The organism is Paenibacillus sp. FSL P4-0127, from assembly GCF_038007325.1.
Classification (GTDB): Bacteria; Bacillota; Bacilli; order Paenibacillales; family Paenibacillaceae; genus Fontibacillus; species Fontibacillus macerans.
Window position 1 is genome coordinate 3,028,700 of record NZ_JBBOWY010000001.1, and the last position, 230,686, is coordinate 3,259,385.

The 230,686-nt window shown below is 53.6% G+C and carries 200 protein-coding genes, 1 tRNA gene, 1 other RNA gene, 6 pseudogenes, 1 riboswitch and 1 other annotated feature (2 of these 210 cut by a window edge); of the genes and pseudogenes, 156 read left to right on the top strand and 52 right to left on the bottom strand.

Annotation, left to right across the window (positions count from 1 at the left end):
* A protein-coding gene (locus NYE74_RS13525; protein ID WP_036621097.1) for a radical SAM/SPASM domain-containing protein crosses the window boundary here: on the bottom strand, positions 1 to 187 show its 5' portion. Its footprint begins 1,046 nt before the window's first position; the window shows 187 of its 1,233 coding nt (coding positions 1-187); its start codon is at positions 185 to 187; its stop codon lies off the left edge, out of view.
* A 223-nt stretch (positions 188 to 410) separates the two neighbouring features.
* Between NYE74_RS13525 and NYE74_RS13530 the strand changes: the two genes are divergently transcribed.
* A complete protein-coding gene (locus tag NYE74_RS13530; protein WP_036621099.1) occupies positions 411 to 1,370 on the top strand; it encodes an ABC transporter transmembrane domain-containing protein in 960 nt (319 codons plus the stop codon).
* Positions 1,371 to 1,717: 347 nt separating this feature from the next.
* Here the strand turns inward: NYE74_RS13530 and NYE74_RS13535 are convergent, their stop codons facing one another.
* Both NYE74_RS13535 and NYE74_RS13540 read right to left on the bottom strand, forming a co-directional pair.
* Positions 1,718 to 4,258, bottom strand: coding sequence for an ABC transporter permease (locus NYE74_RS13535; protein WP_341004859.1), 2,541 nt, complete (start codon positions 4,256 to 4,258; stop codon positions 1,718 to 1,720).
* On the bottom strand, positions 4,255 to 4,932 hold the full coding sequence (locus NYE74_RS13540) for an ABC transporter ATP-binding protein (protein ID WP_036621103.1): 678 nt from the start codon (positions 4,930 to 4,932) through the stop codon (positions 4,255 to 4,257). The genes NYE74_RS13535 and NYE74_RS13540 overlap by 4 nt, the downstream gene beginning before the upstream one ends.
* A 247-nt stretch (positions 4,933 to 5,179) precedes the next feature.
* Between NYE74_RS13540 and NYE74_RS13545 the strand changes: the two genes are divergently transcribed.
* Positions 5,180 to 5,806, top strand: coding sequence for an ATP-binding cassette domain-containing protein (locus NYE74_RS13545; RefSeq protein WP_036621105.1), 627 nt, complete (start codon positions 5,180 to 5,182; stop codon positions 5,804 to 5,806).
* 41 nt (positions 5,807 to 5,847) lie between these two features.
* On the opposite strand, the gene NYE74_RS13550 is transcribed toward NYE74_RS13545, so the two are convergent.
* Both NYE74_RS13550 and NYE74_RS13555 read right to left on the bottom strand, forming a co-directional pair.
* Entirely contained in the window at positions 5,848 to 6,786 is a 939-nt protein-coding gene (locus tag NYE74_RS13550; protein WP_371861046.1) for a sensor histidine kinase, read from the bottom strand.
* Complete coding sequence (locus tag NYE74_RS13555; protein WP_036621106.1) at positions 6,771 to 7,448, bottom strand: response regulator transcription factor; 678 nt, start codon at positions 7,446 to 7,448, stop codon at positions 6,771 to 6,773. Before NYE74_RS13555 ends, NYE74_RS13550 begins: the two co-directional genes overlap by 16 nt.
* Before the next feature lie 358 nt (positions 7,449 to 7,806).
* Here NYE74_RS13555 and NYE74_RS13560 point away from each other — a divergent pair, with 358 nt between their 5' ends.
* A complete protein-coding gene (locus tag NYE74_RS13560; protein WP_036621110.1) occupies positions 7,807 to 8,304 on the top strand; it encodes a thiol reductase thioredoxin in 498 nt (165 codons plus the stop codon).
* A gap of 181 nt (positions 8,305 to 8,485) precedes the next feature.
* On the opposite strand, the pseudogene NYE74_RS13565 reads toward NYE74_RS13560, so the two are convergent.
* Positions 8,486 to 8,563: pseudogene (locus NYE74_RS13565) on the bottom strand (hypothetical protein); the annotation flags it as partial.
* A 235-nt stretch (positions 8,564 to 8,798) separates the two neighbouring features.
* Between NYE74_RS13565 and NYE74_RS13570 the strand changes: the two are divergent.
* The 8 genes from NYE74_RS13570 to NYE74_RS13605 all read left to right on the top strand — a co-directional run bounded on the left by NYE74_RS13570 (position 8,799) and on the right by NYE74_RS13605 (position 18,239).
* Positions 8,799 to 10,205, top strand: a complete 1,407-nt coding sequence (locus tag NYE74_RS13570; protein WP_124332496.1) for a PTS transporter subunit EIIC — start codon at positions 8,799 to 8,801, stop codon at positions 10,203 to 10,205.
* A gap of 103 nt (positions 10,206 to 10,308) precedes the next feature.
* Complete coding sequence (locus tag NYE74_RS13575; RefSeq protein ID WP_341004860.1) at positions 10,309 to 11,343, top strand: LacI family DNA-binding transcriptional regulator; 1,035 nt, start codon at positions 10,309 to 10,311, stop codon at positions 11,341 to 11,343.
* A gap of 13 nt (positions 11,344 to 11,356) precedes the next feature.
* Positions 11,357 to 12,793: a 6-phospho-beta-glucosidase gene (locus tag NYE74_RS13580; protein ID WP_036621115.1), complete on the top strand. Its 1,437-nt coding sequence runs from the start codon at positions 11,357 to 11,359 to the stop codon at positions 12,791 to 12,793.
* A 20-nt stretch (positions 12,794 to 12,813) separates the two neighbouring features.
* Positions 12,814 to 14,694: an oxidoreductase gene (locus tag NYE74_RS13585; RefSeq protein ID WP_124332495.1), complete on the top strand. Its 1,881-nt coding sequence runs from the start codon at positions 12,814 to 12,816 to the stop codon at positions 14,692 to 14,694.
* A 32-nt stretch (positions 14,695 to 14,726) separates the two neighbouring features.
* The gene (locus tag NYE74_RS13590) at positions 14,727 to 16,607 is read left to right on the top strand and encodes an oxidoreductase (RefSeq protein WP_036621119.1); all 1,881 of its coding nucleotides are present in this window, start codon (positions 14,727 to 14,729) and stop codon (positions 16,605 to 16,607) included.
* A 37-nt stretch (positions 16,608 to 16,644) separates the two neighbouring features.
* The gene (locus NYE74_RS13595) at positions 16,645 to 17,136 is read left to right on the top strand and encodes a PTS sugar transporter subunit IIA (RefSeq protein ID WP_036621121.1); all 492 of its coding nucleotides are present in this window, start codon (positions 16,645 to 16,647) and stop codon (positions 17,134 to 17,136) included.
* A gap of 366 nt (positions 17,137 to 17,502) precedes the next feature.
* Positions 17,503 to 17,889, top strand: a complete 387-nt coding sequence (locus tag NYE74_RS13600) for a TIM-barrel domain-containing protein (protein ID WP_227872829.1) — start codon at positions 17,503 to 17,505, stop codon at positions 17,887 to 17,889.
* Entirely contained in the window at positions 17,853 to 18,239 is a 387-nt protein-coding gene (locus tag NYE74_RS13605) for a hypothetical protein (protein ID WP_036621126.1), read from the top strand. Before NYE74_RS13600 ends, NYE74_RS13605 begins: the two co-directional genes overlap by 37 nt.
* Before the next feature lie 463 nt (positions 18,240 to 18,702).
* Here the strand turns inward: NYE74_RS13605 and NYE74_RS13610 are convergent, their stop codons facing one another.
* Positions 18,703 to 19,611, bottom strand: a complete 909-nt coding sequence (locus NYE74_RS13610) for an ArsR/SmtB family transcription factor (protein ID WP_036621129.1) — start codon at positions 19,609 to 19,611, stop codon at positions 18,703 to 18,705.
* Between the two features lie 187 nt (positions 19,612 to 19,798).
* Between NYE74_RS13610 and NYE74_RS13615 the strand changes: the two genes are divergently transcribed.
* Both NYE74_RS13615 and NYE74_RS13620 read left to right on the top strand, forming a co-directional pair.
* Positions 19,799 to 21,292 (top strand): alpha-N-arabinofuranosidase, encoded by a 1,494-nt coding sequence (locus NYE74_RS13615; protein ID WP_036621131.1) that lies wholly within the window; start codon positions 19,799 to 19,801, stop codon positions 21,290 to 21,292.
* Positions 21,293 to 21,304: 12 nt separating this feature from the next.
* Positions 21,305 to 21,574 carry a DUF6171 family protein gene (locus tag NYE74_RS13620; RefSeq protein ID WP_036621134.1) on the top strand — a complete coding sequence of 90 codons (270 nt, stop codon included), beginning with the start codon at positions 21,305 to 21,307 and terminating at the stop codon, positions 21,572 to 21,574.
* Positions 21,575 to 21,671: 97 nt separating this feature from the next.
* Here the strand turns inward: NYE74_RS13620 and pelA are convergent, their stop codons facing one another.
* From pelA to NYE74_RS13635, 3 genes are all read right to left on the bottom strand, one after another.
* Entirely contained in the window at positions 21,672 to 22,640 is a 969-nt protein-coding gene (gene pelA, locus NYE74_RS13625) for a pectate lyase (protein ID WP_036621137.1), read from the bottom strand.
* 130 nt (positions 22,641 to 22,770) lie between these two features.
* Positions 22,771 to 23,298, bottom strand: coding sequence for a methylated-DNA--[protein]-cysteine S-methyltransferase (locus NYE74_RS13630; protein ID WP_341004861.1), 528 nt, complete (start codon positions 23,296 to 23,298; stop codon positions 22,771 to 22,773).
* A gap of 48 nt (positions 23,299 to 23,346) precedes the next feature.
* A complete protein-coding gene (locus NYE74_RS13635; RefSeq protein ID WP_411828902.1) occupies positions 23,347 to 23,910 on the bottom strand; it encodes a bifunctional transcriptional activator/DNA repair enzyme AdaA in 564 nt (187 codons plus the stop codon).
* Between the two features lie 206 nt (positions 23,911 to 24,116).
* On the opposite strand from NYE74_RS13635, the gene NYE74_RS13640 reads away from it, so the two are divergent.
* Complete coding sequence (locus NYE74_RS13640; RefSeq protein ID WP_051985352.1) at positions 24,117 to 25,067, top strand: DNA-3-methyladenine glycosylase family protein; 951 nt, start codon at positions 24,117 to 24,119, stop codon at positions 25,065 to 25,067.
* A gap of 278 nt (positions 25,068 to 25,345) precedes the next feature.
* On the opposite strand, the gene kduD is transcribed toward NYE74_RS13640, so the two are convergent.
* The 3 genes from kduD to kduI form a co-directional block, all read right to left on the bottom strand.
* Positions 25,346 to 26,098, bottom strand: coding sequence for a 2-dehydro-3-deoxy-D-gluconate 5-dehydrogenase KduD (gene kduD / locus NYE74_RS13645; protein WP_036621140.1), 753 nt, complete (start codon positions 26,096 to 26,098; stop codon positions 25,346 to 25,348).
* Positions 26,099 to 26,133: 35 nt separating this feature from the next.
* On the bottom strand, positions 26,134 to 26,886 hold the full coding sequence (locus NYE74_RS13650) for a DeoR/GlpR family DNA-binding transcription regulator (RefSeq protein ID WP_036621141.1): 753 nt from the start codon (positions 26,884 to 26,886) through the stop codon (positions 26,134 to 26,136).
* A 220-nt stretch (positions 26,887 to 27,106) separates the two neighbouring features.
* Complete coding sequence (kduI, locus tag NYE74_RS13655; RefSeq protein WP_036621142.1) at positions 27,107 to 27,940, bottom strand: 5-dehydro-4-deoxy-D-glucuronate isomerase; 834 nt, start codon at positions 27,938 to 27,940, stop codon at positions 27,107 to 27,109.
* Between the two features lie 214 nt (positions 27,941 to 28,154).
* Between kduI and NYE74_RS13660 the strand changes: the two genes are divergently transcribed.
* Together NYE74_RS13660 and NYE74_RS13665 are read left to right on the top strand one after the other, a co-directional pair.
* Positions 28,155 to 28,823, top strand: a complete 669-nt coding sequence (locus NYE74_RS13660) for a bifunctional 2-keto-4-hydroxyglutarate aldolase/2-keto-3-deoxy-6-phosphogluconate aldolase (RefSeq protein WP_036621143.1) — start codon at positions 28,155 to 28,157, stop codon at positions 28,821 to 28,823.
* A 263-nt stretch (positions 28,824 to 29,086) separates the two neighbouring features.
* Positions 29,087 to 29,869, top strand: a complete 783-nt coding sequence (locus NYE74_RS13665) for an SDR family NAD(P)-dependent oxidoreductase (RefSeq protein WP_036621145.1) — start codon at positions 29,087 to 29,089, stop codon at positions 29,867 to 29,869.
* An 81-nt stretch (positions 29,870 to 29,950) separates the two neighbouring features.
* Here the strand turns inward: NYE74_RS13665 and NYE74_RS13670 are convergent, their stop codons facing one another.
* A complete protein-coding gene (locus NYE74_RS13670; protein ID WP_051985353.1) occupies positions 29,951 to 30,181 on the bottom strand; it encodes a hypothetical protein in 231 nt (76 codons plus the stop codon).
* A 302-nt stretch (positions 30,182 to 30,483) separates the two neighbouring features.
* Here NYE74_RS13670 and NYE74_RS13675 point away from each other — a divergent pair, with 302 nt between their 5' ends.
* The 6 genes from NYE74_RS13675 (at position 30,484) to NYE74_RS13700 (ending at position 37,836) form a co-directional block, all read left to right on the top strand.
* Complete coding sequence (locus tag NYE74_RS13675; protein WP_341004862.1) at positions 30,484 to 32,079, top strand: response regulator; 1,596 nt, start codon at positions 30,484 to 30,486, stop codon at positions 32,077 to 32,079.
* A gap of 9 nt (positions 32,080 to 32,088) precedes the next feature.
* Positions 32,089 to 33,858: a cache domain-containing sensor histidine kinase gene (locus NYE74_RS13680; RefSeq protein WP_124332492.1), complete on the top strand. Its 1,770-nt coding sequence runs from the start codon at positions 32,089 to 32,091 to the stop codon at positions 33,856 to 33,858.
* Positions 33,859 to 34,005: 147 nt separating this feature from the next.
* A complete protein-coding gene (locus tag NYE74_RS13685; protein ID WP_124332491.1) occupies positions 34,006 to 35,355 on the top strand; it encodes an ABC transporter substrate-binding protein in 1,350 nt (449 codons plus the stop codon).
* 11 nt (positions 35,356 to 35,366) lie between these two features.
* A complete protein-coding gene (locus NYE74_RS13690; protein ID WP_051985356.1) occupies positions 35,367 to 36,257 on the top strand; it encodes a carbohydrate ABC transporter permease in 891 nt (296 codons plus the stop codon).
* Positions 36,257 to 37,093: a carbohydrate ABC transporter permease gene (locus NYE74_RS13695; protein ID WP_172531687.1), complete on the top strand. Its 837-nt coding sequence runs from the start codon at positions 36,257 to 36,259 to the stop codon at positions 37,091 to 37,093. Before NYE74_RS13690 ends, NYE74_RS13695 begins: the two co-directional genes overlap by 1 nt.
* Before the next feature lie 155 nt (positions 37,094 to 37,248).
* The gene (locus NYE74_RS13700) at positions 37,249 to 37,836 is read left to right on the top strand and encodes an NAD(P)H-dependent oxidoreductase (protein WP_036621148.1); all 588 of its coding nucleotides are present in this window, start codon (positions 37,249 to 37,251) and stop codon (positions 37,834 to 37,836) included.
* Positions 37,837 to 38,220: 384 nt separating this feature from the next.
* On the opposite strand, the gene NYE74_RS13705 is transcribed toward NYE74_RS13700, so the two are convergent.
* Positions 38,221 to 39,135 carry a transposase gene (locus NYE74_RS13705; RefSeq protein ID WP_124332490.1) on the bottom strand — a complete coding sequence of 305 codons (915 nt, stop codon included), beginning with the start codon at positions 39,133 to 39,135 and terminating at the stop codon, positions 38,221 to 38,223.
* Positions 39,136 to 39,609: 474 nt separating this feature from the next.
* Here NYE74_RS13705 and NYE74_RS13710 point away from each other — a divergent pair, with 474 nt between their 5' ends.
* Both NYE74_RS13710 and NYE74_RS13715 read left to right on the top strand, forming a co-directional pair.
* Positions 39,610 to 40,764, top strand: a complete 1,155-nt coding sequence (locus tag NYE74_RS13710) for a glycoside hydrolase family 88 protein (protein WP_036621149.1) — start codon at positions 39,610 to 39,612, stop codon at positions 40,762 to 40,764.
* Between the two features lie 72 nt (positions 40,765 to 40,836).
* Complete coding sequence (locus NYE74_RS13715) at positions 40,837 to 41,166, top strand: response regulator transcription factor (RefSeq protein ID WP_051985358.1); 330 nt, start codon at positions 40,837 to 40,839, stop codon at positions 41,164 to 41,166.
* A gap of 258 nt (positions 41,167 to 41,424) precedes the next feature.
* Here the strand turns inward: NYE74_RS13715 and NYE74_RS13720 are convergent, their stop codons facing one another.
* From NYE74_RS13720 to NYE74_RS13735, 4 genes are all read right to left on the bottom strand, one after another.
* Positions 41,425 to 42,528 carry a Gfo/Idh/MocA family protein gene (locus tag NYE74_RS13720; RefSeq protein ID WP_124332489.1) on the bottom strand — a complete coding sequence of 368 codons (1,104 nt, stop codon included), beginning with the start codon at positions 42,526 to 42,528 and terminating at the stop codon, positions 41,425 to 41,427.
* Complete coding sequence (locus NYE74_RS13725; RefSeq protein ID WP_036621152.1) at positions 42,528 to 43,268, bottom strand: ThuA domain-containing protein; 741 nt, start codon at positions 43,266 to 43,268, stop codon at positions 42,528 to 42,530. Before NYE74_RS13725 ends, NYE74_RS13720 begins: the two co-directional genes overlap by 1 nt.
* Positions 43,269 to 43,338: 70 nt before the next feature.
* The gene (locus NYE74_RS13730) at positions 43,339 to 44,499 is read right to left on the bottom strand and encodes a Gfo/Idh/MocA family protein (protein ID WP_316561710.1); all 1,161 of its coding nucleotides are present in this window, start codon (positions 44,497 to 44,499) and stop codon (positions 43,339 to 43,341) included.
* 527 nt (positions 44,500 to 45,026) lie between these two features.
* A complete protein-coding gene (locus tag NYE74_RS13735) occupies positions 45,027 to 45,854 on the bottom strand; it encodes an AraC family transcriptional regulator (protein WP_036621157.1) in 828 nt (275 codons plus the stop codon).
* 167 nt (positions 45,855 to 46,021) lie between these two features.
* Here NYE74_RS13735 and NYE74_RS13740 point away from each other — a divergent pair, with 167 nt between their 5' ends.
* The 7 genes from NYE74_RS13740 (at position 46,022) to NYE74_RS13770 (ending at position 56,124) form a co-directional block, all read left to right on the top strand.
* Positions 46,022 to 47,263 (top strand): YkvI family membrane protein, encoded by a 1,242-nt coding sequence (locus tag NYE74_RS13740; protein ID WP_230877053.1) that lies wholly within the window; start codon positions 46,022 to 46,024, stop codon positions 47,261 to 47,263.
* A 135-nt stretch (positions 47,264 to 47,398) separates the two neighbouring features.
* Positions 47,399 to 48,952 (top strand): response regulator transcription factor, encoded by a 1,554-nt coding sequence (locus tag NYE74_RS13745; protein ID WP_124332488.1) that lies wholly within the window; start codon positions 47,399 to 47,401, stop codon positions 48,950 to 48,952.
* A gap of 118 nt (positions 48,953 to 49,070) precedes the next feature.
* Positions 49,071 to 50,030: an ABC transporter permease gene (locus NYE74_RS13750; RefSeq protein WP_036627834.1), complete on the top strand. Its 960-nt coding sequence runs from the start codon at positions 49,071 to 49,073 to the stop codon at positions 50,028 to 50,030.
* A 21-nt stretch (positions 50,031 to 50,051) separates the two neighbouring features.
* The gene (locus tag NYE74_RS13755; protein ID WP_036621161.1) at positions 50,052 to 50,990 is read left to right on the top strand and encodes a carbohydrate ABC transporter permease; all 939 of its coding nucleotides are present in this window, start codon (positions 50,052 to 50,054) and stop codon (positions 50,988 to 50,990) included.
* 239 nt (positions 50,991 to 51,229) lie between these two features.
* Positions 51,230 to 52,738, top strand: coding sequence for an ABC transporter substrate-binding protein (locus tag NYE74_RS13760; protein WP_227872844.1), 1,509 nt, complete (start codon positions 51,230 to 51,232; stop codon positions 52,736 to 52,738).
* A 166-nt stretch (positions 52,739 to 52,904) separates the two neighbouring features.
* Complete coding sequence (locus NYE74_RS13765; RefSeq protein ID WP_082208034.1) at positions 52,905 to 54,965, top strand: bifunctional diguanylate cyclase/phosphodiesterase; 2,061 nt, start codon at positions 52,905 to 52,907, stop codon at positions 54,963 to 54,965.
* A 502-nt stretch (positions 54,966 to 55,467) separates the two neighbouring features.
* Positions 55,468 to 56,124 (top strand): copper amine oxidase N-terminal domain-containing protein, encoded by a 657-nt coding sequence (locus NYE74_RS13770; RefSeq protein ID WP_036621166.1) that lies wholly within the window; start codon positions 55,468 to 55,470, stop codon positions 56,122 to 56,124.
* Between the two features lie 508 nt (positions 56,125 to 56,632).
* On the opposite strand, the gene thiH is transcribed toward NYE74_RS13770, so the two are convergent.
* From thiH to NYE74_RS13790, 4 genes are read right to left on the bottom strand one after another with little or no spacing between them, the layout of a single operon-like run.
* Positions 56,633 to 57,745, bottom strand: coding sequence for a 2-iminoacetate synthase ThiH (gene thiH / locus NYE74_RS13775; protein WP_341004863.1), 1,113 nt, complete (start codon positions 57,743 to 57,745; stop codon positions 56,633 to 56,635).
* A complete protein-coding gene (locus tag NYE74_RS13780) occupies positions 57,732 to 58,526 on the bottom strand; it encodes a thiazole synthase (protein WP_036621172.1) in 795 nt (264 codons plus the stop codon). Before NYE74_RS13780 ends, thiH begins: the two co-directional genes overlap by 14 nt.
* A 5-nt stretch (positions 58,527 to 58,531) precedes the next feature.
* Entirely contained in the window at positions 58,532 to 58,738 is a 207-nt protein-coding gene (thiS, locus tag NYE74_RS13785; RefSeq protein ID WP_051985359.1) for a sulfur carrier protein ThiS, read from the bottom strand.
* 12 nt (positions 58,739 to 58,750) lie between these two features.
* Entirely contained in the window at positions 58,751 to 59,386 is a 636-nt protein-coding gene (locus NYE74_RS13790) for a thiamine phosphate synthase (protein ID WP_115311163.1), read from the bottom strand.
* 475 nt (positions 59,387 to 59,861) lie between these two features.
* Positions 59,862 to 59,962: riboswitch (TPP riboswitch) on the bottom strand.
* Between the two features lie 175 nt (positions 59,963 to 60,137).
* Between NYE74_RS13790 and NYE74_RS13795 the strand changes: the two genes are divergently transcribed.
* Entirely contained in the window at positions 60,138 to 61,451 is a 1,314-nt protein-coding gene (locus NYE74_RS13795; protein WP_051985360.1) for a hypothetical protein, read from the top strand.
* 70 nt (positions 61,452 to 61,521) lie between these two features.
* Here the strand turns inward: NYE74_RS13795 and NYE74_RS13800 are convergent, their stop codons facing one another.
* The 5 genes from NYE74_RS13800 to NYE74_RS13820 form a co-directional block, all read right to left on the bottom strand.
* Complete coding sequence (locus tag NYE74_RS13800) at positions 61,522 to 62,802, bottom strand: apiosidase-like domain-containing protein (RefSeq protein WP_213511004.1); 1,281 nt, start codon at positions 62,800 to 62,802, stop codon at positions 61,522 to 61,524.
* 90 nt (positions 62,803 to 62,892) lie between these two features.
* On the bottom strand, positions 62,893 to 64,197 hold the full coding sequence (locus NYE74_RS13805) for a PTS sugar transporter subunit IIC (RefSeq protein WP_036621176.1): 1,305 nt from the start codon (positions 64,195 to 64,197) through the stop codon (positions 62,893 to 62,895).
* Between the two features lie 77 nt (positions 64,198 to 64,274).
* Positions 64,275 to 64,574 (bottom strand): PTS sugar transporter subunit IIB, encoded by a 300-nt coding sequence (locus tag NYE74_RS13810; RefSeq protein WP_036621177.1) that lies wholly within the window; start codon positions 64,572 to 64,574, stop codon positions 64,275 to 64,277.
* A 44-nt stretch (positions 64,575 to 64,618) separates the two neighbouring features.
* A complete protein-coding gene (locus NYE74_RS13815) occupies positions 64,619 to 64,933 on the bottom strand; it encodes a PTS lactose/cellobiose transporter subunit IIA (RefSeq protein WP_036621178.1) in 315 nt (104 codons plus the stop codon).
* A 97-nt stretch (positions 64,934 to 65,030) separates the two neighbouring features.
* Positions 65,031 to 66,977 carry a BglG family transcription antiterminator gene (locus NYE74_RS13820; protein ID WP_036621180.1) on the bottom strand — a complete coding sequence of 649 codons (1,947 nt, stop codon included), beginning with the start codon at positions 66,975 to 66,977 and terminating at the stop codon, positions 65,031 to 65,033.
* Between the two features lie 445 nt (positions 66,978 to 67,422).
* Between NYE74_RS13820 and NYE74_RS13825 the strand changes: the two genes are divergently transcribed.
* Positions 67,423 to 68,355, top strand: coding sequence for an FUSC family protein (locus NYE74_RS13825; RefSeq protein ID WP_036621181.1), 933 nt, complete (start codon positions 67,423 to 67,425; stop codon positions 68,353 to 68,355).
* A gap of 17 nt (positions 68,356 to 68,372) precedes the next feature.
* On the opposite strand, the gene NYE74_RS13830 is transcribed toward NYE74_RS13825, so the two are convergent.
* A complete protein-coding gene (locus NYE74_RS13830) occupies positions 68,373 to 69,749 on the bottom strand; it encodes an N-acyl-D-glucosamine 2-epimerase (RefSeq protein WP_240534113.1) in 1,377 nt (458 codons plus the stop codon).
* A gap of 176 nt (positions 69,750 to 69,925) precedes the next feature.
* Between NYE74_RS13830 and NYE74_RS13835 the strand changes: the two genes are divergently transcribed.
* Together NYE74_RS13835 and NYE74_RS13840 are read left to right on the top strand one after the other, a co-directional pair.
* Positions 69,926 to 70,261, top strand: a complete 336-nt coding sequence (locus NYE74_RS13835; protein ID WP_124332484.1) for a hypothetical protein — start codon at positions 69,926 to 69,928, stop codon at positions 70,259 to 70,261.
* A gap of 490 nt (positions 70,262 to 70,751) precedes the next feature.
* Positions 70,752 to 72,155 (top strand): DUF6055 domain-containing protein, encoded by a 1,404-nt coding sequence (locus tag NYE74_RS13840; protein WP_341004864.1) that lies wholly within the window; start codon positions 70,752 to 70,754, stop codon positions 72,153 to 72,155.
* A gap of 82 nt (positions 72,156 to 72,237) precedes the next feature.
* Here the strand turns inward: NYE74_RS13840 and NYE74_RS13845 are convergent, their stop codons facing one another.
* From NYE74_RS13845 to NYE74_RS13860, 4 genes are read right to left on the bottom strand one after another with little or no spacing between them, the layout of a single operon-like run.
* A complete protein-coding gene (locus NYE74_RS13845) occupies positions 72,238 to 72,894 on the bottom strand; it encodes a 3-oxoacid CoA-transferase subunit B (RefSeq protein ID WP_328271746.1) in 657 nt (218 codons plus the stop codon).
* 2 nt (positions 72,895 to 72,896) lie between these two features.
* Positions 72,897 to 73,556: a CoA transferase subunit A gene (locus tag NYE74_RS13850; RefSeq protein WP_328271745.1), complete on the bottom strand. Its 660-nt coding sequence runs from the start codon at positions 73,554 to 73,556 to the stop codon at positions 72,897 to 72,899.
* A 38-nt stretch (positions 73,557 to 73,594) separates the two neighbouring features.
* Complete coding sequence (locus tag NYE74_RS13855; RefSeq protein WP_036621194.1) at positions 73,595 to 74,335, bottom strand: acetoacetate decarboxylase; 741 nt, start codon at positions 74,333 to 74,335, stop codon at positions 73,595 to 73,597.
* Between the two features lie 25 nt (positions 74,336 to 74,360).
* Positions 74,361 to 75,545, bottom strand: coding sequence for an acetyl-CoA C-acetyltransferase (locus NYE74_RS13860; protein ID WP_340928377.1), 1,185 nt, complete (start codon positions 75,543 to 75,545; stop codon positions 74,361 to 74,363).
* Positions 75,546 to 76,054: 509 nt separating this feature from the next.
* On the opposite strand from NYE74_RS13860, the gene NYE74_RS13865 reads away from it, so the two are divergent.
* From NYE74_RS13865 to NYE74_RS13885, 5 genes are all read left to right on the top strand, one after another.
* The gene (locus NYE74_RS13865) at positions 76,055 to 76,336 is read left to right on the top strand and encodes a hypothetical protein (protein ID WP_340928376.1); all 282 of its coding nucleotides are present in this window, start codon (positions 76,055 to 76,057) and stop codon (positions 76,334 to 76,336) included.
* 58 nt (positions 76,337 to 76,394) lie between these two features.
* Positions 76,395 to 76,688: a hypothetical protein gene (locus tag NYE74_RS13870; protein WP_340928373.1), complete on the top strand. Its 294-nt coding sequence runs from the start codon at positions 76,395 to 76,397 to the stop codon at positions 76,686 to 76,688.
* A gap of 116 nt (positions 76,689 to 76,804) precedes the next feature.
* On the top strand, positions 76,805 to 77,458 hold the full coding sequence (locus NYE74_RS13875) for a response regulator transcription factor (protein ID WP_340928372.1): 654 nt from the start codon (positions 76,805 to 76,807) through the stop codon (positions 77,456 to 77,458).
* 2 nt (positions 77,459 to 77,460) lie between these two features.
* Entirely contained in the window at positions 77,461 to 78,858 is a 1,398-nt protein-coding gene (locus tag NYE74_RS13880; protein ID WP_340928370.1) for a sensor histidine kinase, read from the top strand.
* Positions 78,859 to 78,931: 73 nt separating this feature from the next.
* Positions 78,932 to 79,519: a hypothetical protein gene (locus NYE74_RS13885; protein ID WP_340928368.1), complete on the top strand. Its 588-nt coding sequence runs from the start codon at positions 78,932 to 78,934 to the stop codon at positions 79,517 to 79,519.
* Between the two features lie 125 nt (positions 79,520 to 79,644).
* Here NYE74_RS13885 and NYE74_RS13890 read toward each other — a convergent pair whose 3' ends face one another.
* The 4 genes from NYE74_RS13890 to NYE74_RS13905 all read right to left on the bottom strand — a co-directional run bounded on the left by NYE74_RS13890 (position 79,645) and on the right by NYE74_RS13905 (position 83,419).
* Positions 79,645 to 80,994: a sodium-dependent transporter gene (locus tag NYE74_RS13890; protein ID WP_340928367.1), complete on the bottom strand. Its 1,350-nt coding sequence runs from the start codon at positions 80,992 to 80,994 to the stop codon at positions 79,645 to 79,647.
* A gap of 158 nt (positions 80,995 to 81,152) precedes the next feature.
* The gene (locus tag NYE74_RS13895) at positions 81,153 to 82,160 is read right to left on the bottom strand and encodes an ABC-2 transporter permease (protein WP_340928365.1); all 1,008 of its coding nucleotides are present in this window, start codon (positions 82,158 to 82,160) and stop codon (positions 81,153 to 81,155) included.
* Positions 82,150 to 83,034, bottom strand: a complete 885-nt coding sequence (locus NYE74_RS13900) for an ABC transporter ATP-binding protein (RefSeq protein ID WP_340928363.1) — start codon at positions 83,032 to 83,034, stop codon at positions 82,150 to 82,152. The genes NYE74_RS13895 and NYE74_RS13900 overlap by 11 nt, the downstream gene beginning before the upstream one ends.
* Positions 83,000 to 83,419: a GntR family transcriptional regulator gene (locus NYE74_RS13905; protein ID WP_340928361.1), complete on the bottom strand. Its 420-nt coding sequence runs from the start codon at positions 83,417 to 83,419 to the stop codon at positions 83,000 to 83,002. The genes NYE74_RS13900 and NYE74_RS13905 overlap by 35 nt, the downstream gene beginning before the upstream one ends.
* 385 nt (positions 83,420 to 83,804) lie before the next feature.
* Between NYE74_RS13905 and NYE74_RS13910 the strand changes: the two genes are divergently transcribed.
* Both NYE74_RS13910 and NYE74_RS13915 read left to right on the top strand, forming a co-directional pair.
* Complete coding sequence (locus tag NYE74_RS13910; RefSeq protein ID WP_341004865.1) at positions 83,805 to 84,725, top strand: macrolide family glycosyltransferase; 921 nt, start codon at positions 83,805 to 83,807, stop codon at positions 84,723 to 84,725.
* Between the two features lie 5 nt (positions 84,726 to 84,730).
* Positions 84,731 to 84,891 (top strand): annotated as a pseudogene (locus tag NYE74_RS13915) (sugar phosphate nucleotidyltransferase); the annotation flags it as partial.
* Positions 84,892 to 85,174: 283 nt separating this feature from the next.
* Here the strand turns inward: NYE74_RS13915 and NYE74_RS13920 are convergent.
* Positions 85,175 to 85,248: transfer RNA gene (locus NYE74_RS13920), tRNA-Pro, on the bottom strand.
* 376 nt (positions 85,249 to 85,624) lie between these two features.
* On the opposite strand from NYE74_RS13920, the gene NYE74_RS13925 reads away from it, so the two are divergent.
* The 4 genes from NYE74_RS13925 to leuS all read left to right on the top strand — a co-directional run bounded on the left by NYE74_RS13925 (position 85,625) and on the right by leuS (position 94,077).
* On the top strand, positions 85,625 to 86,938 hold the full coding sequence (locus NYE74_RS13925) for an ABC transporter substrate-binding protein (RefSeq protein WP_340928359.1): 1,314 nt from the start codon (positions 85,625 to 85,627) through the stop codon (positions 86,936 to 86,938).
* Positions 86,939 to 87,049: 111 nt separating this feature from the next.
* Positions 87,050 to 88,735, top strand: coding sequence for a glycoside hydrolase family 13 protein (locus NYE74_RS13930; protein WP_340928358.1), 1,686 nt, complete (start codon positions 87,050 to 87,052; stop codon positions 88,733 to 88,735).
* Positions 88,735 to 91,002 carry a glycoside hydrolase family 3 C-terminal domain-containing protein gene (locus NYE74_RS13935; RefSeq protein WP_340930518.1) on the top strand — a complete coding sequence of 756 codons (2,268 nt, stop codon included), beginning with the start codon at positions 88,735 to 88,737 and terminating at the stop codon, positions 91,000 to 91,002. Before NYE74_RS13930 ends, NYE74_RS13935 begins: the two co-directional genes overlap by 1 nt.
* A gap of 111 nt (positions 91,003 to 91,113) precedes the next feature.
* Positions 91,114 to 91,372 (top strand) — a binding site (T-box leader).
* A 263-nt stretch (positions 91,373 to 91,635) separates the two neighbouring features.
* Positions 91,636 to 94,077, top strand: a complete 2,442-nt coding sequence (gene leuS / locus NYE74_RS13940; RefSeq protein WP_340928356.1) for a leucine--tRNA ligase — start codon at positions 91,636 to 91,638, stop codon at positions 94,075 to 94,077.
* A 66-nt stretch (positions 94,078 to 94,143) separates the two neighbouring features.
* On the opposite strand, the gene comER is transcribed toward leuS, so the two are convergent.
* Complete coding sequence (gene comER, locus NYE74_RS13945) at positions 94,144 to 95,091, bottom strand: late competence protein ComER (protein ID WP_373281410.1); 948 nt, start codon at positions 95,089 to 95,091, stop codon at positions 94,144 to 94,146.
* 221 nt (positions 95,092 to 95,312) lie between these two features.
* Here comER and NYE74_RS13950 point away from each other — a divergent pair, with 221 nt between their 5' ends.
* From NYE74_RS13950 to holA, 6 genes are all read left to right on the top strand, one after another.
* On the top strand, positions 95,313 to 96,029 hold the full coding sequence (locus NYE74_RS13950; RefSeq protein WP_340928354.1) for a ComEA family DNA-binding protein: 717 nt from the start codon (positions 95,313 to 95,315) through the stop codon (positions 96,027 to 96,029).
* 19 nt (positions 96,030 to 96,048) lie between these two features.
* Complete coding sequence (locus NYE74_RS13955) at positions 96,049 to 96,567, top strand: deoxycytidylate deaminase (RefSeq protein ID WP_036621217.1); 519 nt, start codon at positions 96,049 to 96,051, stop codon at positions 96,565 to 96,567.
* Between the two features lie 1,150 nt (positions 96,568 to 97,717).
* Positions 97,718 to 100,879 carry a ComEC/Rec2 family competence protein gene (locus tag NYE74_RS13960; protein WP_340928353.1) on the top strand — a complete coding sequence of 1,054 codons (3,162 nt, stop codon included), beginning with the start codon at positions 97,718 to 97,720 and terminating at the stop codon, positions 100,877 to 100,879.
* Between the two features lie 200 nt (positions 100,880 to 101,079).
* Positions 101,080 to 101,628, top strand: a complete 549-nt coding sequence (locus NYE74_RS13965) for an RNA polymerase sigma factor (RefSeq protein WP_036621220.1) — start codon at positions 101,080 to 101,082, stop codon at positions 101,626 to 101,628.
* Positions 101,625 to 103,001 (top strand): anti-sigma factor family protein, encoded by a 1,377-nt coding sequence (locus NYE74_RS13970; RefSeq protein ID WP_340928349.1) that lies wholly within the window; start codon positions 101,625 to 101,627, stop codon positions 102,999 to 103,001. Before NYE74_RS13965 ends, NYE74_RS13970 begins: the two co-directional genes overlap by 4 nt.
* Before the next feature lie 314 nt (positions 103,002 to 103,315).
* Entirely contained in the window at positions 103,316 to 104,335 is a 1,020-nt protein-coding gene (gene holA, locus NYE74_RS13975) for a DNA polymerase III subunit delta (RefSeq protein ID WP_340928347.1), read from the top strand.
* A gap of 125 nt (positions 104,336 to 104,460) precedes the next feature.
* Here the strand turns inward: holA and rpsT are convergent, their stop codons facing one another.
* Positions 104,461 to 104,736 carry a 30S ribosomal protein S20 gene (rpsT, locus tag NYE74_RS13980; RefSeq protein WP_340928344.1) on the bottom strand — a complete coding sequence of 92 codons (276 nt, stop codon included), beginning with the start codon at positions 104,734 to 104,736 and terminating at the stop codon, positions 104,461 to 104,463.
* A gap of 207 nt (positions 104,737 to 104,943) precedes the next feature.
* On the opposite strand from rpsT, the gene gpr reads away from it, so the two are divergent.
* The 4 genes from gpr (at position 104,944) to NYE74_RS14000 (ending at position 109,240) form a co-directional block, all read left to right on the top strand.
* Positions 104,944 to 105,960, top strand: coding sequence for a GPR endopeptidase (gene gpr, locus NYE74_RS13985; protein WP_340928342.1), 1,017 nt, complete (start codon positions 104,944 to 104,946; stop codon positions 105,958 to 105,960).
* 181 nt (positions 105,961 to 106,141) lie between these two features.
* Positions 106,142 to 107,464: a stage II sporulation protein P gene (locus NYE74_RS13990; RefSeq protein ID WP_340928341.1), complete on the top strand. Its 1,323-nt coding sequence runs from the start codon at positions 106,142 to 106,144 to the stop codon at positions 107,462 to 107,464.
* A 26-nt stretch (positions 107,465 to 107,490) separates the two neighbouring features.
* Positions 107,491 to 108,036: a hypothetical protein gene (locus tag NYE74_RS13995; protein ID WP_340928339.1), complete on the top strand. Its 546-nt coding sequence runs from the start codon at positions 107,491 to 107,493 to the stop codon at positions 108,034 to 108,036.
* A 121-nt stretch (positions 108,037 to 108,157) separates the two neighbouring features.
* Positions 108,158 to 109,240, top strand: coding sequence for a LacI family DNA-binding transcriptional regulator (locus NYE74_RS14000; protein WP_340928337.1), 1,083 nt, complete (start codon positions 108,158 to 108,160; stop codon positions 109,238 to 109,240).
* Between the two features lie 70 nt (positions 109,241 to 109,310).
* Here the strand turns inward: NYE74_RS14000 and NYE74_RS14005 are convergent, their stop codons facing one another.
* From NYE74_RS14005 to NYE74_RS14020, 4 genes and pseudogenes are all read right to left on the bottom strand, one after another.
* Positions 109,311 to 110,492 carry a glycoside hydrolase family 130 protein gene (locus NYE74_RS14005; RefSeq protein ID WP_340928336.1) on the bottom strand — a complete coding sequence of 394 codons (1,182 nt, stop codon included), beginning with the start codon at positions 110,490 to 110,492 and terminating at the stop codon, positions 109,311 to 109,313.
* A gap of 34 nt (positions 110,493 to 110,526) precedes the next feature.
* Positions 110,527 to 111,717, bottom strand: a complete 1,191-nt coding sequence (locus tag NYE74_RS14010; RefSeq protein ID WP_340928335.1) for an AGE family epimerase/isomerase — start codon at positions 111,715 to 111,717, stop codon at positions 110,527 to 110,529.
* A gap of 22 nt (positions 111,718 to 111,739) precedes the next feature.
* Entirely contained in the window at positions 111,740 to 112,000 is a 261-nt protein-coding gene (locus tag NYE74_RS14015; RefSeq protein WP_445323401.1) for a glycoside hydrolase family 113, read from the bottom strand.
* Between the two features lie 161 nt (positions 112,001 to 112,161).
* A pseudogene (locus NYE74_RS14020) lies at positions 112,162 to 112,776 on the bottom strand (substrate-binding domain-containing protein); the annotation flags it as partial.
* Positions 112,777 to 112,778: 2 nt separating this feature from the next.
* Here NYE74_RS14020 and NYE74_RS14025 point away from each other — a divergent pair.
* The 9 genes and pseudogenes from NYE74_RS14025 to dnaJ all read left to right on the top strand — a co-directional run.
* Positions 112,779 to 113,140, top strand: a pseudogene (locus NYE74_RS14025) (ABC transporter permease subunit); the annotation flags it as partial.
* Between the two features lie 37 nt (positions 113,141 to 113,177).
* A pseudogene (locus NYE74_RS33335) lies at positions 113,178 to 113,910 on the top strand (acetylxylan esterase).
* 97 nt (positions 113,911 to 114,007) lie between these two features.
* Positions 114,008 to 115,825, top strand: coding sequence for a translation elongation factor 4 (gene lepA, locus NYE74_RS14040; protein ID WP_036621246.1), 1,818 nt, complete (start codon positions 114,008 to 114,010; stop codon positions 115,823 to 115,825).
* Between the two features lie 589 nt (positions 115,826 to 116,414).
* Positions 116,415 to 117,629 (top strand): radical SAM family heme chaperone HemW, encoded by a 1,215-nt coding sequence (hemW, locus tag NYE74_RS14045; RefSeq protein WP_328272176.1) that lies wholly within the window; start codon positions 116,415 to 116,417, stop codon positions 117,627 to 117,629.
* Between the two features lie 185 nt (positions 117,630 to 117,814).
* On the top strand, positions 117,815 to 118,282 hold the full coding sequence (locus tag NYE74_RS14050; protein WP_036621250.1) for an N-acetyltransferase: 468 nt from the start codon (positions 117,815 to 117,817) through the stop codon (positions 118,280 to 118,282).
* Positions 118,283 to 118,382: 100 nt separating this feature from the next.
* Positions 118,383 to 119,414, top strand: coding sequence for a heat-inducible transcriptional repressor HrcA (hrcA, locus tag NYE74_RS14055; RefSeq protein WP_036621253.1), 1,032 nt, complete (start codon positions 118,383 to 118,385; stop codon positions 119,412 to 119,414).
* Positions 119,415 to 119,520: 106 nt separating this feature from the next.
* Positions 119,521 to 120,108, top strand: a complete 588-nt coding sequence (gene grpE, locus NYE74_RS14060; RefSeq protein WP_328272175.1) for a nucleotide exchange factor GrpE — start codon at positions 119,521 to 119,523, stop codon at positions 120,106 to 120,108.
* A gap of 56 nt (positions 120,109 to 120,164) precedes the next feature.
* Entirely contained in the window at positions 120,165 to 122,015 is a 1,851-nt protein-coding gene (dnaK, locus tag NYE74_RS14065; protein WP_036621256.1) for a molecular chaperone DnaK, read from the top strand.
* Between the two features lie 156 nt (positions 122,016 to 122,171).
* Complete coding sequence (gene dnaJ, locus NYE74_RS14070) at positions 122,172 to 123,290, top strand: molecular chaperone DnaJ (protein WP_341004867.1); 1,119 nt, start codon at positions 122,172 to 122,174, stop codon at positions 123,288 to 123,290.
* A gap of 88 nt (positions 123,291 to 123,378) precedes the next feature.
* Here the strand turns inward: dnaJ and NYE74_RS14075 are convergent, their stop codons facing one another.
* Together NYE74_RS14075 and NYE74_RS14080 are read right to left on the bottom strand one after the other, a co-directional pair.
* A complete protein-coding gene (locus NYE74_RS14075; RefSeq protein ID WP_328272167.1) occupies positions 123,379 to 123,663 on the bottom strand; it encodes a DUF2653 family protein in 285 nt (94 codons plus the stop codon).
* Between the two features lie 3 nt (positions 123,664 to 123,666).
* Entirely contained in the window at positions 123,667 to 124,104 is a 438-nt protein-coding gene (locus NYE74_RS14080; RefSeq protein ID WP_328272166.1) for a hypothetical protein, read from the bottom strand.
* Positions 124,105 to 124,320: 216 nt separating this feature from the next.
* Between NYE74_RS14080 and NYE74_RS14085 the strand changes: the two genes are divergently transcribed.
* The 7 genes from NYE74_RS14085 to NYE74_RS14115 all read left to right on the top strand — a co-directional run bounded on the left by NYE74_RS14085 (position 124,321) and on the right by NYE74_RS14115 (position 130,034).
* Complete coding sequence (locus tag NYE74_RS14085) at positions 124,321 to 124,689, top strand: hypothetical protein (protein WP_036621267.1); 369 nt, start codon at positions 124,321 to 124,323, stop codon at positions 124,687 to 124,689.
* Between the two features lie 56 nt (positions 124,690 to 124,745).
* Entirely contained in the window at positions 124,746 to 124,922 is a 177-nt protein-coding gene (locus NYE74_RS14090) for a YfhD family protein (RefSeq protein ID WP_082207721.1), read from the top strand.
* A 125-nt stretch (positions 124,923 to 125,047) separates the two neighbouring features.
* A complete protein-coding gene (gene prmA, locus NYE74_RS14095) occupies positions 125,048 to 126,016 on the top strand; it encodes a 50S ribosomal protein L11 methyltransferase (RefSeq protein WP_341004868.1) in 969 nt (322 codons plus the stop codon).
* Positions 126,017 to 126,021: 5 nt separating this feature from the next.
* Entirely contained in the window at positions 126,022 to 126,705 is a 684-nt protein-coding gene (locus NYE74_RS14100; RefSeq protein ID WP_341004869.1) for a site-2 protease family protein, read from the top strand.
* Between the two features lie 177 nt (positions 126,706 to 126,882).
* On the top strand, positions 126,883 to 127,647 hold the full coding sequence (locus tag NYE74_RS14105; RefSeq protein ID WP_341004870.1) for a 16S rRNA (uracil(1498)-N(3))-methyltransferase: 765 nt from the start codon (positions 126,883 to 126,885) through the stop codon (positions 127,645 to 127,647).
* A gap of 3 nt (positions 127,648 to 127,650) precedes the next feature.
* Positions 127,651 to 128,994 carry a tRNA (N(6)-L-threonylcarbamoyladenosine(37)-C(2))-methylthiotransferase MtaB gene (gene mtaB / locus NYE74_RS14110; protein ID WP_036621275.1) on the top strand — a complete coding sequence of 448 codons (1,344 nt, stop codon included), beginning with the start codon at positions 127,651 to 127,653 and terminating at the stop codon, positions 128,992 to 128,994.
* Positions 128,995 to 129,602: 608 nt separating this feature from the next.
* On the top strand, positions 129,603 to 130,034 hold the full coding sequence (locus NYE74_RS14115; protein WP_036621276.1) for an NUDIX hydrolase: 432 nt from the start codon (positions 129,603 to 129,605) through the stop codon (positions 130,032 to 130,034).
* A 41-nt stretch (positions 130,035 to 130,075) separates the two neighbouring features.
* On the opposite strand, the gene NYE74_RS14120 is transcribed toward NYE74_RS14115, so the two are convergent.
* Entirely contained in the window at positions 130,076 to 131,089 is a 1,014-nt protein-coding gene (locus NYE74_RS14120) for a Na/Pi cotransporter family protein (protein ID WP_051985363.1), read from the bottom strand.
* Between the two features lie 151 nt (positions 131,090 to 131,240).
* Between NYE74_RS14120 and NYE74_RS14125 the strand changes: the two genes are divergently transcribed.
* From NYE74_RS14125 to rnpB, 33 genes are all read left to right on the top strand, one after another.
* Positions 131,241 to 132,611: a class I SAM-dependent rRNA methyltransferase gene (locus NYE74_RS14125; RefSeq protein ID WP_124332470.1), complete on the top strand. Its 1,371-nt coding sequence runs from the start codon at positions 131,241 to 131,243 to the stop codon at positions 132,609 to 132,611.
* Positions 132,612 to 133,021: 410 nt separating this feature from the next.
* A complete protein-coding gene (locus NYE74_RS14130) occupies positions 133,022 to 134,419 on the top strand; it encodes a transposase (protein WP_155621591.1) in 1,398 nt (465 codons plus the stop codon).
* A gap of 265 nt (positions 134,420 to 134,684) precedes the next feature.
* Positions 134,685 to 138,287 carry a helicase-exonuclease AddAB subunit AddB gene (addB, locus tag NYE74_RS14135; RefSeq protein ID WP_124333043.1) on the top strand — a complete coding sequence of 1,201 codons (3,603 nt, stop codon included), beginning with the start codon at positions 134,685 to 134,687 and terminating at the stop codon, positions 138,285 to 138,287.
* Complete coding sequence (gene addA / locus NYE74_RS14140) at positions 138,284 to 142,276, top strand: helicase-exonuclease AddAB subunit AddA (protein WP_036621281.1); 3,993 nt, start codon at positions 138,284 to 138,286, stop codon at positions 142,274 to 142,276. Before addB ends, addA begins: the two co-directional genes overlap by 4 nt.
* 30 nt (positions 142,277 to 142,306) lie before the next feature.
* Positions 142,307 to 142,510, top strand: coding sequence for a hypothetical protein (locus NYE74_RS14145; RefSeq protein WP_082207722.1), 204 nt, complete (start codon positions 142,307 to 142,309; stop codon positions 142,508 to 142,510).
* 343 nt (positions 142,511 to 142,853) lie between these two features.
* On the top strand, positions 142,854 to 143,441 hold the full coding sequence (locus NYE74_RS14150; RefSeq protein WP_036621284.1) for an RNA polymerase sigma factor: 588 nt from the start codon (positions 142,854 to 142,856) through the stop codon (positions 143,439 to 143,441).
* On the top strand, positions 143,416 to 144,477 hold the full coding sequence (locus NYE74_RS14155) for a hypothetical protein (protein WP_036621287.1): 1,062 nt from the start codon (positions 143,416 to 143,418) through the stop codon (positions 144,475 to 144,477). Before NYE74_RS14150 ends, NYE74_RS14155 begins: the two co-directional genes overlap by 26 nt.
* A 196-nt stretch (positions 144,478 to 144,673) precedes the next feature.
* Entirely contained in the window at positions 144,674 to 145,747 is a 1,074-nt protein-coding gene (locus NYE74_RS14160) for a hypothetical protein (protein ID WP_036621289.1), read from the top strand.
* Between the two features lie 79 nt (positions 145,748 to 145,826).
* The gene (locus NYE74_RS14165) at positions 145,827 to 146,900 is read left to right on the top strand and encodes a hypothetical protein (RefSeq protein ID WP_124333042.1); all 1,074 of its coding nucleotides are present in this window, start codon (positions 145,827 to 145,829) and stop codon (positions 146,898 to 146,900) included.
* Positions 146,901 to 147,688: 788 nt separating this feature from the next.
* Positions 147,689 to 147,886 carry a hypothetical protein gene (locus NYE74_RS14170; protein ID WP_341004871.1) on the top strand — a complete coding sequence of 66 codons (198 nt, stop codon included), beginning with the start codon at positions 147,689 to 147,691 and terminating at the stop codon, positions 147,884 to 147,886.
* 2 nt (positions 147,887 to 147,888) lie between these two features.
* Positions 147,889 to 148,173, top strand: coding sequence for a hypothetical protein (locus tag NYE74_RS14175; RefSeq protein ID WP_036621302.1), 285 nt, complete (start codon positions 147,889 to 147,891; stop codon positions 148,171 to 148,173).
* A 276-nt stretch (positions 148,174 to 148,449) separates the two neighbouring features.
* Entirely contained in the window at positions 148,450 to 148,815 is a 366-nt protein-coding gene (locus tag NYE74_RS14180) for a histidine triad nucleotide-binding protein (protein WP_036621304.1), read from the top strand.
* A 103-nt stretch (positions 148,816 to 148,918) separates the two neighbouring features.
* Positions 148,919 to 149,092: a 30S ribosomal protein S21 gene (gene rpsU / locus NYE74_RS14185; RefSeq protein WP_005547957.1), complete on the top strand. Its 174-nt coding sequence runs from the start codon at positions 148,919 to 148,921 to the stop codon at positions 149,090 to 149,092.
* Between the two features lie 15 nt (positions 149,093 to 149,107).
* Positions 149,108 to 149,551: a GatB/YqeY domain-containing protein gene (locus NYE74_RS14190; RefSeq protein WP_036621306.1), complete on the top strand. Its 444-nt coding sequence runs from the start codon at positions 149,108 to 149,110 to the stop codon at positions 149,549 to 149,551.
* A gap of 196 nt (positions 149,552 to 149,747) precedes the next feature.
* The gene (yqfC, locus tag NYE74_RS14195) at positions 149,748 to 150,035 is read left to right on the top strand and encodes a sporulation protein YqfC (RefSeq protein ID WP_124333041.1); all 288 of its coding nucleotides are present in this window, start codon (positions 149,748 to 149,750) and stop codon (positions 150,033 to 150,035) included.
* A 3-nt stretch (positions 150,036 to 150,038) separates the two neighbouring features.
* Positions 150,039 to 151,220, top strand: a complete 1,182-nt coding sequence (yqfD, locus tag NYE74_RS14200; RefSeq protein WP_036621310.1) for a sporulation protein YqfD — start codon at positions 150,039 to 150,041, stop codon at positions 151,218 to 151,220.
* 6 nt (positions 151,221 to 151,226) lie between these two features.
* Positions 151,227 to 152,198: a PhoH family protein gene (locus NYE74_RS14205; RefSeq protein WP_036621311.1), complete on the top strand. Its 972-nt coding sequence runs from the start codon at positions 151,227 to 151,229 to the stop codon at positions 152,196 to 152,198.
* 17 nt (positions 152,199 to 152,215) lie between these two features.
* Positions 152,216 to 154,513, top strand: a complete 2,298-nt coding sequence (locus NYE74_RS14210; protein ID WP_036621312.1) for an HD family phosphohydrolase — start codon at positions 152,216 to 152,218, stop codon at positions 154,511 to 154,513.
* The gene (gene ybeY / locus NYE74_RS14215) at positions 154,485 to 154,982 is read left to right on the top strand and encodes an rRNA maturation RNase YbeY (protein WP_036621314.1); all 498 of its coding nucleotides are present in this window, start codon (positions 154,485 to 154,487) and stop codon (positions 154,980 to 154,982) included. Before NYE74_RS14210 ends, ybeY begins: the two co-directional genes overlap by 29 nt.
* On the top strand, positions 154,982 to 155,362 hold the full coding sequence (locus tag NYE74_RS14220) for a diacylglycerol kinase family protein (protein WP_036621316.1): 381 nt from the start codon (positions 154,982 to 154,984) through the stop codon (positions 155,360 to 155,362). Before ybeY ends, NYE74_RS14220 begins: the two co-directional genes overlap by 1 nt.
* Positions 155,363 to 155,901: 539 nt before the next feature.
* Positions 155,902 to 156,315 (top strand): cytidine deaminase, encoded by a 414-nt coding sequence (locus NYE74_RS14225; protein WP_036621317.1) that lies wholly within the window; start codon positions 155,902 to 155,904, stop codon positions 156,313 to 156,315.
* A 47-nt stretch (positions 156,316 to 156,362) separates the two neighbouring features.
* Positions 156,363 to 157,265: a GTPase Era gene (gene era / locus NYE74_RS14230; protein ID WP_036621318.1), complete on the top strand. Its 903-nt coding sequence runs from the start codon at positions 156,363 to 156,365 to the stop codon at positions 157,263 to 157,265.
* A gap of 121 nt (positions 157,266 to 157,386) precedes the next feature.
* Positions 157,387 to 157,521, top strand: coding sequence for a YqzL family protein (locus NYE74_RS14235; RefSeq protein ID WP_082207725.1), 135 nt, complete (start codon positions 157,387 to 157,389; stop codon positions 157,519 to 157,521).
* A 51-nt stretch (positions 157,522 to 157,572) separates the two neighbouring features.
* Complete coding sequence (recO, locus tag NYE74_RS14240) at positions 157,573 to 158,322, top strand: DNA repair protein RecO (protein WP_036621320.1); 750 nt, start codon at positions 157,573 to 157,575, stop codon at positions 158,320 to 158,322.
* A gap of 656 nt (positions 158,323 to 158,978) precedes the next feature.
* On the top strand, positions 158,979 to 159,866 hold the full coding sequence (gene glyQ, locus NYE74_RS14245) for a glycine--tRNA ligase subunit alpha (RefSeq protein WP_036621322.1): 888 nt from the start codon (positions 158,979 to 158,981) through the stop codon (positions 159,864 to 159,866).
* Positions 159,859 to 161,934, top strand: coding sequence for a glycine--tRNA ligase subunit beta (gene glyS, locus NYE74_RS14250; RefSeq protein ID WP_036621324.1), 2,076 nt, complete (start codon positions 159,859 to 159,861; stop codon positions 161,932 to 161,934). Before glyQ ends, glyS begins: the two co-directional genes overlap by 8 nt.
* Positions 161,935 to 162,253: 319 nt before the next feature.
* Positions 162,254 to 162,703: a YaiI/YqxD family protein gene (locus tag NYE74_RS14255; RefSeq protein ID WP_036627858.1), complete on the top strand. Its 450-nt coding sequence runs from the start codon at positions 162,254 to 162,256 to the stop codon at positions 162,701 to 162,703.
* A 98-nt stretch (positions 162,704 to 162,801) separates the two neighbouring features.
* Positions 162,802 to 164,622 (top strand): DNA primase, encoded by a 1,821-nt coding sequence (gene dnaG, locus NYE74_RS14260; protein ID WP_316560774.1) that lies wholly within the window; start codon positions 162,802 to 162,804, stop codon positions 164,620 to 164,622.
* Positions 164,623 to 164,667: 45 nt separating this feature from the next.
* Positions 164,668 to 165,789, top strand: coding sequence for an RNA polymerase sigma factor RpoD (gene rpoD / locus NYE74_RS14265; protein WP_316560775.1), 1,122 nt, complete (start codon positions 164,668 to 164,670; stop codon positions 165,787 to 165,789).
* Between the two features lie 79 nt (positions 165,790 to 165,868).
* On the top strand, positions 165,869 to 166,693 hold the full coding sequence (locus NYE74_RS14270) for a hypothetical protein (protein ID WP_278738250.1): 825 nt from the start codon (positions 165,869 to 165,871) through the stop codon (positions 166,691 to 166,693).
* On the top strand, positions 166,690 to 167,460 hold the full coding sequence (locus tag NYE74_RS14275; RefSeq protein WP_213511081.1) for a tRNA (adenine(22)-N(1))-methyltransferase: 771 nt from the start codon (positions 166,690 to 166,692) through the stop codon (positions 167,458 to 167,460). Before NYE74_RS14270 ends, NYE74_RS14275 begins: the two co-directional genes overlap by 4 nt.
* Positions 167,436 to 168,551, top strand: a complete 1,116-nt coding sequence (locus NYE74_RS14280; protein ID WP_213511078.1) for a Nif3-like dinuclear metal center hexameric protein — start codon at positions 167,436 to 167,438, stop codon at positions 168,549 to 168,551. The genes NYE74_RS14275 and NYE74_RS14280 overlap by 25 nt, the downstream gene beginning before the upstream one ends.
* Positions 168,552 to 168,642: 91 nt before the next feature.
* An RNA gene (gene rnpB / locus NYE74_RS14285) (RNase P RNA component class A) lies at positions 168,643 to 169,048 on the top strand.
* A 114-nt stretch (positions 169,049 to 169,162) separates the two neighbouring features.
* Here the strand turns inward: rnpB and NYE74_RS14290 are convergent.
* Positions 169,163 to 171,091: a S8 family peptidase gene (locus tag NYE74_RS14290; RefSeq protein WP_213511077.1), complete on the bottom strand. Its 1,929-nt coding sequence runs from the start codon at positions 171,089 to 171,091 to the stop codon at positions 169,163 to 169,165.
* 155 nt (positions 171,092 to 171,246) lie between these two features.
* Here NYE74_RS14290 and NYE74_RS14295 point away from each other — a divergent pair, with 155 nt between their 5' ends.
* The 6 genes from NYE74_RS14295 to thiI all read left to right on the top strand — a co-directional run bounded on the left by NYE74_RS14295 (position 171,247) and on the right by thiI (position 175,993).
* Positions 171,247 to 171,753, top strand: coding sequence for a YpuI family protein (locus tag NYE74_RS14295; RefSeq protein WP_213511075.1), 507 nt, complete (start codon positions 171,247 to 171,249; stop codon positions 171,751 to 171,753).
* Positions 171,754 to 171,903: 150 nt separating this feature from the next.
* On the top strand, positions 171,904 to 172,110 hold the full coding sequence (locus NYE74_RS14300) for a DUF1540 domain-containing protein (protein ID WP_244927431.1): 207 nt from the start codon (positions 171,904 to 171,906) through the stop codon (positions 172,108 to 172,110).
* 36 nt (positions 172,111 to 172,146) lie between these two features.
* Entirely contained in the window at positions 172,147 to 172,569 is a 423-nt protein-coding gene (locus tag NYE74_RS14305) for a hypothetical protein (RefSeq protein ID WP_036621342.1), read from the top strand.
* A 170-nt stretch (positions 172,570 to 172,739) separates the two neighbouring features.
* Positions 172,740 to 173,474 carry a lytic transglycosylase domain-containing protein gene (locus NYE74_RS14310; protein ID WP_316560777.1) on the top strand — a complete coding sequence of 245 codons (735 nt, stop codon included), beginning with the start codon at positions 172,740 to 172,742 and terminating at the stop codon, positions 173,472 to 173,474.
* A gap of 126 nt (positions 173,475 to 173,600) precedes the next feature.
* The gene (locus tag NYE74_RS14315; protein WP_316560778.1) at positions 173,601 to 174,740 is read left to right on the top strand and encodes a cysteine desulfurase family protein; all 1,140 of its coding nucleotides are present in this window, start codon (positions 173,601 to 173,603) and stop codon (positions 174,738 to 174,740) included.
* 17 nt (positions 174,741 to 174,757) lie between these two features.
* Positions 174,758 to 175,993, top strand: a complete 1,236-nt coding sequence (gene thiI / locus NYE74_RS14320) for a tRNA uracil 4-sulfurtransferase ThiI (protein ID WP_341005315.1) — start codon at positions 174,758 to 174,760, stop codon at positions 175,991 to 175,993.
* Between the two features lie 99 nt (positions 175,994 to 176,092).
* On the opposite strand, the gene NYE74_RS14325 is transcribed toward thiI, so the two are convergent.
* Positions 176,093 to 176,797, bottom strand: coding sequence for a TerC family protein (locus NYE74_RS14325; RefSeq protein WP_036621349.1), 705 nt, complete (start codon positions 176,795 to 176,797; stop codon positions 176,093 to 176,095).
* A 129-nt stretch (positions 176,798 to 176,926) separates the two neighbouring features.
* On the opposite strand from NYE74_RS14325, the gene NYE74_RS14330 reads away from it, so the two are divergent.
* From NYE74_RS14330 to NYE74_RS14355, 6 genes are all read left to right on the top strand, one after another.
* Positions 176,927 to 177,589, top strand: coding sequence for a TerC family protein (locus NYE74_RS14330; protein WP_316560779.1), 663 nt, complete (start codon positions 176,927 to 176,929; stop codon positions 177,587 to 177,589).
* Positions 177,590 to 177,764: 175 nt separating this feature from the next.
* Positions 177,765 to 178,265: a hypothetical protein gene (locus NYE74_RS14335; RefSeq protein WP_082207726.1), complete on the top strand. Its 501-nt coding sequence runs from the start codon at positions 177,765 to 177,767 to the stop codon at positions 178,263 to 178,265.
* Between the two features lie 323 nt (positions 178,266 to 178,588).
* Positions 178,589 to 180,430: a translational GTPase TypA gene (gene typA / locus NYE74_RS14340; RefSeq protein WP_341004872.1), complete on the top strand. Its 1,842-nt coding sequence runs from the start codon at positions 178,589 to 178,591 to the stop codon at positions 180,428 to 180,430.
* 48 nt (positions 180,431 to 180,478) lie between these two features.
* Complete coding sequence (locus tag NYE74_RS14345) at positions 180,479 to 180,787, top strand: YlaH-like family protein (RefSeq protein WP_036621358.1); 309 nt, start codon at positions 180,479 to 180,481, stop codon at positions 180,785 to 180,787.
* Positions 180,788 to 180,876: 89 nt separating this feature from the next.
* Entirely contained in the window at positions 180,877 to 181,968 is a 1,092-nt protein-coding gene (locus tag NYE74_RS14350) for an LCP family protein (protein WP_316560780.1), read from the top strand.
* Positions 181,969 to 182,069: 101 nt separating this feature from the next.
* Positions 182,070 to 182,522 carry a pyridoxamine 5'-phosphate oxidase family protein gene (locus tag NYE74_RS14355; RefSeq protein ID WP_124333053.1) on the top strand — a complete coding sequence of 151 codons (453 nt, stop codon included), beginning with the start codon at positions 182,070 to 182,072 and terminating at the stop codon, positions 182,520 to 182,522.
* A 41-nt stretch (positions 182,523 to 182,563) separates the two neighbouring features.
* Here the strand turns inward: NYE74_RS14355 and NYE74_RS14360 are convergent, their stop codons facing one another.
* Positions 182,564 to 183,151 carry a YhcN/YlaJ family sporulation lipoprotein gene (locus tag NYE74_RS14360; protein ID WP_316560781.1) on the bottom strand — a complete coding sequence of 196 codons (588 nt, stop codon included), beginning with the start codon at positions 183,149 to 183,151 and terminating at the stop codon, positions 182,564 to 182,566.
* A gap of 127 nt (positions 183,152 to 183,278) precedes the next feature.
* On the opposite strand from NYE74_RS14360, the gene NYE74_RS14365 reads away from it, so the two are divergent.
* Both NYE74_RS14365 and NYE74_RS14370 read left to right on the top strand, forming a co-directional pair.
* Complete coding sequence (locus NYE74_RS14365; protein ID WP_341004873.1) at positions 183,279 to 184,610, top strand: PhoH family protein; 1,332 nt, start codon at positions 183,279 to 183,281, stop codon at positions 184,608 to 184,610.
* Between the two features lie 291 nt (positions 184,611 to 184,901).
* Positions 184,902 to 186,173 (top strand): sugar ABC transporter substrate-binding protein, encoded by a 1,272-nt coding sequence (locus NYE74_RS14370; protein WP_341004874.1) that lies wholly within the window; start codon positions 184,902 to 184,904, stop codon positions 186,171 to 186,173.
* 1 nt (position 186,174) lies between these two features.
* Here the strand turns inward: NYE74_RS14370 and NYE74_RS14375 are convergent, their stop codons facing one another.
* Together NYE74_RS14375 and NYE74_RS14380 are read right to left on the bottom strand one after the other, a co-directional pair.
* Positions 186,175 to 187,251: a coiled-coil domain-containing protein gene (locus NYE74_RS14375; protein WP_341004875.1), complete on the bottom strand. Its 1,077-nt coding sequence runs from the start codon at positions 187,249 to 187,251 to the stop codon at positions 186,175 to 186,177.
* Positions 187,252 to 187,378: 127 nt separating this feature from the next.
* The gene (locus tag NYE74_RS14380) at positions 187,379 to 187,615 is read right to left on the bottom strand and encodes a DUF2626 family protein (RefSeq protein ID WP_036621366.1); all 237 of its coding nucleotides are present in this window, start codon (positions 187,613 to 187,615) and stop codon (positions 187,379 to 187,381) included.
* A gap of 346 nt (positions 187,616 to 187,961) precedes the next feature.
* Here NYE74_RS14380 and NYE74_RS14385 point away from each other — a divergent pair, with 346 nt between their 5' ends.
* From NYE74_RS14385 to NYE74_RS14565, 37 genes and pseudogenes are all read left to right on the top strand, one after another.
* On the top strand, positions 187,962 to 188,612 hold the full coding sequence (locus NYE74_RS14385; protein WP_124333027.1) for an RsfA family transcriptional regulator: 651 nt from the start codon (positions 187,962 to 187,964) through the stop codon (positions 188,610 to 188,612).
* Between the two features lie 396 nt (positions 188,613 to 189,008).
* Positions 189,009 to 189,995, top strand: a complete 987-nt coding sequence (locus tag NYE74_RS14390) for a ketopantoate reductase family protein (protein ID WP_341004876.1) — start codon at positions 189,009 to 189,011, stop codon at positions 189,993 to 189,995.
* Positions 189,996 to 190,047: 52 nt separating this feature from the next.
* On the top strand, positions 190,048 to 190,434 hold the full coding sequence (locus tag NYE74_RS14395) for a DUF3397 domain-containing protein (protein WP_412761692.1): 387 nt from the start codon (positions 190,048 to 190,050) through the stop codon (positions 190,432 to 190,434).
* A 232-nt stretch (positions 190,435 to 190,666) separates the two neighbouring features.
* Positions 190,667 to 192,367: a peptide ABC transporter substrate-binding protein gene (locus NYE74_RS14400; RefSeq protein ID WP_340928276.1), complete on the top strand. Its 1,701-nt coding sequence runs from the start codon at positions 190,667 to 190,669 to the stop codon at positions 192,365 to 192,367.
* A gap of 207 nt (positions 192,368 to 192,574) precedes the next feature.
* Positions 192,575 to 193,507 (top strand): ABC transporter permease, encoded by a 933-nt coding sequence (locus tag NYE74_RS14405; RefSeq protein ID WP_340928274.1) that lies wholly within the window; start codon positions 192,575 to 192,577, stop codon positions 193,505 to 193,507.
* Between the two features lie 3 nt (positions 193,508 to 193,510).
* Positions 193,511 to 194,473 carry an ABC transporter permease gene (locus NYE74_RS14410; RefSeq protein WP_340928272.1) on the top strand — a complete coding sequence of 321 codons (963 nt, stop codon included), beginning with the start codon at positions 193,511 to 193,513 and terminating at the stop codon, positions 194,471 to 194,473.
* 11 nt (positions 194,474 to 194,484) lie between these two features.
* Positions 194,485 to 195,480 carry an ABC transporter ATP-binding protein gene (locus NYE74_RS14415; protein WP_328270884.1) on the top strand — a complete coding sequence of 332 codons (996 nt, stop codon included), beginning with the start codon at positions 194,485 to 194,487 and terminating at the stop codon, positions 195,478 to 195,480.
* The gene (locus NYE74_RS14420) at positions 195,477 to 196,421 is read left to right on the top strand and encodes an ABC transporter ATP-binding protein (protein ID WP_340928270.1); all 945 of its coding nucleotides are present in this window, start codon (positions 195,477 to 195,479) and stop codon (positions 196,419 to 196,421) included. The genes NYE74_RS14415 and NYE74_RS14420 overlap by 4 nt, the downstream gene beginning before the upstream one ends.
* Before the next feature lie 177 nt (positions 196,422 to 196,598).
* Positions 196,599 to 198,236: a bacillithiol biosynthesis cysteine-adding enzyme BshC gene (gene bshC, locus NYE74_RS14425; protein ID WP_340928268.1), complete on the top strand. Its 1,638-nt coding sequence runs from the start codon at positions 196,599 to 196,601 to the stop codon at positions 198,234 to 198,236.
* A gap of 14 nt (positions 198,237 to 198,250) precedes the next feature.
* A complete protein-coding gene (locus NYE74_RS14430) occupies positions 198,251 to 199,519 on the top strand; it encodes an adenosylhomocysteinase (protein ID WP_340928266.1) in 1,269 nt (422 codons plus the stop codon).
* A 553-nt stretch (positions 199,520 to 200,072) separates the two neighbouring features.
* Positions 200,073 to 200,510 (top strand): division/cell wall cluster transcriptional repressor MraZ, encoded by a 438-nt coding sequence (mraZ, locus tag NYE74_RS14435; RefSeq protein WP_036621384.1) that lies wholly within the window; start codon positions 200,073 to 200,075, stop codon positions 200,508 to 200,510.
* A 253-nt stretch (positions 200,511 to 200,763) separates the two neighbouring features.
* On the top strand, positions 200,764 to 201,738 hold the full coding sequence (gene rsmH, locus NYE74_RS14440) for a 16S rRNA (cytosine(1402)-N(4))-methyltransferase RsmH (RefSeq protein ID WP_124333019.1): 975 nt from the start codon (positions 200,764 to 200,766) through the stop codon (positions 201,736 to 201,738).
* Positions 201,739 to 202,173, top strand: a complete 435-nt coding sequence (locus tag NYE74_RS14445) for a hypothetical protein (protein WP_230877050.1) — start codon at positions 201,739 to 201,741, stop codon at positions 202,171 to 202,173.
* Between the two features lie 84 nt (positions 202,174 to 202,257).
* Positions 202,258 to 204,558: a penicillin-binding transpeptidase domain-containing protein gene (locus tag NYE74_RS14450; RefSeq protein WP_340928262.1), complete on the top strand. Its 2,301-nt coding sequence runs from the start codon at positions 202,258 to 202,260 to the stop codon at positions 204,556 to 204,558.
* A gap of 67 nt (positions 204,559 to 204,625) precedes the next feature.
* Positions 204,626 to 205,606, top strand: a pseudogene (locus NYE74_RS14455) (peptidoglycan D,D-transpeptidase FtsI family protein); the annotation flags it as partial.
* Positions 205,607 to 205,658: 52 nt separating this feature from the next.
* Positions 205,659 to 206,855: a penicillin-binding transpeptidase domain-containing protein gene (locus tag NYE74_RS14460; protein WP_341004877.1), complete on the top strand. Its 1,197-nt coding sequence runs from the start codon at positions 205,659 to 205,661 to the stop codon at positions 206,853 to 206,855.
* A gap of 80 nt (positions 206,856 to 206,935) precedes the next feature.
* Positions 206,936 to 208,888, top strand: coding sequence for a stage V sporulation protein D (locus NYE74_RS14465; RefSeq protein WP_240751883.1), 1,953 nt, complete (start codon positions 206,936 to 206,938; stop codon positions 208,886 to 208,888).
* Positions 208,889 to 208,967: 79 nt separating this feature from the next.
* Entirely contained in the window at positions 208,968 to 210,458 is a 1,491-nt protein-coding gene (locus NYE74_RS14470) for a UDP-N-acetylmuramoyl-L-alanyl-D-glutamate--2,6-diaminopimelate ligase (RefSeq protein ID WP_340928259.1), read from the top strand.
* Positions 210,458 to 211,855, top strand: a complete 1,398-nt coding sequence (locus NYE74_RS14475; RefSeq protein WP_411831158.1) for a UDP-N-acetylmuramoyl-tripeptide--D-alanyl-D-alanine ligase — start codon at positions 210,458 to 210,460, stop codon at positions 211,853 to 211,855. The genes NYE74_RS14470 and NYE74_RS14475 overlap by 1 nt, the downstream gene beginning before the upstream one ends.
* A 27-nt stretch (positions 211,856 to 211,882) precedes the next feature.
* Positions 211,883 to 212,848 (top strand): phospho-N-acetylmuramoyl-pentapeptide-transferase, encoded by a 966-nt coding sequence (mraY, locus tag NYE74_RS14480; RefSeq protein WP_213510292.1) that lies wholly within the window; start codon positions 211,883 to 211,885, stop codon positions 212,846 to 212,848.
* A 2-nt stretch (positions 212,849 to 212,850) separates the two neighbouring features.
* The gene (gene murD, locus NYE74_RS14485; RefSeq protein ID WP_340928257.1) at positions 212,851 to 214,275 is read left to right on the top strand and encodes a UDP-N-acetylmuramoyl-L-alanine--D-glutamate ligase; all 1,425 of its coding nucleotides are present in this window, start codon (positions 212,851 to 212,853) and stop codon (positions 214,273 to 214,275) included.
* Positions 214,276 to 214,324: 49 nt separating this feature from the next.
* Positions 214,325 to 215,422: a stage V sporulation protein E gene (gene spoVE, locus NYE74_RS14490; protein WP_036621400.1), complete on the top strand. Its 1,098-nt coding sequence runs from the start codon at positions 214,325 to 214,327 to the stop codon at positions 215,420 to 215,422.
* Positions 215,423 to 215,426: 4 nt separating this feature from the next.
* Positions 215,427 to 216,548, top strand: coding sequence for an undecaprenyldiphospho-muramoylpentapeptide beta-N-acetylglucosaminyltransferase (gene murG / locus NYE74_RS14495; RefSeq protein ID WP_340928254.1), 1,122 nt, complete (start codon positions 215,427 to 215,429; stop codon positions 216,546 to 216,548).
* Positions 216,549 to 216,780: 232 nt separating this feature from the next.
* Complete coding sequence (gene murB / locus NYE74_RS14500) at positions 216,781 to 217,686, top strand: UDP-N-acetylmuramate dehydrogenase (protein ID WP_340928253.1); 906 nt, start codon at positions 216,781 to 216,783, stop codon at positions 217,684 to 217,686.
* Positions 217,687 to 217,702: 16 nt separating this feature from the next.
* Entirely contained in the window at positions 217,703 to 218,983 is a 1,281-nt protein-coding gene (gene murA / locus NYE74_RS14505; RefSeq protein ID WP_036621405.1) for a UDP-N-acetylglucosamine 1-carboxyvinyltransferase, read from the top strand.
* 91 nt (positions 218,984 to 219,074) lie between these two features.
* Positions 219,075 to 219,845, top strand: a complete 771-nt coding sequence (locus tag NYE74_RS14510) for a cell division protein FtsQ/DivIB (protein WP_340928251.1) — start codon at positions 219,075 to 219,077, stop codon at positions 219,843 to 219,845.
* A gap of 210 nt (positions 219,846 to 220,055) precedes the next feature.
* Positions 220,056 to 221,309: a cell division protein FtsA gene (ftsA, locus tag NYE74_RS14515; protein WP_328273125.1), complete on the top strand. Its 1,254-nt coding sequence runs from the start codon at positions 220,056 to 220,058 to the stop codon at positions 221,307 to 221,309.
* Between the two features lie 57 nt (positions 221,310 to 221,366).
* Positions 221,367 to 222,485, top strand: coding sequence for a cell division protein FtsZ (ftsZ, locus tag NYE74_RS14520; protein ID WP_340928247.1), 1,119 nt, complete (start codon positions 221,367 to 221,369; stop codon positions 222,483 to 222,485).
* A gap of 658 nt (positions 222,486 to 223,143) precedes the next feature.
* Positions 223,144 to 224,151, top strand: coding sequence for a sigma-E processing peptidase SpoIIGA (spoIIGA, locus tag NYE74_RS14525; RefSeq protein WP_340928246.1), 1,008 nt, complete (start codon positions 223,144 to 223,146; stop codon positions 224,149 to 224,151).
* A gap of 30 nt (positions 224,152 to 224,181) precedes the next feature.
* Positions 224,182 to 224,904 (top strand): RNA polymerase sporulation sigma factor SigE, encoded by a 723-nt coding sequence (gene sigE / locus NYE74_RS14530; protein ID WP_036621412.1) that lies wholly within the window; start codon positions 224,182 to 224,184, stop codon positions 224,902 to 224,904.
* A gap of 91 nt (positions 224,905 to 224,995) precedes the next feature.
* Positions 224,996 to 225,778 carry an RNA polymerase sporulation sigma factor SigG gene (gene sigG / locus NYE74_RS14535; RefSeq protein WP_036621413.1) on the top strand — a complete coding sequence of 261 codons (783 nt, stop codon included), beginning with the start codon at positions 224,996 to 224,998 and terminating at the stop codon, positions 225,776 to 225,778.
* Between the two features lie 170 nt (positions 225,779 to 225,948).
* Positions 225,949 to 226,140, top strand: a complete 192-nt coding sequence (locus NYE74_RS14540) for a hypothetical protein (RefSeq protein WP_340928243.1) — start codon at positions 225,949 to 225,951, stop codon at positions 226,138 to 226,140.
* A gap of 102 nt (positions 226,141 to 226,242) precedes the next feature.
* The gene (locus tag NYE74_RS14545; protein ID WP_340928242.1) at positions 226,243 to 228,192 is read left to right on the top strand and encodes an FAD-dependent oxidoreductase; all 1,950 of its coding nucleotides are present in this window, start codon (positions 226,243 to 226,245) and stop codon (positions 228,190 to 228,192) included.
* 153 nt (positions 228,193 to 228,345) lie between these two features.
* Positions 228,346 to 228,681: a YlmC/YmxH family sporulation protein gene (locus NYE74_RS14550; RefSeq protein ID WP_124333010.1), complete on the top strand. Its 336-nt coding sequence runs from the start codon at positions 228,346 to 228,348 to the stop codon at positions 228,679 to 228,681.
* 87 nt (positions 228,682 to 228,768) lie between these two features.
* Entirely contained in the window at positions 228,769 to 229,620 is an 852-nt protein-coding gene (gene pgeF, locus NYE74_RS14555; RefSeq protein ID WP_340928241.1) for a peptidoglycan editing factor PgeF, read from the top strand.
* A gap of 8 nt (positions 229,621 to 229,628) precedes the next feature.
* Positions 229,629 to 230,327 carry a YggS family pyridoxal phosphate-dependent enzyme gene (locus tag NYE74_RS14560; protein ID WP_340928239.1) on the top strand — a complete coding sequence of 233 codons (699 nt, stop codon included), beginning with the start codon at positions 229,629 to 229,631 and terminating at the stop codon, positions 230,325 to 230,327.
* Positions 230,327 to 230,686, top strand: partial view of a cell division protein SepF gene (locus tag NYE74_RS14565; protein ID WP_036621418.1) — the 5' portion only. 87 nt of this gene lie beyond the right edge of the window; the window shows 360 of its 447 coding nt (coding positions 1-360); it begins with the start codon at positions 230,327 to 230,329; the stop codon falls past the right edge of the window. Before NYE74_RS14560 ends, NYE74_RS14565 begins: the two co-directional genes overlap by 1 nt.

A 230,686-nucleotide genomic window follows, 5' to 3' on the forward strand; every position in this document is an offset into this window, starting at 1 on the left:
CTTCAGAGTGAGGCGCATCTTCCGTTAAATTTAACAACTGTCCGGTTTCTTCGGAATCGATCAGTTCTTTTAGTACGTGATAATAGGATTTGGAGGTCCTCAGAAAGTTGCCTGTTTTCGTATTGGCGATAATGGCCTGTTGATCGTGGAATAACTCATGCAAGTAAGGATTAAATACATATTTCATACAGACTCTCCTCTCATGCAATCATTCGCTACATTAAATAAATCATTATTTTTTGACAATATGGTTCAGATGTCATAATCCGATGTTTTGCTGACAAAATAAACTGCAGTTGATGTATTTTGTGACAGAAAAAAGGTGATTGATGGCATTAACTAAGGGGAATGCCTCTTAGAGTTGTAATATAGAGTAGCGCATTGTTGATTGCACGGGGGGGGGAAACTTTATGTTCGGGAAGTATAAGTGGATTGCCGCCGGAGTCGGCCATCTCCATCTTTTTGTTCTCCTGCTATTAATGCTTCAGGCTGCGGATGCCGTAGTCAGCACGTTGATTCCGCAATACATCAGCAAAATTATAGACGCCGGGTTGGAGTTGCGAGACATTTCCTTGATCTTTAAGTTTATGATGATCTCCATAGGATTGTATGTTCTGTCTCACTGCTTCAGCCTGTTTTCCGAGTTTATTTTTACCGCATTAGCGAAACGAATATCATTTAATCTGAAACAAAAATTGCTGGCCAAGCTCTTTCGTTTACCCGGAGAGACGATAAATGCACATAATGATAAGCTGCTATCCTTGTTTACAAACGATGTAGGAATTATTGAAAGATGGCTGTCCAACGGCATTCCGATTTTTATATCCAACCTGCTGTTTCTTATAGTGATTACAATAGTTCTGCTAGTTTACAATTCTAAATTATTTATTATCATCCTTTTGGTTATGTTGCTGTCGTTCATCAGCCAGACGTATTTTAACAAAAAAATCACGGAAAAAAGCAAAATCGTGTTGGAAGCCTATGATGACTCTTTCTATTACATAAGAGGGACGCTTCATTCCATACTGTATTCTATCGGACTGGGATTGAAAGACTATGTTTTAAGCAACTATATGCCGTTAGAGGAGAAGGCGCTTGAAGCAAACCGAAAAAGGGGAAACACGCTTAAAATAGCCGCTATCGTTCCTTCAATTATCATTTTGGTCGGGAATGTTTTTCTTTTGGGCGTCGGAGCGTTATTGGTTATGCACGATCAAATAACCGTAGGAATATTAACGGTGTTTGTATATTACTCAAATCAAATAATAGGACCGATTAAAGCGGTGACTAACTACGTTGCCGGCTGGAAACAGGCCAAAGTATCCATCGACAGAGTCGAGTTAATTATGAACGCCGAAGAGGTGGATTAACCATATATTTAGAATTCGGACATAAAAGCTAACTATGCATCTGAGTATTACTATTTATTGATACTAAGACTTATTCTTATGCTTATTGTTTTCTTGACAAAAAAGAGCCGCAATCATTTCGCCCGGTAGGAAAACAATCATGATTACAATCATTTGGATCGCAATAACTTTGAATGGACATGTCAAATTGTTCCGCTTCCAACAGTTCTAATTTTTCCATTTTACACGCTCCCTTTATCAATGAATATAATCAGATGCACAGTTAACTTAGATACAGCATAAAACCAAAATCTAATAAAAATATCTAAGTGTAATAAAAAGCGATTGTTCTGTAATAGCTTACTAACTTATTCTGCCAGCCTAAGCTGCTCCACAATACTTCGTTTGCTGTTCGAAGAATAGACCGCTAATGGAATGAGGGTACCGAGAGCAAACAATATAGGCAATACAGCTAGTACAGGCCAAATAACAAAATGGTAGCTACAATACCAAATGGTATTACTCAAAGGTCTTACAATGAAGACTGAAGATATGATAGCTAGCAGGGTAGAGAGCAAACTAGTGCCCAACGCATAATAAAATCCTTCAAAAGCCAGCATGCTGCGTAATTGCCGTTTGGTCATACCGATACTTTGCAACATGGCCAGCTCTTGCTGCCGGGTGATAATGCTGGTTAGAATTGCATTTACAAAATTTAGGACACCGATCAGACCAATGATTAGGCTAAGCGTGCCGCCAATCATCTTCACCGTTGTTTGCATTCCCGATACTTCATTTAACACGGTAAATTTGGACCGGTAATCCATGAACGGTTCTGTTGTCTTGGTGTAACTTTTCAAAAAGTGTTCCATGCCGGCTTCTTCATTGGAGGATACATTAAAAGCATAACTCATCACCGTGCGTTGCCGCGTCAATGACTTATAGATGTCCGCAGGGAGATAAAAGTTATAACTCATTGCTCTGCTATCAGAATTAGAGTACTCCTTCATAGCCACATGACCGAGTACCGTAAAATGAAAGGTTTTATATCGGTCCATCGTAGCTTCCTCGTTCCCCATAAACTTATGAAGCGTAACTTTCTCGCCCACTTTGTATTTCGTTCGTTCCCAATATGGTTCGCCGTAATCGTTGAGATCGACGCCCTCCAAAATATATCTGCCTGAAGCTAACTTGCCAGAATCGAGCTCACCGTCCATGATTTGAAGATAGCCCATGCACAACTCTTCAAGTCCGAATACTTGGGCAATGTAATTGCCGTAGGCATCAACTCCATCGTTCACATCTCCAGCAGGCTTTGATTTGTCAACCGTAAATACATTTCGGTCTCCGTATAATCGGCAACCTTCTTCAAAACCCGGCTGATCTTGAACCGCTTGAATAAAGCTTTCGGAAGTTCCGTTTTCATGTCCGACAAACTCCTGTTTGAACAAATCCGCATGTCCGATAAGAAAGTCCGTATCGCCAAACTGGGATGACAAATATTTGTTTGTATCTATACTTTGCGAGAGGTCAAACGCGGTGTTCAGGAGTACGGGACTTAAGGATAAACTGATCGCGACCATAAGTGTACGTTTTCTACTGCGCCCCAGATTAGCCCGGGCCATGCTGCGCATGCTTACGCCGCGTGTGGATTTCAACGGCATGGTCTTGTTCCCGGGAATTCGGTCTACATATTTCGTCGCCGCGACCGGCGACACGCTTGAGGCTGCTTTGCCCGGCTTGCTGGTACTTATAAACACCGTGATAAGTGTAAACAGCGCGGCCAATATAAAAATCCACGGACTCGGGGATACCGATGCTTCCGCGCCGGCTAAGTTCGTGTTGTTTATAATCAGAGGAACAAGCGACTTTCCCACTATGTAGCCTATGATTAAGCCGAGGGGGATGCCGATGACCGACAGGAGCATGGCTTGTCGGTGAATAATCTGGCGGATCTGTCTGCCGCTGGTGCCGATCATCTTCAGGAGGCCGTAAAAACGAATATCTCGTATTACCGAAATTTGAAAAATATTATAAATAATCAAATACCCGGTAAACATGATCAGCAGCAGCATTAAAATAAGCGCAACTATGATTCCAGGGTCCATATTACCGAAATTGGCTGCAAGGTACGCCCAATTTACATTACTCTCGACATAGTTTGCTGCCTCTTCATCAAGAGAATATCCGCTCTCAATGATCACTTTATCGAGTTTGCCGCGCAAATCAAGACTATTGTTGAACATGATAGTAGGGTGAATAGTCCCTGTATAAAACTTGTCTTTCTTATATGTGTTCTGCAGTTCAGCGTGATGCGCATCCAAATAAGCTCTGGAAGCGTAGATTTGTCCCGCATTAAACATCGGGTCGCTCTTCCACCAGCCGGAAAGGTTAAACCTGCGTTCAACCTGTTTGCCGCGAATGTCAAGCTGCAGGGTTAAAGGCTCGCCAACCTTTAAGGGAATCCCCAGCAACTGCAATGTTTGGGTATCGGCGATTACTTCATTTTCGGCTACAGGCTTACGGCCGCCAGCCAGCTTAATGAATCCGAGCTTTAGCGCTGCATCATCGTAATACCAAAACTCTGTTTGTCGTTTTAAAAATTCATTGTTTAAAACACCGTCGCTCAAAATTCGTCTATAGGCGATTTCTTTGATCAAAGGATGTTCCTTAATCTTCGTGAATACCTCATCATCAATATGTTTGAGGACAGCATGACCGCCGCCAGCCTGCCGCAGCGTAGTCTGCTGTATGCTGTCCACGGTGCCTAAGCCCATGGTGTACAGCACCGTAAATAACAATGAAGTGAGAGCTATCGCTAAAATGGCGATGAGATTTCTCGTTTTATTGGTTTTATAACTTTTATCCGCCAGCTTACGGATGACTTTTTTATTCTTTACTTTGATCATCCGACCGCACCGCCGATTAATTTACCGTCCTCAATGCGAATGATGCGGTCCGCCATTTGGGCGATTTCTTCGTTGTGGGTAATCATCACGATTGTTTGGCGGAACTGTTGACTGGACACCTTAATAAGACCCATGACATCCATGCTGGTCTTGCTGTCCAGATTTCCGGTCGGCTCGTCGGCCAAAATAATCGCCGGTTTCGCTGCCAGAGCTCTGGCAATGGCTACGCGCTGTTGCTGTCCGCCGGAGAGATTGTTCGGCAAATTGTTTAGTTTATTCTCAAGTCCCAGCGTATTTACAATTTTGTCCACATAGTTTTTGTCCGCTTGTTTCCCATCCAATTCAATCGGGAGCACAATATTTTCATACACGTTTAAGACAGGCACCAGATTATAATTTTGGAAGACGAACCCGATTTTTCGGCGGCGGAAAATGGTCAATTCTTCATCTTTAAGCGAAAAGATGTCCTTGCCGTCGACCGTGACGCTTCCGCTTGTCGGCCGGTCCAGACCACCGAGCATATGCAGCAGGGTGGACTTGCCGCTGCCGGATGTGCCGACGATGGCGACAAATTCCCCATGTTCCACCTCGAGGGTCACCCCGTCCAAAGCATGAACGGCAGTCTCACCGCTGCCATAAAATTTCTTCAGGTTATTGGCTTCTAATATCTTCATCGGATCTCCTCCAAAACAAATAATGTCTGTTAATGTCTGTGCTTGCAAGCATTTCTACAACACAGACATTACCATACTGATCTTTCCACAATCTTTCAGAATTCTAACAGTCTTGAAAGAACTTCAATGATTAAAAATAGCTGAAATGTATTTTATGACAAATAAATGGTACCTGGTGTCATGAACAAGGAGATAGGCTATGAAAGCTGTAAAATAAACAATACTTTTATTTCGAGGTGAGTCAACGATGCATTTAGAATTCAGAAATGTAAGCTACAGCTATAACGGAATAGAAGATGTTCTATCGAGCATTAGCTTCTCTATCGATAGCCATGAGATTTTTTGTTTATCCGGACGCAATGGAGCCGGAAAAAGTACGCTGCTGAAATTATTAACGAAGATCAATTGCAATTATACGGGCGATATCTTTCTTGACGGGATAGAACTAAGGGAATGGAAACGGGAGGAGGTGAACGGTAAAATAGGCATTTGTTTTCAGGAATCTGTAATGTATATGGATACTATTATGAATAACATAACTTTAGGAAAACAGGGAATCCCTATCGAGCGATTGGATGCTTATATTAAGTTATTGGATACCAAGAAATTTATCCAGGATGGCGGAAACGCCCAAATCATCGGAAAAAATTTTTCCCTGTCCGGCGGACAACAGCAGATTGTTGCGATTTTACGGACCATTTTTGGCAATAAAGAGGTTTTAATTTTTGACGAGCCGACTGCAAATTTGGATCGCATTGTCAAACAAAATTTTATGGCTATATTAGAAGAGCTTAAGTTGGACCATACCATATTATTAATTACGCACGATAGGGAATTGGAGAGTCATTTCAATAAAATAATATTGAATGCTTAAATTACGGTATTTCCTCAAAACAAAAAGTCTAATGCAGATTCTTATTGTGGAAATTTGTCGATAGGGAGAAATATCGAAAAGGTAGAACCGCTCCCAAAATCGGACTTTACCCGAATATATCCTCCTTCGGCGGTTAAAATCTCTCTGGTTAAAAACAATCCAATGCCGACGCCTTCCTGCATCTGTACGGCTGGGGAGCGATAGAAACGTTTGAATATTTTCGTTTGTTCCTCTTCCGCAATTCCGATTCCGGTGTCGGTAATATCGATCCGGCAGAATAACTCATATTCACTAACCCGAACGACGATACTTCCACCCTTATCCGTGTATTTTACAGCATTATCGACAACGTTATAGACGGCCTCCGCGGTCCATTTCAAGTCAAAGCGGGCGTGGATGGCCGTATCTGGTATAGCGAGCGAAATTCCTTTAGCTTCAGCCTTTGGAAAGACCTGATGCCTTACGTAATCCAGCAGCTTTTGAACCGTTTCCCGGCGGGGAGAGACACTAATAATGCCCGTCTCAAGCTGAGATGTCTTGACTAATACATCAGTAAGGAAATGAAGCTTTTCGGCCTGGGAATTCAAGGCTTTAACGCATATGGAAACATCCTGAGGCAAATCGTATTCGCCAAGCAGTTGGGAGTAAAGCAGAATGTTGGCGACAGGTGTTTTTGTCTGATGCGCAATATCGGAAATCAGCTTGTTTATTTTATTCTTTTCCGCCAGCAACTTTTGGGACGATACAGAATAAATGGACAGAAATTGGGCGCACTTGGCTTCCACTGAAGACAACAAAGACTCGTCGAAGACGTGCTCCGAAAAACTGCCGTCAATAGCAGCCGTGATCATATTATCAATTGTTTTTAACGTATTTCTGACATATTTCCGGTATAAAAAGACGGTAATTGCAGCGCCGATTACGGCGGAAGCGGCTACACCCAAGCATAGATAATTAAAAATCATCATTTCTGCGCCCATGTATAACCAAGCCCGTAGACCGTTTTAATGTATCGCGGCGCGGAAGGGTTGTCTTCAAGCTTGTCACGCAATCTTTTTATTGTTACAGATAGGGCGTTTTCCCCCACATATTCAGCTCCGTCGGTCCAGATGCTGTCCACTAAGTGCTCGCGGGAAACCGTCATCCCTTTATGTTCAACCAAGATACGCAGCAGTTTTTGTTCGGTTTTGCTAAGCTCAACAGGACTTCCTTTCTTTAAGAATTCCATTTTATGAAAAGAAAAGCGGAAATCGTCGTGTTGAAAGCAGTCCAGGGGCTGGTTTCCGGATTTTTTTAATTGCACCGCCACGCGCGCCCTCAATACCATCAGGCTGAAGGGTTTGGTAATATAATCGTCGGCGCCCAGTTCCAACCCGGTTACAATATCCGTTTCCAAATTATGAATCGTAAGGACGATAACCGGCATGGCTGTTGTTTTGCGTATATCCTTCAACAGTTCAAGTCCGTTTCCGTCCGGCAAATTAATATCCAGGATCATTAAATCAAATCCGGCGGTTTTTAATTGATCTCTGGCGCCGGCGAGACTATGGGCTTGCACGAAAGTAGTGTCAGGGTCTTTTAAGGCCAGTGTAATTCCATTGCTTAAGGAGATGTCGTCTTCGACAATCAGGATACGGTTCATCGTTTTCCTCCTCATTTCCGTATTGCTTTATCTTTATTTTACTGCTTTTTTCCATGGTTTGCTCGTCATCAACTTTTATAGAAAGTATGTTAAATATAGCAAAAATACAGCTAAATGTTACATTTCTGCGGTTTTATAGTCCAACTATCGTAATGTATAAATCAAGTACTTACCACTGAGTAAAGGAGAGGATTAAAGTGGAAGAATTAAAATGGCTGCAAGCGGAGGAATTCGACATGTCCGTTCAAATCTGCGACCCTGATGATTGTCAGCATGACTGCAGTCCTAATGGACCGGATCAATGCGGCGCTTTCTGGACAGGACTTTTGTGAACTCTAACGGAAATGGAGGTTTGTGTATGCGAAGTAGAAAAATCCGTTTTTTATGGAGCATAACTTTAACCTGTATCATGTGCCTATTTGTTGCAGGTAGCACTTATGCCTCATCAAATATGACCCAAGCGCATTTTGGCAAATATGAGAACGGGGTTACTGTAGAGGAATACGAAAACAATGTAAAACATTTGCCTAAGCTTAATGCGGACGAAACCATCGCTAAATTCAATTCCGGTGAAGGATTTTATATTTATATAGGCAGACCGAGTTGCTATTATTGCCGGGAGTTTTCGCCTGTTTTAAAAGATTTTTCTTTACTTATTTCACAACCAATCTACTACTATAATTTAGATGGCGGTGATTGGGGACCTGAGATCGGCCAATTTCTGGTCGACCATATTGATTTCCAGGGTACGCCAACATTGGCATATATCAAAGAAGGGAAGGCCGTTGTCAAGCAAGTAGGTTCGGGACCCAATGTGGATGAATTGCTCACGCTTTTTGCGAACTGCCCGCAATAAGAGGAAGTCCTTGAACTTCAGCGGAACAGCAACGGCTTGAACATTGGCGGTGCGTTGGCGATGTTATAGATCCCATACGTAAATCCAAGTTGACAGGGGCCTCTCGAATCAGGATGGCTCCTTTTCTAATTGCCCCAAATACATCGTCGGGGCCGCGGATCGCTTGCGACCATATCCCATATCCGGCGATAATGTATTCCGAAGTTCCGACCAAAAAGCTGACAATGGCCAGCACATAAATTTTCCATGAATTCCTCATGTGGTTCCTCTCCTTATTTATTTCATTTTTACACTTCTAGAACTATAGAAATCATGATTAAAAAAAATTACGACAATAAATAAGGGGCGTATTTCTCCTCCATTTCCTTGCGTTTCTTAAAGTAAAGGGGATTGTTCCCGGGATGATCAATTATTTCAATTTTTTTTGAATGTTTTCTGTAACGTTTCAGTAAGCGGATTTGAGCACATGAGAAAAAGTTACCGGGGTGACGCGAATGAGTAATAAAGAGGCCGCAACAAGCATTATCAAACTGGTGGGGGGAAAGAGCAATATTTCCAGCCTGGTTCATTGCGCCACAAGGCTGCGCTTTGAATTGCATGACACCTCCTTGGCCGAGCGGGACGCGCTTAAGGCGCTGCCGGCAGTGCTCGGAGTAGTGGATTCGCAAGGGCAAACGATGGTAATTATCGGCCCGCTCGTTAATGAAATGTACAGCGAGATTATGCGGCAACTGGAGAACGCTCCGGACGGGCAAACGCCGGATAGCGGTCCCGCCAAGCCTGGGGATAACGCCGTTGCTGGCGCCAAGGCCCCTAAAAAATCGTGGTTCGATAAGCTGCTCGCTACGATTTCGGCGATTTTTACACCGTACATTCCCATTCTGGCGACCTCCGGGATTATTAAAGGTCTGATCGATATTTTGGCGCAATCCGGGATTCTCCCTAACACAAGCAATACGTATTTGATTCTGGCCGGTGCGGGCAATGCCTTGATTTATTTCTTTCCGATCCTGCTGGCGTTTACGGCCGCGCAAAAGTTCGGGGCCAGCCCTTATATCGGCGCGGTGATCGGCGCCGCTTTGATGGAACCGAACATCACGGGGATTACGACAACGGGCAATGTGATCGACTTTTTGGGAATTCATTTTACCGCGATGAATTTTTCCAGCACCGTCATCCCGATCATTTTGGCGATTTGGGCTTACTCGTATCTGGACAAGCTGCTCAAAAGATTTTTGCCCAAAGCGCTGCAGTTCATCTTTGTGCCGTTTTTATCCTTGCTGATCATGGTTCCTTTAACTTTGATGGTGTTCGGACCGGTTGGCGGATTTTTGGCTAATCTTGTCGCTGACGGATACGAGTTTTTCCTTAATTCCAACGTCATTATCTTTAATGCGATATTCGGGGCTTTGTTCATCTACGTGATTATGCTGGGCATTCACTGGGTCGTCCTGCCGCTGCAATTATCGTACCTGGCGGAACATGGTATGGAATACAGCCTCGGATCTGGAGGAATGGGCAACTATGCGGTGTTAGGGGTCTGCCTTGCTGTCATGATAATTTCCAAAAACAAGGAAGATAGAGCGATGGCCAGTTCCTCCGCTTTCGTTAATTTCCTGTCGGGCGTTACCGAGCCAGGGATTTACGGGGTGGTAATGAAGAACAAAAAATATTTCATTTCCCTGACACTGGGCGGTTTGGCCGGGGGCATTGTCTGCGGCGTGACCAAAACCTACATTACGAACTTTGCCTTTAGCGGTTTACTGGGGCTGCCGGCATTCCTGTCGTCCCCGACCGCGGTGACTTATTTTATCGCGGTGGGCGTTTCGCTGAGCGTATCTTTTTTTACGACGATTCTGTTGAGCAAGCAAAATATCAACTTCAAGAAGCCGAAGGCATAACCGCGGGGCGCCAACAGATAGCCGAAGCCGAAAATCGCGCAGATGCTCGAATCTACTCTATAATAAAATAAAAACGGAAGAATAGGCGCGAGGTGCAAATAAAATGGCTACGATCAAGGATATTGCAAAACTGCTGGATATTTCGGTTTCGGCCGTCTCCATGGCTTTAAACGACAGTCCCGAAATTGCCGACAAAACCAAGAAAAAGGTCAGGGAAGCGGCAAAACAGCTGAACTATGTCAGAAACGGTTCGGCGATAGATTTACAACGCAAGAAAACAAATGTGGTTCTGCTCATTGCTGATAATCCAACCCGTCCGTACTTTACAGATTCCTTGGAAGCCGTACAAAATGAGCTGAAGGTGAAAAATATCGATTTGGTCATTATAACGGCAAATGACAAGCATAAAGGCACGGCGGAGCGATTTATTTCCGAGAATAGGGCGGATGCCGCCATCTGTATGTCCAAGTTTATTTCCGACGAATTTGTCAATGCGTATGCCAATAAAAGTATGCCCATTTTTGTCATGGGCAGAACGCCGGAATTCATTGTAAACGAGCATGTGGTCAATGTCGTCCTGGATTATGATCGTACCGGTGAGGATATCGTGGAATATCTGATTGCGAAGGGACACCGCAAAATCGCTTTTGTCAGAGGAAGCAAAACCTCAATCGGGACGAATTACCGTTATAAAGGGTACTTGCGAACTTTAAAAAGATACAAACTGGCGTTCGATAAGGAACTCACTTTTGAAGCGCGCGGCAGTGATTACGACCACGGATACGGCGTTACGGAAAAAATGATAGGCAAGATTGCTTCCGGGCAAATCGACGCGATTTTTTACGCCACCGACGATCTGGCGGTCGGCGGCTTGCGAAAGCTGCTGGAAAACGGGATTTCCGTTCCGGAGGATGTGTCGATCGTAGGGTATAACAATTATCCGATTTCCAAAATCGTTACTCCCCAGATCACAACGGTTGACCTTCATCAAAAGAAGGTGATGAGGAGGGTCGCCAAATCTCTGATTGCCATGATGGACGGGAGCAAGACGAGAGCGGATGTGGTGAAGAAGCTGCAACAAGACGCCATTTTCCAATCGGAAATTATCGAAAGAGGTTCCGTTAAAAATAGAGAGTAAGGAGAGAAACCGTATGTCAACTCGAAAGCTGCTGGACGACTTCTTGTGGGGAGGAGCCGTATCGGCCAATCAATGCGAAGGAGCCTGGAACATCGGAGGAAAAGGAATAAGCACCGCCGATGTCGCCGCTGCCGGCAAGCATGGCCAAAGCCGGTTGTATACCGAAGGCATCCTGGAAAATACTTACTATCCAAATCATCAGGCGATTGATTTCTATCACCGCTATCAGGAAGATATCGCCTTGTTCGCCGAGATGGGGTTTAAATGCTTCAGAACGAGCATTCACTGGACGAGAATCTTCCCTAAAGGCGATGAAACGGAGCCGAATGAGGAAGGGTTGGCTTTTTATGACCGGGTGTTTGACGAGTGCCTTAAATACGGAATCGAACCGGTCGTCACGATTTCCCATTATGAGACCCCGCTGTACTTGGTCAAGGAATACGGTTCCTGGACGAACCGGAAGATGATCGATTTTTACGTCAAGCTATGTGATACCTTGTTCCGGAGATACCGCACGAAAGTAAAATATTGGATGACTTTTAATGAAATCAATGTCATTACTTTGAATCCGCTGATTGCCGCGGGCATCCGCATCGAGCAATACGACCGCCCGGAGCAAGCGGTGTATCAAGCGGCGCATTACCAATTGGTGGCCAGCGCCAAAGCCGTGGAATTGGGCCACCGGATCAATCCGGATTTCAAAATCGGTATGATGATGCTGTACCCGCTGTCCTATGCGGAAACCTGTTCCCCGGAAGACAACCTGGAAAATATGCATAATATGGATCTTCATTATTACTTCTCTGATGTCCAAGTAAGAGGATACTATTCTCCCAAAGCCTATAAATTTCTGGAACGGCGGCAAATCTCGCTTGATATCACACCGGAGGATAAACGGGATTTGCTGGCCGGAAACGTTGATTATATTGGCATTAGTTATTATATGTCCCTCGTTACCAGTGCCAAGCCCGAGCGGAAAATTCAAGTAAAAGGTAATATGCTGGACGGTATTGCCAACCCTTATCTGGAGAAAAGCGCCTGGGATTGGCAGATTGACGGCTTAGGCTTGCGGATCGCTTTAAATAACTTGTACGACCGGTATCAGTTGCCGATTTTTGTGGTGGAAAACGGCCTTGGCGCTGTGGACGACAAGCAGGAAGGCGAAATGATCAGGGACGATTACCGGATCGATTATTTGAAAACACATATCGCTCATATGAAAGACGCGGTTTTGCTTGACGGAGTGGACGTGATGGGTTATACCGTCTGGGGCTGCATCGACCTCGTCAGCGCCTCCACCGGCGAAATGAAAAAACGCTATGGCCTGATTTACGTGGACCGGGATGATCAAGGTAACGGAACTTTGAACCGCGAGCGCAAGAAGTCTTTTTACTGGTACAAAAATGTCATTCTGTCGAACGGCGAGATGTTGGATGAATCCAGAGAATAGCAGACAGAGGAGTGGTATGGATGAAATTTCCCAATCTATTCAAGCCGATCCGCATTAAAAATGTAGTGTTCCACAACCGGATTATCGCCACCCCTGCGGGTCCTTACCATGATAAAGCGATCGGCGGCGCCGGCGTGATTATTACCGGCAGTGTCAATGTCAGCCGCAAAAGAGCGAGTTATTCCCGGCCGGACGAGCCTTACGCGTTCGACAAATATCAGTTGGAAGCGACGCGAAACCGCGTCATAGTTGCTCATCAGGCCGGAGCAAAAGCATCCCTCGAGCTGCTCCATTCGGGTCAATACGCGCGTGTAGACGATTACGCGATCGGACCGGTTGATCTCGTGAGAGAGAATGGCACCATTGTTAAAGCGATGGACGAGCAAATGATGGACGAGGTGGCCAACGACTGGGCGGAAACCGCGAAAAGGGCCAAGGAAATCGGCTTTGATCTGGTGATGCTGCATTTTGCCCACGGCTGGCTGCCCTCTCAATTTCTCTCCCCGCTGTTCAATAAACGGACGGACGAATATGGCGGTTCTTTTGAAAACCGGATCAAATTTCCGAAGATGATCATCGACCGGGTGCGTGAGGCGGTCGGCCCGGATTTTGTCGTGGACATGCGGATTGGCGCCTCCGAAATCGTCGCCGGTTCGATTGAATTTAAGGATGTGCTGGAATTTATTAAAATCGTCGAAGACAAACTCGATATGGTGCATATTTCGGCGGGACTCGACATCAATCATGAAGGCAACGTACACGCGGTTCCGACGATTTTTAAAGAACATATGCCCAACGTGGAATGGGCCGCTGAAGTGAAGCGGAACGTTAAGATCCCCGTGGCCGTTGTCGGCGCGATTATGAGCCCGGCCGAAGCGGAATCGATTATCGCCGAGGGCAAGGCCGATTTCGTGGCGCTGGGACGTCCGCTGATCGCCGATCCGTTCTGGCGGCAAAAAGCCAAGGAAGGCCGGGATGAGGATATCGTTCCTTGCCTGCGCTGCCAATACTGTTACCATATTTCCACGGAGCGGAAAAATGTCGGTTGTTCGGTCAATCCACGCTATACCCGTTACGACCTGGTGCCTTTGGAACTGCCGAAAGCGAAACAGCGCAAGAAGGTCGTCATTATCGGCGGCGGACCCGCAGGCATGAAAGCCGCTTTGGTGGCGGACGAGCGGGGACATGAGGTTATTTTGCTGGAGAAGCAGGACTCGCTTGGCGGGGCGCTGCGTTATGCCGAGTATGAGGAACTGAAAATCGATTTGTACAATTACATGAAATATCTGATCACCCAGATCAATAAATCCGGCGTTAAGGTGCAATTGGGCATGGAGGCTACACCGGAACGGATTAAAGAGCTGTCCCCGGACGCGATCATTATCGCCGTTGGCTCAGCTCCATTTACACCTCCGATTAAAGGGGTGAACCAGAGCCATGTGCTCGGAGCGCTGGACGTTTACACGCGAATGGATGAAGTGGGGCAGGAGGTCGTGCTGATCGGCGGCGGTTCGACAGGCTGCGAGCTCGGCATCGAGCTGGCGCGGCACGGTAAAAATGTGACGATTATGGAAGCGGGAGACATGCTGGCGAAAAACGGCAATCTCCTTTACCGCGTCGGGTTAAGACAAGCGATGGAAAAACAAACAACGCTGCAAGTCAAAATGAATGTCCGAATCGGGGAGATCGCCCCGGATGGCGTGATTTACGAGGAGAACGGCGAGCGCAAACTTCACAAGGCCCAGACCGTTATTCTCTCGACGGGGATGCGGACCAATCCGCAGCTCATCGACTCCTTCTACAACATCGTCCCGGACACCTTTATTATCGGCGACGCCAACAAACCGAGAAACGTAATGGATGCGACGAGAGAAGGTTATTTTATCGCCAAAAATCTGTAAAGAGGTATACAGCAGACAGAGGAGTGGTACGGATGAAATTTCCCAACCTATTCAAGCCGATCCGCATTAAAAACGTAGTGTTCCACAACCGGATTATCGCCACCCCAGCGGGGCCTTACCATGATAAAGCGATCGGCGGCGCCGGCGTGATCATTACCGGCAGCGTCAATGTCAGCCGTAAAAGAGCGAGCTATTCCCGGCCGGACGAGCCCTACGCCTTTGATAAATACCAGATGGAAGCAACGCGAAACCGCGTCATTGTCGCCCATCAGGCCGGGGCAAAGGCTTCCCTCGAGCTGATCCATTCGGGCCAATACGCGCGCGTGGACGATTACGCGATCGGCCCGGTCGATCTGGTCAGAGCGGACGGCACCATCGTAAAAGCGATGGACGAGCAAATGATGGACGAGGTGGCGAACGACTGGGCGGAAACCGCGAAAAGGGCCAAGGAAACCGGCTTCGATCTGGTCATGCTGCATTTTGCCCACGGCTGGCTGCCGGCTGAATTTCTCTCCCCGCTGTTCAATAAACGCACGGACGAATATGGCGGTTCTTTTGAAAACCGGATCAAGTTCCCGAAAATGATCATCGACCGGGTTCGTAAGGCGGTCGGCCCTGATTTTGTCGTGGACATGCGGATCAGTGCCTCCGAAATCGTCGACGGTTCGATCGAATTCAAGGACGTGCTGGAGTTTATCAAAATTGTCGAAGACAAACTCGATATGGTGCATATTTCGGCGGGCCTGGACATCAATTACGAAGGCAATGTGCACATGGCTCCGACGATTTTTAAAGAGCATATGCCCAACGTGGAATGGGCCGCCGAAGTAAAGCGGAACGTCAAGATTCCCGTGGCCGTCGTCGGCGCGATTATGAGCCCGGCCGAAGCGGAATCGATTATCGCCGCGGGCAAGGCCGATTTCGTGGCCCTGGGACGCCCGCTGATCGCCGATCCGTTCTGGCCGCAGAAAGCCAAGGAAGGCCGAGACGAAGATATCGTCCCCTGCCTGCGCTGCCAGTACTGCTACCATATTTCCACGGAGCGGAAAAATGTCGGCTGCTCGGTCAATCCGCGCTATACCCGTTACGACCTGGTTCCTTTGGAGCTGCCAAAAGCGAAACAGCGCAAGAAAGTCGTTATTATCGGCGGTGGCCCGGCCGGCATGAAAGCCGCTTTGGTGGCGGACGAGCGGGGGCATGAGGTTATTTTGCTGGAAAAGCAGGATTCGCTTGGCGGGGCGCTGCGGTATGCCGAATACGAAGAGTTGAAAATCGATTTATACAATTACATGAATTATCTGATCACCCAGATTAAAAAGTCAGGCGTCAAGGTGCAGTTGGGGGTGGAGGCTACGCCGGAGCGGGTTAAAGAGCTGTCCCCGGACGCGATTATTATCGCCGTTGGCGCGGTGCCGTTTACGCCTCCGATTAAAGGGGTGAACCAAAGCCATGTGCTCGGAGCGCTGGACGTATATACCCGAATGGATGAGGTAGGGCAGGAGGTCGTACTGATCGGCGGCGGTTCGACCGGCTGCGAGCTCGGTATCGAGCTGGCGCGGCACGGCAAAAACGTGACGATCATGGAAGCGGGAGACTTGCTGGCGAAAAACGGCAATATTCTGTATCGCGTTGCTTTAAGACAAGCGATGGACAAACAAACAACGCTGCATGTCAAAATGAATGTCCGGATCGGGGAGATCGCCCCGGATGGCGTGATTTACGAGGAGAACGGCGAGCGCAAACTTCATAAGGCCCAGACGGTTATTCTCTCGACGGGGATGCGAACGAATCCGCAGCTCATCGACTCCTTTTACAATATTGTCCCGGACACCTTCATCATCGGCGACGCCAACAAGCCGAGAAACGTGATGGACGCGACCAGAGAAGGTTATTTTATCGCCAAAAATCTGTAAATCTGTAAATCTGTAAATCTGATATCGGAGGCAGAGTATGTTTGGTTGGAAAAAGAAGAAGGCCGTGGAGCAGATTCTGGAAGTTTTAGCTCCGCTGCCAGGCAAGGTTCTCCCCCTTGCAGAGGTGCCTGACGAAGCGTTTGCCGGCGGACTGATGGGAGAAGGCATTGCGATTCAACCTGTGGAAGGGAAGGTGACCGCTCCGTTTGCCGGCAAGGTGGTTCACGTGATGGAAAAAAGCAAACACGCCGTCATGCTTGAACACGAATCCGGCGCGCAAATTTTGATTCATGTTGGAATGAATACCGTCGCCCTGAAAGGTGAAGGCTTTACGGCCCACGTGAACTCCGGCGATTCCGTTGCACAAGGGCAACTGCTGCTGGAATTCAATATCCCCGCGATTGAGCAGGCAGGCTACACGGTCATTACGCCGGTCATTGTCCCGGCGGGCCAGGAGCATATTAAGCGGATTGAGGTTGCGGAAGGCCAGACAGACGGACAGCAGGGTGTTATACGGATTTATTATTAGAACTTTGCTCCATTAGGGCGGCTGCTTCATTGACTTTAGTCAGGGTGCAGCCGTTGTTCCATGTGATTCGCCCGAAACGAGTAACGGTAAAAAATGGTCTTATTTTCAGCGGAACTGCGGTTTGACAGCCGGCTGCTGGAACGGCCAACGTCGGCCTTCAAAATAGCGGAACTTTATGTACTTATTATCCAGAGCCAGCAGATTCATCCCCATTAGCGGAATTTTTTATCCTTATTTACCTATAAATGGTCCAGGACGCGGGCATTTCTTTGCGATTCGAAAAAATAGGACCATAAAATTCCTTTATTCCCCTCAAATGGGCGAATTTCGCCCAAATAACGCCATTTTTTTACCGCCTTCGGGCTGTTGTCGTCGCATAGCCGGCTGCACGGCAGCCAGTCCTACCGGGTACCGTGGCTGTTCGACGAGGAAGCCGTGGACGTGCTTCGTCACTTTACGCAACTGAAGGACACGCTCATGCCGTATATTTACGGCGCCTCCGTAGAGGCGACCAAAACGGGCGTGCCGGTCATGCGCGCGATGGTGCTGGAGTTTACGGGCGACCCGGCCTGCGAAACGCTCGACCGCCAGTACATGTTGGGCGATTCGCTGTTGGTCGCTCCGATCTTCAACAGTGAAGGAATCGCCAAGTATTACTTGCCGGAAGGGCGCTGGACGAATTACCTGAGCGGCGAGGTAAGGAGAGCGGACGTTGGGTGGAGGAGCGGCACGATTATTTCAGCCTGCCGCTGATGGTCCGCCCCGGCAGCTTGATCGCGGTGGGCGCGAACCGGGAGCGTCCGGATTATGATTACGTGGACGGTGCCCGACTGCACCTGTTTGAGCTGGAGGACGGCCGCGAGACGACGGCCCGGGTGTACAACCCGCAAGGCGAGCAGGAACTCGAGGTGTGCGTGCAGCGGCAGGGCGAAGCCTTGACGGTGAGCCGGGTGCGCGGGGCGGCGGGCAAGCCTTGGGAGTTGGTGCTGCGCGGCATTTCGGAAGTAGCCTCGGTGGAAGGTGGCACGGCGGCTGCCGGCGAGCAGGGCGTGCGGATTGTTCCGCAGGCGGGAAGCGGTGAAATAAGCATAACCTTGGCTTAAGCCGAAGGTTGGTGCTAAAGTGAAACTTGATCAGACTGGGACATAAAGCAAACCGGTCCAGATTATTTCAAGGAGGCGGAGCGGGCGGGGAATAGCGGTAAAAAATGGTCTTATTTTGAGCAAACCGCAATTTGGGGAAGAATAGCGGAACTTTTTACCGCTATTGGTGGACAACTAGGGCAGCAATAGGGCAATGGGCCGTTTCACTGAGAAATAGCGCCCTAAATTACCTCTATTCCTGATAAATAGCCAAATCGATCACAATAACGCCCTCTAATACCGCTATTTTACCGCCGCGGCCCGTGTTCCTGCCAAGCCAGCATGTCAGAATGGCCCCCATCTACTTGCCTTTCAATCCAGCATGTCAGACTGCCCTCGTCCACTTATTTTTTGCCGGCTCTCACGGCTGTGGACTGGGCCGCCTCGGAAGACAGCGTTATTCCGCGTTCCCCTTCCCCTCTCCTCAAGCATCCGCATATACCAACTCCACCACCAGATGCTCATCATAGTTGCCGAAGCCTTTGCCGAATAACGTTACCCCGCCCTGATGTTGGGCATCGTCTTCCACGGAGATCCTTAGCGTCCATTGCTTGCGCCGGATATCGACGTCGTTCAGTGTAACGCCGGATAGCTTAACGCCATCCATATAAGTCCCCTCATCCGTGACGCGCAACTGCTTCAACAGCCCGTACTGGTTCGTATATTGCGGCCACCAATCGGGGGTAAATCTTCCCCGCTGATCGCCGTAATCTCCCGGACTCGTCCAAGTTCCGAGCTTGACCTCATTTAGGGCAAACGTAATGTCGGACGGATAGTTGTTGTTGACGCCGGGCGCTTCCGAGGCGATTTCCATCATGATCAAGAGCTCGCGGGGCCGCTGGCTCGACAGCAGGAAATTCGGGCATTTGTATTCGATATAGCCTTTGCCGAACCACAGGATGGCGGCATGGATCCGTTCCTGATCCCAGAAATACCGGGGATCGTCAAAGCTCCCTATGATATGGCTGGTCGTGGCCAGACCGCAGGTAGGCTCGATATGGAAATCGGCGTAATGACCGATCGGGATTTCGGTCCGATGGCTTTGGCGGTTTGCGGTTTGTTCGGCCGGAAAAAGGATCTCGAGCGAAGTGGCGGCCAGGGAGCAGATTTTTTGCAGCCCGCTTTTGCCCGGAGCCATTTGCGTGGCGATCAGGCCCGCTTCGCTAAGCTTGCGCACGTGCATGGTCATGATGGCGCTGGATAAGTGGACGGCGCCGGCCAGTTCCTTCACGTTCATCGGCCGCTCGGCCAATAAACGCAAAATATGCAGCCGCACGGGGCTGGCTAACGCTTCGTAAACGGGCAAAGATTTTTCCGTTAGATCGAGTTTCATCGTGTTTCCGCCCTTTTCGATTTGATTAATAAGTATATTACTTAAAAGTCGGATGGTTTACAATACTCAAAATGAATTGGGTGATTTTCCCGGAATATGATTGACGTTGGTTGCAATGTGCGATTATAATGAGTTTGTAGTATATAAATTAATTAACATAAATATTAATCAAGGAGTGAAACGACCGATGACGCTGAAGGGTGTACTTAACGCCGATGTGGGGCAAGGAACGATCAACCGGAACATTTACGGCCATTTTTCCGAGCATTTGGGCAGATGCATTTATGAAGGGATTTGGGTCGGGGAGGACTCGCCGATTCCAAATACGAATGGGATACGCAGCGATGTTGTGGAAGCGCTTAAAAACATTAAAATCCCGGTGCTGCGCTGGCCGGGAGGCTGTTTTGCCGATGAATACCATTGGAAGGACGGAATCGGCCCGCGCGCAGACAGAAAGCGGATGGTCAACACCCACTGGGGCGGGGTCGTAGAAAACAATCATTTCGGCACCCATGAATTCATGGAGTTGTGCCGCCAGTTGGAATGCGAGCCTTATATCAACGGCAACGTAGGCAGCGGAACCGTTCAAGAGATGTCGGAATGGGTGGAATATTTGACGTTCGGCGGCGAATCCCCAATGTCGCTGCTGCGTGCGGAGAACGGGCGGGAAGAGCCGTGGAAAGTGACCTACTTCGGGGTCGGCAACGAAAACTGGGGCTGCGGCGGAAACATGCGTCCGGAATATTACGCCGACGTATATCGGCGTTATCAGACATACGTGCGCAACTACGGCGACAACAAAATTCACCGGATTGCCTGCGGGCCGAATTCGGACGATTACAACTGGACGGAAGTCTTGATGCGGGAAGCGGCCCGGTTCATGGATTCGCTTACGTTGCATTACTACACGGTCCCTGGGGAATGGCAGAATAAAGGTCCGGCCACGGGGTTTGCGGAGCGCGAATGGTTCACGACGCTGCGGAAAACGCTGCACATGGACGAGTTGATCACCCGCCACAGCGTTATCATGGATAAATACGATCCGGAGCGGCGGGTCGGGCTGATCGTGGACGAGTGGGGCACCTGGTACGACGTGGAGCCGGGCACGAATCCCGGATTTTTGTACCAGCAGAACACGATTCGCGATGCGCTGGTCGCCGGACTTACGCTGAACATCTTCCATAAACATCATCAGCGCGTGCGCATGGCCAACATTGCCCAAACCGTGAATGTATTGCAGGCGGTGATCCTGACCGAAGGGGAAAAAATGATCCTGACCCCGACGTACCACGTCTTCGACATGTACAAGGTGCATCAGGACGCCGAATTCCTGGACCTGACGCTGGACGCCGGAAGCCTCAGCTTCGATGGGGAGGAAATTCCCGCGGTGTCCGCCACGGCCTCAAGGGACAGCCAAGACAAAATCCATATCAGCTTGTGCAATCTGAGCCATCTTGACTCAAATGAAGTGATTCTGGATATCCGCGGGTTGGCGGGGCAAAAGCTGTCCGTCGCCGGGACGACGCTGACCGGGGACAAGATCGATGCGCACAACACGTTTGCCGCGCCGGACAACGTCAAGCCGCAGCCGTTCTCCGGTTTTGCGCTGCAGGACGGCCTGCTCACGGTCACGCTGCCGCCGATGTCGGTCACTACGCTGGAACTTACGGCGGAAAGCTAAGGAGCGCTCAAAATGGCGGGAGAAACGGCGGAATGCAAAGGCTGCCGGGAGGAATACAAGGTGACCGAGGCGCAAATCGCCCGCATTTTGGCGTCGCCGATGTTCGCTTCGGAGCATTGCGTGCCCGATGAGGTTTATGAACAGCGGCTCCGGGCCTGCGGCGCCTGCCCTAAATTCGAGAACGGCACGACCTGCCGGGTTTGCGGCTGCATCGTTCCGGTCGTCGCTAAGCTGAAGGAGCGTACTTGCCCCATGCCGGGAGGCGGAAGGTGGCCGGAGTAAGAGCGAACTGAGAAGTTTTCGGAGCGAATTGGGTCGCTTTACAGTAAAAGAGCTTATGCCAGCGCTGGCATAAGCTCTTTTACTTATAATAATTCGATTAATTCACCAGACTCGAAGGCCAGTTGCCGTACCAAGCATATCCGGTTCTTCTCTCTTGCTCAATATCGCTGAGCTTGTACTTCACTACGCCATCACGCCCTACAAAGATAGGTTTGTTCGTACCGATCTCGTAAAAGCGGGCCCAGATCGGAGCCGTTACACTGGGGTCGTCCACAACGATCACATCATCGCCCGTCTTTACTATTCGGATTCCGGTAATCTTAACGGCTCTAAACCAATTTTCCGCAGCTTGAATTGAAGCCTTAATTTGTGTGGTGGAAGGTCTGGTTTTTAAGAATTTTACAATACCAACACTTTCACTGGCGGTAAGAGAAGGAACTTCGTATGCTCTTGCCCCTGCCGGTTTTAGCGTGGCTGAGTCATGCTGTTGTCCCCAAACGGTCAGCTTTCCGTTAGCGACAACCTGAGTATTTAACAAACAGTCCACGCCTTTTGCAACAGCGGATTTGCTGCGATTGGCCAAAGAGCTGTCTACGAAGGAAAAGTCGCCTTTCTTGTTGGCAACTTCGTCAAGCAGAATCATGACATTGACCATGGCATTGTCATTGTAAGTAATGTGTTTATGATAACCCGAGCTTTGGTAAATCTGCGGCCATCCGCCGTTGGCGTATTGCATGTTTAATAAGAAATTGATTCCTTTGATAGCTGCGGCGGAATATTTGCTGTCTTTGGTTTTGGCATACTCAGCCGCTAGTCTTCTTATTTCCGTATACGTGGCCTTGTTGTCAATCGTGGACTTCGCCCACTCCCCGCTGGTTACTTTGTAATCCTTTTTCCAGCCGCCATCGGCCTGCTGGTTTTTCAGAATGTCCGAGATGCTCGCAGTGGTTCCGCTGGCATCGGCGGCGAATACGGTTGCGGAAGGCAGCGACAATCCGCCGAAAATCGTCAAAACCAGTGCTAAGGCCAATACCAAGGATACGTTGCTTGCTTTTGTTTTTAACATCACACATCTCCTTTAATATGAAAGTTTGGCAGATATGTTGAGCATCCCTCCCTCAAGTTCCATGTATTGTATGCGTTTACATTATGTGACTCCATTATAATAAACAAAGAATAATATGTCTATCATTGATTTATTTGTAAAATGTTTGTTTTTCTAACGCAAGCAATCTGGTTTTCATCTCCAGGCCGCCGCGGTAGCCGGTGAGCGCGCCGTTTTTGCCGAGGACCCGGTGGCAGGGGACGGTCACGAGCAGCGGGTTGGCCCTGATCGCCGCGCCGACGGCCCGCACTGCGGACGGTTTGCGGATCTGTTGCGCAATGTCCGAATAGGAGCGGGTTTGGCCGAACGGAATGGCGCACAGAGCCTCCCATACGGCAAGCTGAAACGGGGTTCCCTGCAGGTCGAAAGGGACGGTAAAATGCTGCCGCCGGCCGTGGAAATACTCCGTCAGCTCGGCCGCATACGGCTTCATCCTGCCTTCGTCCCGGACGAGCGGGCTGCCGGGGAAGCGGCGTCCGGCCCACGCCTCCAAATCGGCAAAAGGCCAGGCCGGGGAACCGACATATGCTAACCCTTTCTCCGTTGCGCAGATATATAAGTTCCAATCCTGATCGGTAAGCTGCGACCAGAATAAGGTTTGGACTTGGGTTGTTTTCATATTGGTAAGGCACCTCCAAAAGTGATAGATCGCTGTAGTTCCCGGCGCTCAACGCATTTGCGATTTTCGATATTCCGCAGGCGTAAGTCCGGTTGTTTTTTTAAACAAGGTGATGAAATAAGCCGGGCTGCCGATGCCGACATCCAGGGCTATGTCCGCCACGGTTCGCCGCGAATGGAGCAGCGCCTGCTTGGCCTGATTGATTCTGCGCTGCTGGATATATTCTCCCGGCGTCATCCGTTTGACGCGTTTAAAAGTCCGCTGCAAATGGAAGGGGCTTCCGTGGCACATGTCGGCCAGCGTTTCCAGCGTCAGCTTCTCCTGGTAATGCGCATCAATGTAATCGGCGATCTGCTCCACCCATTCCGTGTCGGGCAGCGGCCAGCCCTCCGGCTTGCAGCGTTTGCACGGACGAAACCCGGCGGCTTTGGCCTGCTCGGCACCAGCGAATATGCGCACGTTCTCCCGCTTGGGCGGCTTCGATTTGCACGATGGCCGGCAAAAAATCCCCGTACTGGCTACCGCGTAAAAAAAACTTCCGTCATACGCGGCATCGTTATGGATAATCGCCTGCCACTGCTCTTCGCTCCCGGCGTCACGTTTTGCATGGATATGTTCACATTCCTCGCTAAAGGTCGGATATTGGCCTCGCGCCATAAGCTCACCTCCACATTCAGTATACCTTTGCCTCCCGGACCAAGCCATGCTTTTCGAATGGAAAAGCAAGATAACGAAATGATAGGATCGCGGATCATGTTAAAACTATAAATGAAGAAGCGGACGCTAGGAGCGGACGCCAAAGTGAGGGAGTTGGGTAGATGAATAACCGATTTTATCCGGGGAAGCCGGACGCGGTTTGGGAAGATCAGGGGCATATGCTGAGGCTGCCGGTTCCCGAGGAATTCAGTTTTGCCGAAAATATGAAGTATTTGTCGCGTTCGTCCAATGAGTGTCTGTTGCGCATCGGCGATCAGCGGGTGTATAAAGCCATCCCGCTGGAAAACGGAGAAATTCCCGTCGTAGAGATCAGCGCGGACGGGAACGATGCGCTGGCGGTCCGCTTTCTCGGCGGTACGGCGCCATCCCGGAAGCGGGATCGCGAAGAGGTGGTCCGCTATGTCAGAGATTGGTTCGATTTGGATACGGATTTACGGCCGTTTTATGAGCTGGCGAAAGAGGATGCGCTGCTGCGTGGAGCGGTGGAATCATTTTACGGTTTGCGCAATATGGGAATTCCGGATTTGTTCGAAGCCATAGCCTGGGGGATTATCGGCCAGCAGATCAATCTGGCTTTTGCCTACACCTTAAAGCGCCGCCTTGTTGAGCAGTTCGGGCGGTCCGTGGATTGTGAGGGAGAACGGTACCTTGTATTTCCTTCCGCCGGGGACATCGCCGCTTTAAACGTTCAGGATCTGGAGGGAGTCCGCATGACCCTGAAAAAATCCGAATACCTGATCGGGACGGCCCGTCTGATCGCTGCGGGAGAATTGACGAAGGAAGGGCTGCGGGCGGCAGGCGGGATCAAGGAAGCGGAGAAACGGCTTGTCGGCATCCGCGGGATCGGACCGTGGACGGCCAATTACGTGCTGATGCGCTGCCTCAGAATGCCGGACGCTTTTCCGGTTGACGATGTCGGTTTGCATAACGCGGTCAAGCATGTGCTTGGAATGGACCGGAAGCCGGCCAGAAAGGAGCTTTTGGCATGGGCGGAAGGCTGGAAAAAATGGGAGTCGTATGCGACCTTCTACTTGTGGAGAGTGCTGTATTAGCATTTGATAATTACCGGCGAGTATGGAAGCAGACAGCCGCCGTGAAAGATATCCGGAGCTGCCTGCAGGTGATTTCCGTTTAAGTGCGAGTTCAAAAAGTTGGGTTTTCAGGACCGAAGCTAATGCTTCCGAAGTGCGTTTTTTCAAAACGCTTGAGTTGAAAGAAGCTAGGGACGAAAGTAGCGGAGCGTAGACAGATCTACGTGAGTCAAATGTTTCCGAAGGAAACATGCTTCGGAAGCATCCGCTTGGAAGGCCCAGCTGAATTCAAGATAAAATTATCTGGCCATCCAGCCGCCGTCGACGCACAAAATGTGCCCGTTGAGATAGTCCGAAGCGGCTGAGGCCAGGAACACGGCCGGGCCTTTCACGTCGTCCGGCGTACCCCAGCGGCCGGCGGGAATGCGGTCCGTAATCGAAGCCTTGCGGTTCTCGTCGGCGCGGATCGGCGCCGTGTTGTCCGTAGCCATGTAGCCGGGAGCGATCCCGTTCACTTGAACGCCGCTCTCCGCCCACTCGTTGGCGAACGCTTTGGTCAGTCCGGCCACGCCATGCTTGCTGGCCGTATAGCCGGGAACGTTGATCCCGCCTTGGTAGGAGAGCATCGAGCAAATGTTGATGATTTTGCCGCTGCCTCTTTCGATCATATGGCGGCCGGCGATCTGCGACAGCAGGAACACGGTGTTCAGGTTGATGTTAATGACGTCGAACCAGTCTTTTTCGCTGTGGTCTTTGGCCGGCGTGCGGCGGATAATTCCGGCATTGTTGACGAGAATGTCGATATGTCCGGTGAGCCCCAGCGCTTCGTCAAACGTCTCCTGCAGCTTGCTGTGATCGCTCAAATCAACGATGATTTCCGCACCCTTTCTGCCGAACGCTTTAATTTTCTCAACCGTTTCCGCGCTGGAGCCTAATGAAGCGCTGACGACGTCGGCTCCCGCTTCGGCCAATCCTGCGGCGATTCCCTGGCCGAGACCGCCGGCCGCCCCCGTAACTAAAGCCGTCTTCCCCGTTAAATCAAACCATTTCATGAAAAATACACTCCTTATCATTTCAATTTTCCGTTTCAATGCTCGATAATGACCCCGGTATGTTCATACTTGCGCGCCGTGTCGGCGCTAAGTCCGCCGTCGGTAATGATCCGCGACAGTTCTTTGAGCGCGGCGAACGTGCGCAGCGCCGTTTGTCCGAATTTTTGATGGTTCATGACGGCGATCGTCTCGCGGGCCGTTTCGATCATAGCGCGCTTGAGGCCGATCAGATCGCCGGTATAAATCGACAGCCCATGTTCCGGATGGATTCCTGTCGCCGAGATAAACGCTTTTTGAATGTTCAGCTGCTTGACGTAAGCCGCCGCCTCCGGGCCGGCCAGCATGTTGCGGACCCGGTAGCCGCCCGGAACAACGAGGCGGATTTGGTCTTTGGCGGCAAGTTCGCCGATAATATATACATCGTTGGTAATGACGGTCAGCGGGCGGTTGTCGAGCCGGCGGGCGATTTCCAGCGTGGTGCTGCCTCCGTCCAGGGCGATAATGTCGTCCGCTTCGATATGAAGCAGCGCTTTGCGCGCGATGTCGGCTTTCTCCTCCGCATGCTTGGCCAAAGGCTCCCGGGAGGGCAGTATCCCGAATTGGTCCCCTTGCGCTAGCACCGCCCCGCCATGTACGCGGACCAGCAGGCCCTGCTCCTCCAGTTTGGCGAGATCTTCACGGATCGTCTTGCCGGTAACCCCCAAAGTTTCGCTTAATTCCGCTACCGTAACCTCCTTGTTCGTTAGCAGAATCTCCATGATTTTCTCGTACCGCCGTATCTGACTCATCGTATAGCTTCACTCTTCCGTTAAGGTTTTGCTTTCTAAAATAAGAGTTCAAAAAGTCAGGTTTTCAGCACCGAGAAGGTTGAATGAAGCAGGGACTGAGTAGCGGAGCGTAGGATAACCTACGTGAGCAACGGAAGGCCCAGCTGAATTCAAGATTCGATGTCGATTAAGCTTCTTGATCAGCTTCGTGATCAAAAGATGACTTTTTGAACAACCTTTCTTATTTTAAATCTTTCATTGCCACGGCGTCCATGTCCCCGTAAGCTTTGTTGTCGCCGGCCATGCCCCAGATAAACGTATAATTGCTTGTACCGACGCCGCTATGGATCGACCAGCTCGGCGAAATGACGGCCTGTTCGTTACGCATCACGATATGGCGGGTTTCGTCGGGCGCGCCCATCAGATGAACCACAATGGAGTCCTCCGGCAGATCGAAATACATATAAGCTTCCATTCGGCGAGGATGCACGTGGGCCGGCATGGTGTTCCACATGTTGCCCGTCTTGAGCTGGGTCATCCCCATCACAAGCTGGGAGCTTTGAATGCCGTTTTCGTGAATCAGACGATGGATCGTCCGTTCGTTGGAATTTTCGATCGAACCTAGCGCGGCCGATTCCGCCTCGTCCAAAGTCGTTTTGGCTGTCGGAAATTCCTTGTGGGCCGGAGCGGAATTCAAATAGAATTTCGCCGGCTTCGCTGCGTCCTTGCTCTTAAAAATAACTTCCCGCGATCCTTTGCCCACATACAGGCAGTCCTTGGTGTCCAATTCGTATTCGGTGCCGTCCACCACGATCGATCCCGGCCCGCCGACGTTAATGGCGCCAAGCTCGCGCCGCTCCAGGAAATAGGATACGCCCAGCTCCTTAAGATCGGTTTCAAGCTTCACCTCGCCATTTACCGGCGCGGCCCCGCCGACGATCAGGCGATCCTCGTGCGTGAGCACCAATTCAAGCTTATCCGGCGTAAACAGTCTCGGAATCAAAAATTCCTGGCGCAGCCGGGCCGTATCGAACTGTTTCACTTCATTCGGATGAGAGGCATAACGACGTTCCATTTTTCTATCGTCTCCTTTTTTCGTTTGTTTGGGTGTATAATGTTCATATAGGTTCATATTAATCCCATTTAGGTTCGTTTGGCAAGTGTCATTTGTCACACCAATTCCCGCGATCCAGGAGAGCCGAAATTGAACGGCAAAGCGTATGACGTGGAATTGAGATTCGTTTTAGATTACATTTATCTTAGAACATATACAGAAAAGAGGAATTCCCATGAAAAAGCTGCAGCTCGTACAAAAAATCGTAGAGGAAGGCGTTGTCGCGGTTTTGCGCGGCGAGACGCCGGAGGAAGTCGTGTTAATGGCCGAACAGGCGATTGCCGGGGGCATCAAAGTGATTGAAATTACGATGACGATCCCGTTCGCCTTGCAGGCGATCGAGCAACTGGCCCGTAAATACTCCTGGGATGCGAAGGAGGCGGCGAATTATGCGATTATCGGCGTCGGTACGGTGCTCGACCCCGAGACGGCGCGGGCGGCTATTTTGAGCGGCGCTCAATTTGTCGTCGGGCCGTCGCTGAACCGCGACACGGTGCTGCTGTGCAACCGCTATCGCATCCCGGTCATGCCCGGCTGCATGACGATCAAGGAAATCCAGGAGGCGCTGGAGCTGGGGGCGGACATCGTCAAGCTGTTCCCGGGCAACCTGTATAATCCTTCGATGATCAAGGCGATCAAAGGGCCTCTGCCGCAGGCCAACATCATGCCGACCGGCGGTGTAACGCTGGACAATTTGGGCGAGTGGATCAAAGCTGGCGCGGTGGCCGTCGGCATCGGCTCCGATTTGACGAACGAAGCGGTGAAGCAGCGCAATTTATCGCTGATCGCCAAAAAGGCCGCGGCGTACAAGGAAGAATATTTGAAAGCCAAGGGATTGAAATAACTTTCGCGATAAATATAACACCGGCTGTGACCGTTAGAATTTGAAAACGGCGATATTGAAGCAAATAGCGGCTGTGGCAACCGTTAGAATGTGGTGGCGAGAAATTGTATCTTGGCGGATTTAATGCAACGCTAGTGGCATTTTGAACGAATTCTATTGGATTTTTCCAATGTGAGGTGGAGGGATGTAGTTAGGACGGCCTTGGCAGCCGAGAGATATCTGGCTTAATCAGCAACAATATTTGTATTTAGGAGGAATGCGGCATGGATTTGGGACTGAAGGGAAAGCGGGCGATCATCACGGGCGGCAGCAAAGGCATCGGCCTGGCTACGGCCTTGACGCTCGCCGGCGAAGGGGCGCAGGTGGCCCTTGTAGCCCGCGGGCTTGAGGCACTGAAGGAAGCGGAAGCTAAACTGATGGAACAAACGGGAGTCAAGCCGCTTATCCTGCAGGCGGACGTCTCCTCGGAATCCGAGGCGCGCCGGGCGGTGGAGCGGGCGGCGGAGCAGTTCGGCGGCATCGATATTTTGGTGAATAACGCCGGAACTTCGGCTGCGCAGCCCTTCGAACAGGTGGATTCGGAAGCGTGGGGAGCCGACCTTCATCTGAAGCTGTTCGGGGCGGTGAACTTCGCCCGGGCGGCCATCCCTCATATGCGAAAGAGCGGGAGCGGCGCGATCCTCAACGTCACCGCGATCAGCGGCAAAACGCCCGGCGCCTCTTCGCTGCCCACCTCGGTCAGCCGGGCGGCCGGGCTCGCCTTAACGAAGGCGATGAGCAAGGATTTGGCGCGCGACAACATTCGCGTCAACGCCGTTTGCATCGGCCTCATCCGCAGCGATCAGATCGAGCGGAAATGGAAGGCGACGGCTCCGGAGCTTACCTGGGAGCAATTTGCCGCCGATCCCCGCTTCGGCATCCCGCTTGGCCGCATCGGCCGGGCGGAGGAGGCGGCGAAGGTGATCGCCTTCTTGGTTTCCGATGCCGCGTCGTATGTTACAGGCACGGCGGTCAACATCGACGGAGGTTCCGCGGCGGTGCTGTAGCGCGGGCGGCGCGTCAACGCAGGTGAATGGGGTCTTGAAACCTATCTATAGCGGTCCTGTCCGGAAAAGGCGGGACCGCTTTTACTTCTTTACTGTTGAAAAATAAACTTTGGCGAACCGCAAGGCGGGAATTCGCTTCATCCCTTCCGTTCCCAAAGCGCTGCCCACCGTGCCAAGCAATGCGCTCGCGGTAGCCAGTTTAATCAGGTAGTAAAGTCCGGTCCCGGCGATTAAATCCAGGATGATAAAATTCCGGATCGTAGACGCCTTGATCGTTACAAATATAAAGGGGCGATGTTTCGTTTCGGCCATGTGATTTTTCCACCTTTTCCGTAGTGTAAGAAACAGTATTCGCTGTTCATATATATTGATTGTTTGGTTTGTACCATGCGTGTAACCTGCAAGCCCCGTGCGGACTAAACCGCTTGGCGGCCTGTTTGTGCATGCCGGGCTGCAAGGAACTTAAAAAATAGCACATGGAGCTTAAAAAACAGCGGTAAGCTGAGAAAGCCCGCATGTTAAAGTTAAGTGACGAAGCTGTATAATGGAAGACACGTAATCGTTTCAGTTCGTTTGAGCTCGGTGTTATACCCTTGTGATGGGAGGAATGCGGCATGAAGATCAGGGTCTTATTGGCGGACGACGAGCCGGTCATATTGCGCGGGCTAAAAAAACTGATAGATTGGGAAAAACTAGGGTTTTCGATGATCGGAGAGGCCAATGACGGCAACGAACTGAGACAATTGCTGCGCGAATGCCGCCCGGATCTGATCATCAGCGATATCAGCATGCCGGGCTGCAGCGGTATCGACATTATCCGCGAGATCCATGAACAATCCCTGCAGGTAAAAGTCGTTTTCATTAGCGCATACCAGGAGTTTGTTTATGCCCGGCAGGCGATTCAATACGGCGCCGTAGACTATTTGGTCAAGCCGGTGAACAAAGCGCATTTGGAAAGCGTCGTCGGCAAGGCGGCGGCGCTGATCCGCGAGGAAAACGAAGGCGAGCGGGCCAGGAAAAAGCTGACCCATTATGAGCGGAAACAACGCACCGTGACGATCGAAGAGTTGCTGGACGGCTTGATGGACGGGGACAAGCGGGCAGCTTCCGAATTAACCCGCATGGGCGCGGTGGCGCTGAGCCGGCATACGAGCATCTGTTTGCTGGAGCCGGATGAAACGATGGGAAGCGCCTCCCGCTGGGAAGAACGGGAGCGGAAGCTGGTCCATTTCGCCCTGCACAACATAATCAAAGAAACGATCGAGCCCGGCGGCAACGGCTTGATGTTCCATAAAGACGGAAGGTTCGGGATCTTGATCCAGCATGAACACGCGGACGAGCCGCGTAAGTTGGCGTACGACCTGCACGGGAAGATCAACGCTTTCCTCAAATTGCCGGTTTCCCTGGGAATAGGCCGGCCGGTATGCGGCATCGAGGCGGCCTCCGATTCCTACCGCGCCGCATTGAAAGCGCTTAACCAAAAATATTTCACCGGCCTTAACCGGGTGAACGAGACGGATGAAACCGCGGTGGATCGCCCGGAAGAGTTATGCAGCATCGCCGAGCTGGAGGAGAACATAGCCAAGGCGCTGATGTCGCAGAACAGGGAGGAACTGCATGCGGCGGCGAACCGGCTTCTTGCGGCGATTGAGCGGCGGGCGGCGGGCGGTAAGCAACTGGCGGTGATGAGCGTGTACAATGCGATCCAACTGCTGGATCAGCATATGGCAAAAATCGGCATCCAGTTAAGCGCATCAGGCCACGATCCCAACGCGTTGTTGGTCAGACTGTCGGGGTATGCGGCTTATGAAGGCGTAAAGAAGGAGTTTGCGGCGATCGTGGAGCGTGCCTGCGAACAGATCGTCTATAAGTTGGCAAACAAAGAAATCGCTGAGCTGCGCCGGGTCAAAACGTATATAGAGGAGCATTACGCCGAAAACATCACGCTGGAGTCCATGGCCGCTATGATTTATATGAACCCGTACTACTTCAGCAGCTTTTTCAAAAAACATACCGGAAAAAATTTCAAGCAGTATTTGACGGAGGAACGGATGAAGCATGCGCTCCGCTTGCTATTGGAGACAGACCTGATGATCTATGAAATCGCCGAACGCGTCGGCTACAACAACGCCCGCCATTTCAGCGACATGTTCAAGAAGATGTACGGCAAGCTGCCGCAGGAATACCGGCAATCCGCCGGCGTGGAATAGGAGAGGCGGATGCGCTTAAGGAGATCCAAATTCACCAGTATCTTCGTCAAGTTCGCGGGAGCGTTCATCCTGGCCGGGCTCGTGCCGCTGTTTGCGTTAAGCCTTTTCTCGGTGAACACGTTTACGGGCTATGTGGAGCGGTATACCGCCGGAAATTTGCAGCAGATGGTCATGTACATGAGCTACAACCTAAACGCCGCGTTTAACCAATACAACGAAGTGTCGAAGCTGATGTATACCGGCAAATACGAAGGTTTCATCGAAAGCTCCACCCAAAACCAGACCTATAATGTCAACGAACTGGAACAAATCAACAATATTCCGATCGATTCGTTTCTAAAGACGTTGCTGTACAGCGACAATTACATCAGCAGCGTGTATTTTGTCCGGGAGCGGGACGGGAAGCTGTTTTATCAGGAAAAAGAAAACCGGGGGATGGAAGCGGAGCTGCTGCCCTATAAAGCATGGGTTGAGCAAATGCGCGCCAATCCTTCCAAAGTCGCGATCTTCCCTACGCATACAGACGATTATTACGCGGCATCGGACCGCAAAGTGTTTACCATCGGCCGCAGCCTGATCGATATATCCGGCAAAGTGACGGCCGAGCCTAAAATCGTCGGCACGTTGTTCCTGGACGTGGACGCCGCGATTTTCGATCAGTATTTTAAGGAGCTTCATCTGCGGGAGCAAGACGAATTGGTTCTGCTGGACGGGGACGGCAACGTATATTTCAGCAATCGGGGGGAGGAGGCCCGTTCGCCTGAGGAACAGGGTAAGCCCGAGCCGGATGAAGGAATGATGGTGATCTCGGAACCGATCCCGTTTCTGAACGGCAACCTTACCGCGCGGATTCACCGCGCCTCGTTGTTTGAGCAGCTGCTGTCGGTGCGAATGACCGTGTTTATCGCCATCGGGCTGTGTGCATTTGCGCTTGTCGTGATGGGCGCCTGGTTCTCTAAGCGTTTGTCCGCGCCGATCCTCATGCTGATGAAGCAAATGGCCAAGGTCGAATCGGGAAACCTCGATTCGCGGGTGGAGATTCGCAGCAACGACGAGCTCGGCAGGCTCAGCCACAGCTTCAACCGGATGGTCGACCGTTTGAGGGCGTACATCGACGAAGCTTACGTGGCCCAGATCAAACAGAAGCAGACGGAATTAAACGCATTGAAAAGCCAAATCCGGCCGCATTTTTTGTACAACACCCTTGAGGTGATTCGGATGAGCGCGGTGGACAAAGACGACCATGAAGTGGCCGACATGATTCTCTCGCTGTCCAATCAACTCAAATACGTCATCGATTACGGCGAGGAGAAAGTCAGCATCCGCAGCGAGCTGGACAATATTAAAGACTATTTTTACATTATTTCGGTCCGCTACGATCAGCGGTTTGAGTTCAATTGCCATGTGGCTCCGGAAGTGGATTTGAATTGGCACATCTTAAAGCTCTCCCTGCAGCCGATCGTCGAGAACGCCATCCAACATGGGTTAAAGCAGCAAGGGAGAGGTACGGTCGGGCTTACCGTCGCAAGACGCGAGCGGACCATTGTCATCACGGTTTACGATGACGGCGCCGGAATGAGTTCCGATACGCTGATGCGTTTGAACCGCGCGCTGAACGATCCTGAAGCTCCCGGCAAAAACGTCGGGCTCAAAAACGTGCACGAACGGATCAAATCGGTATTCGGCGAAACCTATGGGATCGTCATCAATAGCCGGGAGCATCTCGGCACCTCGATTGTACTTACCTTTCCCATTGTAGAGGAAACGGTACCTTCTTAAAAACAACGCATGTCGAACTTAAAAAAGTTCATTCAGCCCCAGAAGGGCAAATGTTATGCTTGAACCAAGGAAACGTTTTCAAAACGGTGATGCGCACATCGTTCATTCGTTTCCAGTTCGCAGGATAAAAGGGAGGTTACCTGAAAGATGGCTAAAAAAAGAGGCTCAAAACTTTCCGCCCTGGTTTTGGCGGCGTCCATGGTGCTGAGCGCATGCGGCGGAGGCAGCTCCGGCGGAAATACGGCGGCAACGCCTTCAACCGGCAGCAATGGAAATGCCGCCGCCGGGGGAGATGCTCCGAAAGAGGTCAGCTTTACGATCGGCTACGCTTCCGGCGATCCCGCCACGAAAAAAGCGATCGCCGATACGGTCCAGCGGTTTATGGAGGCGAATCCGCAGATCAAAATCAAAGATATCAGCGAAACGACGTCCGCCGCTTATTTGGATTGGCTGAAAACGAAGGACGCGGTCGGCGAGTTCCCGGACCTGGTGGAAATGCGCGATACGGAAGTGTTTGCCGACGCGGGCAAAATCGTAGAACTGCCATCCGATTTGCTGGAGTTGTTCCACGACCCGCCAAAGGTTGACGGCAAAGTATGGAACGCGCCGCTGCAGGTGAACTCGCCGCAGGGGATCATTTACAGCAAGAAAGCGTATGAAGAGGCCGGCATCACCGAACTGCCGAAAACGTACGGCGAATTCATGGAGATTCAGGAGAAGCTGAAGGCCAGCGGCATTTCGCCGATCGTGGTCGGCGGCAAAGACATTTTCCATATGGGCTTTTGGGTCAACAAATTCCTGATCGACCAGGTGTATGCGAACGATCCGGGTTGGAACTCGAAACGCACGGCCAAACAGGTGAGCTTCACCGACGCGAACGTCGTGCAAGCGATGACGGACTATAAGGAACTGTTCCAAAACTACGTCGATAAAGGCTGGCTGAGTACGGGCGACAATCAGACCTCATCCTTTCTGGTAAGCGGAAAAGCGGCGCAGTTGTATTCCGGAACATGGATGTTCACGCAAATCGCCGAAGCCGACCCAAACTTCGAATTTGGCTTCTATGCACTCCCTGACCGCGAAGGCAATGTGAACGTAATCGGTCTGTCATCCCCGGCCGGCTGGTCCATTTCCACGGAAGCGTCCAAAGACGCGGATAAGGTGGAAGCGATCAAACAGTTTATCCGCTTCTTCTTTGAGCCGGAGAACTATTCGCTCTATTTGGCCAGCATCAATGCGATTCCTTCGACCAAAGAACAGGTCACCTATGAGTCCAGCGAGCAGATGCAGGTGGTGCTCGAGCTGATGGCCGATCCGAATGTCAAAAAATCGCTGGCGATCAACAACTGGTGGGGCGAAAACCAAATTCCGCCGCAGTTCCGCAACTGGTACTACAAGCTGCTTCAGGAACTGGTCGCAAAAGATGGAGTTGTCCTGGATTACATGAAGCAAGCGGATACGGAATACGACAACCAAGTTAAAGCCAACGCGATGTGAGGAATCCGGCAATGCCTATGAAAAAGCAGAAAAAATGGCAGTCTTATGCGCTGTTCTTCATTTTGCCGTCCTTTATTTTGTATACCCTGTTCGTGATCGTTCCGACGTTAGGCAGCGTCTATTACAGCTTCACGTCATGGGACGGCATTAGCGCTGACGTACGTTTTATCGGACTGGCCAACTTCGTGGAAATTTGGAATAGTCCGCGGGTCCATAACGCGCTTCAGAACACGTTGATCTTAACGATCAGTCTTGTCGTTCTCGAGAACTTGTTTGCCATCCTGCTTGCGATGCTGGTCGACAAAGTGCGTTGGCTGAGCAAAATATTCCGCAGCATCTTTTATTTCCCCACGTTGCTCAGCGGCATCGTGATGGGGTTCGTCTGGGCGATGATGCTGAATTACAACTTCGGCGTTGTTAACCAAGTGCTGGACAAGATCGGCCTCGGGGCTTTCGCGGTCGATTGGCTCGGAGATCCACGCTTCGCCATGCTGGCGATTCTTTTATCCACGGTTTGGAAAGGCGCCGGATATTATATGATCATATATCTCGCCGGACTTCAGGGTATTCCCCAGGAAATGAACGAAGCGGCCAGCATCGACGGCGCAAACGGCTGGCAGCAGTTCCGGCACATCACGTTCCCGCTGCTGGCGGGATCGGTGACCGTATGTATGGTCTTGTCCATGATCAGCGCACTTAAAATTTTTGACCAGATCGCGGTCATGACAGATGGCGGTCCCGGTTTTGAAACCGAAACCTTAACCTATCTCATCTATAAGGTCGGGTTCGGCGAGCTGCGGCAAGGGTTCGGGACGGCGCTGGCCATGGTGCTGTTTTTTATAATTTTGATCATTACCGTGTTGCAAGTGAAAATCCTCCAAAAAAGGGAGGTCGAAATGTGATGTCGCTGAAAGCACGCAAGCTTGTGATCGATGTTTTGATATTCATGGTGACGGTCATCTTGGCGGTATTTTTCTTCTTCCCGATCTTCTTCAACATCATGTCCGCTTTTAAGAGCAACGCGGAAATCATGAAAGACGCGGTCGCTCTCCCGGCATCGTTGTACTTGGAAAGCTTCAAATATTTGCTGACGGAAACAAACTACCCGCAGGCAATCGTTAACAGCCTGATTTTGACGGTCGTGTCGATCGTATTCCAGGTGCTGTTCATCCCGATGGCCGGATACGCCATTCAGCGGCGGAACGCGAAATGGACGAAATTCGTCTTCCTGTATTTCCTCGCCGGGATGATGATTCCGTTCCAGGCCTACATGATCCCCCTGTTCAAAGAGCTCAAATTGCTGGGGCTTTACGGCAGCCTGGCGGGGCCGATCATGATCTACGTCGCCGGTTCGGTCGGCTTCGGCAGCCTGTTGTATTCCAGCTTCGTTAAAGGGATTCCGGCGGAGATCGAGGAAGCGGCGGAAATCGACGGATGCTCCCGGGTGCGGATTTTCTGGAACATCGTGTTCCCGCTGCTCGGCCCGGTGACGGCCAGCATGGTCGTCCTGAACGGTCTGGGAATCTGGAACGATTTCCTGATGCCGATGCTCGTCTTGCCGTCCGGCGAACCGAAGACGATGGTCGTGGAAATTTACCGTTATATCGGCGAGTTCTCCTCCCGTTGGGATATGATCTTTGCCGGTACAACGATGTCGGTTGTCCCTGTGCTGCTCGCTTTTATCCTCCTGCAAAAATATTTCGTCAAGGGCATTGCAGCGGGAGCGACGAAAGGTTGAGGGAGACTTTTTAAAAAGATAGTTAATGACGGCCTCAGTCAAACTCGGCGAGGTCGTCTTTTACTATGCTCGGAATTAGTACAATTTACATTACATGGATATCTACGCAGTTTGCAATAATAATCAAAAAAACTGCTAATACGGAGGTACTAGTCATGAAACACTTGATCATTTATGCTCATCCTAGCCAAGAAAGCTTCAACCACGCCATTCTGGAGACTGCGGCAGGTGCGCTGAAAAGCAAAGGACAAGAGGTTGTCGTACGTGATTTGTATGCGCTCGGCTTCCAGCCTGTTCTTAAACCCGAAGATACGGAAGCAATGAAGGCCGGACAAACTCCTGCGGATATCAAAACGGAACAGGAATATATCGCACAAGCGGACGTTATTACGTTCATTTATCCCATTTGGTGGGCGGGATTGCCTGCGATTATCAAAGGATACGTTGATCGGGTATTCTCATACGGCTTTGCTTATGCTTATGGCGCTGAAGGCATTGATAAGCTGCTGAAAGGCAAAAAAGGGCTGATCATCAACACTCACGGTACGCCTAAAGAAGTTTACGATCAAATCGGCATGAGCGAAGCCCTGAAACTTACTGCGACAACGGGCATTTTTGACTTCACGGGCATTGAATCCGTTGGACATCTGCTGTTCGGCAATGTTCCAAGCGTTGGCGAAGAAGCCCTCAAAGGATATTTGAAAGAGGTTGAAGAAACAATTAATTCTTTATTACATTCATAAAAGAAATGCGGAAAGGCGTTGGTAGGCAGATTAACATCCGATGTTCGGACACTTTGCACGATTATCCCGCTTGATCAGGTAGCAAAGAAGCAGACAGGCTCGTGAGAAAAAATATTTTGGTGAAGAAGCAGATAGGTTCGAGATAATTTAGACGGGCTTAGGAGAAGGAATCAGGTTTAGGTGAAACAGACCGGACAAGAGATCAAGACAGGAGATCTGGATAGGAGATCAAGGACAAGACACGAGGGAAACGAAAAGACCGTGATTTTGCTGTAGCCTGAACCCTGAACCCTTCCGTCTGCAGCAACGCCCGCACTGTTCATGCTCATCCCCACCCATCAAGTTGCTCCACATCAAACTCCCCCCACCGTTCCAGCGTCTCGATCAGGCTGCGGCCGCAAGGGGCTGGTTCGGTTGGCGCGCGATCAGCCGGCGGTAAGGGATCGCCGGAATCGCCACACACATGCGCAGTAACTTCTGCCGCATCGTTTCTTCCGCTCCGGGCAGTCCTTCTTGCAGGCGCAGCCGGCGGCGTCCGGTGTACTCGTTCAGGTACGCCTGCAGATGCTTCAGTCCCAAGGCTCCATACGTACTCTTCAGCGATTCCCACGCCTCTCTCACCACTTTCCGCAAAGGCGCATACAGCCGAAAGGCCTGAGGAAACAACTGTACCGCCGATGTATTGATATCCACATGCCCGCTAATAAACGCGGTTAGATCGTGACGGTTTGCCCTTTCTTCGCCTCCCCGCTTATACGGCACCAAGAGGATTTTGACCTGCTCCGGCTCGCCCGACTCCGTGACCGTGCAGCCGGCTACGACCGCCGAGGCGTACGGATGCGAAAGCTGACACCGGGACGGATTACGTCCATACTGATCGCTGTTCACCTTCACGTCTCCGGAGAGCAGCTCTCGGGCATCGAACTCCCCCACGGCATGGCGTATTTTGTGCAGCATCGACCAGGCGGTCTTGTAGGTGACCCGGATCACCTGGCGCAGCCGCAGCGCCGAGATGCCGCCCTCCAGCAGGAATAAATCCAGGGCCTCGAACCACTTGAGCAAGGGCAGATGCGTTCCTTCAAAAATTGTGCCGACCAAAGGCGACGCTTGATGCTTGCACTTTCCGCACTCGAACAAGGGGATATGCCGGGAAGTCAGACGGCTGCACCGAGTGTGAGCGCAGCGCGGGCAGACGAAGCCGCTGGGCCACTTCATCGCGATCAGCGCCTCCATGCAGTCCTGCTCGCTGTTAAAACGACTGCTGAATGGTTGAAGTTCCGCTCCCGCATTGACCTCCATGTTCGCTCGCCCTCCCGAATTTAAATCAGCGTACATACGTTCTCTTTTCCTAATTATACCAAACATACATTCTCTTATCAACCCGAAAATCTCACCTGAACGACCTTATTTTTTTCTTATTCTTTTTTCTTTATCCCTTACCCTAGCCCTCAACCCTCTGAACGAAAGGGATAATCGTGCAAAGGCAGGCAGCAGGCAGAGATACCAGGACACGAACCCTAAAGACAGTCACCTCAGCTATTTACCTCAGTCCAGGAAATCGGGAGGGGGCGCTAGGGTCAAGTGGAAGAGATTGCCTGCCGGGAAAATAAGCAAGAAAATAAGCAAGAAAATAAGCGGGAAAGTTCTAAAATCACCGCATCTTTAGCTTAAAAAACTTCATTTTATTCACAAAACCGCAGTGTTACGCTTTCGATAAGCGGAAATTCGGATACCGTGCTGTAAGCAATTACACGATGAAAGGCAGGAACCCCCTTGTTAAACGATACACAGCGGCAATGGTTGAACGGCGTTATCGCCAAAGTGACGGCCAAAATGGACGCGGTCTGCGAGCGCTCCCGGAACAAAATTCCTTATACGACCGTGAACGGTGTGCATGACGACCGGTCCATAGATAATCCGACGGGAGATGATTCGGACGGCATTAACTGGTGGACCAACGGCTTTTGGGCAGGCATGTTGTGGATGATGTACCATGAAACCGGCAACGAGAAATACAAGGAAATCGCGCAAATTTCCGAAGCCAAGCTGGACCGGTGTTTTGAAGAATTTTACGGCCTGCATCATGATGTCGGGTTTATGTGGCTGCCCACGAGCGTCGCGAATTACAAAACGACCGGCAACCCGGAATCCCGGAAGCGGGCGCTGCATGCCGCTAACTTGCTGGCGGGCCGGTTCAATTTGGCGGGGGGCTTCATTCGCGCATGGAACGATCTGGAGGAAGGGGATACGCGGGGCTGGGCGATCATCGACTGCATGCTCAACATTCCCTTGCTGTACTGGGCCACGGAAGAAACGGGGGACCCGCGTTTCAAGCAAATCGCCATGAAGCACGCAGATACGACCATGTCGGCGTTTGTCCGTCCCGACGGCTCCGTCAACCATATCGTCGAATTTGATCCATTCCACGGAGGCGTGGTTCGGACGCATGGCGGCCAGGGCTACGGAGAAGGCTCCTCCTGGACGCGCGGGCAGACCTGGGCGCTCTACGGTTTTATGATGAGCCATATTCATACCGGAAAAGACGAGTATTTGCAGACGGCCAAGCGGGTTGCTCATTATTTTATGGCGAGCATTCCGGAGGACGGCATCATCCCGGTCGATTTCCGGCAACCGGCGGAGCCGAGGCTGGCGGACGATACGGCCGCGGCCATCGCGGCCTGCGGGCTCATCGAAATCGCCAAGGCCGCCGGCGGGCACGAAAGCCGCTCGTATGCGGCGGCGGCGCTGAAGCTGCTGAAAACGCTGGACGAATCGCGCATCGATTGGTCGCCGGATACCGACCATTTCCTGCTTTACGGCACAGGGGCGTACCACGGCAAAACGCATCATCAACCGATAATCTACGGCGATTATTATTTTATGGAGGCGTTATGCAAGCTGAAGGGCAACGATCTATATCTTTTCTGAAATTTGGTATTGTAATTCCGGGACAAAGCGCCAGCGCGATTGGGGAGGGAACAGCATGATGCGGCTATCATCGTGGATGATGAGGAATTGTCGGTCAAACGGCTTACGCGGATTTTGCGGGAAAACGGCAAAATAGCGACCTGCCGGGCGTTTTTGAACCCGCATGAAGCCTATGAGTATTCCCGAGCGAACGCGGTTGACATCGCTTTTTTGGATATCTCCATGCCCGAAATCGATGGGATGAAGCTCAAACTGAGAAGCCCCAAAAACGCGGAATTGTTCGCCTTTCTGGTTTGCCAGAGGACAGCCAGCCGCGAGGAAATCATTGATACGCTGTGGAGCGGGCTAACGCCGGTCCTCCGGATGAAAGGACAAGCAGCTCCAGCTCATAAATCGTTTTAACGGACACTAGCGACGTTAATTACTCCAAAATCGGGAGTTAAAAAAATGCAACGGACCGGAGAGGCGTATTGCCGTCAAATCTGCTGAAAAAGTCTGATTTGAGGGTTAATAACGTCAACCAGGTCCGTAGCGTTGGGATATACCCGGGAAATGAGCGAATAACGGCTTTCCCGGTCCTTTCCCGGTCCGCTACTGTCTGCTCAGACGATCCGTTAGGAACCGGAAAATCCCGCTAAACCGCTCACCCCGTTAAACCGCTCAATCCAAGTGATACGGCTCCTGGTCCGCCGGGAGCGGGGCCGGGGGCGTGCACGTGCTTTGCATTTCGTAGTAACGGCCCGAGTCCGAGGAATCGTGGAAGCCCCACATCGCTTCCAGCACGTGGTACGCGAGCTCGCCGCTGGCGCGGTGCGGGCGGCCGCGCAGCAGGGCGGCGGCCATGTCGGCCGGGCCGATGCCGCGGCTGTTCTCGGCGTAGCCCGGCAGCAGCGGCGCTTCGGTCCACTCCGTTGCGCCGAGCCTGCGGTATTTCACCGGGCCGCCGAACGTGTTGGGATCCGGCACCAGCAAGGTGCCTTCGGTGCCGTGGATTTCAAGCGGCGGGAGCGTGCTGCCGCCGAACACGTCAAAGCTTGTGATTAGCGTGGCGATGGCGCCCTGGGCAAATTCCAGCGTTCCGGCGACATGCGTCGGCACCTCCACGGGAACCCGCTGCCCGCGTTTCTTTTCGCTCGTGATCGTACGCTCCGCCAGCGCTTTGCCGGTGATTCCGGCGATGCGCCGAATCGGACCCAACAGCTGAATTAATGCCGTCAAATAGTAGGGGCCCATGTCGAACATGGGGCCGCCGCCCTTGGCATAATAAAACTCCGGGTCCGGATGCCAATGCTCGTGGCCGCGGCTCATCATAAACGCCGTGGCCGACACGGGCCGGCCGATCGCGCCGTCCCGGATCAGCTTCAGCGCCGTCTGAATGCCGGCCCCGAAAAACGTCTCCGGCGCGCTGCCGACCAGCAGCCCGCGGCGGCGGGCCGTCTCGAGGATGGTCAGCCCGTCCTCGCGGGTGACGGCGAGCGGCTTCTCGACGTATACATGTTTGCCGGCCTCCAGCGCCTTGAGGCACACCTCCGCATGGGCGGCCGGGATCGTCAAATTGATGACGATCGCGATGTCCGGATCGCCCAGCAGCTCCTCAACCGTGCAGACCCGGGGAATGCCGTAGCGTTCAGCCTGTTCCCGCGCCCGGGACAGATCCAGATCGGCGCAGGCCGCAAGCTCGAGCTCCGCGAATTTGCGGCAGTTTTCCATGTAAATGCCGCTGATTTTACCGCAGCCGATGATGCCAACCTTGATTTTCTCCATTACTGGCTGTCCCCCATCCCGGTGTAGGCTCCGGTCCCGGCCGCGCCCAATGCTCCGGCGGCCTGAAGTTCCAGAGCCCGCTGCTTTCCTGCGGCGGCCCACAGCAGCCCGCGCGTCATCAGCTCCTTCACCGGAGGAAGCAGGGCGACGTCGGCGTGATGGCCCAGCGAATTGTAATACACCCGGCCAACGCCCCACCGTTTCGTCCAAACGACCGGCATATCGACGGATTTGTTGAGGCGATGCGGCCCGTCCACGATCGGAAACCGGGTGGTGGCCAGCACCTCGACGGCCGGGTCAACGTGGAGATAATACTGCTCCGTGTCCACGAAGAAATCCTCGATCCCCTCGGTCAGCGGGCTTGATCCGGGTTTGATTTCGACCTTGTAATGAACCCCGTCGTTCCCCGGATGAGCGACCCATTGGCCGCCGGTCATGAACTGCCAGTCCACGTTGTTGCGGAACGAGTCGCACATGCCCCCATGGCATCCGGCCAGGCCGGTGCCGTTTTGCACAGCGGCTGATACATTAGCGACCTGCTCTTTGGAGATCTCTCCCATCGTCCAGACCGGCACGATCAGGTCGAGCCCCAGCAGCTTTTCGGCGTCCGCATAGGCCTCCAGCGTGTCGGATACTTCCACGTCAAACTGATGCTCCCGCAAAATACCGGCAAAAATCGCGGCGACCTTGTCCGGCTCGTGTCCGTCCCAGCCGCCCCAAACGATAAGCGCTTTTTTCATCTCGGTTTTCGTCTCCTTATCCATAGCTTGCGAATTTGAATTTCAGAATTTCTCACATCGCTCAAACCGCTCACATTTCAGAAATTTTCACCCAGCGCCGTTCATCCACCGAACGTTCCACCGCTTCCAGCACCCCCTGGCACTTGACGCCGTCGCGGAAGTTCGGCTCCGGCTGTCTGCCTTCGTGGATCGCGCTTGTCAGCTCCAGCATTTCGTGCGTAAACGTATGCTCGAAGCCGAGCGTATGCCCCGGCGGCCACCAAGCCTCAGCATACGCGTGCGCCGGATCGGTCGCCAGCACGCGCCGGAAGCCCTGGACATCCTCGTCGTCCGAGGTGAAGTACACCTCCAGCTCGTTCATCCGCTCGAAATCGAATTTCACGCTGCCCAGGCTTCCGTTGATTTCGAACGCGTTCGTCGAGCGGTGTCCGGCCGCAAACCGCGTCGCCTCAAAGCTGCCCAGCGCCCCGTTTTCAAACCGGGCCAGAAACAGCGTCGCGTCGTCCACGGTAACCGGGCCCTTCGGCGCGTCTTTGCTGCTTTTGGCGCTGAGGCCGGTCATGTTTTCCGCCAACGGGCGCTCCTTGATGAACGTTTCGCTCATACCGATGACTTCCCGGATATCGCTGACCAGGTAATGGGCCAGATCGATCAAATGCGCGCCGAGGTCGCCGTGCGAACCGGAACCGGCCACGTCCTTCTGCAGCCGCCAGACGAGCGGGAATTCCGGATCGAGAATCCAGTCCTGCAGGAACCAGGCCCGGAAATGATAGATTTGCCCGAGCCGGCCGCTTTCCACCAGCTTTTTGACCAGCTTCACCGCCGGAGAAAAGCGGTAGTTAAAGCCGACCATATGGGTGACGCCGGCCGCTTCCGCCGCCTCCAGCATCTCCCTGGCGTCCTCCAATGAAAGCGCTAACGGCTTTTCGCAAAAAATATGCTTCCCGGCCTTCGCCGCGGCCAAGGCGATTTCCTTATGGGCGTCGCTTGGGGCGTTGATGTCGATCAGGTCGATATCGTCCCGGGCCACAACTTGCTTCCAGTCGGTGGCCACTTCCGGCCAGCCGAGCCGGTCCGCGGCTTCGCGCGCAGCCTCTTCGTTCCGCCCGCACAGCACGGTCATCTCCGGCTTCAAGGCCCCGGGGAAAAACATCGGCAGGGCCCGGTAAGCGTTGCTGTGGGCTTTGCCCATAAACTTGTAACCTATCATTCCGATACGCAGCTGTTTCATTGAATCCCTCCATATCGATTGAAGAACAAAATTTCTGTCTTCATGTATTCATTATAAGTTGGTAGAAATCTTCGACGCTCGCCAGTTTATGCGGATTCATAGTCAAAAATTGCGTTTTGAATCTTTGAAGCTTGTTTTGCCTTGCGTTTCTATGATATTCGCGGAAACTGCTAGATATACTGGACTCGGAAAAAATGCTATAGCCGTATAAGGTGGGCTCAACCCGGAAATCGGCTCCTGACAGCCGGCTACTGGAATGATTAACCATCGGCGACGGACCTTCGGCCTTCAAAATAGCGGTACTTTATGCACTTATTATCCAGAGCTAGGCATGTTCATCCCCATTAGCGGCATTTTTGGTCCTTATTTTCCTATGAATGGTCCAGAACGTGGCCATTTCCTTGCGACGGGAGAAAATAGCGACATAAATTTCCTCTATTTCCTTCGAATGGATGGATATCGTCGGAATAACGACCTTTTTTACCCTTATATTTTTCTCAGGAGTCCCGGGGGTTCGATTCAGAGCTTCACGGCCCGGAATTTCGCAAAGTAGAGGGGATATATCCCCTCAGCTCCTTGAAGACGCGGTTGAACGTCCGAATGCTGGTGAAGCCGCAATCCAGCGCGATTTCCATAATGCTCAGATCGCTTGTCAGCAGTTTTTGCTCGGCGGTGAGCACCCGGATCGAATTGAGGTAGGTTTTGAAATTCATGCCGATGGCGCTCTTGAACGTTCGGCTGAAATGCGACGGCTCCATATGAAACTGCTGCGACATGAAGCTGACATTCAATTCTTCGTGATAGTGCTCTTCGATGTAGGAAAGGATCTGCTGGATTCTGGCCCGCCGCGATTCAAGCTTCTCCTTGGCGCCCGTGTCCAAGCGGCGCGTCTGCAAATGCCGGAGCAGCGTCCCGCACACCTCCAGCACGCCGGCCTTCATCAACATTTGGTATCCGGGACGGCCGGCGGCCCGTTCCTGCAAAATCCGGTCCAGACACGGCTTGATCGGCTGAAACCGCGGGTCCTTGTCCGAAATGAACGGGGAGGTGAAGCGGAAATCCTGCGGCCAGCCCTTGACCGGACTGATCCACTCCGGCTTAAAGAGCAAAATCAGCACCTGCGAGGGCTGGTCCCGGCTGTCGAAGGAATGGATGTCGCTGCTGCTGCAGATGACGATATCGCCCTGCTTGACCTGGCGCTTTTCCTCGTTGACGCCGATCAGCAGGCTTCCCGATTCCACGTAGATAATTTCGATTTCCGCATGGAAATGGGGATAAAACGACAGGTTTTGGCTGCGGAAAATATTCATCGGAAGTTCGGGATCGAGCTTCCAGTTTTGATAAAAGGATTTCACGATTTGGCTCACTCCGCGCGGATTTGGTGTACTGCCTATCCTTAATGTACTGCATTTTTGCCGGAGAATCAGCCTTTTTTAAATAAAACGGAGGCGGGAATAGAAAGCAAGCAAGGATCATAGGATAGGGAGGACAAGACAAAAAATGGAAGTTCCTTGGAGGCTATATGGTTGAGCGATGGTTCAAAATATTTCAAATTGCCGCAACTTATATCGGCACGGTCGTTGGCGCCGGATTCGCCTCGGGCCAGTCGATCATGCAGTTTTTTACCGTTTACGGTCCCGTGGGGGCGGTGGGGGTAGCCATTGCTACATTTCTGTTTATGTGGCTCGGAACGAAAATGATGGTGGTGGCTCACCGGATCAAGGCGTTCTCCTATCAGGAATTTAACGAGCATCTCTTCGGGCCGGTTCTCGGCAAGCTCGCGAATGCGCTGACTTTGCTGATCCTGCTTGGCGTAACCGCGGTGATGCTGTCCGGTACGGGCTCCATTTTTGAGGAGCAGCTGCACTTGCCTTATCAGCTCGGAATTGTTCTGAGCATCGTGCTGGCCTATTGGGTGATGACCAAAGAGCTGAACGGGATCGTGGCGGTCAATGCGCTGGTCGTGCCGATGATGCTGCTGTTCACCTGCCTGATTGCGATTAACGTCATCGAGCCGGGCGGCATCACCCGGATCACGGATTGGCAGCGCCAGCAGCTGCAGGATTACGGCTGGGTGCTGAGCGCGTTCGTTTATGTGGCGTTGAACTTTGCCTTTGCGCAGGCGGTGATGGTGCCTCTCGGCAGCGAGGTCAAGGAGGAAAGCACGCTGAAGTGGGGAGGTATCTGGGGCGGCATCGGCCTTGGCGCAATGCTGCTGACCTACCATTTTGCCATCAATGCCCGCATGCCGGGAATCATGGAGCTGGAAATCCCGATGGCGGAGATCGTACGCGGTCTGGGGGTTTTTCCGCATGTGCTGTTCCTGCTGGTCATTTACGGGGAGATTTTCACCACCTTGATCGGCAACGTGTTCGGCATGACCCGGCAAATCCAAAGCCTGTTCCCGCTGCCGAAAAACGCCGTTATTCTGGCGGTGCTGCTGGCCTGCTTCCTGATCAGCCAGGTCGGTTTTGCTTCGTTGCTGACCTATCTGTACCCGCTGTTCGGTTATATCGGCATGCTGCTGCTCGCCCTGTTGGCGTTCAGACGTCCGCCGCAGCCTGACGGCCCGCCGCTTGACGGCCCGCCGGCCAATCCGCCCGCCGAACATCCCGGCCTAACCGGCCGGCTGGGCATCCCGTTTTCCGCCGCCCCCGCGTACGAGCAGCGATCAAGCGACCGGCGGCAGGAACGTCCGGAAAAAGAAAATCAGGATCAGCGTGACGGAGATATCAAACCTTCCGCCAAAGACGAAATGCAGTAAGGTCCGGATTAGAGCTAGATCGGGTTGACCGAAAAACGCGCCTGGAATTATATTTGTTGTAATTTCCATCCCCTTTAGACTTAAAGGGGTATTTGCGTTGCGGCGATTTGACGCCAAAAAGGAGGTTTTTCATGAATGTATCAAGTGATGATCGTGGATGATGAACCGAAGCTGCGCACAGGTCTGAAAACGCTTATTCCGTGGGAGAGCTTGGGGTATGAGGTGGCGGCTGCGGCGGCAGGCGGAAACGAAGCGCTTCGCCTGTTGCAAGGCAATATTCCCGATTTGCTGATCGTTGACATTCGAATGCCCGGCATGGACGGGCTGCAGCTTATTCAGGAAATACGCTCTTTGGGTTTTGCGCCGCATTTCCTGATTTTAAGCGGGTACGCCGATTTCGAATATGCGCGCAAAGCGCTGGAATTCGGCGCGGACGGGTACTTGCTGAAGCCGGTCAACAAGGAGGAATTGACCGCCAAGCTGCAGCAGCTAAGCCGCAAGCTGGAACAGGAGCGGCGGGAGGATTGGCTTAAAAACGGAACGTTGACGAAGGAATGGCTGGTTTACTCCCTGCTGACCGGACAGCTCCGGGAAGGCGAGGACAGGCTCCGGGAAATGGCCGAACAAGCCGGCCTGCTGTGGCCCTGCTATGAAATCGTGCTCGTCGGGCTGGACGTTGCCGAGCCGGAACGGGCCGAAGCCCTGCTGCATTTCCGGACGAAGCTGGCTTCCGCTTTTAAGGACGGCGGGCGGGGGATCGTGTTTGGGATCGCGCCTTATACCGTGATTTTAAACAATGGACCGCTGCGGAGCGAACCCGACCGAAAGCGGCTTTATCGCGAGCTGCGGATGCTTGCGGGCGAATGGAGCGGGCAAATGGACGCCGCCGCCGGGGGAGCCGTGGCCGAGCTTCAGCGCGTCGGACAATCGTACAAGGCGGCCGAAACGCTCCTGGAGCGCCGTTTTTTTTACGCGCCGGGAAACTTGTTGGGCCCGGATACGCCCCGGGATTTTGCCGGAATCCCGCAAACCGGGCTTCGCGGGGATCGGATGGATGAAGGGGAGCTGGCGTTCCGCCTGTTTTACTTCGCGGATGTCGGCGATGCCGGAGCCCTGGAGCCGCTGCTGGCGTCAGCCCTGCGGCAGTGGGCGGCCGAGGGAGCCGGGGAGACGGAGATCAAGCAAAAGCTGTTTCAGGCGGCGAACGAGGTGATCCGTAAAGTTCCGCTGGAGCTCAGGAGTCAACCCGAGCATTCGCTGGAGCCGGCCGCATTTTTGAGCGGGATTTACGAGCAAAGGCATATTCGCGGGCTGTTCGACTACGTGCTGCGGTTCCTCGAAAAGCTTGCCATGTCCGCGGACGATCCCGACCAGGACCAGGAAATCAAAAGGCTGCTCGACTTCATCTACCGCCACTATCACGAAAATCTCCGGCTGGAGATGATGGCCGGCCTGTTTAATTACAGCAGCGCTTATCTGGGGCAGCTGTTCAAGAAGAAAACCGGGGAGTACTTCAACGCTTATCTGGATAAAGTGAGGATTCAAAAAGCGAAGGAACTGCTGGCCCGGGGCATGAAGGTGTATGAGGCAGCGGAACGGGTCGGTTACGCCAACGCGAACAATTTTTATGAAAAATTCAAAAAGCTGGAAGGACGTTGTCCTTCCGAATACCGGCACAAACCGTATTAATGAAAATGCTGAAACTTTCGGAAAACCATCTAAATTGCCGGGTGAAATCTCCGAAATTTCGCGTATGTCCCAAACGGCCGAGTTGATTTACGATAAACGCGAGGAGGGAGGGGAAGAAATGAAAACGGTAACAGCCGAGCCGCGGACCGGAGGCGGTTTAGGGCGGAAGCCGCAAAGGTGGAAGGTGTTTAAGAGCCAGAAGTATCTGTACCTGATGTCGTTTCCGTTTGTGATCTGGGTGTTCGTATTTCAATATTTGCCTCTCTGGGGCTGGACGATGGCCTTCCAAAACTACAAGCCGGGCAAAAGCTTTTGGGAGCAAAAGTGGGTGGGGCTGGAGCATTTCGAGGCCTTGTTCCGGGATGGCCATTTTTATCTCGTGTTAAGAAACACGCTGGCGATGAGCCTGATGGGCCTGGTCGCGGGGTTCGTGTTTCCGGTTATGTTCGCCCTGCTGCTGAACGAGGTCCGGGTTCAGGCGATGAAGCGGTTCGTGCAAACGGTCTCTTATTTGCCGCATTTCGTGTCCTGGGTCGTGGCCGCCGGTATCGTGAGCAAAATGCTGTCCACCGACGGCGGGGTGGTCAACGCGATTATGGTCCAGTTGGGCCTGATCGACCAGCCGATTCAGTTTATGGCCAAGGGGGAGCTGTTTTGGGGCATCGTGACGGCCGCCGACGTGTGGAAAGAGACAGGGTGGAACGCGATTATCTATTTGGCGGCGATCGCCGGCATCGGGCCGGAGCTGTACGAAGCGGCCCGCGTGGACGGGGCCAGCCGGCTGAAGCAGATGTGGCATATTACGCTGCCGGGCATCCGGCCGACCATCGTCGTGCTGCTCATTATGTCGATCGGGCATCTGATCGGGATCGGGTTCGAGAAGCAGTTTCTGCTCGGCAATCATATGGTCAGCGACTATTCGGAGGTGCTCGATTTGTACGCCCTTAATTACGGGTTGTCGATGGGCCGTTATTCCTTTGGTACGGCGATCAACATTTTCAACTCGGTGATCAGCCTGCTCTTATTGTTTATTGCCAACGGAACGTTCAAAAAATTCACGAACGAAAGCATTATGTAGAACGGAAAGGGGGGGGTGAACATGAAAACGGCCAAAACCTCGGCGCCCGTCAGAAGCGGCAAGGCGGGCAAACGGGCTTCCAGGCCGCTTTCGGACTGGATTTTTGACGGCGTGGTGTATTTGTTGATTTCCCTGATTACGGTGGTCACGCTGTATCCATTTTTGAACGTGCTGGCGATCTCCTTCAACGATTCGGTGGACACGGTGCGCGGAGGCATTACCGTCTATCCGCGCGAGTTTACGCTGGAAAATTACAAGCAGATTTTCAGCTACGGCGGTTTGGTGACCGGGTTCAAAATCTCCGTCCTGCGGACCGTCGCCGGGACCGCCGCCGGCCTCGTCAGCGGGTCCATGGTCGCTTATACGCTGGCCCGGAGCGATTTTCAGGGGAGAAAATTCGTATCCACATACCTCGCAATTACGATGTACGTTTCCGGCGGCTTGATTCCAGGGTTCATTCTGATCCGCAATCTGGATTTGATCAACACTTTTGCCGTGTATATCCTTCCAGGCCTTGTAAGCGCATTCAATATTTTCGTCATCCGCTCGTTTATCGACGGCATTCCGTATGCGCTGCAGGAATCGGCCAAGCTGGACGGAGCCAACGATTTTACGATTTACTGGCGCGTTATCCTGCCGCTGTGCAAGCCGGCGCTCGCCACCGTCGCGCTGTTCCTGGCGGTCGGCCAGTGGAATTCCTGGTTTGATACGTATTTGTACAACGGCTCGAACGATGCTTTGACGACGCTGCAGTATGAGCTGATGAAGGTGCTGCAAAGCACGACGACGAACGCGAACAACATTCGCGGAGAGAACATGACCCAGTTGATGGCGCAGGTGTCGCCGGATTCCGTCAAAATGGCGATCACGATCATCGCGACGGTGCCGATCCTGGTCGTTTATCCTTTCTTGCAAAAATATTTCGTCAAAGGGATGACCTTGGGGGCTGTAAAAAGCTGATATTTAACACAAAAAAGGAGTGAAATCGCATGCGGAAGGCAAAAAAGACCAAGGCAGCGGCGCTGCTTTTGGGATGGTTCCTGCTGCTGGGCCAGCTTGCGGGCTGCGGCGGGGGAAGTGCGGGAACGTCCGGGGGCGGAACGAACGGGGCGGCTGAAAACGGCGGCCAGAGTCCGAACGGTTCCGGGCCGGTCACCCTGACTTATTTTTCCGAGGATGCCAGCAGCAACTGGAACAACATGCAGGATCGCGTCGGCAAGGTGCTTACGGAAAAAACCGGGGTGATTCTCGATGCGGAGTTTGCGGTCGGCGATCCCGTGCAGAAGGTTTCGATCATGGCGGCCACCGGAGACGTGCCCGATCTGATCGCCGCCAAATCCGATCTCGGCAAGTTGATCGATGTCGGCGCCGTGCTCGATTTGACGGACCTGGTCGACAAACATGCCCCGAATATCAAAAAGATGCTGGGCGACAAAATCGTCCGCATCAAATACAGCCTGGACGATCCGGCGATATACGCGATTCCGACCTGGTCTTCGGTGGATGAGCGGAAGTTCAAAGCCGAAGGCGGGTTCCAGTTGCAGCATCGCGTCGTTAAGGAAGCGGGATATCCGGAAATCCGCACGGTCGAGGATTACGAGAAGGTCATTAAGGACTATTTGGCCAAGCACCCTACAGACGAGAACGGCAACAAAAATATCGGGCTTACGCTCAACGCCGACGATTGGCATATGTACCAGGTGACGAACATGGGCTTCATGACGACCGGCGCGCCGGATGACGGGGAATATTACGTGAACCAGGAGACGTTTGACGTCACCTATCATTTCCGCCGTCCGGAGGAACGGGAATACTTCCGCTGGCTCAACCACATGAACGACATCGGGCTGCTTGATCCGGAGAGCTTTGTGCAAAAAACGGACCAGTTCAGAGCGAAGGTCGCTTCGGGACGCGTGCTGGGGCTGATCGATCCCGCCTGGGACTTCGGCGAAGCCCAGCAGGCGCTGAAAGCGGCCGGGAAATTCGATCAGACTTACGGGCATTACCCGGTTACCCTGACAAAGGAATATAAAGACACGAGCTTCTGGCCGGCCGGTTTTGACGGCGGGTACGGCATCGCGATCTCCAGCAAATGCAAAGATCCGGTGGCCGCGATCAAATTCCTCGACTTCCTGGCGTCCGAAGAAGGCCAAGTCCTCAACAACTGGGGCATTGAAGGCACCGATTACGTGGTGCAGGACGGCAAACGCGTCGTCCCGGCGGATATCCAGCAAAAGATGGATAGCCAAGGCAGCGCCTACACGAAAGAATCGGGCATCGGCTTATACTGGAACCTGATGGTTCATTACGGGGACGGAATCAAGGATTCGACCGGCAATTATTTTACGAAATCGAATCCCGAGCTGCTGACGGCCACCTACAGCGAACCGGAAAAAGAGGCGCTTGCCGCTTACGGCATCGAACATTGGCGCGATCTGTTCCCGAAGGAAGAGGAGTTCCCGGAAAGAAAGGCCGGGGCCGTTTACAACATCGCCTTGCCCAGCGACAGCACGGCCGCCATTCTCGGGACCAAAATGCGGGACATCACCTGGAAACGCATCCCGGAAGCGATTATGGCCGAACCGAGCAGGTTCGACCAAATCTGGGACGCTTACCTGGCCGAGCTGGAAAAAGCGGGGGTTAAAGAGATGGAGGAGGCGTACGGTCAATTCGTCAAAGACCGCGTGAAGCTGTGGAGCGGGGAATGATTTAGATGGTCCGCTGGATAGTCCGCTGGCCCGTACGTTCGCGTACGGGCCATATTTATTGGGCCGTTGTACCTATTGTTCAGAAATTGTAGAGAATGGTGTGGTACGATAAAGTAATTATATTTTTCAGAGATAACATCGCAGAAAGTCGGGACGCAAAATGATGATGGAAGGCAGCTACAACTACTATATCGTCGCGCTATCGGCAGCCATCGCGATATTGGCGTCGTATTCCGCATTAAGCATCGCCGCCAAAATTTCGTCCTCTGACGGAAAAATGAGGTTGTTCTGGCTGCTCGGCGGCTCGCTCGTCATGGGAAGCGGCGTTTGGTCCATGCATTTTGTGGGAATGCTGGCGTTTCATCTGCATGTTCAAGTGAAATACGATGCTTGGCTTACCCTGCTGTCGATGGGGGCCAGCGTCACCTCGTCGTTTATCGCGTTTTATATCACCATGCCTAACGACGTCAAGCGTTATCAAATTGCCATCGGCGGCCTGATGATGGGAGCCGGAATCGTGACGATGCATTACATGGGAATGGAAGCGATGATCATGCCGGCGGGGCTGTCGTACGATAAAACGCTGTGGGCGTTGTCGGCGGTCATTGCGGTTGCCGCGTCTTACGCGGCGCTGTTTTTGTTCTTGCGCTTCCGCAGCCAGAAAGCGTTCAGTTGGCTGAAATGGATGTCCGCGGTCGTGATGGGCTTTGCGATCTGCGGGATGCATTATACGGGAATGAAAGCGGCGCGGTTTCACACCGCCATGGACATGGATATGGGCATGAGCATGGCTCGCGATTCCTCCATGGACATCTTTTTGCTGTTTGCCGTCACCGTGACGATATTCATCATCCTGCTGGTATCCTGGGGAGCGATGTTTTTTGACCGCCACGTCCTCGAGAAAATGGCGTACATGGACACTATCACCGGACTTCCCAACCGCAACGAGATGAACCGGTTTTTTGACAAATATACAGGCGGCGAGACCTTGGCGGTGCTATTCATCGACCTGGACCAGTTTAAAGCGATTAACGATACATTAGGGCACAATGTCGGCGATTTGCTGGTTCAGGAAGTGGGGTATCGCCTGCGGCAGTTTGTTCGCCCGGACCGGAAGGCTTTCCGGATCGGGGGCGACGAATTTCTGTTCATCGTAAGAGGGTGCGAGCGGGAACAAGCCGAACAACTGGCGGGGGAAATTTTAAAGAGCATCAAGCAAGTGGTCCGGGTGGAGGGGAACGAGCTGTACGTCACGGGGAGCATCGGCATCAGCATCGGTTCGATCCGGGAATCCGACCGTTCCGTCCTGCTCAAGACCGCCGATACGGCGATGTACAAGGCCAAAGGCTTGGGCAAAAACCAGTATTCGATTTACACCGATGAAATGGGCGTCAAAGAGGTCCGCAAAATGGAATTGGAGAAGGATTTGCAGCTTGCGCTGGAGCAGCGCCAGTTCTATATCGAATATCAGCCGAAATGGAATGTGAAAATGAACCGGATGGCGGGATTTGAGGCGCTGCTCCGCTGGCAGCACTCCCGTTTGGGGATCGTTACGCCGACGGAATTTATTCCGCTGGCCGAAGAAACGGGGCTGATCGTTCCGATTACCCGCTGGACCATGGAAGAAGCCTGCCGCCAATGCAAGGTATGGCAGAGTCAGGGCATCCGCCAGCCGGTGTCCGTGAATTTGTCCGGGCGCCTGTTTCATACCGATAGCTTGATCGATATGGTGCAAAGCGCGCTGGCGGCGGCGGATCTCGCTCCGGACATGCTGGAGCTGGAAATCACGGAATCCATGGTGCTTTACGACATCAATGAGATCGTCAGGCAGCTGGAAGCGGTGCGGAAACTGGGCGTGCGGGTGTCCATGGACGATTTCGGCACAGGATATTCGTCGATCGGGCTGCTCGATAGGATTCCGATCGACGCGCTCAAGCTGGACCGCCTGTTTATCGACGACCTGGAGTCCCCCAGCAAGCGCGCTATCATTAAAGCCATCGTCTTGATGGCGGAAAAGCTGCGGCTGGATGTAGTCGCCGAGGGCGTGGAAAACAGGGAGCACATCGAATTTTTGACCCAGCTGGGCTGTCACGTCATGCAAGGTTTTTTCTACGGCAAACCGATGAAAAACGAAGAAATCGCCGACTGGATAAGCACGGCGGGAACTGGAGCGGGGAGCGCCTTGCAGGCAGTGAAAGAATCCGGCGCGGGTGCGGCAATCGATTAATTGGCTCTGATGATTGCCGAGTCTTGCCGAGTTGCTTGTTTATAGCCGCCCTTGTGAACTGGATGTCTAGTTGGTGCGGTGGCTAGTTGCTGCTGCTGGCCGGTCGGTCGGGTGCTTGCTTGGCTAGTTGACATGTAGCCTGGCCGGCGACGGTTGGCCTGATCGCGGCAGCTAAAGGACCTGAAATGAAAAGCCCATACTTGCCTGTAAAGGCGAGGGTTCAATTTCTAACGGATGCCACAAGCGCTATTTGTTCCAAATACAATGATTCCAAACTCTAACGGTTGCCATGACGCTTATTTCACCTAAATCCGGCTATTTTTGCGTAGATTCGGGCAAATAACAACGCTCGCAACCGTTAGAATTTAGAATAGGTCTTTTTTTGGAAAATAGCCGCTGCTACAACCGTAAAATTTCCGGTCAGCTTTAGCTAGAAGCGGTATTCGGCTGACCAGGTCTATGTTACTATTAATTAGGAAAAATTATCCGGGAGGTAGAATTCATGAAAAAGCGTATTGTTGTCTTGAGTATGGCGATCATGATGGTCGCGGCAAGCGCGGCCCCTGCTGGTGCGCATCCGGGCCGTACGGATTCCAAAGGAGGCCATACGTGCCGGACCAACTGTGAGAAGTGGGGGCTGGAGTACGGGGAATACCATTATCATAATGGCGGAGGGTCAAGCTCCAAGTCCGGCAGCAGCAAGGCCGGCAGCAGTAAATCCGGGTCAAGTACAAAAAGCAGTTCTACTTCAAAGAAAAAGCCGGCGAGTAAGAAAACGGCCGGCAAGCCTGCCGCTCCCGCCTATCAAACGACAAATTTGACGTTGAAAGTAAACGGCGAACAGGTGCCAATGGAGCATTCTCCCATCATGATTCAAAATACGAACCTCGTCCCTCTGCGCGAATTGGCCAAAAGTTTGGGGGCGTCAACGACTTGGGATCCCGATTCCCAAACGATCGGCGTCTCCAAAGACGATAATAAGATCACATTGACCATCGGAAGCGCGACGGTGTTCTATAATGGTGCCCAAGAGACGATCAGCGCCGCCCCGAAGATCATCGAAGGTGTTACTTATGTCCCGGCGCAAGCCGTTGCCAAAGGATTAAAAGCAAACTTAAGCTACGATAAGGAGTCGGAGGTTTTGGACATATCCCTGTGATCTTAAACCATAAGCACATGGGTCGGACGATATACCGGTTCAACCGTGGGAGTATTAATATCCTGCCAGGTGAGGTGCTAAATGACAAGGGAGAGGTTGTACGTAAACGAACATAAATGCAGTTTTGCGGTGTTGCTGTATATTAATCAGAACATATCATTTAAGATAAATAAGGAGCCGTGCGGGTAACACGACTCCTTGCAAAGTACCCGCTTTTAAGGGCGGAGGCTCGTTTAACCGTGGAAGTTAGGCTCCCAGGTCGTCAAATCCAAGGGGGCCTACTTCTTTTTTTTAAGTAGGTAAGTAAAGCGAGAAGATTATACCATGGATTATATGAGGCAGTCTCGTCACGGGCTGCTGCTTTTTCTATCTCTCAACCTAAATAAGTTGAACTATAGAACAGGACAAGTGGATTTCTACTTTAATAAAATTAGGTTAATAATAAGAAATCCGGGAACAACAACGATCGGAAGAACATTTCACCCGCCTGCCTCTATCCGTCCAAATTTTAGTTTAACTTATATAGAATCTCCCAATCTTTAAAAACCGGCTGCAGCCCGTTTTCATACAGCATCTCGCGAATCTCCGGCACGCTGCGTCCGTCCGAGATTTCAAATTGCGGCGTTCCTCCCGTATGGGTGTGGCCTCCAACCGCCGTGGACACGCCCGCCGACATCTTGGTCACCCCGAGATGCACAAGTTTATCGCGCAATAGAGCGGGTTCTCTGCTGGACAAGGTGATGCCGGCCCGGGGCAAAAAGAGCCGATACGCCGCTATAATCTGCACCAGCGCCCTGTCCGAAACTTCCGATTCCGGATGAAAGTCTCCCAGAAAAGGGCGGAATCTCGGGATCGACAAGCTGATCTCGCAGTCGGGGTACTTCTGCTGAAGATAATCGGCATGCAGCGCCGTAATAAACGCCTCCTGCCGCCAATCATATAAGCCGAGCAGAGCGCCGATATTTACGGAACGAAATCCCGCTGCACAGCCGCGCTCCGGCGCGTCGATGCGGTTTTTAAAATTACGCTTGGGGCCTTTAATATGCAGCTTCCCGTATGTTCCCCGATGATAAACCTCCTGAAAGACGGTTAAACTGTCAACTCCCGCCTCGGCGAGCTCCCTGTATTCGGTGACGGACATCGGATTCACTTCAATGCCGAGCGAAGCAAAATGCCCGCGCAAAACCTTGACGCAATCCTTAATATAGCTGACCGGAGAGTCTTTGCGCGATTCGCCGGTTAGCAGCAAAATATGGCGGATGCCGGTAGAGGCGATCGCGGCCGCTTCCTGTTCGACTTCTTGCATATCCAATTTCCTGCGCGGAAAATCGTAGATAGAACTAAAGCTGCAATATTCGCAGTGATTCACGCAGAAATCGGACACATACATCGGGGTAAACAGCTGTACGGTATGACCGAACTGGCTCCGGGTCACCTGCCGGGCCATCTGCGCCATCTCCTCCAGGTGCTTTCCGGACGCCGGGGACAGCAAAACGAGCAGATCCTCTTCATTTATTCTTCGCTTTGCCAGCACCCGCTTAATATCCGCAGCGGAATATTGCGGCCAGCGCTCCTGAAAGGAAAACTGTTCCAACGACAATAGTTTGTTATAAAAACTCACTTGTCCGCTCCTCTTCGTCCAGGAAACCGGTTAATGGGGAGGAGGCAACCGCTTCTTGCTGCACCGGGCCCAATCCCGCCAGATAGGCCTGTCTGCCCGCCGCTACCGCACCGCGGAACGCTTCCGCCATGCCAAGCGGATCGCGCGCGGTGGCGATCGCCGTGTTCAGTAAGACGGCAGCGGCTCCCATTTCCATCGCTTCCGCCGCTTCCGAAGGCCGGCCGATGCCGGCGTCCACGATGACAGGCAGCCCCGCTTCTTCGATCATCATGCCGATCAGCTCTTTGGTGCGCAGGCCCCGGTTGCTGCCGATCGGGGAACCCAGCGGCATGACCGCCACGGCTCCCGCATCCCTTAGCCGGAAGGAAGCCGTCAGATCCGGGTTCATATACGGGAACACGGCGAATCCCTCGGCGGCCAGCACTTCCGTGGCTCTGATCGTCTCCATATTGTCCGGGAGCAGGTATCTTTGATCATTAATCACCTCTAATTTGATCCAATGGCCCATGTCCGCCGCCCGGGCAAGCCGGGCGATCCGGATGGCCTCATCGGCGCTACGGGCGCCGGAAGTGTTCGGCAAAAGCGTCATATGCGGCGGGATATGGTGAAGGAGATTTTCCTCCTCCCAGTCCGGGTTAACCCGCCTTAACGCTACAGTAATCACTTCCGCTCCCGACCTTGCGATCACTTCGGGAATCAGCGTGTTGCGGTTATATTTGCCGGTTCCGATAAATACTCGGCTGGACAACGCCTTGCCGCCAATGTGAAATACATCTTCCATGCTTATCAGCCTCCTCCTACAAAATGTACAAGCTCGATGCGATCACCCTCGGCCAGCCGGGTATTGGCATACGCCTCTTTTCGGACAACCGTCCCGTTCAGCTCAATCAAAATTTTTTCCTTATTCCACGGGCTGTCAGCCAATAAATCGTCCACCGTAACGCAATCTTCTTTCAGCAGGGTGTCTTTGCCATTTAGATGTACCTGCAACATTTTCACCTCCTCTCAGGGCCACGCGGCATGGATGGCGTCACGATAGGATTTGGCGTGCGCCGCTGGGTCCGCGGCAGAGTGGAGGCCGGACAGGACGGCAATGCCTTGTGCACCGTTTCGGATGACATCCCCCGCATTATCCGGCCGTATTCCTCCGATGGCAATGACCGGAACCGGGCAGCGAGCGCAGACCTCGGCCAGCATGTTAAGCCCGCGCCCGGGAAGGCCGGGTTTGCTGGATGAATCATAGACATGGCCAAAAAGACAGTAATCCGCTCCCTCACTCGCGGCCTGAGCTGCTTCTTCGGCAGAATGCACGGAACATCCGATTCGCATTCCTTGGGCAAGAGAGCGTACGGAAGCTGCCGGAAGACTGTGGCCCGCCAGTTGAATATTTGCCGCTCCCGCGGCCAGCGCAACATCCAGCCGGTCGTTGATGACGATTTTTTCCAGCGGTACTCCCGCTTGGCGCAGCAGCTTCACCAGCTCGAACTGCTTTTTGGCCGAAAGCTGCTTATCGCGCAAATGAATGTAATCGACATAAGGAAGAACAGCCGCCGCAACGCTCAGCAGCTCATGGCTCTTGATTCCCTCGGCCGATATAAGATGAAGTTCAGGCGCAGCATAAGCTGGGTGACGGTTCATCATGCGGATATCACTCCCAGTTCCATTATTCAATGCTAAAAATAAAGGCTTAACCTAGAAATCGCTGCTTGACAGGCGATTGCCGGAACGACCGGGGCAGCGTCGGCCTTCAAAATAGCGGCTCTTTATGTACTTATTTCGGGAATCCAAGCCTGTTCATCTCCGTTAGCGGCATTTTAAGTACTTATTTTTCTATGAATGGTCCGGAACACGGGCATTTCCTTGCGGCGGGGGAAGATAGAGGCATAAATTTACTCTATTTCTCCTAAATGAACAGATATCATCGGACTAAGGCCATTTTGTATCCTTATTTTTTCAGGAGCTCGAGTTTCTTGGGCAGCCCTGGTTTCTGGCTATTCGATTGTTTTGCCAAGCGCCGTTTTTGGTGGTTAGCCAAAATAAACGCCAAAAAACCGCCCTCCTTCAGGAGGGCGGCTAAGAACAATAACGGGAAATAAGCCATGACAGGCATCAATCCATTCTTAACTCTCCACTTCCCTACGCAGGTATTAACCGGTTCAGGTTCAAAGGGTCCGAATTTGCATTCGTCTCAGCCTTGCGGCACCCCTAGTGTCGATCGATATTGAATTGTTTTATTTTAATATACACTATACATGCTTAACCAGAAAATAACAATTATAAATTTAAATAATAAAATGAATATTTCGGACTATCAACGCCTTTGCTAAAATATCCGATAAATGAATCGTCAGTAAATTTTAGTAAATTTTCTAATGAAGGAGAAAATGAAGAAATGAAACGGAAAATTACGGTGTTCATTGCAGTGCTTGCTATTATGCTGCTTGGCCAAAATGCGCTTGGATCAGCCTCTGCCCAAGATATCGGTTCGATGATGGGGGGCGGTAATTTCACCGATGGCAGTACGACACAAACCAAACGTTTTGAGGGGCTTAACGCTATCGGGGCCGGAATGGCCCGCGTCAACGTGTACCCCCAATATTATTATGCGAATGGTACGCCAACTCCCGAACGGCTCGACAAGATGATGCTTCAAGCCTACAAATACGGAATTACGCCGATGATCCTGTTCGAATACTACGGTTCTTATGCGGACAATGGATTGCCGATCGGCGACTACGATAAATGGTACAGTATCGGCCAGGCTTTCGCCGAACGTTTCCGTCCAAACGGAACATGGGCCCAGAAGAGCGGCATACAGGACTGGGGGATTAGCATTTATACGGCGATCAACGAGCCCGATGTGGAAAATGCGATCTCCAAAACGGATTATCACAATGCGCTTGAAGGTTTGGCGGACGGTGTGCATTCGGTCGATCCGTCCCTGAAAGTAAATCCCGGCGGATTTGCCAGAGCGAATTCGCACAGTGATTTTACCCTTAGAGGTTACGGGCCGGCGATCGCCGATTTGTATAATTCCGGCAAACTCGACGGTATCGATTTGCATACCTACTACGATGTTCAATACGCGCCTATAAAGGGAACTTACAAACATTCTGCACAGAACAACTTTGATTCCGTCAAAAAGGCTTCCGGCATTACGGCGGATATCCACTTTTACTCGACGGAGTTCAACTTCAAGAAACGCGCGATCACCGAAGAAGAAGCGGCCAAAGGCTTTCTGACGGCGATTTGGGATAATCTCGGGGTCGTGAAAAATGACGGCCAAACCCCGGCCACCCAATTTGCGTTTCCGTGGTGCCTCTTTAATTCGACGACCGCCGACGGTTATTACGGTTTAAGTCTGAGCGCGGATTCGTGGGTGCCGACGGCTCGGGGCAAAACGCTGGAGTACGTGATCCGAGCGACAAGAGGGATGTCGTTTGCTTCGCTCGATCCCAAGCAAAGCGGAGAATATGTGCTTAGCGGAAACGGCAAATGGATGTGGGTGTGGCAGAACCTGAATTATTGGACCGATCATAGCGGCGGCTCCTTTACCATTGATGGCTTGCCGGACGGGACTTACAAGCTGGAAGTTATCGGCTGGGACGGAGTAAGGGAGACGATCCCGATCTCCGGTGAAGCTTCTTATACCGTCAGCGGTTTGGCCGAAGGGGAAACTTATATGTTTGTGGCTTATACGAAGTAATTTGCAAGTTATGATAATAAATAGAAGAACCGTGTTGAGCACGGCTCTTCTCGTTCAATAGATGGGAATATCATTTTTTGCTGCCGATCAACAAAACATCCGCTTCGAATTCGTGCATTTCAATGATCGTGATGTTCTCGCGGACGGTAACCTGAGGGACCGCGAATCGCCGGTGCTCCAGGTCGATAAGCGTAAATTCGTAGCCGCCGAGGTCGGCATCCAGCTTCAGCACGGTGTTGACCGGCACATAAACGGCCATCTTGCCGAGGCCGGCGGTGGCGGCCGCGCGGATTTCTTCCGTGTTCTTCAGCACAATATTCCAGGGGCGCAGATCGGCCAAGCCGTATAGCTCAAACAGCCGTTTGGCAAACCCGTAATCCCAGGCTCCTTCAAATTTTAGCGCGGACCGCCAATCGTAAGGGCTGTCGAAGCCTTCGCCGGTCACGCCGAAGCGCCGGCCTTTTTGATGCCAGCTCCAGATACCGTGCGCCCCGTAAGTCACACCCGCTGCGGCCCCGGAAAGCAGGCTTTGCCAGGCGGCTTTGCGGACATCGGCCCGGGTAAAGCGGCCGTAAACCCGGCGGCTGTAGCCCATCTGTTCATAGCAGGGTTCGGAATTGATGACCGGCCGGGTCGCAGGCTTATTGTAAAATTCCTGGGCCAACGTATACGCCGTTGCTTGAAATTGCGAATTGTGGCCGGACTGGTACATATAGAAATCGAGATCGGGATTGCCGGAAAATTCATCGGGCAACATCGCCAGTCTGCCTTGAATATGCAGCGTGGTCAAACACTGCGGACTATGCTGCTTCACGGTGCGCAGCGCGGTCAAGTAATATTGGTTGGCGCGTTCGGAGGGAAAGTCGGTATCTCCGCTGATCACATAGATCGGGTAATATTTAGAAAACCGGTTGGCCGCATAGCGGACGTAGGACTCTACCGCTTCCAGCGGCATTTTCTTCTCTTCCCGCAGCTTGGCAGCCCAGGTGTCCGGGATATAATTGCACCATAACAGGACAAGCGCGGGGACAAAACCTCTGTCTACCGCCATTTGCACCATCGTTTCCGCCCTGTCGAAATAGGATTCGTTGAATTCGAAAAAATTGTAACTCCCGTCCGCATCGCTGGCGAAAGGCTCATACTTTAGCTCACTGCCGCTGGCATCCCATTGCCGCAGCAAATTCATCTGCAGCACATTAAAGCCTTGCTGCTTGCGGTAATCCAGATAGTAGGCCCATTCCTCCAGGGTAATGTTGGTAAATGCGCTCCAGACGGTATCGGCCAAATAGAAAAAAGGCGTGTCCTCATGCACGAAATAACGTTTGTTTGCGGATATTCCAAGTTTGATCATAGGCTATCGCTCCAGCTATCGTAATGGCGAAAAACGGCGGATGGTGTAAATTGCCCGCCGTTTTTCGTTTTGTTCCTCTTTATAATACTATTATAGGGAAACCGGACTTACTGTGGCTACGTCGGACCCTTCTTGCTTATTTTTTTCCTCGGCTGCGCGTTCTTTATTCAAGAGCTGTTTGTCCAGCGCCCGGAAGAACGGATAGTAAATCAGCATGCAAATCGGAACCAGCACCAGCTGCGCTGCGGCCAATTTCCAGCTGCCCTCAATAAAACCAAGCGCAACAATAGGTGTGCCAAACGGCGGATAAATTCCAATCGGCGCCGGCAACAGGCCGACCGTAGTCGCCGCGTATCCAAGCACCGCGCACACAAGCGGAGCCGCCACAAACGGAATGGCCAATATAGGATTCAATACGACCGGAATCCCGAAGATCAGCGGTTCGTGAATCGAGAAGAAGGTTCCCGGAAGGCCCAGCTTGCCGATGGTGCGCAGCTGCTTGCTTTTGGCCATAAACACCAGCAGCAGGGCAAACCCCAGCATCGGCGCATAGTTGCAGAAGATGGACCAGAAAGCGACGCCGATAATGTTCGGCAGCGGAGCTCCGGCTTGAAACGCTTCGAGATTGGCCAAGTCCAGGCTCATCCAAATCGGCTTCACGATCGCCAGGATAACGATGGCCCCATGAATGCCGAACATCCACAGCGCCTGCATAATCAGCACGGCGATAATCAAGGCTCCAAGCGATCCGCCGAGTCCTTCCAGCGGTACCTGCAAATACGTGTAAATAAATTCATGGACCGTGCCGAAAGACGTTTGCATGAACAGTCCGGCTACAACGACGAACACCAGAGCCACCAGAATGGCGGGAATCAGTCCGGAAAAGGTTTTAACCACGGTTGGCGGAACACTGTCCGGCATTTTAAGCGTCCAATTGCGGTCGACGATCCAGATATACAGGCGCGCGGCGAGCAGGCCGACGATCATGGCGACGAATAATCCTTGCGCCCCCAGCCATTGCAGCGGCAACGCCCGCACCGTATCAAAAGTCTGTACGGGGGTGACGATTAAAAATGAGAGCAAGGCGGTAGCCGCGGGAAGCAGCGGGTCTTTGTCGAAAGCTTGAGCCAGCCTGTAGGCGATGAAGAACACCGCATATAATGCGATAATCCCGGTGGTCATCGTCGAGGCCAGACCGATAATGCCCTTCACCGGGGCGATGAAGTTCTGATAAGGCTCCCACGCCAGCGCGGAGAAAAGCGTGGCGAAGGCGCCGATGATCAAGAAGGGAAGGGTGGACATCAGCCCGTTGGAAATGGCGCTCATGTAACGGTTTTGCTGAATTTTCCCGGCCGCTCTTTGCAGTTTGTGCGAGAACTTTGGTTGATTGTTCATAAATTTTCAACTCCTGCTCAAGGCTTCATAATGAGATGCTGGAGAACGCTTCCATTTGTGCGGATTAAGCGCTTGCCTCAAAGGGCCAAAGCGTCGGCAAGCACTTTTTCCCCGTTCATCATCCCGTAGTCCATCGTATTAATAACGCTTACTTTGATGCCTTGGGGTTCATATTTTGCTTTGAAATCGCCTTCCAGATAACCGACCTGCGGTCCGATGAGCAGGACATCCGTCTTGTCCGCGTACTCTTTAAAGGAACTTTCGGAAGTGGCTCTGATTTCGACCTCCAGGTTTTGCGCCTCTGCGGCCTTTTTCATCTTCTGCACAAGCATGCTCGTCGACATTCCCGCTGCGCAAACCAATGTAATTTGTTTCATGTTGTTTCCTCCTTAACCGTTGCAAGTTTTAGCGTGTTTTCTTTTCATCGGCGGTCCAGTTTGTTGTAAAGGTCCACGATATGTTCGGCCAAGTCCCGGATCGTGATCGCCGACATCAGATGATCCTGCGCATGTACCATCAGCAGCGTGACCTCATGGGAGGTCCCGTCCGCTTCCGATTGGATCAAACGGGTTTGCGCCTTATGCGCTTTGACCAGTTCGGCTTTGCCTTCATTCAGACATTCCGCGGCTTGCTCCGCTTGACCCCGTTGGGCCAGACGGATGGCTTCCATCGCCTTGCTCTTGGCGACGCCTGCGTTTGTAATGATCTCCATAATGATTTCCTGGTACTCATCCACTGCTATCACCTCGTAGTATGTCTCTGTCTCTTGCAACTTCAGTGTATCCGATTACATTCAACTTCTGTATGCATTCCTTTTCCGCTGCTAGCGGAAATCAGCTGTTATGTCTCATAAGGACTCGGGCGAATTCATCATAGGCATCGCAAGCCAGCATCTGCTGGACGATTTCCGGATCATCCACGATCCTCATCAAATGGTCGTACATGGCCGTCGGGGGTTCCTCGCCGTTCTTGTCTATGCTGAGCAAGCAGATGAACTGCACGGGCTTGCCGCCCCAGGCAATGGGTTGCTTCAGGGTGCAAACCGCCCATACGGTGCCGTCGCTTTGCGGAATGATCGGATGGGGGATGGCCACTAAATTTCCATAGGCGGTGGGCGCGGCATGTTCGCGCTCCAGGACCAGTCCGATGAAGCCCTCGGCGGAAGCGATCAAGCCGGCCGCATGGATGCGTCTTCCCAGAAACGAAATAACTTCCTCCTTGCTCGCGAAGCTTTGTTTCAGAAAGACAAGGTCTTCCCGAATATAGTGAAGAGGGTGCTCTTCTGCGCCGTTTAGCAGGGCTTCTATTTTATCCATATCGCCTGTACCGAGCAAGGTTTGAACCACGACGACCGGAACCGGCAGCGTCTGCGGAATAGGCACCGTGCTGACGACGAAATCGACTGCTTGCAGCGGAAACTGCGAAAGCTTGTAGTATGGGGTCGTTCCCGCCACTTCAAGCCGGGCCCCAAACGTGTTTTGCAATTTATATTGAAGCAGGCGCGCGCTGCCAACCCCGGAAGTGCAGACTACAAGGCAGCGCTTGGGTCCGCAGCTTATTCGTTTGCGTTCCAGGGCGGCGCCGACGTGAATCGCTAAAAATCCCATCTCCGCTTCCGGAATCGCAATATTCAGTTTGCTTTCAATGAATTTGGCGGCGATGACTCCGGCTTGAAAGGCTAGCGGATAGTTGGTTTTCACATGGTCCAGCAGCGGATTGCGAATGTTCATCCCGTATTTCACCCGATTCAGCGCCGGTTTCAGATGCAGGCAAACGCCCATCAGCAGCTCGGAATCATGGCCGAGGTTTAAATTCAAGTCCCGGTCGATTTCGGCCAGAATGCTTTTTCCCAGTTCATAGATTTGCGCATCCAGCAGCTTGTCCGGCGTTATATTCTCGGTTTGCTGATCTTTGATCCCCGTAAGCCATTTATTTCCGGCCAGATGCAGGGAGATATAGGCGACTTCGGTTTCCGGAAAAACGATATCCAATGCTTCCCCGATTAGCGCCACGATTTGCTCAGCGGCCCTATATTCCCCGCTGCTGCGGATATCCGCGATTTCCGCCGAAGGCATGGTTACCTGGTTGCCGTCGCGGATTCGCTTACAGGCGATCGCTATATGAACGACCAAGTTGCTGAAGGCCACATCGGAAAGGGTTACGCCAAACTTTTGAATCTGTTCCAGAACGATTCCGCGGATCAGGGTCATCTCTCCGGGCGCGAGTATGCGCGGCGCGTTGTCCAATCCGCCGATTTGCTCGCCGCTTGAACGGTTGATGATAAATTCGGACATGCAAAAGCGCAGACGCATTTCATCGCCTTTGAGTCTGATGCCGTAATTGGGGCGTGCATCGATCGAGATTCCGTAATTCTTAAGTGTTCGCTTGACCTCTTTAAAATCATTATTCAGGGTGGAGCGGCTTACAAACAGTTCTTCGGCCAAATCCTCCAGCTTTAAAAAATGATCCGCAATCAGGAGCCGCCTGATGATATGCATTTGACGATATTCGGGGGAGGCGGGATCATTGGGTTCGTTTACGATGAACAACTGCTGCAGCAGATCGCGGAAAGCGCGGTTATCCGCTATTTTAAGCGCGTATCCCCTTGACCGAACAGGCTCAATGGCTGCCCCGTGCTTGTTCAAAAAATCATCCAGCTCCCGAATATCGCTGCGAATCGTTCGTGAACTGACTTGAATCAATTTGGCAAGATACTCGCTTTTGACAGGAGCGTCGGAAACCAGCAAATGCTGGAGAATGGAAACCATGCGTGCATTCATTTCAAGAGGCAGCTCCTTTCCTGCGGAATTTTTTTTCATGTGATTATTAAGTGTAAATTTAGCTTGTTATTCACGAAGTTTATATAAATATAAGCATGAGTGCTGTGTTTATTCGATATTACTATGTCATTTAGCAAAAGAGCAAGAAGTTTCAATTTAAAAAGTTTATATGTTCATTGATTAATTTTAGTAATTTATTTAGTTTGAGCCGAATCTAATTGTTTTCTGCTTCGGGAAGAGATAAAAGTAACGGCGCTATAGGGTTTTTCAATGCCTTATATCGCCGTAGTTTCGCAATAGACTAAAAAATGCCGGATTTTCATGAAATATTCTGAAAATGGCCGGAAAAATATCCTTGAACGCTCTTTTCCCCGCGGTTTATAGTTGAAGCGATATAAGACATTCTATATAATACGGGTCTGAGTTTAACTAGGGGTTGATTGGATTGAAATGGGTCATTGGATTGCGCAATGTGAAGACGGGGATTGCGATCTTCATCTGTTTAATCGTGTCCAAGCTTCTGCACTTGGAGTATCCTTTTTACGCGGCGATCGCGACCATTATTTCGATGGAAAATTCGGTGACCAATTCGTTTAAAGCGGGCAAACACCGCACGATGGGGACGTTTATCGGCGCGATCGTCGGCGCCGGCTTCGCTTTTCTCGAGCCGCGGAACGCGTTTTACTGCGCCATCGGGGTCATGGTGGTGATCTACATTTGCAATCTGCTGAAATGGAACAAGTCGGTTTCGATCGCGTGCATCGTATTTCTGGCCATTATGCTTAATCTAAAAACGGGCGAAAATCCGCTTGCTTACGGGTTTCACCGGATTACGGACACGCTGATCGGGATCGCCGTCGCGGTCATCGTCAATTACGTCGTGTTTCCGCCCAGGCATGAAGTCAGCCTGAACAAAGCGCGCAAAGAGCTGGCCAAACGGATGGCCGAAATGTTCGAGCAGATGGCCGAGCACGGAGAAGAACCCGACTTAAAAAGCCTTCGTTCCCAGCTCAGCAGCCTGGAGAATTATTATCAGCTGTGCAAATACGAGTTCCATCTCAAAAAAGATCTCAGCGCCACGATGGACCAGATCGGCGAGGAGATCGAGTCGTACCGGCGTATTTACGAGCATTTTATCATTTTGCGGCGGCTGATTGACGAGCATCGCTTGAAGCTGGAGCCGGATGGCCGCGTTGAATCCGATGCGGCGGAACGAAGCCGAACCGGGGAGGCAGAAAACGGAATGGAAGCCGGCGCGGCCCCGGCGGTCGTGTACGATTATCACATGAAATGGATTTACGATGAAATGCAGAAGCTCGGACTGCCCGTTCCGCTTAAAGAGCTGATTCGGTGGGCGGGCGGCCTTAGCGAAAGCTAGTATGGGCACCGCTTGCCCTAGCGCAGTCCGGGCACGACGATGCTGCAGTCGCTCAGGTTTGCCGGACAGCCGGGCACAAGCCAGCGGCCGGGCGTATCCCGGACCCCGCGAATGTCTGCGGTGAACGGTTCCGCGGGGAAAAGATCCGAGCGCAGCGTCACCGACTGGCCGTCGGCGGCGGCGCTCAAATCGGGGAGGGCCGCCGGTTCCCCCTGCGAGGAACGGATCCGGTAATGCTCCGTCCGCTCCGCCGACGCGGCGTCGATCCGCTTGTTGAAATCGATGCGCACGCTGTCCCTTCCGAGCCGGGTCGCCTTTACCGCCCGGGGCGGCTCCTCATACATCCACCCGCCGATGGAATATTCGTAGGCGGTCCAGGAGGCGTAGCCGAGCGCTTTCGCCGTTTCGGCGAACCGCCGCATCCACGCTGCGCTTCGCCGCATTTGGCGCAGCGAGCCGATATCGGTCTGCAGCGCGAGCGGCAGCTCCGGATACAGGCGGCGCAGCGGTTCGGCGAACGCGCGGTAGCGCCGGGCATAATCGGCGGGCAGACGCCGGCGCATCCAGTCGGGCCAATGGGTCTGCAGCACGTGCAGGTCGGGTCTGACGGCGGCGATCATCTCTCCGGCGTCGATGCCCTGCAGCTCGCGCACGGCGCCGACCGGGTCCCGGCCCGCATCGACGGCGATGGACCACGTCGCGATGCGCAGCTCCGGCCGCGCCTCGCGGATACCGCCGGGGCCGTTCACAAGCCGGGCAAGAAAGCGGTTGACCGCGTGGACGCGGAATTCCACCCACGCGCGGTAACGCGCCCGGTCTTTTTTGTAATAGGCCGGGGAGGTGCGATGCACGAATTCCGGAGGAAGCATTCCGCTGTAGGAGCGGAATGCGGCTAGAGCCAGCGGGCCGACATCCCCGTACGTTCCGGTTGCCAGACCGTCCCACTCCGGGAAATACGCCTCGGCGATTTCCAGCCCGTCGAACGGGTGCTCTTGCGCGAGACGGACCAAGGCCTGCCGTTTCCAATCGAGGTAACCCTCGCTATGAGGCGAGAGGCGGGTATAGCCGTCCTTGGCCGGCTTCAGCAGCTCCATGCGCCAGCGCTCCCAGCCGGCCGGCAAATGGCCGGTGACGTACGTGCCGTTGCCCAGCGTCATCGCCCAGACGAACAAGCCGTGGCGCTTCAGCGCTTCCACCAGCCTCCCGTCTACCCGGTCCTCCCGCGTAACGAAATAGCGGACGGAGCGGTATCCGGCCTGCTTCAGCTCCCGTGCCACGCTGTCCGCCGAGCGGTCCCGGTAATACGCAAACGCCGGATCGATTTGAATGGAAGGCCCGAGCCAATCCGCTTTCCGCATTCGTTCTTCACCGTCCCTCCCGGGCCGGGACCGCACAGCACAAGTCCCAAACCCGTTTTGTCGTTTGTTTTCATGGTAATGGGATTGGAGCTTAGGTGCAACTTTGTATAAAGGTACATTTTTACTATTAAGGAAAAATTGCGAGAAGCCGATAAAATTCATATATCCGCAATATTTTGAACCGCAAGAGCCCGGTGTGGAGTTGATAAAGAATGACTAAGGATGTTTTGTTGGAGCTATCAAAAACGTTAAATACAGAATATGAGATAGGAATTTGGATAGAGGCTATGTTTTTCATGACATGGCAAGAGAATATTGAAGACTCCTCTGTTACGTATAATGAGGATGCAGGCCAATATAAAATTGTGATCAAACTGAAAGAGTTTAACTTACATACGGTAAAAAAAATTTTCGGTTCCTTGGTGAGTTTTATCGAATATCAATCGACGTTTTATGTAAGGGAAGATCATGAAGATTCCTTTGAATATTACCTGTTATCTTCAACTGACAATAAAAAGGCGTTTTTCTTCCATGTTATTTTTCAATAAGTCCAAGACCTTGGGGGGATTTTACTCAGGGTCTTTTTTTGCTCAATCTAGAGATCGCCGCATGATGGCCCGGCCTGGTTTCTGGAATGATCGACCGTCGTTCTGTAAAATAGCGGCACTTTATGTACTTATGATCCGCAGCCCTAGCATGTTCATCTCTATTAGCGGCATTTTATGTACTTATTTTCCTATGGATAGTCCTGAAAGCGGGTATTTTCTTGCGAGGGGAGTACATAGCGACATGAATTTCCTTTATTTCCTTCAAATGAACGGATATCGCCGGAATAACGGGCGTTTTTGTCCTTATTTTTACACCCTATAATGCCTAGACCTATCATTCCAAAAATAAAATAAGAGACCATTGCTCACATATTATTCGTGAATTCTGGGAATTTTGACCGATTTTATAAATATTTGAAATAAAATGCCGATAAATATGTTACTGTATAGTAGAAACTACCAATATTTCATTATTGAGGGAGGCGTGTTAATGATGAAAAGGCTACTCTGTTGTTTGTTGATGGTTTTATTGTCGTTGAGTGCAACCGGCTTTGGGGCTTTGGCCGATTTACCGGGCGCTGTCACAACGGCAAAAGCGTCGGAGTCAGAAAGCGCTGCCACTACGGAAAGCGCAGAAAGCACGGAAAGTTTAGAAAGCGCGGAAAGCGAAGTGTTTGCAAGCGAATACAAAGCAAGGGACGCTTTTTATTCTTTATCCGACACTTCAGTAAATCGCGCGGTTTCCGAACATTTTCAGATTATTTGGGGCAACAGGGATACAACCGGAACCGTAAATCGGCAATTTGCCGAGGGCAATTTGGCAAACCTGGAAACGATTCGTTCATTTTACATTGACAAAATTGGGTTGGGGGATATCGGAAGTTCTCAAAATCCATGGATCACCGGAAAATATAAAACAAACATTTATATTGCGGAAACCGGGCTGGACAAAATTTCCAACGATTGGGCTTATATGTCTGTAGACCAAGATTCTTTTGGCTACATTGTCATGATGCCGGGGGCCATGCGCGTGGATCCGCCTAGCTGGGTGGTGCCTCATGAATTGGCGCACGTTTTCGTTTTCCATAACGGAGGGGTTGTCCCTTATGCGTGGAATGAAGCGATGGCCAACTTCCTGCGCAATGAATATTTAGGCAGTGATTATTATAGTTATGGCGGCAGGGTGTACGGGCCAACCTCCGACTTTTTCGCCCCCTATGTCCTGAACTCGGAATCCCATTTTCCACATGTTAAGAATTGGTACGATGCTTGGCCTATTTTCCTGTACATTAACGAAAATCCGGACAACCTCGGCGGACTTGGCCATCAAGCGTTGTTAAATTTATTGACTTACGGCCAAGAGGACTCTACTTATTTTGCATCCATGGAAAAGGTAACGGGCGTTTCCATTAAAGAAATACTGGGCGGAATGGCCAGAAGAATGGTGACGATGGACTTTAAGAGTCAGGAATATTATTTGGAGCATTTGGATGAACTTTTGAGAACGCGCGGCAATTATGAAAAGATTTATACGACTTTGGAAAAACAACGCGATGGCTGGATGACAGTGCCTGCCGGCAAAGCTCCGCAACAGACAGGCTATAATATTGTTCCTTTAAATATCGATTTAAGCAAAACTTCCGTCACGGTTGATTTCCAAGGTACGAGCACGGCGAGGGGCGCTGATTGGAGAGCCAGCATTGTTACCGTAACGCGTGCGGGAGATACCAGATATTCTACGATGTGGAATCACGGTCAAAACAGCGTCCGTTTGCAAGGGGATGAAAAAGCGGTTTATTTAGTAGTTTCCGCAACTCCTGACAATATTCAATATCTTGATATTAATCAGGATGGCATTACGTACCCTTACAAGGTAAAGGTGACGACGAACTAATACGACCCAAAGAACAAGCCCGAAAAAGAACAAGCCCCCTCGGGAAGCTGTTTCCCTAAGGGCTTGTTCCATTTCTATCCGCTTACACTGCAATAGCCTTCAAATCCGCTGAAACCATCAGCTCAGCCTCGGTGGCCTTCTGAACGTCTTCCACCGACAAACCCGGGGCGATTTCCTTCAGCATCAGCCCTTTGCCCGGAATTACATCGATGACGGCCATTTCGGTGACGATGGTCTTTACGACCTTTACGGCGGTCAGGGGCAGCTTGCAGGATTTCAAGATTTTCGGCGCCCCGTCTTTGGTCAGATGCTCCATGGCTACGATCACCCGCTTGGCTCCGACCACCAAATCCATGGCCCCGCCCATGCCCGGCACTTTTTTCCCGGGAATCATCCAGCTTGCCAGGTTGCCTTGCTCATCGACCTCCAGGGCGCCCAGAACGGTGATGTCCACATGCCCTCCGCGAATAATGGAAAAAGAAAGCGTACTGTCGATAAAACAAGCTCCTTTCACGGTTGTTACGTAGTTTCCGCCGGCATCGATACAATCGAGTCTTTCTTTGCCCTGAGCCGCTTTGGGGCCTACGCCGACGATTCCGTCCTCAGCCTGCAGCGTAATATGCACGTTGTCGGGGATATAGTCCACCGCCATGGTAGGCATGCCGATTCCCAGGTTGACGACATCGCCGTCTTTAAACTCCCGGGCTATTCTTCTAACGATTAATTCTCGGTTATTCATGCTTAATCTCCCACCTTTACGATCGCGTCGACAAATATTCCGGGAACGTTGACATGGTTGGGGTCAATGTCCCCCGCCTTTACGTATTCGTCCGTCTGCGCAATGACATACTCGGCCGCCGTAGCCATAACGATGTTGAAGTTGCGTGAAGAGCCGTTGATGACCAGATTTCCCGCTTCATCCGCCTTATGGGCCCGAATTAACGCCACGTCCGCTTTGAGCGGCAGCTCCAGCAAATATTCCCGTCCGTCAATCTCCAGCTTCTGTTTACCTTCTTCGACAACGGTGCCCACGCCCACAGGGGTTAAAACACCGCCCAAACCCGCTCCTCCCGCGCGGATTTTTTCCGCGAGCGTGCCTTGCGGGAAGAGCTGCACATCCGCTTCTTTCGTCATCAGGAGTCTTCCCGTTTCCGGATTGGCGCCGATATAGGAGGCGAAAATCCGCTTTACTCTGCCGCTTTTCACAAGCTCATAGATAGATAATTCCGCTGTGCCCGTATCGTTGGAAATAATGGTTAAATTGCCGGCGGAATTGGAGTCGACCAGCGCGCGCACCAGCTCTTCCGGATAACCTCCGGCCAGAAAACCGCCGACCATCACCGTGTCCCCGTCTTTCACCTTCTTAACCGCTTCTTCCGCGGAGATGACTTTGTTCATCATGTTTCTCCCACCTTGTCTAATTTTTAAGGAAGCTAACTTTATTGGAGATAATCATGGATGACTCTTGCATAAGGCAGCGTTAAATCGGCGATAAAATGTTTTCCGCCGACATAAGCTTTCACCGGCAAATCGGCCACAGGGGCGTTGACATGGGGGACCAGGCTTAATCTGGCGGGACCTGACCAGGCGCCTTTGACCGTGATGTTTTCCAGATTATACGCCGCTAACTGCGCGATTTTCGGGGTGCCGTCAACATCGGGGATCAATTTTAAGTTCACCTGGGTTTTGGCGATCGATTTAGCCGTTTCCTCCGCATCAAGAATGTGATATTTGAAAGGCATCGTTCCCATGGCAACCAGGACGTTATTATAATGCAATGTGCCCGTCAGCGTCTCGGTCTCTTCGACTCTCAGGCGAGGTTTCGCCCATTTTTTCGGGAATCCCCAGATTTCCCGGCCCCCGAGAATGGCAGGCGCGTTGTCCAAATACATTTGGGCGACAAAATTGCAAGGCTCTCCATGAAAAGTACACGGAATGACAATCCCGCTTTCCTCGTAGCTTCCCAAACCGGACGAATCGGGCATCTTGATCCATTCGTACGAAACGGTGTTGCTTCCATCCGGCTCAAGCGGTTCCGGGACCGCCTGTCTGATCGCGGCGGGATCGGATTCATAAGTCACAATAAAAAATTCCCGGTTGATGAAACGGCATGGCGGGCGCCCGTAACTGGCGCTGGCCGCGGGCATCGATTGCAGTGAAAGTACTTCTTTTTGATTCATAACGTTCTAGGGTCTCCCTTCTTGATTAAATAAGTGCATTTTCAACCAGCATCGCGATTCCCATGCCTGTTCCGATGCATAACGAGGCTATGCCGTAACGCGCAGATCTCCGTACCATTTCATGAACCAGCGTAACCAAAATTCTAGCGCCGCTTGCCCCGACAGGATGCCCGATCGCGATCGCGCCGCCATTGACATTGACCTTCTCCGGGCGAATCCCCAGCTCTTTCAACACCGCAACTGCCTGTGCGGCGAAGGCTTCATTTATTTCAAAAAGATCGATGTCAGAGGTGGACATTCCCTGGCGTTTAAGAAGCGACGAAACGGCTTTCACCGGACCCATTCCCATATAGGCGGGATCGACGCCGACCAGCGAGTAACCTTTGATATATGCTAGCGGTTTTAACGCAAGTTCCTTACATTTGTCTTCCGACACGACGAGGGCGGCCGCCGCGCCATCATTGATTCCCGAAGCATTTCCCGCGGTAACCGTTCCGTCTCCCTTAAACGCGGGCTTTAAACTGGAGAGTTTTTCCTTGGTGGTATCTCCTCTTACGTGTTCGTCCTCCGCGAAACTGATCGTTTCTTTTTTGGTTTTAATCGTGACCGGAACGATCTGTTCCGCAAAAACTTTTTTGTTTTTGGCTTCCGCGGCCTTGCTCTGGCTTTCGTAGGCAAATTCATCCTGCTCAAGTCTGGAAATTCCATATTTTTCGGCGACATTTTCCGCGGTAATTCCCATATGGTATTTGTTGATCGGGCACGTAAGGCCGTCGTTCACCAGGGAGTCGACCAGTTCGCCGTTGCCCAGTCTGTAGCCGTTTCGGGCATCTTTTAGCAGGTAAGGGGCGTTCGACATGCTCTCCATGCCTCCGGCCATGACGATGCTGCTTTGCTCCGCCAAGATGGAATCGTAAGCTAAAGCGACGGCATGAAGCCCTGAACCGCAAACCGTGTTGATCGTTGATGCGGGCACATCGATGGGGATGCCGGCTTTGAGCGCCGCCTGTCTGGCGGGATTCTGGCCAACGCCCGCCTGAAGGACATTTCCCAGGAAGACTTGATCAATCTTAGCCGGCTCTAGTTTGCTTTGCTGAAGGCATGCTGTCATCACGTTGGCTCCCAGTTCGGGAGCGCTTAAAGGCGCAAGAGTTTTGTTAAAGGAGCCGACCGCCGTTCTCAATGGGCTTACAAGTGCAACTTTTTTCACAAACACTCACAATCCTTTCGTTGTGTTTAAGACAAACAAATCCGTGACTGCATTTTATTTCCTGTTTTCCTCGGATTTAAGAACCGCACCGGCTTTGAGGTCCATGGCATACAAGCAAATTACAGCGCATGAAACGGCGAGCATGACGACCTTGCGTTGTCCATCATTTTCGACAGCCTTCTTTCTTCCTTTAATTGGAATTTAATAGCGGTTTTATCTTAGTTCGAATGCAAATTTTGCTCAACGTTCAAATATATACATAAATTTACAAAATAATATATATACTGCCATATGCTCCATTGTAGATAATTCATGCTTATATTTTCTGGTCGTTTCTGAATTTTTCTGAATGTTTCTGTAAATAAAGGAGCAAATGCTATTTAATGGGAGAAAACAATGGCTGATCGCCATGTGGAGCAGGATTTTAAGCTTTCCTGAACTTTGAGGGGAATATATGAAAATAAATAGAATTTATAGATATAAACGAAATATCGATTTGGAGGGCCGTGATGGATTGGATCAAGGGCAGCAGTTTAATCGAATATGTTGGTGAAGAAAGAATGGTTTTCGACCATCCGGATTTCCGCATGGAAAAAGCGGACCTTAACCGGATTCCGCAAACGATGACAGCATTGGGGCAATTTTTTACGGCGGCGAGCCTTTGGTTGGGACCGGACACGATGGTTATCCTTCCGGCGGAAGACGAAGAGATGCGCAATTTAGTGGTAGACCAGGTGGCGGCGCATTTTGAAAAGGTGAGGCTTCGTTCCGTTCATTACGTTTGCCGTTGATGCGGACACCCATCAGGTACTGTCGCTGGAGTTGTCCAGGGACGAGATCAGGCACCCCGTGCAATTAACGATGGTAAATTTATCGGCACCGCGCCGCCAAAAAAACTGCTTGTATTTTGAACTTGGCGGAGGTTTGGTTCAGGTAGTTTATTTGGCCGGACAGGCTCCGGTTCGTTTCTGGCGGGATTTGAAAAAGTGCGAGTTGTTCCAACTTGCCGAAAATGAGAGGTTTGCGGATTTTGATCATGAGCTGGCGGAACGGGTTCCGGAGGGAGTCAGCATCTTGTTGGACCAGGATTCCATCCAGGCGATGCTTGACGCGGTGAACCGGGAGCTGGCTGAGCAAAGATAACTGGCCGGCTCATGGATTAGTTCGGCTGTCATTGGAAGATCACATGCCTCAAAATTTACAACTCTATAATAACTTTCAAGCGGATATTTGGTATCATGGCGGTGGAGTGTGATTGAATGGCTAAAATTTTGATCGTCGATGATGAGAGGGCAATCAACGACCTGATTGCTCTAAATTTGAAAATGGTAGGGCATGAATATATTCAATTATACAGCGGAGAGCAAATTTCAGAGGTTTTAAATGAGACTCGTGTCGATTTGGTCATTCTGGATGTGATGTTGCCGGGGCTTGATGGATTTGAACTTATCGATCGGTTTATGAAACGCGGGATTCCGGTGATCTTCCTGACGGCGCGAAATGCCGTTTCCGATAAAGTGCACGGCCTGGAAAGCGGGGCGGAGGATTATATCGTCAAACCGTTCGAAGCGGTGGAGTTGATCGCCCGGATCAATGTGGTGCTGCGCAGAAACCAGAAGAACGCCACCGAATTCAGCCTGGACGGAACGACGGTGGATCTGGAGAAGCACATCGTCACAGTTAACGGACAGGCCGTGGAAATGACCAATAAAGAATTTAAGCTGCTCGATTTTCTCATTCAAAACAAAAATATCGCGCTCTCCCGTGAAAAAATCATTGAGCAGACCTGGGGCTTCGATTTCTATGGCGACACGAGAACCGTTGACGTACATATCCAGAGGCTGAGAAAGAAGCTGAACTGGGAGCACCGGATCAAAACGGTGTATAAATACGGATATAGGCTAGAGGTGTAAAGGTGAAATTTTGGCAGAAAACGTATTTATGTGTGCTGCTCGTGTTCCTGGTCGCTTTTGATCTTGGAGCCTATGCGCTGCTGCAAAAAAGCTACCAATTAAACGAGCGGATGGATATGTCCAGAGGCGTAAGCGAATATGAGAGCATCGAGCAAACGTTAAGCTATATCCTGCTGGCTTTTGCCAACAGTACCGGCAGTTCGGGCTATGAGACGGTCATTTCCGGGATCGCCCAAAATTACGATGAAGAGGGCATCCTGACCGAGGTATATGATGGGGAGCGGTTGGTTTTTTCCAATGCCTATCAATTTGCGGGCGAGCGGGAAGAGTTGCAGGGAGGGCAACGGGAAACCGTATACAGGAAGCTTGACGGACAGCTGTGGATCTTCGTAGGCGGCAGCATGGAGTTTAACGGGCTTAAGCTGGTCATTTCTAGAAGCTCCGCTTATCTGCAGGATTATTATAATACACTGCTTAACTATTTTATTGCCTTGAGTGTGGTCATTTCGTTAATTTTATCCGCTGTGCTTATTTTGCTGTTATTCCGGTTAACCGCTCCGGTCCGAAACTTGAACAAAGGCGTAAGGGATATTGCGGCCGGGGCCTATCATCAAAGGGTCAAGGTCAGCGGAAGCGACGAAATCGCGGAATTGGCCCAGGACTTCAACAAAATGGTGGACGCGGTATCCGCGAATATTGAAACGATCCAAAAAGCGAGCGAAGAAAAAGAAAACTTCATCAATAATCTGACCCATGAGCTGAAGACGCCGATTACGGCGATCAAAGGGTACAGCGAGTTTTTAAATCATGCCAACAGCACCGAGGAAGACCGCAGAATGGCGGTCGATTATATTCATGAGCATGTGGCCCGGCTGGATCTGCTGTCCGGAAAATTGATGGAGCTGCTGTATTTGAAGAACGAAGAGATTGCTTTGCAGATTGTGGAGATTGCCCCCTTGTTTGCTTATGCGGAACAGATGGAACGGCATGATTTGGAGGCAAAACAGATCACCCTGGTGAAGGAGTGCGGGGCAGAGCGGATCTATGGAGATCCTACCCTGCTGCTGACGCTGTTGATGAATTTGGTTGAAAACAGCATTAAGGCTTCTGAAAACGGAGGGGAAATCCATCTGAAGAGCAGCTTCCGGGACCAGGATGTAGTGATTGAGGTAATCGATTATGGAAAAGGCATCCCGGACAAGGACATCGAAAAAATTACCGAAGCCTTCTATGTCGTAGACAAATCCCGTTCCAAAGAACTGGGAGGGATCGGGCTGGGACTGTCCATCTGCAGTCAAATTGCCCGGCTTCATCATGCGCGGCTGCACATTGAATCCCGAGAACAAGAGTACACGAAGGTGTCCGTTTTTTTTACAACCTCGTTACAACTCGAACACTAGTCTATAATACGCCCCCCTCATAATGGCCTTGTAGCTACGAAATTCCAATCATTTTATGACGGAGGTATGAAAAATGAAAAAGAAGCTTTACGCCACAGCACTTACCGTAGGAGCGGCAGTTACTTTAATCGCGGGGAATGCCGCATTGTCAACTTATGCTTTTGCAAATGACACGGCCCCTAATGTGAGGGTGACCGGTCAGCATCGGCAAACAGAGTTCGTGGGCAAATTTCGCCCTGCGGTACCTGCCGTCAAAGCTCCCGGCTTCTCGGTCACCCCTGAGAAAACAAGCAAGGATATGAGCGAAGACAAAGCGGTGGATATTGCAAAAAAAGCGCTTGAGGAGAAATTTGATGTGTCTCTGGACGGCATGAAGGCTTTCCCGATCTTCTGCACGAGAGAGGATATGGAAGGAACGTTTTATTTTGTATCTTTCGCGGATGTCCAGGTTGTGGATGCTCAGCGGGCTGTAGGAGCTAAAAGCGGTAAAAAGGTACCCAGTGAGACCGTCCAAATCTCTGTTGCAGGTAAGAACGACAAAGTGGATGTTTATATTGCATTTGTAAACTCCAAAACCGGCGAAGTTGTTTCCGCCGAAAAAAATCCGACATCGCCATCGGATACAGCGGCGCCGACAGCGCCAGTCGATCCGGCCAACTAATACGGTCTTGCTGGAGCGCCTGCCTTCTTATGAAGGCAGGTGCTCTCGTTCTGCTAGAGTAAAAAACGCAAAAAGGCAATCTTCCAGGTCATTAAACAACGGCCTGAAGATTGCCTTTTTCAATGCTAAAATTTAATAATTCCGGTTGTATGCAGCAGGACCAGGAACACGAGAACCGGAGCGATATACCGGACCATGAACAGCCATACCCGGAACCAGCCTGTTTTGAGCCCGGCGGCTTCCGCAGCATTTTTCCAGAAATATCCTACAAAGACTGTAGTAATGAGGCCGCCGATCGGCAGCAGAATATTCGATGTGATGAAATCGAGCCAGTCAAAGAACGTTTTACCGCCCATATCCGTGAATGCCGGTATGATTCCAAAGGACAGGACCGAAGGAAGTCCGACCAGCAGCACCAAAATGCTGATGATTACTACCGACTTCACGCGTCCCCAGCCCCAACGGTCCATGACGTAGGATACGGGTACTTCAAGCAGTGAAACCGAGGAAGTTAATGCGGCTATCGCCAGCAGCACGAAGAACAGCCCGCCAAAAAATGCGCCCAGCGGCATCGCCGAGAAGGCGGCAGGAAGCGCGATGAAGACGAGGGACGGACCCGCATCGGGCTGAATGCCGAAAGAAGCTGTCGTCGGGAAAATAATGAGCCCCGCAATGAACGCATAGATCAAGTCTCCGGCTCCGATCGCGAGAGTGGCTGCACCGAGAGACTGACGCTTGTCCACATAAGCTCCATAAGTGAGCAGGATCCCCATCCCGAGCGACAGAGAGAAGAAGGCATGTCCCAGCGCTACCAATGCCGCTTCCGGGCTTAATTTCGAGAAATCGGGATGAAGAAAAAAGGATACGCCGGCTCCGGCTCCAGGCAAAGTTACGGCACGGATCATCAATACGATCAGGAGGATGATCAAGCCGGGAATCAGCACCTTGTTGAATTTTTCGATGCCGCCGGATATCCCTTTACCAACAACCAACCCGGTGATCAGGATAGCCACGATCTGCCAAACGATCGGCATGTAGCCTTGGGAAAACGAGCTGAATTGTCCACTGTAGTCGGAATTGCTGTATAGCGCTCCGCTGAAGGACTGCACGGCATAGTTGAGCGTCCAGCCGGCAACGATGACGTAAAATGTCAGAATAAGAAAAGGCGCGATCACCTGCAGCAAACCGAGCTGACCAAAGATTTTGGGCCCGCCGGCTTTCACGAAGGACGTAGACGCACTGCCTCTGCCCGCCCGTCCGATAGCCAGTTCGGCCAGAAGCAGAGGCAAGCCGATCAAGATCAAACAGACGATAAACAGCAGAAAGAATGCGGCTCCTCCGTTTTCGCCCGTAATATACGGAAATTTCCACATATTGCCCAGACCCACGGAACTTCCGATGGCGGCCAATATGAAACCAGTTGAGGAAAAACGATCGTTTCTTCCCTGCACTGGGTTATTTTTTGCTAGACTCAAAGTGGTTCCCCCCAATTTATTTGTACAAATATCTTTTTATTATATTTCAAGTTATATAGGAAAGGGATATGAAATTTTTCCTAATGCAGGGATACTTTTTTTGTCGTTCTGCAGGAATTGGAGTGTTCGAGAGGCTTATTGCCGCCTGATGTGATGGCTCAGCCCCTCCAATGCATCCTCTTCAGCCCTGAAGTGACCAACAGGCTTAATGCGCATCCTATCGCGAAGCCTACCGCATAGGTAAACCGATCATCGAAGATATAGATGGTTTCCCACGCGGCATTGCCTGCCACTAAGGAAACCAGCACCACGATAATCGCCTGGACAGCCCGCTCAAACCAGCGGAATATCAGAAATTTCCCGTTGTGTTCCGGCTTGTTGTACTGATAACATACCGCACCGATCAGAAAAAACAGGGCAGTCGGAAGTGCCATCGCCACGATGTTTCCCCATGTGATCCATTCGTAATCAATGAAGATATAAAACGGTATGAATCTTAACTTTACCAGTGTATTATAAGTGACTCCACCGTAAAGAAAATTATCGTTCCATAGATGTCGTATGCTGTCATCAAGTACGGTGTACACGGCGGCCGGCACCATCCACAGGAGAGCGGATATGGCCGCTTGGGACCAGACCGCGCCTGTCACCGTTCCTATCAGCACCACAAAAGAATAAACGGCGGCAATCAAAACAATGGAATACAGCCATTGCTCAAGGTGGTAACCCAGGTTAAACAATTCCGCCGTTGGAGAAGCCAGTATCACCATCGCATCAATCAAAGTATTCAGGGTGAATGTGCCCGCGATTAGTGCAATTCCGAACAGCCATTTGGCGGTAAAGATTTGCCGCCGCGAATACGGCAGGGAGAACAAAAACTCCTGCCCTCCGTTGCGGCGCTCCATCCCGAACTGCACGAGCGCTAGCACGATTACCGCCGCCAGCATCCATGCTCTGCCTTTCGACTCCAACGCGCCGTATTGATAGTACTGGACAACATCCCGTGAGTTCAGCAGTTCTACCCAACGCTCGGCGTGCAGGCCGTAATTTAAAATCCACTCGTTGAGCCGGCCAAAGCCGAGAAAAAAGAAGTGAACCGCCGGTACTAGCCATACAAACAGTTTGGTCTGCGTATATTCCCGGCTCCATAATGTTTTAAGCCCCATGCGGCAGTCCTCCCATCTTCCATTCAAACAAATCCTCCAGCTTGAGCGGCAACGGCTCCAACAGCAGCGGGTCCATCTTTTCCAGCTCACCGTACATCCCGGCTTCCGGGTCTCTGCTAATCAGCAGCGTGTACACCCGTCCTACCAAGCCAAGCACCTTAATGCCGGGGGAGGCCAACCATTCCTCCGGGGGATCGCCCCGGAACACAACCTGCACCTTCACAACCTCCGCGGCCGACTCATCGGCGCCGCCGTGAACCTCGATCATTCCCTCGTGCAGCAGCAGAATCACATCGCTGATCCGTTCCAGTTCGTCCAGCATATGGGAGGAAATGATCATGGAGGTTCCGTCGGCCGCCGCTTCCATAAGCAGGGTCAGCACTTGCTTTTTGGCGATTGGATCGATGCCGTTGGTCGGCTCGTCCAACAGGACGAACCCGGCGCGGGTAGCAAGTCCAAGTGCCGTACCCAGCAGCATTTTCATTCCTTTGGAGAAATTTCTCACGTTTTTGCCGAGCGGCAGGTTGAACCGTTTCATCGTCTCCATAAAAAATGTTTTGTCAAAGCGGGGATAAATCATTGCGTATAAATCGGCACAGCCGTATCCCGTATATCCGTAAAGCGCCTCCAGCGTATCCGGTATAAACACAACTTCCCGCTTCATCTCCGTATACTTGGCAAGCGGCTTCCCATCATAAAGGATTTCCCCTCCGTCCGGCGTTAAAATGCCTGCGACGGTTTTCAGCAGCGTCGTTTTCCCGCTGCCATTGCGGCCGATCAGCCCTGCGACCTGTCCCGGAGCAATGGCGAAATCGACTTGGCGCAGCACTGGTTTAAGGTCAATTGTCTTGTGCAGATTGCGCACCATCAGCATGTTTTTCCCTCCCGTATCGTTTCATTTCTTCATCGATCCAGCGCTTGAGCCGGTTCTCGTCAATACCCAGATGGTGGGCTTCAACCACCAGCAGGCGCAGCTGTTCCTGCAGCTGCGACAGCCGCTCAGCCATCATTCCGGGCGCGTCCGCCGCTTTTGCTACATAGGTCCCCTTGCCGCGGATCGACACGATCACCCCTTGGCGCTCCAGCTCTTGATAGGCTTTGGCGACCGTATTATGGTTGACGAGCAGCGTGGCCGACAGCTCCCTGACCGACGGGATTTTATCCCCTTCGGCCAGCGCGCCCTTGGCGATCAGTTCCTTCACCTGGCTTACGATTTGTTCGAATATAGGCATGGAACTCCGTTCATGAATTTGAATCATGCGGCATTCGTTGGCCTCCTTCCCTGGGCCGCTATCGAAGACGCATTCCGTCCCGCCATGCGCTTCGGCCTCCCGGCGGCTTAGCCCTTAGTGGTCAGCATATCCTGCTATGGTGTACTATATATACTAGTACACATTGTACGGATGGTATAGCTGGGAGTCAAGATGGAAATGATCGATTGATTCAAGAAGTGTATCCATTCCCGAAAGCGGATCTGAATGAAAAAGCGACAAAAAACCAGCGGCGAATACTGCCGCTGGTTTTTCGTGGTCGTAGGGATTTTCCATTAATCCAAACCATCATTTGTACTAAATTCAGTTCGATTTGAATCAAGCTGCCATAAAATATCAAGCATTGGTTCCGCTGCTCTAAAGTTAAACGCTTTTGAAATTGGATTACATGATCTATTCGACAGCTTTTCCGTTTGCTGAGGTGATCGCCGGGATTTTACGGATCCCGTCCGTTTCGACCTTTCCGGTATTTACCGGTTTGAAGGAAATACTTGATGACAGTCATGAGCCGGATGAGGAGCAAATCGCCCCGATTCAAGAAGTGCTGGATACCTATAAAGCGGTCTCTCGTGCCATAGAAGAAACCTACTCCGTCAAGATGCCGGATCGTATGATGCATCTCATGTTTAATCGAGGGGATTTGAATCTGGTCTATACCTCAAAATATTTCATATCGAAATCCGACCTTGAATTTTTCGACGATAGCTTTCAATTTTTCGGCCCTCCCGTATATGATCGAAAAGAAAATTTAGATTTCCCTTTTGATCGATTGGAAGGGAAGAAAGTGATCTATATATCACTAGGAACCGTATTCGGGAATTATAACCCCGCACTTTATGACCTGTTTTTCAAAAGTTTTGCCGGTTGGGATGCAGTTGTTGTCATGGCCGCGTACAAGGTGGATTTATCGCCATTTTCCATCCCTGATAACTTTATTGTCAGAAATTATGTCCCGCAGACTGAAATCTTAAAGTATGCGGATGCAGCCATTACCCATGCCGGCATGAACACCATCAGCGATTTGATGTATCACCAGGTACCGTTTGTAGCGATTCCCATGGGCGCGGATCAGCACGGCATGGCAAAACGGGCGGAGGAATTGGGTGCTGCGATTTCTCTTGATAGCCAAACTCTTAATCCCGAGGTGTTAACACATTCCATCGAAAAGGTTCTGGGGGATCCCGGCTACCTTGAAAATATGAGGAAAATCAGTCATTCGTTTAAAGAAGCCGGCGGGTATAAAAAAGCGGTTGATGAAATTTTCAAATTAAAAAAGAAAAATGGATTGGAATGATTTAGATGAAAGGTATTATACTTGCGGGCGGATCGGGAACTCGTCTATATCCATTAACCAAAGCGGTGTCAAAACAAATACTTCCGGTTTATGACAAACCTATGATTATTACCCTTTATCCACCCTCATGATGGCGGGGATCAGGGAGATGTTAATCATTTCCACAAGAATCATTAAGGGAAGCCGGCAATTTTATTGAAGCTATTCAAAAAAGGCAAGGATTGTATGTAGCCTGCATTGAAGAGATTGCCTTCCGCAATGGATATATATCCAAAGAAGAGCTGATGGAAATGGCCAAACCCTTAACCAAAATCGACTATGGCAAATATCTGCTTCAGATTGCAGAATGACCGTACAAAAGGCACCAATTCGGCACCATTTGGATAGTCATTTATGGCTACCCCAAAAGTCAAAAATAAAAGACCCTTGTTATACAAGGGTCTTTTCGATCGAGACGACAGGATTTGAACCTGCGACCTCTTGCTCCCGAAGCAAGCGCTCTACCAAGCTGAGCCACGTCTCGTTAGCGGAGTGATCACAATATGTAATTTTACTCGTCTTATTATGATTTGTAAAGAGAGTTTTAAAAAAATTTTTCAAGATCGGTTTGCGAGAAAAAAAGCACTCGGCGGAGTAATTTACCCAGGCGGTTCTATCCCCGACATACCGGCACTTTTTTCAATGTCTTAACGCCATATTTTTGCTATCCCCAATGCGCCGCAAATATGTTAACGTTACTATATTTTCTCGGGTTATTTGCCCAATCATTGTTCTCAAATCTGGATTTATCACAACTATTTTTATGTGAAAACGTTTGACATAAAAACGATTACATTTATAATAAAGATTGAGCTCACACATTTCATTTATTCCAAAAAACGAAGACTGGGGGAAACAAAATGAAGAAATGGATGTCGCTTTCCATCGCTTTGGTGCTCATTATGACAGCGCTGTCGGCATGCGGAGGCGGGGGCAAGAGCAGCAATGATGGCGCTAAGGAGAATGAGGCTTCAGGCAAGACGGTTGAAATTTCCGTTTTGGTCGGCAAGGAAGAAATCGCCAAGCCGTTTGAATCGATGGTAAGCGATTACAACAGTTCGCAGGACAAAGTGAAAGTATCGATTATTCCTCTGTCGGGGGCGAACGGTTATGAAAGAATGACCACGCTGTATGCGTCGAACAACGCTCCTACCGTGATGAGCATCGGTCAGGAGTTGGAGCTGATGCAAGGCAAGCTGCTTGATCTGTCCGATCAGGAGTGGGTCAAGAACGCTTCGCCGGGCACGCTGGATTACGCTACATACGACGGCAAGGTTTTGGGGATGCCCATGTCCGTAGAGGCTTTCGGTTTTATTTACAATAAAGCTGTTTTGGATAAAGTGGCTGGCGGCAGCTTCGATCCGTCGAGCGTGCGAACCATCAACGACTTGAAAGCGCTCTTTGAAAAAATCGAGGCCGCCGGCGTTACGCCGATCACCGTAACTCCGCTCGATTGGTCGCTGGGGGCTCATTTTTCCAATATTCTGTTTACCGACCAATCGCCGGACCGCGAAACGCGCCACAAATTCCTTGCGGACATGAAGAGCGGGAACGTCGATCTTGCCAACAACGCGGTGTTCAACGGCTGGATGGATACTCTCGATTTGATGAAACAGTACAACAAGGCCAAGGACGCCCCGCTGTCCGCGCAATATGACGAAGCGCCTTTGCAGTTGGCCGACGGGGAAGCGGCGATGTGGTTCATGGGCAACTGGGCCTATCCGCAGCTTAAAGAAGCGGACCCGGATGGTGAATACGGCTTTCTGCCGGTCCCTGTAAGCAACAACGCCGATGATTACGGCAACAGCCAAATTTCGGCCAGCGTCTCGTTGTATTGGAGTATCGACAAAGAACAGTCCACTCCGGAAGAACAGGCTGCCGCCAAAGATTTCTTGAACTGGATGGTCAGCAGCGAGCAAGGCCAGGATTACTATGTCAATCAATTCAGCGCGATCCCTGCGTTCAACAACTTTAAGATCATGCCGGAAGACAGCTTGTCGCAGTCGCTATTGTTTTACATGGACAAGCAGCAGACGCTGGAATGGATGAACCTGTACTTCCCGCCGGACGGGTATCCGACCATGGGAGCGACGCTGCAGAAATATTTGACCGGCAATATCGATCGTGCGGGCGTTGCCAAGGAGTATGAGGAGTACTGGAAAAAGGCCAAATAAGGTAACGTTTTCATAATTTTTTCTGATTAGAAAAAGAATCCGAGGGATAAGCCGGTTGGCTTATCCCCCGCTTGTTATAAAGAGAGCCGGAAATAAAGTGGGAGGACTACCATGAACGATCGGAAAGAACAGAAACAACAGTGGTGGAAGGAGAGCATCGCCTACCAGATTTACCCGCGCAGCTTCCAAGACTCGAACGGCGACGGGATCGGAGATTTGCGGGGCATTATCGAACGTCTCGATTATTTGCACTATCTTGGCATCGATTTGCTGTGGCTTTCCCCGGTATACGATTCGCCAAACGACGATAACGGATACGATATCCGCGATTATCACGGCATTTTGGACGAATACGGAACGATGGAAGATATGGACGAGTTGATTGCGGAGGCCGGAAAGCGGGGCATTCGGCTGGTAATGGACCTGGTCGCCAACCATACGTCGGACGAGCATGCCTGGTTTATCGAATCGCGTTCCGCAAAGGACAGCCCTAAGCGGGATTGGTACATTTGGCGGCCGGGCAAGGACGGCAAGGAGCCGACCAACTGGGAATGCGGATTCGGCGGTTCAGCCTGGGAGTACGATGAGCAAAGCGGCGAGTATTTCCTGCACTGCTTCTCTCCCAAGCAGCCGGATTTGAATTGGGAGAACCCCGAAGTGAGACGGGAACTCTACGCGATGATCGACTGGTGGATGGATAAAGGGATTGCCGGATTCCGCGTCGACGCGATTACATACATTAAGAAAAACCCCCAATTTCCCCAGCTTGAAGCCGAACCCGGACGGGATTTTGCGCCCATTGAAAAAGTCAGCTTAAATCAGGAAGGCATCCTCGATTTTCTGCGCGAGATGAAGCGGGAAGCGCTGGAGCCGAGAGGGGCGATCACGGTCGCCGAAGCTCCGGGGGTGCCGCTCGAACAAATCGGCGACTTTGTGGATGAGACGGACGGCGTGTTTACGATGCTGTTCCAATTTAATCATGTGGATTTGGACATCAAGCCCGGCGGCAAAGCGGAGTTCGTCGAGTGGGACATGAAAAAATTCAAGGACGCCCTGTCGTTATGGCAGCAGGAATCCAACCGCCATGGCTGGATGGGGTTGTTCCTGGAGAACCATGACCATGTCCGCTCGGTATCCAAATTCGGCAATGACGGGCCCTATCGTGACTTATCCGCCAAAATGCTTGCGGCGTTTTATTTTTTGATGCGGGGAACGCCTTTCATTTATCAGGGGCAGGAGATCGGCATGACCAACTGTCCTTTTGACTCCATTCATGAATACCGCGACATCGGCAGCCTCAACCTGTTCCGGGATGAGACGGCCAGAGGGCGGCCGGCGGAGGAGATTTTGGGCTACCTTGGCAAACGGAGCCGCGATCACGGGCGAACCCCGATGCAGTGGAACGGTGAGCGGGAGGCCGGCTTTACCTCCGGAACGCCTTGGATCAAAGTGAACCCCAATTATAGAGAGATCAATGTCGCGGAGAATATGAAAAAAGAGGATTCGGTGCTGCAGTTTTACCGTCGTCTCATCGCGCTGCGGCGGGAGCACCGGAGTTTGGTTTACGGATACTATGACGACCTTTGCAAGGAATTGAGGGAGGTCGGGGCCTATCAGCGCACCTATAACGGCGAACGCTGGGTCGTATTGTGCAATTTTACCGGGCGGTCCGTCTCTCTGCAGCAGCTTACGGAAATCCCCTTGGACGGCGAACTAGTCCTGTCCAATTACGAGGGCCGGGATCAAAACACGTTAAGACCGTATGAGGCGCTGGTTTTCAGATGGCGGAGAAAATGATGGAGCAGTCGATAGAACGGGTTCTCACGCAATTGACGTTGGAGGAAAAAGCAAGTCTTTGCTCGGGCCGGGATTTTTGGCGCTTGAAGGAAATAAGCCGGTTGGGGATTCCCTCGATCCGCATGGCGGACGGGCCCCATGGCCTGCGCAAGGAAGCGGAAAATGCGGATTATTTGGCCGCTGGGCAGAGTTTGCCGGCCACCTGTTTTCCCTCCGCCGCCGGGCTGGCCTGCACCTGGAACCGGACCTTGATCCGGCAAATGGGGGAAGCGCTCGGCAAGGAATGCCAGGCCGAAGGCGTGTCGGTATTGCTCGGTCCGGGCGCAAACATCAAGCGCAGTCCGCTCTGCGGCAGAAACTTCGAGTATTTCTCGGAGGACCCTTATTTGTCCTCGGAAATGGCGGCCAGCCATATTGAAGGGGTACAAAGTCAGGGAGTCGGAACCTCGCTCAAGCATTTTGCACTGAATAACCAGGAGTACCGTAAGATGACGGTGGACGCCGTTGCCGATGAACGGACGCTGCGGGAGATTTATCTGGCCAGCTTTGAAGGTGCGGTGAAAAAAGGCCGCCCGTGGACGGTGATGACCGCTTACAACCGGGTAAACGGAGAATACTGCGCCGAGAACAAGCGGCTTTTGACCGATATTTTGCGGCAGGAATGGGGATATGAAGGCGCTGTGATCTCCGACTGGGGCGCGGTAAACGAGCGGGTGGACGGCCTGCTGGCCGGGCTCGATCTGGAAATGCCGTTTAATCTCGGAGAAGGCGACGCCAAAATCGTTCAAGCCGTGCGTAACGGGGAGCTTCCTGAAGAGCAACTGGACAGAGCGGTCAAAGTACTGCTGGAGCTGGCCTTTAAGGGCCATGCGGCAAGACGGGAGCAAGCCTCGTTTGATGCCGCCGGGCACCATGATCTGGCCAGAAAAGTAGCCGCCGAAAGCATGGTGCTGCTCAGAAACGAGCAGGGCATCCTGCCGCTCTCCAAGGAAGCGAGCATCGCCGTCATCGGCGGCTTCGCGCGGCGGCCGAGATTTCAGGGCGGCGGCAGTTCGCATATTGTGCCGACCAGACTGGATATCGCTTATGAGGAAATCGGACGTAAAGTCAAAGATCCGGCGCAGATCACCTATGCGCAAGGATACCGTCCGGACGATGATGAGGTTGATGCCGCTTTGCTGGCGGAAGCCGCGGAAGCCGCCGCCAAGGCGGAGGTCGCCGTTATTTTTGCCGGCTTGCCGGATCGCTACGAAACGGAAGGATATGACCGCAGCCATCTGCGTTTGCCGGGCAATCACCTTCGCCTGATCGAAGAGGTGGCCAAGGTCCAGAGCAATCTGGTCGTGGTGCTGAGCAACGGTTCGCCGGTGGAGATGCCCTGGATCGGCCAAACCCGGGCCGTGCTGGAGGCTTATTTGGGCGGACAGGCGGCCGGAGGGGCGGTGGCCGATCTGCTGTTCGGCGACGCCAATCCAAGCGGCAAGCTGGCCGAAACCTTTCCGGCGGCGCTCGAGCATAACCCGTCCCATCTGTTTTTTCCGGGCGGTCAGGACCGCGCCGAATATAAGGAAGGGGTGTTCGTCGGCTATCGCTACTATGACGCCAAAGCGCTTGAACCGCTGTTTCCGTTTGGACACGGCCTGAGCTACACCCGGTTCGAATACTCCGGTTTAACGCTCAGCAGCTCCAGAATCCGGGAGCATGAGACGTTGACGGTCAGCGTGCGGATCAAAAACGCCGGAGAGGTGGCGGGCAAGGAAATCGTGCAGCTGTACGTAAGCGACCGGGAGGCGTCCGTGGCCCGTCCGCCGAAGGAGCTTAAGGGCTTTGAAAAGCTCGAGCTTCAGCCCGGCGAAGAGAAAACGGTAATTTTTGAGCTGAATAAAAGAGCGTTTGCTTATTACGATGTGGAGCTGGGCGGCTGGCATGTGGAAAGCGGCTTTTTCGATATTTTGATCGGGCGTTCGTCCCGGGATATCGCCGCGGCCGAAGCGGTTTATGTAGAGAGCGCCGTCAAGCTGAGGCCCTCGTTTACGCGCAACTCGACGTTGGGCGATCTGTTGACCAAAGCCGCTCCCGACCCGCTGACGCTGGCGCTGATCGAGCAATTCAAGCTGAATAGCGGGATATTTCCGGAGGACAAACCGGCTGATATCGCCGCGGCCGATCTTCATTTTCTGCCGCTGCGCGCGCTTGTCTCGCTAAGCAAGGGAGGCCTTCGGGAAGAGGACATGGAAGTTCTGCTGACCCGGGTAAACAGGAGTTGATTCGGCGCCAAAAGCCTTCGTTCCTGGGCCCGGGTTTAGCCGAAGACTGCCGTTGACTTTGGGGAGCCGGATTGGATATAATAGTCTATAATCAATTTTAAAGCTGGATATTGCAAAGCAGTGATGAGGAATCAGTATTTTCGGACAGACCATGCAGAGAGCCGGCGGAAGGTGCAAGCCGGTTGGCCGCGGAATGAACTCGCCTCGGAGTGCGGTGCAATTGCGGTAGCGGCGGATACGCTGACGGCTTTATTGCCGGCCGCATGAACATCGCCGTCTCGCCCGCGTTAAGGGTGCAAAGTGAGCGAAGGACAAAGCATGTCCGACGCTAACTAGGGTGGTACCACGGGAATTTCCTCCCGTCCCTAGCGATGATACGCTACGGGGCGGGAGGTTTTTTAATTTTAAAAAGGTAGTTCAAAAAGTCATCTTTTGATCACGAAGTAGAACAATGGAGCTTAATCGGCATCGAATCTTGAATTCAGCCGGGCCTTCCGTTGCTCACGTAGGCTCACCTACGCTCCGCTACTCAGTCCCTAGCTTCATTCAACCTTCTCGGTGCTGAAAACCTGACTTTTTGAACCCTCACTAAAATGTTAATTCAAAATGGTTGTTCAAGGAGGATTTTCGATTATGGCGGACAATAATGCGCCTCATGCCGTTTACCGGGCTCAGAACATCGAACCGAAATGGCAGGCTTACTGGGATGAGCATCATACGTTCAAAACACGGGAAGAGGCGGGCAAACCGAAGTTTTACGCGCTCGACATGTTCCCTTATCCTTCGGGAGCGGGCCTTCATGTAGGCCACCCGGAAGGTTATACGGCGACGGATATCGTCTCCCGTTATAAACGGATGCGCGGCTACAATGTGCTGCATCCGATGGGGTGGGACGCTTTCGGCCTGCCGGCCGAGCAGCACGCGCTCGATACGGGCGAGCATCCCCGCGATATTACGGTCAAGAACATCAACAATTTCCGGCGCCAAATCAAATCTTTGGGCTTCTCCTACGATTGGGACCGCGAAATCAGCACGACCGATCCGGAATATTACAAATGGACCCAGTGGATTTTTATCCAGCTTTATAAGAAAGGTCTCGCTTATGTGGCCGAGGTGCCGGTAAACTGGTGCCCTGCGCTGGGAACGGTGCTGGCCAACGAAGAGGTGATCGACGGCAAAAGCGAACGCGGCGGCCATCCGGTCATTCGCAAGCCGATGCGCCAATGGGTGCTGAAAATCACCGAGTATGCGGAACGGCTGCTGGAAGATCTGGAAGAGCTCGACTGGTCGGAAAGCATCAAGGATATGCAGCGTAACTGGATCGGCAAATCCGAAGGGGCCGAAGTCGTTTTTGCGATCGACGGCCATGACGCGGCGCTGACCGTGTTTACGACGCGTCCGGACACCTTGTTCGGGGCCAGCTACGCGGTGCTTGCACCGGAGCATGAATTGGTCAAAACGATCACGACGGACGCCCAGCGCGAAGCCGTCGAGGCCTATCAAGATCAAGCCGCGCGCAAAAGCGACCTGGAGCGGACCGATCTGGCGAAGGAAAAAACCGGCGTATTTACCGGCGCTTACGCGATCAATCCGGTGAACGGCGCCAAGCTGCCGATCTGGATCGCCGATTACGTGCTCGCCGGCTACGGCACCGGGGCCATCATGGCCGTGCCGGGGCATGACGAGCGGGACTACGAGTTCGCCAAGCGTTTTGAGCTGCCGATCCTCGAAGTGGTCGAAGGCGGCGATCTGGCGAAGGAAGCGTACGCGGGCGACGGTCCGCACGTCAATTCCGGTTTCCTGAACGGGCTTAACAACGCGGAAGCGATCAAGAAAATGATCTCCTGGCTGGAGGAAAACGGCAAAGGGCGCGGCAAGGTGACGTACCGCCTGCGCGACTGGCTGTTCAGCCGCCAGCGTTATTGGGGCGAGCCGATCCCGATCCTCCATCTCGAAGACGGCACGATGAAGCCGGTGCCGGAGGATCAGCTGCCGCTGGTATTGCCGGACGTCGACGCCATCAAGCCGTCGGGCACCGGGGAATCGCCGCTCGCGAACGTTACGGAATGGGTCAATACGACCGATCCGGAGACCGGCCTGCCGGCGCGGCGCGAGACGAACACGATGCCGCAGTGGGCGGGCAGCTGCTGGTATTATCTGCGGTACATCGATCCGCATAACGACAAGGAGCTGTGCTCCAAAGAGAAGCAGCAGGAGTGGCTGCCGGTCGATCTGTATATCGGCGGCGCCGAGCACGCGGTGCTTCACCTGCTGTACGCCCGCTTCTGGCACAAGGTGCTTTACGATCTCGGCGTGGTGACCACGAAGGAGCCGTTCCATAAGCTTGTGAACCAAGGGATGATCCTGGGCACCAACAACGAGAAAATGAGCAAATCCCGCGGCAACGTCATCAATCCGGACGAAATCGTGGGTGAATACGGCGCGGATACGCTGCGCGTGTACGAAATGTTCATGGGTCCGCTGGAAGCGACCAAGCCGTGGAACATGAACGGCGTGGAAGGCATTCACCGCTTCCTGTCGCGGGTCTGGCGCCTCTTCGTCGCCGAGGACGGCAGCCTGAACCCGAAAATCACCGCGGACGGCGGCAGCGATGACTTCAAACGGACCTGGCACAAAACGATCAAAAAGGTAACCGAGGATTTGGAAAACCTGCGCTTTAATACGGCGATCAGCCAACTGATGATCTTCGTCAACGACGCTTATAAAACGGATGCCGTTCCGAAGGCTGCGGCTGAAAACTTCGTGCAGCTATTGTCCCCCTTGGCGCCGCATTTGGCCGAAGAACTGTGGGAGCGCCTCGGGCATGCCGAAACGATCACGTACGAGCCGTGGCCGGCCTATGACGAGGCTTGGACGGTCGAAGCGGAAGTGGAAATCGTCGTGCAGGTGAACGGCAAAATCGTGGACCGCACGAAAATTTCCAAAGAGCTGGATCAGGCGGCCATGCAGGAACACAGCTTAAGCCTGCCGAACGTGCAGCAGGCTGTAGCTGGCAAGACGATCCGCAAGGTGATCGCCGTTCCGGGCAAATTGGTCAACATTGTCGTCGGCTAAAAGCCTGCCGGCTGCTGCTGCTTTGGCGGCAGTCTATTGCGGCAGTCTATTTGCGGGTCACCGGCATTAAGGCAGGGTAGCGGCTCCCGAACCGTCCGGCGGTTCCGCCTTGGACAGGGCGCCGCCGTCCGCCTGATGGGAGGAAGGGGAGGAATCTCCTTCCTCTTCTGCCGCCGTTTCCCCGCCGGGTTCAGGAGGATTAAACAGCGCATGCAGTTTGCCGAGATCTTCATCGTACTTGCGGTGCGTCGCTTCGATCAACTGCACGAACAGGCCGCGAAGGCCGGCTTCCAGCACGGTCAATCCCTCGGCGGTAACGCCGCCGGGGACGGCGACGCGCTCGATAAGCTCCTCCGCGGTTAGTCCGCCTTCGGTCAACAGCTTGCCCGTTCCGAGCAGCATTTCGGAGCCGAGCGTGATCGCGTCGGCCTGCGTCAGTCCGGTTAGCTCTCCGGCGGCTTCCGCCCACAGCTTCAGCATGTAGGCGACGAATGCGGGGCCGCAGCTGGCGATGTCGGAAGCGATGCGGGTCTCAGTTTCTTTTAGCGTAAACGGCGTGCTGACCGAGGACATCAGCTGCTCCAACAGGAGCCGGTCCTCGGGCCGGATCCGCTTTCCGTACATGCAGAGCGAAGCTCCGCTGTGTACGGAGTGGGTAATGCTGGGAATAATTTTGGCGATTTTGGCCGGGAGGGCCTGCTCCAGAGTTTCGATTTGCACCGGGCTCGTAATTGATACGACGATCTGTTTTTCGTCGAGCACATCCCGGATTTCCGCGATAACCTCAGGGTAATCCAGGGGTTTGATGCACAGGAAGATAATTTTGCTGTCCCGTGCGGCTTCCGCGTTGCTTCCGTATATTTTTAGTCCGGGATAACGTTGGGCCAGCCGTTTCGTTTTGAGGGGAGAACGGTTGCTGGCACAGATGTGATGCGGGAGCAGCGCACCGGAACGCGAAAAAGCTTCAATCAGCAAGCTTCCCATGGATCCGGTTCCGATGAAGGCGACTTTCATCCGGGTTCCCCTTTCCGTGCGTGACGCACTTTTCGTTGCCATCATGGATCATAGCTTCACAGCGAACTCGATTTTCACGTTAGAAACGTGCGGCCCTTTGCCTGCGGTTATTTACCGGGCAGACCGAACGTTTCTACTTCACCTGTTTAAATATGTATGCATCTTGATTGGATCTTCATGACCTTACCGGGCAGATTCTTTTAAGATTGGAGTGGCAGGGTATGAGAAAAGAGTATGTGCTGACGTCGGTCGTTTCCGCAGTTATTGGCGCCGGCCTGATGCTGCTTGCGGTTGGCGGAAGCAAACCGGCCGGAATTGAAGGCTGGGTTCCGCTCAACGCCGAGGTGGCTTCGGCGCTGCAGGCGGAGCAAGCGCCTGCCGGAGGCGGAGGCGCTGCGGTCGGGGCGGGCGCAAGTGCCGCTGCCCATACCGGGGACGCCGGCAAGGGGGATCAGCGCCGAGCGGCGCAAGGCATGGACACTGCCGGCGGCCGTGCAGCGGCAGGCGGTGCGGCCGGGACGGCCGCGGGTGGAGCGGCGGCAGGCGGATCGGCGGGAGGCGGAGGCGGTGCTGCGGTGCCGGGTTCAGCAGCGGCCCCGCCAGCGGGCGCGGCCTTAGGCGAGCCGGCGGTTGGCAGCCCGGCTGCCGGTAACCCCGCGGCAGGCGAGCCGCCTGCCGGAAACGCCGCCGCTTCTGCGGCCGGCAGTCCGGCTTCGTCCGCTGCGCCGCCGCAGCAGGCGGACACCAGCCTGATCAGCATCAATCAGGCGGGGCTTACCGAGCTGCAGGACATTCCCGGCATCGGCGAGAAAAAAGCGCAGGCGATCATCGACTACCGAACCGCGCACGGCCCTTTCGTTTCCCTAAGCGATTTGACGAAGGTGAAAGGGATCGGAAACAAAATGCTGGAAAAAATGAAGCCATATATCAGACTGTAGGAACAGGAGAGCCAAAGGGATGAATCCGGATCAACGCAAAGACTGGGATACGTATTTCATGGATATCGCCTATATGGTGTCAACGCGGTCGCGCTGCAGCCGCCGGCATGTCGGAGCCGTTCTCGTCCAGGGCAAAAAGCTGCTTGGAACGGCCTACAACGGAGCTCCTTCGGGCGTTCCCGACTGCTCGGAAGCCGGCTGCATGATCGCGGAGGAATACGAGGTCGTCATCGAAAACGGAGAAGAAAAAATGGTGAAGAAGCAGCGCTGCGTGCGCACGATCCACGCCGAGCAAAACCTGCTGCTGTTCACCGACCGCATCGACCGGGAAGGCTCCAGCGTCTACGTTACGGACGAACCTTGCTGGACTTGCGCCAACATGCTGGCCAACAGCGGCATTACGGAAATCGTGTTTCATCGGCCTTACCCCAAAGATTCGGGCAAGGTGACGGCGATGATGAAGCAGAAAGGCATCCGGTTCCGCCGTTTGGAATCGTACCAGCCGCCGCCGGAAACGGTTGTCCGCGTTGAGGAATAACCGGCCATCGGCGGCAAACTTGATCGAACATACGATGATTTGTAACGGATGTATGCGGAGATTATGAGTTTATATGAGTTTATATGAGATTATATGAGATTAATATGAGATTTATATGAAATTAGATTTATTATGAGATTATATGGATCATGCTGCGATTTATATGGATTACGCAATGATCTTTAGGATGCAGGAAGCACCTCATCCGCCCAAAGGCGGGTGGGGTGCTTTTTTGAGTTTTATGGAGTTTTGTTCGGTCAGGTGCTGCGTGAAACATAGTTATGGCAACGCCAATCGCGTCTATTTTCGCAGTATTCTTGTCTTGCCCGCGCTGGACCCTTTAAAAGGATGACGGGGTTAAGGGCTCAAGTGTAAAAGTGCATTTGATGTACCATACATGACTGGAATTGACCGATTGAAATGCAAAAATGCATCTATTTTGGGGCTATCCGATAAAAAGGGTCTTTTGACCACTAGCGTTGCATTTACATCTGGCAAGATACATTTTCTGGGCACACCAATATTCTAACGGTTGCCACAAGCGCTATTTGTTCCAATACCGTTGATTTCAAATTGTAACGGTTGCCATGGAGCTTATTTCGCTGAAAACCGGTAATTTTTGCTTGGATTCAGGCAAATAACGACGTTCGCAACCGTTAGAATTTCGAAAAGGTCTTTTTTTGGCAAATAACCGCTGCTGCAACCGTTAGATTTCCGGCGGGCGGAAAGTATCGATTCGAAAGCCAACGCTTGTAAAGAAACCTTGAGCAAAAGTTAATGCAACGCTCAGTGTCTTTTGACTGGAAATGAACTGCAATTTTGCATCTGACGGGGCCGGAAACGGGGTTTTTGAGTCAAAACGAACTGCACTTATGCATCTCGCGGAATCGGTACCTACTGGAATCGCCACCTACTGGATTTGGTACTACTGGTTGGCTCCTACTGAAAACGGCATCTACGTAGATTCGGCATCGCCCTGGATTTGTGCAGCCTCGGATTGGCCTGGCTTCTCGGCCCGCTTTTTCCCTGTAATACGGGCGGACGTTGGCCTGCGCGCAGGCCGCGGGTTTCTTGTTGGAGGAAGCATTCTTAAACGGTGGCGGACGTGTGTCTGATATGGCAGCGATCCCGAAAGGAAGGAGGACTTGTAATGTTCCGTAGACCTTTGACCGCTATCGCCTGCTGCTGGATCGCCGGCAGCGGTTTAACTATTTTGCTCGGCGGCAGCCGGTTTTGGCTGATGTGGGCGGGAATTACGCTGGTTTGCCCGGCGTTATTGGCGATCGGGCGTTGGCCCTTGCGGAGGCTTGCGGTATTGTGGCTGGTATTTTCTCTTGGGGCCGTCTATTGGCAGTACAACGAAGCCAGAAATATCAGCCGGATTGAACATGCTTTATCTGGCGGGGGGGAGACGGTTGATGGTCTAACCGCTGAGCAGTCCAGCGAACGGGGCGCATCAGATGGTCTCACTGCTGAGCAGTCCAGCGAACGGGGCGCATCAGATGGTCTCACTGCTGAGCAGTCCAGCGAACGGGACGCATCAGCCGGCCTAACCGGTGAGCAGTCCAGCGGACGGGGCGCATCAGCCGGCCTAACCGCTGAGCAGTCCAGCGAACGGGGCGCATCAGCCGGCCTAACCGGTGAGCAGTCCAGCGGACGGGGCGCATCAGCCGGCCTAACCGCTGAGCAGTCCAGCGCACGGGGTGCATCAGTCGGCCTAACCGCTGCGCGGTTCCCCGTTCAGGACCATCTGGACGGGCTTGCCGTACGGATGGAGGGGACGATCGTGTCGCCGGTGGAGGTCGATGGCGACCGGGCCGGCTTTACGCTGCGATTGAGCCGGATCGGCCGTTCCGATGGCGCCTTGAAGGGGCCGCTGGAGGGAGGGGATATCCCCGGCGGCGAGAAGGTCGCGGTACAGCTGCGTTTGGCGGCGGAGGAGGAGCTAAGTACAGCCGCCTCCTGGCGGCGGGGGCAGCATGTCGCGTTGACGGGCAGCCTGAAACGGCCGGAGCCGGCCCGCAACTTTGAAGGCTTCGACTACCGCCGCTATTTGCATAACCAGCGCATTCATTGGCTGGTCAAGGCGACCGGGGCGTCCGCGTTGAACGTACTGCCCGGCAAATGGAGCGCCGCCGCATTGCTCGGGGAGGTCGATGCTTTACGCGCTTATTTGGGCGCGCAGATCGAGCGGCTGTTTCCGGGATGGCAGGCCGGCTACATGAAAGGCCTGCTGATCGGGCTTCAGGACGAGCTTGATCCGGAGAAATACGCGGAGTTTACCCAGCTTGGCCTGACGCATATTTTGGCGATTTCGGGCAGCCATGTGGCGATCAATGTGGCGATCGTTTTTTGGCTGCTGCGTTTATGCCGGGTCAGCCGGGAGACCGCGCTGATCGTCATGTTGTTTTTTGTCCCGGCATATGTGCTGATTACCGGTTTTTCGCCGTCCGTGATCCGCTCCGGGATCATGACGACGCTGGGCATCTATTTGCTGAGGCGGGGAAAGCTCAAGGACAGCATTAATGTGCTGTCAGCCGCGGCGCTTATGATGCTGCTTTGGAACCCCTATTTTTTGCTGAACGTCAGCTTCCAGCTTTCGTTTGCGGTCACGGCCGGGCTGATCGTTTTCGTCCCGCTGATCTCGCCTTATTTCGCCTGGCTTCCGCCCAAAATCCGGGGGACCGTAGCCATTACGCTGGCGGCCGAAATCGTCTCGTTTCCTTTAACAATCTTCTATTTTAACCAGTTTTCCCTGCTCTCGCTGGCGGCAAATTTGCTGATAGTCCCCGTCATCGGTGCGTTGGCGCTGCCTATGGGGATGGCGGCGCTTCTGCTCAGCTTTTTCGCGTACCGGCTTGGCGTCTGGGCGGCGGTTCCGGTAAGGCTGCTGAATACGGCTACGTTTTGGGCCACAGGCTGGCTTGGTGAACGAAGCGGCTTTATGACCTACTGGAAATCCCCCTCGTTACTGTGGATCGCCGGATATTACGGGGCCGTGTTTTTGCTGCTTTATTGGAGCTCGCGGCGGGAAAAGCGGCATTTAACGGCGGCCGGCGTCTTGGACGATGAGACGGTGCCGCTTTCGCCCGCTCCGGCTGAAATAGCGGCCTCGGATAGGACGGGGCGCTATTTGGCGGCATTTGCCGGAGTTCACCGGCAGTTGGGCGGACAATCGCCGCGGGAGTTCCCATTGTTCCGATCGTCCCGGGCACCCCAAACATCCCAAACGCCCCTGCCATTCCGGCAGTTCCTGGACTCCTTCATGTCCATTGCCTTAAGGATATGGCCGCGTGACGCCAACCGGCGCAGGGAAATTCTGCGTATTGCAATAGCGGCCGGCCTCGCGCTGCTGATCGTGTCCGGGTACCGGACGGCATATGCCAAAGGCGTCGGGCACATCGAATTTATCGATGTGGGACAGGGGGATTGTGCGCTCATTACGGCTCCGTCCGGCGCTCATATTCTCGTGGACGGCGGCGGCACCGTTTCGTTCCGTAAAGCATCCGATAGCTGGCGGGACAGGAAGGAGCCGTTTGAAGTCGGAGCGAAAACGGTTGTTCCGCTGCTAAAAAAACGGGGGATCCACCGCCTGGACGCCGTGATTTTAACCCATGGCGATCAGGACCACATCGGCGGCCTGCAAGCCGTGCTTGAGCAATTCCCGGTGGCGGCGCTGGTGATCAACGGAAGTCTGGCCGAATCCGCCACCATGAAGAAGCTGATGGAGACTGCACTAGATCGGAACATACCGGTCTATTCGGCGGCCCGCGGCATGACTTTGAAGCCGGATGCCGAGACGAAACTTGACGTTCTATATCCCCAAGCGGCAGCCGCCGGTACTGAAGCGGAAGCGATTCCGTTCGAAGAGAAGCAAAATCACCGTTCGATCGTGTTCCTGCTCCAAATGAGCGGGGCCCGGTTTTTGTTCACCGGGGATATGGATGAAGCGGCGGAGCGGGAAGTGCTGGAAATGGCCGCGGCAAAAAAGGAAACGGTCGGGTCGGAAAAGGAAATGTCCGGGGCAGACAAGCAGGTGGCCGGGGGAGAAAACGGACATCCCGTCGACGTCATGAAGGTGGCTCATCACGGCAGCAAAACGTCGACCTCGGCCGAGTGGCTGGCGTACTGGCGGCCGGAGGCCGTCCTGATCTCCGTCGGCGCGTCCAACACTTACGGGCATCCGCATCCGGTGGTCATGGAGCGGCTTGAAGCGCAGGGGGCCGGCATTTTCCGCACCGATCGGATGGGCGGAGTGCAGTTGAAGGTGCGGGGCGGCCGGATTCTTATCCGCTATAAGCTTGCGCAATAACCATTTTGTGGGATTCCGTCAGGACGCGTGAAAGCAGGATGACGGGTCCTGTTTTTTTTGGTATTCTTAGGTGAGGTTAATGGGATATTCGGGGTTCACGGACTTTTTTTCCAAATAAATATTTATCTAAAATAGTAACAACATTGCAACATTTTGTCGGACGCCAGCGTCTGGATAGTTGCAAGGAAGGGGGAGCCTTTGTGGTGGAGCAAGGTCTCATCAGAGCCGCACAAGAGGGCGATCGCGACGCTCTAATCACCCTATTGCGAGAGATTGAACAGCATGTGTACCGGACAGCCTATTATATATTAAATAACGAGCAGGATGCGCACGACGCCGCTCAGGAGGCGCTTATCCGGATTTATACCAAAATCGGTTCATATGAGGAGAAAGCTCAATTTAAAACTTGGGTGCAGCGAATCGTGACGAACATCTGCATTGACAAATTTCGAAGGAACAAACCGACGGTTTCGATCGAAGAGCACGAAATGGTGTTTCAGGGCAACGACAGCGTCGAGCGGGAGGTGATGTCCGGCTATATGGCCGAGGATATCCGCAGCGCGATCGAGCAGCTTCCGGAGCATCACAGGTCGGTGGTTGTGCTTAGATATTTGCAGGACTTTTCCTATAACGAAATTGCCGATAGTTTGAACCTGCCCCTGAACACCGTTAAATCCTATCTGTTTAGGGCCAGGCAGCAGCTGCAGCACTTGCTTCGAGATTATCAGAAAGGTGGTGTAACAGGATGAATTGCCAGGAGGCGGTGGAATGGATGAATCGTTATCTCGACCGGGATTTGAACGAAGAGGAATCCTCTCTTCTGTTTGAGCATATTCGCCATTGCCGGGATTGCGCCGAGCAGTTCGAATGGCTGAACAAGCTGTCCGCGCAGCTTGAGAACTTGCCGAAGGTCGTCCCGAATTACAGTCTGGTCGATGCGATCCTTCCGCAATTGGATGCGATCGATCAGGCCCGCCGGGAAGGCAGCGTATCCGAAGCGGACGCTCTGCCGGTCATGACCGAAAGCTCCCCGGCGCCAAGCCGAAGCGGCAAGCAGGAACGCGAGCAAGGCCCAGCCTCGCGCCGCGCCCGCATTTATCGGTACGGATCGCTGGGCGTGGCGGCGGCATTGATCTTAGGCGTGTTTATTTATCAGTATGAGCCGCAAACGGTTCCCAACGCCGAAATCGCCTTGAAGAGCGCAAGCGATGGATCGCCAAGCGCGGACGATGCGGGGGCGGCGGACGAACCGGAGGATATCGCCCGGCTGTTCGTAAGCAAGGAAGGGGCGGATGCGGGCTCGGCCGGCGGGGCAAGCGAGCCGGAGCAGGCGGCTCAGGCCGAAGAAGACTTAAAGTCCCCGGCAAATAGCGGTGAAACCGGGAGTCATCCCGGGAAAGGGGCGGCGGACGCTCTGGATAAAGCCGAACCTGCCAAGGGGAAGGAAACTCCGGCGGAAGAGGCGTCGTCCGCTTCGACCGGCGCCCCGGCAAACAATGGCGGAGACGGGACGGCTCCGAGCGAGGCGCAGGACATCGGGGCTTTAAACCATGGCGGTGCTCCGGCTGCCGGCGGAGCGCAGGCCGGCCAGCGGGGCGCCTCCGGCGATTCAAACGCTGGCGCCGGAACGACCCTGGAACCGGGAATTGTGCAGCAGGGAATCGTCCATGAAGCGGATCCGAATCAGTCGATGATGGGGATAGCCGCCGCGCCGAAAGCCCCGACTGCCTGGACTTCTCCGGACGGAGCCTATGAGGCCGAATTGAAGGAAGGACATCTGTATATATACAAAAAAGAGTCCGAACAGAAAAAAACGCTTGTTTCCGATCATGCGCTCAGCGGGGAATGGGTTCAGGGCGAATGGTCGGAAGACAGCACAACGTTTACCTATGAGACCGCAAAAGACGGAACCGTGACGACCCGTTCGGTCAAGGCGGCATCCGGGGCGGACGCTGCCGCGGACAGTACTCCCGCGAAAGGAGGTTCCGCGAACGGAGCTCCCGCGAACAGCACTCCCGCAAAAGGAGGTTCCGCGAACGGTGCTCCCGTGAACAGCATTCCTGCGAACGGAGCTTCCACAAACGGCACCGCCGGGAACGGTGCTGCCGCGGATCAGCCGTAAAATCCCTTAAGCCCAGCAGAGAAAGACTTGCTAAATTGGGCGGGGCAAGCGCTTTAAGGCAGTCACCTTTTTAGGAGATATGGAATAGGTTATAAATATAGAGACAAAGGATTGGAACCCTGATCGTCGTATGACCGCAGGCGGGAAAGTTTCTAGAGCTTTTCTGCCCGCGTTTATATAGATGTTCTGGGACAGAGGGACCTTTCGCCGCGAGGCAGAGGTCTCTCTGTTGCTTTTGGCGCCGGATTTGGACTAATGGCCGGTTTCGAAGTATCATAGGGGATAGGCAATGCGTTTGGGAAGGAGAGGCCGAATTGGACGCCAAAACAGCGGTAAAAGAGATCAAACAGGGGCGGATCTCCCCGTTATATTTATGCTACGGCACGGAGAAGTATCAAATTCAGGAGTTTGTCGGGCTGCTCCAGGACAAGCTGGTCGACCGGAATCAAAAGGACTTCGCCATGGCGGTGTTCGATCTGGCGGAGACGCCGATTGAAGCGGTGGTGGAGGAGGCCGAGACGCTGCCTTTTCTCGTCGAGCGCAAGCTGATCGTCGTCCGCGATGCCGGATTGTTTACGTCCGGTAAAGAGGGCGGCAAAATCGAGCATAAAGCGGAGGCGCTGCAGACGTATATCGGCAATCCGGCGGAGCACAGCGTCATCGTGTTTGTCGTTTACGCCGAGAAGCTGGACGAACGCAAAAAAATCGTGAAGGCGATGAAGGCTTCCGGGACGGCCTTGTCGTTTATGCCGCTCGGTGGGGGCGAGCTGGTGCAGTGGGTGGTGCACGAGGTGGAGAAGCGCGGCTGCCGGATCGGCAAGGAAGCCGCGGAGGCGCTGATCGCGGCCGGCGGCGTGCACATGGCCGCGCTGGCGGCGGAGGCGGACAAGCTGTGCCTGTACGCCGGAGCCGGGGGCACGATCGACACGGCCGCCGTCGAGCAGCTTGTGGCCCGCAGCACGGAGCAGAACGTGTTCGCGATGGTCGAGCATATCGCCGCGCTGCGGCTGGAGAAGGCGCTCGGCATTTTCTACGAGCTGCTCAAGCAGCGCGAGGAACCGATCAAGATTGCGGCGCTGATCGCCCGCCAGTTCCGGATTATGATGCAGGTGAAGGAGCTGGGCCGGCAAAGCTACTCGCAGCAGCAAATCGCCTCGCAGCTTGGCCTGCACCCCTATGTCGTGAAGCTGGCCGGCGAGCAGGCGCGGAAGTTCGAAGCCGGGCGGCTGCGGGATATTTTATCCGAGCTCGCCGAACTGGATTACCGGATGAAAAGCGGCGGCGTCGACAAGGTGCTCGGTTTGGAGCTGTTTTTGCTTAAATTGGGGGCTTGACCTGCACGTACGCGCTGTTTCCGGCCGCCCGGACCGGGGCTCCCGGAATCAACCAAAAAGACCTGAACGAAAATCGTTCAGGTCTTTTTGGGCTTAGTTGTTTGATGCTCTTATAATTAACGCGCTTACGCTTGTTGGGACGCAAGGGCGTTCAATTTTTTGGCCAAGCGGGATTTCTTGCGGGCTGCTGCGTTTTTGTGGATCAAGCCTTTCGTTACGGCTTTGTCCAATTTTTTGGTAGCAGCGGCGAAAGCAGCTTTGGCTGCTTCAACTTCGTTAGCCGCCAGAGCGCTGTCGGCGGCTTTAACGGCCGTACGCAGGGCGGATTTTTGCGAAGCGTTAAGAGCGCGGCGCTTTTCGCTAGTTTTTACACGTTTGATTGCGGATTTAATGTTAGGCATTGCATTCACCTCCTGTAAAGCATATATCATCCCAGATGATTCACAACTTAAAACATTTTATCACGCAGCACCGCAAAAAGCAATAAAATCATGCTTCTCCCCATGGACAGACGGGCAATAGTTGGGCGGGGAACGATGAACGGATGAATAATCACTTTGCCTCTCCCGCACAATAAAGGCAACTAGAGGAAATGGAGGTCTTATGGGATGAATCTGGATTTACGGAAATATTCCGTGCGAACCGATTTGGCCGTTGAAGCGAAGGAGATGGCGGAGACGGCTCACGGCGGGCCGGTGCAGGGCTTAAACGAGGAGGTAACCGAGCAGGACGGCATTAAAATCACCCGGCTCGACGTCACCGATGACGCCGCTTCGCGGCAAATCGGCAAGGTCAAGGGCCATTACATTACGATCGAGGTTCCGGGACTCCGCAATCAGGACACCGAACTGCAGGAGAAGGTTGCCGCCGCTTTTGCCAAAGAATTCACCGCATTTTTAAATAAAATCGGAGTCGGCAGCCATGCCAAAACGCTGGTCGTCGGTCTCGGGAACTGGAATGTGACGCCCGACGCCTTGGGCCCTTTGGTCGTGGAGAACGTGCTGGTGACCCGCCATTACTTTGAGCTTGCGCCGGATCAGGTGGCTCCGGGGTACCGCCAGGTCAGCGCCGTAGCCCCCGGGGTGCTGGGGGTTACCGGCATCGAATCGAGCGAAGTGGTACAGGGCATCGTGGACCGGACCCGGCCCGATCTGATCATCGCGATCGACGCGCTGGCCTCCCGTTCGCTCGAGCGGGTGAATACGACGATTCAAATCGCCGATATCGGCATTCACCCCGGTTCCGGCATCGGCAATAAAAGAAGGGGGCTGACGCAGGAGATCCTGGGCATCCCGTGCATCGCGATCGGCGTGCCGACGGTCTGTTACGCTTCGACGATCGTGAACAACGTATTTGATTTGATGAAGTCGCATTTCAATCAGGAAGCCGGCGAAGGCAAGCAGGCGCAAACGAAGCAGATCATGGGCTTGCTTACCGAGCTCAGCGAAAACGAAAGATTGGGGCTCGTCAAAGAGGTGCTGGACCCGCTCGGCCATGACTTGATCGTTACACCGAAGGAGATCGACGAATTTATCGAGGATGTCGCGAACGTGATCGCAAGCGGGCTGAACATCTCCCTGCATGAAGCCGTTACGCCGGAAAACGTCGCGTCCTATACCCATTAATTCCGGGCAGCCGGCCCGAAACGCAAATATTGAACACGGTTTTCGTCAACCGCTGAAAAAGATCCGCTAGCCAAATCTAGCGGATTTCTTTTTTTTGGGAGAATTTGAGGTTCTACCCTAGCAGCTAGGTTCATAGATTTGGGATATGAAGATTGAAAGCGGCTGGAGGAGGACATGCGAAATGAAATTCAGAGCTTTGAACATTGCGAAATTAAGACGGAACCTGCTGTACGTATTGGCGATGGGTAGGACCTTTTTGCTGCTGACGGTCATGTCGGTCGTATTTTTTATCCTGCTGGGCGTGTTCGGGATTGCCGAGAAACAGCTTAACACCTCGCCGGTTTCTTCGATGAAGGGGCTGGCGGCTTCCCTGTCCAGCGGTTTCTTTATGGAGATGGTCGGGATGGAGCTTCCGCATGCGGCTCCAACCAACGAAACGCCCGCGATTTCGGGAAAACACATGACGAATTTCGTGTTCCAACTGTTGACCGACGTCAACCCGTCCGATCCGAAAAGCCTGGTTGCCCGTGAGGTGCCGGGGCTTGGCGCGGACAGTCCGATTTTGCTGCGAACCGGCTCGGGCAACGGGCTGGCGCAGGCGCCCGAAGATTACCGGCCCGGAAACGGGGCCCACGGGAGCGCCCCGGATCATCCGGAGCCGGACGAGGATGGCCAGGATGGGACGAACCCGGGCGGGGAGGGCGAGGGCGGCACGCCGGAGAATGGCGGCGCCTCGGACGCTCAGAAACCGGAGCAGGGCGCGGACGCGGAGGAGCCATCGCTCAAACCCGGCAACAAAAACATCGTTATGATCTACCATTCTCATCCGCAAGAATCGTATAATCCGGTCCTGGGGACGAATGTCGACAACCCCAGCTCGGCGGAAAAGATGAAAAACGTCAGCCTGGTCGGCGACGCGCTGGCCAAGGAGCTCGAGAAGAAAGGCATTGCCACGCTGCATTCGTACGAAAATTATGCGGACAAAGTTAGCAATTACAACTACAACTATTCATATAAATATTCGCGGGAGACCGTAAAAACGGCAATGGCCGAAAACGGGCAGCTGAAGTACTTTATCGACATTCACCGCGACTCGCAGCGCCACGACAAAACGACGACAACGATCGGCGGACAGTCCTACGCGCAGGTGTATTTTATCATCGGGCACGGCAACGAGAATTGGCGTTTGAACGAAGCCTTCGCCAGCTCCATCCACGAGCGCATGGAGAAGTCGTATCCCGGCATCTCGCGCGGCATTTGGGGCAAAACGTCGTCGCAGGGCAACGGGGAATACAACCAATCCTTATCGCCGAACAGCGTGCTGATCGAAATCGGCGGGATCGACAACACTCAGGAGGAGCTGGATCGGACCGCCAAAGTGCTCGCCGGCATCCTTGCCGATTTGTACTGGGAAAGCCAGGAGGCGGAAAAAGCCGGATCCTTGACGAAAGGCGGCGGGAAGCAAGAGACGGGCGAAGCGGCGCAGACAAGCAAGAAATCGTAGACCGGATTCGGGAGGACGGGGAGATCATGGCCAAAACGACGCGAAAAATATTGCTGTACGGCATTCTGCTTGCGGCGGGCGTGACGCTGGGGATGCAGCTGGCGGATAGCGGGACCGCAACCGTTTATGGGCCGGGGTATTCCGGCGGCGAAGCCGGCGCAACCGGACAATTTCCGCAGGGTTACGGGAGCGCTGGGAGCGGATACGCTTCTTCGGCTTGGCCCGCGAATTCCGCCCAGGGCGGGTCCGGCTGGCAAGGGGGGAACTCCGCTCCCGGCCCGGGTTACGGCTACGGAGGGTATAACTACTATTACAACGGTGTAAACGGCGGGTATGAAACGGGAGGCAACAGCGGCGGTCCGCTCCCCTCGCAGGGCTTCTCTTCGGGGAACGGGGCCCAGACCGGTCCATCCGGGGGGAATTCCGCCGTGCAGACGCCCGCCGACCTGCTGCTGCCGCCCCAGCCCCCGCCGCCTGTGGACCGCTTCGCCGACAAAGCGGCGCATTTGCTGCAGCAGGCATCGCAAAAGAGCATCCATTGGGTCGCCTCTTTATTCGATCAAACGAAATGATGAGTCCCGCTCTCCGGGGAAACTTACGGATTTACGGTTTATAACAGGTGCCGGCTTTGTTATACTATTGTTAGATTGTTATTTGAACCGTTAGTAAGACTATTCGGAGGTAGGAACCCGCTTGAAAAAAGTTACGATGCAGCAAATCGCCGATCATTTGGGTGTCTCAAAGTTCGTCGTTTCCAAGGCGTTATCCGGTAAAGGCGGAGTCAGCGAGTCCACCAAGGAGCGGGTCATTCAGGCCGCTTCCCGGCTCGGCTATTTTAATCAAAAGAATGGATACGTTAAAAACATCGTTCCCGCCGGGGCGCCGCTCTCCCCATCCGCCGGCAAGCAGTCGGTGCTGGTGCTGATGCCCAATATCCGGTTTCAAAACAAGGAGTCGCTTTATTGGGGAAGATTGCTGGAGGGGATATCCCGCGAGCTTGAGCAGCAAGGACTCGGGATGATTATCGTTTCGGAGCCGCGGGGGGAGAACTTCATGAGCATCCTGAACCCGGAGGGCATTCTCGGCATGGTGGGCGTCGGCCAGATCGCGACCTCGCTGCTGCTTGAGGTACACCGGAGCGGACTGCCGATGGTGCTGGTCGATCATGAAGATCCGCTGATTCCGAGCGATACGGTTTTTGCCAACAACCTGGACGGCATGGCGAGGCTAACCAATCATTTGATCGGTTTGGGACATCGCCAGTTGCATTTTGTGGGGAGCTCCGCATTTTCGCGAAGCTTCCGCGATCGCTGGCTCGGCTTTCGCAGCGCTTTGGAGGAGAACGGTTTGACCCCGCAGGCGGCTGACGATCCGATGCTGAAGCTGGAAGGCGTGGAGACCGGGGCGTTCCATGGCGATGTGGCCGCCTGGCTTCAGCGCCGGAAAAAAACGCGTTCCCTGCCGACGGCGCTGGTGTGCGCGAACGACGCGATCGCCGTGAACGTGTGCTCGGCCCTGGACGAGCTGGGGTTATCGGTCCCCGGGGATATCGCCGTGACCGGGTTCGACAACATCGATGACGCGGCGCGCCATGCACCGTCGATTACGACGGTGAACGTCCCGAAGGAGGAACTGGGCCAGCGCGCGGTGAAGAAGCTGTTGGACAGGCTGGCCAATCCGGGCGGGCCGCAGGAGAAAATCATGATTTCGGTAGAGATGGTCTACCGGAATTCCACCTCCGAACCGACAGGAGAGGCCGGAACCGCGCGGAATTGACCGCCAACCGCAGAAAAAGCGCGAGCCGCAAAGGGATTGCCTTTGCAGTTCGCGCTTTTTATTTACCTATTTATTGTTCGGCCAAAAACCGTTCGTTGCGCTCGACCAGGCCCAGTCTTTGTTGAACGCAAGCGTAGGAGCGAAGCGGGTCCTCCGGCGTGTTCATCGCATAGTCGAGCAGCCGGTCAACGGTTGAGGCGGCGACATGGATACGCGTGTCGGAGGAAGCGTAGTAAATGAACACATCTCCGTTATCGCGGGCGATCACGCCGTTGCAGAACACGACGTTCGACACGTCGCCGACCCGCTCTTCGCCTTCCGGGGCGATCAGATGGCCGCCGGGACGATGCGTTACGCGCTGCGGCTCCTTAAGGTCCGACAGGAAGGCGTACAGCACGTACCGCAGTCCCGCCGCCGTCCCCCGCACGCCGTGGGCGATGTGCAGCCAGCCTTTGTCCGTTTTGATCGGGGCCGGACCCTGGCCGTTTTTGACCTCTTTAATCGTATGGTATTTCCGGTCGTCAACGATGATCTCCTCCTCGATCACCGCGTTTTCGATCGAATCCGACAGCCCCCAGCCGATGCCGCCGCCGGACCCAGCGTCGATAAAGCCGTCCTGCGGCCGGGTGTAGAACGCGTATTTGCCGTTCACGAATTCCGGGTGCAGCACGACGTTGCGCTGCTGCGGGGATTTCGTCTTCAGATCGGCCAGGCGCTCCCAGGCGACTAGATCCTTGGTGCGGGCGATGCCGCATTGGGCCACGGCGCTCGACAGGTCGCCGCGCGGAGCGTCCGAATCTTTCCGTTCCGTGCAGAACAGGCCGTAAATCCAGCCGTCTTCGTGGCGCACGAGCCGCATGTCGTACACGTTTACGTCCGGATCTTCGGTTTCCGGCATCACGATCGGGTGATCCCAAAAGCGGAAGCCGTCCACGCCGTTATCGCTTTCCGCCACAGCGAAGAACGATTTGCGGTCTACGCCTTCGACCCGGGCGACGAGATAAAATTTGCCGTTTAGCTCGATCGCCCCCGGGTTGAATACGCCGTTTACGCCAAGACGTTCCATGAAATACGGATTTGTCTCCGGATTGAAATCGTATTTCCAGATCAGCGGCGCGTGTTCCGCCGTCAAAACCGGATAACGGTAGCGGTCGTAGATTCCGTTGCCATAAGGGAGCTTTTCGTTGCGGCGGTTGATTAATTGCCCGTAACGCTCCATCAATTGCTGCTTTCTTTCCTCAAACAGATTCATTCTTTTTTCCTCCGTATCATTGAAATTAAAAGTTCTATCCCTGCAAACGTCCCAGCATTTCCAGACAAGCCCGGCTGTTATGGTACGGGCATTTCCACGGGCTGACCTTCGGCTCTCCCGGCAGGGGGGCGCCGCTCTGATCCACGCCCCAGAACCATTCGCCATGTTCCCGGTCGATCAGGTACGTTTGGATGAACTTCCAGGAATTTGCCGCGGCGGTCCGGTATCGCTCATCGCCGGTCAACTGATAGGCGTTATAGAAGCCGACCATCGCTTCCGCCTGGGGCCACCAATCCTTGTTCGTATCGGTCAGTCCGCTTGGGCCGGCCTCGTTCCAAAGGCCCCCGTCTTTGTCCACGCCTTCGTTGTAAACCGCTTCCGCCATCGCCGCAGCCGTTTCTTTTACACGCTGCAGCAGGGCGGGATCGCCGAGCGCCTCGGCGGCTTCGACGAGCAGCCAGCTGCCTTCGATGTCATGCCCGTAGGAGATATGGCGGCTCTTGACCTGCCATTCCTCATCAAAAAACAGCCAAAAATGAGCCTTTTGCGGGTCGATGATATGATCCAGCGTCACCTCGATCAGCTCGGACAGGCTGTGCCGCAGCTCGGGGGATTTCCATACCCGGTACAGGTTGGTGTACGCCTCCAGCACGTGCAGATGGGTGTTCATCGATTTCTTTTCGTTCAGGTCCTTGTTGCTGAGGCTGAAGTCGCCGGTTTGCTTCCAGTCGCGGGACAAAGCCTCGATATATCCTTTATGCACAGGGTCATAGCTGTGCTTCTCAAGCAGGCGGTAGATATCCGCCGCCAAATCCAGCGCCTCCCGGTTCGAAGTGGCGAGGGCATATTCGGCCAAGGCGTAAATGACGAACGCTTGACCGTAAACCTGCTTTTTATCCTGGGCCGGACGCCCCTCGCAATCGACCATCCAGTACAAGCCGCCATGCTCGCGGTCCAGGAAATGCTCCAGCAGATAATCGTAGGCGCGCTGCGCCGTCTCCAGATATTCTTCGGAAGGGAAGAGACGGTGGGCGGAAGCAAAGGTCCACAAAATCCGGGCATTCAGCACCAGTCCTTTGTCGGCTTGGCGCTCGGGTTTCAATTCTTGATCGATAAAGCCGATGAACCCGCCGCGCTCGGTATCGACCGTATGGTTGATCCAAAACGGCAAAATGTTGTCCTGCAGCTCTTGCCGCAGTTGTTGTAACCAATCGAGTTTGTCCATGGGGAATGTGCCTCCTTATCGCTTATGGTAAAAATAGTTTGGCGGCGTATGCTTCGGCGACGACAGCTTCGGCGCGTTTGCCGTAAATGCAGTAGCCGTCATCGGCAGCGGCTTGCTCGCGGCCGTAAAGCTGCGCCGGCCAATCCCGCAGCATGAAGCCGCGCACCCAGTCGCGTTCTCCGCATTTTTCATAAATCCCCAGGTCATTCCGGCCACATAAGGCGCTAACGAATTCATGCAAGAGCTCACCTCGCCAGTTTAAATTTCTGAATTCTGTTATCATTTGTTATATTAATTTTGATAACAAATTATGATTATGACATTACTATATATCTAAAGATCAGGAGAATTCAACACTTTAATTTTGTGGTTTGTTAGCCTGAACAAACTATCAAACGCAAAAAAACCGCCGATAGCGGCGGTTTTTGATGTTCGTCAGAAGAGCTATTTATTGATTGTTTTTACAGAATCCCGGTAAATGATTTTGCCGTGCACCAGCACGCGGCCGATATGCCGGCTAGGGTTGGCCACTTTATCCATGATCGTTTTGACGGCCGTGCGGGCCATTTGCTCGATGTCTACTTCGACCGTCGTCAACTGCGGGGTGGAGAGCGTAGCGTACAGATCGTTGTCGAAACCGACCACGGAGCAGTCGTCCGGCACGCGGTAACCCATGGCATTCAAGCGCTCGCATAGAATGTAAGCGACCTGGTCGCAGTTGCAGACGAAGGCTGTGGGCATTTTTTCCGGAAACACGATATCGATGTATCTGCCATGCTCGTCGCGGTCGTTCAGCAGCAGCCGGTCTTCAAAAACCATGCCGTGCTCGAGCAGCGATTTGTAATAACCGAGATAACGGTCCTGGATGCTGCTGGTGGAATAAATGTTGCCCACGTAAGCGATATCGCGGTGACCGCATTGAATCAAATAGTTGGTGATTTCATAGGCTCCGTAAAAATTGTCCGTGACGATCGAATCGATTGCGGCGTGTTCGTCGTAAAAATCGAGAAGCAGCTTGGGCAAATCCATGTTTTGCACCGTTTCGATATACTTCTTGCTCTATTTTCATGCAGTTTCTCGACTCGATTTCCGAATCGCTGGATGAATCGGCCATGCTGGACGGGGCGTCGTATTTCACGATTTTTGGAAAATCATTTTACCTTTGCTTGCACCGGCCATCGTTACGGTGATTATCGTTTAAGGCGTCAACATTTACAACGATTTTTATACGCCGTTCCTGTATATGCCCAGCGAGGATCTGCAGGTGATATCGACCGCGCTGTTCAAGTTCAAAGGACCTTACGGCTCGCAGTGGGAAGTCATCTGCGCGGGAATCATGATCACGATCGTGCCGATCCTGATCGCCTTTATCTCCCTGCAAAAATTCATCTACAACGGCTTTGCGCAAGGCTCGGTCAAATAAATTAACCTAAATCAAGTGGAATGAAAGGAGCAATCTTATGAGTACAGTAAAAATTATCGGAGAAACCTTGCCGAACATCCCGTGGCAGGAGAAACCGGCTGATGCGGCCGGGCCGGTGTGGAGACATAGCGGGAATCCGGTTATCGATAGAAATCCGGCCAAAGGCATCGCCCGTATTTTCAACAGCGCCGTAGTCCCGTACGAAGGCCGCTTCGTCGGCGTCTTCCGTGCCGAAACGATCAATGGCCGCCCGCATCTGCACCTGGGTTGGAGCGAGGACGGCTACGGCTGGAAGATCGACGAGGAGCGCATTCCTTTCACGGATGAGGACGGCAAGCCGTTTCAGCCGCGATATGCCTATGATCCGCGGCTGGTGAAGGTGGGAGATACCTATTATATCATCTGGTGTACGGATTTTTACGGCGCGTCGATCGGTGTGGCCAAAACGCGGGATTTCCAATCGTTCGTGCGCCTGGAAAATCCATTCCTGCCGTTTAACCGCAACGGCGAATTGGACCCGCTGCACGAGACACAGGAAGCGTTCTTCAACAAACTGGGATATATCGACATTCAGAATCTGGCCGACCGTATCTCGGCGAAGGTCATCTTCGTGACGGGCTTGGCCGATTCGATTTGTCCGCCTTACACGCAGTTTGCGGCCTATAACAAGATCGTTTCCGCGAATGGAGTTGGTCGTTTATCATGAATACGGCCATGAATATTTGCCTTATTTGGGCGACCGCGTCCTGCAGGAGATGCTGAAGCTGTAGATAATAACGAGAATGCGCGCCCGTACCGATTGATGCCAGCCCCTGCAACTGATATAATAAATTGATTGGACTTCAACGATTTGTGGTGGGGGTAAGGATGACTGATATCAGAGCAAGACAACAAAAAATTCGCAATTTCTGCATCATTGCACATATAGACCATGGCAAATCGACGCTGGCCGACCGGATTTTGGAATATACCGGGGCGCTGTCTTCCAGGGAAATGCAGGAGCAGGTGCTCGACCAGATGGATCTGGAGCGTGAACGCGGGATTACGATCAAGCTGCAGGCGGTGCGCTTGGCTTACCGTGCGGATGACGGCGAGGAATATTTGCTGAACCTGATCGACACGCCGGGACACGTCGACTTCACGTACGAGGTTTCCCGCAGCCTGGCGGCCTGCGAAGGGGCATTGCTCGTCGTGGACGCCGCCCAGGGGATCGAAGCCCAGACGCTGGCCAACGTTTATCTGGCGCTGGACAACAACCTGGAGATTTTGCCTGTCATCAATAAAATCGATCTGCCCAGCGCCGATCCGGACCGGGTGAAGCAGGAGGTCGAGGACGTCATCGGGCTCGACGCCAGCGAGGCCGTGCTGGCTTCGGCCAAAGCGGGGATCGGGATCAAGGAGATCCTGGAACAGGTCGTGCAGAAGGTGCCGGCGCCGTCGGGCGATCCGGACCGTCCGCTTAAAGCGCTCATTTTCGATTCGCATTACGATCCGTACAAAGGCGTTATCGTATATGTACGCGTCATTGACGGCCATATCAAAGCCGGCTCGAAAATCAAAATGATGGCCACGGACAAAACGTTCGAGGTCATCGAGGTCGGCGCGTTCAAGCCGCGGATGACGATCGTGGACGAGCTGAACGTCGGCGACGTCGGCTTTATTGTGGCCGGCATCAAGACGGTCGGCGACACCCGGGTCGGCGATACGGTGACGGACGCGAAGAATCCGACGCCCGAACCGCTGCCGGGTTACCGCAAAATCAACCCGATGGTCTTCTGCGGTCTGTATCCGATCGAAACGTCGGATTACAACGATCTGCGCGAAGCCCTGGAGAAGCTGCAGCTCAACGACGCTTCGCTCAGCTTCGAGCCGGAAACGTCCAGCGCGCTAGGCTTCGGATTCCGCTGCGGATTCCTCGGCCTGCTGCACATGGACGTCATCCAGGAGCGGATCGAGCGGGAGTTCAACATCCCGCTGATTACGACCGCGCCAAGCGTTATTTACAAAGTGACGCTGACGAACGGCGAGACGATTTCGATCGACAATCCGTCCAATTATCCGGAAGTCGGCAAAATCGACCACGTGGAGGAGCCTTTCGTCAAGGCGGCGATCATCGTGCCGAACGATTACGTCGGAACGGTGATGGAGCTGTGCCAAAACAAGCGCGGCGAATTCGTGAACATGGAGTATTTGGATACGACGCGCGTGACGATTACTTACCAGATCCCGCTGTCGGAGATCGTTTACGACTTCTTCGACCAGTTGAAATCGGGCACGAAAGGATACGCTTCGTTCGACTACGAGCTGTCGGGATACCGCCAGTCCAATTTGGTAAAGATGGACATTCTGCTGAACGGCGAGCAGGTGGACGCGTTGTCCTTCATCGTGCACCGCGACCGCGCTTACCATCGCGGCCGGATCATTTGCGAGAAGCTGCGCGAGCTGATTCCGCGGCAAATGTTCGAGGTGCCGATCCAGGCTTCGATCGGGACGAAGATCGTCGCACGCGAAACGGTCAAGGCGATGCGCAAAAATGTCCTCGCCAAATGCTACGGCGGCGATATTTCGCGGAAGCGCAAGCTGCTGGAAAAGCAAAAGGAAGGCAAAAAGCGGATGAAGCAGGTCGGCAGCGTCGAGGTGCCGCAGGAAGCGTTTATGGCGGTGCTGAAGATCGACGACAATTAAGCGGGAAGCGATTGAAAGTCGTGAAAGTTGTGAAAGTTGTGAATGCCCCGGAAACCGGCGGCAAGCGGATGAGCTTGCGAGCGTCGAGGCGGCGTAGCAAGTTAAAAGCGATGGATTATGGTGGGAGGAAAGCCGCGGGGCTTTCCTCTTTCAAATAAGCGCTGCGGGCGCAGGCGTGGGAATGGCCGCCCCGGGCGGGAAATTAGCGGTAAGTTATGGCTCGATCAAGAAAAATCGGTGCTTGACAAAACGGCTGCCGGAACGATCCCATAACGATCCGAAATAAAGACACTTTATGTCCTTATTTTTCGCCGCTAAAGTTGCTCAGGCAGCTCAGCCAGCCTGGTTTTACAGGTTTACTTTATTTTTATCAAACGAACGGATATCGCCGGCCGGAATTACGCGCATTTTTGCCCTTATTTCTTGAGGGCTGAAGTAACGGACAGCGGCGAATCGATTTCCGGTTTTAAATGTTTCTACTATTATATAATATGAAATAAATAAAAGTTTAGGAGGCATGACCATGGACCAACAGACGAAGCGGCAGGGACCGGGAATGCCGAACCTTGAGCAGACGGCGGGCGGCGTTATGTCAAGCGGCCAGCCGGCGGCGGAAAGCGCCGCGTCTAACAGCGAAAAAAAGCGGGCACCCCAGGCCGTTTATATACACATTCCGTTTTGCACCAATAAATGCTTTTATTGCGACTTTAACTCCTACGTGCTGAAGGATCAGCCGGTGATGGACTATCTGAAGGCGCTGGACCGCGAGATGGAGCTGACCGTAAGCCAAACGCCGCCCGGCGAGATCCGGACGATTTTTGTCGGGGGCGGGACGCCGACCGTGCTGAATCCGCAGGAGATGGAGTTTTTCCTGGCATCGGTGCGGAAGCATTTCCCGCGCTGGGCGAGCGGTATCGAGTTTACGATGGAGGCCAATCCCGGAACGACCGACCGTGAAAAACTGGCCGTGATGAAAGCGGGCGGGGTCAACCGGGTCAGCTTCGGCGTGCAGGCGTTCCAGAACGAGCTGCTGAGCGGGATCGGCCGGATTCACAACACCGACGACGTGTACCGGAGCTTGGAGAACGCCCGCGCCGCCGGTCTTGACAATCTGTCGATCGACCTGATGTTCGGTCTGCCGAACCAGACGGTGGAAATGCTGGACTACAGCGTCTCCCGCGCGCTTGAGCTAGGGCTGTCCCACTACTCGATCTACAGCCTTAAAGTGGAAGAGAACACGCTGTTCCATACCCTGTACCAGAGAAACCAGCTACCGCTGCCAAGCGAAGAAGATGAGCTAAAAATGTATCTGCTGCTGATGGAGCGGATGGCGCAGGCGGGGTACGAGCAGTACGAGATCAGCAACTTCGCCAAGCCGGGCTACGAAAGCCGCCACAACATCACTTATTGGCGCAACGAAGACTATTACGGTTTGGGCGCGGGCGCGCACGGATATGTAGCAAGACAGCGGCACGTCAACATTAAAGGCGTGAACCCGTATGTGGAAGCGGCCGGCCAAGGCCTGCCCCGGCTGGAACAGTTCGCTGTGTCCCGCGAGGAGGCGATGGAGGATTTCGTGATGGTCGGGCTGCGCATGCTGGACGGTATCCGCAAGGAGGACTTCCGGGCCCAGTTTGGCGCGGCTAGCGAAATGGATCGGATTTTTGCCCGGCCGCTGCAAAAAATGTTGTCGGCCGGACTCCTGGAGCAGCACGAGGATCAAGGCGGCTACCGCCTCAGCCGCCAAGGCGTGTTGTTCGGCAATGAAGTGTTTGCCGAGTTTATCGGCGTATTAACGGTATAACCGAATATATTCAATCGCAGAATGAACAAAACAGGCAGCCGCCCGGCTTGATATCAAGCGAGGCGGCTGCCTGTTTTAGGCTGGTGCGCAACCTTTAGGATCGGCGAGAAATGGCTTGAAGTTTTATACCTAATCATGTATATTTATTCATATTACATGACTTGGGAGATCGAGGGGGATAAGCAATGCAAGCCGTTGCCGTATGCAGACAGGCGAAACTTGAGGACGTCGAACCTCTTTTTACGATGATTGATGAATATGCCAAGAGAGGGATCATGCTGCCGCGTTCCCGCGCAGTGCTCGAACGTCAGATCAACGATTTCGTCGTCGCGGAAGTGGATGGGCGGGTCGTGGGGTGCGGCTCGCTGTGTAAGCTCGGCGAGGAGCTTGTGGAAATCCGTTCTCTCGGCATCGCCGAAGGGTACAAAGGGCGAGGCCTCGGCTCCATGCTGGTGGAGAAGCTGGTGGAGCAAGCGCGGAAGCTGGCGATCCCGAAAGTGATGGCTTTGACCTATGAGGTTTCATTTTTTGTGAAAAACGGTTTTACGGTGGTAGATAAAGAAATTTTCCCGGAAAAAGTATGGACGGACTGTGTCAACTGCGCAAAGCAGCACTGCTGCGACGAAATAGCCGTGCTTAAGATACTGGACTGACTTGACAATCGTCAGGTCGGTTTGGTATTTTTGTATTAGCGATTAGCACTCTAAGCTAACGAGTGCTAACGGACGATAAATTGGATCAGGAGGGATTGCCATGTTAACGGAACGCCAAAGAATGATATTGACTGCGATTGTGGATGACTATATTCGATCGGCGGAGCCGGTGGGGTCCCGGAGTATTTCCAAACGTGGGGATGTCGGGTACAGCCCGGCGACGATCCGCAACGAGATGGCGGATTTGGAGGAGCTCGGTTTCTTGGAGCAGCCGCATACGTCGGCGGGACGAATACCTTCCATTAAAGGCTACCGTTACTACGTGGATCACCTGACTCCGCTTAATCTGATTACGCCGGAAGAGCTTAAAACCCTCAAGGCTTTTTTTGCCGAGAAGCTGAATGCGGCGGAACAGGTCATTCAGCATGCCGGCACGATTTTATCCCATATGACCAATTACACTTCCATCCTGCTGGGGCCGGAAGTTTTTCATACGTCTTTGCGCCATTTCGGGTTGCTGTCGCTGAACGAGAACACGGCGGTGGCGATCTTGGTCACGAATACGGGACAAGTGGAGAACAAAACCGTGTCCATTCCGGCCGGCGTATCGGTTTCGGAGATGGAAAGAGTGGTCAACCTGCTTAACGTTAAGCTTGCGGGGCTGCCGATCTACAAACTGAAAACCGCCCTTTATAACGAAATCGGTCAGGAAATGCAGCGGCATATCGAGCATTTTGAAGAGCTGATGAAGGTGCTTGATCAAGTGCTGGACAGCGGTTCGGACGGGCAGCGCCTGTTCCTGAGCGGGGCTACCAACATGCTGACGCAGCCGGAATTCCGCGATGTGGACAAAGTCAAGAGCATCCTGGATCTGCTGGAGGAGACGCCGACGTTGACGAAAATGATGTCTTCGGCATCCCTCGGCTCGGGCATTCAAGTGAGGATCGGCACGGAAAACGACCACGAAGCTTTCGCCAACTGCAGCCTGATCACCGCAACGTATCAAATTGAAGGGGAAACGGTCGGGACGATCGGTATTCTTGGGCCAACCCGGATGGAATACGGCCGGGTGATGCGAATTTTGGACATTTTATCGAAGGATTTGAGCAAATTTTTGTCCCGGCTGCATTAACATGCATGAACTTTGGCCCTGACTGCATGTTAAGGAGGTGAACATCTTGAAGGAATCACAGCCAATTCAAGACAACATCAATCACAATGTAGAGGAAGAACAAGAGATGAACGATAACGTTAAAGATGAGCAAAACCTGGAAACGGAAGAGAACAGGCAGGACGAAGCGCTTCAGCAGGAGCCGCAGGAACAGGTGAACGAAGACGAAGCGGCGGGCTCCGCAGCGGAAGGCGGCGCCGCTTTGAGCGGCGAACTGGCAAAATTGCAGGCGGAGAACGAGGAATACCAGCAGCGGCTGCTTCGCGCCCAAGCCGATTTCGATAATTTCCGGCGCCGGACGTTGAAGGAAAAGGAAGAACTGGGAAAATACGCTTCCGCCAAGCTGATTACCGAGCTGCTGCCCGTGATCGATAACTTCGAAAGAGCGATCAGCTCCGCGGGCGAAAGCGCGGATACCAGCTCGTATGCGAAAGGCGTGGAAATGATTTTCCGCCAGCTTGAGGGCGTGCTGAAAGCGGAGGGACTCACTGCGATGGAAGCCGAGGGTACGCCGTTTAATCCCGAATTCCATCAGGCGATCATGCAGGTGGAATCCGAGGAATACGAGGAAGGCACCGTCGTCGAGGTCGTGCAAAAGGGATATTTGTTGAAAGACAAAGTGCTGCGCCCGGCGATGGTCAAAGTCAGCGGCTGAACCACATGCTGATACACATAGAAAAACATGCACCTATTTAAGGAGGACATAAGCAAATGAGCAAAGTTATCGGTATTGACCTTGGAACGACCAACTCTTGCGTTGCGGTCATGGAAGGCGGTGAAGCCGTCGTCATTCCGAACCCGGAAGGCGGACGTACGACTCCTTCCGTCGTCGGTTTCAAGAAGGACGGCGAACGGATCGTCGGGGAAACGGCAAAACGCCAGGCGATTACAAACCCGGACCGCACGATCATCTCCATCAAAAGACATATGGGGACGAACCATAAAGAAGCCATCGACGGCAAAGAATTTACGCCGCAGGAGATTTCGGCGATCATTTTGCAGAAGCTGAAATCAGACGCCGAAGCTTATTTGGGCCAACCTGTAACCCAGGCGGTCATCACGGTTCCGGCTTATTTTAACGACAGCCAGCGTCAAGCGACGAAGGATGCCGGGAAAATCGCCGGCCTGGAAGTGCTGCGGATCGTCAACGAACCGACGGCGGCGGCGCTTGCCTACGGCCTGGAGAAAGCCGAGGATCAAACGATCCTGGTTTACGACTTGGGCGGCGGTACGTTCGACGTATCGATTTTGGAGCTGGGCGACGGCTTCTTCGAAGTTAAAGCCACCAGCGGGGACAACCACCTCGGCGGCGACGACTTCGACCAAAAGATCATCGATTATCTGGTGGAAGAGTTCAAAAAGGATCAGGGCATCGACCTCAGCAAGGACAAAGCGGCCGTTCAACGTCTGAAGGACGCCGCCGAAAAAGCGAAAAAAGAATTGTCCGGCGTGCTGACGACAACGATTTCCCTGCCGTTCATTACGGTCGTTGACGGCGTGCCGCAGCACTTGGAAGTGAACCTGACCCGCGCCAAATTCGAAGAATTGACGGCGGACCTCGTAGAGCGTACGCTTGGACCGACCCGCCGCGCGCTCAGCGATGCCGGCCTGACTTCGGCCGATATCGATAAAATCGTTCTGGTCGGCGGTTCCACGCGGATTCCGGCCGTTCAGGAAGCGATCAAGAAACTGACCGGCAAAGAGCCGCACAAAGGCGTCAACCCGGATGAAGTCGTTGCCCTGGGCGCAGCCGTGCAAGCGGGCGTGTTGACCGGCGACGTCAAGGACGTCGTATTGCTCGACGTAACTCCGCTTTCGCTAGGGATCGAAACGGCGGGCGGCGTGTTTACGAAAATGATCGAACGCAACACGACGATCCCGACGAGCAAATCGCAAGTTTTCTCCACTTACGCGGACAATCAGCCTAGCGTGGAAATCCACGTGCTGCAAGGGGAACGCGAGATGGCCGCAGGCAACAAAACGCTCGGCCGCTTTATCCTCGGCGATATTCCGCTCGCGCCTCGCGGCGTGCCGCAAATCGAAGTTACCTTCGATATCGACGCCAACGGGATCGTTAATGTATCGGCGACGGACAAAGGCACCGGCAAGAGCCAAAAAATCACGATCACATCTTCAAGCGGCCTCAGCGACGAAGAAATCGACCGCATGATGAAGGACGCCGAGCTTCATGCCGAAGAAGACAAAAAACGCAAGGAACTGGTCGAAGCGAAAAACAACGCCGATCAGCTCATTTACAGCGTCGACAAAACGCTGAAGGAACTGGGCGATAAAGTGGACGCCGCCGAAACGGAAAAAGCGAACGCGGCGAAAGATGAGCTCAAGAAAGCGGTCGAAAGCGACAATCTGGAGCAAATCAAATCCGCTTCGGAAAAACTGACCGAGATCGTGCAGCAGCTCTCCGTCAAGCTTTACGAGCAGGCTCAGCAAGCCGCCGGGGCAGCCGGCGCCGAAGGTGGGGCAGAAGGCGCTGCGGCCGGCGGTTCGACCCGCGACAATGTCGTGGATGCCGACTACGAAGTTGTTGACGATGACAAGAAGTAAAGCTTAAGGCATCACGGACCGGCAAAGCATTGAATACACTTTGGTAAACTGGGAAGGTCAAAGCGCGGGCGGCTTCCGCACTTTGACTTTCCTTTTGCCGGATTAAGGGAACGGTATAACGCGGCTGGTCCCAAGAGTCAAGACGGGGGTGGAAGGATGGCAGAAAAACGCGATTATTATGAAGTGCTGGGCGTCGGGAAAAACGCCGGCGATGAAGAGATCAAAAAAGCTTACCGCAAGCTGGCCCGCCAATATCACCCGGACGTAAACAAAGCGGCGGATGCGGAAGCGAAGTTTAAAGAAGTGAAGGAAGCCTACGACGTGCTCAGCGATCCGGGCAAACGCTCCCGCTACGATCAATACGGACATGTGGATCCGAATCAGGGCATGGGCGGCGGATTTTCCGGCGCGGATTTTGGCGGATTTGGCGATATTTTCGACATGTTCTTCGGCGGCGGCGGCAGACGCGACCCGAACGCTCCGCAGCGCGGGAACGATTTGCAATATACGATGACGATCGAGTTCGAGGAAGCGGCATTCGGGAAAGAGACCGATATTACGATTCCGCGTACCGAAAACTGCGATACGTGCTCCGGCACCGGCGCAAAACCGGGTACGAAACCGACAGTTTGCTCCGTCTGTCACGGAACCGGACAGCAGGAGGTCGTGCAGAACACGCCTTTCGGGCGCATGGTCAACCGGCGTACCTGTTCCGCCTGCGGCGGCCGGGGCCAGATCATCAAGGAGAAATGCCCAACCTGCTCCGGCAGCGGCAAGGTCAAGAAGCAGCGTAAAATCCACGTGCGGATTCCGGCGGGGGTTGACGACGGCGCTCAGCTGCGGATGACGGGCGAAGGGGAAGGGGGCTTGCGCGGCGGCCCTCCAGGCGACTTGTATATCGTCATCCGCGTGAAGGATCATGAGTATTTCGAGCGGGAAGGCGATGACGTTTATTTGGAAGTGCCGATTACGTTTGCGCAGGCGGCGCTGGGCGACGAGATCGAAATCCCGACACTGACGGAAAAGGTCAAGCTGAAGATTCCGGCCGGTACGCAGACAGGCACTTATTTCCGCCTCAAAGGCAAAGGCATTCCGCGCCTGCGCGGCGTCGGCCAGGGCGATCAGCATGTCAAAGTGGTCTTGATGACGCCCCGGAAACTGAGCGATGAGCAGAAAGAACTGCTGCGTCAATTCGCTTCGCTGGAAGGCGAACATACGCATGAAAATGAGCAATCGTTTTTTGACCGCATGAAACGGGCGTTCCGCGGCGAATGATCGAAGCGGAGCCAAGGCATTACGGCAAGCAAACCAAAACAAGGCCGTCCCAAGAGAATCCGTTCTCTTTGGGGCGGCCTTGTCGCATTTAAGCGTCCTGCCGAATAATCGCGATGATTTCTTCGTGCAGTTCGAGCGTAATATCTTCCCGAAACGTACGCATGCCGTATTCCCGGTAGGCGTATTGGATGATCGATTCCATAATATTGGATTCGACCAGGTAACGGCTGCGGCCGTTAACCCACACTTCCGCGGTATAGCCGGTGTCCTCGTCCCAGCTTAGTTCCACCTGCACGTCGGTGGGGCGGACTCCCGTCCTGTCCGCGGTATGGAGACAAATTGCGTTGATGATTTCATCCATGCCGAGAACCATGATTTAGTATCTTCCTCCACGCCGGTAATCCTCTTGGCGCGGTTGGCGCTTGAAACGCCGGTACAAAGCGACGACGACAGCGATGATTACGTAAATCGCCAGCAGGTTGACGGCAAGTCCAAGCAGGTTGCCGAAGAAGCCCATATTGCCGAACAGCCCCCCGAACAACAGTCCTGCCAGTCCGCCGACCATCAGACCGCGCATAAAGCCGCCGCCGCCAGAAAAGCCTCGCCCCGTCGTGGAGCCTGCTGTTCCGCCGGTTTTGTTGGTGGCCGCTCCATCGGTCCGCTGGTAATCGCCGGTAGCCGGCTTATTGGGCGACGGGTTGTAAGTTCTTGGACCGGACTTGAAGCCGCCTCGCTTGGCATCGGCCAGATCGGGGGAAACGAAGGCAAATATCAACGTAAATGCCATCATGATCATCATCATTTTTTTCATCATACTAAGCGGATAACCTCCTATACAGATAAGTATATTCTGTTCTTTAGCAAGTAATACGGACGAGAGCCGCTAGCGTTTCAAATTTAAAATATTAATTCAGCAGCGGCTTACTCCGGGCAATCTTGCATAAAGCCATCGGCAAATTTGCATCCTACTTAGCATGAACTGCAGCGGTGCAGCTTCATTCTCAAGCTGAAACGAAAGGCAGGGATTCGTATGGGTGAAAAAAATATTTTGGCGTATTTCAAAAGTCCGGAGCAGGCGGAAGGCGCAGCGCGCAAGCTGAGCGCTTTACGGGTCGTCGACATGTCGATCGACCGCTTCAGCCGCTACCCGGGAGAGGGTTATGATCCCGGAAATCCGGTAACCGGGAGCATTTCCAGCTTGGCGGCCATCACGCAGGACGCCGCGATCACAAACCGTTCCGCAGGGATATTGTCGGCGGCGGATCCGGCCGCCAGCGGGCTTAGCCACGGCGGCCAGGGCGGGCCGACCGGGCACGATATCGTGCTGACCGCCGTGGTCGACGAGTCGGTGCATCATCAGGCGCTCCGCATCGTGGAGGAAGCGGGCGGACTGATTTAACGTATTATCGCAAACGCTAGCAGTTTGAAATAATTACGGAAGGGAGATGTGAAGGGATGAGCCAAAGCGAGCAGGATCGCCGGACGAAACGGACGACGGCCAAATCGCGGTTTACGATCGGGCATAACGAGGACGTGGAGTTTTCCGAAGAGCTGGCCGATCAGGAGGATTGGGAGGCGCTGGAGCGCAGTGAACGGGCCGATGCGCGCCAGCAAGGTCAATACCGGCTGTAGACCCGAAGCGGTATGGAACAGGGCGGAGGAACCCGTAAAACGGTTCGCTCCGCTCTCTTTTGTCTCCATCTGCATTCTATAGTACAATAAATCTTATGCATATGAGTCAAGGAGGAAAACTTGCGATGATTTGGAAAGAAATAACTATACATACAACGGAAGAAGCCGTGGAAATGATTTCGAATTTCCTGCATGAAGCCGGCGCCGGCGGCGTAACCATCGAAGAGCACGCCGACAACGATAAGCCGCGCGATACCTCGCTGGGCCAGTGGTTTGAAATTCCGCCCAACGACATTCCCGAAGGCGAAGCCAACATCAGCGGGTATTTTCCGGAGGGATTGGATATCGAGGCGATCATCTTAGAGGTGAAGGAACGGATCGAAGAGCTAAGAGGATATGATATCGACCCGGGCTTGGCCGAAATTTCGGTCAGGGATGTGAGCGAAGACGACTGGGCCAACAACTGGAAGCAGTATTTCAAGCCGCTTAAGGTATCCGATAGACTAACGATCAAGCCGACCTGGGAGGAGTACGCGCCCCAGTCGCCGGAGGAGAAGATCATCGAGCTTGACCCCGGCATGGCTTTTGGCACGGGAACGCATCCGACGACCTCTTTATGTTTGCGCACATTGGAGGGAGTCATCCGCGAAGGGGACGAAGTGATCGATGTCGGAACCGGTTCTGGCATTTTGGCGATCGGCGCTTGCCGGCTGGGCGCTTCTAGGGTGTTGGCGCTTGATCTCGATCCGGTGGCCGTGTCCAGCGCAAGCGAAAATACGAAACTGAACGGGCTGGAGGACAAGATCCAGGTCGTGGAAAGCGATTTGCTGTCGGTGCTGAAAGACGGCGGAAGCGGCAAACTGCAAGTGTCGCTGCCGGTCCGGGTCGTCGTGGCCAATATTTTGGCGGAAATCATTTTGCTTTTTATCGACGATGTGTTCCAGGCCCTGCAGCCGGGAGGCTATTATATCGCTTCGGGAATCTATAAAAATAAAGAACAAGCCGTAGAGGAAGCGCTGCTTGCCGCAGGGTTTGAGATCGAGCAAACGGCCCGGGAAGAGGATTGGGTTGCTTTCGTGGCGAGAAAGAGGTAGCTTGCATGGATTTTTTGAACCAAATATTGCGCGTCCCTTTGGACCAACTTCCTTTTTATTTGATCACGCTGGTGATTGCCTTTATGATACATGAGTTTTCGCACGCTTATTTCGCCAATAAATTCGGTGATCCGACGGCTAAGCTGCTTGGCCGAGTAACGCTGAATCCGGCGGTGCATTTCGATTTATTCGGGATCATCCTGCTGTTGATCGCCGGTTTTGGCTGGGCCAGACCGGTTCCGGTCAACCGGGACAATTTCAGTAGGCCCCGCTTGATGGGCGTGGTCGTTTCGGCGGCCGGACCGCTCAGCAATTTGCTGCTCGGCGTGGTGGGGACCGTGGTGTATGTGATGCTGGGGCATTTTGGCGTTCTGGAATCGATTACGAACGAGCGGCTTTTGCAAGCGGTTTTGATTTTTTTCTATCTGTTCAACGTTACGAACTTTTTCTTATTTTTGTTCAACCTGATTCCGCTGCCGCCGCTGGACGGGTACCGCATTCTGGAAGATATCGTGCCGCGCCGCGTGCTTGGCAAATTGCAGCAGTTTGAGCAATGGTCGATCTTTATCTTTTTGATCATTCTGTTTATTCCCGCTTTGCGGCAGCACACGATCGACCCCCTTTATCAGGCGGCTTATTCGATGTATCTTCAGTTAGCCCATTTTTTCCTGCTGTTGTTTGGGGCTTGAGGCGGGAAGAAAGACTGGAACAAATATATTAAAAGTTGTATGATGTAATTTGGTGATTTTTAGTGGTAGTTCAAAAAGTCCAGCTTTTGAAGCTATAAGGAAGAATAGACGACCAAGCAATAGCTTCCTTAACCTCCATTTTTTGAACGTGTACTTTTTGTGTGAGGATGGATGAGCATGCAGCGTTATTTTGTGGAGCCGTCGCAGTTTGGCGAACGGGAAGTGGCGATTGTCGGGGAGGATGCCCGCCATATCGGCAGGGTGATGCGTTCCAAACCGGGCGACAAGCTGATCGTAAGCGATGGCGTATCCCGTGAAGTCCTCGCGGAAATAACGACGATTGAGCCGCAGCAGGTGACTGCGGCAATTATAGAGACGCTGGCGGCATCCGGAGAGCCGTGGCTGCAAGTGACGGTGGCCCAGAGCCTGCCGAAAGGCGACAAAATGGAAACCGTGATCCAGAAGTGCACGGAGATCGGGGCTTCCGCTTTTCTTCCTTTTTTGTCCGAGCGCACGGTCGTGCAGTACGATCAGAAGAAGGAAGAGAAGCGCCTCGGCCGCTGGCGGAAAATTGCCAAGGAAGCGGCCGAGCAGGCGCACCGCAGCAAAATTCCGGCGGTGGAGATGCCGGTGAAATGGGACGGGCTGTTGTCCGTTTTGTCTGCCTACGATCTGGTGTGCTTATGTTATGAAAGGGAGCACGGCCAGCAGCTGCGCGATGTATTGAAGCCTTTTGTCCAGGGCCTGACGCCCGGACAGACTTGCAAGATCGCCGTTGTGGTTGGACCCGAAGGCGGTTTTGCCGAAGAAGAAGTGCGGGAAGCCGAAGCCATGGGTGCGGCGGCCGTTGGATTGGGCCGCCGCATTTTGCGGACCGAGACGGCCGCTATGGCCGCCCTGACCTGCATCATGTATGAATCCGGAGAAATGGGGGGAAGTTGAACGATGCCATCTGTCGCATTTTACACTTTGGGCTGTAAAGTCAACTTTTACGATACGGAGGCCATTTGGCAGCTGTTTAAAAACGAGGGCTACGAACAGGTCGATTTCGAACAACAGGCCGCCGACGTTTATTTGATTAATACGTGTACCGTGACGAACACGGGGGATAAAAAGAGCCGGCAGATCATCCGGCGCGCCGTGCGCCGCAATCCTGACGCCATCGTGGCTGTGACGGGCTGTTACGCCCAAACGTCCCCGGCGGAAATTTTGGACATTCCCGGCGTCGATCTCGTTATCGGCACGCAGGACCGGGACAAAATCATCCCTTACGTGAAGCAAATCCAGGAGCAGCGCAAGCCGATCAACGCCGTGCGCAACATTATGAAAACCCGCGAATTCGAAGAGCTGGACGTTCCGAATTTTGCCGACCATACCCGCGCTTTCCTGAAGATCCAGGAGGGCTGCAACAATTTCTGCACCTTCTGCATCATCCCTTGGTCGCGCGGTCTGTCGCGCAGCCGCGATCCGCAAAGCGTGCTTCAGCAGGCGCGCCAGCTGGTCGCCGCGGGCTACAAAGAAATCGTACTGACCGGCATCCATACGGGCGGATATGGCGACGATCTCGAAAACTACCGCCTGTCGGACCTGCTGTGGGATTTGGATAAAGTGGAAGGTCTGGGGCGGATTCGCATCAGCTCGATCGAAGCGAGCCAAATCGACGAACGCATGCTGGAAGTTTTGAAGGGATCTTCCAAAATGTGCCGTCATTTCCATATTCCGCTGCAAGCCGGCAGCAACGAAGTGCTTAAACGCATGAGAAGAAAGTATACAATTGAGGAATACGAGCATAAAATCAGAATGATCCGTGAATTTATGCCTGAGGTTGCTATCACGACGGACGTCATCGTTGGCTTCCCAGGCGAAACCGATGAGTTGTTCCGCGAAGGTTTTGAAGCGATCAAACGGATCGGTTTTTCGGAAATCCATGTGTTCCCGTATTCCAAACGGACCGGGACGCCGGCCGCGCGGATGGAGGACCAGGTGGATGAAGAGATCAAACATGCCCGCGTGCATGAGTTGATCGATTTGTCGGAACAGATGCAGCTTGCCTATGCCGAGAAATTCGTCGGCCAGGTGCTGGACGTCATTCCGGAAAGAGACGAGAAAGGAACGGCCGGAGACGGTTTCGCGACCGGCTTCAGCGACAACTATTTGCAGATCCGTTTCCCGGGCGCCCCGGACTTGACCGGCAAAATGTGCCGCGTCAAGCTCACCAAGGCCGACGTCAATACGAACGAAGGCCAGTTGGTTCGCGTCCTGGACGAATCCGCGCAAGCCTTGGCTTAAATAGGTTCTTGCCCGCCCGGGCGTTAAGCAAGGATTTCAACCCTCCAGGGTTGAAATCCTTGTTGTCGCATTAGGGCAAAAGCAAGGTAGCGAGCAACGCTTTTCAATGGTAACCTAGGACGACAACAACTATTCTAACGGTTGCCACAACCGCTATTTGTCCCAAAAACGTTGATTTCAAATTCTAACGGTTGCCATGGCGCTTATTTTACTTAAACCCGGCTAATTATGCTTAGATTAAGACAAATAACGACGCTCACAACCGTTAGAATTTAGAAAAGGCCCTTTTTCGTAAAATAGCAGATGCTACAACCGTTAGATTTCCGGCGGACGATAGTTTCGATTCGAAAGCCTGCGCAATTACGGGAAATCTGGAAAGTATCCCGAACTTGTCTTGTGCAAGAGTTTATGCAACGCTAATGGTTCCAAGCACAAAGTAAAGCGAATCCCGCAGGGAGAGCGAGCAGGAGCGTCTCAGCCAATCGCACGTTAGTCCAATTTGCGGGTATCCAAAGGGCAGCAGGCCCCCTGAGGCCCTCCCTTACGGTAAGGGAGGGTTTGGGGATGAGATCCCGGGTTGAGGCCCATAAGAAGGAGGTACAGCCAGAATGGCATTCAAAGAAATCTCTGCAGGAGGGGTTGTCTATCGCAAGGATGGCGGCCGGATGCAAATTCAGTTAATTACCGATCGGTACGGCAAAATATCGTTCGCCAAAGGAAAAAGAGAGCCCGGCGAGACCGTCGAGCAAACGGCGCTTCGCGAAATTTTGGAGGAGACGGGCATCGTCGGCCGGATTATAAAGCTGATTGATATCATTGCTTATACTTATATGCATCCCAAGTATGGTAATGTGGATAAGGAAGTCCACTATTATCTGGTGGAATGCGAAGGCGGCAAGCTGCGCCCGCAGTTGGAGGAAATCCGCAGCGTGGCCTGGCACGATCCGCATGAAGCGTGGAAGCTTCAGCAGAAATCGGGATACGATAATAACGATTTTATTTTGGAAAAAGCGCTTAGAATGCTTGGTTTGCGGCCTTAGCTTCAAGCCAAAGAGGTCCGGGTCCGGCGCCGCCCCTTGTTTTAAACCGGCTTTGCGGGCGGCAGGGCCGGTGCGGCGTCCGAACCGGAATGATCCAGCCGGGACCAAACCGGCAAATAGCAAAACGGCAGCGCAAGCAAGGAGCTAACCACGTTAAAAATCGTTTGCGTATGCGCGATTTGCGCGGAAAGATCCGAGGACAGCCAGTTTACGGCAGCTTCAAGCCACGGTGTCAGCGGAAGAAACAGCGCGGCGCCCAGCACATTGAGTATAACATGCGACCAGGCGACGAATTGCCCGGGACGCGTTCCCCCGATGGCGGCGATCAGCGCGGTGACACAGGTCCCGACATTGGAGCCGATGACCATGGCGATCCCGAACTCAACCGGAAGAGCGCCGCTTCCGACCAGCCCCATCGTCATGGCGACGACCGCCGCGCTGCTGTGAATGATCGCCGTCAGCACCGCCCCGGCGACAGCTCCCCATAGGAGGCTGCCGGTGGCGTGCGCCAGCAGCCAGTCGATGGCGCCGCGCGCTTCCAGCGCCGGGCCGATCGACTGCATCATGCGGATCGCGATCATCACCAAGCTGAACCCGGCTGCGGTCAAGGCGCCGAACTGCAAGGGAAGAAGCAAAGGGAACTTCCGTTTTACATAGGCGGGCAGCATTTCATCCCCGAGGACGGTCCCGGCCCACACCAGCAAAGAAACGAGCAGCATCGGTACGCCAAGCTTGGCGATATTTAAAGCGATCAACTCCGTGGTGATGCAGGTCCCGATATTGCCGCCAAGGATAATGCCAAGCGTCCGGGCATAAGAGAGCAGACCGGCATTCACGAGACCGATCGTCATGACGGTAATCGCCGTACTGCTCTGCAAAATGGCGGTGATAAATGTGCTGGACAGCATTCCCGTCCAGGGCGTACGCGTCGTCGTGTGCAGAAACCGCATCAGCTTTGGGCCGGCCCAGGCGTGCAGAGCCGCTTCCATGACTTTCATGCCGAACAGGAACAGGGCCAGTCCAAATGTGACCGGAAAAATAATCTCTTGAAACATGCTGCCAAGGCCCCCTTTTTAAGTGAGAGTTCAAAAAGTCAGGTTTTCGGCACCGAGAAGGGAGCTAACTTTTTGAACAACCTCATTAAGTGTACAAGTTACATATATGACATGGGGACAACAGAACAGAACAACTTTAGGAGTGAAACAAGTGGCCAAAGTCATTTTAGAGCGAAGCCGCAAAAAACGGCTGGAAAAAGGGCATCCGTGGATTTACCGCAATGAAATTGCATCCGTCGAGGGCGATCCGGCTCCGGGAAGCCTGGTGGACATCGTCGATCATCGGCTCAGATATTTGGCGACAGGATATTACAATCCGGCTTCGCAAATTACGGTCCGGGCGGTTTCATATCAGCCGCTGGCCGAAATGGACAAGGACTTCTTCGTCAAACGGATTACGGACTGCCTGCGTCATCGCGAGCGGTTCGTGAACGAACAATCGTACCGGCTTGTCTACGGCGAAGCCGATTTTTTGCCGGGCCTGATCGTGGACAAGTTCGGCGATGTCCTTGTCGTTCAGCTGCTGACCTTGGGGGTGGACCGCTGCCGGGAAAATATCGTAGCGGCGCTGGCGGAAGTGCTCCGGCCGGTCGGCATATATGAGCGGAGCGACGTGGCCGTACGCGAGATGGAGGGCCTCATGCAGGTAAAGGGGCCGGTTTACGGCAATCCGCCGCGCCGTGTGATCGTAACGGAAAACGGGCTGAAGATCGAGGTCGATATCGAGCAGGGGCAAAAGACGGGATATTTTTTCGACCAGCGCGAAAACCGGGCTTCGATCAAGCCTTTGATGACGGGCTGGGGCGGACGCAGCGGGATTGCGCTGCAGGAGCTCCCGGCGGAGGATGGCGGCGTCCGGCTTGCTCCCGTCAACCGCAACGGTAAAGAGGTGACCTTTCCTTACTGGGATGGAGCGTCGGTGCTGGAATGCTTTTCGCATACGGGCAGCTTCACGCTGCATGCCTGCAAATACGGCGCCAAAAAAGTGACCTGCCTCGATATTTCCGAGCACGCGATCGAAAGCGCGAAGCGGAACGTGGAGCTCAACGGGTTTGAAGACCGCGTGGAATTTGTCGTCGCCGACGCGTTTGACTATCTCCGCAGCCAAGTAAAGGGAGTGGAGGAGCGCGCCCGCAGGGCTGCGCCGGGCGGCATGGTGGATACCTCCGTGCCGCTTCCTGCCGGAGGCGGCCGGACCTGGGACGTGGTCATTCTCGATCCGCCGGCGTTCGCCAAAACAAAAAGCGCGGTTAAAGGCGCATGCCGCGGCTACAAGGACATCAATCTGCACGGGATGAAGCTGGTTAACGAAGGCGGGTATTTGGTGACCGCCAGCTGCTCCTACCATATGCGTCCCGACCTGTTTCTGGAGACGATTCTGGAAGCGGCGGAGGATGCGGGAAAAGTGCTGCGGCTGATCGAATGGCGGGCGGCCGGAAAAGACCATCCGCAAATCCTCGGCGTGGATGAGGGGCACTATTTAAAATTTGCGATCTTTGAGGTGCGCAGCAAAACGTTTTGATTCGGCATCGTGAAACCGGAAGTTTACACGCCATTTCTCCAAACTTGGGGGAATGGCGTTTTGCTTAAATATTACAGAATTTATAAATCAACTTTCGTAGAACCAAAATCGGCTTAACCGTTGATGCTGTACAGACGGAGTACGAGTAAAATTTTAACCTATTGATTTCGCATGGCGGGATGGCGGGCAAAACGAGTGCTTGACTGGCCTCACTCTGACCATGAATTGCAAATCAGAGTCAATTTCATAATTCAAAACGCTTGATATAACTGGATTTTTTGGGCATAGAAAAAGGAGTACCTCCCCAAATCTCGAAGTAATAGTGACCAAACCAAACTCGAGAAAGAGAAACGGAGGTAATCCCTATCTATTCAATTCGCCAAACGGAGTTGTTTTCCTTCGAGGAATTAATGGAAATGCGCCCCGAAGATAAGTACAGCCAAATCTTCGAGCATTTGGATCTTGCCCCAGTCATGCAGGCACTCAGCAAACCAAAACGTCGCGGGCGTAAGGAAGAATTAAATTATCCAGCCATGGTATATTCGCTGCTCATCGCAAAGATGGAGGGTATAGAATTCGTCTCTTCCATCATAAAACGTCTGGAAAGCAGCGAGGAGTTTCGCATCCAATGCCGGTTCACCGGCTCGGACCGTATACCAAGCGAATCGACCTACTCTCGGCTGAATCTGGCGCTGCAGCAAAAGGGTCTGCTCGAACAGGTGCTGGACCGTTTGGTGAGAGCCGCTCATGCCGAGGGTTTCTTAACGGGAGCTCATATCGCCGTCGATTCCTCGGCGGTTGAAGCGTGGGACTGCCAATATGGAGAATCTGCTGCCAAACGCCGAGCCGCAAGGAAACAGAAGCAAAAGAAGGAATCTTCGGTGCAACAGCTCGAAATGGAGCCCGTTCTCCCCGTGTCTGAGACCGAACCCACGAAGCCGACAAAGCCGGTTTACGGGCGTGGAAATTGCTCGGCCGAAGAAAAGGAGCGCCGCCGTAAAGAACGGGAAGCATACGAGGCGAGCCTGCCCCCTTTCGAAAAGAAAATAGAAAACATGTTGCCCTTCACCTACGACGAGCTGTTTGAAGCGATGCCCAGGTCTGCTTCGCGTTGCACCAAGAAAAATTCGAAAGGCAAGCTCACCACCTGGTATGGCTATAAAGCCAACATCGTAGTGGATACCGATAGTCAGTATGTGCTCAGCGGGGTACTGAGCTCGGCTCATTTGAACGACCAACGCATGGCTGTACTGTTGCTCAAAGGTCTTCCACTTAAGTTTCCCATGCTGAAGGTGAAATATGGGTTGGGGGACAAAGGCTACGACAGCACGCCCATTTACGAGTTGATTCGTTCGCTCCAAGCTTACCCGATCATTGATATCATCCACCATACGGCTCCGCCGGAAGGGATGAATCTTGATTATGGTCCGGTTTGCAAAGAAGGCCACGCCTATCGGTACGACAGCTTTGATCCCAAGTATGAGACACTTCGGTATACCCGTCCAAGCGAGTGCAAGGAATGTCCGTTTGCGGAATCCGGCTGCCAAAAGGTGTTTAAAATTCGGATCGAAACGGACGTGCGTAAGCACACCTATCCGGCAAGAGGCAGCAAAGGGTTTAAAGAACTGTACAAAAAGCGAACGGCTGTCGAGCGTGTCTTTGCCTATCTCAAGGGTTACTATGGATTGAAACGAACACGTCACCGCGGTGTCCGAGCCAACGTCGACTTCCAACTCAGTATACTTGCGTACAACCTAACCAAGTTTGCACTCGATAAGTTGAATAAACGCCTGCCTCAAGCAGCATAACCGTATTTTTTTAAACAAGCAGCATTTTATTTTCGGTAATTATAGCTCTATATTCGAATCGAATTATGAAATTGACTCTGTTTTACACTTAATCAAACGCTTTGGCAGCATTTCCGAATAGTAACTGTACATTTTGCAACTATTTCATTCAATAATGGAAAATCCGTTACAATCATTAGTTCAACTTAGCAGGTGCGAAGGTTTGAGCGCATCTATGCTATACTGTTGGTTGAACGAATCGTCCGTGGTAGTAGGAGGGGATCCCATGTCTTTACAGTTCATCATCGGCCGTTCCGGAAGCGGCAAAAGCAGCCTGATTCTTGAGCGGGTTCTCGCCCGGCTGCGGGAAAATCCCGCGGGTCCGCCGCTGATTATTCTCGCTCCGGAGCAGGGAACGTTCCAGATCGAGCAGAGCATCGTAACCGCGCCGGGTCTCAAGGGAACCGTACGCACCCAGGTGCTCGGTTTCCGCCGTTTGGCGCTGCGCGTTATGCAGGAGACGGGCGGGGCGGCGCTGGTGCCGATCAACGACGAGGGCAAAAAAATGCTGCTGTACAAAATCCTGCGCCGGCGCCGCGGCGAGCTGAAGCTGTTCGGCCGCGGCGGAGACCAGCTTGGACTGATCGACCGGATTGCCGCGCTTTATACGGAAATGAAAAAATTCAATGTGGATTTTTCCCATTTGCCGGAACACCATCAATTTTTGCAATCCGCCGCCGGAGAATCCCGGCTGCTGGTGGATAAAATGCATGACCTCGGCTTGTTGTTCGCCGAATTCGACGCCGAGCTGGCCAAGCTCTATATCGATAACGAAGATCATGTGGTCAAGCTGGCGGAAGGGGCGGCGGAATCGGCGTATTTGCGCGGGTCGGAAATCTGGATCGACGGATTTCATACGTTTACCCCTCAGGAATACACGGCGATCGGCGCCCTGCTTAAGGCCGCGTCGAACGTCACCGTGGCGCTGACGCTTGACCGGCCTTACGACGACGGCGTGGTGCCGCATGAATTAAACCTGTTTTATGGGCCGGCGGTCGCCTACACCAAGCTGCTCCGCATAGCCGAAGAAGCCGGCGTTAAAACCGGGCGGACGGAGATTGTGGACCGGCGGCCAATCCCGCGATTCCGCGAAAGCGAAACGCTGTCTTATCTGGAATCGGCATATGAGCGCCGCAGTCCGTGGCCCGGCACCACAGCGCCAAAGGATCTCGGGCGGGCGCTGGCCCTTCGCCGGGCTGGCAACCGCCGCGCCGAAGTGGAGGGAGCGGCCCGCGAGATGGTGCGGCTGGCGCGCGAGGAAGACGTCAGGTGGCGGGAGATGGCTCTTTTGGTACGGAATTTGGATGATTACGATCATCTGATCGCCCCGATTATGGAGGAGTACGGCATCCCTTATTTTATGGACCGGAAAAAGAGCATGCTTCACCATCCCTTGATCGAATTTATCCGCGCGGCGCTGGATGTCGTGATCGGTTACTGGAAATATGAAGACGTGTTCCGCTGCGTCAAAAGCGGTTTTTTGCTGCCGCCGGGCGGCAACTTGACGCGCGCGCACATGGACATGCTGGAAAATTACGTGCTCGCCAGCGGAATCCAGGGCTACCGGTGGTATGACGGGCGGCCTTGGAAAGCCGCGCCAAGTCTGTCGCTGGAACAAGGCGAAGATAAGGGGCGGACGTCGGCCCAAGGGGAAGCGGGGCTTCAGATGCTGGAGCAATGCCGGGCGGCCGTAGCGAAGCCGCTTGCGGCGTTTGAGAAGCGGATTAAAAAAGCGAAGACGGCGGCGGAGATGTGCACGGCCGTCTACCAGCTGCTTGAGGACACGGAAGCGGCTCGGCATTTGGATCTGCTGGCGCACATGATGCTGCAAGAAGGCCAGCCCCAGCGGGCCATGGAGCATCGGCAGCTTTGGGGGGCGGTACTGGATCTGCTGGATCAGATCGTTGAAATGATGGGCGGCGAAGTGCTGGAGCTGGAGCTGTTCGCCGGGGTTTTGGAAACCGGGCTTAAGGATCTCAAGCTGTCGCTGGTGCCTCCGTCCCTGGATCAGGTGCTGGTCGGCAGCACGGACCGGACGCGTTCGGGGGCGGTTAAGCATTTATTTCTGATCGGCGTTAATGAAGGGATTATGCCGGCGGCATTGCAGGAAGAAGGCGTGCTCAGCGACCAGGAGCGCCTCAGGCTGGCGGAAATCGGTCTTGAACTCGCGCCCGGGGTGGCCCGTAAGCTGCTTGATGAGCGGTTTTTGATCTATGGCGCTTTGACTTTGCCCAGCAGGTCGCTGTGGATCAGTTATGCGGCGGCGGACGAAGATGGAGGGGCGTTGCTGCCCTCCGAAGTAATCCGCCATGTACGGCGGATTTTCCCGGATTTGCGGGAACAGTTTATTGGCCAGGCGCCGCCAGCCGTTGCCGAACCCGGGAGCGGGGCCGGCCAGGATGAAGCACAGCTGCAGTACGTGTCGCGGCCCGGGCCGGCGTTGTCCGCGCTGATCGGGCAGCTGCGCCTGTGGAAAGCGGGGGAAGCCGTATCGCCGGTGTGGTGGAGCGTACTAGAGTGGTACAGAGGCAAGCCGGAGTGGGAAGAAAGAACCGCCCTTTTGCTCGGCTCGCTCGATTACCGCAACCGGGTGCGTGGACTGACTCCGGCGACCAGCCGCAAGTTGTACGGCAAACGGCTGCGGACAAGCGTGTCGCGGATGGAGAAATTTTCGGCCTGTCCTTTCGCGCATTTCGCTTCCCACGGGCTAAAGCTGAAGGAACGCCAGCTGTACCGCCTGAAAGCGCCGGATATCGGCCAGCTGTTCCACGCCGCGCTGAGCGCGATGGCTGTCACGTTCAAGGCGCAGAACCGGAGCTGGGGCTCCCTGACGCCGGAGGAGTGCCTGCGCGAAGCGGATGCGGCCGTGGATCAGCTGGCGCCGAAGCTGCAGGGCGAGATTTTGCTCAGCTCGAAGCGTTATGGCTACATATCCCGCAAGCTGAAAACGATCGTGGGCCGGGCGTCGCTGATCCTGGGCGAGCAGGCGCGGCGGGGCAGCTTCGAGCCGGTGGGGCTGGAGCTCGATTTCGGCCCGGGCCGGCCGCTGCCTCCGCTGACGTTTGAGCTGCCGAACGGCTGCGTCATGGAAATCGTCGGCCGCATCGACCGGGTCGATATGGCCGAGGGGGATGGAGGCCTGCTGCTGCGGGTCATCGACTACAAATCGAGCCAAACCGACCTAAGGCTGCACGAGGTGTATTACGGTTTGTCGCTGCAAATGCTGACGTACCTTGACGTGCTGTTGTCGTCGGCGGAGGCGTGGCTGGGGCGTCCGGCCATCCCGGCGGGCACCTTATACTTCCATGTGCATAATCCCCTGCTGCAGAGCAGCAACGGCATGAGCCCGGAACAGGCCCATCAGGAACTGCTCAAGCGCTTCAAGATGAAGGGCTTGCTGCTGGCGGATCGCGACGTCATCGCGAAAATGGACGGACAATTGGAAAAGGGGTACTCCGATATTTTGCCGGTGGCGGTAAAGGCGGACGGCGGATTTTACAGCAGCGCCTCGGTGGCTGCGCCGGAGCAGTGGCAAACGCTGCTGCGCTCGGTGCGGCAAACGATCACCGAGATCGGCACGCGCATCACCGACGGGGACGTGCGGATCGCCCCGTACCGGATCGGGATGGAAACGGCGTGCACGCATTGCGTGTACAAGCCGGTTTGCCGGTTTGAGGAGTCGTTGGAGGGCAGCTCTTATCAAATGTTGAGCAAACCCGGGAAGCAGGAGATATGGACGCTTCTGGAACAGGGGCGGCGGATGGAGACAGGACGCGAAGGCGGGCAAAAAAGCGCCCACGAAAGCGGAAAGGAGGCTGCGTCATCATGATGAAGGTCCCGGCCAAACCGGAAGGAAGCATCTGGAGCGACGACCAATGGCGGGCGATCACCCTGACCGGCGGCGACATGCTGGTCGCGGCGGCGGCGGGCTCGGGCAAAACGGCGGTGCTTGTGGAGCGGATTATCCGCAAGCTGACGGACCCGGAGCGGCCGCTTAGCGTCGACCGGCTGCTGGTCGCCACGTTCACCAAGGCGGCCGCCGCAGAAATGCGGCAGCGGATCACGGAGGCGCTGGAAAAAGAGCTGGCCAAAGATCCGGCGAACGCCGAAATCGGCAGACAGCTGGCCATGCTGGGCCGCGCTTCGATCACAACGCTGCACTCCTTCTGCATGGAGGTAATCCAGCGCTATTATACGCTGATTCCGCTCGATCCGGGCTTTCGGATCGCGTCGGAAAGCGAAACCGCCCTACTGCGGCAGGAGGTGCTGGAGCAGCTGTTTGAGGAAAAATACGGCACCGCCGAACCGGGCAGCCCTTTCCTCACGCTCGTCGATCTGTTTGGCGGAGAGCGGAGCGACGACGCGGTGTTCGCCCTGGCGCTGCGGCTGTACGAATTCTCCCGCAGCCATCCTTGGCCGGAGGGCTGGCTGCGCCAGGCTTCAGCCGCATTCTCGGCCCCCGATGCTGCGGCCCTTGAAAATACCCCATGGGTCGCCAGCATCCTGGCGGATACGGCGCTTACGCTGGGAGGCGCCAAAGGGCTCCTGTCCCAGGCCAAAGCGCTGGCGCTGGCGCCCGGCGGACCCGAGCCGTACGCGGCGACGCTGGAGGAGGAGCTGGCCCTTGTGGAACGTCTGCAGGAGGCTGTGGCCGCCGGAAAATGGGCTTCGCTTTATGAGGTTTTTCAGACGGTCCAATTCGGCAAGCTGAAGCCCTGCAAAAAGGATCAAACCGATCCGGACCTGCAGGAGCGGGTCAAGGCGCTGCGCGAGGAAGCGAAAAAAACGATCGCGGATCTGCGCACCCAGCTGTACGGCCGTCCGGCCGAGGAGTTCCTGCGGGAGCTGCGCGAAATGGCGCCGCTGCTGGGCGCGTTATCCGACCTGGTCAGCGAATTCGGCGAACGTTACCGAAGGGAAAAGGTGGCCAAGGGGTGGCTTGATTTTTCCGACCTTGAGCATTATTGCCTGCAAATTTTGCGCCATCCGGACTCCGCGCCGGACGAAATGCGCCCCTCCGAGGCCGCGCTCGAATACAGGCAGCAGTTCGATGAGGTGCTGCTGGACGAATACCAGGACACCAATACCGTGCAGGAAGCGATCGTCCGGCTCATTTCGCGGGAGACGCCCGGCAACCGGTTTATGGTCGGCGACGTCAAGCAGAGCATTTACCGCTTCCGTCTGGCGGAACCGGGGTTGTTCCTGGAGAAATACCGGAGCTACGGCGACGATTTTGCCGGAGCGGGCCTGCGCATCGATTTGGCCCGCAACTTCCGCAGCCGGCGGGAAGTGGTGGACGCGGTCAACCTGCTGTTCCGGCAAATCATGAACGAAAGCGTGGCCGAGATCGCCTACGATTCGCGCGCCGAGCTGGTGTACGGGGACGGCTTCCCGGACGGCGAGGGGGACGATTACCGTCCCGAGCTGCTGCTGATCGACCGGGACAACGGGGCGCCAGGCGAGGCCGCCGATGCCGGGGAATCGGGCGGCGGCGCCGAAGCTTCGGCGGCGGACGGCGCGGTCGACGGCGCCGAGGACGAAGCCGCCGTGCAGGAAACGGTCCGCCTTGAGGCGCGCGCGATCGCGGCGCGCATCCGCGGCATGCTGGATGGCGGCGGCGCGCCGCTGCGCATTTACGATAAGCAGCTGAAGGCCATGCGGCCGGTCCGCTACGGCGATATGGCGATTTTGCTGCGTTCGACATTATCCTGGGCGCCGGCGATGATCGAAGAGCTGCGCCTGGAAGGCATCCCGGCATACGGGGAGCTGAGCCAGGGTTATTTTCAGGCCTCGGAAGTGGAAACGATGCTTTCCTTGCTGCAGGTGGTGGACAATCCGCTGCAGGATATCCCGCTTGCGGCCGTGCTGCGTTCGCCTTTGTTCGGATTGTCGGAGGAGGAGCTGGCGGAGATCCGGCTGGCTGCTCCGGGCGGAAGGTTTTACGAAGCCGTTCTGGCCCGCGCCGGTACAGGGGAACCCGGGGCGGAAGCCGCGGACGACGGGGACGGGGGCGCGTCTCCGGATCAAGCGGACAAGGAGGAATTGACGAATAAGCTGAACGGCTTCTTGCGGCGGTTAAACGACTGGCGGAACATTGCCAGGGAAGGAGATCTCAGCAGCCTTATCCGCGTGATTTACCGCGAGACCGGATACTTGGACTGGGCCTACGGGCTGCCGGGAGGAGCGCAGCGGCAGAGCAATTTGCTGGCCCTGCTGGACCGGGCCCGGCAGTACGAGACATCCGCGCAGGCTCCGGGTTTGTTCCGCTTTTTGCGTTATGTCGAAAGGCTGCGCGAAAACGGCGGCGATCTCGGCGCGGCGGCGGCCTCCGGGGAGCAGGGCGACGCGGTGCGCATCATGACGATTCACAAAAGCAAAGGGCTGGAGTTTCCGGTCGTGTTTGTGGCCGGATTGTCCAAAATGTTCAACCGCCAGGATTTGAATGCGCCGTTTCTGATGCACAAGGAGATGGGCTTCGGTCCGAAATTCGTGGACGCGGAAACCCGCGTCAGCTACCCGACTTTGCCGAATCTGGCCATCCGCCGGCGCGCGCAAATGGAGCTGCTGGCGGAGGAGATGCGCGTGCTGTACGTCGCTTTGACCCGTCCGAAGGACAAGCTGGTGCTCGTCTCCGCGGTAAAAAATTTACGCAAAACCGTTGAAGTATGGGGGGCGGCGCTGGAAGCGGCGGACGAACAATTGCCGGACTATTTGCTGGCCCGGGGCCGCTGTTATCTCGACTGGATCGGGCCGGCGATCGTCCGCCACCGGAGCGCTGCGGAGCTGCGGCGGTTTGCCGGGTTGCCCGAGCAGGCGTCCGCTGCATTGCCGGACGACGCTTCCGATTGGCACGTCGCGTTCGTCTCTTCGCGGGAGGTGGCCCAAACCGGCAGCGCCGAGGCGGCGGCAGCGATGGCGGCGGGGCCGGAAGGGACCTTGCCGGATACGGCGGCGCTGAAGGCGCTGCTGTCCGGCGGACCGGCGGCGGTACAGCCCGCCTCTCCCGCCGACGCCAAGCTGCGCCGGGAAGTCGCTGCCCGGCTGGATTGGACGTACTCTTACGCCGCGGCCAGCCGGATTTCCGCCAAAACGTCGGTGACGGAAATGAAATCCCTGTTGACGCGGCCGGAGGAAACCGCGCGCGACTTCTTCGCCGAGGCGGCGCTGCGGCAAGAGCGGGAGACGCCGGAGAACGAGGTGGAGTTCCGGCTTCATTTGCGCCGCCCGCGTTTCATGGAACAGCGCAAGGCCACGCCGGCCGAGCGGGGGACGGCCTATCACATGCTGATGCAGCATTTGCCGTTTGCGGACGGCCCCGGAGAAGCGCTCGTCCGGTCCACATTGGAACGGCTCGTGGAGCGGAAGATTATGACGGCCGAACTGGCGGCGGAAATCGATCCGGCCAAAATCGCAGGGCTGCTCCACAGCCCGCTTGGCGAGCTGCTCAAGCGGGCCGATTGGGTGAAACGCGAGATGCCCTTCAGCTATGGCTTGCCCGCTGCCCGGGCGTCTTCTAAGCTTGGAGGGCTGGAAGCCGCAGGGACGGAGGCCGATACGCCGGCGGAGCTGCAGTTGGAGGGAGAAACCGTGCTGATTCAGGGGATCGTCGATTGCCTGTTTTTGGTAGACGGCAAGGTGATTTTGCTGGATTATAAAAGCGACCGGGTCCTCGATCACCGCGGCGGCGTCGAAGCATTGGCGGCATCGTACCGCTTTCAGCTGGAGCTGTACGCTGAGGCGGTGGAAGAGATTACGGGCCGGCCGGTGGATGAGAAGTGGCTGTTTTTCTTCGACAGCGGCGTTGCCGTCAAACTGTAACATAAAGCGGGCGAAAAAGGGGCAAGGGCATTGAAAATTCGCATTTTGATCGCAGACGACAACTCTTTTATTGAATTTGGAGAGGGGTTATGTTTACTCATATCTTGGAAAAACGTTTTGGGGAAAAGCACCGTTCGGGTGGCTGCTGCTGCATTATTACTTACTCAGCTATGCGGTGCAGCAGGCTCGGTTTCTGCCGCAGGCAAAGATGCAGAAGTACACTTGTGCAGCTAAAGCTTCATAATTTAGAACGTATTCATATCTTATCGTAAGACAGGAAAACACATCTGTATGGGGATATAAGCACCCTTCTATACTTAAACCTCTCGTTATTTGAGTTATGAAAAGGTTTATCTGGAAGAGTGCTATTTCCTTTATAGGCTGTGTTTTTCTTCTTTTATTTTTGTGATTCAATGAAGGGAATCACATCGAGAAATAATAGTGTTTTATACCCGTAAATATTCTTTTTCATTTTTTCAAGGTCGATGATGTTACCAAATTATTTTTGATGTTGCTGTCACAAAATGAGCTGCATTGGTGTATTAAGAGTAAAGCCAGGAGGGGGGAGGGATGATTTTTGGATAGACAGCACAGAGAGTATAAATCAAACTCAGAAGAAATTGAGATGCTGATTGAAAGGACTAAGCTTGGTGATAAGGAAGCTTTCGCGTCAATTATAAGAAACTTTGAAAAACCAATGTATATCTATTGTTACCATATGCTCAAAAGCAAGGAAGAAGCCGAGGATGCTAGGCAAGAAATTTTTATTAGAGTGTATGAACAGATACATAAGTATCGTCCAAATATGAGTTTTTCGGCATGGCTGTACAAAATTGCTTACAATTACTGTCTGAATCAAATCAGGGGCAAAAAAAGGTGGCTTCGTTTTATAGATCGTTATAAATATGATCAGCCTGAGACCTCGACTCAGCAAATAGACAGTCAAACTACACTGAAGGATTTTCTAAATTTACTGACGATCGAAGAGAGACATATATTAGTTCTCCGGGCGATTCATCAATATCACTTTGACGAGATTAGTGAAATGTTGAATATGAAACCAGCAACTGTGCGCAAAAAGTATGAACGTCTTCGCAAAAAACTGCAGACGAAGGAAGTTAATGAAGGAGGAAGAGTGAATGCGTCAATCACCAAATCCATCTAAAACTCTAAGTATTCAACAGGTGGAGCAAATGATTCGGGATACGGAGACGCCAGAGCATAGCATTAGTCAACAGATTGTAGAAAAACTTGAATCAAAAAGCGTGCCACCCCCAAAGCCAGTCTTCACAAGAAGAGTGGGAGTCATCGCAGCGGCATTGGTTGTTTTTTGTGTGTTTCTAACTCCTGTCATGGCTCAAACTATAGAGCGGCTATCCTTGCTTGAATATATCAACCCTTTTGTCAAAGAAATGAAAATAAATCCAAATGAGAAGGTGGATACACTTTATGCGCGAGATTTGGATGGGAACAAGCATTTTCATACGGGGATGATTCGCTTTGATGACATTGAGGACCAAGAGTTTAAAAGCCAGTTGCAAAGGGCTTGGAATGAGATTTTTCCTCAGGGAGAAGGAATTAATGAAGTGATCGTGTACGAATATCGTGCGAACACATTTCATATAGAGGCGCGCAACGATAACAGATCGATCGAATTTGACCAAGGTAACTGGTTTTATGCGCAACAAACGATTGGAGAGAACCAGGTTCCAGATGCAGCAAAAGATGCAGCGGACCAAGCTTTTCATAAAGTTGGGGATTTTAAACAAAGTAAACGGTCAGTAAGTCAAATGATCTTAAGGCCCAATCAAAACCCGGTGTATAAGTTCGTGTACAACACAAACAAGGGTTCTGTCCTCATTGATGTACAAAAAAATACGAATCAGATCACAAGGATTGTAGCTTTTCCGTTGTCGGATCAACTTAATAAATTGAATGATAAAAATAAATATCATGATTTAGTCGAGAAAACAAAAGCAATTGAGCTGGACAAGATCCGTGAGGAAACAGTGAAACAAGCTAAAGTATGGATGAATTTGGACTTGGCTGATTATAACGTATCCAAACTTGAATACCGGTTTGATACATTAACTTTCACCAAAGCAGGTTCTCCAGACGTGACTGTGCTATTCACCTCTAAAGGAACGATCTATTCAATTAAAATTGAGCTAAAGCAGCTATCTGAAATAGGAACGGACTAACCAAGGAATGCAAAGATCAGGCTGAATTAAAATGGCTCAAGCTGTATTGCCTAGCAAGTTGAACGTGCTGCTGCTCGGTCTAAGGCAGAGAGGGGGGGGATGACTGCTGTTTTTCTATAGATTCATTTCAACGTGACTGAAGCATTTCATTAAAAAGCTGTGGGTAAGCAAAATAAAAAATAAAGGAGTTATTAATATGAACAAAAAAATAATTTTTCCTATCGTCGGAGTAGCCTTATTATCAGGAAGTCTGCTTGGATATGATACACCGATTCAAGCTAATACGTATAACAACGTGGATGTGAACATTGAGCAAGATGCTAAATCTGAGCAAACGCTTATGCAAAAGGCTCAGGCTAAACTTAAAGAATTGACAGGAAATACGTATACGTTAATTCAAGGAACGGCTACGAAAGATTCTATCCATTTTAAAAGAGAGAACTTCAAGGACGATATTATTGCTTATAAAGCTGATGGAAAGCTCGAAACAATCAGTATTAAAATCAATTATGAAGATTTAAACGGTGGGAAATATCAAACCAAACTGAAGGAAACGTGGGCAGCTTTGTTCCCAGGGGAAGAACCGAAATATGTGAATATCTCAGAGTCAATCTACTATGAGGGTACAATCTCATCGAATGCTATGCAAAATAAGCAAATTTATATGCAAGAGAATGGCGAGGTTTATGGCGTAAATTATGCTCCTGACAATGCCTCAGCAAGCGTGCAGAAGAAGGCTGCTCAGGTATTATCCAAGCTTACCGATGGAAAGGTCAAGCAGGGTGCCAAGTTGGATCGTATGTTTGTCCGTGATGGCAAACCAAATGTGTATCAATATAAGTATAAATCAGAAGCTATGGAAGTCAGCTTCGCAATTGAAGAACAAACGCTGGAACTGCTCCAAGCAGATGTATATCATACCGATGGTAAAGGTGTAGACAATTATGAAGCATTTCAGGAACGAGAAAAAGAAAAGAGTGCAAAGATTAAGAAGTTGACATTGGACACTTTAATGAAGAACGCAATGAAAGACGCAAAAACGATGCTGGATCTGGATTTGAAAGGATATAAGGGAGCAAGAGGTACAAATGCATGGGACGAGAATCATATGACGTTCACCAAAGAAGGGGCTCCTTCAGTTACTGCTAGATTTGACAAAGACGGATCGTTTAACAGCTTTATTATTGATAAGTATAATCAGGAAATCGATTTTTACGGAATGACCATCGTAGGTCCCCCAAATGAAGAACTAAAATTGTTAATTGACTGATATGTATTGAAAAGCAGCTTGGAGATGAACTTATATTTCAGTAAAACCATGAGATAGCAAAGTAAAGGAGTTTATAAACATGAACAAAAAGAAAATTATTCCTATAATCGGGGTCGCTTTATTATCAGGAAGTCTGCTGGGATGCCAAACACCTGTTCAGGCAGATGCACCTAACAAGGTGAATATCAACGCTTCACAAGATGTTAAGCTTGAGGAGAAGCTTATGCAGCAGGCTCAGGATAAACTTAAAGAGCTAACAGGAAATACGTATACGTTAATTCAGGGAACGGCCATGAAAGATATTGTGAGTTTTAAAAGAGAGAACTTCAAGGACGATATTATTACTTATAAAAAGAATGGAAAGCTCGAAAATATCGGTATTAACATCAATTATGAAGATCTAAACGGCGGAAAATATCAAACCAAACTGAAGGAAACGTGGGAAGCTTTGTTCCCAGGGGAAACACCAAAGTATGTCAGCATCTCAGAGTCAATCTACCTGGTGGGTACAATCTCATCGAATGCCAAACAAAATAAACAAGTTTATATGGAAGAGAATGGCGAGGTACATGGCGTCAATTATGCACCTGACGCTGCCCCGGCAAGCGTGCAGAAAAAGGCTGCTCAGGTATTATCCAAGCTTACCAATGGAAAGGTCAAGCAGGGGGCTAAGTTGGATCGTGTGTTTGTCCTTGATGGCAAACCGAATGTGTATCAATATAAGTATAAATCAAAAACAATGGATGTGAGCTTTGCAATTGAGGGTCAAACGCTGGAACTGCTCCAAGCAGGCGTACATCAAAGTAATGGTAAAAACATAGATAATTACGAAGACTTCCAGAAGAAAGAAAAAGCGAAAGATGCAAAGATCAAGAAGCTGACGTTGGATACATTAATGAAAAATGCAATGAGAGATGCAAAAACGATGCTAAATCTGGATTTGAAAGGATATAAGGGAGCAAGAGGGACAAATGCATGGGACAAGGACCAAATGACGTTCACCAAAAAAGGGGCTCCCACAGTCATTGCCACAGTGGATACAGACGGATCGTTTAACGACTTTATAGTAGAGAAGTATGGTCAGCATCTCAGTTTCGGCGGAAACACGATTGTAGGGCCTGCAAATGAACAACCAAAAATATTAATCAACTAATTCTAAAAATTTAGTTCAGACTGAAGCCAGTAGGGGCTCAAGATAGAGCCCGAAATAGTAATAAATAGAGATGATTAAGACTCATCCACAGGAAGCCTCTCCGTAATCCGGAGGGGCTTTGGTTACTCATCAGCATACCACCAATCGACTCCATTTATGGTAGAAATGAAGGGTAGTTTACACTCTTCAAACAGAGGCGAAAACGAGCTGTTTTTATGTAAAATTTCAGCCGAAATTTTTACCAAAAAGGTTACGGTTTATTCGTTTACTGCCAACCCTTTCGATGGTATACCCTCAATATTCAAAGAAAGAATTTGTGAAAATATGTCGAATTGGAGCTTATGTAGGATGATTAGGTACGTAAAGCAATTGCGAGAATACGGCTTGACTAATATCGTTATTGTGGACGATGGATCTGATGAAGCATACCAGTCGATTTTCGAGGAACTCCATGAGAACGGTTGTGTCCTACTACGCCATGCTGCAGAGGATGTATACCGTCCTGCTGTGGAGGCTAGACGCCATCACTGGTTCTTGGCGTAAGGAACTCCAGCGAGGGAGGAATCCCACCGAAGTCCTTGCTGGGCAACCGGATGACCTCCTTCATTTTTGCAATGTTATATCGAAGAAAATGGAGAATGGCGGCTCCGTCGCAAGGATGAGATGATCCAACCTTTAAACTGGGACTGGTTCAGACACCGCAAAGTTTCTATAACCCGGATCTGTTCCAGTTCAATCTGTATGCAGAGCAAGGAATCCCGAATGAACAGGACTTCATTTCCCGCGAGGTGAATATTCTGCGCAATGCGTCCAATGCGGTTGCGTATACGGGCAGTAACACCGTGATCTCCCGGCAAGGGATGGTGGATATGGAGTGGGAGATCCTGGTGCTCTTCTTGAAATCCAGCGTGGATATTACGACTAGACCTGTTCTGGGCCTTGTTATTTTTCAAATTGCGGCGATTGCAGCCTCGATTGTGGCCTAGTGGTGCTTAAGAAAAATTGGAATCTGTGGAAAGTGCTGATTGCACTGAATGTGGTGGTTGTACTGTGCTATGCCGGCATCCTGGCCTTGTATCTGCTCTCCATGCCGCTGGATGAAGCGATCCGACTGGCCGGTTTTGAGCGTAATGCCTCAAGTATCGTTGTGTTATTTGCTGGTGGATTGGTGCTTTGCGCCGCTGTTGACATGGAGCGCACGTTTCATTACCGGATTGGTGAGGTTCCTGACTATCAGGCTTTCAAGACGGTGCAGACGAATGGGAAGAAATAATGATACAAGACAGTTTGTGTAAGTAAAGGGAAAATCATTTTTTAGGTGATACAGATCACAGATACAGTAACACCCCGCTGTTATACTACAGTTAAGCCGACATCACTTTGCAAGCACCCCGCCGGACGTATTGGTGAGGAGAGATTCCTGTTTTTCCGTCCAATACGTCCGTGCGACCAGCGACTCTTATAGGAGTAGCAGGGTGCTTCTTTTTTTTGCCTTTTTTCGGTATGATGGATTTATCGTGAAATGACAACCGAAATTAGGAGGATCAAGATGGACAACTGTTTGTTCTGTAAAATCGTAGAAGGATCGATTCCGTCCAGCAAAGTTTACGAAGATGAGCGGTTTCTCGTTTTCCGCGATATTCAGCCGGCCGCGCCCGTGCACGTGCTGATCATTCCGAAGAAGCATATCGGTTCGATGAACGAGGTCGCTCCGGAGGATTTTGTTCTGATCGGCGAAATGCACCGGATCGCCCAGGACGTCGCCAAACAGCTTGGCGTCGCCGAAAGCGGCTACCGTTTGATCAACAATTGCGGCCCGGACAGCGGACAGGCGGTGCAGCATATCCATTACCATCTGCTTGGCGGTGCGAAGCTGGGGGCTTTGGCACAATCTTCCGACTCGCATGCGCTGTAAAGGGCATTTAGAAGGTTGACACTCTATTTCACTTTCCCCTATAATGAAGTTTGATGAACCGTGTTATGCTCTTGGACGGTCTGGTCGGAGGGAGGGAAAACTGGTGTCTGAAACTAAAGTTCGCAAAAACGAGACAATTGATGCTGCACTTCGTCGCTTTAAACGTTCCATCGCGAAAGATGGAGTATTGGCTGAGGTGAAGAAACGTAAGCATTATGAAAAGCCAAGCGTAAAGCGCAAGAAAAAGTCCGAGGCTGCTCGTAAGAGAAAGTTTTAGGAGGATTTAGCTGCTATGAATCTTAGCGAGCGATTGAACGAAGATATGAAGCAAGCGATGAAGAATCAAGACAAGTTCAAGCTCTCCACCATACGAATGGTTCGCGCTACGATGAAAAATCTTGAAATAGATTTGAAAAGAACTTTGAACGATAATGAAGTGCTTGATATCCTTAGTCGTGAAATCAAACAGCGCAAAGATGCCCTCCAAGAATTTGAAAAAGCGGGTCGCGACGATCTTGCCGCACAAGTGAAAGCGGAAGCGGAGATCCTTGCTGAGTACCTTCCCGAACAGCTAACCGAAGAAGAAATTAAAGTCATTGTACAGCAGACCATCCAGGAAACCGGTGCTTCTTCGAAAGCCGATATCGGGAAAGTGATGAGCGCGCTCATGCCGAAGGTCAAAGGCCGGGCAGAAGGCAAGCTCGTAAACCAGGCGGTTCAACAGCTTTTGCAATAACTCACAGACGAACACCTTCTACGTTATAGACGATGTAGAGGGTGTTTTTTCATTATGTTGGCCGGTGCTGAAAAAGCCGGGCTGTTTGAACACGCATTTAATCCCGTTCTCCTGGCGAGGGCGGGATTTTTTCCATTTTCATAAATCCGCGGACCCCCGCATAATTTGTACAGTAGGGGAAGGAGGATTGCCTCATATGAGCCGGTTTGTCCGCAAAATCCGCAAATGGACGGTCGATGCGCTCGACCTGCCCAGCGACCTTGTATACGATTTGCCGAGGCTCACCTTGATCGGAGGTCAGCAGCTGTACATAGAGAATCACCGGGGCGTCGTCCACTTTTCTCCCGAGGAGCTGCATTTGGCGCTAAGCCAAGGCACTCTGGAGGTAGAGGGCAAAGAGCTGGTCATCAAAGCGATCATGCCCGAGGAAGTGGTTATTGAGGGCCGAATATTCGGCATTAAATATCGAGGAATGGAGGAGTAAAACGTGAGATCACCGGCCATCACCAAGCTGCGCGGCGTCGTCACCATCCTGGTCCGCGGGGAGAAGATCGAACAGCTCGTCAACGAGCTGGCCGGACAAGGCATCGAGGTCTGGGACGTAATGCCTTTGCCGGGAGGACAAATGGAAATGAAAGTGGGGCTTTCCGATTTTTTTCGCTTGCGTCCCTTTTTAAAACGGACAGGCTGCCGGATGTCGGTCAAAGGACGGTCAGGGCTGCCTTTTATTTTGACGCGGGTCCGGAAAAGAAAAGCGTTTATCGCCGGCTTTGCCTTTTTTATCGCGGCGATCTTTTGTTTATCCTCGCTGGTATGGGACATCAACGTCCAGGGCAACGAAAAAATCGCCACCGAGGACGTGCTGGCCGCCGCCAAGCAGGAAGGGCTTTATCCGTTTCAGTGGATTTTTCGCCTGCCCAAACAGGACAAGCTGTCGGCGGAGTTGACGCGCAAGCTTCCGGGGACTTCCTGGGTCGGCGTCTCCCGGACCGGCACGCGGATCACGATTCAGGTGGTGGAGGCGACCAAGCCGAAGGAACAAACGCTGCTCAGCCCGCGCCATCTCGTCAGCAAAAGCGATGCGGTCGTTTCCCATATATACGCGGAAAAAGGCCAGCCGGAAGTGGGCAAAAACGACCGGGTCAAAAAAGGACAGGTGCTCGTATCCGGTTTCCAAGGCGGGAAGGCCGTCGTCTCCAAAGGCGTGGTGCGCGGCATCGTGTGGCATGAATACAAGATCGAGGTTCCGCTTTTGCATAAACAGAAAGTGTACACCGGGGAACGAAAGCAGCGGGGGTTCCTGTATTTCGGAAATACGGCGATCCAACTCACCGGTTACGGCAAAATTCCGTTCAAGCAGTCGGAGACATTGACCGAGCTTGATCCGCTCACCTGGAGGAAGTTCAAACTGCCGATCGGCTGGATGACCGAAAAGGTGCTGGAAACGACGGACATGGAATGGAAACGGACCGCGGAGCAGGCCAAGCAGGAGGGAATCGAGCGGGCGAAACGGGATATTTTGGCCAAATACGGCGTGGACAGCGTCATTATGAATCAAAAAATTTTGCATGAGAACACAGACAATGGTAAAGTTTATATGAAAGTGCATTTTGAAGTAGAGCAAAACATTGCGGAAGAACTTCCGATAGTACAAGATCAAGGAGAATGAGGCTATTTGTCTGAACAACTGGTGAGCATCAAGTTACCGCTTCAGAGCGCGGGGGAAGGCCTTGCTTTATTTGGACCCCAAGACGCGTTCCTGAAATTAATCGAAGAGCATTTGCGCGCAGGCGTCGTTTTGCGCGAATCGGAAATTACGATCCGCGGCGAGCAGCATGAGGCGGAGAAAGTGGAGCAGTTGTTTGAGGTGTTGCTTGAACTGATTCGCAACGGGTACGTGTTGACCGAAAGGGACGTCCTCTATGCGATCGAACTCGCCAAGGATTTCCGGGCGGATCAACTGCTTGATCTATATAAAGGCGAAATTGCGGTCACCTACCGGGGCAAGCCGATCCGCGTCAAAACGATCGGACAGAAGCATTACGTCACGACGATCAAGAAACGGGATATCGTGTTTGGGGTCGGTCCGGCCGGTACGGGGAAGACGTATCTTGCGGTCGTGCTGGCGATCGCGGCGCTGAAGGAAGGAACGGTCAAACGGATCATTTTAACCCGGCCCGCGGTGGAGGCCGGAGAGAGCCTCGGCTTTTTGCCGGGCGATCTGCAGGAGAAGGTGGACCCTTACCTGCGGCCGCTTTACGATGCGCTCTATGACGTAATGGGGCCGGAGCAAACGGCCAAAGCGCTGGAGCGGGGCTTGATCGAGATCGCGCCGCTGGCGTATATGCGCGGCCGGACATTGGACGATTCGTTTATCATTTTGGACGAGGCTCAAAATACGACGCCGGAGCAAATGAAGATGTTCCTGACCCGCCTTGGTTTCGGCTCCAAGATGGTCATTACCGGAGACGTTACGCAGATCGACTTGCCCAAAGGCAAGAAGTCGGGACTGGTGGAAGCCAGAGCGGTTTTAAGCGGCATCGAGGAGATCGGTTTCGTTTATTTTGCCGAATCGGACGTTGTCCGCCATTCGCTGGTACAGAAAATCATTGTTGCATATGACCGTGCTGCTGAAAATCAAGGGTAAGCAGGAGGGCTGTCTTTATGACGAATAACGATCAGCAAAATAAAGGCGCGTTTCAATCCACCTTTGCGGGATGGAAACATAGCACAACGGTGCGTTATTTGTTGTACGTGGTGCTTGTCGTTATGCTGTATGCCGGCATGGCGCCCAAACTGCTGCCCGAAACCTATGACATCGCCGTGGGGCTGCCCAGCGACAAAGAGATTCTGGCGCCGATGGACATCCCGGACACCAAAGCGACGCTGAAGGCCCAGGAGGACGCGGCCGAGAAGGTCGGACAAGTTTATACGATCCTGCCGCTTCGCAATGAAGCGCTGGTCGGCCAGCTGCTGGACCGGATTTTCCGGCTGAATCAGGACGATCAGGTGTCCGAAGACGACAAAATCCAAATTTACCGCGAAGAGCTGCCGCAGCGCGTTAAGGACTACGTTCAAACTTTTATTATGAACAACCGCAACAATAGCGCTTATTCGGCGACCTTGTTTGAGGAAGTCACCCAGCGGATCGATGAACAGCAATATCATATTTCCGAGGAAACGTTCATCAAAATTCCGCGGTTGACCGCCGAAGATATCAACGAAATGAAACCGGTGGCGGCCGACATCGTGGCCCGGTTGACGGCCGATTCGATCGTGGACGCTCAAACGGCCCGGACCAAGGTGGCGGAAATGGTCAGCACGAGTTCCCTGAGCAAGCGGACCTCCCGGGAAGTTGTGCAGGAACTGGCGCGCCTGTCGATTACGGCCAACAAGTTTTACGATGAGGAAGCGACGAAGGCGGCCAAGGTCGAAGCGCGCGAAAATACGCCTACCGTATATATCAAGCAAGGGGACGTCCTCGTTAAAAAGGGTGAGAAAATCACCGAGGAAATGTATACCCTGCTGGAGAAAAACGGGCTGCTGAAGGACGAGGTCGACTATTCGCCGCAGTTCGGCCTGACTTTGCTGTCCCTGCTGATGGCGACGGGGCTGATTATGTATATCCGCCATTCGGAAGGAACCGGCCGGTTTAAATACAACAACGCCCAATTCGTCATGCTGCTGATGATTATTTTGATTACGATCGTTTCGATGCATGTCATCAACCTATTGCAAGACGAGCAGCATCCGTACATCGGCTATCTGGCGCCGATCGCCACGGGGGCGATGCTGATCACGCTGCTGCTGGAAGTGCCGCTGGCTTATATTTGCTCCATCCTGTTCAGCGTGTTGGCGAGCATCATTTTGAATGTGCATCAAGGGGAGATTTTTGACTTCAAGTTCGGTTTTTTCGCCCTGGTCATCTCCTTTGCTTCGATCTTCGCCATTCATCGGGCCAGCCAGCGGTCGACGCTGCTCAAAGCGGGCATTATGATTTGCCTGTTCGGTTCGTTTGCCGTCTTTTCGCTGACCCTGCTTGACAACAACGACTGGACGCAAACCAGCACGCTGTACGATTTGGGTTTTGCCGTGGCGGGTGGCCTGTTAACGACGATCCTCGTCATCGGCTTGATGCCGTTTTTCGAGGTGACGTTCGGCATTTTGTCCGCGCTGAAGCTGGTGGAGCTGTCCAACCCGAACCACCCGCTGCTGCGCAAGCTGCTGACGGAAACGCCGGGAACGTACCACCACAGCGTCATGGTCGGCAATTTGTCGGAGGCGGCCGCGGAGGCGATCGGAGCCAACGGGCTGCTCTGCCGGGTCGGGTCGTATTACCATGATATCGGCAAGACGAAGCGGCCAAGTTATTTTATCGAGAACCAGAACAATATGGAAAATCCGCATGACTTCATCGATCCGAAACTGAGCAAATCGATCATTATCGCCCATGCCCGGGACGGCGCGGAAATGCAGAAGGAATATAAAATCCCCAAGCCGATTCGCGATATCGCCGAGCAGCATCACGGAACGACCTTTTTGCATTATTTTTACCACAAGGCGTTGCGCCTGGCTGAAGAGCAAGGGGTAGAGCCCGACTTCACCGAAGAGGATTTCCGCTATCCGGGGCCCAAAGCCCAGTCCAAGGAGGCGGCCGTCGTCGGCATCGCCGACAGCGTGGAGGCGGCGGTGCGCTCGCTGCGTAAGCCGACGGTGGAACAAGTTGAATCGATGATCGAGAAAATCATCAAAAGCCGGCTGGACGATCACCAGTTCAACGAATGCGATTTGACGCTGCGCGAGCTGGATATCATCGCCCAAACGCTGAAGGAAACCGTCATGGGGATCTTCCATTCCCGGATCGAATATCCGGAGGAAATCAAGAAAAGCCGGGAAAACAAGAATGAAGAGAAGGACAGGGGGCAGGGCGTAAATGGGCCTACAACTGGCTTGGAGCAATGAGCAAGATAAAATGGAGATCGGCCAGGAACTGATCGATTTGCTTGACCGGGTGCTGCAGATCGCGGGAGAAACGGAGGGCATTACCGAAGGGGAAGTCGCTTTGACGTTCGTGGACGATGCCGCGATCCATGAGCTGAACCGGGATTACCGCGGGATCGACCGCCCGACCGACGTCCTGTCGTTTGCGATGAACGAGTCGCTGGACGAGGAGCCGGAAATCGTTTACGAGCTTGAAGAAGATGAGGAACTGGACGATTTGACCGACGTGCTCGGCGACATCATCATTTCCGTCGAGAAGGCCAAGGCGCAAAGCGAAGAATACGGGCATTCCATCGAACGCGAAATCGGCTTTTTGTTCGTTCACGGGTTTTTGCATTTGCTTGGCTACGATCATCAGGATGCGGCGAGCGAAGCGGAAATGATGGGCAAGCAGGAAGCGGCTCTGGCCAAGGTGGGGCTGACCCGCTGATGAAGCCCAAAGCCGGGTGGGGCGCTTCGTTCCGGTATGCGTTCGCAGGGATTGCGGCTTCGCTGAAGACGCAGCGGAACTTGCGGTTTCACTGTTTTGCCGCCGTTCTCGTGATCGCGGCTTCCTTGTATTTTCGGCTTCCGCCCCGCGATATCGCCGTCCTGCTGCTGACGATCGCTTTGGTGATATCGCTCGAGCTAATGAACACGGCCGTTGAGACGGCGGTCGATCTCATCACCCCGGAGCGGCATCCTCTCGCTAAACTGGCCAAGGATGCCGCTGCCGGGGCAGTGCTGGCTGCGGCGGTGTTTGCCGTCGTGATCGGGGTATTGATCTTCTACCGGCCGGTTATAGCCTGGTTTCACGCTTTGTTCGGCTGAAACCTAGAAATCGGCGCATGACACCGGCAACTAGAGCCAGAACCAGACGGCAACTGGAACGACGAACCCTCCGCCCTTCAAAATAGCGGAACTTTGTGTTCTTATTATCCGGAGTCGCAGCATATTGATCCCCATTAGCGACATTTTTTGTCCTTATTTACCTATGAATAGTCCCAAACATGGGTATTTCCTTACGATTTGAGCAAATAGCGACTTGAATTTCCTCTATTTCTCTCAAATGGACGGATACCGCTGAAATAACGCCCTTTTTTGCCCTTATGTTTTTCGCCGGAATTTCTCGGACAGCCTGGTTTTTGCCGGTTTTCTCGGTGCAATACCAAATAGCGCCGCCGACTTATCGGCGGACTCCTGCTTTGATATTCAGCGGCATCCCGCTTGCCTGGGGCCCTTCGGTCCAAGTAGCATCGCACTTGAAGGATGAACAGGTTAACCTGAAGATGTGCGCCTGATCGCTTGGTCAAACGCTGTTTTTGGTGTTGGGCCTTGTTATCTTGTTCATTTAAGGAGATGATATGGTTATGGATTACGAAAAACTGCTTCAAGAAGCTATAGAGGCCCGTAAAGCGGCTTATATCCCATATTCGGGGTTTGGCGTGGGCGCGGCGCTGCTCGATGAGCGCGGACATGTGCATCGCGGCTGCAACATCGAAAACGCCGCCTACAACCCGACGAACTGCGCCGAGCGCACGGCCGTGTTTCGCGCCATTGCTGACGGACACCGTCCCGGCAGCTTTCAGGCGATCGCCGTCGTCGCGGACACGGACGACCCCGTCGCTCCCTGCGGCGTTTGCCGCCAGGTGATGCTTGAGCTGTGCGGTCCGGACATGCCGGTCATTCTCGGCAACCTGCGGGGCGATGTCCGCCATACGACGGTTCGCGAACTGCTTCCGTACGCCTTTGCTCCTTCGCATTTGGAGGAGTCCGGGAAGTAACCCGCCAAGTCACTGCCAAGTCACTACACGAAAGGAACAACAGGCTTATGTCAAAAGCGAAATTCAAATCCGGCTTCGTAGCGATCGTCGGACGGCCGAACGTCGGCAAATCGACGCTGATGAACCACATTATCGGCCAAAAAATCGCCATCATGTCCGACAAACCGCAAACGACGCGGAACAAAATCCACGGGGTGTACACCTCGGAATCGATGCAGATCGTTTTTTTGGATACCCCCGGCATCCATAAACGCCAGTCGAAGCTTGGCGACTATATGAATACGACGGCGCTGAACACGCTGGGAGAGGTGGAAGCGGTGCTGTTCCTCGTCGACGTCGCGGAAGGTTTGGGCGGCGGGGACCGCTTTATCATCGAACGGTTGAAGGGCGTTGGAACGCCGGTCATTCTCGTGCTGAACAAAATCGACCGCGTCGAGCCGGAGCAACTGCTGCCGATCATGGAGGAATACCGCAAGCTGTACGAGTTTGCGGAAATCGTGCCGATTTCGGCCAAGCTCGGCAACAACGTAAACACGCTGATCGAGCAAATCGGCAAGTATTTGCCGGAGGGACCGCAATATTATCCGGAGGATCAGGTGACCGACCATCCGGAGCAGTTTGTGTGCGCCGAGTTGATCCGCGAGAAAATTTTGCATCTCACGCGCGAGGAAGTTCCGCACTCGATCGCGGTGACGATCGAAGACATGCGCGTGCAGGAGAACGGGGTCGTCTATATTTCGGCCGTCATTTTCGTCGAGCGCGATTCGCAAAAAGGGATCATCATCGGCAAGCGGGGGGCCTTGCTTAAGGAAGTCGGCAAGCTGGCCCGCCAGGATATCGAAAATTTGCTGGGCTCGAAGATTTTTCTGGAGCTGTGGGTGAAAGTCAAAAAAGACTGGCGCAATCAGGAGCGGATTCTGCGGGATCTCGGCTTCCACCAGGACGCTTAAGCCTGTGCTTAAGTCCGGCGTATTCTATACTGGGAGTTATTGCAACGCATAGTTCCGGTCCTTCGGCACATCCTATTCTTTGAAGATGCAGGCGTCATTTCCGAAGAAAGGATGAATACGAATGCGAGATTTTTCGTGGAAGTATTTTGTGATGACTGGAGATGTCGATGCTTACTTGCTGTATAAAGAAGCCTGCGGCAGTTCCGACGAGGAGGCCGCGGCCGAAGAGCTGGTCTTGGAAGAAGAGGCCGAGTGACCGGAGCGAAGAATCGGGGAGAAGCAGCCAGGACGGTTTGGGGGAAATATCATGCTTTACAGGGTGGAAGGAATCGTCATCCGCAGCATGGATTATGGTGAAGGCAATAAAATCATTACTTTATGCACGGAAAGCCACGGTAAAGTAGGGGTTCTGGCGCGCGGAGCCAAAAAGGTGAAAAGCCGGCATGCGGCGCTGACCCAGCCCTTTACGTACGGTGAATATGTGTTCTTCCGTCAAAACGGCGGGCTCGGAACGCTGAATTCAGGTGAGATCATCGAATCTCACTTTTCTTTGCGTGAGGACCTTTTTTTGGCGGCCTATGCTTCTTATGTCTGCGAGCTGTTGGACCGGACCTTGCAGGACGAGGAGGTCGGGAGCTTTTGGTTCACGCAATTAAAAGCTTGTCTCGACGCGCTTTCGTCCGGGAAGGACCCGCAAATCGTCGCCCATTTGTTCGAAATGAAAATGCTGCAGGCCGCAGGCTACGGTCCTTCTTTCGCCAGCTGCATTGCCTGCGGGAGAACCGATGAGTCGCTGTATGTCAGCCCCCGCTTGGGCGGAAAGCTGTGCAGCGGCTGCCGGCACCAAGACCCGGCGGCGATGAAAGTGACGCCCGGTACTTACAAGCTATTGTCGCTGTTCGAAAAAATGGATTTGCGCAGGCTCGGCAACGCAAACGTTAAGGATGAAACGAAGCAGGAACTGAAAACGGTAATGCGGGCCTTTATGGACATGCAGCTTGGCCTTAAGCTGAAATCGCGCAATTTCCTCGATCAGCTGGATAAATACGAGATTTGACGAACGGCCTTAAATCATATATTATAAATAAGAATTTCTCCTTTTGGAGCCATGCGTTGAACGGGAAAAGTAACGAGATGGGAATCCGTATTGGTTTTGGCAAAAAATCAGCTTTTCAGCACCGAGAAGGTTGGATGAAGCTGGGACTGAGTAGCGGAGCGTACGTTTTGGGTACGTGAGCAACGGAAGGCCTTGCTGAATTCAAGATTCGATGCCGAGTAAGCCTCATGAATAACTTCGTGATCAAAAGTTGTTTTTTTGCCTACCTTGAAGCGAGCTGGGGATGGTGGGAGCCTGGCTGGATACTCTCGCGAAACGGCGCCCCGGGAGCATGAAATGATCGTGAAAAGAGGATTTGCCTACCGGGTTCGTGCTTTGGCGCAAGTCGCACGTATGAACGATAAACGGTTGCAAATCAAGTAGGGTGGAACCGCGGGAACTTTCAGCTCTCGTCCCTACGTCTGTCAGCAGGCGTAGGAGGCGGGGGCTTTTTGGCTTGCTTCGTTACGATCGGCTGATACGGGAGCGGCTGAGCCTTGTTTTACGGGCGGCGCTTCTCCAAGTTCCAAAGCCCAGGACGACGAGCCTTTCGGCACCGGCCGAGTCCGCTCCGCTTTGTTTTGGGTATCCTCTATAGTGCAAAGGAGATGTGGTAGATGAATTTTCAGCAAATGATTTTAACGCTGCAGCAGTTTTGGGCGGAACAAAATTGCATCGTCGTACAACCGTACGACGTGGAGAAGGGTGCTGGCACGCTCAACCCGATGACCTTCTTGCGGGCGATCGGTCCGGAGCCGTGGAACGTAGCTTATGTGGAGCCCTCCCGGCGTCCGGCCGACGGACGTTACGGGGAAAACCCGAACCGGCTGTATCAGCATCACCAGTTTCAGGTCATCCTTAAGCCGTCTCCGGACAACATCCAGGAAATTTACCTCGAAAGCTTGAAACGGCTCGGCATTAATCCGCTGGAGCATGACATCCGTTTTGTCGAGGACAACTGGGAACATCCGGGTCTCGGCGCGTGGGGCCTCGGCTGGGAAGTGTGGCTGGACGGGATGGAAATCACCCAGTTCACCTACTTCCAGCAGGTCGGCGGGATTGAAGCGAATCCGGTCGCGGTGGAAATCACCTACGGGATGGAACGGCTTGCCTCCTATATTCAGGACAAGGAAAACGTGTTCGAGCTGGAGTGGGTGGACGGTACGACTTACGGCGACGTTTTCCATCAAGCGGAATATGAGCATTCTAAATATACATTTGAAATTTCCGACGTCAAAATGCTGTTTACGCTGTTCAATATGTACGAGCAGGAAGCGGAGAAGGCGATGGAGCAGCATCTGGTGTTCCCGGCGTACGATTACGTGCTGAAATGCTCGCATACGTTTAACCTGCTCGACGCCAGAGGCGCGATCAGCGTAACGGAACGGACCGGTTATATCACCCGGGTGCGGAACTTGTCGCGGCAAGTCGCCGCAACGTATTTGGAGGAGCGCGAGAAGCTCGGCTTCCCGATGCTTCAGAAAGGGGGAGCTGCACGTGGCTAAAGATCTGCTGTTTGAAATCGGTTTAGAGGAAATGCCGGCCCGCTTTATCCGCGGAGCGATGGAGCAGTTGAAGGAACGGACGGAAAAATGGCTGGAGGAGTCGGTCATTGCCCACGGCGCCGTCGAAGCTTACGCTACGCCGCGCCGCTTGGCCGTACTGGTAAGAGATGTAGCCGAAAAGCAGGAGGATGTGCACGAGGAAGTTAAGGGGCCGTCGCGCAAAATCGCGCTGGATGAAAACGGCGGTTGGAGCAAAGCGGCGCTCGGATTCGCCCGCAGCCAAGGGGCCGATCCGGAGCAGTTCATGTTCCGCGAGGTTGCCGGCACGGAGTATGTCTATGTCAGCAAAAGCCGCACAGGCGTGGAGACAGCGGGGATTTTGGCCGAAGGTTTGCTGGGCATTTTGCAGGCGATGAATTTTCCGAAAAACATGCGCTGGGGCAGCTACGACTTTAAATTCGTACGCCCGATCCGCTGGATGGTGGCCTTGTTCGGCAAGGATGTGATCGACCTGGAAATCACCGGCGTCAAATCGGGCAACGTTACGCGCGGCCATCGTTTTCTCGGTGCCGAAGCCATCATCAATGAGCCGGCGGCGTATGTGGACACGCTGCGCGCCCAGTTCGTGATCGCGGACGTGAATGAACGTCAAAACATGATCCAAAGCCAAATCGACGCCTTGGCCAAGGAAAAAGGCTGGCATATCGCGGTGAAGGACGATCTGCTGGAAGAAGTGTTGTTCCTGGTCGAAACGCCGACTGTGCTGTTTGGTACGTTCGAGGAATCGTTCCTGAACATTCCGCAGGAAGTGCTCATCACGTCGATGCGCGAGCATCAGCGTTATTTCCCGGTATTGGACGGCCAGGGGCGCCTGCTGCCTTATTTCGTTACCGTCCGCAACGGGAACGACGCTTCCCTGGACGTCATCGCCCGCGGGAACGAAAAGGTGCTGCGGGCCCGGTTGTCCGACGCGAAGTTCTTTTACGAGGAAGACCAAAAGCTGGCGATCAAGGACGCGTTGTCCAAGCTGGAAAGCATTGTGTTCCATGACGAGCTCGGCACGATCGGCGACAAGGTCCGCCGCATTCGCCGCAATACGGAGAAGCTGTCCGCCCTGCTCGGCGCCGACAGCGGCACGGCCGAAGCGGCCGCGCGCACCGCGGAAATTTGCAAATTCGACCTCGTCACGCAAATGGTTTACGAGTTTCCCGAGCTGCAAGGCGTGATGGGCGAGGATTACGCCCGCAAAGCCGGGGAGCCGGAAGCGGTCGCCCGGGGAATTTTCGAGCACTATCAGCCCCGTTTCGCGGGTGATGCGGCGCCTGCGTCCACCGTTGGTTCCATCGTCAGCATCGCCGACAAAATCGACACGATTACCGGCTGCTTCTCGATCGGGATCATTCCGACGGGCTCCCAGGATCCATACGCATTGCGCCGTCAAGCGGCCGGCATCGTGCAGATCGTTTTGGAGCACAAGCTGCCGATTTTGCTGACGGATATTTTCAAAATCGCCTTGGAAACCCACCGGCAATTCCAGGGGCTGAAACGCGGGGAAGAGGAAATCCTGAAAGATCTGCTGGAGTTCTTCGGGCTTCGCGTCAAAAAAACGCTGTCCGACAACCTGCGTTACGATGTCGTGGATGCCGTTATCGCCGCAGGATATGATGATGTTGTATCCGTCGTTGCCCGGGGGAACGCGCTGATGGATGCCGTAACCACCCAAGCTGACTTTAAGCTGACGGTCGAATCGTTCGGGCGGGTCAGCAACCTGGCCGCCAAAGCGACCGGCGAGAAAGTCCGTTCCGATCTGCTCGCCGAACCGGCGGAACAAGCGCTGCACGAGGCATGGCGCGCGATCACGGACAAATACCGCGAGGCGCTTGCAAATCGGAATGCCGCCGAGGCGCTTGACGTAATCAGTGGTTTGAAGGACGCTATCACCGTTTTCTTTGATGCCGTCATGGTTATGGCCGAAGACGAAGCGATCCGCACGAACCGTTTGGCGCTGCTCGCCGCCATCGACGAGGATCTCAAGGCATTCGCCGATTTCGGCAAATTGGTTTGGTAGAACGGAACTTAAAGTAGTGGCGAGAGCAACGGACAACTCCTAGATTTCCGCATCAGCTCAGGTTTTCAAATCGTACGATCGCCCGCCGGAAATCTAACGGTTGCAGCAGGCGCTATTTTCCGCAAATAGACCTTTCTGAATTCTGACGGTTGTGCGCAGGTTTGCCTGAATCTAAGCGAAATTAGCCGGGGTAAGCGCAACGGCAACCGTTAGAATTTGAAATCAACGTTCTTGGAACAAACAACGCTTGCGGCAACCGTTAGAATAGTTTAGCGGGTAGCATTCAAGGTACATTCCCGGGAAGGCGAGGCGAGTGATTATGCGCGTTGTCGTGGACGGCGACTCCTGCCCGGTAAAGGCGGAGATCGCCGAAACGGCCGGCCGCTACGGCGTTCAGGTGGTGATGGTTTCTTCCTATGACCACACGCTGCAGCCGGCGGACGGAGTTGCCGTCATTCAGGTGGACCGGAGCAGTCAGAGCGCCGATTTGTATATCGCGAACCATGTCGTGAAGGGAGACATCGTCGTCACCCAGGATTACGGTCTTGCCGCGCTGGTACTGGCCAAATCCTGCTCCAGCTTGTCGCCGCGCGGCGAAATCTTTCATCCGGGGAACATCGACCGTTTGCTGGAGCGGCGGCATGCTCACGCCAAAGCAAGGCGCGGAGGGCAGCGCCACAAAGGGCCGAAGCCATTTACGAACGAGGATCGCAAACATTTTGCCGAAGTGCTGTCAAAACTTTTGGAACATATGCAGGAGAATGTATAGTTTTAGCGAATTACTATTTACGTGTCATAGAGAAACTTCAAAATGTCCGAAATTTTGACGTGTTGAAATTCTCTTTGCGAAAGATGAAGGTGATTTGAATGAGCACCGGACGCGGCATTCCGGAAGAAGTCATCGAGGCCGTCTTGCGGCAGCATGATATCGTCGACACGGTCAGCAAGCACGTTCATCTGACAAAACAGGGCAAGTACATGAAGGGGCTTTGTCCGTTTCATTCGGAGAAAACCCCGTCTTTTACGGTAACCCCCGAACGTCAAATCTTCCACTGTTACGGCTGCGGCAAGGGCGGAAACGCCATCAAGTTCAGGATGGAAATCGAAGGATTAACTTTTCCCGAAGCCGTCCGGATCATGGCGGAAGAGGCGCATATTCCTTTTGAAGACAAAGGAAGAAGCTTTGGGGATTCGCCGCAAAACCGGGAATTGGAACAGCTCTTGCAAGCCCATGAATGGACCTCCAAGTTCTATCACTATTTGCTGAAGAATACGGAATACGGCAAACCGGCCATGGAGTATTTGAAATCGCGCGGTTTTACCGATAAAGCGATCGATACGTTCCAAATCGGTTACGCCCCGGCCAGATGGGATACGCTGGTTCAGTTTTTGGACAAGCGTTCTTTCGATCTAGGCGCGATGGAAAAAGGCGGACTGTTGTCCTCGAAACAGGATGGGAGCGGGTTTGTCGACCGGTTTCGCGATCGGGTCATTTTTCCTTTGCACAACCGGAGCGGTAAAGTCATAGCCTTTGCCGGCAGGGTACTTGGCGAAGGGCAGCCGAAATATTTGAATTCCCCGGAAAGCAAGCTGTTCAGCAAAAGCCGGACGCTTTACAATTTGCATCAGGCGAAGAACGAAATCCGGAAATCGCGGCAAATTGTGTTGTTTGAAGGTTATGGCGACGTGATCAGCGCTTGGGAAGCGGGGGTTCATAACGGAGTGGCCACGATGGGAACCGCGTTGACGGAAAGCCACGCGTCGATCATGAGAAGTCTGGCGGACGAGGTCCTGGTGTGCTACGACGGGGATCAGGCCGGACAAGCCGCCGCGCTCAAGAGTATTCCGATTTTGGAGAACGCCGGTTTTCAGGTCAGAATCGCGCTGCTCAGCGAGGGGCTCGATCCCGACGAGTTTATCCGTAAATACGGGGCGGACCGCTTCAAACATCAAGTGTTGGACGGCGCCGTCTCATCCGTCAAATTTAGGCTTATATATCTGAAAAAAAACCATATACTGCTAGAAGAAGACGGAAAGGTCGCTTACATCAAAGAAGCGATGCCCATTATCGCGGGGCTGGCTTCGCCAAGCGAACGCGAGATATATTTGAAGGAATTGTCCGCCGATTTGCAGGTGTCCTTCGACAGTTTGAAGCAGGAATGCAACGAACTTAGAACAGCCATGCAAAAAAAGGCAAACGCCGGGGATAATAAGCCCGAAAGGTGGAATAATGGTAGGCATAAAAAAGGGCAGGCTTCCATGCCGGCTCTGCTGCCCGCTTATCAGGTGGCGGAACGGAGATTGCTTTCTTTTATGCTGCAGGACGAAGAAGTGGCCCGTTATGTGGGCGATCGTCTTGGCACCAATTTTAACATCGAAGATCATGTGGCGATTGCCGCTTATCTATACGCCTATTACGCGCAGGGAAAAACCCCGGATGCAAGCCGGTTTATCTCCTCGCTTCAGGATGAACGGCTTGAGCGGACGGTCATCTCGATCGCCATGACGGATACGCCGGAGGAATGGACGGCGCAAGAGCTGGACGATTGCATTCGGGAGATCCGCAAAGTACCGCTTCTCGCGCAAATCAAGCAGAAGAAGGAAGAAATGGTGTCCGCGGAACGAGCCGGGGATTTTATGCGTGCGGCGCAAATTGCAAGTGAGATTATTGCCCTAGAGAGACAGTAAGACGATGGACTTTCGGTGACGTTTCTAGGGAGGAGGGAGCCAGATATGACGAATGACCAGCATACTGAACTAGAAACTGAATTGACGCTGGACCAGGTAAAGGATCAGCTGATTGAGCAAGGCAAGAAAAGATCTTCATTATCATATAAAGAAATTATGGAGAAGCTCTCGCCCTTCGACCAGGATCCGGAACAAATGGACGAATTTTATGAACAATTGGCGGATTTGGGCATCGACGTCACGGGTGACGGCGATGAAGAGCATCGGCGCGGGGAAGAGGATGCCGCGCATGATGACGATTTTAACTTTGACGATGATTTGAGCCTGCCGCCGGGCATCAAAATCAATGACCCTGTCCGCATGTACCTGAAGGAAATCGGCCGGGTTCCCCTGCTTTCCGCAGATGATGAAATGGAATTGGCCAAACGGATCGAAAACGGGGATGAGGAAGCCAAACGCCGCCTGGCCGAAGCGAATCTCCGCCTCGTGGTGAGCATCGCCAAGCGCTATGTAGGGCGCGGAATGCTGTTCCTCGATCTCATTCAGGAAGGCAATATGGGCCTCATTAAAGCGGTCGAGAAATTCGACCACAAAAAAGGCTTTAAATTCAGCACGTACGCAACGTGGTGGATTCGCCAGGCGATTACGCGGGCGATAGCCGACCAGGCCAGAACGATCCGGATTCCGGTTCACATGGTGGAGACGATCAACAAGCTGATCCGCGTCTCCCGCCAGCTGCTGCAGGAGCTGGGACGCGAACCCGCGCCGGAAGAAATCGCCGCCGAGATGGATCTAAGCGTCGAGAAAGTTCGTGAAATCATGAAAATCGCCCAGGAACCGGTATCGCTGGAAACACCGATCGGGGAAGAGGACGATTCCCATCTGGGAGATTTTATCGAAGACCATGAAGCTTTGGCCCCGGCGGACGCCGCCGCTTACGAACTCCTGAAGGAACAATTGGAGGACGTCTTGGATACGCTCACGGAACGGGAGGAGAACGTGCTTCGGCTTCGCTTCGGACTGGACGACGGACGGACGAGAACGCTGGAGGAAGTCGGCAAGGTGTTCGGCGTAACGCGGGAGAGAATCCGGCAAATTGAAGCAAAGGCGCTCCGCAAGCTGCGCCATCCGAGCCGCAGCAAGCGGTTGAAGGATTTTCTCGAATAAGCGTCGCGGGTAGGCGTGTTAGCTCTGACCTTCTGCAGCCAAAGCAGCAAGGTCATTTTTGTTAAAAGAGGTGCTGCCTTTGAATCAGGACAAAAAAGCAATCATCCTGAACGAAATCGAGCACTGGAGAAGGAGCCGGCTGCTTCCCGAACAGTACTGCGATTTCCTGCAAAATTTGTACAGCGACGAGCCGGAAGGGGATTCCCGAAGCTTCTTCTCCTTGGGACAAATTCAGCAAGGAAGCTGGAAACTTTGGTCCCTTTCATTTGGCATAATTTCCTTCTTTTTCTTTATTGTTTTTTATTTTAGCGCTTTTCCTTGGGGTTTGCAAATCGCGGCTGCGCTGCTGCTTTGCTTCGGTTGTTATTCCCTGGCGGCGTACCAGCGGCGCAACCGGCCGTTGTTCGCATTGTGCGCGGCGGGCCTGGGCAGTTTGCTGTTGCTGGGTTTCGGGGGCTGGACGATCCGCCTTCAAGGCTGGGAAGCGGACAGCGGAGCCGCGCTGCTGATCGCCGTTTGCGGGATCGTGTGGATTGCCGCGGGCTACAGCCTGCGGTTGGGGATTTTGACATACTGCGGGTTCGTTTGCGGCATTTTGCTGTACGCTATCCTGTTCGAAAGGCTGCATCCCGAAACGTCCTGGGCGCTGCTGCAGCTGTTATGGCTGCCGGTTGCCGCCCTTCTGTTTTGGTTAAGCTGGTTGAGTCACCATCGGCTCAAGCAGTCGGCCCGCGTGTTTTTCGCCGTCTCCCTTACGCTGTGGTTTATGCCGGAGGCGGATGTATTTCTGCTGCGGCATGCGGCCTACGAGGGGATGGCGGCGCTGGCGCTGCTGAAAATTGCCGCGGCGTTCCTAATCTTGTTCGTATTACGTAAAAAATGGGTGGTGTGGATCGCTTCATGAGATTGTCCGCAAGATTGCAGCTAATATCCGATCTGCTGCCAAAGGGCTGCCGTTTTGCCGATATCGGGTCGGATCACGCCTTGCTGCCGGTATCGGCGGTGCAGAGCGGGCGGGCCGCATTTGCCGTGGCCGGCGAGGTCAACGACGGGCCGCTGGAGGCGGCCAGACGCCAGGTCGCCGAGGCCGGGGAGACGCAGCGGATTTCCGTCCGCAAAGGAGACGGGCTGGCCGTCATCGCTCCCGGCGAAGTGGACGCGATTACGATCGCGGGTATGGGCGGAGCCTTGATCGTTTCGATTTTGAGCGGCGGCAAACCCAAGCTTGCAGGGGTTAAGCGGCTGGTGCTGCAGCCGAATGTAGGCGAAGAGCTCGTGCGCCGCTGGCTTGCCGAAAATGATTGGTACCTGGCCGAAGAGGCTATTTTGGAGGAAGACGGCAAAATATACGAAGTGATGATGGCGGAGTCGGCTGCCGATGCCGCGGCGCGGAATGCCCAGCTGTACGCGGAGCGCGAATTGACCGATCATGAGGGGCGGGGAATCGCCCTTTCGAAGGATTTGCTTTATTTGATGGGACCGCGGCTGACGCTTAAACCGGACGATGTTTTTTTAAAGAAATGGGAATCGGAAATCCGCAAGCTGGAAAAGATCCGCCGTTCGGTGGCCTCATCCGCCTTGGAAGCGTCCCGGGAAAAGGAAGAGGAACTGGGGCGGCTTACGGAACAACTCCAGGAGGTGCTGGCATGTTTGCAAAAGGTCAAACGGTAATTCAATACATGGAGCAGCTTGCTCCGAAACATGTGGCGATGGAAGGCGATAAAATCGGGCTGCAGCTCGGCAGCCTGCAAAAGGAGATCAAAAACGTACTGATCGCTTTGGACGTCAACGAGGCGGTGGCGGATGAAGCCATCGCCGCAGGCGCCGATTTGATCGTCGCCCACCATGCGATTATATACCGCCCGCTCGCCAATCTGCAGAGCGATACGCCGATGGGCAAAGTGTACGAGAAGCTGATCAAAAACGATATCGCGGTGTACATCGCCCATACGAACCTGGATGTGACCGACGGCGGGATGAACGACTGGATGGCCGAAGCTTTGGGCATCGAAAGCGCCGCGCCGCTGGAGGACCTGCATACCGACAACCTGTATAAGCTGGTCGTGTTCGTCCCCAAGGACCATCACGAAAAGGTGCTGGACGCAATGCTGGGCGCCGGAGCGGGCGCTATCGGCAACTACAGCCACTGCAGCTTCAACATCGAGGGATACGGCACGTTCAAGCCCGGCGAAGGCACCGACCCCTATATCGGGGCGCAGGGCAAGCTGGAGAAGGTGGAGGAAATCCGCATCGAAACCGTCGTTCCGCAGAGCCTGCGCAGCAAAGTGATTCAGGCGATGCTGAAGCAGCATCCTTACGAGGAGGTCGCCTACGACCTGTATCCGATGGAGCTCAAAGGACGGACGCTGGGGCTTGGCCGCGTCGGCAAGCTGCGGGAACCGGTCACGCTGGAAGACTTCGTGCAGCGGGTTAAAGAGCGGCTGGACGTGCCGATGGTGCGCGTTGTCGGCGATCTGAAGCGGCCGGTCCGCAAAGCCGCCGTGCTGGGCGGATCGGGGGGCCGTTATTGGAAGCAGGCGCAGTTCCGCGGCGCCGATGTGCTCGTCACCGGTGACGTTGATTACCATACGGCTCAGGACGCCTTGATGGCCGGGATCGCCATCGTCGATCCGGGGCACAACGCCGAAAAAATCATGAAGCGGAAAGTGGCAAAGTGGCTGACGGAGAAGCTTAATGAAGGCAAATATGACACCAAGGTGCATGTTTCCGCCATCGATACGGAACCGTTCGTATTTATGTAGAACCATGAGGAACCATGAAACGCCAGTTTTTCCGCTGATTCACACTTGTCAGCGGCCGTCAATGTCTGTATACTATGTAATGTTGCCTATGAAAGTTTGACAGACAATCGCCGGCGGCTTTAAGGCCGCGGGAGGAAAGTCCGGGCTCCACAGGGCAGGGTGCTGGATAACGTCCAGTCAGCGCGAGCTGAAGGATAGTGCCACAGAAATGGACCGCCGATGGCCGCCGCAAGGCGCGCACAGGCAAGGATGGAACCGAGGTGTAAGAGACCCCGAGGAACGCTGGCGACTTCGTTCCTGGTAAACCCCACCTGGAGCAAGACCTAATGGGACGCGGCTTCTTTGGAAGCAGCCTTTGCCCGAGGCGCGTCCGGGTTGGTTGCTGGAGCCGTTCAGTAATGGACGGCCTAGATAGATGATTGTCGCTCAAGGGCGGGAGGGTAGTTCCCGTTAATACCGCAAAGAGTACAGAACCCGGCTTACGGCAAACTTTCAACACTGCAAGGCACAAGCATACTTATATTTATGGTCAAAGCCTCCGCAGCGCGTGAATGCACATACGCGCTGCGGAGGCTTTTGGTTTGGACGGGCCTTACTTAATTTATATAGCTTTACTTGTTCTGATCGATTACGCGGTCCATTTTGCGCTGGATCGATTGCGGCCAGAACTGCAGCGGAGCGCTGCCGCCGCCGGCGGCCTGCAGCGCGGCGAACACGTCGATCTGTCCGTATCCGTAATATTTGTCCCGCCCGGCATCGCCGAGATCGATCACGTTTTTACGGATAATGTCCATGACCTCCGTATTTTTCAGGTCGGGATTGATCGAGCGGATCAAAGCCGCCAGGGCCGCCACATGCGGGCTGGCCATCGAGGTGCCGGATAAAGCGGCGTATTGATTGTCCGGATAGGTGCTGGCAATGCTTTCGCCGGGGGCCATGACGTCAATGTAGTCCCCGTAATTGGAGAAGGAAGCCTTCTTCAGGTTAAAGTCCGTGGCGGAAACGGACAATACCTCCGGATAAGCGGCCGGGTAGCCCGGACGTTCCGTATTGTCGTTGCCCGTGGCGGCGATCAGCACAACGTCATGATTATAAGCGTATTTGATCGCCTCATGCAGAAACTGGGCATCCGCATAGTTGCCGAGGCTCATATTGATGACCTTGGCCCCGTGGTCCGTCGCCCAAATGATCCCCTGGGCCACCGAATAGGTCGTCCCGGAGCCGGATTTGTCGAGCGCTTTGACCGGCAGGATTTTGCCGCCCCACATCATCCCGGCGATCCCTTCGCCGTTGTTGACGTTGGCGGAAATGATGCCGGCGACATGGGTGCCGTGGCCGACATCGTCCGTCGGTGCCTTGTCGGGATTAATCACGTTGTAGCCCTTCAGCAGCCGTCCTTTCAGGTCGGGATGCTTCAGGTCCACGCCGGTGTCCACGATGCCCACGATCACGTCGTTGCTGCCTTTGGACAGCTTCCAGCCCCGGTTCGTCTCCGTGATCGGCAAGTTCCATTGGTATTCCGAGAACAGCAGGTCGTTCGGAATTACCGGCGTATCCTCTTGCATCCCGGTACTCGCATCATTGTTGAATAAACCGCCGTCCCAAAATCCGCCGCCGAACTCATTGGTAAGATACAAATAATGCGGCTCGATATATTTGGGCCTCCACTTTTTCTGGAAGTAGCGCTTCAACTGCTTCATGTCCATCGTTTCCGAGCGGAAAATATACGTATGGTTGAGCTTCCGCGTCATCGATCCGCCGATGTCTTTTTCGATCCGCCGCATTTCCTCCGGCGCCGGCTTCTTGTCGAAGGTAACTACGATTTCGTTCTCATAATAATGGCTTGCCTTTTCGTTGTCATGGCCGGTTTTGACGGTGATGTCGCGAAGCGTGTCGGCGTGCACGGATTCGACTTTGAATTTACCTTCCTTCGGGTAGGGAATCAGCCGCAAATTTTTGTGCTGATGTTCCTCAACACGGCTCAAAATGCCGGCGTCCATGATCGCGATAACGCCCTTTTTTCCGGTTTTGGCCGGCTCCGCCGACACAAAGTATTTGGGCTGTTTTGCCGGAAACACGGGAGATTCGTAGGACTTCGCTTTGTTCAGCGCCTTGCGGGCGTAACTTACGTACGTATCGAGCTGTTCTTTCACCGCCGGGTCCGGCCGGAAATCCGCGCGGCGAAACTGCTTTTCCTGCCGGTTTTCCGCATCGTACCAAAAAATCGCCTGAAACTGCTTGTGATCTTTTTGCAGCTCCCGGGCCGAATTCGGCAGCTTGCCGGATGGAGCCTGGGCAAAATCGGAAGCTAGGGTGCGAAGATGCCCTTTGGCGTCCAGGCGGTAGAGGCGTTCCGTGGCGGTGACATCGCGCCGCAGCATGTTTTGCTTCAACTGCTGTTCCTCCGCCGGTTTCGGTACGGAGAGTTTGGCAATTTGATTTCTTGGCCTTGCGTCGTTGTCCGTTCTCGGAAACAGGGAAATCGCCGCAATGGCGGCGGCTCCCGTCAAGCCGATCGCGGCCCATCTGCGCCAGTTCATCGTTGTTCCTCCTTCACATTCGTAATGCCGATGGGTATATCGTGAGGTGAACTGCCCGTTTTTATTCTTGAGGGATACCTTAAATGGTCAAATTGTGTTACGATAAGGGCGTTAATGACTATACCGATCATTACAGGTGAAGGAGAATTGTTTGCATGCCACAAGCCAATAACATCAGGCAACTTTGTGAAACTGCAAGGGAACAGCTTAAGAGCGCGGCCGGCCGGATCGAAGCGTTTTTGAACCATTATTCGCTGCCGCAGCTTACGGAAGGCCAAAACGAAGAGCTAGGTTTATTTTACAAGGGGTTGCTGTCGGACCTGCGGCATTTGCTCGTTTATTGCGAAGATTGCTATGAGAAGCTGGGGATCGTGCTTCGCCGCGGCACCTTTGATGAGGAAGCGGCCGAAAAAGCGCTGTATCATGTATATCACGACTGCGTAAATAACTTCTTCTATCCCAAAAACGAAAGTTACTCCGAGGACGGAAGATATGCATATACCGGGCAAGACGCCATCCGTTTCCGCAAGAAGCCGTCCCGTCCGGCGCGCGACGTCGTGCTCGACATTACCCGGGCGTTCGAGGAACTGCGCGATGATCTGACCTATTATGAAAGCGATTATTTGATTCAGCTTCGCTTGAACCGCGCTCATTCCAAATAACCGAATTCACCGATTTGAACACGGGATGCCGATTTCGGCATCTTTTTTCTTTTTTTGCCCCGATTTGTCAGCCTCTGGTCTGTATAGCGATCCGCCGCTGCGGGGAAAATGTTAACCGAGGTGATCAATATGCCAAACGGGGACAAACCCATGGTCAAATGCAGCGTCTCCAACTGCACGTATTGGGGAGAAAAAAACGTGTGCAACGCCGATGTGATTATGATCGATATTGACCAGCACGCGGGTAGACATTACAAAGCGGAATTTGCCGGCGAAACGTTCGATACGGAACATCGGGATACGGCAGTGTCGTCCTCGGCCACCTGCTGCCATACGTTTAAACCGAAATCGTCTTAACCGCAAAAACCAACCTACTAGCGGAGGTGCTTATTGATGACTGATTCCTTGAATGAAGAAGACAAAACGGATCTGCCGTCAACCGAAAAGCAAAGCCGGATCGATTATCCGCGTAAAGACCACCGCGAGGAATATGCCGCCGAAGTAACGCCGGCGGGAACATTCAGCGGAAACGCGGTTCGCGAACGCCGGGAAGATACGGATGGAGAAGCCGGCGATGCGAACCGGGCTGAACGCGCCGATACAGATGCGAACACGGCCGGACGAACGGTTGGCTACGTCGGTGTTGGTTTGGGGATCGCCTCGCTTTTCCTGTGGTCGATTATTTTGGGTCCGCTCGCTGCCGTGATGGGTTTTTACGCATACAGCCAAGGCAATAAAACATCCGGAGCATGGGCGATCGGGCTGGGGATCGTGTCGACGCTTAGTTATTTTGTCCTCATGCCGTTTACTCGATAATTTTCGCCGTTTTCCTCTTGTTTCTTGCCGATAACGGCTGGCTGACGTCGCTTTTCCGGACGTTGGCCTTTTTCATTTTTCGCTTTTTTCGCAAAAAGTGGTGGTTATTGGCGGCGTTTGCGTGTAAAATAAAGGCATCGAACTTGTACACGGAAAGAGGAGTATCACGCATGCAAATTGACCCGCGCACTTTGGGACAGCTCATTCAACTGCAGACGATGAACGGCCTGGATCTGCAGGGAACTTCGGTGGAGCGGACGGCCGCCCATACCGATGGTTCGTTGTTCGATATTCTGCTGCAGGAAATAATGTTGGCGGAGCAGGGGGAAACGGGCGCTTTAGATTCGTCTTTACCGGGATACCTCCCGGGAAGCGGTTTGAATCTATCGGCGGGGCTGGCCATGCTATCGCCGTCCATGGCGAATACGGATTATGCGGACGCGGTTTCCGCAGAACCCGCGGAAGCTTCGGCGCTGCCGGTCAAAGCCGGAGATAATATCGAAGCGCTGATCGCCCGGGCCAGCCAAACTTACGGCGTTCCGGAAAGCCTGATCAAGGCGGTAATCGATACGGAATCTTCTTTTAATCCGACGGCAGTTTCGTCCGCAGGGGCCAAAGGGCTGATGCAGCTGATGGACGGAACGGCCCGGGGGCTTGGAGTCAGCGACCCGTTTGATCCGGCGCAAAACATCGACGGCGGCACCCGGTATTTGTCCTATCAGCTAAGCCGCTTCGGCGGTGAGTTGAAGACGGCGCTGGCGGCCTATAATGCCGGCCCGGGGCGTTTGCAAAGGCTGGGGATCGGCAACGACGAGCAGTTGATGGAGAAGCTGCATTTGCTCCCGCAGGAAACGCAAAACTATATCCGCAAAATTTTGACGGCGCAAGCCAAATACGAAGTCTGATGCCAAGTTTACAAGGCTGATCAGTTGAACTTATTAAAATTTAGAGATCGCAAAGAAAAACGCTCCGAATGCTTTTTGAATTTCGGCGTTTTTTCTTTTGGTCTTTTTTGGAATGAAGGTGAATCGATGATTTATTTCGACCACGCGGCGACAACGCCTCCATACAAGGAAGTAACCGAAACGGTGGCCGAGGTCATGGCCCGCCATTACGGGAACCCGTCTTCCCTGCACCGGCTCGGCGAGGAAAGCGATAGGCTGCTGAACAAGGCCCGTGAGGTGTGCGCGGCGGCGCTGTCGGTAAACCCTAAGGAGATTGTCTTTACGGGCGGGGCCACGGAAAGCAACAATACGGCGATTAAAGGGGCGGCCCTGCAGTATACTAACCGGGGAAAACATCTGATCACGACGGAAACCGAGCATCCGTCGGTCTACGAATGCTGCAAGCAGCTTGAGTCCTGGGGCTGGGAGGTTACCTATCTGCCGGTCGATGCGGACGGTCTGGTCGCCGCGGAACAGGTGCAGGCGGCGCTTCGTCAAGACACCGTGCTCGTTTCGGTCATGCATGTCAATAATGAAACCGGGACGCTTCAGCCGGTGGCGGAAATCGGCGCGATGCTGAAGGATAAGGCGCCGCGGGTGTTGTTCCATGTGGACGGGGTGCAGGGATTCGGAAAGCTTCCGCTTGCGGTCAAAGGCTCCGGGATTGATTTATACAGCTTGTCCGCGCATAAACTAAGAGGGCCCAAAGGGGTCGGCCTGCTGTACGTCCGCGAAGGGCTGAAGCTGTCCCCGCTGCTGGCCGGTGGCGGCCAGGAAGGCGGTATGCGCTCCGGTACGGAAAACATTCCTTATATCGTCGCTTTCGCCAAGGCGCTGCGTCTTGCGAGCGAAGGGCAGCCTAGCCGGGCCGCCAAACTCGGGGCGCTGAAGGATCGCCTGCTCCGGGGAATGATAGCGCTGCCCGAGCTTTTGATCAATACGCCGGGGGCTTCCGCGCCGCATATCGTTCATTTTTCGTACCCGGGAACGAAAGCGGAAGCGCTGCTCCATATGCTGGAGGAGGAAGGGTTTTTCGTATCGACCCGCTCGGCTTGTTCTTCCAGGCGAAGCGAACCGAGCCGTGTGCTGCTGGCCATGGGAAGAAGCCCGGAGGCGGCATCGTCCGGCATTCGCATCAGCCTGGGGGAAGAACACCACGAACAGGATATTGACGCTTTGCTCGCCGCACTGAAAAAATCGGTTCAGCGTCTGCAAAGCTTACGATAGGAGAGAACACGGTTATGTTGTTGTACGATATGCTGCTGCTCCGTTTCGGAGAAATTACGGTCAAAGGGCGGAACCGTCCCCGCTTTGAACATGTAGCGCTCAAGCACGTAAAGGGGCTTCTTCGCAATTACCCGCGAACGGAAATCCGCAGGGAGTTCGGGCGGATTTACATCGTGCTGAACGGCGAGCCCGCCCAGGCGATCATCGAGTCGCTGAAAAATGTGTTCGGCTTGACTTCGATCAGCCCGGTCAAGGTGGCCGTCTCGCGGTTGGAGGACATTGTGGCCGCGGCCGTATCTTTTGTGGAGGAGGCGTCCGTCAAAGAGGGAACGACGTTTAAAGTGCATGCCCGGCGCGTGTGGAAGGCGTTCCCCCATTCCTCCCAGGAGATGAACCACCTGGTCAGCAAGCCGATCCTGAATGCGTGTCCGCAATTGAAAGTGGACGTGCACAAGCCGGAGCTCGAACTGCGCGTGGAAATTCGCGAGCAGGGAACCTATTTGTACACCGAGGTCATTCCCGGTCCCGGAGGGTTCCCGCGGGGCACGAACGGCAAAGCGATGCTGCTGCTGTCCGGCGGAATCGACAGTCCGGTAGCCGGCTGGTCCGCGATGCGGCGGGGGCTTGAAATCGAATGCGTCCATTTCCACAGCTACCCGTTCACGAGCAAAAAGGCGGAGCAAAAGGTGATCAATCTGGCCGCCGTGTTGTCCAAATATGCCGGGGAAATCAAACTGCATCTCGTGCCGTTTACGGACATTCAGACGTCTTTGGCGCAAACGGGGCAGGACAATCTGATCATCACCCTGATGCGGAGGGCGATGCTGCGCATCGCCACCCAGCTGGCCGAACGCAGCGGCGCTTTGGCGCTGGTGACGGGGGACAGCCTAGGCCAGGTGGCGAGCCAAACGTTGTCCAGCATGAACGCGATTGGGCGGGCCACTGACCTGCCGCTGCTCCGTCCGCTGGTCATGAGCGACAAACTGGACATTATCGCCTTGGCGCAGCAGATCGGAACGTACGATTTGTCGATTTTGCCTTACGAAGACTGCTGCACATTGTTTGTGCCCAAATCGCCTTCAACCAATCCGAATTTGCGGATATTGGAAAATATCGAGCGCTCGCTGACGGATTTGCCGCAGCAGATCGATCGGGCGGTCGAGGAGACGGAGACGATCCTGATCCGGCCGGGACGCGAAATCAAACGTAAATCGTCTGCGGAAGAGGAAGTCGTGCAGAGCAAGTGGTTTTGAACATAGGTACGGCCGCAATGCAAAAGCGCGAGCACAGAGGTGCGATCCCTCGATGCTCGCGCTTTTTTTGTGCCAATTTTCCTGACTTTTTCTCGGTCTTTAGCGGGTTGCCGGATGGGTGCTGGCGTTGTCCTTTTCTTTCTGTTGGCGTCTTTTCTTCAGGAATCCGGCCAGCAGCACGCCGCAGATTACGACGGCGATCAACCCGTACCGGAGGCCGGGATTGTCCTCAAAGAACGCAAGAAAATGCGGTTCCTCCGTAATCATTTTAGCTGCGGTATAAGCCAGCACGGCCGCCCCCAGGTAGGCGATCCACGGAAACTTCTCCAGCAGCTTGATAAACAACGTGCTTCCCCAGACTACGATCGGCACGCTGATCAAGAGGCCGATTGCGACGAGGACCATATGGCGCTGGGAAGCGCCGGCGACCGCGATCACATTGTCGAGGCCCATGGCGGCGTCGGCGATGACGATCGTCCGCACGGCCGGCCATAGCTTATCCTTCGCTTCGATGCTGTCGTGGTCGCCTTCATCGGCCAGCACTTTGTAGGCGATAAAAATCAGCATCAGTCCGCCGGCAGCCAGCAGCCACGGAATGCCGAGCAGCCAAACGACGATCAAGGTCGCCGCAATCCGCAGAATGACGGCGCCGCCGGTTCCGTAAATAATCGCCTTCTTCTGCACGGTGCGGGGGAGCTTTCTCGCGGCCATCCCGATGACGATGGCGTTGTCTCCCGCCAAAATCAGATCAATAAATACGATATTGATCAGGGACAGGAAAAAAGCCGCACTAAATAATTCCATTAAGGTCACTTCCTTATAAACGTAAATACGTATTAACGCTCCAAAAGGGTTCACTTGTCCGAAAGACGATGTTTCAGAATGGCATAGCTTGGCTCAATTCCTCATACAAGTTGTAAGGGAGGGATGAGCGTGGAGCAGTTGATTTTATTGTCGGAAATATTGATTATAAATCTGGTGCTGAGCGGCGATAACGCGGTGGTTATCGCGATGGCCAGCAAAAGCCTGCCGCTGCAGCAGCGCAAACAGGCGGTTTGGTGGGGCGCCCTGGGAGCGGTTCTGCTGCGCTGCGCGCTTACCTGGATCGCCGTGATTTTGTTGAAGATTCCTTTTATTCATGCCGCGGGAGGGCTTCTTCTTGCGGGGATCGCCTTCAAGCTGCTGCTTCCGGCGCATGAGGACGATACCCGCGTTTCCGGGGCGGCATCGATGTGGAAAGCGGTGCAGACGATTCTGGCCGCGGATTTCGTGATGAGCCTGGACAACGTCCTGGCCATTGCCGCGCTTGCGAAAGGCGACTTGTCCATCCTAGTGATCGGCATCGCCATCAGTATTCCGATCGTCGTCTGGGGCAGCAATCTGATCGCCGATTGGCTGCAGCGCCTGCCGATCCTGACTTACGCGGGGGCCGGCATCCTCGGTTATACGGCCGGCGACATGTTTCTGCAGGATCCGCAGCTGGGCCCGGCGCTGGCGGCAGCCATGCCCAACGTGGCCCAAATCGTCCCGGCCGCGGTTGCCGTGCTCGTTATTATGTTCGGCTGGATGAAAAAATATAAGGCCGGCCGCGGTTGAATCGCCTGGGAACAAGGGAACGGCCGCCTTTCGGGCCTAGCGAAAATCATTTTTCGGAAGGCGCAGGGGAGGAGTGGTTTTTTGCCCGATTTTCAGCTAAACTGGAAGAGAACAGGGATGTCGTAATTTGCTGCGGCTTGTCCCTCATTGTCTTCTGGAAGGTGTGTGATGGATCGTGTCCGACAACAACAAGCTGATGACGGGGATTTTGATTCTGGCTGCCGGGATCGTCATCCTCCTGGGGAAATTGGGTTTTTTCAGTTTTCTCGGAAGAGCGTTTTGGCCGCTGCTTCTGCTGATTCCCGGAATTGTGCTGCACCTGTGGCATTTCTGGAGAAAGGGACCTTCCGAGCTGCTCCTGCCCGGGGCGATATTGGTCGTATACAGCATCGTTTTCTTCATCGGCATCATCGGCGGGTGGGGAACGCTGAAATACACCTGGCCGCTGTTTTTCCTGGGAATTGCCGTCGGTTTGTTCGAATACGACTATTTTTCGCCGCGCCGCCAGAGCGGAATGTTCATCGCGGCGCTGATCATCGGTGCGATTTCCGTCATTCTGCTGGGGTGGACGTTATTTTCGCTGTCGCTGATTTATGTTCTTGCCATCCTGCTCATTATCGGGGGGATTTGGCTTATCGTGGCGAGAGGCCGCGGGAAAAACCGGAGCATCTGGTAACGACATGCAAGTTCTTGAATTCTGCGCGATTTCGCGTATAATATAAGGGATAAGTCAAGCGTCGGCATTTTGTCCGGCGCTTTGTTTTGTGGCAGTTGAACTAAAGAAAAGGCGGGAGTTAGGCGGGGAGTGTGAAATGATTCTGAAGAAACGGCAGTGGTCGCCTTTGTGAGCGGATTTCTTCCTTGTTGGAATCCATAAAATCATAGAAATCCGCGAACAACAGCGATCGTAAGAACATTTCACACGGCTGCCCTATTCCCTACAATCATTCGTTCAACTTTTATAGAAATAAAGAGACGAAAGGATATGGAGATAAACCTATGCATGATAGAAGTCAAATCCGCAACATTGCGATTATTGCTCACGTAGACCATGGCAAAACGACGCTAGTCGACAAGCTGCTGCAGCAATCCGGGATTTTCCGGGAAAACGAAGCCGTTCAAGAGCGGGCGATGGATTCCAACGACCTGGAACGCGAACGCGGCATCACGATTTTGGCCAAAAATACGGCCATCACGTACAAAGATTATCTGATCAACATCGTGGATACCCCGGGGCACGCCGATTTCGGCGGCGAGGTGGAACGGATCATGAAGATGGTCGATGGCGTACTGCTCGTCGTCGACGCTTACGAAGGCTGCATGCCGCAGACGAAATTCGTACTGCGCAAAGCGCTGGAGCATCACTTGACGCCGATCGTCGTCGTCAACAAAATCGACCGCCCGGCCGCGCGTCCGGCCGAAGTCATCGACGAGGTTCTGGACCTGTTCATTGAGCTGGAAGCTAGCGACGAGCAGCTCGATTTCCCGGTCGTTTACGCGTCCGCGCTGAACGGAACGTCCAGCCTTGATCCGGAAAAACAGGACGACAACATGCTGGCCCTGTACGAAACGATTATCGAGCATATCCCGGCGCCGACCGAAAACGTCGAAGAGCCGCTGCAATTCCTCGTTACGCTGATGGACTATAACGAATATTTGGGGCGGATCGCGATCGGACGCGTCAACCGCGGCGTCATCCGCCAGGGACAGCCTGTGGCCGTGATGACGCGCGACGGCGGCAAAAAAGCGGCCCGCATCGAGAAGCTGTTCGGGTTCCAAGGCCTTCGCCGCGTGGAGATCGAGGAAGCCGGCGCCGGCGACATTGTCGCCGTGGCGGGGATCAAGGACATCAATATCGGCGAAACGATCGCCGACCCGAACCAGCCCGAGGCGCTGCCTGTCCTGAAAATTGACGAGCCTACGCTGCAGATGACGTTCCTCGTCAACAACAGTCCGTTTGCCGGCCGCGAAGGGAAATGGGTCACCTCCCGCAAGCTGCGCGAACGCCTCTTCAAGGAGCTTGAGACGGACGTATCGCTGCGGGTGGACGAGACCGACAGCCCGGACGCGTTTGTCGTGTCCGGACGCGGCGAGCTGCACCTCGGCATCCTGATTGAAAATATGCGCCGCGAAGGCTACGAGCTCCAAGTGTCCAAACCGGAGGTTATCGTCCGCGAGATTGACGGCGTGAAGATGGAGCCGATCGAACGGCTGCTGATCGACGTTCCTGAAGAAAGCATGGGCGCGGTGATGGAGAGCCTGGGTTCCCGCAAGGCCGAAATGGTAAACATGATCAACAACGGAAGCGGCCAGGTGCGGCTTGAGTTCCTGATCCCGGCCCGCGGACTCATCGGGTACCGGACGCATTTCCTGACCTTGACCCGCGGCTACGGCGTTATGAACCATGCTTTTGACAGCTATGGTCCTTATGCGGGCGGCCAGGTCGGCGGACGCCATGAAGGCGTGCTCGTTTCGAGCGAAAACGGCGTATCGACGCTGTACGGCATTTTGTCCATCGAGGATCGCGGAATTTTGTTCGTTGAACCGGGCACCGAAATTTACGAGGGCATGATCGTCGGCGAACATACGCGCGACAACGACATTGTCGTGAACATCTGCAAGGAAAAGCAGCTCACCAACGTCCGTTCGGCAACGAAGGACGAAACGGTCAAGATGAAAACGCCGCGGCTGTTTTCGCTGGAGCAGGCGCTGGAGTATTTGAACGACGACGAGTACTGCGAGATTACGCCGAAATCGGTTCGCCTGCGCAAAAAGATTTTGAACAAAAGCGAACGCGAACGGGCCGAAAAACATCGCAAAATGTCGGAGGCCAATTTATAATATAAAGTAAAGCGTACTTGCACTATCCTTTTAAAGGAGGACGCCCCATTGCAAGCTTGGTTTGCGCAACATCCGGTCATTTCGTATCTGCTGATTTTGGTGCTGATCATTTTCGTGTACAACAAGGTATTTCGCGCGCAGCAAAAGCTTCCGCTATGGAAGGAAGCGATTCTGTATCTGCTTATGGCGATAGGTTCTTTCCTGCTGCTTATTTTTCAAATCGATAAGCTGCCGATTATCCAGTGCCTTCTGGTTGCCGTTGCGCTGATGCTGATGGTGCGTATCCGTTATTTTGTCGAAGGGCGGCAAAAGAAAAAAGATGGGGCGAACCCGACCTCGGGCGACAAGTCGGCATAATTTTCCGGGAAATAAACCGGTAACTTTTCAGCGATGAGGTTCGTCTTTTAGATGCGGCTTAATATCACAGAAATAAGGTGTTTAATTGCATGAGTTCCAATCGCAGCGGTTTGCCTCCCAGAAAGCAAACCCAAAGCCGGTCCACGAAAAAAACGCTAAAGAAGAGAAAAAAGCCTAGCGGTATCAGGACATTTTTCAAAATCCTGCTGACGGTCATGATCGTTGCGATCATCGGCGCGGGGTTATATGCGGGATATTTGATCTACACGACCGATCAGGTGATCGATGCAACGGGCACATCGGGAAAGGTGGCTCCGGAGAAATCGGCCAAGGTCAAGCCGCTTACGATGCTGCTGCTCGGAACGGATTATCGTCCGGAAACCGGGACGCACCTCAGCGACGTGATGATGGTGGTTGCGATGAATCCGAACACCAAATCCGCTACGATCGTGTCGCTGCCTCGCGATACCAAGCTTGAAATGGACGGCTATAAAACGAACAAAATCAACGCGTTTTATCCGAACTTCCTGGTGGCGGAGAAAAAAAGCGGCATTCCGGCGGAACAGGAAATGAAGACGATGATGAGCAAATTTTTCGATACTTCGATCGATTACGTGACGGTGATCAACTTCCAAGGTTTTCGCGATATCGTCGACGCTTTGGGCGGCGTGGATGTCAATGTCGACGCCGACATGTGTTACCGGGACAGAGCCGACGGTACGGATATCAACTTGAAGAAGGGGGCGCAGCACCTGAACGGGGAAGATGCGCTTGGGTATGTCCGGTACCGGAAGTCCAACTGCAGACCGAGAACGAAAGGCTCCGACGATTTTGACCGCAACCGGCGCCAGAATGAAGTGCTCCATGCTTTGATCGATCAGGCCAAATCGCTTAACGGGGTTTTGGGAGCGGGCAAAGTGATCCAATCCGTCGGCAAAAACCTGGAGACGGACCTGGAATCGGAACAAATGAAAAACCTGATTTCCGCCTATTGGGATATTTCCAAGGAAAACGTGGATTTCATGCCGGTTACCGGGGATTGGAAAAGCCCTTTCGTATATTTGCACCAGGACGAGCTTGACGCGGCCAAACAAGCCTTGAAGGATGAGCTTGCCGGAACCAAGCAGCCGGCCCGGGAAGATAACGCCGCGGAGGCGGCGGACGGGTCATTGAACGATTGAAGGCAAGTTTTGCCTCGTGCTATAATACAATTAACTACAGGATGACTGAAGTTCCCTAAGTTTAATCCCTTGAAGGTTTAAGTGCAGGAGGGCTGGTAATGATGTCAGAAACCGTCACCCAATTGTCCGATTCGCTTTACGCCGCTCTCCAGTCCGAGACGTTTGTGCTGCTGAATACGGTGGATCGGGAATCCGGGGGGCCGACGTCCAGCGCCATTTCATGGCTTTACGCCGTTGATCACGCCACGCTGCGGCTGGCTCTGGATCATCGTTCGAGGCTGGTCGGCAACATTAAGGCCAACCCCAGAGTTACGGTTTCGGTGTTCGGCAAAGAAACGATTTATGCCATTAATGGCCGGGCAACCGTTGTGCAGGACCCATTAGAAGGGGTTCCGTTCAAGATGTGCTGCTTCGATGTGCGCATCGACGCGGTTCGCAACGCCTTGTTTTACGGCGCGCAATTAGTTTCCGCTCCGGTTTATGCCAAAGTATACGACCAGCGTGCCGCGGACATGCTGGACAGCCAAGTGTTTGCCGCAATGAAAAAAGCCTAGCGACTTGTTCGCCAGGCTTTTTTTGCCTTATTGGGACAAACTTAGCGGGTTCTTGGCGGGATTTGCCTGCTTTGGTCGCCCGGGGCCATATTCATCCGCGTTGGGCTTTCGCCCGTCTGCGGCCGGGTGTCGTTTGGCATCTGCGGAACGATCCGTCCGATGATATCGGCGAGTTCGGTGGCCACGCCCGCTACAGGATGGCCTTGCCGGATTTTTTTACCGATTTCCGCGAGGCGCTGGTTCAAGTCCATATCGGCCGTAACGATGGCGCCGGCCCCCTGGGGATCTTTACGAAGGGCTTCAGCCACTGTATATTTAATGCTTCCCACGCGGGCGCGTTCCAGCCGGCTGTCGACGTCGATGCCGACGACAGCGGTGTTGCCCATTACGACGCAATGCGCGCCTTGGACGCCAGGCACTCTTTTTACCAGCTGTTCCAAATAAACTTGTCTATCCCGATCTGACATCTTCCCTCGGTTTGCCAAATTCGGATTAGCGTTCGGGTTTACGCTTTGCGTCCGGGGAACGGTGCCCGTTTGATTCTGTGGAGAGGGTGATGCCTTTTTATTAACAGTTCCGCAGCTTGTAAGCAGGGTAGCCGTCAATAACAAACACAGCCATATTCGCATGTTGGATCCGTCCTTTCGGAAATGATCTCTTGATTCGACGATAATTCATCAGATATAGATTTCCCGGGGCGGAGAAAAATATGTATGAAGTCATAGGGCTGCAATGACCGCGGTGGAGGGGATAAGGATGAAAAAAATCTTTGTATTGGATACCAATGTGCTGCTGCATGATCCGCGTGCGATTTTTGCCTTCGATGAACATGAAGTGGTCATACCGGCCGTCGTGCTGGAGGAGATCGACACGAAGAAGCGCAACGCCGACGAACTGGGCCGTAACGCCCGGGGCGTCTCCAGGCTGCTCGATGGATTACGCGAAACGGGCCGTCTGCATGACGGAGTTCCGCTCGAAGGCGGCGGCAGGATCAAGGTGGAGTTAAACCATCGAAGCTTCATCAAAGTTCAGGAGATGTTCGGCGAGGTGACGAACGATAACCGGATTTTGGCCGTGGCGCTTAATTACCATTTGGAACAAAAGGAGCTGCCCGATCCGCGGCCGGTCGTGCTGGTCAGCAAGGACGTGCTGGTCCGTATCAAAGCGGATGTGCTCGGGCTGACCGCCCAGGATTATTTATCGGACCGTACGGTCGGACCCAGCGATTTGTACGGAGGATACTCCACCATTAAAGTCCATCCTTCAATCATCGATGAATTTTACACCTACCGTTCCTTGCCGGTCAAGCTGCTGGGACTTCATTATTCCCTTTATCCGCACGAGTTTGTTATTTTGAAAGATGAGATGGGCAGCGGGAAATCGGCCCTGCTTAAGCTGAACGAAGATGCCAGCCGGCTTGAGCCGCTGTTTTTAAGCAATGAGCCGGTATGGGGAATCAACGCCCGCAACGCGCAGCAGCGGATGGCTCTGGAGCTTCTGCTGAACGACGATATTCCGCTGGTGACGATCACCGGCAAGGCGGGAACCGGCAAAACGCTGCTAGCCCTGGCCGCCGGCCTGCTTAAAGTCGAGGACGAACACAAATACAAGAAGCTGCTGATCGCCCGCCCCGTCGTGCCGATGGGGAAGGACATCGGATTTTTGCCCGGGGAAAAGGAAGAAAAGCTGCGCCCCTGGATGCAGCCGATTTACGATAACCTGGAATTCCTGTTTGATACGAAAAAATCGGGGGATATCGAGAAAATATTGATGGGGCTCGGCAGCATCCAGGTGGAGGCGCTGACGTATATCCGCGGGCGCTCCATCCCCGGGCAGTTTATTATTGTGGATGAGGCTCAGAACCTGACGCGCCATGAGGTGAAAACGATCGTATCCCGGGTTGGAGAAGGCAGTAAAATCGTGCTTATGGGGGATCCCGAGCAAATCGACCATCCCTACCTCGATTTTTCCAGCAACGGCCTGACGGGTCTCGTGGAACGCTTTAGGGATCAGGGGATCAGCGGGCATATTACGCTGGAGAAAGGCGAACGCTCCAAGCTGGCGCAAGTGGCGGCGGATTTGCTGTGAAAGAGGTAGTTCAAAAAGTCCCAAAATTATTAAGGCGCGAACTGATCCAGTTCGCGCCTTTCTAAAGAGAATTAACCTGACTCTAACAGCGGGGGAACGCCATATCCATCCCTCCCCTTGCACTTAGCGGATGGGTTTACATGACAAAGAACCTCGTCAGCGGCGAGGGTTTTCTAATTTTTGGCGGGACAACCGGATTCGCGATTTGTTACAATAAATAGCGATAGCTTTATGACAGGGCTGTACAGGGGTTAGGGGTTGGTGCCCCTGGGGCGGAGAGGATGAACGGGTGTGAAGCGAAAAAACCATTGGGTGCTTTTTGCCCTCCTTCTGCTGGCGTTGATCAATTTGTCCCCCAGCGAGGAAACGGCGCTGGTCCGTTCCGAAGTACGCGGCGACGAACCGCCGGCCAGCGTTCCGCAAACCGAGGTCCCCCAGGAAACGGGGCGCATCCGGGTAGCGGTGCAGATGAACGAGTCCGATTTTCGCCAGCTTGAGCAAATGACCCGGACGTTTATGGACAGCCATAAGGTCCAGGTCGAATTGACGAACGTTGCTTCGGAAGAAGCCTACGCGTCGTTCCAAAACTTGTTGAAGCTCGGTGAGTCGCCTGACGTTTTGCTGTTGGACAATGCCTGGGTGCGTCAATTTGCGGCGGACGGATATTTGCTGCCGACGGAAATTTATTATTCGGGGGTTTTGTCGGGAGAAGTGTTAAGCGTTTCCCTCGTTCCAAACGAGTGGAACGGTTACGTGTGGGGAGTTCCTGCGGATATCGATCCTTATGTATATGTATTCTCGGATAAGGCGATGAAAGAGCTGGGAATGGAGGCGCCCCCGGATTCGCCGGACGCGTGGAACGCTTTGCTAGCTTCCGGCTCCGAACCGAAACGGCTTCCGCAGCATTTGCTGGGCGTGGACGGAAGCGATCCTTATGCGGCCCTGACGCTGCTTTGGCAGCTTGGCGGCGGCGCTAAGGAAAATGGACAAGCTTCCCCATTTACGCTTACCGGTGAAATGCGAACCGCGCTAATGCGGCTGGAGCAGCTTCGGCCTTATTTGGTATCGGAGGGTTCGCCGCCGGCGGGGGACCAGGGCTTGTGGAACAAACTGCAGCGCGGCGAGCTTGCGATGCTGTTAACGACGGCTTCGGAGGCCGCAAACCATCCGCAGGCGGGTACAAACGTCATGTTGCCCGAGAAGAAGCAGGGGCGGTATTCGGGCTGGATCGCCGGGCGGAGTTACGCGGTCTCTTCGCATTCCCAAAACCCCGATGCCGCGGGGGAATGGATTGAGGCAATGACCTCCTCAGAAAGCCAAAGCCAATGGTTTGAAGCAACGGGTCATCTTCCTGTGTTGCACGCGGTCTACGATGAGGCCGCGAAATACAAGCTTCCGGATTGGAGCGGGGCGTTCGCGGCATCGGGAGCGAAGTCCGCGATGCCGGCCGGGAGCGGTCTTCCGGCCGAGCTGGGGGAGTTTTCCAGGCTTGTGGAAAATTATTTGAACGGAAAGGCGAGCGCCGCGTCTTTGGCGGACAAGTTCGGACGGAGCGGGCAGTAATTCAGAACGACAACTTCAATTTGACGACTAAAGTTCCCCGGGAAATCATCACTTCGGTGGCTTCCACAAAGGGGACTATTTTTTTGGGATAAAAGCCCAGATCGAAGTCGCGTTCAAGCTCGGCCCGGGTCGTGTCCGGGAGCTCCAGGCCGTTAAACAGCAAGCGGTCGACGTGAAAAGTAATGGAGTTTTCCGGCTCCCGCTCCACCGTGTAATGTCCATCCACCTTAAGTTCAAGCCCTTCCCGGCTGCCCTGCACCGTGATTTGATTTTCCAGGAAGGAGAAGCGGATGTCTTTTAATAGTTCATTTTTGCGATGCAGAAATTCGTTCAGTTCCTCCTGCCGAACCGTCAGGGTGTAACCGCCCTTTTCGGCAACCAGGCTGTCCTCGTATTCATTCAAAAAGTCGGGAAACTCGGACATCACCGCGGACAGCGCGGCGAAATATTTTCTCAGCTCATTCAGTCCGACGTTTTCCCAATAAACCATTAAATCTTCGATCATCGCCTTCAACTTTTCCGGATCCGCGCTAAGGCCGAGGGACCGGTCCACCTGCTGCTGCAGGGCGGCGACGCGCTCCCGCTGAAGCTGAAGCTCCGCTTTCATCCGGGCAAGATCGTCCGACACGGTTTCCAGCTCATGTTTCGTATTCATCAGATCGGCATATTCGGATTTGTACTTCCCCAGCACGATGCGATCGCGCTCCAAAATCAATTGATAATAATCCAATACGGTAAAAAAATCTTTTAAGCTGCCCACCGACAGCAGAGCCGCGAACAGATTTTCCCGCTCCCCCATATAATATGCCCGGATGCGCGCCCCGGCCTGTTCCCGGCTGACCCGGATCTGCTCGTTTTTCCCGGCCAGTTGTCCTGACAGCTTCCGGATCGCGGTTTCCGTCTCCTGCTGCCTTGCTTCAATGCGGGCGATTTCTCTATCGATCTCCTTGATGGACAAGCTTTGCTCCAATATTTGCTGCTCCTCTTCCGTAAGCGTCTCGGCCCATGACGCCGCCGGAAGAAGGAAAGCGAAGATGCAGAGCACCAGCAGCACCAAGGATGGATAACGTTTGTTCAAAGAAGATCCTCTCCCGTGAGTAGTTGTACTATATATATGTTACCAAGCGAGGAAATAGCAGGGATCATGAAAAAAGGCGGCTCGACCCCAGGTCGAACCGCCTTTTGCAACGCTTTTTTTATTCGGATTATAGTGGCAAACCCATTTTGAAGACCGTCCAATAGCTGAAACCTGTAAAGGCGACGATCATATATCCCCAGAACAGCAGGATATACGTTCTTTCCGTAAACTTCAGGTAACCGAAAAGAACGAAAAAGGCGGTTTGCAGAAAAAACAGCAGCGCCATTTCGGTCATACCGCCGGCAAAGGCCATGAGTCCAATGGCAAGGGTAAAGAAACCAAGGACGCGGAACATGCGTGCCACGAATAAATCCCCCTTTCATATGTATCGACGAAGGTCCCATTTCTTTACTCATTATACCCGTTAGCCCGATAAGTGTAAACGAAAAGTCAGTAATTAACCTGGATTTGCCTGGTAAAATGTGATGAATATTATGGTGATTGTCCGGATTTCGTCAGGGTTTTCCATTGCGTTCATACATCAGGTATGGAGAACCCGGATTTTGGAAATACATTTTAGTATCAAATAGATTCTATGAACTCTATGAGAGGCATAGAAATGGAGTAAGAAGCTTTTTACTTATTCGTCCGCCGGTATGCCGGCGGGAAAACGGTTTAAGACTAGGATGTCGTTAGGAGGTTTTTATAGCATGACAGCAGTGAGACAAGACGCATGGAGCCCGGAAGATGATTTGATTTTGGCCGAGGTGACTCTTCGCCATATTCGGGAGGGCAGCACACAGCTTACCGCATTCGAGGAGGTTGGGGAACGGATCGGCAGAACGGCGGCCGCATGCGGGTTCCGCTGGAACAGCTGCGTCCGTAAAAAATATGAAGCGGCGATCAGCATAGCCAAAGCCCAGCGGCAAAAACGGAATTATATGAAAAAGCAATCGTCGCTCTCCGCAGGTTCCGGCATCGCTTCCCTCGCTTCGGTGGAGACGGAGGACGGTTACCGCAGCGAAGGCGTGACGGAAGAGACGATTTCCATCGACGCGGTCATCCGCTTTTTGCGCGGTTGGAAAAACACGGTGCAGGAAACGAACCGGCATGTCAAAGCGTTGGAAAAGGAATTGCGGGAAAAGGAAGAAGAAATCGCCGCGCTGAAGGAGGAGAACGAACGCCTCTCGGCGCAGGTTAATGAAGTGCAAACCGACTACAGAGCGGTTAACGACGACTACAAAGCTTTAATCCAAATCATGGACCGGGCTCGTCGCCTTGCCTTTCTGAACGAAGAGGACGAAGAAAGCAAATCGCGGTTTAAGATGGACGCGAACGGGAATTTGGAGCGTATCGAGTAGGACCGCAAAACGCAAAAATCCCGCCTGGGCGGGGACTAATGCATGGTGTGAAATGTTCTTGCGATCGCTGTTGTTCACGGATTTCTATTGATTTTATAGATTCCAACAAGGAAGAAATCCGTTCGCAAAGGCGACCACTGCCGTTTCTTCAGAATCATTTCACACCTCCCGCATGGAACATACCGGTTCTTTCGTTCAATTTTATCCGTTACATAGCTTAGAATTGAATCGATTTCTTTGCTAAGATTCACTCACGGAAAAGAGAACTGCCCAAGCTTAGTATCCATCCCGCCGTTATGGCGGGATTTTTGTGTTTTGGGGGAAGGGTTTGGTATAAAATGAAGTGGAACAATTATAGAGGATTTGCGATAAGACGGCGAAAGGAAGTTAGTTGAGGTGAAGATAGATATTGTTGGGGCGGGGGCGCTCGGGCTGTTGTTTGGCGGAAAGCTTGCTGAGGCGGGAGAACGGGTGCGTTTTTGGACAAGAACGGCCGCGCAGGCAGAGCTGCTCCGAAGGGAAGGCGTCGAGCTGACGGAGCCTGACGGAACGATCCATATAATAGAAGGAAAGCGGTTTGCTGCGGACGCACTTGAACAGACGGCCGAAACGGATATGGCGGAGGCCCCCGATTGGCTGCTGCTGACGACGAAGCAGGGCCATATCACCGAAACTTTATTGACGGTTTGCGGCCGGCTAGCCGGAAAGCATACCCGCATCGTTTGTTTTCAAAATGGAGCGGGGCACTTGGAACGGATTCGGCAAATCATCCCGGGGCAAGCGTTATATGCGGCGATCACCACGGAAGGCGCAAAACGAGCGGACGGACGCAGCGTAACCCGGGCCGGGTTTGGTGAAACTCGTGCCGGGATCTATAAACCCGAGGATGGAGAATCTGGCGGCACGGGAGTTGATTCTCCCGAATTTTCGGGGGAAAGTTTGGTAAAATTGCTTCGAAAGGCAGGATTTAACGCCTTTTTGTCGAATGACATCGGAAGGGAAATGTTCAGGAAGCTGCTTATCAATGCGGTTATCAATCCGCTTACGGCGATTTGGCGGATTCCGAACGGCCAATTGCTGGAATCGGAGGCGCGAATAGCGGCGATGCGGCAGCTGTGCGACGAAGGAGAACGCATTTTTCGGGCAAACGGAATCGCATACGACGCGGATATCTATGCGCAAATCCTGGAGGTTTGCCGCTCTACGGCCGGCAACACCTCGTCGATGCTGAAGGATGTCCTTGCGGGAAATCCGACGGAAATCGATTTTATTAACGGCCGTCTGGCGGAAATGGCGCGTGCCAAGCAGGTTGACGCCCCTGGACATGAGTTGGTTTGGCTGCTGATTCGGGGGATGCAACCTGACATGCATATAAAAATATAGTTACTAACTTTTTGTGTAAGCTTTTCTTTTCCAACATAAAGGAGGTGGGTTTTTGAGTGTTTTGGCCACTTTTCTTATCGTGTTTTCCATGATTCCGGTCATTCCGTTTTTGCTCGTTTATTTCATATACTACTATGGGGCAAAACGCGAGAAAAAAGCCGCCATTATGCTGGCGATGGACGTCACGACGCTATTTTTGATCTTGGGGGCGGCCGCTTTGTTCAACAATGTGTTTCACTCCTCATTCGGCTTCTACCTGATTCTGCTTATATTGCTTATTGCCGGCGGATTGATCGGCGGAGCGCAAAACCGCCTGAAAGGCAAGGTGGACGTGCGGCGACTGCTGCGCGCGGTTTGGCGCTTGGCGTTTGCGGGGACAGGGGCAGCTTACATTCTTTTATTTTTGATCAGTTTCATTACATATATTTTGACCGCTTAAACTATAATATACAAACCAGGGACCGCCAAATAACGAATGAAACCATGACACCCAAGGTTAATTGTTAAGAAACAGCAATTGTCAATATGGGATAACGGACGATTTTGTTACATGAGCGGGCCCTTTTTGGCGAAAAACGCGGAATTACCGAAAATTTATGTTGGATTTTTTTGACCGCTGGTTGTATAATCTAAAAACATATACCACAATATTTTAAGGGGGATAACGCTAGATGAAGAAGAGTAAGAGTCTACTCCTGCTTCTGACGCTCGTTCTCGCCGTGGGCACGTTGCTTTCCGCGTGCGGTTCGAACGGCGGCAACGGCGCTGCAAACGGCGGCAACAATAAGGCTTCCGACAGCGGCAACAGCGGCGAAGAAAAATTGGCTGCGGATCAAACGCTGAAAATCAACCTGAGTGCGGAACCGCCTACATTCGATCCGGCTCAAGCGAAAGACAGCCAAGCTAACACAGTGCTTAAGACGATGTATGAAGGTCTTACGCGCCAAGATGAATCCGGTCAAGCCGTGCCTGGCGTAGCCGAAAGCTGGGAACCAAACGATGATGGTACTCAATACACGTTCCACCTTCGCAAAGACGCAAAATGGAGCAATGGCGATCCTGTAACCGCGAATGATTTCGTATTTGCTTGGGAGCGCGTTCTCAGCCCGGAAACTCAACCGGCGGCTCCTTATGCTTACCAATTGTATTATTTGAAAAACGCTCAAGAATATAATGAGGGGAAAATTACCGATTTCAGCCAAGTTGGCGTGAAAGCGGTGGATGATTATACACTGCAAGTTGATCTGGTAGCTCCTACGCCTTATTTTGTGGGCTTGACTTCTTTCTACACTTATTATCCGGTCCACCAATCCGTCAAGGATGACCCGAAATGGGCGGTTGACCAAAGCAAAATGATCGTAAACGGCGCGTTCACGCTGACCAACTGGGTGAAAGGCTCAACGATCGAAGTTACGAAAAACGAAAATTACTGGGATAAGGACAACATCAAGCTGAACAAGATCACCATGACTTTGGTGAACAGCAGCGCTACGGAATTGGCTAGTTACCAAAACGGCGAGTTGGATCGCGCCGGTCATCCTAACGGCGAAATCCCGACCGACCAAATTCCAATCCTGAGAGATCAACTGAAAGACGAACTTGAAATCAAAGGTATTGCTAGTACGTATTACTACGAATTTAACGTAACGGCCGAGCCGTTCGATAACGTAAATATCCGTAAAGCCTTTGCTATGGCTGTCGACCGTCAAGCGATCGTTGATAACGTAACCCTTGGCGGACAGCTTCCGGCGTTTGGTTACGTTCCTCCGGGCATCAAAGGCGTAAACGACGAATTCCGCAAGGAGCATAAAGACGACTACTTCACGGAAAACGTGGAAGAAGCCAAAAAGCTGCTTGAGCAAGGCATGAAGGAAAAAGGTTATACGAAACTTCCTGAAATCACGTTGATTTATAACTCCAGCGACGCGCACAAGAAAGTAGCGCTTGCTATTGCCGACATGTGGAAGAAAAATCTTGGCGTTGACGTGAAAACGCAAAACCAAGAATGGGCTGTGTTTGTCGAAAATCGCCAAAATCTGAATTACCAAGTGGCTCGCGCAGGCTGGACCGCCGACTACAACGATCCGATGACGTTTTTGGATATGTGGGTAACGGACGGTGGCAACAACGACACCGGTTTCTCCAACGAGGAATACGATAAGCTGATCGCCGAAGCGAAAGCTACCGGTGATATGGCTAAACGCGATGAAGCCTTCGCAAAAGCCGAAAAGATTTTCATCCAAGACAACATGGTCGTGATGCCGCTTTACTACTACACAAACGTTGCGGCCGAGAAGCCATACCTGAAGGGTGTAACTCTCGACTTTAGCGGTGCTGTCGACTACACCCGCGCGTACCTGCTCGAACATTAATTCCGAAAAGGGCAGGCTTATGCAAGAACGAAGCGAATAGCAACTTCGGGATATATATGTAGGTATTTCATATATATCCCGATTTTTTTGTGTGCGGGGTTCTTCCAAGCATTTCGTACTTATACAAATATATGGAATAGACAAACTAGTTCTTTTCACCTAAAATCGATATATGTCGAAATATAAAAGAAGGAGGTGTAAACGGGCATGATACGTTATGTAGCGAATAAGTTTTTTTACATGTTGGTTTCGCTATTCATTCTGATCTCAGCCACTTTCTTTCTCATGAAGGCTATTCCGGGCGATCCGCTCACTTCGGAGAAACAGGTGCCTCCCGCGATTAAAGAGCGTCTTTATGAACAGCTTGGACTCGATAAGCCCGTTTATCAGCAGTATTTAAAGTATTTGGGTGACGTTGCGCACGGAGATTTGGGCATATCCATGAAGATGATTAACCAGGATGTATCCCAAATTATCGGGCAAACGTTTTCGGCGTCTCTGAGGCTGGGGATCGTCGCGATTATCGTTGCCGTAATTGTCGGAGTGCTGCTTGGCATATTGGCAGCACTGTATCATCGCAAATTGATCGACAATGTCGCTATGGTGCTGGCGGTGTTAGGGATCGCGGTGCCGAGCTTTGTGGTCGCTTCTTTGCTGCAGTATGTGTTTGCCTCCAAGCTGCACTGGCTGCCGACGATGGGCTTTAAGGGCCCGCTGTATTACGTGCTGCCCGTAGCGGCGTTAACCGCGCAGCCGATCGCTTTTATCGCCCGGTTGACGCGTTCAAGCATGCTGGAGGTACTGCATGCCGATTATATCAAGACGGCCAAAGCGAAGGGCTTGGGCTGGATGGCGATTTTGTTCCGCCACGTCATCCGTAACGGCATTATGCCGGTCATCACTTATCTTGGACCGATGACGGCCGATATCGTTACCGGCTCGGTGGTCATCGAGCAAATTTTCGGGATTGGCGGGATCGGCAAGCAGTTTGTGCAAGCGATCAGCGTCCGTGACTATCCGCTGATTATGGGGATTACGATCTTTTACGGGGTATTGCTGATGGTGGCGCGGTTTATCACGGATGTCGCTTACGTATTCGTAGATCCGCGAATCAAGCTAAGCGGAAGGAAGGAGGGCTAAAGGATGGATGCGAATTCCGTAAAAGTGATGCCGGCTCCGGCGGATCTGACTCCCGAGGATTTCCGGAAAATCGGAACGGACGAAAAAGAAGCCGAAGTGATCCAGCGCGAGAGTATTTCCGCGTGGCGTGATGCCTGGTATCGTTTGTGCAGCAACAAGATGGCCATGACTGCGCTTGTCGTGCTTGTTGTCATCTCGCTTGCCGCTATCATCGCTCCATGGATCGCCGGCAAAATTACCGGTTTGAATTATTACTCCAACGATCTGCTGAACACCAACAAGGGACCGTCCGCCCAGCATTGGTTCGGAACCGACGACCTCGGGCGCGATATGTTCGTCCGTACTTGGATGGGCGCGCGCATTTCGTTGATCGTAGGTTTGGCAGCCGCATGTATCGACCTGTTTATCGGTGTTATTTACGGCGGAATCATGGGCTACTTTGGCGGCCGCGTTGATGAAATTATGAATAAGTTTTCCGAGATTTTGTACGCTATTCCGTACCTGCTGGTTACTATTTTGCTGCTTGTCGTACTCGAGCCTAGCTTGGGAACGATCATATTGGCTTTAACGATCACGGGCTGGATCAACATGTCGTGGATTGTCCGCGGCGAGATTATGCAGCTCAAGAACCGCGAGTTCGTGCTGGCTTCCCGCTCGATGGGCGCAGGCTCGGGACGTTTGCTGTTCCGCCATCTGCTGCCTAATGCGGTTGGACCGATCATCGTAACGGTGACGTTGTCCGTACCGAAAGCGATTTTCGCCGAAGCATTTTTAAGTTTCCTCGGTCTTGGCGTTCAGGCTCCAATTGCCTCGCTTGGTTCGATGATTAACGATGCTTTGACGGGATGGCTGTACTACCCGTGGCGCATGCTGTTCCCGGCCATATTGATCAGCTTGATCATGCTGGCGTTTAACATTTTCGGCGACGGCCTTCGCGACGCGCTGGATCCTAAACTGAAGAAATAGGAGGTGGAATGATGGAGCCGATTCTACAAGTCAAAGATTTGCATGTGTCCTTTCAAGTCAGAGGCGGAGAAGTCAAAGCCGTTCGCGGCATGAACTTCGAAGTGGGAAAAGGGGAAACGGTTGCGATAGTCGGTGAATCCGGCAGCGGCAAAAGCGTAACGGCCCAAACGATCATGCGTCTGATTCCGTCCCCTCCGTCAATCATTAAGCAAGGTGAAATTATTTTTCAAGGCGAAAACCTGTTGACCAAAAGCAATAAACAAATGGAAGCCATTCGCGGTAAAGATATCGGCATGATTTTTCAGGACCCGATGACCTCTTTGAATCCTACGATAAAGGTAGGCCGACAAATCACCGAAGTGTTAATCAAACATCAGAAAATGTCAGCGGGCGAAGCAAAAGAACGTGCCATTGAAATGCTGAAGCTTGTCGGCATTAAAAATGCGGAAGCCCGCTTTAACCAATACCCTCACGAATTTTCCGGGGGCATGCGGCAGCGTGCCATGATCGCCATTGCGCTTGCCTGCCGGCCGGCGCTGCTGATCGCGGACGAACCGACGACAGCGCTTGACGTTACGATTCAGGCACAAATCATGGACGTCATGAAAGAGATGCAGGAACATCTTGGTACTTCCATCATTTTGATTACCCACGATCTCGGCGTCGTTGCCGGCATGTGTGACCGCGTCATCGTCATGTATGCAGGAGAGGTGGTGGAAACCGGAACGAAGTGGGAAATCTTTAAAAACCCGCAGCATCCTTACACAAAAGGTTTGCTGCGCTCAATGCCGCGGTTGGATCAGAAGAAAGGGGAACCCCTTATTCCTATTATCGGCACTCCGCCCGATTTGATTAAACCGCCGGTTGGCTGTCCGTTTGCGGCCCGCTGTGAGCATGCGATGAAGATCTGCGAACGCATCGATCCGGGAGCGACCGTATTCAGCGATACGCATATGGCCCGCTGCTGGGATCTTCATCCGATGGCCAAGGAGGGACAGTCGTCATGAGTATTGGGAAGACGTTGATCGAAGTCGAAGGGCTCAAGAAGTATTTTAACGTTGGCGGCGGCAATGTGCTGAAAGCCGTCAACGACATCAGCTTCTCGATTGCCGAAGGCGAAACGCTAGGCCTCGTTGGCGAGTCGGGCTGCGGCAAATCGACCGCGGGACGCACGATCCTTCGCTTGTACGAGCCGACGGGCGGCAGCATTCGTTTTAACGGAACGGATATTACGAAACTGGCTCCGCGGAAAATGAAGGCGATGCGCCGCGATATGCAGATGATTTTCCAAGATCCGTACGCCTCGTTGAATCCGCGGTTTACGGTGACGGATATCATCGGCGAAGCGCTGGACATCCACGGCATGGCCGGATCGCGGGCGGAACGCAAAAAACGCGTGGAAGAGCTGCTTGATATGGTCGGCTTGAATCCCGATCATGCGACGCGTTATCCACACGAATTTTCCGGCGGACAACGGCAGCGGATCGGGATTGCCCGCGCGCTGGCGGTAAATCCGAAGTTCATTATCTGCGACGAACCGATTTCGGCGCTCGACGTGTCCATTCAGGCGCAGGTGGTCAACCTGCTTAAAGAACTGCAGGACCGCCTCGGTTTAACGTATTTGTTTATCGCCCACGACTTGTCGATGGTTAAGCATATCAGCGATCGCGTAGCCGTCATGTATTTGGGCCGGATCGTTGAGCTTGCGGAAAGCGAAGAGCTTTACGCCAACCCGCAGCACCCGTATACCAAAACGCTGCTGTCGGCGATTCCGATTCCGGACCCGGAGATCGAAGCGAACAAGAAGCGGATTCATTTGGAGGATACGGGGAACGGCCCGATTACTTCCAAGGACGGCAAAAGCGACGGCGGATTGTTCGATCTGGACAATTCGGAGCTGGTTGAAGTGTCCAAAGGCCATTTTGTGGCGATGCCGAAAAAAGGATAAGCTGCTAAGATGCAGACTCCTGCTGCACGGTTAAAACCGGCTGCGGGAGTTTTTTGCCGTTTTAGGCTTACGGAAAGTGAGAAATTTAACAAAAGTAAGGTTAGCTTTGACGGGTACGCGGAGTATCCGGTACAATCAAGTAAGGTTTGCATGGAAGAACAGGAGGCAGGTAACCTGATGAATATAGTACAAGATCTTTTGGCGCCGGCCGGTCCGCTTGCGGATGCGTATGCGCATCGTTTTGGAGCGGTTGCTCAGCTTTACGAATATGATCCGGCGTTGGATGAAAGTTGGTCCAGCCGGCTCGAATGGCTGGATGAAACGGAGGATCGCCGGATAAGCCGGACCGCCTTGGTTAGCCGGCTGCGCGAGTACAACCGCCTGCACAACCCGGATGCCGCGGTGGAACAGGCGCTGGGCAAGCTTGAGCAGCCGGGGACGGCGGTCATCGTCGGCGGGCAGCAAAGCGGCTTGTTTACCGGGCCGCTGCTGGTGATTTACAAGGCGATCACGATCATTAAAGCGGCCAAAACCGCCGCCGCTAAACTGAATCGGCCGGTCGTGCCTGTGTTTTGGATCGCCGGGGAGGACCATGATTGGGACGAAGTGAATCATTCCTACATTTTGTCTCCGGATTTGCAGGTCAAGCGCATCCGCATTAAACGCGACCCGGACAACCGCCTGCCGGTCAGCTTTAGCCAGGTTCAAAGCGAGGATTGGGAGCAGGCGGCGGATGAACTGGAGCAACTGCTTCCGGGCAGCGAGTTTAAGTCCGGCTTGATGGAGCTGTTCAGACGTTCCGCCGCGGAATCGGCGAGCCTGTCGGAATGCTTCGCCAAGCTGATGGGGGCTTGGTTCGGCAAATACGGCCTTGTGCTGCTGGATTCCGCCGATGGCGAACTCCGCAAGCTGGAAACCCCGGTGTTTGAGTCGATTATCCGGCAAAACGACGAGCTGGAAGCGGCTTATTTCGAAAGCGCCCGCGATTTGGCCGCGCTAGGATACGAACCGCAAGCCGAAGTGAGCGAAGGCGGAGCCAATCTGTTTTACATACATGAGCAGGAGCGGCTGCTGCTGTTCAAGCGGGAAGGCGGCTTCGCCGACCGGAAAGGCAAGGTTTCCTTCACCCGGGATGAACTGTTGGCCGAGCTTCGCGAGCATCCGGAGCGTTTCAGCAACAATGTGCTGACCCGGCCGCTGATGCAGGACAGCCTTCTGCCGGTACTCGGCGCAGTGTTGGGTCCGGGGGAAATCTCCTACTGGGCGTTAACACGTAAAGCGTTTGGCAAGCTGGGCTTGAAAATGCCGTTGCTGCTGGCTCGGGAATCTTTTACCGTGGTGGAGGGCACGCTGCAGAAGCATATGGAAAAATACGGCCTCCGTTGGGACGACGTCAAGGACCTAGAAGTGCTGCGGCAAAAGCGTGAAGCGTGGCTGGCGAACCAGGACGCGATCCGGATTGACGCCCGGTTTGACGAAATCAAATCGGCTTTTGGCGAAATGTACGATCCGCTGATCGAGCAGCTGGCCGGTATCCAAAACGGGCTGCTGAAATTAGGGACCGCCAATCGCGATAAAATCTACGATCAGATCGAATATTTGCGCGGCAAGGCGAAGGACGCTCTGGAGAAAAGCAATGAAGCGGGGCTGCGCCATTTCGAGCGGATCGAACTTTCGCTGTTTCCACTTCGGAAGCCGCAAGAGCGGGTTTATAACATATTTTATTATATGAACCGGTTTGGCGTGGAATGGATTGACGCTCTGATGGATATTCCTTATGACATCACGGGAACGCACCGAATTATATATTTATAGGAGGCAGATCGAAAATGAGTTCAGCAGCGATTCAAAACAGTATGATTACGGACTTGAAGCTAGCGCCGGAAGGGCACCTCAAAATCGATTGGGTGGAGGCCCATATGCCGGTGCTGAACCGGATCCGCAAGCAGTTTGAAGCGGAGCAGCCGTTTAAAGGGTTGAAGGTGACGATCTCGCTGCACCTTGAAGCGAAAACCGCTTATTTGGCGAAGGTGGTGCAAGCCGGAGGAGCCGAAGTGACGATCACCGGAAGCAATCCGCTGTCGACCCAGGATGATGTCTGCGCGGCGCTCGTGGAAGACGGGGTTACGGTATATGCCAAATACAACCCGGAACCGGCGGAGTACAAAGCGCTTTTGATCAAGGCGTTGGAAACGAAACCCGATCTAATCATCGACGACGGCGGCGACCTTGTCACGATTCTGCATTCCGAACGGCCGGACCTGCTGGAAAATGTCCGCGGCGGCGCCGAGGAAACGACGACCGGCATTTTGCGCCTGAAAGCGATGGATAAGGAAGGAAAGCTTAAATTCCCAATGGTCGCAGTAAACGATGCCTACTGCAAATATTTGTTCGACAACCGCTATGGCACCGGACAATCGGTATGGGACGGCATCAACCGCACGACGAATCTGGTCGTCGCCGGCAAAACCGTGGTCGTCGTCGGCTACGGCTGGTGCGGCAAAGGCGTGGCGATGCGGGCCAAAGGGCTTGGCGCCAACGTCATCGTCACCGAAGTTGATGCGATCAAAGCCGTCGAAGCCTACATGGACGGGTTCCGCGTAATGCCGATGCTGGACGCCGCCAAGCTCGGCGATTTCTTCGTGACGGTAACCGGCAACCGTGACGTCATTCGCGGCGAGCATTATGATGTGATGAAAGATGGCGCGATTTTGTCGAACGCCGGCCACTTCGACGTGGAAGTGAACAAACCGGAGCTTCAGGAACGTTCCGCCTCGGTGCGGACCGTACGCCGCAATATCGAGGAATATCAATTGAAGGACGGACGGAAAATGTACCTCCTTGCCGAAGGTCGTCTCGTCAACCTCGCCGCCGGCGACGGACATCCGGCCGAGATCATGGACATGACGTTTGCGCTTCAGGCGTTGTCGCTGAAATACGTTAACGACCGGTACAAGGAAATCGGCAGTACGGTCGTAAACGTGCCGTACGAGCTCGATGAGCAAGTGGCCCGCTTCAAGCTGGAAAGCCTCGGCGTAGGCATCGACACGCTTTCCGCCGAGCAGCGCGCCTACCTCGACAGCTGGCAGGAGCATTGATCGGTTGGCCGAACGTGGCTTAGGTTCCCTTGTAGACAGAAAGACCAGGAATTTTTAAAACAGCGCGAGCGGCTTGGAAGAGCGATAGTTCCGGCTGTTCGCGCTTTGGCATTGCGCCGGGACAATCTGCAAAAACAAGGTTGCCTGTCGTTCAAGTAGCCGGCTATTTCAACTATTAAGCGCGTCCCCAAAGAATCGGTACGGAACTGAGCAAGCGAAAAAGAATTTCAGGATAGCCCTTTTTCCTAAAAATAAGGAAAAGGGGCTTTTTGCTGCTTCTCTAATACGCCGTAACGGTGAATAGTTTGGAACTGCCTAAATTGGCTTATCCGATAGCAACAGCATTCGCAAGAGTTGAGGAGGCGTGTTCAATGTGGAGTGCTTGTCTCAACTTGTCTCAACTTTTTCGCAGTTATGCTAGCCTCCCGCCTTTCCCTCTTCTCAAAAAAATTCCGTTCACTAGCAGGATTTTTTCGTTAAATGCAGAATAGATACTTAACATGTGGGGCAAAGTGGTGTAAAGTGGGGGAAAGAGGTAGGGAGTGAGACACCAATGTTTATGGGGGAATTCCAACATAGCATTGACGACAAGGGCCGGATAATTATCCCGGCTAAGTTTCGCGATCTCCTCGGAAGCTCTTTTGTTGTTACCCGCGGCTTGGACCAGTGTCTTTTCGTGTATCCGATGCAGGAATGGGAAGTACTGGAACAGAAGCTGAAAGCTTTGCCGCTCATGAAGTCGGATGCGCGTGCGTTTACCCGCTTTTTTTTCTCGGGAGCTACGGAATGCGAGTGGGATAAACAGGGAAGGGTAAACCTGCCAGGCAATTTGAGGCAGTACGCGAAGCTGGAGAAAGATTGCGTCGTTCTGGGCGTATCGAATCGGGTTGAGATTTGGAGCAAGGACATTTGGGAGCAATACTTCCAGCAGTCGGAGGATACGTTTAACGAGATTGCCGAGAAGCTGGTCGACTTCAATTTCGACCTGTAGAGGTAGTTAAAAAGTCGGCTTTTGATCACGGAGAAAAGCTAATGAAGCGTATTCGGCTTCGAATCTTGAATTCAGCCGGGCTCTCCGTTGCTCACGTAGGCTTACCTACGCTGCGCTACTCGATCCCTAGCTTCATCCAACCTTCTCGGTGCTGAAAACCCGACTTTTTAACAATATCTTAAGGTAGTTAAAAAGCCGGCTTTTGATCACAAAGAATTTAAAAATCGAGTTCTAGTCTGGAGGGGCGTTAGTCGTGTTTCATCACATCACGGTGCTTAAAGCAGAAGCGACAGAAGGGCTGCGCATCAAGCCGGACGGCATTTACGTAGATTGTACGCTGGGGGGCGGCGGCCACAGCTCGGTCATCTTGTCCCAGCTTGGCGAAGGCGGCAGGCTGATCGCTTTTGATCAGGACGATTGGGCGCTGGACAACGCCAAAGAGCGTTTGGCCCCTTATGCGGACAAGTTAACTTTGGTGAAAAGCAATTTTCGCCATTTGGAACAAAAGCTGCTGGAGCTAAGCGGCATCCCGCAGCAGAATGGCGTCCCGCAAGTGGACGGCGTGCTGTTTGACCTGGGCGTTTCGTCTCCGCAGTTCGACGAGGGGGAACGCGGATTCAGCTACAACGCCGACGCCCCCCTCGATATGCGCATGGATCAATCGGCGCGGCTCACAGCGCGGGACATCGTCAACGAGTGGCCGGAGCGGGAAATTGCCCGCATTTTGTTCCAGTACGGGGAGGAGAAGTTTTCCAGACGCATCGCCAAAGTTATCGTGGCGAGGCGCGAACAGGAGCCGATAGAAACGACCGGTCAATTGGTCGAGCTGATCAAGGAAGGAATCCCGGCGGCGGCCCGGCGAACGGGCGGGCACCCGGCCAAACGAAGCTTTCAGGCGCTGCGGATCGCCGTAAACGACGAGCTTGGCGCGTTTGAAGAAGGACTCCATGCCGCGATTCGTTGTTTGGCGCCGGGCGGGAGAGTTTCGGTCATCACCTTTCATTCTTTGGAAGACCGCATCTGCAAGCAAATTTTTTCTAGTTATGTGGAAAAATGTACCTGTCCTCCCGACTTTCCGATGTGCGTATGCGGGGGAAAGGGATCGCTGAAGTTGATAAACCGGAAACCGGTGGTTCCGTCGGAGAGGGAACTGGCGGAGAATTCGCGGGCGCGGTCGGCAAAATTGCGCGTGGCGGAGAAATTGCAAACCTTAGTGGAGGAATCGTAAATGGCTTATACGCGGGGGAATTTGGCAGTTAAGCAGAAATCAGCGGAACGCAAAAATCCGTCAACGCAGCGCTATCGTGAAACGACGAAGGTCGTCACTCGCCGCTCAACGCTTCAGGTTCGCGAGAAACTGTTGTACATGGTAACGATTATTTTTTGCGTGGCGGTGATGGCTGGTCTTTTATGGCAAAATGTTACACTTTACAACATCAAGCGGCAAATGTTTAATTTGAATGCGGATATTCAAGCGATGAGCGCCGAGATCAAGGAGCTAACGGTCAAAAAAGAGAAGCTGGAGGAACAAATCCCTGAGGAAGCGGCCAAGCTTGGTTACGTTGAGCCCGAAGTAGAAGGATTCCATGTTCAGGTTCCGCCGGGTGCTTCAACGGCGGCAAATTCGGAGACGGACGCACCCTCGGACCAAGCCGGCAATTAGGGCCAACGAGGGTGCGGATCATACGGACAATGCGGACGGCCTGACGGCGATCCGAAATTAACTCTATTTTAATGAGGTTTTGCCATGATCAAGAGAATAAAGCTGCGAACATTGCTGATAGGGGGATGCGTTACCCTCTTTTTTACTGTATTGATAGGAAGAGTGTTTTGGCTGCAGGTCGTGCAGGAGGATTTTTGGCAGAAGCATGCTGAAGCGCTTTGGTCCACCAGGAAGGATTTGCCGGCCACACGGGGAACGATTACGGACCGCAAAGGCGACGTATTGGCCATGGACGCTCCCGCCTATACGGTAGCGATCAATCCGGAGATCATTCATGCCAAAGGGCTGGAAAATGAAGTGACTGAGGGGTTAAGCCGGATTCTCGGCAAAGATGAGCAGGAGATGCGAGAACTCGTCAATGCCAAGAAGTCGGACGGAAAGTATTCCACCCATCGGGAAGTGCGCAACGAAGGCTTAAAGATCGACCAGGAGCTTAAGGGTCAAGTCGAGGCATTCCGAAACAAGCTGCTGCAAGAGCATAAGGAAGTGGAAGACACCGGCATTTATTTGATGAAGGAACAAAAACGCTATTATCCCCAAAAGAGCCTGGCCGCTCATATTTTGGGCTATACCGACCGTGACGGAAACGCGGTGTCCGGCCTGGAGGCTTATTACGATGAGATGCTTAAGGGAGAAGACGGCTATATCGAATATAAACGCGACGGCAGAGGGATCGAAATCCCGAAAGCCAGCGAAATTTACCAGCCGGCGAAAAACGGGCAAAACCTGCAGTTAACGATAGATGATACGATCCAGCGTTATATCGAGCAAGCGATGAAGGAAGCGTATGCTGAGCTGCAGCCGATCAGTATGAGCGTCATCGCCGTCGATCCGAAAACGATGGAAATTCTCGGAATGGCGAACATGCCTACATACGACCCCAACGAGTATTGGGCCGACGTCGATCAGAAAAACTTTTACAACCATGCGATTAAATCGGTGTACGAGCCGGGTTCCACGTTTAAAATTGTGACCTTGGCCGGGGCTGTTCAAGAAGGTCTTTTTAACCCGAATGCCACTTATATGTCGGGGAGTATCCGTGTTCCTGGGCGAACGATCCACGATTTAAAGCGATCCGGCTGGGGGCCGATCACTTACTTGGAAGGCGTAAAACGCTCCAGTAACGTCGGTTTCGTCAAGCTGGGCTACGAAATGCTGGGACCCGAACGGCTGAAAAGCTATGTCGACAATTTCGGGTTTGGGCAAAAAACGGGCATCGAGCTGCCGGGCGAAGCCAAAGGGATCGTGGACCCGGTGCAGCAAGCCGACTTCGCGGCGATGTCCTACGGACACGGTAAACTGCTCGTTACGCCGCTGCAGCAGATTGTGGCCGTGGCAGCGGTGGCGAACGGGGGCAAATTGATGGAGCCGCATATCGTCAAATCCATCACCGATCCGCAGACCGGCGAAACGAAGCAAACCGAACCGAAAGTCATACGCCAGGTCATTACGCCGGAGACCGCCAAAGAAGTTGGAAGCTATTTGGAGCAAGTCGTTTCCGACCAAAAAATCGGGACCGGCCGTCACGCTTATATCGAGGGTTACCGGATTGCCGGGAAAACGGGAACGGCCGTAAAAGTCGTCAACGGCGAATACAACTATTCCAAACAGGTCGTTTCTTTTATCGGCTATGCGCCGGTGGACGATCCGAAAATCGCCGTCCTTGTTTTGATCGACGAACCGAGGGATTCCGAGCTGGGCGGCGGAACGGCGGCGGCCCCGGTGTTCAAAAAAATCGTCAATCAAACGCTTCAGTATATGGGTGTGCCTAAAACCACCGATCCCAACGCCGACAAAACCAAGCAGGCCGAGAGCAGCGGGCCGAAGGTTCCCAACCTTAAGGGAATGGGCGTGCAAAAAGCCAAAGACACCCTTGTTGCCGGCGGAATTTCCTATGCCACCTTGGGAAGCGGAACGGAGATCATTTCCCAATACCCCAAAGCGGGTAGCGTCTTGAAAACGGGCCAATTCGTTTATTTGCTTACCGAAGAAGGAGCAAATATGAAAATCCCGAATCTGCAAGGCGAATCGCTGCGGGATGCGATGGAGCTGCTATCGGTTCTTCAAGTGCCGGTCACGGCGAAAGGCGAAGGATACGTCGCCTCGCAAAAAGTGGTCGAAGAGAACGGAAAGCGACGGGTCGAATTAACGCTGGAACCGCCTGTCACGGAGGAAGAGACGAACGGGAAAGCGGCGGACGGCAGCGAGGCGGACGGCGATAAGGCGGCCGACGGTGAAGCTGGCGGCGAGTCCACGGCCGCCGCGGGCAATAGCGGCAATAGCGGCAATGGCGGACAAGCCGGCAGCGGCGGCCCGAGCGGTTAAGGTATCGCCGGGCAGGCTGCCGGCCGATAGCCGGTTTGGAAATAACGGCAATTGGAGAGGTTTTGCCATGTTGAAAAGAGTAAGACTGCGAACGCTGCTGATAGGGGGATGCGTCACCCTCTTTTTTGCTGTATTGATAGGAAGAGTGTTTTGGCTGCAGATCGTGCAGGGGGAATTTTGGCAGGCACATGCCGAAAAGCTCTGGTCGACCAAAAAGGTGTTGCCCGCCAACCGGGGAACGATCACGGACCGCAAAGGCGACGTATTGGCTGTGGACGCTCCCGCCTATACGGTGGCGGTTAGTCCGGAAATTATCCATGCCAACGGGCTGGAAAATGAAGTGGTTCAAGGGTTAAGCCGGATTCTCGGCAAGGATGAGCAGGAGATGCGCGAGCTTGTCAACGCCAAGAAAAACGGGAAGTATTCCACCCATCGGGAAGTGCGCAACGAAGGTTTGAAAATCGACCAGGAGCTAAAGAATCAAGTGGAGGCTTTTATCAACGAGCTGCTGAAACAAAATGAAAAAGTGGAAGACGCCGGTATTTACTTGATGAAGGAGCAGAAGCGCTATTATCCCAGAACGAGTCTGGCGGCGCATGTTTTGGGCTATACCGACCGCGACGGCAACGCCGTATCCGGCCTGGAGGCTTTTTATGACGAACAGCTTAAGGGGCAAGACGGCTTCCTTGAATACAAACGTGACGGCAGAGGGATCGAAATCCCGAAAGCCAGCGAAATTTACCAGCCGGCCCAAAACGGGCAGAACCTGCAGCTGACGATCGATAATACGATCCAGTATTACATCGAACAGGCGATGAAGGAAGCGTATAACGAGCTGCAGCCGATCAGCATGACCGTTATCGCGGCCGATCCGAACACGTTGGAAATTCTTGGGATGGCGAACATGCCCACCTACAATCCCAACGAGTATTGGGCTGGCGTCGATCAGAGAAATTTTTACAACCATGCCGTCCAATCGGTGTACGAACCGGGTTCAACGTTTAAAATCGTCACCTTGGCCGGGGCTGTTCAGGAAGGTTTGTTTAATCCGGAAGATAAATATATGTCCGGGAGTATCCATATCGCGGGCCGAACGGTCAGTGACATTAAAAAATCCGGCTGGGTGGGGGCCGATCACTTATTTGGAAGGCGTCAAACGTTCCAGCAACGTTGCGTTCGTCAAATTGGGTTACGAAAAGCTGGGCCCCGAACGTCTCAAAACCTATGCCGAAAACTTCGGGTTCGGGCAAAAAACCGGCATCGAGCTGCCGGGCGAATACAAAGGGCTCGTGAATCCGGAGCAGCAGGCCGACTTCGCGGCGCTGTCCTACGGGCACGGCAAGCTGCTCGTTACGCCGCTGCAGCAAATCGTTGCGATATCGGCCATCGCCAACGGCGGCAAGCTGATGGAGCCGCATATCGTCAAATCGCTGACCGACCCTCAGACCGGCAAAACGGAAAAAACCGAACCCAAAGTGGTGCGCCAGGTAATCACGCCGGAAACCGCCAAGGAAGTCGGAGGCTACTTGGAGCAGGTCGTTTCCGACCGGAAGCACGGGACCGGCCGCCACGCCTATATCGAGGGGTACCGGGTCGCCGGGAAAACGGGAACGGCGGTAAAGCCCGTTAACGGGGAATACACCAAATTGAAGCAGGTCGTTTCCTTTCTCGGTTACGCGCCGGTGGACGATCCGAAGGTTGCCCTGCTGGTCCTGATCGATGAACCGAAGGACCCCGATCTGGGCGGGGGGACGGCCGCGGGTCCGGTGTTCCAAAAAATCATGAATCAAATCCTGCAGTATATGGGTGTCCCCAAAATGAACGATGGCGGGACCGGGAAAACGAAACCGGCCGCGAGCGGGCCGAAGGTTCCCGAATTAAGCAAGCTGCCGGTTCAGGAGGCCAAAAACAAACTCGCCGGCCAGGGGATTTCCTACGTGACGCTGGGCAGCGGCGAGGACATCATCACCCAGCACCCGAAGGCGGGGAGCGTGCTGAAAGCGGGCCAGTTCGTGTATTTGCTGACCGAAAAGGGGACCGACGTGAAGATCCCCAACCTGAGGGGGAAATCGCTGCGCGATGCCATGGAGCTGTTATCCGTGCTGCAGGTGCCGGTTACGGCTGAAGGCGAAGGGTATGTCGACTCGCAAAAAGTGATCGAAGAGAACGGAACGCGAAGGGTGGAATTGACCTTGAAGCCCCCGGTTACGAATGAGGAAACGAAGGAGGAAGCGGCGGGGGACGGCGGTGCGGCGGCGAACGGCGAAGCCCCCGGCCAGTCCGCGAACTCGCCATAGCTTGTTCTAACCCCTGGTTGTCCTGAATATCCTTGATATGAAAACATTCAAGCGTCAGGATGGGATAGGGGGGGCAACCAGTGAAAGTTTCCAAGTTTACCGTCAGACGAAGACTGTTCTGGCTGTTGATGGTGTTGTGTTTGTTGTTTGCGGCCCTTGCCGTGCGTCTTGCCTATGTGCAGATCGGAAAGGGAGCGGAATTGTCGGCCAAAGCGGAGGACTCCTGGCGCCGGAACATCCCTTATTCGGCGAAACGCGGCGAAATCAGCGACCGGAACGGCAACGTGCTGGCATATAACATTACGACGCCGACGGTCATGGCCATCCCGGTGCAAATCAAACATCCGGAGCAAACGGCCAAAAGCTTGGCGCCTCTGCTCGGCATGAGCGAAGACGCGATTTTGAAGTCGATCACCAAGAAACAATCCATAGTCAGGCTGCAACCCGGCGGACGCAAAATTACGATGGAAAAAGCGCAGCAAATTCGTGATTTGGCTCTTCCGGGTATTGTTGTTGCCGAAGACAACAAAAGATATTATCCTTATGGAGGACTTGCCGCTCATATCTTGGGTTTTACCGGCAGCTACAATCAGGGGCTGACCGGAGTGGAAAGCAAATACGAGAGCCTGCTGAGCGGCATGAACGGCAGCGTGTCCTATTTGTCCGACGCCGGGGGCAGATTGATGCCCGGGTCCTCGGAGAAATATGTGGAGCCGAAAGACGGGCTGAACCTGACGCTGACGATCGACAAATCGATCCAAAGCATTATCGAGCGCGAGCTGGATCAGGCGATGGACCGGCTGCAGGCCGACTCGGCCCTGACGATCGCGATGGATCCGAAAACGGGACAAATTTTAGGCATGGCGGCGAGACCGGGATTTGAGCCTGGGCAGTATCAGGAATACGATCCGGCGGTGTATAACCGGAACCTTCCGATCTGGATGACGTACGAACCGGGTTCCACGTTCAAGATCATCACCTTGGCCGCCGCGCTCCAAGAGAAGAAGGTGGATCTGCTGGGCGAGCGCTTTTTTGATCCGGGGTATGTCAAAGTTGGCGGGGCCACGCTCCGCTGCTGGAAGAGGGGCGGGCACGGCAGCCAGACATTCCTCCAGGTGGTGGAGAATTCCTGCAACCCCGGGTTCGTAGCGCTCGGGCAGCGCCTGGGCAAAGAAACGCTGTTCCAATACATCAAAAATTTCGGCTTCGGCAGCAAAACCGGCATCGACCTGAACGGCGAGGAAAACGGCATCCTGTTCAAGCTGTCCCGAGTAGGCCCGGTGGAACTGGCGACGACCTCGTTCGGCCAAGGGGTGTCGGTGACGCCGATTCAGCAGATCACCGCGGTTTCGGCCGCGATCAACGGCGGCAAGCTGTATAAACCTTACGTCGCCAAGGCGTGGACCAATCCCGATACGGGCGAGGTCGTCTCGGAAACGGCGCCGCAACTGGTGCGCCAGGTCATTTCGGAAGAGACGTCCAAGCAGATTCGTTCCGCGCTGGAAAGCGTCGTGGCCAACGGCACGGGCGGCAACGCCTTTATCGACGGCTATCGCGTGGGCGGGAAGACCGGGACGGCGCAGAAGGTCATAAACGGGCGTTATTCCGCAAACGAGCATATCGTTTCTTTTATCGGCTTCGCTCCGGCGGACGATCCGCAAATCGTCGTTTATACGGCGGTCGACAATCCGCAAGGGATCCAATTCGGCGGCGTGGTAGCCGCTCCGATCGTACGGAATATCATGAAGGATGCGCTGGAATACATGCAAGTTCCGCCCCGCCAGCAGCAGGTTACCAAGAAATACAAATACGGCGAGACGCCGATCGTCACGGTTCCCGATCTGATCGGACATACGGCGCAGGAAATCTACGAGGACCTCAACATGAATTTTAATTTGGCGAAATCGGGGGCGGGGAACGTCGTGATCAATCAGGCGCCGAAAGCCGGAGCCCGGGTCGAAAAGGGGTCGACGATCCGAATTTATATGGGCAGCGAGGCGGATGCGGAACAACAACATAACCATAATCAATAATTCTCCTGAACTTTGCAGTTTTTGGTGATAATATAGAGTGAGTGTTTACGAACGTTGTTGAAATACGGAGGGGTTAGCTATGCAGCTTAAGGAATTGGCAACTTATTTGATAGCTTCGCAAATACGAGGCGACGGGGAGCTGGCCTGCGAAGGCATCGCCATCGATTCGCGGAAAGTTCAGCCCGGAGATTTGTTTATATGCCTTCCCGGTCATACGGTCGACGGGCACGACTTCGCTCCGCAAGCCGCGGACAAAGGAGCGGCGGCGCTCGTCGTGGAGCGTTGGCTTGACGATTGTCCGCTGCCGCAGCTTAAGGTGAAAGACAGCAGATTGGCGATGGCGGTTTTGGGCAACGTGTTTTTCGGCTTCCCCAGCCGGCGGCTGAAGGTCATCGGCGTTACCGGAACGAACGGCAAAACGACAACGACTTATTTGATCGAACGCATTCTTGAGGATCAAGGGCGCTCTACGGGACTTATCGGAACGATTCAGCGCAAATTCGCCGGCCGGACGTATCCGATGTCCGGGACGACGCCGGAATCGCTGGAGCTGCAGCGGTATTTGCACGAGATGGCCGAAGGCGGCGCGGCTTACTGCGTCATGGAGGTGTCCTCCCACGCGCTGGACCAGGGCCGTGTCAAAGGAACGCACTTCCGGACGGCCGTCTTTACGAATTTGACCCAGGACCATTTGGATTATCACAACACGATGGAAGAGTATCGCGGGGCCAAGGGGCTGTTCTTCTCCCGTTTGGGCAACAACTATCCGGCCAATCCGGACGAGCGCAGCTACGCGGTCCTTAACGCGGATGATCCCGCCAGCTCTTATTTTGCCAAGCAAACCGCCGCGGAGACGATCACGTACGGAGTGGAGAACGAGGCCGATGTCCGCGCCTCGGACATTTCCGTAACGGCGAAAGGCACCTCGTTCCATGTCGATACATTTCAAGGCAGCGCCGACATTTCGCTGCGGATGGTCGGCAAGTTCAACGTGTACAACGCGCTTGCCGCGATCGCGGCCGCTTTGCTCGAAGGGATTCCGCTCGAACGGATCAAGGCCAGCCTGGAAGCGGTCAAAGGCGTGGAGGGACGGGTTGAAGCGGTCGATGAAGGCCAATCCTTCGCCGTCATCGTCGATTACGCCCACACGCCCGACGGGCTCGAAAACGTGCTGCGGACCGTAAACGAATTTGCCAAAGGCCGCGTCATCTGCGTCTTCGGCTGCGGCGGCGACCGGGATCGTACGAAACGCCCGATCATGGGGCGGATCGCCGCGAAATACGCCGATCACGTCATCGTGACTTCCGACAACCCGCGCACCGAAGATCCCGATGCTATACTAAGCGACATCGAGCAGGGATTGATCGGCGACGGGGTGGACCGCAGCCGTTACGAGCTGATCGTCGACCGCCGCGAGGCCATCCAAAAGGCTATTGAAATGGCAAGCCGTGAAGATGTAGTATTGATTGCGGGGAAAGGTCATGAAACCTATCAGTTGATCGGAACCGCAGTGCTCGATTTTGATGATCGGATCGTAGCAAAAGAAGCGATAAGGGGTTTGGCGAAGTGATAATTAGAAATCTGGCGGATATAGCCGCGATGTGCGGCGGACAAGTGCGGGAGGCGGCCGATTCCGGCATTGCGGTGCGCGGAGCGGTCACCGATTCCCGGCAAATCACGCAGGACTGTTTGTTTATTCCGTTATCCGGAGAAAGGTTCGACGGCCACGATTTTGCAGCGGACTGTCTCGCGGCCGGAGCTGCCGCAACCCTGTGGGAGCGGTCCAAGGGAACGCCTCCCGGGCCGGCCGTACTGGTGGACGATTGCCTGGAGGCGCTGCAAACGCTGGCCAAGTCCTACTTGATCCAGGCGGGTGCCAAGGTGGTCGGCATTACGGGCAGCAACGGGAAAACGACGACCAAAGACCTCGTTTACTCGCTTTTGTCCACAACGTACAAAGTGCATAAAACCAAAGGGAATTTTAATAACCACATCGGGCTGCCGCTGACGGTGCTGGCGATGCCCGAGGATACGGAGATCGCCGTCCTGGAGATGGGCATGAGCGGCCGCCGCGAAATCGAGCTGCTGTCCAAACTGGCCGAACCCGAGACGGCGGTCATAACGAATATCGGCGAAGCGCATCTGCTGCAGCTCGGCTCGCGGGAGGAAATCGCGCGGGCGAAACTGGAGATCCTCGCGGGGATGAAGCCCGGGGGATTGTTCGTTTACAATGGGGACGAACCTTTGATTCCCCAGGTGCTGGCGGAGGCGGACACGGCGAAGCCGGACCGGCTGCGGACCGTCACGTTTGGATTGGGCCAAGGCAATGACGAATACCCGACCGGAATGATGTTCATGGAGGACCGCACCCTGTTCACTTCGCGCGGGACCGGCGGGGAGCCGCTGGAGCTGCCTCTGCTGGGCGAGCACAACGTGGTGAACGCTTTGGCCGCGCTTGCGGTCGCCCGCCGCTATGGGGTCGGCGAAGCCGCGATTCGGGACGGGCTTCGCCATGCCGAACTGACCGGCATGCGGATCGAGCGCATCATCGGCGCAAGCGGCGTGACGATCTTGAACGATGCGTACAACGCCAGCCCCACGTCCATGAAAGCGGCGATCGGCGTGCTGGAAAAAATGAAAGGGTTCCGCCAAAGAATCGCCGTGCTCGGAGATATGCTTGAGCTTGGAGCTTCCGAAGAAGAATACCACCGCGAGATCGGCGCTTCCCTGACACCGGACAAAGTGGATCAGCTTTTTACCTACGGAACGCTGGGCCTGAAAATCGCCGAAGGCGCAGCCGGGCATTTGAAACCTGCGCGCATTCATGCATATACTGATAAAACTGAGCTCATCCGCGATTTGACTTCGCTGATCCATCCGAAGGACGTTGTACTGGTCAAGGCCTCCCGGGGCATGAAGCTGGAGGAAGTCGTGGACGCGGTAAAACATAACAACTTAAAGCATTAATTACCGGCGAGAGGGGGGTGAAATCCCATGGATTTCGGACTAATTCTGTTAACGATCGGCGTATCTTTCATTTTGGCCGTCATTTCGGCTCCGCTGATCATTCCGCTGCTAAAACGGCTTAAATTCGGCCAGCAAATACGCGGGGAAGGACCGCAAAGCCACCAGAAAAAGGCGGGCACGCCTACGATGGGCGGCGTGATTATTTTGCTTGCCTTCACGTTGTCTTTCCTTAAATTTTCGGTCATCAACACCGATTTCTACGTGCTGCTGATCGCTACGCTCGGCTTCGGGCTGGTCGGTTTTCTCGACGACTACATCAAAATCGTGTTTAAACGGTCTTTGGGATTGACGCCCAGACAAAAATTGTTCGGACAGCTGCTGTTCGCCGGTATCATGTGCGCTTTGCTCATTTCGGAAGGGCACAGCACGGCGATCGGCATTCCGGGAACCGGATGGTCCTTTGACCTCGGAGGCTGGTTCTATTATCCTTTTATCATTGTCATGATGCTGGCGATCAGCAACGCGGTGAACTTCACCGACGGTGTGGACGGACTTTTGTCCGGCGTCAGCGCGATCGCCTTCGGCGCCTACGCGGTGATCGCGATGCAGGCGACTTCGCTCCCTTCCGCGGTCTGCGCGGCGGCGATGATCGGGGCGGTGCTGGGCTTCCTCGTGTTCAACGCGCATCCGGCCAAGGTGTTTATGGGCGATACCGGATCGTTGGGGATCGGCGGGGCGATCGGCGCGATCGCCGTTATCACGAAAAGCGAGCTGCTTTTCCTGGTGATCGGCGGCATCTTCGTAATCGAAATGCTGTCCGTCGTCATTCAGGTGACCTCTTTTAAAACGAGAGGAAAGCGGATTTTCAAAATGAGCCCGATTCATCACCATTTTGAGTTGTCAGGCTGGTCGGAATGGCGGGTTGTGGTGACGTTTTGGGCGGCCGGACTTATCCTGGCGGGCATTGGACTTTATTTAAACAAGGGGTTGTAATCATGAAGCATCCAGAAGAATACCGGGGACGCCAGGTGGTCGTGATCGGTTTAGCGAGAAGCGGCGTTCAGGTCGCGAAAACCCTGCATCGTTTTGGAGCCGTCGTGACGGTTAACGATAAAAAGGAGAGGGAACTGTGTCCCGAAGCATCCGAATTGGAAGCTTTGGGAATTTCTGTTGTATGCGGCGGACATCCGGACGGACTTGTCCATCCCGGCGTCGAATTGGTCGTGAAAAATCCCGGCATCCCTTATTCGGCCCCGCCTGTGGCCAAAGCGCTGGAGTTGGGCATCGACGTCGTGACCGAGGTGGAAATCGCCTACCGGCTCAGCCCGGCGCCGATCATCGGGATTACGGGCTCCAACGGAAAAACGACGACGACGACATGGGTCGGCAAAATGCTGGAAGCCGCCGGGCTTCGCCCGATCGTAGCCGGCAACATCGGCACGCCGCTGTGCGAAGCGGCGGAAACGGCGAGCGCCGGTAACTGGCTTGTAGCCGAACTTAGCAGCTTTCAGCTGAAAGGAACGCAGGCATTCCGCCCTAAGGTTGCTTGCCTGCTTAATGTGGCGGAGACCCACCTGGATTACCACGGTACGATGGATGACTATGTGGCTTCCAAAGCCAAGCTGTTCGCCAATCAGGAAGCGGCGGATACGGCTGTCGTCAATTGGGACGACCCTACATGCCGCAAGCTGGTGCCGTATATCACGGCGAAGCTGATCCCTTTTTCGATGACGGAGGAGCTGAAATCGGAAGGGGTGTACATCCGGCCGGCTTATGTCCCGGACGTAGAGGACGGGCTTGATCGCAGCGTTGTGTACCGGGGAGCGGACGGCGAGGTGCGGAAAATCGTCGATGTGCGCGATATCGCCTTGCCCGGACGGTTCAATGTGGAGAACGCATTGGCGGCGGTGGCCGTCGCCCTGGCCGCGGGTGCGGCGCCGGAGGCTCTCGTGGAGCCTTTGCGTACGTTCCGCGGTGTGGAGCACCGTTTGGAATACGTCGAGGAGAAGCGCGGCGTGGTTTATTACAACAACTCCAAAGCGACGAACGCGAAGGCGACGATTATGGCGCTGGGCGCTTTAACGGCTCCGATCGTGCTGATTGCCGGCGGGCTGGACCGGGGCTCGGATTATACGGAGCTGGTGCCCGTCTTTAAACAGAAAGTGAAGGCGCTTGTCGCCCTGGGGCAAACGAAGGAAAAAATCGCCGAAGCCGGAAAACTTGCGGGTCTATCCGCCATCGTGGTGGTCGATAATGGTGACAGCGCCGCGGAAACGCTGCGGACCGCGCTGAAGGAGGCGGCGGCTTTGGCCGCATCCGGAGATGCCGTGCTGCTCTCTCCGGCATGCGCCAGCTGGGATATGTTCTCCTCCTATGAAGAGCGTGGACGCATTTTTAAAGAGGCGGTGCATACGCTTTAAGTAGGGGGGTGGAAAAGCCCCTACTTTCTGTCAAGAGGTGGCATCCACGATGAGCAAGAGCCGTACGGCCCCGGATTTTTGGCTTATGGCCAGCATTCTCGGACTGCTGGCGATCGGAATTGTGATGGTGTACAGCGCGGGTTCGGTGCTCGCTTTTCATGATTACGGCGATTCTTTCTACTTTGTGAAGCGTCAGCTGTTGTTCGCCGTGCTCGGGCTGGTCGCGATGTTTTTGATGATGAATTTCGATTACCGGCTGCTGCGCAAATACGCGAAGGTGGGGCTGCTCATTTGCTTCGCCCTGCTCGTGATCGTGCTGATTCCCGGGATCGGGGTCGTGCGCGGGGGAGCGCGCAGCTGGCTGGGCATCAGCTCGTTTGGCATTCAGCCGTCCGAGTTCATGAAGCTGGGCATGATTTTGTTTCTCTCCTACTTCCTTAGCCAGGAAGATTACAAGATTACGAATTTCGCCAAGGGACTGTTGCCGCCGCTTGGCGTGATCGGGCTGGCTTTCGGTCTGATCATGCTGCAGCCCGATTTGGGGACAGGCACGGTCATGCTTGGCGCTTCGCTGCTGATCGTCTTTACGGCCGGAGCCCGAATCCTGCATCTGGCCGGGCTGGCGGGCCTTGGGGCGCTAGGATTCGTAGGCCTGATCCTGGCGGCGCCTTACCGCCTGAAGCGGATTACCGCTTTTCTCGATCCCTGGTCCGATCCGCTTGGCGCAGGGTATCAGATCATTCAATCATTGTACGCGATCGGTCCCGGCGGGCTTGCCGGGCTGGGGCTCGGGATGAGCCGGCAGAAATACAGCTATGTGCCCGAGCCGCAAACCGACTTTATTTTTTCCATTTTGGCCGAGGAGCTTGGCTTTATCGGCGGACTGCTTGTTCTGCTGCTGTTCCTCATCCTGGTATGGCGCGGCATGAGGGTTGCGATGACGATCGACGACACGTTCGGCAGCCTGCTGGCCGTCGGCATCGTCGGGATGGTCGCCGTTCAGGTGGTGATCAACATCGGCGTCGTGATCGGCCTGATGCCCGTCACCGGCATTACCCTGCCGCTTATCAGCTACGGCGGATCTTCGCTGACGCTGATGCTGACCGCGTTAGGCATTTTACTTAATTTATCCCGTTATGCGAGGTGAGAATATGCGCGTCGTACTGAGCGGCGGCGGAACCGGGGGCCACATCTACCCGGCGCTGGCCGTCGCAAGCCAATGCGCCGAGGAATTTCCCGATTCCGAATTTTTATACATCGGCGGCCGGCGGGGGCTGGAAAGCTCGCTGGTTCCGAAGCACAACATCCCGTTTGAAGCGATCGACATCACCGGCTTCCGCCGCAAGCTGTCGGTCGAAAATATAAAGACCGTTATGCGTTTTCTCAAAGGAGTGCGCACCTCCAAAAAACTGCTGCGGGAATTTAACCCCGACGTCGTCATCGGGACGGGCGGCTACGTATGCGGCCCGGTCGTATACGCGGCCGCCAAGCTGGGCATTCCGAGCATCATCCATGAGCAAAACGCCATTCCGGGGCTGACCAACCGCTTTTTAAGCAAATACGTGTCGACCGTGGCGGTGAGCTTTGAAGGCTCGGAGTCCGCGTTCCCGGGAGCCGGAAACGTCATATATAGCGGAAATCCGCGGGCCACGACCGTTCATGCCGCCGACAAGGCGAAGGGCTTCGCCTCGCTGGGGCTTGCCGCAAGCAGCTCGGTCGTGCTCATCGTCGGCGGCAGCCGGGGGGCCAAAGCGATCAACGAAGCGATGATCGGCATGGCGCCGCTGCTTGCGGAAGCGCCGCATTTGCAATTCGTTTACGTTACCGGCGAGGCTTATCACGCAGCGACGCTCGAAGCGATTCGCGGCAAACTGGGCGGGCTTCCGGACCATTTGCAGGTGCTTCCTTACGTGCACAACATGCCTGAGGTGCTGGCCGCGACTTCCTTGATCGTGGGACGAGCAGGAGCTTCCTCCTTAGCGGAAATCACCGCGCTGGGAATTCCGGCGATCCTTATTCCGTCGCCCAACGTAACGAATAATCATCAGGAGAAAAACGCCCGGACTTTGGAGCGGGCCGGAGCCGCCGAAGTCATTTTGGAGCCGGAATTGAGCGGGCAAAGCCTGTTCGGCTCGGTTCAGCGGATCATGAGCGACCTGTCCGTCCACGCCTCGATGTCGGCGGCTTCCCGCCGCCTCGGCAAACCGGACTCCGCCCATTTACTGGTGAAAGAAATGCGGCGTCTTGTCCAAAGCCGCGCAAATCGCCGCTAACCGCGGGGAACCGAAGGGCGGAACTGGACCTGGGCGATTGTCACACTCTCCGTGAGGAAGGCATAAGATACTCTATAAATCGTGACAATCCAAGCGGAGCGACAAGGACACGGTTAGCATGAATTGCTCCGACGGACCCGGGCCGCGGCTTCGTTTATGGCATGAACCTGCCTGTGCCTTCAGGCGACAAGCCGGGTGTTTTTCCGCCTACAAGTCAAGGAGGGATTTTACGATGCAGCAATGGATATCGAATTTGACCCGGCAGGGAGTCGGAACGGTATTGCCGAACGAGCCGATGTCAAAATATACAACATGGAAAATCGGCGGTCCCGCTGACGCGATGGTCGTACCCGAGAATCCCGGGCAGCTGTCCAAGCTCGTCCGGCTGCTTCATGAGGAGCGGATCCCTTGGATGGTGGTCGGCAAGGGCTCGAACATGCTGGTCTCCGACCGGGGAATTCGGGGGTGCGTGATCCGGCTTGGCTCCGGATTGGAGCAGATCGAATTTGACGGAAGCAAGGTCCAGGCCGGAGGGGGCGCTTCGTTCGTCAGACTCAGCATCATGGCGGGCAAACAGGGGCTGACCGGCCTGGAGTTTGCCGGAGGCATCCCCGGGACGGTGGGGGGAGCCGTATATATGAACGCCGGGGCTCACGGGTCCGATGTGTCACGTATATTTAAATCCGCTGACATTGTTCTGGAGACGGGTGAATTGGTCACTTACAACGCAGAGGATATGGAATTTGACTATCGGCATTCCGTCCTGCACGAACAGCGCGGCATTGTGGCCAAAGCCGAATTTACGCTGGCTGCCGGCGATCGGCTGGAAATCGCCGCCGCCATGGCGGCTTACAAGGACCGCCGCCGCAAAACGCAGCCGCTTCAGCAGCCGTGCGCCGGCAGCGTCTTCCGCAATCCGCCGGGAGACCATTCGGCCAGGCTGATCGAGGCGGCCGGACTTAAAGGCTTAAAGGTCGGAGGAGCCGAAGTATCCACGCTGCACGCCAATTTCATCGTCAATACCGGGCAAGCGACAGCAGAGGACGTTCTAGCGCTCATGGAGCAAATCAAGGCATCCGTCGAAGACAAATTCGGCGTAAACTTGGTGCCGGAGGTTTTTTTCGTGGGCGAACGGTAAACTCGGAGGTGATACATTGGACAAATTGGTGATCGAAGGCGGGAGACCCCTATCAGGAACCATTCGTATCCATGGAGCAAAAAATGCCGCACTGCCGATTCTGGCCGCTAGTTTGCTGTCCGAAGGCAAGGTGCAACTTCGAAATGTCCCCCGTCTGCTCGATATTGATGTCATGCTGGGCATACTCGGCCGCCTTGGCTGCAAAGCCGTCCATTTAGGGGATACGGTTACGGTCGACACGGGAAGCGCGGATTCAAGCCATGTGCCGGAAGATTTGATGAAGCAGATGCGGTCTTCCATTTTTTTGATGGGGCCGCTGCTCGCCAGGTTCGGGGAGGTTTGCATTTACCAGCCGGGCGGGTGCGCCATCGGCGAACGAAAAATCGATTTGCATTTGAAAGGGCTGGAAGCCCTGGGGGCGCAAATCGAGGAAAGCGAGCAGCAAATCCGGTGCCGGGCCAGCAGGCTGGTCGGTTGCGATATTCACCTTGATTTTCCCAGTGTCGGGGCGACGGAAAACATTATGATGGCGGCCGCGCTGGCCGAAGGGACGACGGTAATCACCAATGCCGCCCGGGAACCGGAAATTCAGGATCTGCAAAACTTCTTGAACGCCATGGGGGCGAGCATCATCGGCGCCGGAACGGACACGATTACGATTCGCGGCGTAGAGCGCCTGTATCCTTGCGATTACGAGGTTATCCCCGACCGTATCGTTGCCGGAACCGCGCTGATCGCCGTAGCCGCTACGCGCGGCAGCGTGACGCTGACCCACTGCAATCCGGCGCACCTGGTGTCGCTGCTTCATGTGCTGCGGCGGGCAGGTGTTCAAATCGGAGCTGCCGATGATATAATAACGATTAGCAGCGCAGGCCGTCCTAGAGCGGTGGAGCGGATCGTGACTTCGCCGTATCCTTCCTTTCCGACCGATCTGCAGTCGCAAATCATGGTATTGCTTGCGTTGGCGGACGGACTCAGCGTAATGAAGGAGACCGTGTTCGAGGGCAGATTCAAGCATGTGGACGAATTGGTCCGGATGGGCGCCGACATTTCGGTCGATTTGAATCTGGCTTTCATTCGCGGGGTGCCGAGATTGTACGGAGCCACCGTGGAGGCCACGGACCTGCGGGCCGGCGCCGCGCTGGTCATTGCGGGCCTGGCGGCGCAAGGCAAAACGATCGTGGAGCAGGTTCATCATATCGATCGCGGCTACGACCGGATCGAAACGATGTTCCAGCGTCTCGGGGGCGCGATCCATCGCGAAACCCCCGTGCTGAAGCAGCTTGATTTAGCCTGAGGCTTGGCCTTACATCCCCTCCGTCCGGAGGGGATCAAGGCTTTTGGACGTTCTTTTATATTATTTATTCAGAAAGTTGCGGAGAAATGACATGCCCAAAGCGAATGTACCTGTCCTGAAAGAGCCGGTAAAACCGAAAAGGAAAAGCGGCCGAAAAGTGAAAGTGATCCTCATCTTGCTGTTCGTTTCGTTACTTTGCGTGCTTTTTTTTCGCTCGTCCTTAAGCAAGGTTTCGGCGATTACGTTTCACGGCAATACGTATTCGACGGAGAGCGAGCTTTTAAAGGCCGCCGGACTGGAAGTCGGGGCGCCGTTTTTTGCCGTCAGTTCGGGGAACGTTGAGCGCAGATTGGAGAGCATTCCTTCCGTAGAGCATGCGGTCGTGGACAAAAAATTCCCGGGAAAGATCGAGATCCGGATCGAAGAGTTTCCGCTTGCGGCCTATGAGCTTACCGACGGCGGCAAGCTGAGCGGACTGCTGGCGAACGGCACCAAGATCCCGCTGCAAAACGGCTCCATGCCGGTGGACAAGCCTATTTTGACCGGGTGGAAAGAGAATGACCCCAATCTGGTAAAACTCTGCAAAACGTTGTCGGAGATCCCGGGCGAGCTGACCGCCGATATTTCCGAGATCGTTCCTTCGCCAACCTTGTCTTATCCGGACCGGATCAAAATGTATACGCGCTCGGAATTCGAAGTGATTTCCGCGATCTCGTTACTGCCGAAAAAGGCGGAGTATTTGAACGAGATTTTGCAAAATCAGGATCCCGGACAGCTGAAAATGCTGGATGCCGATTCCTATGTGCCGTATCCCCCGCCGGAAGGCGAAGAGAACGGCCAAAATGACACTACTCATGAGTGAAAAACAATGTTAAAATACATTTTATGGGCTAGTTTCCTATCTCCCTCTTTTTTCTTCTGATTTTTGCGGTCCTATCGTCAGATAGATGTAAAACTTGGAAGTCAAAAAATTTGTAGAAAAAAGAGGGAAAGGTTAAACGGCGTTGAATATGTAGAGAGTGCATCTAACACGGCAAGAATATTTAGAATGGGAAATAGGAGGTGCCAGGGCTTGAGCAACAATGACATCATTGTTAGTTTGGACATCGGTACATCCAAAGTTCGTGCTATTATTGGGGAAATTGGCAATGGAACCTTTAATATTATTGGAGTTGGATCTGCCGACTCGGAAGGAATTCGAAAAGGCGCGATTGTAGATATTGACCAAACGGTCCAATCGATCCGCAACGCCGTGGATCACGCGGAACGGATGGTAGGTATTCAAATATCGGAAGTATATGTCGGCATTTCGGGCAACCACATCGGACTCCAAACGAGCCACGGAGTAGTAGCCGTACAAAATGAAGATCGGGAAATCGGCGAGGACGATATCGACCGCGTGCTGAAGGCGGCCGAAGTCATCGCCCTGCCGCCGGAACGCGAAATTATCGATATTGTGGCCAAGCAATATGTGGTGGACGGGCTTGAAGGCATTCAGGATCCCCGCGGCATGATCGGAGTCCGCCTGGAAGTGGAAGCGACGATTATCACGGGAGCGAAGACGGCGATTCACAATTTGCTCCGCTGCGTGGAGAAATCCGGGCTGAAGGTCCGGGATTTGGTATTGTTATCGCTGGGCGCAGGGCAGCTCGCCTTATCCAAGGATGAAAAAACCATGGGTTCGGTACTGGTGGATATCGGTGCCGGATCCACTACGATCGCTGTGTTTGAAGGCGGCACGATCGTGTCCACATCCACGCTTCCGATTGGGGGAGAATTTATAACGAACGACATTGCTTACGGTCTCCGCACGTTGACCGATCATGCGGAGAAGGCGAAGCTGAAATACGGCTGCGCCTCGATCGAGGACGCCGCGCCGGACGTAACCTTTAAGGTAACGCGGATCGGCAGTAATGTGGACAAGGAATTTACGCAGGAAGACCTGGCGGCCATCGCGGAGCCTCGCGTTCAGGAGATCTTCCAGCTGATCCGCCAGGAAGTCAAGCGGCTCGGCTACAGCGAGCAGCCGGGAGGCTATATTTTGACGGGGGGAACCGTATCGATGCCGGGGCTGCTTAAGATCGCCCAGCAGGAGCTGGCGGCTTCCGTTAGAATCGCCGTTCCGGATTATATCGGGGTTCGCGACCCCGGGTTTACCGGCGGTGTAGGCATTTTGTACAAGGTAATCAAGAGTATTCGCGTTCGGAACTCCGGGGCGAAGAAGACGGCCGGCCGGAGCAAACCCGCTTCGCCGGCGCAGGAGCCGGCCCGCAAATCGGGCGGCCTGATGGAGCGTCTTAAAAATCTGTTCAGTGAATTTATATAGCAAATTCAAGGATGAAGAACGGGCCATCCATGCACATTGAGGGGGAGATGGAATAGTATGTTGGAATTTGATTTCGAAATGGAGAGCTTGGCTCAAATCAAGGTCATCGGGGTAGGCGGCGGCGGAAGCAACGCGGTTAACCGGATGATCGAAAACGGCGTGCAAGGCGTCGAATTCATTACGGTAAATACGGACGCCCAAGCGCTTCATTTGGCCAAGTCCGAACATAAATTGCAGATCGGGGATAAATTGACGCGCGGACTGGGCGCCGGCGCCAATCCGGAGGTCGGCAAGAAAGCGGCCGAAGAATCCCGCGAACTGATCGCAAATACGTTAAAAGGCGCGGATATGGTGTTCGTCACGGCCGGCATGGGCGGCGGCACCGGCACCGGAGCGGCTCCGGTCATCGCCGAAATCGCCAGAGAATGCGGCGCGCTGACGGTCGGCGTCGTTACCCGCCCATTTACGTTTGAAGGCCGCAAGCGTTCTTCCCAGGCGGAGCTTGGCATCGAAGGTTTGAAAGAAAAAGTGGACACGCTGATCGTCATTCCGAACGATCGTCTGTTGGAAATCGTCGACAAGAAGACGCCGATGTTGGAAGCGTTCCGCGAAGCGGACAACGTGCTTCGTCAGGCGGTGCAGGGCATCTCCGACTTGATCGCCGTACCGGGTCTGATCAACCTCGACTTCGCCGACGTGAAGACGATCATGACCGAACGCGGCTCCGCACTGATGGGCATCGGCCTCGCTACCGGCGAGAACCGGGCCGCCGAAGCCGCCCGCAAGGCGATCATGAGTCCGCTCTTGGAAACGTCCATCGAAGGTGCGCGCGGCGTTATCATGAACATTACGGGTGGAGCCAACCTGTCCCTGTATGAAGTCAACGAGGCCGCGGAAATCGTGATCGCCGCTTCCGATCCGGAAGTGAACATGATTTTCGGCGCGATCATTGACGAGAATATGAAGGAAGAAATCAAAGTGACGGTTATTGCGACCGGGTTCGAGAATAAGCCTGCGGTGCAGCCAGCCCGCAAACCGGCCGCTGCTCCGGGCGTATCCGAGCCGCAGGACACGCGTCCGGCTTCGAATCTGCGACCGTTCGGCAACCAGCCGAGCGGAGATCAGCTCGACATCCCGACATTTCTCCGTAACCGTTCGCGGAACAATAACGACTAAGCAAGGGTAGTACGTCTCCCCGAAGACCTTGTCCCGATTAGGGCCAGGGTCTTTTTTTGCCAGAATTTAGTCGAAAAGCGATCGTGGCAAGAACCACAGAAGGGCGCCCGAAAGCTTGAGGATAGGGAAGTGGGGGGGAGGGGGCGGCAGATCAATACTGGCTGTCCATAGACTTTGCACGATTATCCCGTTTAATCAGGTAGCAGAGAGAAAGACAAGCTCGGGAGAAAAATATTTGGTGGAGAAGCAGAGAGGTTCGAGATAATTTAGACGGGTTTGAAACCCTTGCTCAAGCCCCATCCCCTGCACCCTGAATGAAAGGGATAATCGTGCAAAGGTTACAGGCATGAACACCAAGACACGAAATCCGCCCCTCCACTTCCCGCTGCTTTACCTTGCTTCATCAAGGCTTGCCTGCCGATTTTTTGCTGCGAAAGTTGAATTATAAAATTTCATAGCGGGGTAGAAGACGGTGCGCTGGCAGGGAGGAGAGGAGGGAACTGGAGGCTAAAGGACTCCAACTCCATATATTATGCCCGTGCACGCGCAAGGCCCCTTGGGTCGACAAAATTAGTGGGATTCTGCTTTCAATTTTAGACAGACTTTATAAGCCAATCTCTTTATACTGATAAGCATCTCCCCAGGCAGGTGAACGCCGTTGGTAGTGTATATCGATCTCATATTTGCGATGAACCTATTGATCGACGCAAGTTTGCTGCTCGCTACGGCTTGGATGCGGAAGCAGAAGATCAAAGTATGGCGGATCGCCGCTTCGGCGTGCGTTGGAGCCATGTACGTCGTCATGATGTTTTTGCCGGAGCTTGGGTTTTTGTATACGTTTCTGGTCAAGTTCCTGTTCTCCGTCGCTATGTTATGGATCGCCTTCGGCTTTGGAAGTTTGCAAAACTATCTGCGGAACATGGGAGCTTTTTACATCGTTAATTTTGCGGCGGCGGGCGGCATCCTGGGCGTGCATTATTTGCTGCAGGACTATGGCGACCTATGGAACGGAATATGGTATTCCGCGACCGGAGGGATGGGGTTTTCGCTGAAAATAGGGGCCTTGTTTACGCTTGTCCTGTTTTTTGCCGTGTTGTGGTGGTTTAAACGGGTCATTGCGGCGCGTCATCGGCAGGAACGGATCTCCACTTTTGTCGGAGAGGTCCGGGTTCGGATTGAAGATTCCGAGGTTTGCTGCACGGGCCTGGTCGATACGGGCAATCAGTTGTCCGATCCGCTCAGCCGGTTGCCGGTAATGGTGATGGAGGCGTCGCTGTGGGAGGATTTGCTTCCCCCATCTTATCGCGGCAAGCTTGCCAAGGAGCGGGCGGACAACCTCATTATGGAGTGGACGGAAGCAGGAGCTTTTCCCTGGCCAGATCGTTTGCGTCTGGTGCCGTATCGCGGAATCAACAAAGGAACGCAATTTATGCTTGCGCTTAAGCCGGATGAAGTCAGCATTACCTTGGAGGGTCGGAACTTTCATTCTACCCGGGTGCTTATCGGATTGGATGGAGGACGTTTGTCAGCGGAAGGGGCCTATCGGGCCATCGTGCATCCTGCGTTAGTGGAAGGCAGGGAAGCGGAGCACCAGCCTTCGCCGGACATATCTTCCGGGCTGGCCCCGCTTGCCGACGCGGGCGGGAGGCCCGGACTTCACCGGTAAAACGGGAACTTGTATAGGAGGAAAGAAATCATGCGTGCAAAATGGAAGTTGTTGCTGCAGCTTCAGTACTATCGGTTGTTGTTTCTATTCGGACTAAAAAGCGAGGAAATCTATTATATAGGCGGAAGCGAAGCGCTGCCGCCCCCATTGACGCGCGAAGAGGAGGAGTATTTGCTCCAGCGGCTGCCGAGCGGCGACTCCGCGATCCGGGCGATGCTGATCGAACGCAATTTGCGGCTGGTCGTGTACATTGCCAGAAAGTTTGAAAACACCGGCATCAATATCGAGGACCTGGTTTCGATTGGAGCCATCGGCCTGATTAAGGCGGTCAACACTTTTGATCCGGAGAAAAAGATTAAACTGGCTACGTACGCTTCGCGCTGCATCGAAAACGAAATCCTGATGTATTTGCGCCGCAACAGCAAGATCCGCACCGAGGTTTCTTTCGATGAGCCGCTGAACATTGATTGGGACGGCAATGAGCTGCTGTTGTCCGATGTGCTGGGGACGGAGAACGATACGATTTACCGGAACATCGAAGAGCAGGTGGATCGGAAGCTGCTGCATAAAGCGCTCGACAAGCTGAGCGAACGGGAGCGGATGATCATGGAGCTGCGGTTCGGCCTGGTGGACGGCGACGAGAAAACGCAAAAGGATGTGGCCGATCTGCTGGGAATTTCTCAATCGTACATTTCCCGTCTCGAAAAAAGGATCATCAAGCGATTGCGCAAGGAATTCAATAAGATGGTGTAAAGGCCCGGCTTTACGGCGATTCATGCAAGGAATAAAAATGCAGCCCAAGGAGATAATGATCATTAGTTTACTCCTTGGGAGGTAAGACACGATGACCCGAAACAAAGTCGAAATTTGCGGTGTCGATACCGCAAAATTGCCCGTTCTAACCAATGCGGAAATGCGTGAATTGTTCCACTCGTTGCAGCAGGACCACGTAAGATCAGCCAGAGAAAAGTTAGTGAATGGCAATCTGAGACTCGTGCTGAGCGTCATCCAGCGGTTCAACAATCGGGGGGAGTATGTGGACGACCTGTTCCAGGTTGGCTGCATTGGACTCATGAAAGCCATCGATAATTTCGATTTATCGCAAAACGTCAAGTTTTCGACCTACGCGGTGCCGATGATCATCGGGGAAATCCGCCGGTACTTGCGCGACAACAATCCGATCCGCGTATCCCGCAGCCTCAGAGATATCGCCTACAAAGCACTGCAAATGCGGGACAACCTGACCAACCAAAATTCGCGGGAGCCCACGATTTTCGAAATTTCGGAAGCGCTTGGTTTGCCGAAGGAAGATGTCGTGTTTGCCCTGGATGCGATCCAGGACCCGGTATCGCTGTTTGAGCCGATTTACCATGACGGGGGAGACCCGATTTACGTCATGGATCAAATCAGCGACGATAAGAACAAGGATGTGTCATGGATTGAAGAAATCGCTTTGCGCGAGGCGATGCAGCGGCTCGGGCGCCGCGAGAAAATGATCCTTTCCATGCGTTTTTTTGAAGGCAAGACGCAAATGGAGGTGGCCGATGAGATCGGCATCTCCCAAGCCCAGGTATCCCGGCTTGAGAAATCCGCCATTTTACAAATGCAAAAGCATGTGAAGTCGTAAATGACAGGTCCCTTGGGGGCCTTTTTTTAATGGAAACAAGCGTGGTAGACTCGCTTACGATCATTGTGAACAACTCCATATCTTCCTAACGTTAAGCTTCTGTAAAATTATATTAAGTTGAACCTTACAATCATTCGTTCAACTTTAAATAGCATGAAGCATTAGCGCGGATGGAGACGGACGGAGGTGGGACGCATGAAATATTGCATCTTTTTACGAAAAGCGCGCTGCAATTTATGCTGGATCATGTGGACGAGCAGGGGTATTCAATTGGCGGAGACGTGATCGGGAAGCTGATGCTGACGGAAAACCGGGACGGGAAAAAACGTTCGTATCTGGAGGTCAATATCCCGGTGTCATGATTAGGGGCTCTCGAAAGGGGAGTTGACCTTGGTGCCGCACCAAGGTATGTGAAAATAATCACGTTTCTGCGGCTTCGAATTATGGGGTAGGGGAGGAACATCATGAGCAGCAAAAAACGCTTCAAATCATGGTTGGTATTTACCGTTTGTCTTGCGCTGGCGGTTTCCGTGCTAAGCGGATGCCAGTCAGCGGGGAATTCCCGGGAATCCGGCCCATCGTCCGCGCCGGAACAATCTTCGTTTAAAGCCGGAACGTATACGGGGGAAGCCGAGGGGAAAGACGGAACGGTCAAAGTGGAAGTCACGATGGAAGAGCCGGATCAAATCAAGGACATTCAAATCGTCAGCCAAACCGAAACGGAAGGGCTGGGCGATGCCGCGCTCGAAAAAATCAAAGAGCAGATTCTGCAAAATCAAACGTTGGCGGTGGACGCCGTCAGCGGCGCCAGCAAGTCGAGCGAAGCGATGCTGACCGCCGTGGAAAAGGCCGTGCAGCAGGCGGGCGGGGATCTAACGGCTCTGAAATCGGGAGGCGTGGCGAAAGCCGGCGAAGGCAAAACGGAAAAGCTCCAGGCTGACGTCGTCGTCGTCGGCGCGGGCGCATCCGGCGTGTCGGCCGCCGTTACGGCGGCGGATAAAGGAGCCAAAGTCATTATCGTGGAAAAAACCGGCATTATCGGCGGCGCCAGCAACTTATCGTGGGCGGGGAAATTTTACAACTCGTCCGCCGCGGTTGAAAACGGGATAAAGGTGAATGTCGAGCAAGAAATCGCCGACTGGATCGCCAACAACCACTGGCGTGTGGACGCCGCGGCGATCCGCCAGTACGTCACCAAATCCGGTGAAACCTACGACTGGCTGAAAAGCAAAGGTTATGTCACGACGTTCCTGAACTTTGCCGGGGAACAGCTTCACGTGCTTCCGGCTTACGATACGCGGGAGCAGACGCTGCGCAAGATGCTGGCCGCATCCGTGGAGAAAAACGGCGGCCAGGTTATTACCGAAACGACGGCCAAAGAGCTGAAGACCGATGCGAGCGGCGCGGTCGTCGGCGTAAAAGCCGCAAAGGCCGACGGCACGACCCTGGAAATTTCCGCGAAAAGCGTGGTCATGGCGACGGGCGGATACGCGGGCAACAAAGAAATGGTCAAGGAAGCGTTTGGCTTTGAAGGCGTAAATGGGGGCCTCGGCCAAAACATCGGGGAGGGGCTGAAGATGTCCTGGGCGGTCGGCGCCAAAGTCCCGGACAACTTCGGCGGCCAAATGCTGCATCAGACGCTGGCGAGAGCGACGAGCGGCCTGAAAAAGGAATATTCCTCGTTTGAAGCCAGCTACCCGCTGATGCTGAGCTATCTTCCGACGCTGATGAACGTGGGGCCTTCGGGGGCCAGATTTAGGGACGAAGCGGCCACCTTGACGTCGGTAGCCGCGGCGAATACGAGCGCTTTTAACGGCCCTTACCACCTGGTCATCGTTTCGAAATCGCAGCTTGACGCCCTGGAAGCGAAAGGGATGAACGGCGTCAAGGCTCCGGGTCTTCCGGGGATGCCGCCGGAATTTTACGCCGACTTCTCCGATAAGTTCAAGCTCGACACGCCGTGGACAAACGTGGAGCAAGTCTTTGAGTCCATGGTGAAAAACGGCGACGGATATAAAGGCGATACGATCGAGGAATTGGCCCAAAACGCGGGAATGGACGTCGAGGTGTTCAAGGAGGCTTTCGATAACTATACCGTGGCCACAAAAACCGGAGTAGACACGGATTTCGGCAAAGCGAAGCAGTACCTGGTTCCGATGGGCGAAGGGCCTTATTACGCAATCATCGCCGAAATCAACAACCTCGGTTCGGTCGGCGGCCTGCTCGTCAATCCCAAGTTTCAGGTTCTGGGCGAAGGCCGGGTGCCGATCAAAGGGCTTTATGCGGTTGGGCTCGAATCGGAAGGCGTGCTGTTTAACGATACTTATGTCGGCAACGGCGTAGGCATCGGCTACTCGTTCACTTCGGGGCGTCTCGGCGGCGAAAGCGCCGCGGCCGGCGCTCTCGGAAAATAAAAAAATAAGCCTTGCAATCCAAGGGACCTTTCCGTGCGGACCGCCGCGATCTTCGGAAAGGTCCCTTTTCCCGCTGTCGGAAGCGCATCAGCGGAAAAGCCGGATCATATAGTAAAGGGACGGAAAGTATTTGGCGGGACGGGGGCGTTAAACATGGACAATGTGGTGAGAGCGAGTATGAAAATATCCGATTTTCAGACCAAGGATGTCATTAATGTGGTGGACGGAAAACGGCTGGGGCATATCAGCGACCTGGAGCTGGATTTGCGGCAGGGCGTGATCGAGGCGATCGTCGTACCGGTCAATACGAAATTCATGGGATTGTTCGGAGGCGGCAGCGATCTGATCATTCCCTGGAAAAATATCGTAAAAATCGGCTCCGACGTCGTGCTCGTGAAGATGGAGGAGCTGCGGGAACCAAGGGTCCAATCCGCATACGAAACGACCGTGTACATCGACCGGGACGGCCGGGCGGAACGGCGCGGCTGATCCGGGAAAGGAAAAGGCAATTATGGTACACTTGAAATGCGTGTTTAAAAAGACAGGTTTTCAGCACCGAGAAAAGGGAGATGGATGATGGAACCATTTATGAGAAATGCTATAGATCAGCAGCCGGAGCGTTTTGAACTGGAGGCTTGGCGCGATCTGGCGCCGGGCCTAAGCGCTGGCTTTACCGGACGCGGCGGGGGCGTAAGCAAACCGCCCTACGGCAGTTTGAATTTGGCTTATCATGTCGGGGACGATCCCTCGGACGTGCTGGAAAACCGGGGGCGCCTGGCCCGGGCGCTTGGCTTTTCCCCGGAGGGCTGGACATGCGGCGAACAGGTGCACGGCGCGCAAATCGCCATCGTTCGGCAGGAGGACCGCGGCAAGGGGTATCTCGACCGGAGCAGCGCCTTTCAGGCGACGGACGGGCTGCTGACCAACGTGCCGGAAGTTTTGTTGGCCTCCTTTTACGCCGATTGCGTACCGCTATATTTTGCCGATCCGGTCACCAAAACCGTCGGATTGGCTCATGCCGGATGGAAGGGGACCGTTCAGCTCATCGCCGGGAAGATGATCGAAACGATGGAACGCGAATTCGGCAGCCGGCGCTCCGACATTCGGACGGCGATCGGCCCGAGCATCGGGGGATGCTGCTATGAAGTGGACGAAGCGGTGATGGGTAAAGTCAGGGAGGCGCTGCCCGGCGCGGAGCCGGATATGCAAGGGGAGCCGATTTCGACGCCATCCAAGAACGAAGGCAAAACGATGCTGAACTTGAAAGAAATGAATCGAATCATTATGATTAAAGCAGGAATATTGCCGACTCATATCGAATGTACAACATGGTGTACAAGCTGCCGTCCGGAAATGTTTTTCTCCTACCGCAAGCATAACGGGGTGACGGGGAGGATGGCGAGCTGGATTGGCATGAAAGAGAGGTGATCCTTTCTTTGTCGCTGAAAGAACGGATAGAAATGGTGGAAGAGCGCATTCAAGCGGCCTGCAAGCGGAGCGGAAGAAACCGCGATGACGTGAATATCGTTGCCGTCACCAAATACGTGTCGGCCGACATGACCCGTTCCGTGTTGGAGGAAGGGATACTTCATATCGGAGAAAACCGCCCTCAAGCGGCGGTGCCTAAATGGGAAGCGCTTGGCGGACAAGGGATATGGCATTTTATCGGCCATTTGCAAAGCAACAAAGTGAAAGACGTCGTCGGAAAATTTCAATACGTTCATTCGCTGGACCGGCTGTCGTTGGCCAAGGAGCTTGAGAAGCGGGCTGCGGCGTTGGATCTGACGGTTTCGGCTTTTTTGCAGGTCAACGTTTCCGGCGAAGCCTCCAAGCAGGGAGTAGCGCCGGAGGAAGCGGCCGCCTTGCTGCGGGAAACCGCTGGCCTGGCCCATGTTAAAATCATCGGCCTTATGACGATGGCGCCGATCGTGGACGATCCGGAATTGGCCAGACCGGTGTTCCGGAAGCTCCGGGAGCTGCGGGACGAGCTGAACGCCGGGGCGGGCGGCGCGCTTAAGGAACCGCTGACGGAACTGTCGATGGGGATGTCGGGAGATTTTGAAGTGGCGATCGAAGAAGGGGCGACATGGGTGCGCCTTGGTACTCTTTTAGTAGGGAAAGGGGAAAAGACGTAATGGGAGTCATGAACCGGTTCATGAATTTTCTGGGACTTCAGGAGGAAGAAGAAATCGTGGAGCGTGAAAAATTTCCCGCCCAGGAGGAAGAAATTGAAACCCCAAGCTTTGAACCCCGTAAAAATCAAAGAGGAAGCAACGTTGTCAGCATTCACTCCCAGAAAAACGTAAAAGTGATCCTTTACGAACCTCGTTCCTATGACGAGGCGCAGGAAATCGCCGACCATCTGCGCTCCCACCGGTCGGTGGTGGTTAATTTGCAGCGGGTCCGGAATGACCAAGCCTTGCGTATTATCGACTTTTTAAGCGGGACGATTTACGCGCTCAGCGGAAGCATCTCCAAAATCGGCAGCAATATT

Coding starts and splice junctions, on each gene's coding strand:
- NYE74_RS13530 (WP_036621099.1), top strand. CDS start 411: ATGTTCGGGAAGTATAAGTGGATTGCCGCCGGAGTCGGCCATCTCCAT.
- NYE74_RS13535 (WP_341004859.1), bottom strand. CDS start 4,258: ATGATCAAAGTAAAGAATAAAAAAGTCATCCGTAAGCTGGCGGATAAA.
- NYE74_RS13540 (WP_036621103.1), bottom strand. CDS start 4,932: ATGAAGATATTAGAAGCCAATAACCTGAAGAAATTTTATGGCAGCGGT.
- NYE74_RS13545 (WP_036621105.1), top strand. CDS start 5,180: ATGCATTTAGAATTCAGAAATGTAAGCTACAGCTATAACGGAATAGAA.
- NYE74_RS13550 (WP_371861046.1), bottom strand. CDS start 6,786: ATGGGCGCAGAAATGATGATTTTTAATTATCTATGCTTGGGTGTAGCC.
- NYE74_RS13555 (WP_036621106.1), bottom strand. CDS start 7,448: ATGAACCGTATCCTGATTGTCGAAGACGACATCTCCTTAAGCAATGGA.
- NYE74_RS13560 (WP_036621110.1), top strand. CDS start 7,807: ATGCGAAGTAGAAAAATCCGTTTTTTATGGAGCATAACTTTAACCTGT.
- NYE74_RS13570 (WP_124332496.1), top strand. CDS start 8,799: ATGAGTAATAAAGAGGCCGCAACAAGCATTATCAAACTGGTGGGGGGA.
- NYE74_RS13575 (WP_341004860.1), top strand. CDS start 10,309: ATGGCTACGATCAAGGATATTGCAAAACTGCTGGATATTTCGGTTTCG.
- NYE74_RS13580 (WP_036621115.1), top strand. CDS start 11,357: ATGTCAACTCGAAAGCTGCTGGACGACTTCTTGTGGGGAGGAGCCGTA.
- NYE74_RS13585 (WP_124332495.1), top strand. CDS start 12,814: ATGAAATTTCCCAATCTATTCAAGCCGATCCGCATTAAAAATGTAGTG.
- NYE74_RS13590 (WP_036621119.1), top strand. CDS start 14,727: ATGAAATTTCCCAACCTATTCAAGCCGATCCGCATTAAAAACGTAGTG.
- NYE74_RS13595 (WP_036621121.1), top strand. CDS start 16,645: ATGTTTGGTTGGAAAAAGAAGAAGGCCGTGGAGCAGATTCTGGAAGTT.
- NYE74_RS13610 (WP_036621129.1), bottom strand. CDS start 19,611: ATGAAACTCGATCTAACGGAAAAATCTTTGCCCGTTTACGAAGCGTTA.
- NYE74_RS13615 (WP_036621131.1), top strand. CDS start 19,799: ATGACGCTGAAGGGTGTACTTAACGCCGATGTGGGGCAAGGAACGATC.
- NYE74_RS13620 (WP_036621134.1), top strand. CDS start 21,305: ATGGCGGGAGAAACGGCGGAATGCAAAGGCTGCCGGGAGGAATACAAG.
- pelA (WP_036621137.1), bottom strand. CDS start 22,640: ATGTTAAAAACAAAAGCAAGCAACGTATCCTTGGTATTGGCCTTAGCA.
- NYE74_RS13630 (WP_341004861.1), bottom strand. CDS start 23,298: ATGAAAACAACCCAAGTCCAAACCTTATTCTGGTCGCAGCTTACCGAT.
- NYE74_RS13640 (WP_051985352.1), top strand. CDS start 24,117: ATGAATAACCGATTTTATCCGGGGAAGCCGGACGCGGTTTGGGAAGAT.
- kduD (WP_036621140.1), bottom strand. CDS start 26,098: ATGAAATGGTTTGATTTAACGGGGAAGACGGCTTTAGTTACGGGGGCG.
- NYE74_RS13650 (WP_036621141.1), bottom strand. CDS start 26,886: ATGAGTCAGATACGGCGGTACGAGAAAATCATGGAGATTCTGCTAACG.
- kduI (WP_036621142.1), bottom strand. CDS start 27,940: ATGGAACGTCGTTATGCCTCTCATCCGAATGAAGTGAAACAGTTCGAT.
- NYE74_RS13660 (WP_036621143.1), top strand. CDS start 28,155: ATGAAAAAGCTGCAGCTCGTACAAAAAATCGTAGAGGAAGGCGTTGTC.
- NYE74_RS13665 (WP_036621145.1), top strand. CDS start 29,087: ATGGATTTGGGACTGAAGGGAAAGCGGGCGATCATCACGGGCGGCAGC.
- NYE74_RS13670 (WP_051985353.1), bottom strand. CDS start 30,181: ATGGCCGAAACGAAACATCGCCCCTTTATATTTGTAACGATCAAGGCG.
- NYE74_RS13675 (WP_341004862.1), top strand. CDS start 30,484: ATGAAGATCAGGGTCTTATTGGCGGACGACGAGCCGGTCATATTGCGC.
- NYE74_RS13680 (WP_124332492.1), top strand. CDS start 32,089: ATGCGCTTAAGGAGATCCAAATTCACCAGTATCTTCGTCAAGTTCGCG.
- NYE74_RS13685 (WP_124332491.1), top strand. CDS start 34,006: ATGGCTAAAAAAAGAGGCTCAAAACTTTCCGCCCTGGTTTTGGCGGCG.
- NYE74_RS13690 (WP_051985356.1), top strand. CDS start 35,367: ATGCCTATGAAAAAGCAGAAAAAATGGCAGTCTTATGCGCTGTTCTTC.
- NYE74_RS13695 (WP_172531687.1), top strand. CDS start 36,257: ATGTCGCTGAAAGCACGCAAGCTTGTGATCGATGTTTTGATATTCATG.
- NYE74_RS13700 (WP_036621148.1), top strand. CDS start 37,249: ATGAAACACTTGATCATTTATGCTCATCCTAGCCAAGAAAGCTTCAAC.
- NYE74_RS13705 (WP_124332490.1), bottom strand. CDS start 39,135: ATGGAGGTCAATGCGGGAGCGGAACTTCAACCATTCAGCAGTCGTTTT.
- NYE74_RS13720 (WP_124332489.1), bottom strand. CDS start 42,528: ATGGAGAAAATCAAGGTTGGCATCATCGGCTGCGGTAAAATCAGCGGC.
- NYE74_RS13725 (WP_036621152.1), bottom strand. CDS start 43,268: ATGAAAAAAGCGCTTATCGTTTGGGGCGGCTGGGACGGACACGAGCCG.
- NYE74_RS13730 (WP_316561710.1), bottom strand. CDS start 44,499: ATGAAACAGCTGCGTATCGGAATGATAGGTTACAAGTTTATGGGCAAA.
- NYE74_RS13740 (WP_230877053.1), top strand. CDS start 46,022: ATGGTTGAGCGATGGTTCAAAATATTTCAAATTGCCGCAACTTATATC.
- NYE74_RS13745 (WP_124332488.1), top strand. CDS start 47,399: ATGTATCAAGTGATGATCGTGGATGATGAACCGAAGCTGCGCACAGGT.
- NYE74_RS13750 (WP_036627834.1), top strand. CDS start 49,071: ATGAAAACGGTAACAGCCGAGCCGCGGACCGGAGGCGGTTTAGGGCGG.
- NYE74_RS13755 (WP_036621161.1), top strand. CDS start 50,052: ATGAAAACGGCCAAAACCTCGGCGCCCGTCAGAAGCGGCAAGGCGGGC.
- NYE74_RS13760 (WP_227872844.1), top strand. CDS start 51,230: ATGCAGGATCGCGTCGGCAAGGTGCTTACGGAAAAAACCGGGGTGATT.
- NYE74_RS13765 (WP_082208034.1), top strand. CDS start 52,905: ATGGAAGGCAGCTACAACTACTATATCGTCGCGCTATCGGCAGCCATC.
- NYE74_RS13770 (WP_036621166.1), top strand. CDS start 55,468: ATGAAAAAGCGTATTGTTGTCTTGAGTATGGCGATCATGATGGTCGCG.
- NYE74_RS13780 (WP_036621172.1), bottom strand. CDS start 58,526: ATGGAAGATGTATTTCACATTGGCGGCAAGGCGTTGTCCAGCCGAGTA.
- thiS (WP_051985359.1), bottom strand. CDS start 58,738: ATGTTGCAGGTACATCTAAATGGCAAAGACACCCTGCTGAAAGAAGAT.
- NYE74_RS13790 (WP_115311163.1), bottom strand. CDS start 59,386: ATGATGAACCGTCACCCAGCTTATGCTGCGCCTGAACTTCATCTTATA.
- NYE74_RS13795 (WP_051985360.1), top strand. CDS start 60,138: ATGAAACGGAAAATTACGGTGTTCATTGCAGTGCTTGCTATTATGCTG.
- NYE74_RS13800 (WP_213511004.1), bottom strand. CDS start 62,802: ATGATCAAACTTGGAATATCCGCAAACAAACGTTATTTCGTGCATGAG.
- NYE74_RS13805 (WP_036621176.1), bottom strand. CDS start 64,197: ATGAACAATCAACCAAAGTTCTCGCACAAACTGCAAAGAGCGGCCGGG.
- NYE74_RS13810 (WP_036621177.1), bottom strand. CDS start 64,574: ATGAAACAAATTACATTGGTTTGCGCAGCGGGAATGTCGACGAGCATG.
- NYE74_RS13820 (WP_036621180.1), bottom strand. CDS start 66,977: ATGAATGCACGCATGGTTTCCATTCTCCAGCATTTGCTGGTTTCCGAC.
- NYE74_RS13835 (WP_124332484.1), top strand. CDS start 69,926: ATGACTAAGGATGTTTTGTTGGAGCTATCAAAAACGTTAAATACAGAA.
- NYE74_RS13840 (WP_341004864.1), top strand. CDS start 70,752: ATGATGAAAAGGCTACTCTGTTGTTTGTTGATGGTTTTATTGTCGTTG.
- NYE74_RS13845 (WP_328271746.1), bottom strand. CDS start 72,894: ATGAATAACCGAGAATTAATCGTTAGAAGAATAGCCCGGGAGTTTAAA.
- NYE74_RS13850 (WP_328271745.1), bottom strand. CDS start 73,556: ATGATGAACAAAGTCATCTCCGCGGAAGAAGCGGTTAAGAAGGTGAAA.
- NYE74_RS13855 (WP_036621194.1), bottom strand. CDS start 74,335: ATGAATCAAAAAGAAGTACTTTCACTGCAATCGATGCCCGCGGCCAGC.
- NYE74_RS13865 (WP_340928376.1), top strand. CDS start 76,055: ATGGATTGGATCAAGGGCAGCAGTTTAATCGAATATGTTGGTGAAGAA.
- NYE74_RS13875 (WP_340928372.1), top strand. CDS start 76,805: ATGGCTAAAATTTTGATCGTCGATGATGAGAGGGCAATCAACGACCTG.
- NYE74_RS13885 (WP_340928368.1), top strand. CDS start 78,932: ATGAAAAAGAAGCTTTACGCCACAGCACTTACCGTAGGAGCGGCAGTT.
- NYE74_RS13895 (WP_340928365.1), bottom strand. CDS start 82,160: ATGGGGCTTAAAACATTATGGAGCCGGGAATATACGCAGACCAAACTG.
- NYE74_RS13900 (WP_340928363.1), bottom strand. CDS start 83,034: ATGCTGATGGTGCGCAATCTGCACAAGACAATTGACCTTAAACCAGTG.
- NYE74_RS13905 (WP_340928361.1), bottom strand. CDS start 83,419: ATGATTCAAATTCATGAACGGAGTTCCATGCCTATATTCGAACAAATC.
- NYE74_RS13925 (WP_340928359.1), top strand. CDS start 85,625: ATGAAGAAATGGATGTCGCTTTCCATCGCTTTGGTGCTCATTATGACA.
- NYE74_RS13930 (WP_340928358.1), top strand. CDS start 87,050: ATGAACGATCGGAAAGAACAGAAACAACAGTGGTGGAAGGAGAGCATC.
- NYE74_RS13935 (WP_340930518.1), top strand. CDS start 88,735: ATGGAGCAGTCGATAGAACGGGTTCTCACGCAATTGACGTTGGAGGAA.
- leuS (WP_340928356.1), top strand. CDS start 91,636: ATGGCGGACAATAATGCGCCTCATGCCGTTTACCGGGCTCAGAACATC.
- comER (WP_373281410.1), bottom strand. CDS start 95,091: ATGAAAGTCGCCTTCATCGGAACCGGATCCATGGGAAGCTTGCTGATT.
- NYE74_RS13950 (WP_340928354.1), top strand. CDS start 95,313: ATGAGAAAAGAGTATGTGCTGACGTCGGTCGTTTCCGCAGTTATTGGC.
- NYE74_RS13955 (WP_036621217.1), top strand. CDS start 96,049: ATGAATCCGGATCAACGCAAAGACTGGGATACGTATTTCATGGATATC.
- NYE74_RS13960 (WP_340928353.1), top strand. CDS start 97,718: ATGTTCCGTAGACCTTTGACCGCTATCGCCTGCTGCTGGATCGCCGGC.
- NYE74_RS13970 (WP_340928349.1), top strand. CDS start 101,625: ATGAATTGCCAGGAGGCGGTGGAATGGATGAATCGTTATCTCGACCGG.
- rpsT (WP_340928344.1), bottom strand. CDS start 104,736: ATGCCTAACATTAAATCCGCAATCAAACGTGTAAAAACTAGCGAAAAG.
- gpr (WP_340928342.1), top strand. CDS start 104,944: ATGAATCTGGATTTACGGAAATATTCCGTGCGAACCGATTTGGCCGTT.
- NYE74_RS13990 (WP_340928341.1), top strand. CDS start 106,142: ATGAAATTCAGAGCTTTGAACATTGCGAAATTAAGACGGAACCTGCTG.
- NYE74_RS13995 (WP_340928339.1), top strand. CDS start 107,491: ATGGCCAAAACGACGCGAAAAATATTGCTGTACGGCATTCTGCTTGCG.
- NYE74_RS14005 (WP_340928336.1), bottom strand. CDS start 110,492: ATGAATCTGTTTGAGGAAAGAAAGCAGCAATTGATGGAGCGTTACGGG.
- NYE74_RS14010 (WP_340928335.1), bottom strand. CDS start 111,717: ATGGACAAACTCGATTGGTTACAACAACTGCGGCAAGAGCTGCAGGAC.
- NYE74_RS14015 (WP_445323401.1), bottom strand. CDS start 112,000: ATGATAACAGAATTCAGAAATTTAAACTGGCGAGGTGAGCTCTTGCAT.
- lepA (WP_036621246.1), top strand. CDS start 114,008: ATGACTGATATCAGAGCAAGACAACAAAAAATTCGCAATTTCTGCATC.
- hemW (WP_328272176.1), top strand. CDS start 116,415: ATGTCAAGCGGCCAGCCGGCGGCGGAAAGCGCCGCGTCTAACAGCGAA.
- NYE74_RS14050 (WP_036621250.1), top strand. CDS start 117,815: ATGCAAGCCGTTGCCGTATGCAGACAGGCGAAACTTGAGGACGTCGAA.
- hrcA (WP_036621253.1), top strand. CDS start 118,383: ATGTTAACGGAACGCCAAAGAATGATATTGACTGCGATTGTGGATGAC.
- grpE (WP_328272175.1), top strand. CDS start 119,521: ATGAACGATAACGTTAAAGATGAGCAAAACCTGGAAACGGAAGAGAAC.
- dnaK (WP_036621256.1), top strand. CDS start 120,165: ATGAGCAAAGTTATCGGTATTGACCTTGGAACGACCAACTCTTGCGTT.
- dnaJ (WP_341004867.1), top strand. CDS start 122,172: ATGGCAGAAAAACGCGATTATTATGAAGTGCTGGGCGTCGGGAAAAAC.
- NYE74_RS14075 (WP_328272167.1), bottom strand. CDS start 123,663: ATGGTTCTCGGCATGGATGAAATCATCAACGCAATTTGTCTCCATACC.
- NYE74_RS14080 (WP_328272166.1), bottom strand. CDS start 124,104: ATGATGAAAAAAATGATGATGATCATGATGGCATTTACGTTGATATTT.
- NYE74_RS14085 (WP_036621267.1), top strand. CDS start 124,321: ATGGGTGAAAAAAATATTTTGGCGTATTTCAAAAGTCCGGAGCAGGCG.
- NYE74_RS14090 (WP_082207721.1), top strand. CDS start 124,746: ATGAGCCAAAGCGAGCAGGATCGCCGGACGAAACGGACGACGGCCAAA.
- prmA (WP_341004868.1), top strand. CDS start 125,048: ATGATTTGGAAAGAAATAACTATACATACAACGGAAGAAGCCGTGGAA.
- NYE74_RS14100 (WP_341004869.1), top strand. CDS start 126,022: ATGGATTTTTTGAACCAAATATTGCGCGTCCCTTTGGACCAACTTCCT.
- NYE74_RS14105 (WP_341004870.1), top strand. CDS start 126,883: ATGCAGCGTTATTTTGTGGAGCCGTCGCAGTTTGGCGAACGGGAAGTG.
- mtaB (WP_036621275.1), top strand. CDS start 127,651: ATGCCATCTGTCGCATTTTACACTTTGGGCTGTAAAGTCAACTTTTAC.
- NYE74_RS14115 (WP_036621276.1), top strand. CDS start 129,603: ATGGCATTCAAAGAAATCTCTGCAGGAGGGGTTGTCTATCGCAAGGAT.
- NYE74_RS14120 (WP_051985363.1), bottom strand. CDS start 131,089: ATGTTTCAAGAGATTATTTTTCCGGTCACATTTGGACTGGCCCTGTTC.
- NYE74_RS14130 (WP_155621591.1), top strand. CDS start 133,022: ATGGAAATGCGCCCCGAAGATAAGTACAGCCAAATCTTCGAGCATTTG.
- addB (WP_124333043.1), top strand. CDS start 134,685: ATGTCTTTACAGTTCATCATCGGCCGTTCCGGAAGCGGCAAAAGCAGC.
- addA (WP_036621281.1), top strand. CDS start 138,284: ATGATGAAGGTCCCGGCCAAACCGGAAGGAAGCATCTGGAGCGACGAC.
- NYE74_RS14155 (WP_036621287.1), top strand. CDS start 143,416: ATGCGTCAATCACCAAATCCATCTAAAACTCTAAGTATTCAACAGGTG.
- NYE74_RS14160 (WP_036621289.1), top strand. CDS start 144,674: ATGAACAAAAAAATAATTTTTCCTATCGTCGGAGTAGCCTTATTATCA.
- NYE74_RS14165 (WP_124333042.1), top strand. CDS start 145,827: ATGAACAAAAAGAAAATTATTCCTATAATCGGGGTCGCTTTATTATCA.
- NYE74_RS14180 (WP_036621304.1), top strand. CDS start 148,450: ATGGACAACTGTTTGTTCTGTAAAATCGTAGAAGGATCGATTCCGTCC.
- NYE74_RS14190 (WP_036621306.1), top strand. CDS start 149,108: ATGAATCTTAGCGAGCGATTGAACGAAGATATGAAGCAAGCGATGAAG.
- yqfC (WP_124333041.1), top strand. CDS start 149,748: ATGAGCCGGTTTGTCCGCAAAATCCGCAAATGGACGGTCGATGCGCTC.
- NYE74_RS14210 (WP_036621312.1), top strand. CDS start 152,216: ATGACGAATAACGATCAGCAAAATAAAGGCGCGTTTCAATCCACCTTT.
- ybeY (WP_036621314.1), top strand. CDS start 154,485: ATGGGCCTACAACTGGCTTGGAGCAATGAGCAAGATAAAATGGAGATC.
- NYE74_RS14220 (WP_036621316.1), top strand. CDS start 154,982: ATGAAGCCCAAAGCCGGGTGGGGCGCTTCGTTCCGGTATGCGTTCGCA.
- NYE74_RS14225 (WP_036621317.1), top strand. CDS start 155,902: ATGGATTACGAAAAACTGCTTCAAGAAGCTATAGAGGCCCGTAAAGCG.
- era (WP_036621318.1), top strand. CDS start 156,363: ATGTCAAAAGCGAAATTCAAATCCGGCTTCGTAGCGATCGTCGGACGG.
- NYE74_RS14235 (WP_082207725.1), top strand. CDS start 157,387: ATGCGAGATTTTTCGTGGAAGTATTTTGTGATGACTGGAGATGTCGAT.
- recO (WP_036621320.1), top strand. CDS start 157,573: ATGCTTTACAGGGTGGAAGGAATCGTCATCCGCAGCATGGATTATGGT.
- glyQ (WP_036621322.1), top strand. CDS start 158,979: ATGAATTTTCAGCAAATGATTTTAACGCTGCAGCAGTTTTGGGCGGAA.
- NYE74_RS14255 (WP_036627858.1), top strand. CDS start 162,254: ATGCGCGTTGTCGTGGACGGCGACTCCTGCCCGGTAAAGGCGGAGATC.
- dnaG (WP_316560774.1), top strand. CDS start 162,802: ATGAGCACCGGACGCGGCATTCCGGAAGAAGTCATCGAGGCCGTCTTG.
- rpoD (WP_316560775.1), top strand. CDS start 164,668: ATGACGAATGACCAGCATACTGAACTAGAAACTGAATTGACGCTGGAC.
- NYE74_RS14275 (WP_213511081.1), top strand. CDS start 166,690: ATGAGATTGTCCGCAAGATTGCAGCTAATATCCGATCTGCTGCCAAAG.
- NYE74_RS14280 (WP_213511078.1), top strand. CDS start 167,436: ATGTTTGCAAAAGGTCAAACGGTAATTCAATACATGGAGCAGCTTGCT.
- NYE74_RS14290 (WP_213511077.1), bottom strand. CDS start 171,091: ATGAACTGGCGCAGATGGGCCGCGATCGGCTTGACGGGAGCCGCCGCC.
- NYE74_RS14295 (WP_213511075.1), top strand. CDS start 171,247: ATGCCACAAGCCAATAACATCAGGCAACTTTGTGAAACTGCAAGGGAA.
- NYE74_RS14300 (WP_244927431.1), top strand. CDS start 171,904: ATGGTCAAATGCAGCGTCTCCAACTGCACGTATTGGGGAGAAAAAAAC.
- NYE74_RS14305 (WP_036621342.1), top strand. CDS start 172,147: ATGACTGATTCCTTGAATGAAGAAGACAAAACGGATCTGCCGTCAACC.
- NYE74_RS14310 (WP_316560777.1), top strand. CDS start 172,740: ATGCAAATTGACCCGCGCACTTTGGGACAGCTCATTCAACTGCAGACG.
- NYE74_RS14315 (WP_316560778.1), top strand. CDS start 173,601: ATGATTTATTTCGACCACGCGGCGACAACGCCTCCATACAAGGAAGTA.
- NYE74_RS14325 (WP_036621349.1), bottom strand. CDS start 176,797: ATGGAATTATTTAGTGCGGCTTTTTTCCTGTCCCTGATCAATATCGTA.
- typA (WP_341004872.1), top strand. CDS start 178,589: ATGCATGATAGAAGTCAAATCCGCAACATTGCGATTATTGCTCACGTA.
- NYE74_RS14350 (WP_316560780.1), top strand. CDS start 180,877: ATGAGTTCCAATCGCAGCGGTTTGCCTCCCAGAAAGCAAACCCAAAGC.
- NYE74_RS14355 (WP_124333053.1), top strand. CDS start 182,070: ATGTCAGAAACCGTCACCCAATTGTCCGATTCGCTTTACGCCGCTCTC.
- NYE74_RS14360 (WP_316560781.1), bottom strand. CDS start 183,151: ATGCGAATATGGCTGTGTTTGTTATTGACGGCTACCCTGCTTACAAGC.
- NYE74_RS14365 (WP_341004873.1), top strand. CDS start 183,279: ATGAAAAAAATCTTTGTATTGGATACCAATGTGCTGCTGCATGATCCG.
- NYE74_RS14385 (WP_124333027.1), top strand. CDS start 187,962: ATGACAGCAGTGAGACAAGACGCATGGAGCCCGGAAGATGATTTGATT.
- NYE74_RS14400 (WP_340928276.1), top strand. CDS start 190,667: ATGAAGAAGAGTAAGAGTCTACTCCTGCTTCTGACGCTCGTTCTCGCC.
- NYE74_RS14405 (WP_340928274.1), top strand. CDS start 192,575: ATGATACGTTATGTAGCGAATAAGTTTTTTTACATGTTGGTTTCGCTA.
- NYE74_RS14410 (WP_340928272.1), top strand. CDS start 193,511: ATGGATGCGAATTCCGTAAAAGTGATGCCGGCTCCGGCGGATCTGACT.
- NYE74_RS14415 (WP_328270884.1), top strand. CDS start 194,485: ATGGAGCCGATTCTACAAGTCAAAGATTTGCATGTGTCCTTTCAAGTC.
- NYE74_RS14420 (WP_340928270.1), top strand. CDS start 195,477: ATGAGTATTGGGAAGACGTTGATCGAAGTCGAAGGGCTCAAGAAGTAT.
- bshC (WP_340928268.1), top strand. CDS start 196,599: ATGAATATAGTACAAGATCTTTTGGCGCCGGCCGGTCCGCTTGCGGAT.
- NYE74_RS14430 (WP_340928266.1), top strand. CDS start 198,251: ATGAGTTCAGCAGCGATTCAAAACAGTATGATTACGGACTTGAAGCTA.
- mraZ (WP_036621384.1), top strand. CDS start 200,073: ATGTTTATGGGGGAATTCCAACATAGCATTGACGACAAGGGCCGGATA.
- NYE74_RS14445 (WP_230877050.1), top strand. CDS start 201,739: ATGGCTTATACGCGGGGGAATTTGGCAGTTAAGCAGAAATCAGCGGAA.
- NYE74_RS14450 (WP_340928262.1), top strand. CDS start 202,258: ATGATCAAGAGAATAAAGCTGCGAACATTGCTGATAGGGGGATGCGTT.
- NYE74_RS14470 (WP_340928259.1), top strand. CDS start 208,968: ATGCAGCTTAAGGAATTGGCAACTTATTTGATAGCTTCGCAAATACGA.
- mraY (WP_213510292.1), top strand. CDS start 211,883: ATGGATTTCGGACTAATTCTGTTAACGATCGGCGTATCTTTCATTTTG.
- murD (WP_340928257.1), top strand. CDS start 212,851: ATGAAGCATCCAGAAGAATACCGGGGACGCCAGGTGGTCGTGATCGGT.
- spoVE (WP_036621400.1), top strand. CDS start 214,325: ATGAGCAAGAGCCGTACGGCCCCGGATTTTTGGCTTATGGCCAGCATT.
- murG (WP_340928254.1), top strand. CDS start 215,427: ATGCGCGTCGTACTGAGCGGCGGCGGAACCGGGGGCCACATCTACCCG.
- murB (WP_340928253.1), top strand. CDS start 216,781: ATGCAGCAATGGATATCGAATTTGACCCGGCAGGGAGTCGGAACGGTA.
- NYE74_RS14510 (WP_340928251.1), top strand. CDS start 219,075: ATGCCCAAAGCGAATGTACCTGTCCTGAAAGAGCCGGTAAAACCGAAA.
- ftsZ (WP_340928247.1), top strand. CDS start 221,367: ATGTTGGAATTTGATTTCGAAATGGAGAGCTTGGCTCAAATCAAGGTC.
- sigE (WP_036621412.1), top strand. CDS start 224,182: ATGCGTGCAAAATGGAAGTTGTTGCTGCAGCTTCAGTACTATCGGTTG.
- sigG (WP_036621413.1), top strand. CDS start 224,996: ATGACCCGAAACAAAGTCGAAATTTGCGGTGTCGATACCGCAAAATTG.
- NYE74_RS14540 (WP_340928243.1), top strand. CDS start 225,949: ATGGAGACGGACGGAGGTGGGACGCATGAAATATTGCATCTTTTTACG.
- NYE74_RS14545 (WP_340928242.1), top strand. CDS start 226,243: ATGAGCAGCAAAAAACGCTTCAAATCATGGTTGGTATTTACCGTTTGT.
- NYE74_RS14550 (WP_124333010.1), top strand. CDS start 228,346: ATGGACAATGTGGTGAGAGCGAGTATGAAAATATCCGATTTTCAGACC.
- pgeF (WP_340928241.1), top strand. CDS start 228,769: ATGGAACCATTTATGAGAAATGCTATAGATCAGCAGCCGGAGCGTTTT.